The sequence below is a fragment of the Mycobacterium syngnathidarum genome, assembly GCF_001942625.1.
Taxonomy (GTDB): Bacteria; Actinomycetota; Actinomycetes; order Mycobacteriales; family Mycobacteriaceae; genus Mycobacterium; species Mycobacterium syngnathidarum.
This window is the reverse complement of record NZ_MLCL01000079.1, coordinates 1-191,633: the sequence shown is the minus strand read 5'-3', so window position 1 is coordinate 191,633 and position 191,633 is coordinate 1. Positions and strand designations below refer to the sequence as shown.

Sequence of the window (191,633 nt, the reverse complement as noted above, 5' to 3'; positions counted from 1 at the left end):
CCGCCCAGGTGCTCGCCGAGTGGGGCGACTCCCGTGCAGCCTACGACGGACCCGACGCGGTGGCCGCCCTGGCCGGAGCCACACCAGTGACCAAAGCGTCCGGCAAACAACACGCGGTGCACTTCCGGTGGGCCTGCAACAAACGATTCCGCCGAGCACTGACCACCTTCGCTGACAACAGCCGCCACCAAAGCCCCTGGGCCGCAGACATCTACACCCGAGCTCGCGCCCGCGGACACGACCATCCCCATGCCATACGCATCCTCGCCCGCGCCTGGATCCGGGTGATCTACCGCTGCTGGCACGACCACCGCCCCTACAACCCCAACCTCCACGGCGGAACACAAAGACTCCTGCCGAAAACGGCCTGAGGTTGACTCAGGAAGTGTCATGCGTCGACCCGGCGGTGAGGGCGAGGATTACTCGCAGTTGTGGATCCTGGACGCAGGGTCGACGTCGGTGCGCACTCAGTCAAAGACCGTGGTCCAATCGTCGCGCATACTTGCCACCGTCCAGCCACGGTCCGCGGCGAGCCCCAACACGTTCTCCGCTCCTGCGGTGTAATCGAATTCGCGTGTGGCGTCGTCGTGACGCACCAGCAGGCCCAACGACGGGCCAGGCCCGCCCGCGGTGTACTCCAGCATCTGGATGTCGCCGTTGGAGTTGCCTGCCGCGAAGATCGGCCGACGGCCGATGCGGCCCCAGATGCGCACTGCTTTGACCGGACCGTCATTCAGAAACTCCGGTGTGGCAGTTGTCTTGAGCTGACCGTCGACGAAATCCAGTCCGACGGAACTGCCGATCACTCGTTCCGGCGGGACGCCGTACATCGATGCGGTCACCGGCCGCATGAAATCACGACCGCCGCCGGAAACGATGTAGTTGGTGAAACCGTTGGCCTCCAGATATCGCAGCAACTCGATCATCGGCAGATAGCCACATGCGGTGTACGGCCGCGCCAGAGTCGGGTGCTGCGCCTCGGCGAAGAATGCCTTGATGTGGTCCGCATGATCGTCGACGGTCAGCCCGGCGTAAGCCGAAAGTATGCCTCCAACGAGGATTTTGAGTGCCGAATCATCGCCGTTGTAGTGCTTGGTGACGGCGTCGCCGAACCAGCCGAGGTCGCCGGTGGCGGCCGCGGTGTAGGGCTGTCGGGCGGCCAGCGCAGGGTCGGCGGCGGCTTGGTCGGCCAGCCGACGCACCAGGAAATCCAGCTGGATGTAGGCGGGCTTCTCACACCACAGCGTGCCGTCGTTGTCGAATACCGCTACGCGCTCTTCGGGCGGTAGCTCGCTGCAGGCGCGCCCCACGAAGTCGACGATCGCCGACTTCGCGGGGCCGTCGTTCCAGTACGGTAGTGCGCCCAACTCAGCCGCCGATCGATTCGAGATACTTGTTCAGTTGTTCCACGGCGTTCTTGATGGTGAACGATGCCGGCTCGCGCCGCGGCGGGAATTCCTTGAACGTATCCAGAAACTGGGTTACGAGCGCGTTGGCCATGAACACCAGGAAATCGTGGTCGAAGTACCAGTCCCAATAGGTGTTGGACGTGATGTCGGCACGTTCGTAGGGATCGGTACGCAGGTTGAACAGCTTCGGTGCCCGCAGGACGGTGAACGGCTCGAACCAGATTTGCAGTGTGCCCTGGCAGCGCTGCTCCATGAACACGATCTTCCAGTTGTCGATCCGTACGCCAAGCACGTCACAGTCGTCTGAGAAATACACCATCCCACGGCGCGGACTCTTTTCGACTTCGCCGGTGAGGTACGGCAGCAGGTTGTACCCGTCGATGTGGACCTTGTAGGTCCTGTCACCGGCCCTATGACCCTTCTTGAGCTTCTCGACGATGTCTGCTTCCCCGGCAGCGGCGAGGAAGGTCGGCAACCAGTCATGGTGCTGCACGATCTCGTTGGAGATGGCGCCGGCTTTGATCTTCCCGGGCCAACGGATCATTTCGGGGACGCGGAAGGCGCCCTCCCAGTTGGTGTTCTTCTCGCTGCGGAACGGAGTGGTGGCACCGTCGGGCCAGGTGTTGGCGTGCGGGCCGTTGTCGGTGGAGTAGATGACGATGGTGTCCTCGGCGATGCCCAGCTGGTCGAGGGCGTCCAGCAGCTGACCCACATTGCGGTCGTGGTCGACCATCGTGTCGTGGTATTCGGACTGCCACCGGCCGGCCTGCCCGCGACTTTCGGGCTTCGTATGTGTCCGGAAGTGCATGTGCGTGGTGTTCATCCAGGCGAAGAACGGTTTGCCCGCTTCATTTTTGCGCTTGATGAAGTCGATGCATGCCTCGGTGGTTTCGTCGTCGATGGTCTCCATGCGCTTCTTGGTGAGCGGCCCTGTGTCCTCGACCCGCTGTTTGCCCAGCGGTCCGAATCGCGGATCGACTTCCTCTGATTCCTCTTCAGTGGCCCACGAATGCACCACGCCGCGGGGCAGCATCTTGGCCCGAAGCTGCGGCGCCTCCTCTTCAGTTGGGTAGTCAGGGTTTTCCGGCTCTTCCTCGGCGTTGAGGTGATACAGGTTGCCGAAGAACTCGTCGAAACCGTGTGCGGTGGGCAGGTACTTGTTGAGATCACCGAGATGGTTCTTGCCGAACTGGCCGGTGGAATAACCGACTGACTTCAGCAGTGTCGCGATCGTCGGGTCCTCGGGTGACATGCCCATGTCGACGCCTGGCATGCCGACTTTGGACAGGCCAGTGCGGTACACACTCTGGCCGGTGATGAAGGATGAACGTCCGGCGGTGCAGCTTTGTTCACCGTACGAGTCGGTGAAAATCATTCCCTCGTGGGCGATGCGGTCGATGTTGGGCGTTCGGTAGCCCATCAACCCCATGCTGTAGCAGGACAGATTGCTGATTCCGATGTCATCGCCCCAGATCACCAGGATGTTGGGTTGCTTGTTCGCCATTGTGCAGGCCTCGCTCTCGTATCGAATTTATTGACGTAGGTGGCGCGAGTCATCCCAACGCTATTCGCGCGCTCACGGATTGACGCCGGACTGTCGGCTCTCTCAGGGAAAATTCAACTATCGAGTCGACGGCTTCGCTCGCCTGTCGCCCGAAATTTACGCGTCGGTCCGCTGATGCGGTGGTATGACCAGAGCCATGAGTCAGCCGACGGTCCGCGAGGCAGTGCGCACCCTGCATCCCGGCTACTTCGCGCTCGTCATGGCCACCGGGATCATGTCGATAGCGATGACCTATCACCGCGTGCACGCGCTTTCGGTTGCGTTGTTGTGGGTGGCGGGGATCGCGTATCTGGTCCTGGTGGTGCTGACGGTCATACGTACCCTCACGTCGCGTCGGGAGTTCATCGCCGACCTGACCGACCCGAGCCGTGGTTTCGCCATGTTCACGTTCGTGGCTGCGACGTGTGTGGTGGGCACCCGATTGGCTACCGACGGCCACTACGGGCTGGCATTCGGCTTGCTCGGTGTGGGCTGGGTGACGTGGATGGTGCTGGGCTATGTGGTGCCGTGGACGGCGGTTCTCGGTCAGGCCGTCCGCCCGGTGCTCCAGAGTGCCAACGGCACCTGGTTCATCTGGGTGGTGGCCAGCCAGTCCGTCGCGGTGCTGGCCGCGGCGTTGCAGCCCGAAATCGCCGTGGGCCGTTCAGAATTGGCGTTGTTGGCGGTGTTCTCGTGGTCGGTCGGGATATTTCTGTACGGCGCCGCGGGGATCTTCGTGGCCATCCGGATGTTGGTGTACCCGTTGCGGCCCGCCGATCTCACACCGTCGTATTGGGTGGCGATGGGCGCCACCGCCATCACGGTGGTGGCCGGAGCTCGGATCGTGGAGATGGCCGACGCGCCGATGGTCGCGGCCACTCGTGGCCTGATCGCGGGAACGTCGGTGTTCTTCTGGGCCTTCGGCACCTGGCTCATCCCGCCGTTGATCGCGGCCGGGATCTGGCGCCACTGGGTCCATCGCATCCCGTTGCGTTATGACGCCACGCTGTGGAGCGTGGTCTTCCCACTCGGTATGTACGGCGTGGGCGGCCACTATCTCGGTCAGGCCGACCAGCTGCCGATCGTCGAACGCATCGGCTACGTGGAGAGCTGGGTCGCGCTGGCGGTGTGGGCGCTGGTATTCGTGGCCATGCTGCGTCACCTGTTGCTCACGCTGTGGCCTGGTGTCCGGGACGTATCGAGCGCACCCTTGAAGGTGGAGGGTGATTGACATGTACGACAAGGATCTGACCAACAAGTGGCTCGTCGAGATCGAGTTCTCAGAAGACGAGATCCACACCCATGCCTCGGCTCGGGCGCAGATACGCGAAGACACGATGTCCACGACCGGAGACGCGTACCGGAACCCCAAGGATCCAGGAGCGCCGATGATCGGTGAGGAGATCGCGGCGGCGCGCGCGCTCATCGCACTGGGCAGCGATCTGCTGCATGCCGCCTCGGCACGTATCGAGCAGTCCACTCACCACCCGGTGCACCTGTACCGCTGATCAGGCGGTGACGGGCTGCTTGGCCCCGGACTCCATTTGACGGAACAGGTCGACGTAGTAGGGCATGCACTCGGCCATGGCCTGTTCGGTGGTGAACAACGGCTCATAGCCCAGGTCGCGCTTGGCCTTGGCGATCGAGAAGTAGTTGTTGAGGTAAAGGCGTTCCACCGCAAGGGGTTCGATCAGCGGCTCGGGCAGGGCGAACTTGAAGTGCAGCCACTGCCAGGCCATCATCACCTTGTGTACCAGCTTGCCGGACACGTAGAACGTCGGAAGCTTGCGGCCGCACGCCGCGATCACCGGGCGAGCGAACTCGAACATGTTGAGCGGCTCGCCGTCGTTGATGAAGTAGGCCTGGCCCGGTGCGGTGCCGCCCGGAACCAGGTGCTCGCCGGCCAGGATGAACCCGTGGATCAGGTTGTGCACGTAGGAGTTGTCCAGCTTGATGTTCTTGTTTCCGACGAGCACCTTGACGTGGCCAGCCAATACGTTCTCGAACACCTTGCGGAACATGGTCTGATCGCCGCGGCCCCAGATGCCGCTGGGCCGGATCGAACACGTGAGCATGCCCCGTTCGCCGTTCTGGGCGAGGACGAACTTCTCGGCGACCACCTTGGTCTCGGTGTAGAGGTCGTTGAAGCGCGCGGTGTACGGCATGGTCTCGTCACCGTTGACGATGTCCTGTCCGCCCATCACCACGCTGTTGGAGGCGGTGTAGACGAAGCGCTTGACGCCTGCCTCCTGGGCTGCGTGCACCAGGTTCTTGGTGCCCTCGACGTTGACGGCGAAACTGCGCTGCCGGTACTCCTCGGTGACCGAGGCGCCGCCCATCAGGTCGATGATCGCCGCGGTGTGGATGACGGTGTCGATGTCCTTGACGGCCGCGGCCACGGTCTGCTTGTCGCAGATGTCGCCCTCGACCACCTCAAGACCGGCGTGGTCGCCCAGCGGCGACGGTGCGCGGTCGAACGAGCGCACCGTGTATCCGCGGTCGAGCAGCTCGGTCACCAGGTTGGCGCCGACGAAGCCGGAGCCGCCGGTGACCAGGACGCGGCCGAGTTCAGTGGTCAAAGATGCGTCACCCATGCCGGGCAGCTTAACTGAAACAGGTTCCAGTTTCGAATGCGAATGGCGAGATTGGTTGCTGAATCAAGTTTCGTCGGACTCTCGGGCAGCCAGTGCCTGCTCCACACGTTGCCGAGCTCCGGCTAAGTGCTCCTCACAGCGTTGTGCCAGCTTCTCGCCACGTTCCCACAAGTTGAGCGAAGCATCGAGGTCCAGCCCTCCTTGCTCCAGCTGCTGCACCACAGCGATCAGCTCGTCACGGGCCTCTTCATAGCCCAATTCACTAATAGGCTTCATGCTCACGATCCTCACGCCCCTTCTTAGCTCCCGTCACTGACAGCTGCAGCTTCATTGCCGTCGCTGACGGCGGTGATCACTCCGTCGGACACCCGCACCCGTAATCGGGTGCCTTCTGGCGCGTCGGCCACGCAGCGCAGAACCGTCGGCGCCCCGGTCGGCGGGACCGCCTGGACCACCGCGTATCCACGGGCCAGCGTCGCCGCCGGGCCGAGAGCGGTCAGCCGAGCCGACAGATGGCCCACGGTGTCGGCCTCCGCGGTGATCAGCCGGGTGATGTCGCGTTGGGCGGTGCTGCGGGCGCGCGTGATCTCCTCGGCCCGAGCGGTCAGCGCCGCCAGCGGCTGCGCCAGCACCGGACGGCTGCGCAACTGCTCCAGGTGGTGCTGCTCGCGGTGCACCCAATTGCGTAGCGCGCGGGCGCTGCGCCGGTGCAGATCGGTGATCAGCGCCTGTTCGGCGGCCGCGTCGGGAACGATCCGCTTGGCCGCGTCGGTCGGGGTGGCCGCGCGCACGTCGGCGACCAGATCGGACAGGGGAGTGTCGGGTTCGTGGCCGATCGCGCTGACCACCGGGGTGCGGCAGGCGACGATGGCCCGGCACAGCGTCTCGTCGGAGAACGGCAGCAGGTCCTCGACGCTGCCGCCGCCGCGCGCGAGGACGATGACGTCGACGTCGGGGTCGGCGTCCAGGGCTGCCAAGGCTTCGATGATCTGCGGCACCGCGTTGGGCCCCTGCACGATGGTGTTGCGGATCGCGAAGCGCACCGCGGGCCAGCGGCTGCCCGCGACGGTGGTCACATCACGCTCAGCGGCCGAGGCGCGACCGGTGATCAGACCGATGGTGTTGGGCAGGAACGGGATAGGGCGCTTGAGTCGTGGGTCGAACAGCCCTTCGGCTTCCAGCAACCGGCGCAGCCGTTCGATCCGGGCCAACAGCTCACCGACACCGACCGCGCGAATCTCGTTGACCCGCAACGAGAACGTGCCGCGTCCGGTGTAGAAGTTGGGCTTGCCGCAGATGATCACCTGGGTGCCCTCGGTCAGTTTGACCGGGGCGTTGCGCACCAGATCGCGCGGGCAGGTCAGGGTCAGGGACATGTCCGCCGCCGGATCCCGCAGCACCATGAAGACGGTCTTGGAATCGGGGCGGACCTTGAGTTCGGTCAGCTGGCCCTCGACCCACACCGTGCCGAGCCGGTCGATCCATTTGGCGACGCGGGTCGCCACGGCGCGTACCGGCCAGGGGTTCTCCGGTGATTGACCCGGTTCGGTCACTTCGCGGTCGCGCGGGTGATCCTGTTGGCGAGCAGCGTGACGAACGGTGCACGGGCCCGACCGGCCTCTTCGTAGGCCAGCAGCGCCTCGAGGTCGGCCACTCGCAGGGAGGTCAACCGCGCGCGCAGCTGCGCCAGCGTCAGCGTGTCGTACCCGAGCTCGCCGGCGATGGCCGGCGCACCCGCGGCGGTGGCGCCGCCGGCCTTGCCGTTCGTCGAACCGGCCGATTCGGGTTCTCCGGTGCTGTAGAGGGCGAACCGCCCCTCGGTCCGTCGCTCACCGTCGTCGGAGCTCCCCGCGTCGGCGTCGTCCTCAGAGTCGGGGCCGGAATCGAGATCCTCGTCGAACGTGGCCCACTCCGGCTGCTCATCCTTGGGCGGAAAAATCTGCTCGAGTGTCTCGTCGCCCTTGACTACCAGCTCAGCGAGGTTCTGCTGGACGTGCATGACGAGGTTGGCCGCCTGACTGGCCACCGTCATGGGGTAGGTCAGGATCGTCTGAGGCAGCTTGCGGGTTTCTTCCAGAGCGGTCGCAGCCGCACCAACCAGCAGCCGGACCCCATACGGTGCAGTTCCCATGGCCACAGCCTACGGCTGGCTCCGTTGCGTTGTAGCCCCGTACCCTGGAGACATGCCGTCGACAATCAACATGGGTATCCCGGGTGCCACCAGCTCGGTGAGGTCAGGCGGCGGTTCGCAAGCCTCCGGCAAACGGGTTCTGCTGGCCGAGCCACGCGGATACTGCGCGGGTGTGGACCGTGCCGTCGAGACCGTCGAGCGCGCCCTGGAGAAGCACGGAGCCCCGGTCTACGTGCGCCACGAGATCGTGCACAACAAGCATGTGGTGGAGACGCTGGCCAAGGCCGGCGCCATCTTCGTCGACGAGACCGACGAGGTGCCCGAAGGGGCGATCGTGGTGTTCTCGGCGCACGGTGTGGCGCCGACCGTGCACGAGACCGCCGCCGAGCGCAGCCTGCAGGTGATCGACGCGACCTGCCCGCTGGTCACCAAGGTGCACAACGAGGCCAAACGATTCGCCCGCGATGACTTCGACATCCTGCTGATCGGCCACGAGGGCCACGAAGAGGTGGTCGGCACCGCCGGTGAAGCGCCCGACCACGTCCAGGTCGTCGACAATCCCGACGCGGTCGACAAGGTCACGGTGCGTGATCCGGAGAAGGTGATCTGGTTGTCGCAGACAACGCTGAGCGTCGACGAGACCATGGAGACGGTGCGCCGGCTCCGCGAGAAGTTCCCGACGCTGCAGGATCCACCGAGCGACGACATCTGCTACGCGACGCAGAATCGCCAGGTTGCCGTCAAGGCGATGGCTCCCGAGTGCGAGCTGGTGATCGTGGTGGGTTCACGCAACTCGTCGAACTCGGTGCGGTTGGTCGAGGTGGCCCTCGGCGCCGGTTCGAAGTCCGCGCATCTGGTGGACTACGCAGAAGACATCGATCCGGCCTGGTTGGCGGGCGTCTCCACCGTGGGCGTCACCTCCGGGGCGTCGGTGCCCGAGGTCCTGGTGCGCGGTGTGCTCGAGCGGCTGGCCGACTACGGCTACGGCACCGTGCAACCCGTCACGACTGCCAACGAGACGTTGGTGTTCGCGCTGCCGCGAGAAATCCGTCCGCCGCGTTCCTGAGCGGGCGCGCTGCCGACGAGGCGCCGATCAGTCGTCGTAGTCCCACGAATGGCGGCCCCTGGTGGCCGTGCGCTTGGGTGCCCGTGGCCGCGTGCGGTGTTCCACGCGGTGGTCTTCGTCCTCAGATCCGCGATAACGCACCCGCGACACCGGGTGGTGCGTCGAGCGGCCCGACCCGGTCGGCGGGTCGAAGGAGTCCTCGAACGGCTGGTAGTCGTCGAATCGACGGCGGGGCCGCTGCGGACGCTCGCGTCCGGCGTCGAACCCGCCCGTATCGCGACGCTCCGGCGGCGGCTGCTTGCGCGGTTCGCGCGGTTCGCGCGGCTGGGTCCGCACCCGCCTGCGAGGTTCGCCGGTTCCGGGCTCGGCTGCGCGCGGAGGCCTGGGCCGCCGCGGCCGCTCGGGAACCGCGCCGTCGAGTTCGCTGCCGAGATCGTCGCCGACACGGCGGCTCGGCCGAGGGCGTGGCGCCGCAGCGGCCCGCTTGGTGGGCCTGCGCTCGCCGCGGGGACGCCCGGAGGCCGGTGCGGCCGCGCCGGCTGCACCTGCACCGGGCTCGGTGCCCGGCGGACGCCGACGTCGAGGTCGCTCGGACGGGCGCCGCCGCGGCGGGGCATCTGCCGCGGCGTCCGACTGGGCTGTGCGGTCCCGGCGTGTCGACACGGTGGCGGGTTTGCGGAGGACCAGCCCGGAAAGTTTCTCTGTGACGGATGACACAATTCCCGCCATCGGCGTTGCCATGGCCGGTTTGGCCCGTGCGGAATCAGCCGACTCGGCCTCGTCGGTCCCGCGATGCGAGGTCAGGCCGACATACCACCGACCAAGCCCGATCAGCAGCACCGCAGCCGAAAGGAACAGCATCAGCGGAAAGCGTTCTATCAGCGGGTATCCGCAGTTGATCGCGAGGTCTTTCATGCCGCCCATTTGGTCGCCGTGGAACAGGAAATAGGCCCCGGGCACGGCGACGAAAAGTATTAGTGGGGGCTGGATCACGGCGGTGAACAGACCGGCCTGCTGCACCAGCAGGACAGCCGCAAGGCAACCGAGCGAATAACAGACCGCGAATACGGCGCTGAGCTCGCGATCACCCGAACCGGCATCGAAAGCAAAGCCGATCGCGGTAGCCGTGACCGCGATCAGCACAGCTCCCCACCACGGCACACCGGCGAAACGCGGGTGTACAGAGCGATGGTCAGCCGGCACTGCCGACTGTGCGCGCTGTCCTGACACACGTAGACCGTACCGGCTCAGTCTGGCCGCGTGCTGCCAGCTCGCGCTGGCGCGCCTGTCACACCGGCTTAGACTGTGGTCCCTGTGAGCCTGAACCTGGGAATCGTCGGTTTGCCGAACGTCGGAAAGTCGACTCTGTTCAATGCCCTGACACGTAACGACGTGTTGGCGGCCAACTATCCGTTTGCGACCATCGAGCCCAACGAGGGCGTGGTTCCGCTGCCCGATCCCCGGCTGGACAAGCTCGCCGAGATTTTCGGCTCGGAGAAGATCGTTCCGGCACCGGTGACGTTCGTCGACATCGCAGGCATCGTCAAAGGCGCCTCGGAGGGTGCCGGCCTGGGCAACAAGTTCCTGGCCAACATCCGCGAGTGCGACGCCATCTGCCAGGTGGTGCGCGTGTTCGCCGATGACGACGTGGTGCATGTCGACGGGCGGGTGGATCCCCGGTCCGACATCGAGGTGATCGAGACCGAGCTGATCCTGGCCGATATGCAGACGCTGGAGAAGGCGGTGCCGCGCTTGGAGAAGGAGGCCCGCAACAACAAGGAGCGCAAGCCGGTCCTGGACGCGGCGGTCGCGGCGCAGGCGGTGTTCGACGACGGCAAGACTCTATTCTCGACCGGCAAGGACTGGTCGATCCTGCGTGAGCTGAACCTGATGACCACCAAGCCGTTCCTGTACGTGTTCAACGCCGACGAATCGGTGTTGACCGACGAGGCGAAGCAGGCCGAGCTGCGTGCACTCGTGGCCCCGGCCGACGCGGTGTTCCTGGACGCCAAGATCGAATCGGAGCTGATCGAGCTCGACGACGAGTCGGCCAACGAGCTGCTGGAGTCGATCGGACAGACCGAACGCGGCCTGGACGCGCTGGCCCGGGCCGGCTTCCACACCCTGCGACTGCAGACCTATCTGACCGCCGGGCCGAAGGAAGCGCGGGCCTGGACCATCCACCAGGGCGACACCGCCCCCAAGGCGGCCGGCGTGATCCACACCGACTTCGAGAAGGGCTTCATCAAAGCCGAGGTTGTCTCCTTCGACGATCTCGTCGAGGCCGGGTCGATGGCGGCTGCCAAGGCCGCGGGCAAGGTCCGGATGGAAGGCAAGGACTACGTGATGGCCGACGGGGACGTGGTGGAGTTCAGATTTAACGTGTAGTTGAGTTCCGCTTCAACGTCTCAAGGCGGCAGCGTATGCAGTGAAGTCCGAGAGGACTGCGATCCCTGTTATATAATTACTCATATAACAACAAAGGGGGAGCATCATGGCTGTCACCAGCGTGGACCTGGATCCGGAACTGATAGAGCGTGCCAGGGCGCTCACGGGTGAGCGATCGAATCGGGCTGTTCTGGATCTCGCATTGCGTCGGCTCATCGCCTCGAAGCAGAAGGGCGCAATGATCGACGGCATCGGGGGATTGGCTGACCTCCCTGCCGAGTTGGGTGCGCCCGTGATCTCGCCGGACACAACCGAGACCTCGTGACGGACTACCTCGTCGACAACTCGGTCTGGGCGAGGTTGGCTACTCGAGACGAGGGGATCACCGCGCGGCTGCGGCGCATCGAGCGAGCGCCAGCCGACCTGTTCGTCACATGTCCGCCGCAGGTGCTCGAGTTCTGCCACAGTGCTCGCACGTCCGAAGAGCACGCGCACTATCGCGAGCAGATCTCCCTCGGCTTCCCGCTCGAGCGTGCGCCCGACGAATCTTTGGTGCTCGAAATTCAAAGCGCCCTGTGGAATTCGGGCCTTGTCCGGGCGGCTGGGTCGCTCGACATCCTCATTGCCGGGTATGCCATCGTCAACGATGCGACTGTGCTCGCTGCAGACCACGACTTCGGCCACATCGCCAGGGTTGTCGAACTGAGCCACGAGTACATTGCGCCGTCGGCGTGACGTTGTTTCGCGCTGGAACGTGGTGGAGTTCCGCTTCAACGTGTAGTGCCGTTGACTCTGCGGCTATGGTGGTGTGCTCTCGAAGTTTTGCGCCCTGACCGCAGAGCCAACGGGTACCGACGTTGTGTCGGTAACGCGATCTCGTGGAGCCCCGCGTCAACGTCTAGGGGCGGCCCTGTCGAAATACTGCACCAGGCAGAATTCATGACCCTCGGGATCCAGCATGTTCAGCACGACCCCTTCGTCGTAGTCATGCCGGAAGCCGGAAAAGCGTCCACCCAGTTCCTCGACCTGGTGACGTCCGGTGTCGATGTCGTCGACTTCGACGTCCAGGTGGATGCGTACCTTTCCGGCTTTCGGTTCGGCTACGCGCTGGAAGGTGAGGCGGGGAAACTGTCCCGCGCGTGAGCCCACAGTCGCCCAGGCCGGATCACCTCCGTGTTCACTCGACACTGGAATGCCGAGCAGGGTCGCCCAAAAGGTCGACAGCCGAACCGGATCGACGCAATCGATGGTTACTCCGGACCAACGGCTGGCCATCGTCTCTCCCGGTGTTCTAGGCATTGCGGTGCTCGAGCAGATCCTCGCATGCGCGGCGGCCGTTATCGGTGAGCCGTGTTAGCGTGAGCGACGTGGCCGGCGATGCCTGCCACGTTCTGCGCTTCCAGGTGAACGATCGCCTGAATCATTGCGGAGAGGCCTGAGCCGATCAGGACATGTCCGAAATGGGGTGCTGCGTCAACTCGCGCCTACTCCATTGCGCCGGTAGATCGATACCGGCTCACGAAAGGACATGACAGTGGCCAACAAGGACGACAAGAACCTCAAGCAGGTCCTCGACAAGATCGCGGGGATGGATGAGCCTGCGCGGGAGGTCATGCGCCGCATGCACGACGTGATCGTCGCAGCGGCACCCGAGCTCAAGCCGCGCATCTGGTACGGCATGCCTGGCTATGCCAGGTCCGCGAGTAGTCCCGTCCTCGTCTTCTTCCGCAATGACGAGCTGATGAGCCTAGGGGTGACTGAGAAAGCCACGCTCAAGCCGGCCGGGGGCAAGGATGGACTGTTGATTCCCGCGGCCTGGTACTTCGATGGCCTGGACGATGTCACCGAGCAGCGTGTCGCGGAGATCGTCCGCGCCGCCATCGCGTAAGCGCACCAGCGGCGAGCGTGGCAGATATGCGCGCATCAGGTCCAGTTCTCGGGCATGGGTCCACGCTCGCCAGGCGGTCGCTACCGTCGGTCGGCGTACATTGGCGGACGTGAGTGGGGATTGGCGCGTCGATCGGGTCGATGAGATCCGGTCGTTGATCACACAAGCCGAACCCGACGTGGTCGAGGAGATCAAGTGGCGCAAGCCATCCAACCCTGACGGTGTGCCTGCGTTCTCGCTGGATGGCCTGATCTGCACCTTGGAGATGTACAAGGGCAAGGTCAAGGTGAACTTTGCCAAAGGCTCGTCCGTGAAAGACCCCGACCATCTGTTCAACGCGAGCCTCGAGGCTCCAGTTGGGCGTTCCATCGATCTGCGTCAAGACGACGAGTTGGATGCGGACGCGTTCAAAGCGCTGATCCAAGAGGCAGTCCGCGTCAACCGCAGGTAGCGCCCTGACCGACCCCTCGGGCCTCACCTGGGATCGGTGGCGCGCGAGCATCTTGGCCGCCCGAGGGGCGGCCCGAGCCCTGGTCAGAACAGCTTGCGTGCCAGCTTCCAGACCCGGTCGGTGTAGGGTGGGTACAGGATCTGGGACAGATCGGGCCGGGTGGGTTTGGTCAACACCGTCTTGGCATGGCTGAACTCCTGAAAGCCCCAATGTCCGTGGTAGGCACCCATTCCGGAGTTGCCCACCCCGCCGAAGGGCAGCCGGGTGGTCGATGCCTGGAATGCCACGTGATTGATCAGCATTCCGCCTGCCGGCACCTCGGACACCACACGATTGCGCACCGATCGAGATCGACTGAACAGGTAGGCGGCAAGTGGTTTGGGCCGGGAGTTCACGAAATCGATTGCATCGCTGACAGAATCGACCGTGATCACCGGAAGGATCGGCCCGAAGATCTCCTCGGTCATCAGCGGCTCGGAGGGATCGGGGTTGAGCACCACGGTCGGCTCGACGGTGAGCGACGACCGGTCGATGCCGCCACCGAAGGCGATGTCCCCGCGGGTGTCGATCAGATATTCACCCAACCGCTCGACATGGTCAATGTTGAGGATCGGCATGCCTTTTGGTTGGCCCGCCCGGTAGCGAACCCAGGAATCACACAGTCGGTCGACGAAGCGTTCGGCGACATCTCGGTGGGCGAGAACGTAGTCGGGAGCGACGCAGACCTGCCCCGAATTGATGAGCTTCGTCCACCCGATCCGGGCGGCCGCGACGTCGACATCGCAATCATCGGCGAGGATCACCGGGCTCTTTCCGCCCAGTTCCAACGTCACAGGTGTCAGATGCCGGGCCGCTGCCGCCAGGATCTTGCTGCCGGTCGCTGCTCCGCCGGTGAAGAAGATTCGGTCGAACTGCTGCTCAATCAGCAGTTCGCTGGCCGCGCGCCCGCCTTCGACGACCACTGCCGCCTCACGGTCGAGGTAGCGCGGGAGCAGTTCCGCCAACAGTCGTGACGTCCGCGGTGCGAACTCGGAAGGCTTGATCAGCACGGTGTTTCCGGCTGCGATGGCGCCGATGGCGGGGCCCAAGGTCAGGAGGAAGGGTAGGTTCCAGGTCCCGATGATCAGGACGGTGCCGTACGGCTCGAACTCGACCCAGCCCCGTCCGGGTAGTTGGGGTAGTTCGAGCATCCGTCGGTCGCGCCGCATCCAGCGCTTGACATGCTTTGCGGCGTAACGTGCTTCGGCAACTGTGCCGGCGATATCGGTCAGCCAGGATTCGAAAGGTGCGCGGCCCAGATCCGCCGATAGCGCTTCGATGATCGCGGTCTCATTGTCGGTCATCATCTGCGCGAGTCGGTTCAGCTGATCCGAGCGCCACTGGGCCGATCGTGTCCGGCCGCTGTGGAAGGTCGTCCGCAGGGTCTTGGTGATCCGGCTGACGTCGACCTCGGTCAGCTGGTCAGCGACCGCTGCTTGAGCGGTATTGCCGTTCCTGGATGTCGTTTCCGTCATCGTTGCCCCCTTGTTTCGTGAATAAACATTCACATAAATCCCCAACAATGATTCTGCTTGTTGATTACTCGGCTATATACCACAAGCATTGTACAAGAATGGACATTAACATAATGCCCTCGGCGGAGGTCGGGAAGACCGTCGAAATGCGAGCGCTACAGCCCGCCGCAACGTGAGGGGGCCAGGATGGGCGACCACGGCGGGCAATCCGCAGGCAGCGGCTGCGGGGGAGCGGGCGGCGGCGGTGGGCCTAGAACGGGCGGCGGCGGAGCCTCATGCGGGACGCCGTGCCAGGGATAGATCGTGTTGGATGCGATGTCCACGACGCCTTCGGAGTTCCAGTACCAGTCATGGCAGATGTTGGCGTCCCAGGTGATGACGTGGCTGCCCGGTATCGGAGGATCGCCGGGGCACCAGTGGGTGCATGTGAGTCCGTCCGGGCAGTTCCCGCCCTGATAACTCGGGCCGAAAGCCGGGTCCGCATGGCCGACAGCCGCCCCTGAGCCGGCCACGACCAGCCCGCCGGCCACGGCGATGGCCGCCAATCGTGCAATGCGATCCATGGTGGCTCCCCTCCTTTGGGGTGCTGCTCACCAGGCCATTGTGCCGCGATTACGGTACGTGAGACAGAGTTCGGCCGGAGTTTCTCGCCGTAGCCCGCGCGTCAGTCGACGATCACGGAGATCTCGTCGCCCAATCGGTAGCCGCTGGCCAGCGGCAGCTGGTCACCGCTCCAGAACGAGCCCGGATCGAACCAGTTGTAGTGCTTCTCGGTGGACAGCAAACCCATCTCCTCGTAAGTGATGGCCACCGTCTCCGCGCAGTAGGCGGTTTCCAGCCCGACCTGCCGGGTGCGAGACTTCTTGCGTTCGGCGGACTCACGAACCTTGTTGTGCACAAATGGAATTCCCCGGGTGAAGTCACTGATGACCGGTACCCGGCCGCGCAGCCAGCGTCCGGTCAGTCGCGCCGTGGTGGGAAAGGCGGTGCCGTTCATCCGGGCGATCACTTTGAGCAGCTGGTCCTCCTGCTCGCGAGATGCGAACGGGGTGAGCTGGCGTAACCAGCAGCGCTGCCCGTAGTTGTGCGCCCAGCGCTCGACGGCTTGGCGGGCATCGTTGAGCTGCACTCCGCGATGGTTGGTGGCAGTCCAGATGTCGAGCAGCTTGTCGCCGAGCTCGGCGTGCCAGATCAGCGGCGGCAGGTCGTCGATCGCGACCGTCATCCCGACATGGTTGACCGGGCTGTTGGTCAGGGTCTGGATTGCGCGGTCCGGCCCCGAGCCACCGCGGAACAGCCAGATGTCGCCCGTCCGAGTTTCCTCCAGTGCCTTGGTCAGAGCCACCGTGTTCGCTTTCACAAGCGAAGCTTAGGCACACTGAGAGCATGCGCAGCATCTGGAAGTGGATAGGGCTGGCCGGTGTCGCGGGGGTTGTCGCCGGCGGCGTCATAGTGGCGCGGGACCAACGCCGCCGCAATGCCTACACCCCGCAGGACATCCGGGAGCGGCTCCACCGGCGGTTGGCCGAAGCCGAAGGGGCCGAGCAAGCACGATAGGCCGGCATGGTTGGTCAGCCCTCGGTCAGTACCCGGTCCGGGGTGTCGGCGTAGGAAGATGCCGTAGCAGACAGACACGGGCCGCGCCGCCTGAGCCCAGACCGGTTACCGCGGTGAGCTTGTCGTCGCGCAGATTGGGCACCGTCTGGGCCGTCGCGGGCAGCTCGGGTTCGCGCAGAAAGCTGAAGCCGACAGCGTCACGCTCGGCGTTCACCGCGCGACGAACTCCACGACGACCTCGGAGAACGCGTCGTTGTCATCGCCGGCGGCAGTGTGCCCCGCATCGGACAGCTCGACGAACTCGGCGGCGGGCACCTTCTCCAGGAAGTCCTGCACCCCTTGGGGGCTGACCACATCGGACAGCTTGCCGCGGATCAGCAGGATCGGAATGGTCAGCGCCATCGCGGCGTGTTCGAGCTTCTCCACCCGCACGAACGGGTCGTCCTCGGGTTTGGTGAGGAAGGCCGGATCCCAGTGCCAGTACCAGCGCCCGTCGCGCAGCCGCAGGTTCTTCTGCAGGCCCTCCGGGCTGCGCGGCTTCGTGCGGTAGGGCAGGTAGGCCGCAACGGCCTCGGCCGCCGCTTCAAGGGAGTCGAAGCCATCGACGTTGGTGAACATGAAATCGCGAATGCGGGCGCTACCGCTCTTCTCGAACCGCGGCACCACGTCGACCAGGATCAGCTTGGTGACCAGTTCCGGGCCGGCCTCATGGGCGGCCAGGATGCTGGTCAGCCCACCCATGCTGGCCCCGATCAGCACCGCCGGGCGTCCGAGCTGGTACAGCACCTGCTGCACGTCAGCGGAGAGCGCCTCCACCGAATAGTTCGCGCTCGGCGAGCGGTCGCTGTCGCCGTGACCTCGTGCGTCGAGCGCGATCACGTGCAAACCGCGATCGGCCAGGATCTGCCCGGTGTTCTTCCAGGAGTACCGGTTCTGTCCGCCGCCGTGCAGTAGCAGGACGGTGGGACGGTCGGCAGCGGACGCGGCGTCTCGGTTCCACTCGTCGCCGACCAGGTTCAGGTCATCGACTCCCCGGAACGTGACGGTGCGTGACTCGCTGTGCTCGGTTTTCCCGGTGCTCACGGACATTCCTCTCGGCAGGCCCCGGGAGGTCACGTTACCCAGGTGGGTTTTCGCCACATCTGCGACCCGCGCGGCGTGGCGTTCCTAGAATCGGCAATCGTGCAGAGCGAGCCAGGTGCCGAGGCGAACGACGTGATGGCAGCGGAACGCCACGCGATCATCAAAGCCGCCTTCACCTGCCTGTCCGAGCCCCACGATGGTGCGGTGCCGATAGCGGCGGTGCTGGCTCGGGCCGGGTTGTCCACCCGGGCGTTTTATCGCCATTTCGAATCCAAGGATGCCTTGTTCCTGGCCATGCAGGCGAGTTCGGGCAAGTCGCTGGGCCGTCGGCTCGACCAGATCGCCGCCGACCAGGACGGTGCTCCCGCCGAACTGCTGGCGCGCTGGATCAGGGTGTCGTTCGACGTGATGCGCGATGCGCGGCTGCGTGGGCGCGCGATTGTTCTGGATTCGGAGGAGGTCCGTGCGGCCAGGGGCTACCAGTCGGTGCAGGAACAGTGGCGCTTGGACCGCGAACGTGCGTTGGCCGGTCTCCTGCGCCGCGGCCGAGACGACGGATCGCTTCCGTTGACCAGACCGGAGCGGGATGCAGCGGCCATCCGCGCGGTGGTCAGTCACGAGTTGTCACGTCTGACTCCCGAGGGCGATTGGGAGTCAGCGTGTGCGGCGGCGTTGGACTTTGCCCTGCGTGCGGTCGGGGCGCGCACAGCCTGCCGGGAGCCTGGCAGCTCGTAGCGACCCGGACCGGCGGCCTATCCGGGACTGCCGGTACCGCTGGTGACGGTGTGACCGGTGCCACGTACTTTGGACCGCACGCGTGCCATCGCACGCACCACGTAAGGGCCACCGAGGAGCAGATGTATGGCAGACGACAGCGCCGACACCGAGCCGGTCGAGCCGACCGAGACCGAGGAGTCGAGCCAGTCCGCCCCCGAACCCGCAGTTCCGGAATCCGAGGCAGAAAACGAGTCGACCGAGGCCGTCGAACCGCAGGTTGAGGGCACCGAACCCGCGACGGAAGCTGACGACGCGGCACCCAAGCGGGGTGGTTTCCTGCGTTCTGCTTCCGCGGGCATCGTCGGAGGGGTGCTCGTCGTCGCGCTCCTGGCGTTGACCGGTTGGCTGGGTTACGGCTACTACCAGGTCCATCAGGAGCAGCAGCGACGTGCGATGTTCGTGGACACCGCGCGGCTGGGCGCGACGAACCTCACCAGTATCGATTGGGAGCACGCCGAAGACGACATCCAGCGAGTGCTCGACATCTCGACGGGACGGTTCTACGACGACTTCGAGCGGCGCTCGAAGTCGTTCCTGGAGGTGGTCAAGCAGATCAAGTCGAAGTCGACGGGAACGGTGACGTCATCGGGGCTGGAGTCCTACTCCGACGACAAGGCGAATGTCCTCGTGTCGGTGACCGTTCGGTCGACGAATGCGGGTGTGCCCGAACAGAAGCCCCAGGTGTGGCGAATGGTGGTGACGGTGCAGGACATCGAAGGTAAGGCAAAGGTGTCGAACGTGGAGTTCATCCAGTGAGCGGCCGGCACAAGATGCCGCCGGGCGGGCGTCGCAAGGCCGCGGCGGGTTCAGTCGAACCCGAGCAGGCAAGCTCTGAGCCGGAGGTTGCCGAAAACCAGAACGCCGCCGAGCCGGTAGAAGCCGCAGCAGCAGCGGAGGGCGACGTGGTGGCCGAGGACATGGCCGACGCGGCCGCCAGCGATGTCTCTGAGCCGGATGTCTCTGAGTCGGATGCTTCTGAGTCGGATGCCTCCGACATCGATACCGACACCGATACCGAGACAGGCGCCGGCACGGTCGAACCCAGCGACGAAGCCGACGAAGCTGAAGCCCCACGCACACGGTCACGGGTCAGCTTGCCGGTGGTGTTGGCCGCCATCGCGTTGGTGCTGGCGGTGACCTGCGGGGTTCTGCGGTGGCTGATCGTGGCGCAGGATCAAAGCGACACCGCCCGTGACGAATCGGTTCAGGCGGCCAAAGAGATCACTGCCCAGATGCTGTCGTATGAGACCGAGACGGTCGAGCAGCAGCTCGGCGCAGCCCGTGACCGGATGACGGGGGAGTTCCTCGGCAAATATTCGGTGATGATCAACGACGTGATCCCGGCGGCGCATGCTCAGCAGATCGCCGCGGTAGCCGACGTCTTGCGCGCAGGGGTGGTGAGCGCACAGCCTGACAGCGCCGAATTGGTGTTGTTCGTCGACCAGAGCGTCCAAGTCGGGCGGGAAATGCCGCAGAAGACCGTGTCTGTTGCGCGGGCCACCATGGTCAAGGTCGATGACCGCTGGCTGATGTCCAAGTACGAGCCGGTGCCGATGTGACCGAGCCACGCTGGATCGATGTCGCCACTCCCGCGGTGCAACTGCGGGCATTGGCGTGGGGGCCCGAAGATGGCCCGGTTGCGTTGTGCCTACACGGCTTTCCCGACACCGCCTATGGCTGGCGCAAAGTGGCGCCGGCTCTGGCGGGGGCCGGGTGGAAAGTGGTGGCGCCCTTCATGCGCGGGTACGTGCCCTCCTCGGTACCGACCGACGGCAGTTATCACGTCGGCGCCCTGATGGACGATGCGCTGCGATTGCTGCAAGCCGTCGGCCCGACCGGTCACGATGTCATCATCGGCCACGACTGGGGTGCGATGGCGGCCTCGGGAGTGGCTGCCCTGCAGGACAACCCGTTCAAGAAGGCCGTGATCATGTCGGTGCCGCCGATGGCATCGTTTCAGCCGTTGGGCCGGGTGCCCGATGCCCGGAAGCTGTTGGCCCAACTGCCGCGTCAGGCCTTGCGCAGCTGGTACATGATGTACTTCCAATTGCCCTGGCTGCCCGAGCGTTCCGCCTCCTGGGTGGTGCCTCGGCTGTGGAAGACGTGGTCACCGGGATACGACGCGGCCGAGGACGCCCGCCACGTCGACGCCGCGATCGGTGCGCCAGACCGGTGGCGCGCTGCGCTGGGCTACTACCGGGCCACCGTCCGCATGAGCAAGCCGCCGGCACAGTACGCCGAACTGCACAACCACTGGTTGCTGCCGCCGGTACTGCCGTCGCTGTACCTGCACGGTACCGATGATGGCTGTGCCGCACCGGATTACATCCGGTGGGTGCGCGAGGTGCTGCCGGCGGGAAGCGATGCCCACACCGTCGAATCCGCCGGTCACTTCCTACAACTCGATCAGCCCGACATGGTGGCGCAGCGCATCGTCGATTTCATCGGCAGCCCCGGGAGGGACTGACCGGTGCGCCGGATGGCCGCGATCGACGCTCAGAACTGGTGGATGTCGGCCAAACTACCCAACGATCAGTTCCTGCTGTACGGATTCGACGGTGTGCCCGACGATCCGGGGGCTGCGGTGTCCGGGATCCTTCAGCGCGCGCGGCGTTGTGCGGATCTGGCCATGTGTATCCGCGACGACTGCCGGCCGACGTATCCGGCCTGGGTGCCGCGGGCGGTGGAGAGCGACCAGTTCGTCAGACGCGACGACGAACTGCAGTGGAACGAATGCCTGGACATCGTCGCGAAGCTGGCCGAGGACCAGCTCGACGCCACCATCGCGACCTGGCGCCTGCACGTGTTCTCCTGTGTCCACGGTGTTCCCGGTGCCAGCGCCGCTGCCGGCACCGTCGCGGTGCTGCAGATCTCTCATGCGCTCGCCGACGGCACCCGCGCCTCGGCGCTGGCCGCCTGGTTGTTCGGCCGCTCCGAGGAGATCCCGCCCGTGCCATCGCAACGCTTCGCGGCCGCGCGCCTGCCCTGGCGTGCCGTGGCGGCTTCGCGGACCCACCGGGAGTTGATGCGCGACACCGAATTGGGCACGGTACCGCCTCAGGCCCCGTCGCGGCCCGTGCTGCGCAGCAATGCCGAGCCGGCCGGGGACCGATGGGTGCGCACCATCGTTCGCCGCCGCGCGCAGCTTCCGGGCCCGACCGTGACAGTCGGAGTGCTGGCCGCCATTTCCTCGGCACTGGCCGATCACCTACGCCAGTACGGCGACGACACGGCTGCCCTCGGAGCCGAGGTGCCGATGGCCAAGCCGGGGGTACGGCTGGCGCACAACCACTTCGGCAACGTCGGTATCGGGCTGTACCCGGAACTGGCGGTACCCGAACGCATCACGCGTATCGAGGCGGACTTCGCCGACCGGCGCAGGCGGGCGGCGCACCCCGCGATGGTCGCATCCAGCCGGGCATTCGCTGCCACTCCGGCACCGCTGTTGCGTTGGGGTGTAGCACAATTCGATCCCACGGTGCGGGCACCGATGGTTACCGGCAACACCGTGGTGTCCAGCGTCAACCGGGGTGCGGCAGACCTGCGATTCGGCACCGCCCCGGTGGCGGTCACGGCCGGCTACCCGTCGCTGTCGCCGATGATGGGGCTCACTCACGGGGTGCACGGCATCGGTGACGTCGTCGCGGTGAGCGTCCATGCGGCGCAGTCGGCGCTCGGCGATATCGACGCCTATCTCGCCCGGCTGGATGCGGCGCTGGGCGGCTGACCGCGGCGCAGCATCGCGATCCCGACATCCAAGGCGGACTCCAGGTAACTGAGGTCGCCGGAGGCCAGCATGACACTGACCCCGCCCTGGATGCCGGCCAGGAGCGCCGCGCCCACGCGGTCGGCATCCAGATCGGCGGCCATCTTGCCCTGCGCCTGCATATGGCGGATGCCGTCGGAGATCTCGTCATGCCATTGCCTCAGCAAGGCTTTGGTGACCGCCTGGGCGCCCGGAGTGCTCCGCCCGATCTCCGACATCAGCAGGCTCAGCGGGCAGCTCTGCCCTTGGCGTCGGTACCGATCCACCACGGCGTCGCGCCAGCGCTGCCAAGCCGCCCATGAGGTCAGCTCGCCCAGGTAGGGCTGTTGATCTTCCAGCACCATCTGGGCCTCGCGTTCGGCCACGGCCAGCAGCAGTTGGTCCTTGCCGTCGGGGAAGTAGTGGAACAGCTGGCTCTTGGAGGTCTGGGTGTGGGCGCGGATGTCGTCGAGCGTGGTGGCAGCCACGCCGTTGCTCCGGATCACCGTGGTCGCGCCCTCGATGATGCGGCGCCGGGTGGCCTCGCCCTTCGCGGTCAGTTTCTGGACTTGCAGGTCCATTTTCAGCGGCCTATACCTGGACTCATGAGTCCAAATTTTACGCGGCTGCAGGGCCGCACCGCACTTGTCACGGGATCGACCGGCGGTCTCGGTGTCGCCATCGCCAAGGCGCTGGCGGCCCAGGGCGCCTTCGTCATCGTCAGTGGTCGCAACAAGGAACGCGGTGATGTCGTCGTCGCCGAAATCCGCACCGCCGGTGGCAGAGCCGAGTTCGTCGCCGCCGACCTCGGCGCCGGAGGCGACGAAGTACAGCGCCTGGCGCGAGAAGCCACGACAGCCGCCGGTGGACGGATCGACATCCTGGTCAACAACGCGGGAGTGTGGGGGATGCCGCAACCCACCGGCGAGGTTTCCGAGCAGGCGCTGCTGGAGTCGTATCAGACAAACGTCATCGCCCCGTTCCTGTTGACGGGAGCTCTTGTGCCCGCGATGGCTGAGCGTGGGCACGGCGCGGTGGTCAACGTCGGTTCGATCACCGGGCTGATCGGCGGAGACCGCTCCGCGCTGTACTCGTCGACCAAGGCGGCCGTGCACTCGCTGACAAAGTCGTGGGCGGTCGAGTACGGCCCACGCGGGGTGCGGGTGAACGCAGTGGCTCCCGGGCCGATCGCCACGGAACGAGCCGCCGACGTGGCCGACGAAGTCGGACCAGTGCTGGCCCGGATCCCGTCCCGGCGGATGAGCACCCCGGAGGAGGTCGCCGCGGCGGTGGTGTTCCTGGCCGGTGAAGACGCCGGAAACATCCACGGGGCGATCCTCAGTGTGGATGGGGGCTGGGCGGCGGCTTAACAGATGTCCTACATTCTGTTACATGGCTTCCTCTGCTTACGACACTGCGATCCTGCTCCTTCGCGTGGTGCTCGGCCTGACCATGGCCGCTCACGGCTACAACAAGTTCTTCGGTGGGGGACGGATCCCCGGCACTGCGGGGTGGTTCGACAGCATCGGCATGAAGCCGGGCCTGTTCCACGCCCGGGTCGCGGCCAGCACCGAGATCGCCGCCGGTCTCGGCCTGGCCCTGGGCTTGCTCACCCCGGTGCCCGCCGCCGGCTTCGTGGCGCTGATGCTGGTGGCGGCCTGGACTGTGCACCGGGCCAACGGCTTCTTCATCGTCAAGGAAGGTTGGGAGTACAACCTCATCCTGGCCGCGGCCGCGGTCGCGATCGCCGGCCTGGGGGCCGGACGCTACAGCCTTGACCACCTGCTGTTCTCCAACTGCGGTTTCTACGATCTGCTGCACGGCTGGTACGGGCTGGCGATCGCGGTGGGACTGGGCCTGGCAGGTGGCATCGGCCAGTTGGCGATCTTCTACCGCCCGCCGGCGAAGACGGGCTAGTCTCCCCGCGAGCAGACGCATATGTCCCGTTGCCCCGGCGTGTCGGGTACATATGCGTCTGTTCGTGTGAGGTCCGACTAGAACACGTTCTAGTCTGTCGGGCATGGGCTTTCTCAAACAGGAATCTCCGGAGATCGACTTCGAGCAGTGGAGCAAGGGCACCCGCGCCGAGAAGATCCAGCCGATGGCCCGGCACTGGGCGGAGGTGGGGTTCGGTACCCCGGTTGCGCTGCACTTGTTCTACGTCGTCAAGATCCTGGCCTACGTCCTGGGCGCGTGGCTGATCGCGCTGACCACTGCAGGTGTCGACGGATTTACCAACGTCGCCTCCTGGTACGCAGAGCCGATCGTCTATCAGAAGGTCGTGTTCTACACGATGCTGTTCGAGGTCATCGGCCTCGGCTGCGGCTTCGGCCCCCTCAACAACCGGTTCTTCCCGCCGATGGGCTCGATCCTGTACTGGTTGCGGCCCAAGACCATTCGGCTGCCACCCTGGCCGAACCGGGTGCCGCTGACGAGGGGGGACAACCGCTCGCTCGTCGACGTCGCGCTCTACGGAGCGCTGTTGGTGATGCTGGTGGTGGCACTGGCCTCGCAGGGCACCGGCCCCATCCCGGCGCTCGGCAGCGAAATCGGTGTACTGCCGGTGTGGCAGACTGCCGCGATCGTCGGTCTGCTCGCCGTCGCGGGCCTGCGCGACAAGGTGATCTTCCTGGCCGCGCGCGGCGAGGTGTACGGCTCGTTGGCGGTCTGCTTCCTGTTCAGCGGCGCCGACATCATCATCGCGGCCAAGCTGATCTGCCTGACGATCTGGATCGGTGCGGCGGCCTCGAAACTCACCAAACACTTCCCGTTCGTCATCTCGACGATGATGAGCAACAACCCGGTGTTCCGGCCACGCTGGATCAAACGAAAGTTCTTCGAGCATTTCCCCGATGACCTCCGCCCTGGTCGTCCGTCACGCTTCGTGGCGCATTTCTCCACGGCCATCGAGGGTTTGGTGCCGCTGGTGCTGTTCTTCTCACATGGCGGTTGGCCGACGGCGATTGCCGCATTTGTCATGCTGGTATTCCACTTCGGCATCCTGAGCTCCATCCCGATGGGCGTGCCGCTGGAGTGGAACGTCTTCATGATGTTCTCCGTGGCGGCGCTGTTCGTCGGGCAGGCCGGGATCGGTCTGACCGATCTCACCAGCCCTTGGCCGATCGTGTTGTTCGCGGTGGTCGCGGGCACCGTGGTGCTGGGAAACCTGTTCCCGCGCAAGATCTCGTTCCTGCCCGGCATGCGCTACTACGCCGGGAACTGGGACACCTCGCTGTGGTGCGTCAAACCGTCGGCGGCGGAAAAGATCGAGAAGGGCATCGTCGCGATCGCCAGCATGCCGGCCGCCCAGATGGAGCGGTACTACGGCAGCCCCGAGGTTGCCCAGATGTACCTGTACATGGGATACGCGTTCCGCGGCTTCAACTCTCACGGCCGGGCGTTGTTCACCCTGGCGCACCGGGCGATGGCGGGCCAGAACGAGGACGACTATGTGCTGACCGACGGGGAGCGCATCGTGTCCACGGCGATCGGCTGGAACTTCGGCGACGGGCACATGAGCAACGAGCAGCTCGTGGCCGCCCTGCAGAAGCGATGCCACTTCGAGCCGGGGGAGGTGCGGATCGTCATGCTCGACGCTCAGCCGATCCAGCGTCAGACCCAGCAGTACCGGCTCGTCGACGCGGCGACCGGCGAGTTCGAGCGGGGATACGTCAATGTTGCCGACATGGTGACGCGCCAGCCCTGGGACGACGAACTGCCGGTCCATGTCCAGCGAGATGCCGCCACCACCTGAGCCGACGCGCAGGTGGTCCGACTAGCGCATGACGTCGCGGACCTTGACGCTCTCGATGTCCTGCAGCATCAGGACCCGTGCGGTGTCCAGATGTTTGCGCCAGTGCGCTTCGGCGGCGTCGCCGTCGCCGGAGCGGATGATCGTGATCAGCTTGCGGTAGGACCGCATCAGCTTGTCGAAGTCGGTCTTGGACACCGGGCGCCGCTCTTTGAACAGGAAGGCGTGGTGGCGCACCGTGATCTCGTGCAGCATGCCGGCGATGATGCCCAAGGTGGCGTTGCCGGACAGCTCGACCACTCGGCGGTGGAAATCGCCGGTGGTTTCGGCCAGCCGGTCCGACTGGTGGTCGGTCGGGATGTGCTCGTCGAGCATGCGTTCCAATTCGGCGAACGCCGCCTCGTCGCCTTTCTCGGCCAGTAGGCGTGCCGCCATTGGCTCGATCGCGGCACGGCCGACCAAGAGATCGGCGATATCGGCGCCCGACAGTTCCAGCAGCAGGCCGGCCGGCCGGGCGACGATTTCAGGGCCGGGCACCCGGACGCGGGCGCCGGTACGGGAGCCGCGTCGCACCTCGACCAGCCGCTCGGATTCCAGTACCCGGACGGCCTCGCGCAGTGTCGGCCTGCTGACCCCGAAATGCTCCATGAGCTCGGCTTCGTTGGGCAGGAAGTCGCCCTCTTTGAGCTGGCCGTCGACGACCATGCGCCGCAACGTGCCCGCGACCAGCTCGGACGTCTTCGGGGAACGGACCGGTGCCTGCGGTGCTATCGCGTCAGGGCCGATCATCGGCGCCAGTGGTGTGGTTCGAGCCACCAGACACTCCCAGTTAGGACAACGTTGTACTGGCCGGATGGCCAGCTATACAACTCAGTAAACCATCTGTTCCTCGCCGAAACGGAACATCGGCATCTACCAACCAGTAGGTTGACCTAGTAAACCTACTGAGTTATTTTCACCTCGAGCGCCCCGTTGAGCTCCATTGGGGTCGCGTCACCCACCCTTCAAAGGAGAAGTCATGGCTGAAGCCGTCATCGTCGAGGCCGTCCGGTCACCTGTCGGGAAGCGCAACGGCGCCCTCTCAGGTGTGCACCCGTCGGAGCTGTCGGCCCAGGTGCTCAACGGCCTCGTGCAGCGCGCCGGGATCGACCCCGCCCTCGTCGACGACGTCATCTGGGGCTGCGTCATGCAGGCAGGTGAGCAGGCACTCGACATCGCGCGCACCGCGGTGCTGACCGCGGGCTGGCCCGAGACCGTTCCCGGTGTCACCGTCGATCGTCAGTGCGGGTCCAGTCAGCAGTCTCTGCACTTCGCCGTCGCCGGTGTGGTCGCCGGGCACTACGACGTCGTCGTCGCCGGTGGTGTCGAGTCGATGTCGCGCACCCCGATGGGCTCCTCGCTGGCCAACGGCGGGCACCCGTACCCGGAGGCCTTCCGCGAGCGGTACAACGGCCAGAACCCCAACCAGGGTGTCGGTGCCGAGATGATCGCCGAGCAGTGGGGTCTCTCGCGGACCCAGCTCGACGAGTTCTCCCTGCGGTCGCACGAGAAGGCCGCGGCTGCACAGGATTCCGGTGCGTTCAAGGATCAGATCGTCGGAATCAAAGACCAAGACGGCAACATCGTGCTGGAAGACGGCGGCATCCGCCGTGGCGGCACCGTCGAGTCCATGGCCGCCATCAAGCCGGCCTTCAAGGAAGACGGTGTGATCCACGCCGGTAACTCCAGCCAGATCTCCGACGGGTCGGCCGCACTGCTGATCATGTCTGCCGAGAAGGCAAAAGACCTGGGGCTCAAGCCGCTTGCCAAGGTGCACACCGCGGTGCTCGCCGGTGCCGACCCCGTCATCATGCTGACCGCGCCGATCCCGGCCACCCAGAAGGCGCTGGCCAAATCCGGCCTGAGTGTCGACCAGATCGGCGTATTCGAGGTCAACGAGGCCTTCGCCCCGGTGCCGATGGCCTGGCTCAAGGACATCGGTGCCGACGAGAGCCGCCTCAACCCCAACGGCGGCGCGATCGCCCTGGGCCACCCGCTCGGCGGCTCCGGTGCCCGCATCCTGACCACCCTGCTGTACCACATGCGGGACAACAACATTCAGTACGGGCTGCAGACCATGTGTGAGGGTGGCGGCCAGGCCAACGCGACCATCCTGGAGCTCCTGTGACCGACGAAGGCGCCCTCGGCGCGATTGCCGAAAAGCGCGGCAATGTCCTGCTGATCACGATCAACCGGCCCGAGGCGCGCAATGCGATCAATGCCTCGGTCAGCATCGCCGTCGGCGACGCCCTGGAGCAGGCCCAGAACGATCCCGAGATCCGGGCCGTCGTGCTCACCGGGTCCGGCGACAAGTCGTTCTGCGCCGGCGCCGACCTCAAGGCGATCTCGCGGGGCGAGAACCTCTTTCACCCCGAGCACCCGGAATACGGATTCGCCGGCTATGTCAGCCATTTCATCGACAAGCCGACGATCGCCGCCGTCAACGGCACCGCCCTGGGCGGCGGCACCGAGCTGGCGCTGGCCAGCGACCTGATCGTGGCCGAAGAGAACGCGAAATTCGGTCTGCCCGAGGTGAAGCGGGGCTTGATCGCCGGTGCCGGTGGCGTGTTCCGCATCGCCGAGCAGCTGCCCCGCAAGGTGGCCAACGAGCTGCTGTTCACCGGTGAGCCGATGACGTCCGCCGATGCGTTGCGCTGGGGACTGATCAACCAGGTCGTGCCCGACGGCACCGTTGTCGACGCCGCGCTCAAGCTGGCCGAGCGGATCACCGGCAACGCGCCGCTGGCCGTGCAGGCCTCCAAGCGCGTCGCCTACGGCGTCGACGAGGGCGTCGTCACCGGTGACAAGGACGGCTGGAAGCGCACCAACCGCGAGTTCAGCACTCTGCTGCAGACCGAGGACGCCAAGGAAGGGCCGCTGGCCTTCGCCCAGAAGCGTGAGCCGGTATGGAAGGCCAAGTAGGAGAAGGCATATGAAGCGACAGATCTACACCGCGGAGCACGAAGCTTTCCGTGAGACGGTCAAGGAGTACATCGAGCGTGAGCTCGTGCCCAATGCCGAGAAGTGGGAGACCGAGCGCATCGTCGACCGGTCGGCGTACACGGCCGCCGGCAAGTACGGCCTCATCGGGTTCAACATGCCGGAGGAATTCGGCGGCGGCGGTACGGATGACTTCCGCTTCAACGCCATCATCGACGAGGAGATCGCCAAGGCCGGTGTGCACGGCCCGGCGCTGAGCCTGCACAACGACGTCGTCGGCCCGTACTTCAAGGAGCTGGCCAACGACGAGCAGAAGCAGCGCTGGATGCCCGGCATCGCCAACGGCGAACTGATCATCGCCATCGCGATGACCGAGCCGGGTGCGGGCAGTGACCTGGCAGGCATCCGGACATCCGCGGTGCGCGACGGTGACGACTGGATCATCAACGGCTCCAAGACCTTCATCTCCTCGGGCATCAACTGCGACCTGTGCGTCGTGGTCGCTCGCACCGACCCCGATGCCGGCCACAAGGGCTTCACGCTGTTCGTGGTCGAGCGGGGCATGGAGGGCTTCACCCGTGGCCGCAAGCTCGACAAGATGGGCCTGCACAGCCAGGACACCTCGGAGCTGAACTTCGAGAACGTGCGGGTGCCCAATGCCAACCTGCTGGGCAAGGAAGGTCGTGGTTTCTACCACCTGATGACCAACCTGCCTTCGGAGCGGCTCGGGATCGCGATCTCGGCGATCTACGGTGCACGCGCGGTCTTCCAGGAGACGCTGCAATACGCCAAGGACCGCAAGGCATTTGGTCAGCCGATCGGCAGCTTCCAGCACAACCGGTTCCTGCTCGCCGAGATGGAGACCGAGCTGGAGGTCACCGAGAACTACCTCGACCGCTGCCTGCAGGGTGTGGTCGACGGTGAGCTGACCGCGGTCGAGGCGGCGAAGGCCAAGTGGTGGGCCACCGAGGTCGCCAAGAAGGTCGTCGACCAGTGCGTGCAGCTGCACGGCGGCTACGGCTACATGATGGAGTACCGCGTTGCACGTGCCTACGTGGACGGACGGATCCAGACGATCTTCGGTGGCACCACCGAGATCATGAAGGAGATCATCGGCCGCGAGCTCGGCGTGTAATCACGCCGACCAGACGCGAATGTCCCCGACACTTCGGCGTGTCGGGGACATTCGCGTCTGCTGGCGGCCCCACTCGCTTGCGGGGGGACTGCCGGCGCAGAGAAGCGGGAGAAAGTCAGCCGATCGGCGCGTCGGCGGCCGGGGTCTCCGGCTCCGGGGCCTTGGTGGTGGTCGTGCTGTTGGTGCCGGTGATCGTCGGCACCAGCGCCTCGGGCGGGTTGTTGGGATCGAGCACGGTGTCGATCAGGTAGATGCGGGCGTTCTGCGCCTGGATGGGGCCGCATACCAGCTTGGCGGTGTCGTTGACCTTGATGTCGCCACCCTTGCCGGTCACCTTGACCTCGGCGCCCTGCTGGGTGGGCCGCTGGCCCTTGACGTCATCGGGGCCGAGCAGGCCCAGGAACGCGTGGTAGTAGTCGAAGCTGGTGAGCGCGGCCGGATCACCCTTGAGCGCGTCGAGCTGGCCGGGCTCCATGGCGGCGAACGCGTCATTGGTGGGCGCGAAGATGACGTACGGGCCGTTGTCGAGCACCGGCACGACGTTGACGTCCGGGTTCATCCCGCCCGACAGTGCGGCGTTGAACGTGCTGATGTCGGGGATGCTGGCCAGCACCTTGCCCGCCGGCAGCTCGGCGAGGTTCTTCCAATCCGGCATGGCCTTCTTGAAGTTGTCGCAGCCCGAGCCCTGCGGATCGGGGATCTCCACCACCGGGGCGGTGGTCGTCGGCGCCGGGTCGGCCGAGGCGGTGACCGCCAGGGGCAGCGACGCAGTGATGGCGGCGACGGCCGCAGCAACGCCCAGTGTCTTGGTGCGAGTCTTCATTGGTGGGTTATTCCTCCCGCTCATGCCTAGCCTGTATTCGTCGGCTGCCGGTGCCGCGTTACGCGGTCGTCCGCGCGACTGTGGCGAGCGAACCGCGAGCATCACCGGCGCGGCGTTCCCCGCGGCGCCGCATCGGATGGTAGGGGCTACGAAGTGGTTACGGCAAAGCCGACCTGGTCGATTGAGTCGTTGCGGCTAGTTTACCTGGGCTTTTTCGGATGCTGATGCACAGCGCGGCGGCGACGGAACACCGCACGGCGGCCACCCCCGAAGGCCACCTCGTGACTGCCCTGCAGGTCCCGCAGCCAACTGGCGCCGGCCGGCGCAGTCACCGCCGGTCACTGTCGACGAGGACGACGGTGCGAGCCGCGGCATAACAGTCAGCAAGCCAGCAGATGCCACCCGAGTGGGCGGGCCGGCGGGCTGTCTACGATGACCGGCATGTCTGAGCCGCTGATCGTGTCCGTCGCCGGTCACACCCCGCAGATCGACCAGGATGCCTGGGTCGCGCCCAATGCCAGTGTGATCGGCCAGGTTTCGCTGGCGGCCGGGACCAGCGTCTGGTACGGCGCCACGCTGCGCGCCGAGGTCGAACCCATCGAGGTCGGTGCGGGCAGCAACATCCAGGACGGGGTGACCGTCCACGTCGACCCCGGCTTCCCGTGCCGGATCGCCACCGGGGTGACGGTGGGCCACAACGTCGTACTGCATGGCTGCACCGTCGAGCAGGACAGCCTGGTCGGGATGGGCGCGGTGGTACTCAACGGCGCGGTGATCGGGGCCGGCTCGCTGGTGGCTGCCGGTGCGGTGGTGCCGCAGGGCATGGTGGTGCCGCCGCGCTCGCTGGTGGCCGGTGTACCCGCCAAGGTGCGCCGCGAGCTCAGCGATGACGAGGTCGGCCACAACCAGCTGAACGCGGCGGCCTACACACATCTGACCGGGCTGCACCGCGACGCGGAGTAGCCGCTAGGGCGTGTCTCATAACCGTTTGAGCCAGGCAACGATGGCGTTGAGGATGACGCCGCCGCGGTAGTTGAGGTTGTGTTTGTCGTAGCGGGTGGCGATGGCGCGCCATTGCTTGGCGCGTTGAAAGCCGCGTTCAACGACGTTGCGGCCCTTGTAGTCCTGTGCGTCGAACTTCGGTGGCCGGCCACCGGCGCTGCCACGGCGTTTACGGTGGGCGATCTGGTCATCAGGCTGCGGGATTACCGCGGTGATGCCTTTATCGCGCAGCAACTCACGAATCGCCCTCGACGAGTACGCCTTATCACCGCGGACCTTGTCGGGACGGGTTCGTGGGCGACCCGGACCACTACTGCCCACTTTCAGGTGTCCCATCAGGATCGGGAACATCGGGGCATCGCCGGCCTGGCCGGGCGCGGTGAGCACCACCAACGGCATCCCGTGCCCGTCGACGAGATGATGAATCTTGGTGCTCAACCCACCGCGGGAACGGCCAATACCGTGGTCAGAGGGCTCCTCACGCAGATTCGTGTAATTCGACGGTGCCCCCTGTGTCCCGAGACAGGTTCGTTGCGTGCTGATGAGCCCGGTTGACCGTCGAATCCACACTGATCGCCCAATCGATCAACTCGGCGTCGGCGGCTTCGGCGAGCACCGCGGCCAGGATCGCATCCCAGGTGCCGTCTTTACTGAACTGGGCATGGCGGCGCCACACCGTCTGCCACGGCCCGAACTCGGCGGGCAGATCCCGCCACGGCGCACCGGTTCGATACCGCCAGATGATGGCCTCCACCACCTGCCGATGATCACCAAAGGGCCTGCCGCCCTTGGTCGATGGCACCGGCATCAACGGCTCAACCCGAGCCCACATCCCATCGGTAAGCACTTGCGACCTCGACACACTGCCGAGACTGCCAAACAATCCACCGATAGGTTATGAGACACGCCCTAGCGCAGTGGATGCGCGAGCTCGTCGCGCGGCATCCTGGCCGCCGTCATGGCCACGGCGGCCAGGGCCGCGGGCAGTAGTCCGGCCACCAGGAAGATGGACTCCATCGAGACCACCTTCGACAGCGGCCCGACGATCGCGAACGACAGCGGCATGAACGCCAGCGACACGAAGAAGTCCAGGCTCGACACCCGGCCCAGCATTTCCGTCGGCACCCGGCGTTGCAGCAGCGTTCCCCAGATCACCATGCCGGCCCCGTCGGTGACGCCGATACAGAACGTGGCCAGCGCCATCAACGGGAACGACGACGTGACGCCGACGACCACCAGCGGCACCGATCCCAACCCCCACATCAGCATCATCGTGGTCAGGTAGCGCCGCGGCATCCGGCGCGAGGACACCGTCAATGCCCCCAGGGCGCTGCCGAATCCGAAGAAAGCCAAGATGAATCCGTAGGCCCGGGCGCCGTCGGCGAACCGGTCCTGGGCGATGAACGGCAGCAGTACCTCGATCGGCCCGAGGACGACGAGCACGAACATGCTGGCGAACAACAGTGTCCACAGCAGCCACGGGGTGCGCACCATGAACGCGAAACCCTCACGCAGATCGCGCAATACGTGCGGGCGTTCGTTGTCCTCCTGCGCCGCAACCAAATCCGCCGTCGGGCGGGTGGCAATCAGCAAGACCAGGCCGGCGCCGAACAACGCCGCCACCACGACCGCGCCGAGCGACGGGAAGGTCGCGGCGATCACCATGCCGGCCACCGCCGGTCCCACCGAGCGCTGGAACACCGGGCGCACCACGCCCTCGACACCGTTGGCCGCCAACAGTTGTTCGGCCGGCAGGATGCGCGGCAGCAGCGCGCTGTAGGCCGGGAAGAAGAACGCTGCGGCGATACCGAGAATGCCTGCGGCGACGGCCAAATGCCAGATCTTGAGCAAGTCGAACAGGCCCAGCACCGCGACCGTGGAGACGGTCACCAGATTGACGGTCTCCACCGCGATGATGATTGTGCGCTGGTTGATCCGGTCGGCGGTGATCCCGCCGACGAGAACGAACGCCACCAGGCCGACACCCATGCAGGTGGCCACCAGCGACAGCGACGCAGGATCGTTGTCGATCGCGATGACCTGCAACGCCATCACCACCGACCACATGCCCTCGGCGAAGATCGACACCGTGACCGCGGCGATCAGCAAGCGGTACTCGCGGATGCGGAACGGGGCGAGCACACGCCAGCCACCGGTCTGATCGACCGGTGGCTGGATGTCGTGTTGCATGCTCACAACACTTGATGGTGCCCACCTGGAGTGGGTTGCGTCCAACGATTTTTCGGGCGCGAACAGGGCTCGCGAGGCAGGTAGGTGGGGCTACCGCTTACTGCTGGGTGAACTCCGGGCGCCGGTTCTGCTGGAAGGCCTTGGTGCCTTCGCGGAAATCGTCGGACACCAGCAGCTGCAGCTGGCCCTTGCGCTCGCGGGCAAACGCCCCTTCGAGCTCGGTCAGGGTGGCTGCGTTGACGGCCTGCTTGGTCTCCCGCAGTGCCACCGCCGGACCCGAGCGCAGCTTGGCGACGATCTTGTCCACGGCGGCATCGAACTCGTCGGCCGGGTACACCGCGCTGATCAGGCCCCAGTCGAAGGCCTCGGTGGCGGTGAGGCGATCGGCCAGCAGCGCCAGGCGCATGGCCCGGATCCGGCCGATGTTCGCCGCGACGAGCGCCGACGCACCGCCGTCGGGCATCAACCCGATCTTGGTGAAGGCCAACAGGAAGAAGGCCGCCTCGGAGGCCAGCACGACGTCGCACGCCAGTGCCAGGGACACGCCGACGCCGGCGGCCGGCCCCTGCACGACGGCCACGACCGGCTTGGGCAGCGCCACGATGGAGGCGACGGCCCGGTTGGCGGCATCGAGGACGCCTTCGGCGTCGTGGGTCTCGGCGTTCTGGTCTTCCTCGCTGATTCCCGCGCCCGAGCTGAATCCGCGGCCCGCGCCGCCCAGCCGGACCACCCGCACCTCGGGGTCGGTGGCGGCCAATTCCATGGCGCCGGCGATCGCGACGAGCATGCCCTGGGTCAGCGAGTTCAGGCTGTCGGGCCGGTTCAGGGTCACCGACAGCACACCGCCCTCGAGGGTCACGGATACGTCTTTGACGTCGGGGTATTCGCGGGTCACGGTCATCTATGCACCTTAAGTCTGGCGGGCCCGTGGCCCGCTGCGGGCGGGGCCGGCTATGGCCATACCGGTCGAGAAGGTTATACAAGTAAGCTATGTCACCGGTCAACCAAGGCCTAACAGGCGAAGGGCGGAAGAGCATGGCAGGACCACTGCAGGGTTTGCGCGTTGTCGAGTTGGCCGGTATCGGCCCGGGCCCGCACGCGGCGATGATTCTCGGCGATCTGGGCGCCGACGTCGTGCGGGTCGAACGGCCGGGCCGCAGCGGGGGAGTGCCCGCCGGTGATCGGGATTCGATGCTGCGCAATCGCCGCTCGGTGGCGGCGGACCTCAAGAGCGACGAAGGTCGCGAGCTGGTCCTGAGCCTGATCGCCAAGGCCGACGTGCTGATCGAGGGCTATCGGCCCGGCGTCACCGAGCGTCTGGGCCTGGGGCCCGACGACTGTGCCAAGGTCAACGACCGCCTGATCTACGCCCGGATGACGGGCTGGGGCCAGGAAGGTCCGCGGGCCCTGCAGGCCGGCCACGACATCAACTACATCTCGCTCAACGGCCTGCTGCACGCTGTCGGCCGCAAGGGTGAGCGCCCGGTCCCGCCGCTGAACCTGGCCGGTGACTTCGGTGGCGGCTCGATGTTCCTTCTCGTCGGCATCCTCTCGGCGCTGTTCGAGCGGCAGGCCTCGGGCAAGGGACAGGTGATCGATGCGGCCATGGTCGACGGTTCGTCCGTGCTGATGCAGATGATGTGGGGCTTCCGGGCCAACGGCATGTGGTCCGACGAGCGCGGCACGAACATGCTCGACACCGGTGCGCCCTACTACGACACCTACGAGACCGCCGACGGCAAGTACATGGCGATCGGTGCGATCGAGCCGCAGTTCTACGCCGAGTTGCTCAAGGGGCTGGGCCTGGAGGGTGCCGACCTGCCGGCGCAGAACGACATGGCGCGCTGGCCCGAGCTGCGTGAGGCCTTCACCAAGGCATTCGCCGCTCACGACCGCGATCACTGGGCCAAGGTGTTCGCCGGTACCGATGCGTGCGCGACGCCGGTGCTTTCGTTCGCCGAGGTGCTCACCGAGCCGCACATCGCCGAGCGCGACACGTTCTTCGACGACGAGGGCAACCTGCAGCCGATGCCGGCCCCGCGGTTCTCACGCAGCACTCTCGCGGTGCCGACGCCGCCGCGCGAACGTGGCGCCGACACCGAAGCCGTTCTGCGGGACTGGGTTTAGTTCACCGTTTAGTTCAACCACTGTTTGGTTCGACCGAAGGGGTCGGCGTTGAAGCCGGCCGGAAAGGAATGCGGTACATGGAGATCAAGGACGCGGTAGCCGTCGTCACCGGCGGTGCTTCCGGTCTGGGCCTGGCCACCACGAAGCGACTGCTGGACGCAGGTGCGCAGGTGGTCGTCATCGACCTCAAGGGCGAAGAGGTGGTGGCCGAGCTGGGTGATCGGGCCAAGTTCGTCGCCACCGACGTCACCGACGAGGCCGGCGTGACCGAGGCGCTCGACGTCGCCGAATCGCTTGGCCCGGTGCGCATCAACGTCAACTGTGCAGGCATCGGCAATGCAATCAAGACCCTGAGCCGCAACGGAGCGTTCCCGCTCGACGGGTTCCGCAAGGTGGTCGAGGTCAACCTGATCGGCACCTTCAACGTGATCCGGTTGAGCGCCGAGCGCATCGCCAAGACGGAGCCCCTGAAGAACGAAGAGCGCGGCGTCATCATCAACACCGCCTCGGTGGCGGCGTTCGACGGCCAGATCGGCCAGGCCGCCTACTCGGCGTCAAAGGGCGGTGTGGTCGGCATGACCCTGCCGATCGCGCGCGACCTTTCGCGTGAGCTGATCCGCGTGTGCACCATTGCGCCGGGGCTGTTCAAGACCCCGCTGCTGGGCTCGCTGCCCGAGGAGGCGCAGAAGTCGCTGGGCCAGCAGGTTCCGCACCCGGCCCGGCTGGGTGATCCCGACGAGTACGGCGCCCTGGCCGTGCACATCATCGAAAACCCGATGCTCAACGGCGAGGTGATCCGCCTCGACGGTGCTATCCGCATGGCTCCCCGGTAACCAGGAAGGCGAACATATGGCATTGAAGACGAAGTTCACCGAGACGTTCGGGGTCGAGCACCCCATCGTGCAGGGTGGTATGCAGTGGGTCGGCCGTGCCGAACTCGTTGCGGCCGTGGCGAATGCGGGTGCGTTGGGTTTCATCACCGCGCTCACCCAGCCCACCCCGGCGGATCTGGCCCGCGAGATCGAGCGGTGTCGTGAGCTCACCGACAAGCCGTTCGGGGTGAACCTGACGATTCTGCCGACGATCAACCCGCCGCCGTATGACGAGTACCGCCAGGTGATCGTCGACTCCGGCATCAAGATCGTGGAGACCGCGGGTTCGAACCCGGCGCCGCACCTGCCGATGTTCCATGACAACGGCATCAGGGTGCTGCACAAGTGCACTTCGGTGCGCCACGCCGTCAAGGCGCAGAGCCTGGGTGTGGACGGCATCAGCATCGACGGGTTCGAGTGCGCCGGTCATCCGGGTGAGGATGACATCCCGGGCCTGGTGCTCATCCCGGCCGCCTCGGCCAAGATCGAGATCCCGATGATCGCCTCGGGTGGTTTCGCCGACGCGCGTGGTCTGGTGGCTGCGCTGGCGCTGGGGGCTGACGGCATCAACATGGGTTCGCGGTTCATGTGCACCGCGGAATCGGCGATCCATCAGAAGGTCAAGGAAGCCATCGTGGCGGGCACCGAGCTCGACACCGAGCTGATCTTCCGCAGCCTGGGTAACACCGCCCGCGTCGCGAGCAACACGGTTTCGCGTGAAGTGGTGCAGATCCTCAAAGACGGCGGCCAGTTCGAGGACGTCAAGGATCTGGTGGCCGGCAAACGTGGCGTGAAGGTGTATGAGATCGGTGATCTCGACGCCGGCATCTGGTCGGTTGGAACCTCGATGGGTCTCATCAACGACATCCCCACCTGCGGCGAACTCGTCTCACGGATGGTGTCGGAGGCCGAGGAGCTGATCAGTGGGCGCCTGGCGAACATGATCGGTGCGGGCGAAGCCGAACCGGAGAAAGAAGCAGTCCTCGCCTGAAGCGAGGACTGTGGCCCCGAAGGGCTGGCTACGGCAAACTCAAGATGGGAAACGCGCGCCGCGAGGCGCGCGTTTTCTCATACTGCGGTAGGCAGTTCTTGGAAGTCGTCAAACTGCTCGGAGGTTTCACCCTCGACGAGGACATCGCCGTGGTAGAGGGCCTCGAAGTCAACCTTGATGACATCGGCACTGGTGTCGTCGATCCACATGACACTGAGCGTATGGGTCACCATTAAGGAATCTTTGAGTCACGGTTCGGAAAATGGTGGCAATCCTACTTTTGGGTAGGTTTCTGGCGAGTAGCCCAAAGCTGGAAATCGGCGGCGGCTACCGGCGCCAACAGGACGGGGTTCAGGCGACGGGTTTTGTGACGTGGATGGGGTTGGACCCGTTGAGCGCGATCCAGGTCACCACGGCGACGGCGAATCCGAGCACCACCAATCCGACCGCGCCCCTGGCCGAGACGCGGGAGCGGCCGAAAACCCGCTCATCGACGGAGAACGCGCCGGCGCCGGTGAACAACAACGCCGCGGCGGCGAATGCGGCCAGGAACGGCACGTTGAACGGCTGGGACCAGAAGGCGTCGGCCGACACGTTCACCGCCCAGGCGTCGACCATCGCGCCGATCACCGCGCATGCGGCCAGTGGCGTGAGAACGCCCAACAGCAGCCCTATCCCGCCGAGGGTTTCGGCCGCGGTCACCATGAACGCGCCGAACGCGGGTAGCCGCCAGCCGCTGGATTCCATGAATCCCACGGCGGCATCGAAGTCGAAAGCCTTGATCAGACCCGCTTGCAACATGGTTGCGCCGGTAGCGATGCGCAGGATGAGAAGTCCGGTGTCGGTCAGGCGGCTGGTCGTCGCGGTGCCGGCATCGATGGTGTTTGTCATGCCTTATTAGACGCACGATCGAGCCGAAATTCATCGCCTGTCGGCCGCTGATGAACCTTGGGGTGCCGATCGCCGTATGTAGAGCAGGCCACATTGACGCCGGAAACTTACCGTTGTTAACTTAACGACGATATCCATCGGGGAAGGACGCGCATTGCTGCATCGAATCGCCCATCTGGCCCTCGCTGCGCCACGACGCGTCTTGGCGGTGGCCGCGCTGGTCATGGTGGCCGCGGCCATCTTCGGCATTCCGGTGGCCAAGAGCCTGTCGGCGGGTGGCTTCCAAGACCCGACGTCGGAATCCGCGCAGGCCACTCAGCTGCTCTCGGACAAGTTCGCCCGCGGCGACATGCAGTTGGTCATCAGCGTCACCGATGAGAGGGCCGGGGCTGACAGTCCCGCGGCCCGGGCTGCGGGCACCGACATCGCAGGCCAGCTCAAGGTGTCGCCGTACGTGACCGAGGTGAGCTCGACCTGGACCGTGCCGGCACCCGCGGCAGCCACCCTGGTCAGCAAGGACGGCAAGACCGGGCTCATCCTGGCTGGGATCAACGGCGGGGAGAGTGGCGCGCAGAAGCACGCCAAGGAACTGACCGACCGTCTGGTGCACGACCGCGACGGCGTAACCGTGCGGGCCGGCGGCGAGGCGATGATCTACGTCCAGATCAACGGGCAGAGCGAAAAAGACCTCTTGATGATGGAGTCCATCGCGATTCCGCTGAGCTTCGTCGTGCTGGTGTGGGTCTTCGGCGGACTGCTCGCCGCCGCATTGCCGCTCGCGGTCGGCGGCTTCGCGATCCTGGGGTCCCTGGCGGTGCTACGCGGGTTCACGATGGTCACCGACGTCTCGATCTTCGCGCTCAATCTCACCGTCGCCATGGGACTGGCCCTGGCGATCGATTACACCCTGTTGATCGTCAGCCGGTACCGCGACGAGCTGGCCGACGGCGTCGAGCCGGACCGGGCCCTGGTGCGCACGATGATCACCGCCGGGCGCACCGTGCTGTTCTCGGCGATGACGGTGGCGCTGTCGATGGTGGCGATGGTGCTGTTCCCGATGTACTTCCTCAAGTCGTTCGCCTACGCGGGCATCGCGGTGGTGGGGCTGGCGGCGTTCGCGGCCATCGTGGTGGCCCCGGCGGCGATCGTGCTGCTCGGTGACCGCCTGGACGCCTATGACGTGCGCCGGTTCTTCCGCCGCATCCTGGGCCGGCCCGAGCCCGTGGCCAAGCCCGTCGAGCAGACTTTCTGGTACCGCATGACCAAGCGGGTGATGCGCCGTGCGTTGCCGGTCGGCCTCGCGGTGATCGCGCTGTTGCTCATGCTGGGCGCGCCCTTCCTCGGCATCAAATGGGGCTTCCCCGACGACCGCGTGCTGCCCTCCTCGGCGTCGGCCCGTCAGGTCGGCGATGAGCTCCGTAACGATTTCGCCGTCGACTCCTCGACCGCCGTCACCGTGGTGCTTCCGGACGTGACCGGCCTGCCACCCGCGGAAATCGACCGCTACGCGGGCGAGCTGTCGCGGGCCGCCGACGGAGCCTCGGTGTCCGCGCCCGGCGGCACGTTCGTCGACGGTCGCCGGGTTGGCCCTCCGACGTCGGGAACCGGAATAGCCGACGGCAGTGCGTTTTTGACGATCGGCAGCAACGTGCCGTTGTTCAGCGACGATTCCGAGGCGCAACTCGACGCGCTGCACGCGGTGCCCGCCCCCGCCGAGGTGAAGTTCACCGGCATCGCTCAGGTCAACCGGGACAGCTCGCAGGCCATCACCTCCCGCCTGCCGATGGTGCTCGGCATCATCGCCGCCATCACCTTCGTGCTGCTTTTCCTGCTCACCGGCAGCGTGATACTGCCGTTGAAGGCGTTGGTGCTCAACGTGTTGTCGCTGTCGGCGGCGTTCGGCGCGCTGGTGTGGATCTTCCAGGACGGGCACCTGGGCGCGCTCGGCACCACGTCGACGGGCACGCTGGTGGCAAATCTGCCGGTGCTGCTGTTCTGCATCGCCTTCGGGTTGTCGATGGACTACGAGGTGTTCCTGGTTTCGCGGATCCGCGAGTACTGGTTGTCGCCCGGGCTGACACGTGCCGACGGCACCGAGATGTCCCCGCGGGAACGCTCCGGCCATCTTGCTCCTCGCGTCCGCAACGACGAGAGTGTCGCGCTCGGACTGGCCCGCACCGGGCGGGTGGTGACGGCCGCCGCGCTGCTGATGTCGATATCGTTCGCGGCACTGATCGCGGCGCAGGTGGCCTTCATGCGGATGTTCGGCCTCGGTCTGACCATTGCCGTGCTGGTAGATGCCACGTTGGTGCGCATGTTGTTGGTGCCGGCGTTCATGCACCTGATGGGGCAGTGGAACTGGTGGGCGCCGGCACCGTTGGCCCGCCTGCACAAGCGCATCGGGATCAGTGAGTCCGGTCCCGCCGAGGGCGGGCCGGGCGACACTCCCCCGGGTGACGAGCGAGAACGGGCCGGCGCCGCAGTGACGGACGGTTAGCGTGATGATCCAGCCTGGGAAACGACGCCGAGCGCCGCGCGGTTCCGGTGAGCTGCTTCGTGATCAGATCCTCGATGCCACAACCGAATTGCTGTTGGACACCGGTCATGCCAAGGCGGTGTCGATTCGGTCGGTGGCACAGCGGGTCGGGGTCACCCCACCGTCGATCTACCTGCATTTCGCCGACAAGGACGCGCTGCTGGACGCGGTGTGCTCGCGCTATTTCGAGAAGCTGGACGAGGAGATGCAGTGGGCGGCGGCCGACCATTCCTCGACCATCGAGGTGCTGCGGGCCCAGGGGCACGCGTATGTGAACTTCGCCAGGCGCACGCCGGAGTTGTACCGGCTGGCGACGATGGGGGAGGGCAGGCCCGGCAGCGACGTCGACGTCGCCCTCAACAGCTCGGCGTTTCAGCACATGCGAGCCGCGATCGAAACGCTGATCGCCGAGGGCGTGTACCCGCCCGGCGACGCCACCACACTGGCCCTGGAATTGTGGACCGCCGCGCACGGCGTGGCCGCCATTCTGATCTCGAAGCCGTACCTGCCGTGGGGAGATGTCGAGGAGTTCACCGACCGTGTGCTGCGGGCGGTGTGCACCGGCCAGATCGTCTCGGGGATCATCGGAACCGACCTCGAGCCCGACGAGACGATCGCCCGGTTGAAGGGATTCGCCAGCGAGTACGCCGATGGAGGAGAACCGTGAGTGACAAGACCTCAGACATTCCGGACTTCGCCCGGGTGGACAACCCGTTCTTCGCCCGCGTGTGGAAGACATTGTCGAGCTCGGAGCCGAAGGCTCTGCGGCGGCTGCGCAGTGAGAACCTCTCCGGGCTCAGCGGCCGGGTCCTGGAGATCGGGGCGGGCACCGGGACCAACTTCGCCTTCTATCCCTCGACGGTGACCGAGGTGGTCGCCATCGAACCCGAACGTCACCTTGCCGAGGTGGCCCGCGCCGCGGCGGCCAAGGCCGCGGTTCCGGTGACGGTGACCAGTGACACTGCCGAGAAGTTCAACAGCGCCGAACCGTTCGACGCGGTAGTCTGTTCGTTGGTGCTGTGCTCCATCGAACAGCCGGATACTGTTCTGCAGCAATTGTTTTCGCTGCTCCGGCCGGGAGGCGAACTGCGGTACCTCGAGCACGTGGCCGGCAGCGGCTGGCGGGGTGGGATGCAGCGCGTGGCGGACGCCACGGTGTGGCCGCGGTTGTTCGGAAATTGCCACACCCATCGGCATACCGAGCAGACGATCGCCGGCAGCGGCTTCCAGGTTGCTGTCGCTCACCGCGAGTTCGCGATGCCGGCCTGGGTGCCGTTGCCGGTGACGGAGTTCGCCATCGGCCGTGCGGTCAGGCCTGCCTAGTACCCAGCAGTGTGGGTAACCGCTGCAGCAGGTCCGGAAGGGACGCGGCCGCGGTCTCGCGCAGGGAGATGGTCGCGCTGTCGGACAGCGGCGTGCGCTCGGGGTTGACCTCGACCACCACGGTGCCCGCGGCGACGGCGGCTTCGGCCAGCCCTGCCGCGGGATACACGACCGAGCTGGTGCCTACCACGATCACCACGTCGGCAGCACCGACCGCCTGTACCGATCGTTGCCAGGCGTCGTCGGGCAACGGCTCACCGAACCAGACGACACTGGGCCGGATCAGGCCACTGCACGGGCATACCGGGGGTTCGATCGTCTCGACCGGTTCGGGCATCGGGGGAAGATCGCCCTCGAACCTCGAACCGCAAGCGTCGCAACGGAACTCGAACAAGTTGCCGTGCAGGTGGTAGACGTTGGTGCTGCCGGCGCGCTCGTGCAGGTTATCGACGTTCTGGGTGATGACGTGTACGTCGGCGAAGTCCTGCCAGGCAGCCACGGCCCGATGCCCGTCGTTGGGCTGCACGTGGGCCATCATGTAGTGGCGCCACAGATACCAGGCCCAGACCTTTTCGGGATGTTGCTGCCAGCCTTCGACGCTGGAGATTTCATACGGGTCCACTTGTGCCCACAGGCCCGTCTCGACGTCGCGGAACGTCGGCACACCACTTTCGGCTGAGATTCCGGCACCGGACAGGACAGTCACTTGCACATCACCAACGTAGTCGGTTTGGGTGATACTGGGCATGTGGGTGAGTTGGGGGATTGGGTGCTGGTCGACTCGAGCGCGGACAAGCCGCTGTTCGATCAGCTCAGAATCCAGATTATCGACGGAATACGGCAGGGACGGTTGGCTCCGGGTACTCGGCTACCGACGGTGCGCGAACTGGCGGGGCAGGTCGGGTTGGCGGTCAACACCGTGGCCAGGGCATATCGTGAGCTGGAGTCGGCGGGGGTCTTGGAGACTCGCGGGCGGTACGGGACATTCGTGGCGCGGGCGGACCCGGCCGATGCCGCGATGGCCGCGGCGGCGCACTCGTTCGCCGAAGCTGCCCGCGCGTTGGGGATCGGCAAGAGCGACGCGCTGCGCTATCTGGACACCGCGTTCGACTGACCGGGATTCACCCGGCCGCCGTGCCGCGCCAGCGCAGCACGTCCAATGCGACGGCGACCGCGACACTGTTCTCGGCCAGGGGGCGGGGCAGGAGCTCGTCGGCGCGGACCAGCCGGCGCAGCAGCGTGTTGCGATGCAGGTACAGCCTCGCCGCGGCCCGGGAAGCGTTGCACTGTTCGTTGACGAATACCCGCACCGTTTCCCGTAATTCGGCGTCAGCGGTCTCCAGCGCAGCGAGGTTGTGGCTGACGAACTCGGCGGCGCGATCGGGTTCGGAGGTGAGCAGGGCGACGAGTTCGACCTCGCCGAACTGGGCGATTTGCTGTGTGGAGTGCAGCCGGGCCATCATCTGCTGGGTGGTGATCGCGTCGAAATGGCTGCGCCGGAAGCCATCCAGGCCGTCGGCGACCGGTCCGACGGCGATCCGGACGCCGTCCAGCTCTGCGGCGGCGTGGGTCAGCGCCTGGAACCCGCGCTCGACCTCGGCGCTACCTGCCGCCCACACCCATCGGGTGGCGGTGCTCGCCAGCACGCTCAGCGGCCGCGGATCGCCGCAGTCCTGACCGAATGCCTCGGCGGCGCGGTCCAGCCCGGACATGTCGCCCGCGGGGTCCTCGCTCCAGATCACCGCGGCGGTGTGGGTTCCGGTCAGCGCGTGGCCCAGGCGTGCTTCGGCTCGCTGCCTGGGGATCGGGGCACCTTCGAGCAGAAGTGCGACGGTCTCGCGTCGCTCGGCGTGGGTGCCGCGGGTGAGATCCTCGCGTTCGAGCTCGATCTGGGCGGCGATTCCGGCCAGCGTCGCGTCGACGAACGCGCTGATGGACCGCGAGCAGACGTCGAGCATCTCGCGCAGTTCGGCGGGGTCGGACGTCAGCTCGAAGGCGATCTCCATGAGCCGACGCCAGGCCACCCCCTCACCGACGCGGTACGCATCGAGGGGAAATGCGTTGACGCCGCGGCGCACCAGCTCCCGTGCGATGCTCAGCGGCTCCGGCCCGGTGTTCGGCGGCACCGGGGCGCCCGGATCGCGCACATTTGCCGTGCCCCAGAAAAACAGGTTCGCGTGGTTGCTGCGGACGACGGCGGCGGCGAGCTCGGGGTCGGAGGCGATCGCCGGGCTGGCGGCCAGGACGGCGGTGTCGAACTCCTCGAGCCAGTCCTCGCGTGGGTTGAGGACGATTTGTGCGCATTGCCGGATCAGGTCCTGCACCCGCGGAGACGGTGGCTGCCACACCATCACCCCAGGGTAGATTGATGGTGCAAAGTGCACCACCAGTCGGGTGAAATTTGGCACTTTTTACCTTGGGTTACGGTCGGCTGGCCGCAACCATTGAGACATGAACCACACCGAACACGTCGACGTACTCATCATCGGCGCCGGCATCTCCGGCATCGGTGCTGCCTACTACCTTCAGCGCGAACATCCGGGGCGCAGTTACGCGATCCTGGAAGCCCGCGGCGCCACCGGCGGCACCTGGGATCTGTTCCGCTACCCAGGAATTCGGTCGGACTCGGACCTGCACACCTTCGGCTACGAGTTCAAGCCGTGGCGCGACGAGCACGCCATCGCCACCTCCGACAAGATCCTGGCCTATCTGCGGGAGACGGTGGCGGAAAACGGCATCGACCGCCACATCCGGCTGCACCACAAGGTGCGGGCGGCGGCCTGGGATTCGGCCCGGGCCGCCTGGACCGTGGACATCGAGCGGACCGACGGTGGCGGATCAGATCCCGAACTCGTGCAGATATCGGCGAACTGGCTGTTCTGCGGCGGCGGGTACTACCGCTACGACCAGGGTTACGCCCCGCAATTCGAGGGGGCCGACCGGTTCACCGGGCGTGTCGTGCATCCCCAGCACTGGCCCGAAGATCTCGACTACACGGGGAAGAAGGTCGTGGTGATCGGCAGCGGTGCCACTGCCGTCACGCTGGTGCCGTCCATGGCGGGCACGGCTGCCCACGTCACCATGCTGCAGCGCTCACCGTCCTATGTGATGCCGGTGCCGGCCAAGGACTCCTTCGCCAACACTGCCAAGCGACTGCTCGGCGACGAGCGCGGGTACGCGCTGACCCGGCGCAAGAACATCCTCAAACAACGTGGCGTCTACACCTTCTGCCAGAGGTACCCGAAGACCGCCCGGGCCGTGATCCGCTGGATCAACGCCGCCAAGCTTCCCGACGGGTATCCCGTGGACGAGCATTTCAGCCCCCTCTACAACCCGTGGGATCAGCGGCTGTGCGCGGTGCCCGACGGGGATTTGTTCGCCGCGCTCAGCGATGGCAGCGCCTCGGTGGTGACCGACCGCATCGCGACGTTCACCGAGACCGGCATCCTGCTGGAGTCAGGACGCGAGCTCGACGCCGACATCATCGTCACCGCAACGGGATTGAACATCCAGCTGTTCGGCGGGATGACGCTGAGCGTAGACGGCGAAGAAGTGAACCTCGCCGAGGCCGTGGCCTACAAGGGCATCATGCTCTCGGGTGTGCCGAACTTCGCGTTCGCCTTCGGCTACACCAACTCGTCGTGGACTCTCAAGGTCGGTCTGCTCTGCGAGCACTTCTGCCGTCTGTTGAAGCACATGGACGACAACGGCTTTGACTCAGTGCGACCGGAGTTCAGCGGTGGACCGACCCGCCCCCTTCTCGATTTCGCCGCCGGTTACGTGCAACGCTCGATCAACGAGATTCCCCGCCAGGGTGTCGACGGGCCGTGGCAGATGACCATGAACTACACGCTCGATGCACAGACGCTGCGTAACGGTCCGGTGGCGGACCCGAGCCTGCGGTTCGAAACAACGCAGGTGGAACTGGCCGGGTCGACAGTCTGATCCGGCGGGCGCTACCCGAATTCCAGCAGCCCGGACACCGGGCGCACAGGGTCGAAGATCGGCAGGTGCTGTGCCTGCAGGAGGGCGTTCAAGACCCGGCCCCGGCCGGGCGGCATCGGCAGATCGTGCACCGCCGTGACCCCCGGAACGGTGTTGACCAGATCGGCCAGTTCTGCGGGCGACAGGCTGAACGGCATGGGCGGTACCCGGTAGCGCATCGATGTCGGCATACCTTTGCGGGTCAAGAAAGCGAAGAACGCAGGCGGCAGGTCGAACAACATCTGCCCTCCCGGAAAGCGTTGCGCGCAGGCGCGGATCAGCGACATCGATTCCTCGGGCTGCAGGTACATCAACAGGCCCTCGGCGGTGATGAACACTCCGTCGCCGGTGTCGACATGGTCCATCCAGCTGAAGTCCAGCGCCGACTGGGCGCACTGGGTGACCCGGTCCGGCTTGGGCAGCAACTTGTTGCGGAACTCGATCATCGGCTCCAGATCGACCGACAACCAACGGAACTCATGTCCCAGTCCGGCGGCGTCAAGCCGGTAGAAGCTGGTCTGCAGTCCTTCGGCCAATGCCACCACCGTGGCCTTCGGATGGGTGCGCAGGTAGCTGGAGGTCATCCGGTCGAACAGCAACGCCCGCAAGGCCATGTCCTGGCGGCGGGTGTAGCCGAACTTGGCGAAGTCGAAGTCGATCGAATCGACCAGTTGCACCGCCACCGGATCCTCGATCAGGCCGTCCGGACGGCGCGCCTCGTGCGCACGCACCTGCAGGGTCAGCAATGCCGTCTCGGCAACACCCGTGAGCGCGTCGCCGCTCACTTTGGCTGAGCTATCCGTCATTGCCGCGAATGTACCTGTGTTCAGCCGGGGGCGTCCGGCGACCGTCGGCCGGCACACGCGAAGATGGCGTCAACCGCTGCCCGGATCAGCTGGAAGGAGCCTGCCGTGCCACGCTTTGCGGCCAACCTCTCCATGATGTACGTCGAACATGCCTTTCCCGATCGGTTCGCTGCCGCGGCGGCCGACGGTTTCACGGCGGTGGAGTACCTGTTCCCGTACGCCCACCCGGCCCAGCAGCTGCGCGGGCTGCTTGCCGCCAACGGCCTACGTCAGGTTCTGTTCAACGCGCCACCGGGGGATTTCGAGTCCGGCGAACGTGGCATCGCCTCGCTTCCGGGCCGCGAGGCCGAGTTTCGTGATGGTTTTCGGCGCGCTCTGCACTATGCCGAGGTTCTGGACTGCCCACGGGTACACGTGATGGCGGGTATCGCTGAGGGGGCGGCCCAGCGAGCGGACCGCATCGCGGTGTACCGCGCCAACCTCGGCTGGGCGGCCGCAGAGGCCGCCGGTGCCGGCATCGAGGTGATGATCGAACCGATCAACCAGCGCGACATGCCTGGATACCTGTTGAGCTTTCAGGACGATGCGCACCGGATCGTCGAGGAGGTCGGGGCGCCGAATCTCAAGGTCCAACTGGACCTGTACCACTGTCAGATCACCGAGGGCGACGTGACGGTCCGGCTCCGGTCGGATATCCCGACGGGCCGGGTAGGGCACCTGCAGATCGCCGGGGTTCCCGACCGGCACGAACCCGACAGCGGTGAGTTGGCGATCGACCACCTGCTGGCCGTGATCGATGAGACCGGTTTCGACGGCTGGGTGGGCTGTGAGTACCGACCGGCTGCGGGCACCAGTGAGGGGTTGGGGTGGATGCGCGGGATGCGCGGATGACGCGTCAGCGCAACACTTTCTCCAGCGTGCGCAGATTCCTTGTCGTCGTCGACGGTTTGTAGCGTTTCTTGCCCATGGTCTTGCCGATCGCGCTGTCCAGTGTGGCGGCCCGCGGGACCTGCCAATAGAGCACGCCATCGCCGCGCTGCACCAATTCATCGGGGCCCGGGTTCAGGGCCGCGAGCTCGTCGAGCAACTCGCTGTCACTGACGAACGTGACGTAGGAGTGGTGATCGGGGACCTCGCGCTCGAACGGGTAGCCCTCCGAGATCTTCTTCAGGGTGGCAAGGTCGTAGACCAACACCCATGCCTCGTAGCCGAAGGCGTCCCGCAGCGCACGCTCGGCCGTGGTCCGGACCTTGGCGGCTTTGGAAGTGCTGTCCAGCAAGACGTTTCCGCTCGCCAGGATGGTCTTGACTTCGGTGAACCCGGCGGCCTCCATGGCCTTCGCCACCTCGGCCATCTTGAGGTTCACGCCTCCGACGTTGACGCCTCGCAAGAACGCGATGTACCGGGTCACGGTTCCAGACTAAACACTCACTCATTTCACCGGCAGCTGATCCGGTTGGGCCCTCGAAGTGGCGGTGATGAGGCGCAGCACCTCTCGGAAGTTGGGGGAGCGGGTGGACACGATCGACGTGTGATTTTCGCCGGGCAGCAAGACGAGGCCGGCCTGGCCGCCGAGTTTCTTGAGCGCCGCGACGTAGCGCCGCGAATTGGCCGGCGCCACAACGGTGTCGAGTGTTCCGTGGACGGCGATCACCGGCACTCTCGGGTCGAGGTTCTGGATCGGATCCACCGAGGCGTATCGCTGCGGCACCTCGGAGGGGCGCCCGCCGAGCACCGCCGCGATGTGTTTGTCGCCGTGGTTGGCCGCGTAGACCATGTCGAGCGGGCCGGCCAGTGAGATGACCCGGGTCGGCCGGAAGATCGGCCGGGATCCGACTTCGTCACCGTGCAGGTCGTGGCGGGTGCTGGCCCACACGGCCAGCTGGGCTCCGGCGCTGTGGCCGACCACGAGCGCGTCGTCGACCGCCAGCTGCGGGTATCGCAGGTTCACCTGCGCGACATAGTCCATCGCACGAGCCACATCGGCGAACGTCGTCGGCCAACCACCGCCGGAGCCCACCCGCCGGTACTCGATGTTGTAGACGGCCATGCCGCGACTGGTGAGCTCGCGGGCCAATCCGTCGAACACCCCGGCGCCCATCGTGCTCTTCCAGCCGCCGCCATGGATGAGCACCACGAGCGGGACCGAATTGAACGCGTGCGTACCAGAGGGCAGGTACAAGTCGGCCCAGTTCTGGTCGGGGTACCTTCCGCCCGCCCGCGCCTCGGGTAGGTAGTGGAACCGGGTGACGCTGAACTTGGGCTGGGTGAGCGCCTCGGGCACCACCTCGATCTGAGCGGTCCTGGTTTCCGTGGCGGTCGGCGTCGCGCAGGAGGTGACGCCGGCAACGAGCAGCGCGGCGCACACCGTCGGCAGGCGTCGGTTGAGCAGTGCCATGGGTTTCCAGAACCGGCCCGTCAGAAGTCCAGCGCGGTGATGGACGGGCGGATGCGGTGGATCAGGTCGATGCGGTCCAGCCACGGCGCGGCGGCGAGCTTGAACAGGCCGCGTCCGGGTTGCAGCGGCACGTCGCGGGCCGAGCGCACGCCGGCGATGGCGCCCGGTCCCGTCCCGGCCATCGCCAGACCCTCGTCCGCGGTGAGGGCGAAGGGCATGGGTGGCGCGATGTAGCGGTCGGACAGACGCAAGCCCTTGATGGTGCGTCGGCTTGCCCAGTGCGGGATCGAGTCGAACACCATCCGGCCGCCGGGAAACCGCGCCGCACAGTCGGCGATCAGGCTGCGCACATCGTCGGGCTCCAGGTACATCAGCAGGCCCTCGGCGGTGATGAACACGCCGTGGCTGGCGTCCACCCGGTCCATCCAGCTGCGGTCGAGCGCGGACTGAGCGATGTTGACGATGCGGTCATCGGAGGGAAGGAGGCGTTCCCGAATAGCCATCACCGGCGGTAGATCGACCGAATACCAGGTCAGTTCGTCGGCCACGCCGGCTTGATCGAGCCGCCAGAAACTGGTCTGCAAACCTTCGGCGAGCGCCACCACCGCGGCCTTCGGATGCGTGGCGAGGTAGTCGCGGGTCTCGACGTCGAATGCGCGGTCCCGCAGGGCATGGGCCTGGGTCGATCTGCCGAACTTGCGGTAATCGAAGTCGATCGCGTCGAACAGTGCCACTGCCCACGGGTCGCGGATCACGCCGTCGGAACGTTTGGCCTCGATACCGCGATTGCTCAGGGTCCACAACGTGGTCTCCGAGACGCCCTCGAGGATGTTGCCGTCAATCACGCTCATCGAACCGATGGTAAAGACGTACGCTCGTCTCATGGGGCGCCAGGTTTTCGACGACAAGCTTTTGGCCTTGATCGGCGGCAACTCGATGGGAGTTCTTGCGACGATCAAACAGGACGGTCGTCCGCAGCTGTCCAATGTCTCCTACTACTTCGACCCGCGTGCAGTGCAGATCCAGGTTTCGATCACCGAACCGCGGGCCAAGACCCGCAATCTGCGGCGGGATCCGCGTGCGTCCGTTCATGTCAGCTCCGACGACGGGTGGTCCTATGCGGTGGCCGAGGGCGATGCGATCCTCACCCCGCCGGCTGCGGCGCCCGACGACGAGACGGTTGAGGGCCTCATTGCGTTGTACCGCAACATCGCCGGTGAACATCCGGATTGGGATGATTACCGGCGCGCCATGGTCGATGACCGCCGCGTGTTGCTGACGCTGCCGATCACGCACGTGTACGGGATGCCGCCGGGCCGGCGCTGAAACCGGATGACGTTCGCAGTGTTGCCGCGCTACGCTGCGGCGTATGGCTGACGACACACCGGAAGACGACAACAAGCGCAAATTCCGGGAGGCTCTGGAGCGCAAGAAGGCGCAGTCGTCGGGAGGCGCCGCGCACAAGGACGGCGGCCGCAATCAACCGCGGGCGCACGGTCCGGTGGAGAACCGGCGCGAGTTCCGTCGCAAGAGCGGTTAGACCGCCTACTCCGGATCAGCTATGCGGCGAATTGCAGTCAGTATCAAGCAGCAATTCGCCGCATAGAGGGTTATCCACAGGTCACTGAATTGCACTGGTGGCCGTTGCGCCGGTCGACGAGCATCGATGCGGTGGACGTAGGCGAGGTTCTTCGGCAGCAGGGCGGGGTGATCTCACGCCGGCAGGCCTTGGATGCAGGTCTACTAGAGCATCAGATTCGGCGGTTGCTCAGGCGAAACGAGTGGGCGCCGGTGCATGCGGGCGTATATGTCGATCACACCGGCCCGTTGACGTGGTCGCAACGGGCCTGGGCTGCAGTGCTTTACGCAGCTCCGGCGGCGCTGTGCTTTGAGTCCGCGCTGGGAGATCAAGGGTCGCCGATCCACGTCGCCGTGGCGCGGCAGCGGTCGACATGGGCCGAACCGGCTGGAGTCCGCATTCACCGGGTCGCACACCTGGAGGAGCGGGTGCTGTGGAACGTCGGCCCGCCGCGGATGCGGTTCGAGGAAGCCGCACTCGACGTCGCGTGCCGTGCCGCGTCGGATCTGGACGTCATCGCCGTCCTGGCCAACGCCTGCCAATCTCGGCGCACCACTGCGCGGAGGCTGCTGCAAACCCTCGACTCTCGCGGTCGGGTGCGGCGGCGCCGCTGGTTGCGGGAAGTGCTCGTCGACATCGCTGACGGTACGTGTTCGGTTCTTGAGCATGGCTATCTTGTTCGGGTCGAGCGGCCGCACGGTTTGCCGCGAGCTGCCCGTCAAAAGCGGTCGAAGTCGTTCGTCGGCGTCTGCTATCGCGACGCTGAATACGGCGACCGGCTCGTGGTCGAACTCGACGGCCGGTTGTTTCACGACTCGGCCAACCGGCGGGATGCGGACTTCGAGCGGGACCTGGATGCCGCCGTCGACGGCCGTTCGACCGTCAGGCTTTCCTACGGACAGGTTTTCGATCGGCCCTGTCAGACGGCGGGCAAGATCGCTGAGGTATTGCAGAGGCACGGGATCGGTGTATCCGGTCGCCCGTGCGGGCCGCAGTGCGGGTTCACTCGACTCGATCGTGTTGCTTAGGCATTCGCGTGGACGCCAGCACACGGGCCGCGACGAGTGCGGCCAGCATGGCCGCCACGCAGTACACGCCTTGGTCCTTCAAGCCCCAGGCCACCGAGGTGAGTGTCGCCGCGCCGGCCCCACACAGCAGCAGACCCACCGCCGCACTGCGGGCTCCGGTGCGCGTCACGGTGCCGCCGTCCCACAATGGCAGCGGGTTGTTCTCCAACGGCCGCAGCGCGGTGAACGCGATCGCAACAAGCCCGGCCATCAGCGCCAACTGCAGCACCGACAGAGCGACGAACCCGGGGGCCGACGGTTCGTAGCGGTCCAAGCCGAGGTAGTCGAACACCAGGTGCAGGCCCAGCAGCAGCGGCATGTGCCACAGGTACAGCGTCATCGCCCCGGAGTTGCCGATCGCGGTCAGCCACCACGCCCGAGGTCGCTGCGCCCACCGGTTGATGGCAGGGGCGGCGGCAATCGCGAACGCGCACATCATGATTGCGTGCCCGGCCAGCAACAGTGACGGCGGCGTCATGTTCTTCAGGTGCTGGGTCTCGATGCCGACCAGGCTCAGCTCGTAGGGGCCGAAGTACAGAAGTGCCAGGTTGACGCCGAGCATGCCGAGACCGATCTTGAGCGCGGCGCCGCTGGACAGCAGGTTGCGGCGGTAGGCGACGCCGAAGACGCCAGGGATCAACCACACCACGGTGTTCAGGTAGCCCAGCGAGGCGTAGCCGTCCATGTTGATGCGGACCGCGTCGACGGCGGCGATGAACGCGTAGGTGCCGATGATCGCTCCGGCCATCTGCGCGGTCGTGGTGATGCGCGCCAGCAGCGGCACGGCCGCCAGCACCAGGACGTAGGCGCCGAGGAACCACAGCAGCTGGATGGAGATGCCGGCGACGGGCTCATAGACATGTTCGGGCAGCACGTACCGCAGGCCCGCCAGTGCGACGGTCCAGAAGGCCAGGTAGTAGAAGACCGGCCGGTAGAGCCGCGTGCAACGCTTGAGCAGCCAGCCGCCCCAGGACTGGCCCGGCTGCCAGGACTGCACGGAGGCGGCGACGCCGGCGAAAAAGAACAGCGGCATGATCTGGAACACCCAGGTCAGCGCTTGGAACACGGTGGATTCAGTGAGCAGGTTGCTCCAGATGAACACATCGTCGCGGATCGTGCTGGTGGCCATGATGGTGTGGCCGAACACCACACCGATCAGCGAGGCGATCCGGATGACGTCGAGGGCGCGGTCCCGGCCGGCGGGCGTCTGGGCTTCGACCTCGGCGGGGGACGGGAACAGCCCTCTCGCCGGGCCAGTCTTGGCAGCTGTGTCAGCAGCAACGGTCATGCCTGGAACGCTATGGCCCCGCGGCCGCCTAGTCCCTAGGTAGAAGCACTTATCTTCTCCCGGTTCTCCGCGACCAGGATCGCGGTCAGGCAGATCGCGGCCAGCACTGCGACCGCGATCGCGAAGGTGATGCCCGCGCTGCGCAGGCCCAGCGATTGAGCGGCCAGGCCCTCGCCGATCACCGGAAGCGAGATGGCCACATAGGCGACGACGAAGTACGTGGAGCTGACCTCGGCGCGCCGCTGGGCCGGGGCGCGCTCGACGACTGCGGCCAGGCCCCGGCTGAAGCTCATGCCCTGTCCGACACCGGATACCACTGCCGCTGCGATCAGGCCTGGAAGCGAGGAAAAGTACAGTGCCGCAGTCAGAATCATCATGCCCGCGATCAGCAGCCCACACCCGACCGCCACGGCCCGCTCGGCGGCCATTCGATTCGCGGCGACCTGGGTCAGTGCCGAGGCGGCGAAGATCGAGCAGGCGATCGCGCCCGCGACCGCGTGGTTGTCGATGCCGATCACGTTGGACAGAAACGACGGTGCGACGGCCGTGAACAGGCCCGTGACGGCGAATCCGGCGAACGCGGCCAGCGCTGCGATGACGAACACCGTCCGCACCTCAGTCGGGACCGACAGGCGTTGCAACCCGATCCGGCCGGTGCGGGCCGAGGTTTCCGGGACAACGAGCACCGCGAGCCCGGCCAGCAGGGCGAGTCCGATGTGCACCAGGAAGGGCAGATGAAGGGGTTGCGGCGCGTATTGCACCAACAGCCCGGCCAGCAGCGGGCCCGCGCCCAAACCGCCGATATTGGCCACCGTGGCCACCGCCGCGGCCCGGTTCTTCCAGGCCTGAGGGGCGGCTTCGATGACGGCCGCGGTGGCGGTGCCGGTGAAAAGGCCGGCCGACAGACCGGACAGCACCCGTCCGATCAGCAGCAGCGGCACGGAGTCGGCGAGCAGGAACACCACCGCGCTGGCCAGTGCCGACGCCACACCGGCCAGCAGCATCGGCCGTCGGCCGACCGCGTCGGACCAACGGCCGAACACCAGGAGCGCGAACAGCACGCCCCCGGCATAGGTGGCGTAGATGACCGTCGTGGTCAGCACCGCGAAATGCATGTGGTCGGCGTAGAGCGCATACATCGGCGTGGGCAGGGTGGTGCCCACCATGATCGCGGCGAACGCGTAGGCGAGCAGCGGAAACGAGTATCGGCGCACGCTGAATGGTAGCGGCGGGGCCCGATCCGTTATTCCGCCGAACGGGGTGACCTAGTGAGCGACCGCCTTCTCGGCGCCCACCCCGGTCAGTGACCGCACCTCCATCTCGGCGTTCCGCTCGGCGTCTCCGGTGTCGGGGGAGGTGAGCGTGCCGATGATGCCGAGTGCGAAGGCCAGCGGGATGGACACGATGCCCGGGTTGGCCAGCGGGAAGTACGCGAAGTCCGCGCCGGGGATCATCGCGGTCTTGGACCCCGACACCGCGGGGGAGAACACGATCAGCACGATGGTCGAGATCAGGCCGCCGTACATGCTCCAGAGTGCGCCGCGGGTGTTGAACCGCTTCCAGTACAGCGAGTACAGAATGGTCGGCAGGTTGGCTGCGGCCGCGACGGCGAACGCCAGGGCTACCAGGAACGCGACGTTCTGACCGTTGGCCAGGATGCCCAACCCGATCGCGAACACGCCGAGCACCACCGCGGTGATCCGTGAGACGCGGACCTGCTCCTGCTCGGTCACCTTGTGGGACTTGAGGACTGAGGCGTAGATGTCGTGGGCGAAGGAAGCCGACGCCGTGATGGTCAGGCCGGCCACCACGGCGAGGATCGTCGCGAAGGCCACCGCCGAGATGACCCCGAGCAGGATCACCCCGCCGAGTTCGAACGCCAGCAGCGGGGCCGCGGAGTTCACGCCACCGGCTGCGCCGAGGATCCGGTCCGGGCCGACCAGCGCTGCCGCGCCGTAGCCGAGCACCAGGGTGAACAGGTAGAAGGCGCCGATCAGTGCGATGGCCCAAACCACTGAGCGCCGAGCCTCTTTCGCCGTCGGCACGGTGTAGAAACGCATCAGCACGTGCGGCAGGCCCGCGGTGCCGAGCACCAGCGCCAGCGCCAGCGAGATGAAGTTGATCTGTGAGGTGAGTGATCCGCCGTACTGCGCGCCCGGGGCCAGCACATCGCGGCTGGACACGCCCTTGGTGGTGGCCTCGGAGATCGCCGCTTGTGCTGAGCCGAGGATGTCGGAGAAGTTCAATCCGAACTTGCTCAGCACCATCACGGTCATCAGCGCGGCACCGGCGATCAGCAGGACGGCCTTGATGATCTGCACCCAGGTGGTGCCTTTCATGCCGCCCACCAGAACGTAGACGATCATCAGGATGCCGACGACGGCGATCACGATCGACTGCCCGGCCCGGCTGTTGACGTCGAGCAGCAGCGCGACCAGACCGCCGGCGCCGGCCATCTGGGCCAGCAGGTAGAACAGCGACACCGTCAACGTCGAGATGGCCGCGGCCAACCGTACCGGGCGTTGCTTGAGCCGGAAGCTCAACACATCAGCCATGGTGAATTTGCCGGTGTTGCGCAGTAATTCGGCCACCAGCAGCAGGGCCACCAGCCATGCGACCAGGAATCCGATGGAGTAGAGGAAGCCGTCGTAACCGTAGACGGCGATGGCCCCGGCGATGCCGAGGAAGCTGGCCGCCGACAGATAATCGCCGGCGATGGCGATGCCGTTCTGCGGGCCGGAGAAACCGCGGCCGCCGGTGAAGAACTCGTCGGCGGTGGCGTTGCGCTTGCTCGCCTTGATCACCACGATCATCGTGACGACGACGAACAGGCTGAAGATGCCGATGTTGGCTGCCGGGTTGCCGACGGTCTCGGCGGCGAGCGTGGTGGTGGTCATCGGGTGCCCTCCAGCTCTTCGCGAATGGCGGTGGCCCGCGGATCGAGCTCCCGGTTGGCGAAGCGCACGTACAGCCCGGTGATCAGGAACGTGGTGAGGAACTGGCCCAGACCGATCAGCAGGCCGACGTTGATGTTGCCGAACACCCGGATGGCCATGAAGTCGTGGGCGAACGCGCCGAGGGCGACGTAGAGGCCGTACCAGAGCAGGAAGAACGCCGTCATGGGAAAGACGAAGCGGCGCAACCTGGTACGCAGCTCCTGGAATTCGGGACTGGCCTGCATGGCGAGGAACTGCTCGCCGGTGGGGGCAACCCTCTCGGGAAGGTCGATTTCGGGCACCGAGGGCTCCTGACAGTTGGATGGGTGTCGGTTGGGAACTGAACCTAATTGAGAGGTGGGTCACACAGCAGCGGTATCGTCGTCGATACGCCGAATTCGGCCATCGCTGCGCTGAGCGGTCGGTCGCGGAGGCTGAGTGGCAGCCGGTCAGCCTGCGGGCACCCGCTCGACACCCAGGCCCAGGCGCTCCGGCACATGCATACGCGCGAAGATCTGCGCGACGCCGGGGGTGGGTCGGGTGAGCAGGCTGACGACGATCATCGTGAGGAAGGCGATCGGCACGCTCACCGCCGCCGGGTAACCCACCATCACCGCGGGCCATCCACCGAGCACCGCGTCGTCTACACCCCCGGTGATCTCCACGAGCACCGCGCCGCCGCACACGCATCCGCCCACCACGAGCCCGCAGGCCGCGCCGGCCGCCGTCAGGCCGCGCCACCAGATGCCCAGCACCAGCAGCGGGCACAGGGTGGACGCCGCCACGGCGAAGGCCAATCCGACGCTGCGTGACAACTCGAGCCCGGACACCAACAGTGACAACGGGATCGGGATCAGCCCGCCGGCCACCGCGGCGATCCGGAAGTCGCGGACCCGGCCGCGCAGCACATCGGTGGCCAGCGCGCCGGCGACGCTGATCAGCAGGCCCGAGGAGGTCGCCAGGAACGCTGCGATGGCGCCGGCTGCCACCAGGGCGGCCAGCAGTTGGCCGCCGATTCCGCCGACTGCTGCCCCAGGTGCCAAAAGCACTGCGGCGTCGGCAGTTCCGGTGATGAGAAGCTGGGGTACGTACAGCCGGGAGAACGCTCCGAGCAGGATCGGGAAGAAATAGAACACCGACAGCAGTGCCACCACGGCGAGCGCGGTGCGCCGGGCGGCCCGGCCGTCGGGATTGGTGTAGAACCGGACCAGCACGTGCGGCAGGCCCATGGTGCCCAGGAAGGTCGCGACGATGATCGACAACACCTGGTAGAGCGGGTGACCGCCGCCCAGGCCGCCACCGGAGGCGATCCACTCGCCGCCGGTGCCCGGGGTGCCGGCCACCACCGGGGTGGCTGCGCCGGCGGCCAGCGTCAAAGTGGTGCCCGCACCCAGGGCATGTTGCCCCGGTGCGGCGATCCTGGCGGAGTCGACGTGACGGCCGTCGAGATCGCCGGACACGGTGATGCCTGCCGGTTCGATCACCTGGACCATCACGTCGCTCTCGATCTTCACCGTGGTCTGCTGTTGCACGGTCGGCGGCAGGGGTCCGCCCAATTCGCCACGATCGCCGATGAACAGGCCGAGCAGAGCCAAGGCAGGGACCGCGACGGCGGTGAGCTTGAGCCAGTACTGGAAGGCTTGCACGAACGTGATCGACCGCATGCCGCCGGCCACCACGTTGGTGATGACAATCGCGGCTACCAGCAGCGGTCCGACCCAGACCGGAACGCCCAGAAGCGTTTTCAGGGCCAACCCGGCACCCTGATATTGCGGGGCCAGATAGAACAGACAGATCATCACGACGACGAGCATGGCCACCTTGCGCAAACGCGCCGAGCCGAGCCGGAATTCGGCGAAGTCCGGGACGGTGTAGGCCCCGGAACGGCGCAGCGGCGCCGCTACGAACAACAACACGCCCAGGTAGCCCGCAGTGAAACCCACCGGATACCACAGCGCGTCGGCGCCGTACTTCGCGATCAGCCCGGCTACGCCCAGAAAAGAGGCAGCGGAGAGGTATTCGCCGGAGATCGCCGCGGCGTTCCACTGCGGGCCGACGCTGCGGGAGGCGACCAGGAAGTCGGAGGTGGTGCGGGACAAACGGACTCCGTAGGCGCCGATGGCGATGGTGGCCACCACGGCGGCCAGCAGGGCGGCCGCGGTCAGCGGTGCGCCTGTCATGGTTCGCTGTCGACGACCCGGACGAAGTCCCGTTCGCCCTGTTCGGCGAGTCGTATGTACAGTCGTCCCACCCCGTACAGCAATGGGTAGAACAGTCCGGCGAGGATCAGCCAATTGAGCCGGATCCCGAATACGGTGAGCGCGGCCAGATCCGGCACCGCCGCATTGAGCAATACCAGCGCTACCACCACCGACACGAGGACCAGGGCCAGTCGCAGCGCCAGTCCGAGTTGGGTCCGCACCAGACCGCGGACGAGCGCGTCGCCCACCTGGGTCTGCTCGGCCACCTCGACCCGGGTCCGCACCATACGGGCGCCGCGACGGTGGGCGAGCACCACACGCTCACGCTGCGGGCGCTCACTCATCGTTGCCCGCCGGCTTGAGGGAGCGCATCGGCTCTCGGACCAATCGATCGCGCAGTTCACGCGCCTGGCGTCGGCTCACCGGAAGTTCCACGGCGGGGGAGGTCCCGTTGGCGCGTAGCCGCACCAGCACCGCGCCATCGGCCGTGCGCAGGCCGGTGACCTGCCGCAGGGACACCAGGTAGGACCGGTGGATGCGCTGGAAACCATGGTCGCGCCATCGGGTCTCCAAGGTACTCAACGGGATTCGTACCAAGTGTGCCCCGGTCGCCGAGTGCAGCCGGGCATAGTCGCCCTCGGCTTCCACCCAACCGATGCTGTCGCGAGGCACCAGGTGGGTGATGCCGCCCAGTTCGGCGGGGACCACGTCCCAGTCCTGGTCTTCGGACTGGGTTGGCCCGGCGGAGTCCGTGGTGGCCCGGGTCGCCGCTGAGGCGGCCCGGCGCACGGCCTCGTCGAGGCGGTTCTGCCGGATCGGTTTGAGCAGATAGTCGACGGCACCGACGTCGAAGGCGGCCACCGCTTTGTCTTCGTGAGCGGTCACGAACACCACCGCGGGCGGGTTTGCGTAATTGGCCAACACACCGGCCAATTCGATGCCCGACAACCCCGGCATGTTGATGTCGAGGAACACCGCGTCGATCGGGTGCTGGTTGAGTTCGCGTAGCGCCGAGGTCGCGTCGGAGGCGGTGTGCACCTCGCCGATGTCGGGGTGGCGCCCCAGCAGGTAGGCGAGTTCGTCGAGTGCGGGTGCCTCGTCGTCGACGGCGAGTACGGTCAGGTTGGCGCTCACCTGAAACCACCTCCGCCGGCTCGGATCCCTGAGCGGAACTTCGGCACGCGCATCACCACTTTCGTGCCCGCGCCGACCGCTGTCTCGACCACAAGACCGTAGTCGTTGCCGAACGCCGCGCGCAGCCGATGATCGACATTGGTCAGCCCGACATGGGCGGATTCGCCGGCGCGGTCGGCCAATGCGTCACCGGGCCCGGCGCGCAGTTTGTCCGGATCGATGCCTGCCCCGTCGTCCTCCACGGTGATCACGCATTCGGTGCCCGCGTCGCGTGCGACGATCTCCACCGATCCGCCGCCGTCGCCGGCCAGGCCGTGTCGCACCGCGTTCTCCACCAACGGTTGTAGCGCCAGGAACGGCACCACGACATTGAGCACCTCGGGGGCCACCTGCAGCTGCACCCGCAGGTTGGGGCCGAACCGGGCCCGCTCGAGGGTGAGGTAACGGTCGATGTTGCGCAGCTCGTCGGCCAGCGTGGTGTACTGCCCGGCCGCGCGGAACGAGTACCTGGTGAAGTCGGCGAATTCGAGGATCAGTTCACGGGCCCGGTCGGGGTCGGTGCGCACGAACGACGCAATTGTGTTGAGCGCGTTGTAGATGAAGTGCGGGCTGATCTGGGCTCGCAGCGCCAGCACCTCGGCCCGGTCCAGCCGGGCGCGCGACGCGTCGAGTTCGGCCAGTTCGATCTGGCTGGCCGCGTAACGGGCCACCTCGCCGACGGCGCCGAGCATGCCGGGGCCCGGGCTGGCCGGTGCCAGGACGACCAGGGCGCCGAGCACCTCACCACCCTCGGTCAGCAACGGCTGGGCCACCACCGCCGTCGCGCGTGCGGTGCGCAGGACCCGGCGTCCGGCGGTGATCGATTCCCGGGCGGTGTCCGCGCAGACTTCGACAGTGTCCGGCCGCCAGATCGCGTCGTCATCGTCGTCGCGCGCCAGCAGCTCCGCGTCCTCGTCGTACAGGGCCAGCCCTGCGGTGCCGGTCAATTCACGCAGGTAGGGCGCGGCGGTCTGGGCGGATTCGGTGTTCAGGCCCTGGCGCAGCGCGCGGGCCGCCTGAGCCGCGGTGTGCAGCGCGGCATGCACCGCACGTTCGGTGGGAGTGGCCACCACCTTTCGGGTGCGCACCACGACGACGGCAGCGACCGCCGCCAGGACCAGCGCCACGGCCAGCGCGACTGCAAACTCGCCGGACATCGTGCGCCAACTCTAAACCGCCTATTGAACGGGGCAGGCGTACTTTCTGGCCACGTCGTACACCCGCTGCTCCGCACCGGGACCGATAACGCCTTGGGCAGCCAGTTCCAAGCTGATGTATCCCGGTATGCCGCCCATACACGCCTGGTGGGCGACGCGCCACGCGGTGTCCGGATTCAAGTGGAATCCATTGCGATCCAGGCCCTGCATGTAGTTGTCGAACTCCGGCGTGCCCTGGTCTGGGATCGCGTTGGCAGTGGCGGCCAAGGCAAGCGCGGTAACCACCGCTGCAAAAAGGGGTGCAACGACGCGTCTCATGTCCATCTCCTATGGGCACCTCACCGGGTATCGCGTACACATTCGCACATTGCACCGACACAGACGTCAAAAACGTGTCGGGTTCTAGACTGGCGACGTGGGAAAACTGCAGCTAGTCCAAGACCCCGAGGCCGACGCCCTGCTGGAGTCCAACCCGTTCGCGCTCTTGGTCGGGATGTTGTTGGATCAGCAGATTCCGATGGAGACGGCGTTCGCCGGGCCCAAGAAGATCGCCGACCGCCTCGGTGCCGTCGACGCCCGAGAGATCGCCGATCACAACCCCGACGAGTTCATCGCACTGGTGTCGCAAACCCCTGCCATCCACCGGTTTCCGGGGTCGATGGGCAAGCGGGTGCAGGATCTGGCCCGGGCCATCGTCGACGAATACGACGGCGACGTGACAGCACTGTGGACCGGTGGCGACCCCGACGGCAAAGAAGTGCTGCGCCGGCTCAAGCGCCTGCCCGGGTTCGGTGACCAGAAAGCCCGGATCTTCTTGGCACTGTTGGGCAAGCAGTACGGAGTGACGCCGGAGGGCTGGCGCGAGGCCGCGGGTGATTACGGAGCCGCGGGCAGCTACATGTCGGTGGCCGACGTGGTGGATCCCGGGTCGTTGCAGAAGGTCCGCACGTACAAGAAGCAGATGAAGGCCGCCGCCAAAGAAGCCAAGACCGCCAAGTCTTGACCTACTCGGGGTTGCAAGCTGGGCTACCTATGCGATGGTGAACATATGGCGAAGACACATCTGAACTGCCCGTGTGGGGAAGCGATCAGCGGCACCGATGAAGACGACCTGGTCGAGAAGGCTCAGGCACATCTGGCTCAGCAGCACCCCGGGCGTGAGTACGACCGCGAGATGATCCTGTTCATGGCCTACTGAGGCCGCCAACGAATTTCAGCCCCTGACAAAATTCCCGGTCGCCGGCCATGAGGCAAGCGACCGGGAATTTCGTATCCCCATTTATCGGTTTGGTCAGGGCACCACCGTGGATCCGATGGTGGGCATGAACTGGCACTGCTTCTCGGTGGTCGTGACCTGCCCGAAGATCGTCGACATGATGCTGCCGGAGCCCGTGTCGGCGATCGCGGTCAGCGTGGTCGGTCCTTCAGGGTTGATGTCCGACCGCGGCTGAAGGGTCGCGCTGCCGGACTTTCCGGTGGTCAGGTTGACCCAGGTGACGTTCAGCGGCAGCTTCTGTTCGGCGGCCGGCCCCGGCGTGCCGATCGCGGTGAACACATAGGCGGTCTGACCGGCTTTCGGGCCGGGCAGCGGGATCGTGGCCGGGCCGGCCACCGAAATCGCCGTCGCCAGAACGTTTCCGCCGTCCTTGAGGCAGCCGTTGCTGATCGACGGGTACATGAAGTCTTGCGTCGTCGGGGCATCGGGCCCGAAGTCGGGCGCGGGGGCGGGTGCCCCAGCCGGTGCAGCTGCAGGAGCAGGAGCAGGAGCAGCTTCAGGTGCGGGTGCGGGTGCGGCTTCAAGCGCGGGTGCCGGGGCCGGGATGGTCGCCGCCGCCGGAACAGCCCCGGGCGCAGGTGCGGCTTCGGGTGCCGGTGCGGGCGCGGGTGCGGCTTCGGGTGCCGGTGCGGGTGCAGGTGCGGCTTCGGGCGCGGGTGCCGGGGCGGCAGCTGCGGCTGGCGCCGGAGCTGGAGCCGGAAGTGCTTCCGGTGCCGGCCCGGCCGCGTGGGCCGGGTCGACACCCATCGGCAGGTGAGCGTCGTTGCCGGCACCGAGAGCGGGAACGTGCTCGGGTGCGGCGACGGGCTGGGCTGCGAACTGGTTGACCGCCGTCGCGACGTTGCGGGATTCAGCCGTCTCCGACTTGTTGGCAGCGAACGCCTGCGCAGCTGCCATCAACAGCTGCACTGCGCCGCCCGGGTCGGCCGCAGCCTGCTGGATGATCGGGCTCAGGTTCTCCATCGCCGGCAGGCCGGGTGCCTGCAGGTTGTCGATCGGCAGCGGTGCCGGGTCGGCATTGGCGACGGCGCTTCCGAAGAACAACAGGGTGGTGGACCCGATTGCAGCGGCGGTGCCGAACATCGTCTTCAGGGACTTACGCGGTGACATGGCTTTCCCAATCGTTTCGGGCGGTCAGACCAGTTCGGGGATCAGGGCAGGCCGGCGGTCAGCAGCGGGGCCAGCGCCGCAACCCCGGTGTTCGAGACGCCGGGAGCCGCAGCTGCCGGAGCGGCCACGGCGGCCGGAGCGGCTGCAGCTGCCGGTGCCAGGGCCGTGGCGGGCAGAGCCGATTGAGCCGCGACCGGAGCCAGCGAGGCCAGATCACCGGGGATGTTGACCTTCTGGGGCAGCGGGATCGGCATCCCGGGCACCTGCGGGATCGTCACCTCGGCCGAGGGGATCAGAGATGCCGGGCCGCTGGCCGGAGCCGGAGCGGTCGTGGCCGGGGCGGCAGCCGGTGCGGCGGGCAAGCCGGACACCAGCGATCCCAGCGGTGCGTTGGCGGCTGCCGGAGTGACGGCCGCAGGTGCCTGCGGCAGTGTCACCGATGCGGTGGCGCCCGGGGCAGGTGCCGGTGCGGCGGCGGGAGCGCCGGACAACGCCGAGCTCACACCCTGCAGCAGCTGCGGAGCGGCGGCCGGCACGCCGGCGAGTTGGTTGACGATCGGCAGGCTCGGGGCCGGTGCCGGGGCCGGGGGCACCGGCTCGGCGTTCGCTGAGGCGCTGAGGGCCAACGCGACCGGGACTGCGCCGGCAGCCGCGATCATGCTGGTGGAAAGTGCTTTCCAGGTGAAGATCATGGTTCTCCCAATCGGTTGCTTGAACGACTGAGCACGAAACTATCCAGTTACTGGTGGTACTCAAGTGACACGTGTGGCGGTTATTTAACCGTTACTGCAGCGGTGGATTTCGTTATCGGGCAGTGCCTTGAGCGTGATGCGCCGGGCCGTCCGGGGCCATAGTGCCGTCGTGCGTCACGCTCGCGTGACTCTCGCCGTCGAGAGCCACGCTGGCGTGGCAGGAGCGCGGGGTGTTGGCGGCGGCGGGCGAGGTGGGTGTCGGGTTGGTGCTCCAGCGTGACGCTCGGTGTCGACAGCCACTCTGGCGTGGCAAGGCTGCCGGGCCTGACGGCCACGCTGACGTGACAAACCCCCGACACAACAAACGGCACGGGTCGCTAAAGTCGTGTCCGTTAACACCGAACCGGCTACCCAACTCTCAGCAACCGCGTGGCTCTATCGCCTGGCGCCTGTGTTGCTGGTCCTCAGCATTGCGGCGCGTCTGGCCTGGACCTACCTGGTCCCCAACGGCGCCAACTTCGTCGATCTGCACGTCTATGTGGGTGGCGCCGCCACGCTCGATGGTCACGCAGGCGCGCTCTACGACTACGTCTACGCGGACCAGACACCGGATTTCCCACTGCCTTTCACCTATCCGCCGTTTGCCGCGGTGGTGTTTTACCCACTGCATCTGTTGCCGTTCGGATTGGTGGCGTTCTGCTGGCAGATCGGCATCATCGCCGCGCTGTACGGCGTGGTGCGGGTCAGTCAACTGTTGCTCGGCGGCCCGGCCTCCCGGCGTCTTGCGATGTTGTGGACCGCCGTCGGCATCTGGACCGAACCGCTGCGCAGCACGTTCGACTACGGCCAGGTCAATGTGGTCCTGGTGTTGGCGGTGCTCTACGCCGTGTACAGCAATCGTTGGTGGCTGTCGGGGTTGTTGGTCGGGCTGGCCGCCGGAGTGAAGCTCACGCCCGCGGTGTCGGGGCTGTATTTCGTCGGCGCTCGCCGCTGGGGCGCCGCGGTGTTCTCTGCGGTGGTGTTCTTCGGGACAGTCGCCCTGTCGGTCCTCGTGATCGGTGACGAGGCGCGTCGGTACTTCACCGAATTGCTGGGTGATGCAGATCGGATCGGACCGATCGGGACGTCGTTCAACCAATCATGGCGCGGCGGGATCTCGCGCATCCTCGGCCACGACGCCGGATACGGCCCGGCCGTGTTGCTGGGCATCGCCGTCACCGCGGTCCTCGCGGTGTTGGCGTGGCGGGCGATCGGCGGCAGTGCTGACCGGCTCGGCGCCATCGTGATCGTGAGTCTGTTCGGTTTGCTGCTCTCACCGATTTCGTGGACCCACCACTGGGTCTGGCTGATCCCGCTGATGATCTGGTTGTTGCACGGGCCGCTGGCCGACCGGCTGGGCGCACGTGTCTTGGGGTGGGGCTGGCTGGCGCTGACGCTGGTCGGTGTGCCGTGGCTGCTCAGTTTCGCCCAGCCGACGATCTGGGTGATCGGCCGGCCCTGGTATCTGGCCTGGGCCGGGCTGGTCTACATCGTTGCGACACTGGCGACGCTGGCCTGGATCGCGACTAGCCGGGCTGGTCGGACAGAATCCGGTTGATCTCCCTGGCCATCTGGATGTCCTTGTCGGTGATCCCGCCCGCTGAGTGCGTCACGAGAGCAAAAGTGACTGTGCGCCAACGGATATCGATGTCTGGGTGATGATCTTTCTCCTCGGCGAACTCCGCTACGCGGCGCACCGCGTCGATACCGTCGAGGAATGTCGGGAATTTGGTGGATCTGCGCAGGGCGCCCGCCGCGCGTTCCCAGCCCGGCAGATCGGGCAGTGCGGCGTCGACCTGATCGTTCGATAACACGGTCATACCCGACGGTATACCGTCGGGCGCGATGGATGCGCAGATCGTCGTGGCCGGTGCCCTGTTCTCGTCGGCTCGGCTGTTGGTCGCCCAACGGCAGCGGCCCCCGGAATTGGCGGGGCTGTGGGAATTGCCGGGCGGCAAGGTGGCAGTCGGGGAAAGTGACGCGGACGCGCTGACCCGTGAACTGCGGGAGGAACTCGGCGTCGAGGTGACCGTCGGTTCCCGTCTGGGTGTGGACGTCGCGCTGAAGCCGGGGATGACGTTGCGTGCCTACCGGGTGACGCTCACCTCGGGCAGTCCGCGGCCGCATGACCACCGCGCGTTGCGCTGGGTGACGGTCGACGAACTCGACCAGCTGCCGTGGGTACCCGCCGACCGGGCCTGGCTTCCGGAACTGACCGAAGCGCTTTCTCCGCAGAGCAGGCGCGAAAATACCTGAAGCGACGCGATTTCGGGCACTTTCGCCTCAGCTCACCCAGTAGGGCGACGGCACAACAGGATTTATTTCGACATATGGATGTTGCGGATTACATTTCCGTGAAACCGCCTGCAACGTTTCCGGGAAAATGACGCGACCGCGCCGAACATGATGTTTTGCTGTTGTGGTGACCACGGCAAGTGCGCCGTACCAGGGCCAAGGGCAGAGCATGAACCTCTTGCTGGCCACCTGGGTCTCGGCCATCAATTTCTGGGCCTGGAACATGATCGGCCCGCTGTCCACCACTTACGCCGGCGACATGAGGTTGAGCAGCACCCAGGCCTCGATGCTTGTCGCCACTCCGATATTGGTCGGCTCGCTCGGCCGAATTGCCGTGGGCGCGCTGACCGACAGGTACGGCGGCCGCACGATGTTCCTCGCGGTGACGCTGGCTTCGATCGTGCCGGTGTTGGCCGTCGGGGCGGCCGGCGAGGCCAGGTCGTACCCGATGTTGTTGGTGTGCGGATTCTTCCTGGGGATCGCGGGCACAATCTTCGCAGTCGGAATTCCGTTCGCCAATAATTGGTACGAGCCCTCTCGGCGAGGTTATGCCACCGGTGTGTTCGGTATGGGCATGGTCGGTACTGCGTTGTCCGCATTCTTCACGCCGAGATTCGTGCGGTGGTTCGGGTTATTCCCCACGCATCTGATCATCGCGGTCGCCCTGGCGCTGACTGCGGTGCTGTGTTTGGTGGTGATGCGCAATTCGCCGGCGTTCGAGCCGAATACCGATCCGGTGATGCCCAAGCTCAAATCGGCGCTGAAGCTGCCCGTGACGTGGGAGATGTCGTTCCTCTACGCGGTGGTCTTCGGCGGCTTCGTGGCGTTCAGCAACTACCTGCCCACCTACATCAAGAACGTGTACGAATTCTCCGCCGTCCAAGCCGGAAGCCGTACAGCGGGATTCGCCTTGGCCGCGGTGCTGGCCCGGCCGATCGGTGGTGCGCTCTCCGACCGCATCCCACCCAAGTACGTGGTGCTCACCTCCTTCGCCGGTACGGCCGTGCTCGCCTTCATCGCGGTGTTCCAGCCACCGCCGGATGTGTGGTCCGCCGCGACGTTCATCGCGTTGGCGATCTTCCTGGGCATCGGCACCGGCGGCGTGTTCGCCTGGGTGGCGCGGCGTTCCCCGGCCAAGGAGGTCGGCTCGGTCACCGGCATCGTCGCCGCCGCAGGCGGTTTGGGCGGATACTTCCCGCCCTTGGTGATGGGTGCGACGTATGACTCGGTGAACCACAACTACACCGTGGGGCTTCTGCTTCTCGTGGCGACGGCACTGCTGGCATTCGGCTACACGGCTCTGCGATTGCACGCCCGCGAACCTGAGCCCAAGGAGGCGCGTCAATGACCAAGCCCCACATCGGCGGATCGCTCGAGGAGCTGCTGGAGCGCAGTGGGAGGTTCTTCACCGCCGGTGAGTTCTCCGGTGATCTGCGTACGGTCACGCGGCAGGGGGGCCGTCAGGGCGATGTGTTCTACCGTGATCGGTGGAGCCACGACAAGGTGGTCCGTTCCACCCACGGGGTCAACTGCACCGGATCGTGTTCCTGGAAGATCTATGTCAAGGACGGGATCATCACCTGGGAAACCCAGGAGACCGACTACCCGTCCGTGGGTGCCGACCGTCCCGAGTACGAGCCGCGCGGGTGTCCGCGCGGTGCGGCGTTCTCGTGGTACACCTATTCGCCGACGCGGGTGCGGTATCCGTACGCACGCGGCGTGCTGGTCGAGATGTATCGGGAAGCCAAGGCGCGCTTGAAGGATCCGGTGCTGGCGTGGGCCGACATCCAGGGTGATCCCGTCCGCCGCAAGCGGTATCACCAGGCCCGCGGCAAGGGCGGCCTGGTCCGGGTCAGCTGGGCCGAGGCGACCGAGATGATTGCCGCCGCGCACGTCTACACCATCAAGACCTACGGCCCGGATAGAGTCGCCGGATTCTCGCCGATCCCGGCGATGTCGATGGTGTCGTTCGCCGCGGGTTCACGATTTATCGAGCTGCTCGGCGGGGTGATGACGTCGTTCTACGACTGGTACGCCGATCTGCCGGTGGCCTCTCCGCAGGTGTTCGGCGACCAGACCGATGTGCCGGAGTCCGGGGACTGGTGGGACGCGTCGTATCTGATGATGTGGGGTTCCAACGTCCCGGTCACCCGCACACCGGATGCGCATTGGATGGCCGAAGTCCGTTACCGGGGCACGAAAGTGGTGACGGTCAGCCCGGATTACGCCGACAACACCAAGTTCGCCGACGAATGGATGCCGTGTGCGGCGGGCACCGACGGTGCGCTGGCCATGGCGATGGGTCATGTGATCCTCGACGAATGCTTTGTGCGGAAACGGATTCCGTTCTTCGTCGACTATGTCCGGCGTTTCACCGATCTGCCGTTTCTGGTCAAGCTCGAAGAGCGTGACCAGATGTTGGTCCCCGGCAAGAATCTCACCGCCGCCGATCTGGGCGGCCCAGTGGCCGAACAGGAGAATGCGGCGTTCAAGCCGGTGCTGCTCGACGGTGCCAGCGACAGTGTCGCGGTGCCGCAGGGCTCGTTGGGGTTCCGATATGGCGCTGACGGTGTGGGCAAATGGAATCTCGATCTGGAGGACTTGGTTCCTGCCCTGACGGTGCTGGGGGACAGCTTGGAGACCGCCGAGATCACGCTGCCGCGATTTGACACCGTCGACGGCAGCGGCGCGACCATGCAGCGCGGCGTACCGGTGCGGCGGGTCGGCGAACACCTGGTGTGCACGGTGTTCGACCTGATGCTGGCCCAGTACGGCGTGCACCGGCCGGGCCTGCCCGGCGAGTGGCCCACCGGCTACGACGACGCCACCCAGCCCTACACCCCGGCTTGGCAGGAGCAGATCACCGGGGTATCGGCGGGCCAGGCGATCCGGGTTGCGCGCGAATTCGCCCGCAACGCCGAGGAATCCGGTGGCCGGTCCATGATCATCATGGGTGCGGGCATCTGCCAGTGGTTTCACGGTGACGCCACCTATCGGGCCGTCCTGGCCCTGCTGCTGCTCACCGGTTCGATGGGACGCAACGGTGGCGGCTGGGCGCATTACGTGGGCCAGGAGAAATGCCGGCCGGTCACCGGATGGGCCGCGATGGCGATGGGCACCGACTGGTCGCGCCCGCCGCGGCAAATGGCGGGCACGTCGTACTGGTACGCCCATACCGATCAGTGGCGGTACGACGGCTACCGCGCCGACGCACTGTCCAGTCCGGTGGGCCGAGGCCGCTTCCGCGACAAGCACACCATGGATGTGATGAGTTCCGCGGTGGCGATGGGGTGGACGCCGTTTTACCCGCAGTTCGACCGGTCCAGCCTAGACGTGGTGGACGAGGCGAAGGCGGCCGGCCGCGAGGTGCCTGAGTACGTGGCCGAGCAATTGGCAAGCGGCGGGCTGAAACTCGCGGTCACCGATCCGGACAATCCGGCGAACTGGCCACGCGTGCTCAACGTCTGGCGGGCCAACCTGCTGGGTTCCTCCAGCAAGGGCAACGAATACTTCCTGCGTCACCTGCTGGGCACCACCTCGAACGTGCAGGCCGAGCCCACCGGGGAGGAGTTGCGGCCCAAAGACGTGGCGTGGAGCGAGGACATTCCCGAGGGCAAGCTCGACCTGCTGATGTCGATCGACTTCCGGATGACCTCGACGACGCTGCTCTCGGATGTGGTCCTGCCTGCGGCGACGTGGTACGAGAAGGCCGACCTGTCCAGTACCGACATGCACCCGTACATCCACGCTTTCAGCCCGGCGGTGGATCCACCCTGGGAGACCCGTTCGGACTTCGAGGCTTTCGGGGCGATCGCGCGCACCTTCAGCACCCTGGCCGCCAGGCACCTGGGCACCCGCACCGACGTGGTGATGGGTACGCTGCAGCATGACACCCCCGGCGCGATGGCCTACCCCGCCGGCACCGAACATGATTGGCGGACCACCGGCGAGACCCCGGTGCCGGGCAAGACCATGGGCCCACTGTTGGTGGTCGAGCGCGACTACACGGCGATCGCCCAGAAATGGTCAACGCTTGGCCCGCTGGTGGAGAGCCTGGGGCTGACCACCAAGGGCATCACCACCCACCCCGACCAGGAGGTCGCCGAACTCGCCGCGAAGTTCGGTGTGATGGATTCCGGTGCCGGCCAGGGCCGCCCGGCGATCACCACGGCCGAACGGATGTCCGATGTGATCCTGGCGCTGTCCGGCACGTCCAACGGCCGGCTGGCAGTGGAAGGTTTCCGAGAGCTCGAACGGCGCACCGGCCGTAAGCTGATCCACCTGGCCATCGGCAACGAGGAGCGCCGGATCACCTACGCCGACACCCAGGCCCGACCGGTGCCGGTGATCACCAGCCCGGAATGGTCGGGCAGTGAGACCGGCGGCCGCCGCTACGCACCGTTCACGGTGAACATCGAGGAGCTCAAGCCTTTTCACACCCTCACCGGGCGCATGCACTTCTACGTCGACCATGACTGGCTGGAGGAACTCGGCGAGCAACTGCCGATCTACCGGCCGCCGCTGGACATGGCGCGGCTGTTCGGCGAATCCAAACTGGGCCGCGACGGCATCGGGCTGACCGTGCGGTATCTGACCCCGCATTCCAAGTGGTCGATCCACTCGGAGTATCAGGACAACTTGTTCATGTTGTCGCTGTCACGTGGCGGTCCGACCATGTGGATGAGCCCGTTGGACGCGGCGAGGATCGAAGTGAAAGACAACGATTGGATCGAGGCCGTGAACCGCAACGGCGTGCTGGTGTGCCGCGCCGTGGTCAGCCACCGGATGCCCGAGGGTGTGGTGTACGTCTACCACGCACAAGAGCGGACCATCGACGTACCGCTGAGCGAAACCACCGGTACCCGTGGCGGTATTCACAACTCACTGACCCGGCTGCTGGTCAAGCCCAGCCACCTGGCCGGCGGGTATGCCCAACACTCGTTTGCCTGGAACTATCTCGGCCCCACCGGAAATCAGCGTGACGAGGTGACGGTGGTTCGCCGCCGCTCACAGGAGGTGAAGTACCAGTGAAGGTCATGGCCCAGATGGCGATGGTGATGAACCTCGACAAGTGCATCGGGTGTCAAACCTGTTCGGTGACCTGCAAGCAGGCGTGGACCAACCGGGCCGGCACCGAATACGTTTGGTTCAACAACGTCGAAACGCGTCCGGGGCAAGGGTATCCGCGCACCTACCAGGATCAGGAAAAGTGGCGTGGGGGCTGGAAGCTGGACCGTCGCGGCCGGCTGCGGCTTCGTGACGGCGGCCGCCTGGCCAAGCTGGCCCGGATCTTTGCCAACCCGAAGCTGCCGTCCATCGACGACTACTACGAGCCGTGGACCTACGACTACGAGAACCTGACCTCGGCACCTCTGGGTGAGCACATCCCCACAGCGGCGCCGCGCAGCTTGATCACCGGTAAACCCATGAAGGTGTCGTGGTCGGCCAACTGGGACGACGATTTGGCCGGGTCGCCCGAGATCGTGCCGGGAGACCCGGTGCTCAAACAGGTCAGTGAGCAGATCCAGCTGGAGCTCGAGCAGACCTTCATGTTCTATCTGCCCCGAATCTGTGAGCACTGCCTGAACCCGGCGTGTGTGGCGTCCTGCCCATCGGGCGCAATGTACAAACGCTCCGAGGACGGCATCGTGCTGGTCGATCAGGACCGCTGCCGCGGCTGGCGCATGTGCGTGTCCGGATGTCCCTACAAGAAGGTGTATTTCAACCACAAGACCGGTAAGGCCGAGAAGTGCACCCTGTGCTACCCACGCATCGAGGTCGGGCTGCCGACGGTGTGCTCGGAAACCTGCGTGGGGCGGTTGCGCTACCTCGGGCTGGTGCTCTACGACGTCGACCGCGTGCTGGAAGCGGCATCGGTACCCGACGACAAGGATCTCTACGAAGCGCAGCGGCAGATCCTGCTCGACCCGACCGACCCGGAGGTGATCGCCGGGGCCCGGGCCGAGGGCATCTCCGATGAATGGATAGAAGCCGCCCAACGCTCTCCGGTGTACAAGCTCATCCATACCTACGGTGTTGCGCTGCCGCTGCATCCGGAGTTCCGGACGGTGCCGATGGTGTGGTACATCCCGCCGCTGTCTCCGGTGGTCGACGCCGTCAGCCGTGACGGACATGACGGCGAGGACATCGGGAATCTCTTCGGGGCGCTGGAGGCGCTGCGTATCCCGATCGAGTATCTGGCGGGGCTGTTCACCGCCGGTGACACCGCCGTCGTCGAAGGTGTGTTGCGCCGGCTGGCCGCGATGCGGTCATACATGCGCGACATCAATCTCGGCCGTGAGACCCAACCGCACATCCCCGCCGCGGTCGGCATGACCGAGGAACAGACCTACGAGATGTACCGGCTGCTGGCGCTCGCGAAATACGAGGAGCGCTACGTCATTCCGACGGCCTACAGCACGGAGGGGATACCGGGAGCTGAGGAGCCCGGCTGCTCACTGTCCTTCGAAGGCGGCCCCGGAATGTATGAGTCGGGTCCGTTCGGTGAGGCCAGCGGGGGTCCGGTGCCGGTGGCGGTGGAGACCTTCCACGCCCTGCAGCACCGGCAGACCAGCGGTGGCATGGCTGCCAACGCGGATCGGCCGTCGCGGGTGAATCTGCTCAACTGGGACGGCAGGGGCGTTCCGTCGGGCATGTTTCCGGGGGATCGATGAGCATGCGCAGACGCCGCGACAACACGATGCAGCACCGTCTGGTGTGGCAGGCCGCGTCGCTGATGCTCGCCTACCCGGACGAGGGCCATACCGACCGGCTGCAGAGCGCGGCACGCCTGCTGGACCACGTCACCGGCGAACCCAGGGCGCTGCTCGGCGAAACCGTTGTCGGATTGAGTCTGCGCCCCACCATGGAGCTACAGCAGGACTACGTCGACACCTTCGACCTGCACAAGCGGTGCACCATGCTGCTGACGTACTGGACGTCGGGGGACACCCGGAACCGCGGCGCCGACATGGTCGAATTCACCCAGACCTACCGTGCCGCAGGCGTCGCGATCCCGAAAGGCGAGGCGCCCGACCATCTTCCGGTGGTCTTGGAGTTCGCCGCCACCGTCGACCCGGACGCCGGCCGGCGACTGCTCGCCAAGTATCGGGTGCCGATCGGCGTGGTGGCGGAAGCCTTGGCCGAGCGGCGCTCGCCCTACGCGCCGGCCGTTGCGGCCGTGAACGCAACCCTGCCGGCCCTGGCTTCGGTCGACGATGTGTCGCGGTTGATGATGTCTGGCCCGCCGGCTGAATCTGTTGGCTTGCAACCCTTTCAACTGACAGTGCCGCCGCGAAGGGCGTAAGGAGGCCGGGGAGATGGACTGGGAGATCTTCTGGGACGTGGTGCCCTACGTGACGCTGGCAATCGTCGCCGTCGGCACCTGGTGGCGCTACCGCTACGACAAGTTCGGCTGGACCACACGCTCGTCGCAACTCTACGAGTCGCGGCTGCTGCGCATCGCCAGCCCGATGTTCCATTTCGGCATGCTCGTGGTGTTCATCGGACACGTCATCGGCCTGTTCATCCCCGAGTCGTGGATGGATCTGGTGATGAGCGACCACGTGTATCACCTGCAGGCGGTGATCCTCGGTGGCATCGCCGGCATCGCGGCCCTGGTCGGCATCGCACTGCTCATCTACCGGCGCCGCGCCACCGGACCGGTCTTCATGGCGACCACGGTCAATGACAAGACCATGTACGTGGTGCTGGTGGCCGCGATGGTGGCCGGGTTCGCCTGTACCGCCATCGGCGCCACGCCCGGCGGCGCCGAGCACGACTACCGCGAAACCGTGTCGCCGTGGTTCCGGTCGATCTGGATCCTGCAGCCCCGCGGCGACCTGATGGCGCAGGCGCCGGTGTACTTCCACATCCACGTGATGATCGCGCTCGTCCTGTTCTGCCTGTGGCCGTTCACCCGGCTGGTGCACGTGTTCAGTGCGCCGATCGGCTACCTGTTCCGGCCCTATGTGGTGTACCGCAGCCGCGATGTCGCCGAGCGCAGCGAGCTGGTCGGATCACGGCCGCAGCGGCGGGGCTGGTGAGCGATTCGAGCCGTGGGCAATAGGGGACCTTTGGCCCTGCCCACGCAGCGGCAGGAGGAGGACGATTGCCTTATGGAGCAGTTGACCGCCCTGGATGCAGGGTTTCTGGAAGCCGAGGACTCCGACCGGCACGCGAGCTTGGCGATCGGCGCGATTGCTGTGTTGGACGGGCCGATGCCGAGCCCCGAGGCCGTCGCGGACGCCCTGTCCGAGCGGGTGCTGACCGCGCCCCGCCTGCACCAACTGCTTCACACCCAGCCGCTCGACCTCGGTGCACCGCAGTGGGTCGAAGACCCCAATTTCGATGCTGCGCACCATATCCGGTATGCGGCGCTACCCTGTCCCGGCGACGATGGCGCGCTGTACCGGTGGGCCGCCGACATCATGGAACGCCGCCTGGATCGAGACAGGCCGCTGTGGGAGTGCTGGATCGTCAACGGCCTCGAAGGCGGCCGGTGGGCTCTGCTGCTGAAGGTCCACCACTGCATCGCCGATGGGATCGCGGCGACGCGATTGTTGAGCCGCCTGTGTGACGACGGCGCCATGAACGCTTCAGGCCGCACCCGGCAAGCATCAATGGTGTTCAGCCCGGTCGGCTGGCTCGGTGACGCATGGCGCATCTCGACCGGGCTACCCGCGGCCACCGTTCAGGCCGTCCGTGGGGCACTCGGCATCGTCACCGGCCTGCTGCGTCCGGCGGCCGCCAGCTCGTTGACCGGACCGGTGACGAGCATGCGGCGCTACGCCACGGCTGAGGTGGCACTCGACGATGTTGCCACGGTGTGCCGGGAATTCGGTGTGACCGTCAACGACGTCGCCCTCGCCGCAATCACCGACAGCTTTCGCAACACGCTGATCCGCCGGGGTGAGAAGCCGAGTAGGGACGCGCTGCGCACCCTGATCCCGGTTTCGGTGCGAGCCGACGATGCGCATGACCGCACCGACAATCGGGTTTCCGTGATGCTGCCCTACCTTCCCGTCGACCAAGCCGATCCTGTGCAGCAGTTGCGCGCAGTACATTCCCGGCTGTCGAGAGCCAAGGCCAGTGGACAGCGCGAGGCGGGCAACTTCCTGGTTTCGGCTGCGAAAGCGATTCCTTTCCCGCTCACCGCGTGGACGGTACGGGCGCTGACCCGGTTGCCGCAACGCGGCGTCGTCACCGTTGCCACCAATGTCCCCGGCCCGCGGAAACGGTTGCGCCTCATGGGCTGCGACATCGTCAGGCTGCTTCCGATTCCGCCGCTGGCGATGCAGCTGAGAACCGGTATCGCCATCATGAGTTACGCCGACCGCCTGGTCTTCGGTGTTATCGGCGACTATGACACGGCTCCTGACGTGGATGAACTGGCGCGCGGCATCGACCGTGCCGTTGCTCGTCTGGTCGACATCAGCGTCGGCCACTGGCGCTCCACCCCGGTGGGGACTCTGCAACTCGTACAGGGAGGTTGACCGATGAAGGGACAAGAACTCGGCGTGCTCACCCGCAGGCAGTGCCTGGATCTTCTGGAGCGCGTGCGCGTCGGACGATTGGTGTTCACCGAGGACGCCCTGCCGGCCGTGCAGCCGGTCAACTTCCGGTTGTGGCATGACGATGTGGTGATCCGGGTGGCCGGCGGGCCCAAACTGACCGCGGCCATCGAACATCAGGTGGTGGCGTTTCAGGCCGATGAGCTTGACGCTGACCTGCGGACGGGCTGGAGCGTGACCGTTGTCGGACATGCCGAACCGATCACCGATGTGGACGAACAGGTGCAGATCGCCGGGACGTTCGTGCACCCTTGGGCCGAGGGGCGTCGCGATCACTTCGTACGGATCCGCACCGAGAAGGTCACCGGGCGCGTACTCCGGGACCATGCCACGCCGCATTACCAGGGCAACAACACGACTGGCGAGTTTCAGGATTCGGCCCGCCAAGCTCATATGTAAGTCATAGAGTTTGGGCACGATCGTCCCGCTCCATTGCTCGAGAACGGGAGATGGATTCGTGGGGGGCCCATGCGCAATCAGCCTGTCGGCACCGGGATCAGACACGTTGCCCGAGTAGGCGCCATGGCAGCCGTTCTCGGACTTGGCTCCGCGATGGCCTCTCCTGTCGGGGTGGCATGGGCCGACGAGGCCGCCTCAACGGCGTCATCGGAATCGCCGTCGTCGGAAGCGAATAGCGCTACGACGGATCCGGGGCCGGCCGCGCCTCCCCAGCCGAAACCGGCAGGTTCGACCAGCTCACCCGCCGGCGAGCCCGGGCCGACCGGTAAACAGCCGGCATCGAAGACATTGAAGTCGAAGAGGTTCAGGTCGAGGCAATCAATTGTCACATTCGGCGACGGAGTGGTGATCCGGAGCTCGGGCGGGGCCCACACGTCGGGTGCCGCGAAGGACACCCCGCCCAAGGACGTCGAAGCGACCGAAGAAGTCGACGATGCCGAAATGCCCGAATTGCCGGACCTCCTCGATCGCCCGGCAGGTGTCGTCGAGCCGAAGCCGCAGCAGCTGACACCGGCCGATGAGCCCGTCGTACCCGACACCGACACGGTGAGTTCGTTGAATCGGCCTACCAGCGAGCTGGATTCGAAGAACCGCACACTCGAGCCGCAGTTGAAGCAGGCGGAACTCACCGACCGGACGACATTTCTCGGTGCCATACGGGCCAAGATCGATGCGCTCGACACGGCGTCGTCGCCGACTCTGCAAACCCGGTCACAGGAAAAGGCGACGATCACCATCCCGCCGCTGCCACTTCCAGGGCCGGATTCACCCGAGCCGGTGCAGAAGGCGTGGGGTTGCTTCTGCAACGTCTTCACCACGGTGGCTCCCATCGCCCAGAAGCTCGGCGGGGTGATCAACAAGTACATCGCGCCCCTGCTGGCGGGGTCCGCGCCTGGAGAGACGCCGGACTCGCCGGCGTTGTGGGCCGTGCTCGGTTGGGTTCGCCGACAGGCGGACCAAATCCTGTCCTCCCCGCCGATTTCCGATGTCACCGAAGCGGTGACGGCCTGGGGGGCCTTGACGCTTCAGCAGGTGACCCAGTCGTGCGGGGAGCCCACGCAGGGACTACCGGAGGAGCTCGAACGCACCGTGATCGTCTCGGGGCTGTCGGAGCCGGTGGATTTCCGGTTCCTGCCCGACGATCCGGACAACCCGGACGACGGTGGCATCCTGATCGCCGAAAAGGGCGGCGCGATCAAGCTTTACCAGGAGGGCCGGGGGACGACGACACTGGTGGTACTGCCGACCCAGACCGACTTCGAGAGCGGCATCGGCGGCATCGAAGTAGACCCGAACTTTGCCGAAAACCACTACCTCTACGTGTCATACACCAACGGCAACGACACCGATGTGCTGTCGCGCTTCACGCTGTCCGGTGACCAAGCCGCCATCCTGGACTCCGAGCAGGTGCTGATCGCGTCGGACCAGACGGCCGGGCCGATCCACCATGGCGGTGAGATCTACTACGAGGACAATCCCGGCGACAGTGCCGATTACATCTACTGGGCCAAGGGCGACAACTCGGTCGGCACCAACGCGCAGGATCTCACCAACATCCACGGCAAGATCATGCGGATCCACCCGGACGGAACGATCCCGACGGACAATCCCTTCTACAACACGCCGGGCGCCCGCAAGGAGATCTGGGCCTACGGTCTGCGCAACCCGTTCCGGTTCGACGTTGCACCGAACGGCCAGCTTCTAGTCGGGGATGTCGGGGACACCTCCTGGGAAGAGCTCAACGTCGTGACGAAGGGGGCCAACTACGGCTGGCCCGGGGCCGAAGGCGTGTGTGTGGGCTGCGGCTACGTCAATCCGATCTACTCCTACGACCACAACACGCCCGCCGGAACCGCGTCGATCACCTCTGTCCTGGTGTACACCGGTGACACCTTCCCCGAGGAGTACCGGGGCAAGGTCTTCGTCGCCGACTACACGCTCGGCTGGATCAAGGTGCTGACCCTCGATGAGAACTACGCCAGCTACGTCAGCGAGCAGCCTTTCGATGGCCAGGCGGGCACTCCGGTGCGGCTCATACAGGGGCCGGACGGCAACATCTACCAACTCAACATCTATCCCGGTGAGCTGTCGGTGATCGCGCCGTCGGGCGGCAACCGGGCTCCGACAGCCATTCTGACGGCGACACCGAGCAATGGCTATTCGCCCCTGGTCGTCGACTTCTCATCGCAGGGGTCCGGTGATCCCGATCCGAACACCACCCTCACGTATCACTGGGACTTCGGTGACGGGACGACCTCGACACAGGCCAACCCGACCAAGACCTACGACACCGACGGCACCTACAACGTGACGTTGACCGTGAGCGACGGGGAGAAGGCGGGCCAGGACACGCAGTCGATCACCGTCGGCAGTACGGCGCCGCACGACCTGACGATCACCACGCCGCTGGGCGCCCCGCTCGACAACACGAAATACAATGCCGGCGATACCATTTCGTTCACCGGGGCGGCGTTGGATCAGGATGAAACACTGCCTGACAGTGCCTACAACTGGACCGTGGTGTTCCATCACGCCGACCACATCCATCCGGTCACCAGCAACATCGTCGGCAAGACCGGCAGTATCACGGTCCCAACCGACCCGCACAACTCGGCGGACACCTGGTACGAGGTCAGGCTGACCGTCACCGACAGCACGGGCCTGTCGACGACCACCTCGGCCATGGTCTATCCGAACACCGTCACGCAGACGTTCACCGCGAGCGACCCGGACGCGGTCTTCACCATCGACGGCAAGCCGTACACCGGTTCGCATACGGAGACGTCGGTCGTGGGCGTGGAGCGAGTCCTCGGCGTGCCGTCACCGCAATTCGTCGAGGACGGTCAACTGGTGTTCGTCAGCTGGTCCGACGGCGGAGCCAAGACTCACACGATCGTCACACCCGGCACGGACACCACCTACACCGTCACCTTCGACAACGTTCCGTCTGTCTTGTGACGTCTCGACAGTGTCAGTAGCGCAATCGGTCGTTGACGACCCGCACGGCGTGGCCCGGGTGCTGCGTCGCATACAGCGGGTGCAGCAGCATCGGGTGGCGGCAGTGCGCGCAGGAGGCCTGCGGCTGGTTCGCCGACGCGAAGGTGAGGTGGTGGCATTCGCTGCACCGGACCATGTAGCAGGCCCCGATCCAGTTGGCCATGCCCACATAGATCGCGACCGTGGTCCCCGCAGCGAGCACCATGATCAAAGCGACCGTGAGCGCTTCATAAACCGTCATCCTGGCACCTCCAAGCACGCCCATCGCACGTGACGGATACCTAAAACGGTACGCCCGAACGTCAGGATTTCCTCGCCCGTTTGAAGACCTTGTCCAGTTCTTTGCCGCTCACCCCGTGGTGTTCGGCCTTGCGGACCTTGTGCAGCACCAGAGGGCAGCGTTTGCAGCGCGGCTTGCTCCGGCAGCACTTTTTCTTGGGTTTCAGGCGGGCGATCTTCGCGGACTTCAACGTGACGGGGCTCTCTCGTTTTCGTGATCGACCGGCGTGCCTGCGAGAATGTCGGTGTGGATTCACGCCCGAGCTTTCGCAATGTCGCCATCGTCGCCCACGTCGACCACGGCAAGACGACCCTAGTCGACGCGATGCTGCGACAGTCCGGTGCCTTGACGCACCGCGGCGACGACGCGGTCGAGCGCCTGATGGACTCCGGTGACCTTGAGAAGGAAAAGGGCATCACCATCCTGGCCAAGAACACCGCGGTGCACCGGCACCATGCGGACGGCTCGATGACGGTGATCAACGTCATCGACACTCCAGGTCACGCCGATTTCGGTGGTGAGGTGGAGCGCGGCCTGTCCATGGTCGACGGTGTGGTGCTGCTGGTCGACGCCTCTGAGGGGCCGCTGCCGCAGACCCGGTTCGTGCTGCGCAAGGCCCTGGCCGCGCACCTTCCGGTGATCCTGGTGGTCAACAAGACCGACCGGCCCGACGCCCGCATCGCCGAGGTGGTCGAGGAAAGCCACGACCTGCTGCTCGACGTTGCCTCCGACCTCGACGAGGAAGCCCAGGCGGCCGCCGAGAAGGCGCTGGATCTGCCCACGCTGTACGCCTCGGGCCGGGCCGGCATCGCGTCGACCACACAGCCCGCCAACGGCGAAAACCCCGACGGGGAGAACCTGGACCCGTTGTTCGACGTGCTGATGGAGCACATCCCGCCGCCCTCCGGTGACCCGGAGGCGCCGCTTCAGGCGCTGGTCACCAACCTCGACGCGTCGGCCTTCCTCGGCCGCCTCGCGCTGATCCGTATCTACAACGGCCGGCTCAGGAAGGGGCAGCAGGTCGCCTGGATGCGTGAGGTCGACGGGGCGCCGGTGATCACCAACGCCAAGATCACCGAGCTGTTGGCCACCGAGGGCGTCAACCGTAACCCCACAGAAGAGGCGACCGCTGGAGACATTGTTGCGGTGGCGGGCATAACCGAGATCATGATCGGCGACACCCTGGCCGACCCCGAGCACGCGCACGCGCTGCCGCGCATCACCGTCGACGAGCCCGCCATCTCGGTGACCATCGGCACCAACACCTCGCCGCTGGCCGGGCGGGTGTCCGGGCACAAGCTGACCGCCCGCATGGTCAAGAACCGCCTCGACACCGAGTTGATCGGCAACGTGTCGATCCGGGTCGTCGACATCGGCCGCCCCGACGCCTGGGAGGTGCAGGGCCGCGGCGAGCTGGCGCTGGCCATCCTGGTCGAGCAGATGCGCCGCGAGGGCTTCGAACTGACCGTCGGCAAGCCGCAGGTGGTCACCAAGAACATCGACGGCAAGCTGCACGAGCCGTTCGAAGAGCTGACCATCGACTGCCCCGAGGAGTTCGTCGGAGCCATCACCCAGCTGATGGCCAACCGCAAGGGCCGCATGGAGCAGATGACCAACCACGCGGCCGGTTGGGTGCGGATGGACTTCGTGGTGCCCAGCCGCGGCCTCATCGGCTTCCGCACGGACTTCCTGACCGAGACCCGTGGCACCGGTATCGCCAACGCGGTGTTCGAGGGCTACCGGCCGTGGGCCGGGGAGATCCGTGCCCGCCACACCGGCTCGCTGGTTTCGGACCGGTCCGGTTCGATCACCCCGTTCGCGATGATCCAGCTGTCCGACCGTGGCCAGTTCTTCGTCGAGCCGGGCCAGGATACGTATGAGGGCCAGGTCGTCGGGATCAACCCGCGCGCCGAGGATCTCGACATCAACATCACCCGCGAGAAGAAGCTGACGAACATGCGGTCGTCGACCGCTGACGTCATGGAGACTTTGGCGCGGCCACTGGATCTGGGCCTGGAGCAGGCCATGGAGTTCTGCGCCGAGGACGAGTGCGTGGAGGTGACCCCCGAGGTCGTGCGCGTGCGCAAGGTGGAGCTGACGGCCTCATTGCGGGCACGCGCGAAGGCCCGGGCCAAGGCTCGCGGCTAGTTCTTCGTTTTCTTGGTTTGACTATGCGTCCAGGGCGCGAAGGTGCGAGGAGCAGGTGTCCTGAACGCAGAGTCAATGTCGTTTGCCGCCGGAATGCGGTTGATTCGCAGTGCCGGTGCGCAGCGCCGGCGTCGGGAGAGGCTCGATACCCTGAGTAGCGTGCCGACACCGCTGAGCCGCGCCCGTCTGATGATCGGAGCGCTCGTTTCGGTGCCGGTGCTTCTGTTCAGCGGTTGTACGGTCAGCCCGCCACCGGCCCCGCAGAGCACCGAGACCACTGAGACAACGCCACCGCCTCCGGTCAAGGCGACGCAGATCATCATGGCCATCGATTCGATCGGGCCAGGGTTCAACCCGCACCTGCTGTCGGACCAGTCTCCGGTGAACGCGGCCGTCGCCTCGATGGTGCTACCGAGCTCGTTCCGTCCGGTGCCCGACCCGAAGTCTCCGACAGGTTCGCGCTGGGAGCTCGATCCGACGCTGCTCGAGTCGGCCGAGGTCACCAGTGAGAACCCGTTCACGGTCACCTACAAGATCCGTCCGGAAGCGCAGTGGACCGACAACGCACCCATCGCCGCCGATGACTACTGGTATCTGTGGCAACAAATGGTCAGTCAGCCAGGCGTTGTGGACCCGGGCGGCTATGACCTGATCACCGGTGTGCAATCGGTCGAGGGCGGCAAGCAGGCGGTGGTGACGTTCTCGCAGCCCTACCCGGCGTGGCGGGAGCTGTTCAACGACATCTTGCCGGCCCATATCGTCAAGGACATTCCCGGCGGCTTCGGCGCCGGCCTGGCCCGCGCTATGCCGGTGACCGGTGGGCAGTTCCGGGTGGAAAGCATTGACCCGCAACGTGATGAGATCCTGCTCGCCCGCAACGACCGGTACTGGAGTGCGCCGGCAAAACCTGATCTGGTGTTGTTCCGGCGCGGTGGCGCGCCGGCCGCACTCGCCGACTCCATTCGCAACGGCGACACCCAAGTCGCCCAGGTGCATGGTGGCGCAGCCACTTTCGCGCAGTTGAGTGCGATCCCCGATGTTCGCACCGCCCGGATCGTGACGCCTCGGGTGATGCAGCTGACCCTGCGGGGGCAACAGCCCACTTTGGAGCAGGCCCAGGTGCGCAAGGCGATCCTGGGTCTCATCGATGTCGATCTGCTGGCATCGGTGGGTGCCGGCGACGACAACACGGTGACGCTGGCCCAGGCTCAGGTTCGCTCTCCGTCAGACCCTGGCTATGTGCCGACGGCCCCGCCGGCCATGTCGCGGGCGGCCGCCCTGGATCTCTTGCGCGGCGCCGGCTACGTGATCGAACCGGCGGCCGAGCCGGGCGCGCCGGGTGCGTCTCCGTCCCCCGACAACGGCAGGCAGCGCGTCACCAAAGACGGCAACCCGCTGTCGTTGGTGCTGGGTGTGGCATCCAATGATCCGACGTCGGTGGCGGTGGCCAACACCGCGGCCGATCAACTGCGCAATGTCGGTATCGACGCCTCGGTGCTGGCTTTGGACCCTGTTGCGCTCTACGGCGATGCGCTGACCAACAACCGTGTCGACGCCGTCGTCGGGTGGCGTCAGGCCGGGGGAGACCTGGCCACCAGCCTTGCCTCGCGCTACGGCTGCCGCGCGCTGGAAGCGACCGCCGTCTCCACGACGGTTCCCGGTGTCCCGACGTCACCGTCACCGTCACCGAAGCCGACGACGAGTGCCGCGCCCGCACCGACCACCACCGCAACCTCGACCCAGCCCATCCCGGCGCCCGACTCGGGTGAGTTGGTGCAGGCGCCCAGCAACATCACCGGCATCTGCGACCACAGCATCCAGCCGAAAATCGATGCGGCCCTGGATGGTTCACAGAACATCGCCGAGGTGATCCAGGCGGTCGAGCCCAAACTGTGGAGCATGGCCACGGTGCTGCCGATCTTGCAGGACACCACGATCGTCGCGGCCGGGCCCAGCGTTCAGAACGTCAGCTTGACCGGTGCGGTTCCCGTCGGAATCGTCGGCGACGCGGGCAGCTGGACCAAGGGCAGGTAGACAGACAGTGGGCCCCCTCGTGCGAGGAGGCCCACTGCTTGGCGGTGAATCAGGCTGCGCCGCTTGAGCTGCTCGAGCCCGACGACGACGAGCCGCCGCTGGACTTGGCGTGCTTTCCGGCCTTGGTGCTCTTGCCACCGAGCCCCGCTGCGGCCTTCTTCAGTCCGTCGGTGACGTTCTTGACCGCTCCCTGAACGTCCTCGCGAACCTGCTTGGCCGAAGCGGACCGCTTGGTGGACAGGGTCTTACCGGGTTCTGCCTTGAGGCTGTCCCGCACCACCGGGGCGGTGGCTTTGGAAGGTACGTCCTCATCCGCCGCCGCTGCCGGCGCAGGCGCCGTTTCGGCGCTTTCGGCGGCTTCGGGCACCGCTGCCGGTGCAGGCAGTGCCTTCTCGGCGGTGGGCGCGACGTCGAGCGTCACGACTTTGGCTGCCGATCTCGACGTGGTGTCCGTTGCCGAGACTGCTGCCTCCGTTGCGGGGGGACTGATTGCCGCAGCGATCATCTCGCGCGCCTGCCGCAGGGTGCCCAGCAGGCCGAGGTTGGGACCGAACACGCCGCCGCCGAGCTCATCACCGTTGAGGAACGCGTCCGTGATGACGGCAGGACTACTGAGCATCGTGTTGACGACGCCGAGCGGATCACCTGCGGTGGCAGAGTCGAGGATCTCTTGACCGACGTTGCCTGCGACAGTGAGCGTTCGATACGCGACGTTGAGAGCCCCGAGCAGCGGCATCACCACGGCCAGTTGGGTGTCCACGACATTGAGCACGTTTTGTATCGGCTGCCGGATGGCAGCTGTGATCGGTTCCAGCAGGGGCAGGCCGACTCCTACGACCGGGGTGAGGAATGCGCTCCAGGCATTGGCCACCGCACCGTTGATGTCGCCGCTGAGGAGGTCTGAAAGCGCCGACTGCAACAAGGACGGGATGCTGTAAGGATTCGACGGGTCGAGTGCGTTGCCGAGTGCCACCGCGGAATCCTGCAGTGCCGACCCGAGCGAGACTGCGGTGGCGATCTGGTTGTCGATCACCTGTCGCAGGATCGGAGCGGGGTCGGCCAACTCGTCACCGATCAGCGTCGACACATTGGTGACGGTGTTGGTGAAGAGCTGCATGTAGGCCTGGATCGGATCGGTTGCTGCCGACAGGCTCACTTCAGCCGAAGAGACCGCTGGAACCGTGATGTCCGGCATCGGCGGCGCGACCGGACTTATGGCGATGGCGCTGGCCCCGACCAACGCGACACCGGCGGCGAGATAGGGATGGCCTGCGACTTGCATTGCTTCTCCTCTAGATCAATCCGATCCCCGACGAGGCTGAAGCTACCTGAGAGTAACTTTACAAATTTGTGTTTTTGAAAAGTTGCATTCAATGCTGGGCGCACGGCTAATCTACTGGTGAGCAAAGTGAACTAGCTGGTAGGGCGGCGTAGTTAGGCGTCCTTGAATATTGTTCTGCAACCCAATGCGAGGGAGCAGCTCGCAAGCCGCGAGGTGCTGGCGCCCAAGGGGTGATTGTTCGCTCGATGGGTACGCGGTCGTAGGAAACACGGGTGAACAAGGGTGCTCGGGCGGGCGGGGGGTTTTGCGCCGGAAGGCTCACCGCGGGCGCCACGCGTCGACCTCCGCCGTGTCGGACGGGTGTGGCATGTGTCCGTGAACGACTCGTGGCAGAAAGTTGTTCGGGAGTTGCTGTGTGGTTGTGATGGCAACCAAATGTCGTAGGTTGCCACATTGCCCGACACGGGTGGCAGGCGTGCCCTCGGGCCGCGGAACTGAGTACAGGCTGAGAACTTCCAAAGAAGCCGCAGGCCCTCTCCATCGCATCGATGGAGAGGGCCTGCGGGGTGCGATGGGCTACTTGTCGGAGCTCTTGGCCGAGCCGCTCGAGGTCTTCTTGTCGGCCTTCTTCTGGGTGGCGGGCTTGTCCTTCTTGAGGCCGTCGGTCAGCTTCTTGGCCGCTGACTTGACCTGAGTGCGGACAGCTTTGGCGGAATTGGCCTTTGACTGTCCCCGGGTGGCTTTCGGTGATGCCTTGGTCGACACCTTGGTGGTGGCGGCCTTCGGGGTGCTGCCGCTATCAGCTGCGGTGTCGGCCTTGGCGTCGGCGTCGGCGGACGGCGTGTCGTCTGATGCCGCGTCTTCCACTGCGGCCGTGGGCTCGTGGGCCACCGAAACAGCCTGTGAAGCAGCAGGTGTCGAGCTGATCTCCTCGGTCGGCGCGACATCGAGCGTCACGGTCTTGGCAGTGAGGGCGAGGGTCGAATTCGCCGTGACAGCCTCGGGTGCCGCGTCGAGAGCCGGCGGGGTGCCGAAGAGGTCATCACGGTCTGCGCCGGGCGTCGCGAGTGCGTCGGCGAGACGGGAGAATGTGCTCAGCACCGTCGAGATGGTCCCACCCGTGCCCCAGGCGTCCGGGGCGTTCAGCAGGCCGCCGAAGACGGTGGGGGGCATGCCATCGTCGCTCGCGAGCTCGAATCCGTTGAGCAGGGCACCGGTGATCGTCGCGGGAGAATTCGCCAGCGTGCTGACGAACTCTGCCGGATCACCGTCGTTTGCCGCTGCGACCAGGTTCTCGAGCACGTACCCGCTGGCCGCGGCGGTTCCGGCCAACGGCGCCAGGATTCCGTTCGCCAACAGGGCCGGAACGCCGTCCGGAAGTTTCGTGACCAGGTTCGCGAGGTTGGCGAACGGTTGAGCGACCACCGACCAGGCGCCGGGCGCCCATGGATTCCCCACGAAGTCGATCAGCGGCAGCCCGAGCATCATGAAGCTGCCCGCCGCCGAAGCGAATCCGTTCGCGTAATCCCCGGCCGCGATCTCGTCGGCCGCCTGCCGGAGTGCTCCGGTAAAGCTGAGAATGTAGTCGGGGTCAAACGCGAGGGCGAGGCCGTCGGCGAGCTTCTCGGTCGCTGTGCCCAACACATTCGCGCTGTGGAGTTGGTTGGCGATGACCTGCCGCAGGATCGGGGCGGGATCCGCGAGGACCTGCTCGCCCAGGCCGCCCACGTTCTCGAAGGCGGTCCCGATCACGTCGGCCCACAGCTGCAGGGGGTTGGCCGCGGCGGTGAGGTTCACCGCGGCCGATGAGGCGTCGATCGCGGGAAGATGTAAATCCGGGGCGGGCGGTGCCAGCGGGCTGACGGCGATGGCGCCGGCGCCGGCGAGTGCCACACCTGCGGCCAGGTAGGACCGAGAAACGAGCTGCATTGGATCTCCTTACGGGACTTGAGCGGCAGGCCCCCGGTCTGGTGGAGGGGCCCTGCCGGTGGTGCGGTGGGTTAGTTGTTGTCGGCGCCCTTGGCGGAACCGCGGGACGACTCGGCCTTCTTGGGGGTGCTGGGCTTGTCCTTCTTGAGGCCGTCGGTCAGCTTCTTGACCGTGGATTTGACCTGGGCGCGGACTGTCTTGGCGGAGTTCGCCTTCGACTGCCCCTTGGCGGCCTTGGGGGAGGCTTTCATCGACAGCTTCGTCGAGGCTTTGGCGTTGGCGGTGGCATCCGAAGCGTCGGCTTCAGGTGCGGTGGCAGTCCCGGTTTCGACGCCAGAAGTAGTGTCGGCGTTGCTCACTGGAGTCGATTCGGGTTGTTCGGCCTTCGGCGCCGCGACTTCGATCGCAGCGGGGGCCGGGGCGGCCAGCGCCTTGGCAGTCGGGATGGTGACATCCGGTGGGGTGAACGGCTTGGGCTTGAGTTGTTTGAGGGCGTCGACGAAGGTGTCCTCGATGTAGTTGCCCATCGAGATCGTCGCATCGGTTTGACGGATCACGCTCGTGGCGAAGTCGGCGATGCCGTGCTGCACGGCATTGACGACCTTGGTCGGATCGCCGGTGGCGACGGCGTTCGCGACGTCCTGGGCCCCGACGAGTGCCTGCTTCAGAATGGCTCTCGGCTCACCGTCCAGGTCATACCCGACGCCGACCGTTGCGGCAGCCAGCCCGATCACCAACCCGAGTGTGCTCTCCGATACAGCGTTGATGAGCGGCTGCGGGACGTTGAGTACGTGCCCGATGGCGTTGATCTCGGGGGACACCGCGAAGATCAAGATGTTGATGATGGGCTGCATCCCGTCCAGCACGAGGCCGTCGAGGGCGCCACCGGCGTCACCGGCGGCGATCTTGGCAGCCGCCGCCTCGAGGCCGGCCGGCAGGCCGGCGGCCAACTCGCTCAGCGCTTCACTGAGAGCAGTCCCGGCCGCAGACGTGGTTTCCCCGAGCGCGGTCAGGTTGGGGCCGAACTCCTGGGCCGTGATGACCACTCCCGCGAGGGCCTGCGCAATGGCATAAACCGGGGGCGTGGTCAGGAACGCCTGGTATCCGCCGACCGCGTTGTCGACGAGCTGCCGCGGGATCGGGGCAGGGTTGGTGGTCTGGCGTTCGATGATGTTGCTGATCAGCGTCTGCGTCGCGGCGGCCACTGGCTCGAATACGGTCACCGGGTTGTCGATGGCCGCCGTGAGAGCCACCGGTACGTGCACCTCCGGGACAGTTGGCGCCATGGGGCTGACTGCGATGGCGCTGGCACCGACGAGTGCCACCCCCGCGGCCAGGTATGACCGAGCGACGAGTTGCATGGGATCTCCTTACGGCGACGTAACTAAGGTCGGCGCAGAAGTTACCCCAAAGTAAGTTCGGTTGTCTGCAAAGTTTCTTAACTAGTTTTCAGGTCGCAGTAACCCGTAGCCTGCTCCGCAAATAAACTCTGGGTATCTGCAATATTGCTGGTAGTACGCATTTTGCGAGGTGAGACCCATAGGTTGCGAGACCCGCGGTAGCGATATTGAGCGCTGTGATAGATCAGCTGTAGCAAATATATGACTGGAGATGTCAATTGATTGCCAGCGAAGGTGTCCGGGGCAAACGCGATTGGGTTACCCAGCGGTAATGTTTCGGTGATGCCGGCACGGGAGTTAGCGTGCGCACACTGGACACGTAGGTGTGATCTGTAAAACAACCAGCGCGGGGATGAGGCGCCGACCACTAATGAGACCGGTGGTCCCGGTATTCGCACCGTGCTTGCGTTGGCAACTAAGTGGCAGCCTCGGTCAGTTCCGAAAACTACGGATTTCGTTGCCCGCGGTTTGCCCTGGTGTCGCTCATTCGACCATCACCTCGTCGCGCCGCTCCGCCGCCGATTGCAGCCCGTGAGCGGCCAGTGCGGCGGCAAGGAATGGCAGCAACACCCACAGCGGCGGCCGCGCCAACTCCCACACGAACAACGCGGCCCATATCGGGGCGCGCTGCGTCACCGCAAGCACTCCGGCCGCACAGGTCAGTGAGACCGCAGCGACGCTGACGGGTCGAATGTCCAAGGTGTTGATCGACAGAGCGATGAGCGATCCCAGCGCCGCGCCGGTCGCCAACGCCGGCGTGAGCATGCCGCCCACCGCGCCGGCTCGCAGGAACAGTGCCGTGAGGACGGGCTTCAAGAGCAGGATCACCGCGGCAGATCCGAGCGTCATACCGCTGGCGAGACTGACCGTCAGGATGCTCTTGCCATTGCCCGGCAGCTCTGGCCACCACACCGAACCGATACCGACGAGCAGACCGGCCGTGGCAATGCCCGGAATGATCAGCCATGACGTGGGGGTGACCGTGGGCCGCGCCGACGCCATGATCCGGTTGAAAGCCGTGCCCACCGCGAACGCCAGCGGCGCCAGTACCAACGCGAAACCGGTCAGAAAGTACGACAGGCTGGGGTCCGGCCACTCCAGCGGAGCCCGAACATGTGTCACGGGTGCCGCGACCGCGACCGCCAACGCCGAAGTGATCAACGCGGCCCCGACGGCCCGTGGGTGGCAGGTGTGCATCATGATCCGGATCGCGAACAAGGCCCCGCCGATCGGCACGCTGTACACCGCACCCAGGCCGGCCCCCGCGGCGCAGGCGAGCAGAATCTCGCGGTCGTGGGGTGTGAGTGCCCACCGCGAGGTGCCGACGTCCCCGAGTACCGCGGCAACTTGGCGGGGTGCGCCCTCACGACCCAGGGATGCGCCCGAACCCACCACCAGAACCTGTAGCGCCGCGTCGAGCGTCATCGAAACCCGAGGGATGGCACGGTGATTCGAGATGGTCGAGGCCAACGCAGGCACCTCATGGTGACGTCGCAGAATCCACCAGCCGAACCCGGCCAGCGCGCCGCCGATCATCGGGCCGACGGCCCGGCGCACCGGGCTGCTGCCGGTGACCCCATCGAGCAGTGAGCCGAACGTGAACGCGTAGGTGAGGTGTTCGATGAAATGCAGGAGAACTGTCGTCGCCATGCCCGCCAGGCCCGCCAACAACCCGACGATGACGATGCTGCAGCCGAACTCAAGCTCACGGCGGGTCACGGTGTGAATGTATGCGCGATACCCGGATTCGTCAGCGTTGTGCGTCAAAGCCGGTGACGTAGGTCTTCTCGCGCCACCGTCGGTCCCCGGCTATCGTCGGTCACGATGCCCAGTGAAACGCCCCGTCTGCTATTCGTCCACGCCCATCCGGACGACGAAACCCTCACGACCGGTGCCACGATCGCGCATTACGCCGCGCTGGGCGCCGATGTGCACGTGGTGACGTGCACCCTCGGTGAAGAGGGAGAGGTCATCGGGGACCGCTACGCGCGGTTGGGCGTAGACCACGCCGATCAACTCGGCGGGTATCGGATCAGCGAACTGACGAAGGCGCTGAGCGCGCTCGGTATCGGTGCGCCGCAGTTCCTCGGCGGGCCCGGCCGCTGGCGCGACTCGGGCATGGAAGGTTCACCGCAGCGTAAGCAACAACGATTCATCGATGCCGATTTCGACGAGGCGGTCGGCGAACTGGTGCAGATCATCGAGAAGCTACGACCGCACGTCGTGGTCACCTACGACCCCGACGGCGGGTACGGGCATCCTGACCACAAACAGGCTCACCGCGTCACCACTGCGGCCGTCGCGGCGGCCGGCTGGAAAGTCCCGAAGTTCTATTGGACGGTGATGGCGAGTTCTGCGATGCGCGCCGGCCTGCAGGGCCTGCGGGACGTTCCCGAGGAGTGGATCCGGATCGACGTGGGCGATGTCCCGTTCGGGTACGCCGACGACAAGATCGATGCTGTCGTCGACGCCGCCGCCCAGCTGCCGGCCAAGGTTGCCGCGATGCGCGCGCACGCCACCCAGGTCACCGTGGATCCGGACGGCACCGCATTCGCGCTGTCGAACAATCTCGCCCTGCCGCTGCTCGGTGAGGAGCACTACGTGCTTGTCTCGGGCGACGCGGGGGAGCGCGACCAGCGTGGGTGGGAAACCGACCTGCTGACCGGACTGAATCTGCAATAGCCGAAACTGGACGCGGTAAGCTCCGGTGAATCAGAGGCGTCGAAGGGACATTCATGGACCCCGATCTGGATCCGAACCTGCAGCACTGGCAGGACCGCGCGGACAACTTCCAGTGGGTGGTGGGTTCGCTTGTCGGTCTGCTCGACAGCATCCCGACCTGACCCCGCCCTCGGACCTCGTGCTGGGTCGCATCGTCCTGGCACTGCTCGCGGTTGACGGCGTCATTTCGGCCGTCGTAGGTGCACTCCTGCTGCCGTCATATATCGGATCGATCCCATTTCCGGTGAGCGCACTGGCTGCCGGAGCACTTAACACCGCTCTTGTGTGGGCTGCCACGTACTGGACCGATTCCATACGGATAGCGGCGCTGCCGCTGTGGACCTGGCTGGCGGCCGTCGTGGCGATGACATTCGGTGGGCCGGGCAGCGACCTCATTTTCGCCGGCCCTGGGCTGATGGCGTATGGCTCGCTGATATTCATCGCCGCCGGCGCGTTACCACCGGCGGCGATGCTGCGACGGCATTACCGCCGCTGACCTACTTCTTGTCTTTCTTGGTGCCCTTCTTGGCGCTGCCCGACTTGCCCTTGTCTGCCGACTGGCTCCCGGCGGCCGTAGATGCCTTCTCGTTGGCCTTGGGTGTGGCCTTGGTCTTGGGCTTCGGGGTCAGATTCCGCACCGTGTTCCTGACCGCGTCGCGCGTGTCATCACTGGCCTTCCTCGATGCGGTGACTGCCTCTTCGACCCCTGCCTGCACCCGTGTCCGCACTCGGGCCGCACGGTCTTTCGCGCGGTCCTGCGCGGCGCCTGCGACAGTGTCGACATCCCCGGCCGGCGTCTCTGCCGGAGTCTCGGTCGGCGCGGGCGTGGACACCAACGACGCACGCGCCGACGGCGGAACGCTCGTCACCTCCTTGGTGTCGGTGTCGGTGGCCAGGCGGCCGGGGGTGAAGTAGTCGATCTGATTGTCGACGTACTCACCGACCGCATTGAGCGCGTTGCTGCCGTGGCTGGTGATGCTGTTGCCGACGAAGCGGGCTTCGGTGCCGAGCGCCTCGAGAATCCCCTGGTTCTGGGTCAGCACGTCATTGAGGTAGCGATCCGGAACCTGCATCAGATCGGTGGTCAGGTCGACGCCCTGCTGGGACAGCGCGCTGATCAGTGTGTAGTTGATGTCGATCTGCCTGCTGATGAAGTTCAGGCGCAGCGCATCCAACGCGTTCTCGGCGCCGCCCACGACGAAGTCGGCCGCGTTGTGGACGACGTTGTAGGCACCGTCGACCGTGTTCACCGCGACGTTGGTGATGAGGTCTGCCGGCGGCAGCACGACATCGCCGACCAACTCGCGCACACCCGGGAACAGGGCGCCCGGCGCGGCGGCCAACGTCTGAGTGGTGGCCAGCGTGGGGAATGGTGGCGGCAGCGGCGGGAAGATCCAGCCGAAGAAGTAATTGAATTCTTCGACGCCGAAGTTGACGGCTTCGGCGACCGAGGATCCGATCGCGCTGCCGATGCCGTTGATCCAAACCCCGAGATTCAGCGGATTGTTGACGATGGGAACGATCGCGTCGTAGAACACGGCGTTGGCGATCGGCTCAATCAGGTAGTTGTAGAAGATGCCGATCTGGTCGCCGATCAAACCGGCGAACGGCACCCCCCAGCCGCCCAGCCAGTAGGCAATGTCCTGTGCGTATTCCACGCCCCAGTCGACCCAGGCCTGGATGAACTGGTAGCCCGAGGTCAACCAATCGCTCGCCGCGTTCTGGACGCCGACCTCGCCCGTCGTCGCGGCGGCGGGCGCAAATCCCAGCGCGGGTGCCGCACCGGTCTGGTCGGGAACCTTGGGTGTCACCGCGGCCGTCATCCGGCTGGCCGCGGCGAGCAGATCGATCATCGCCTGGGTCAGCTGGGGCTCGGCGGAAGTCGGGTGGGCGGGGACGGCGATATCGGCCGGGGCTGCCTGAACGGGGGTGAGGGCGATGGCCGTGGCGGTGGCCGCGGCAGCACCTGCCACTAGATACGAACGAACACTTGTGGACATCGCAACTCCTTCGGTATCCCCTTTCCCGACGGGATCAACTTACGCGGTCGGCGAGGCGATCGTCGCACCTTTAAGTTGTGTGTCCACTAAGGGCGCCGCACTGCGGAAACCCACTGGGGTTACTGTGGCCGGTATGCCGGGCGGATTGGTTTCAGAATGTGAGACGCGTGGATGATCGTGCACAACGACGGGGTTACACGAAAGTGGCTCTAAACCCCCAGCACGGCGCTGATCTGCCCACCCCGGCCGTCCCACCGAGATCCACGGCGCCCAGCACGCCGACCAGTTCGGCGGCCCTGCGGCGCGTGCTGCGCCGGGCCCGTGACGGCGTGACGCTCAATGTCGACGAGGCCGCCATCGCCCTGACCGCCCGTGGCGCAGATTTGACTGATCTGTGTTCCAGCGCCGCCCGGGTGCGGGACGCGGGTCTGGAATCGGCCGGCCGGCGTGGTTCCGCCGGCCGGTTGCCGGTCAGCTACTCGCGCAAGGTGTTCATCCCGGTGACGCATCTGTGCCGCGACACTTGCCACTACTGCACGTTCGTCACCGTGCCCGGCAAGCTGCGCGCACAGGGCATGGGCATGTATATGGAGCCCGACGAGATCCTCGACGTGGCGCGCCAAGGTGCCGAGCTGGGTTGTAAGGAGGCTCTGTTCACCCTTGGCGACCGCCCTGAGGAGCGCTGGGACGATGCCCGCCGATGGCTCGATGAGCGGGGCTATGACTCCACGCTGGACTACGTGCGGGCCATGGCGATCCGGGTGCTCGAAGAGACCGGTCTGCTGCCGCACCTGAACCCAGGCGTGATGAGCTGGTCGGAGCTCTCCCGGCTCAAGCCTGTCGCTCCTTCGATGGGCATGATGCTGGAGACCACGTCACGGCGTCTGTTCGAGGTCAAGGGCGAGGCCCATTACGGCAGCCCGGACAAGGATCCGGCGGTTCGGTTGCGCACCCTGGACGACGCCGGCCGTTTGTCGATCCCGTTCACCACGGGACTGCTGGTCGGTATCGGCGAGACGCTGACCGAGCGTGCCGAGACGATGCACGCAATCCGTAAGTCTCACAAGGAGTTCGGGCACGTTCAGGAAGTTATCGTGCAGAACTTCCGGGCCAAGGATCACACCGCGATGGCGTCGAGCCCGGATGCCGGGATCGACGATTTCATCGCGACGATCGCGGTGACGCGCCTGGTGCTGGGGCCCAAGATGCGTATTCAGGCGCCGCCGAACCTGGTGTCGCGGCAGGAATGCCTGGCCCTGATCGGTGCCGGTGTCGACGATTGGGGCGGGGTGTCACCGCTGACCCCCGATCACGTCAACCCGGAGCGGCCGTGGCCGGCACTGGACGATCTGGCCGACGTCACCGCGCAGGCCGGCTACGACCTGGTGCAGCGGCTGACCGCTCAACCGCAGTACGTGCAAGCCGGCGCTGCCTGGATCGATCCGCGGGTGCGCGGGCACGTCGATGCGCTGGCCGACCCTGACACGGGGTTCGCGCTCGACGTCATCCCGGTCGGGCGGCCGTGGCAGGAACCCGACGAAGCATCAGAATCGTTGGGCCGCATCGATCTGCACACCGCGATCGACTCGGAGGGCCGGCTCACCGATACCCGTAGCGACCTCGACAGTGCGTTCGGGGACTGGGAGTCGATTCGCGCCAAGGTGCACGAGCTCGCCGCCCGGGCCCCCGAACGCATCGACACCGATGTGCTGGCCGCGCTGCGCTCGGCCGAACGCGATCCGGGTGGCTGCAGCGACGACGAGTACCTCGCGTTGGCCACTGCCGACGGTCCGGCGCTGGAAGCTGTTGCCGCCCTGGCGGATTCGTTGCGTCGCGATACCGTCGGCGACGACGTCACGTTCGTCGTCAATCGCAACATCAACTTCACCAACATCTGCTACACCGGCTGCCGGTTCTGCGCCTTCGCGCAGCGCAAGGGCGACGCCGACGCCTACTCGCTGTCCACCGACGAGGTCGCCGACCGGGCCTGGGAGGCCCACGTCGCCGGTGCCACCGAAGTGTGCATGCAGGGCGGCATCGACCCGGAGCTTCCCGTCACCGGCTATGCCGATCTGGTCCGGGCGGTCAAGGCGCGGGTGCCGTCGATGCACGTGCATGCCTTCAGCCCCATGGAGATCGCCAATGGTGTCACCCGCAGCGGGCTGTCGGTTCGGGAGTGGTTGACCAGCCTGCGTGAGGCCGGCCTGGACACCATCCCGGGTACGGCCGCCGAGATCCTCGACGACGAGGTCCGCTGGGTCCTGACCAAGGGCAAGCTGCCGACCTCGGAATGGATCAACGTGGTCACCACCGCGCACGAGGTGGGGCTGCGCTCGTCGTCGACGATGATGTACGGCCACGTCGACACCCCCAAGCACTGGGTCGGGCACTTGAACGTGTTGCGCGGAATCCAGGACCGCACGGGCGGTTTCACCGAGTTCGTGCCGCTGCCGTTCGTGCATCAGTCCTCACCGCTCTATCTGGCCGGCGGCGCGCGTCCCGGACCGACACACCGCGACAACCGTGCCGTGCACGCATTGGCCCGGATCATGTTGCACGGCAGGATCCCGTCGATCCAGACGTCCTGGGTGAAGCTCGGCGTGGAGCGCACGCAGGTGATGCTGCGCGGCGGCGCCAATGACCTGGGCGGCACGTTGATGGAGGAGACCATCTCCCGGATGGCCGGCTCGGAGAACGGCTCAGCCAAGACCGTGGCCGAACTTGTCGCGATCGCCGAAGGTATCGGCCGCCCGGCCCGTCAGCGCACCACGGACTACTCGCCACTCGCGGCTTGAGCAGGCACCGCGAGCGTAACGAGAGTGCGTTTACGCGCGTCAGGCAGTTCACATCGTGCCCGTCGCCGGCCATGCCCTAATCCATCAACCGACCGCTGAGAATCTCGCATGACAGGCTCGCGGCATCGCCGATGACCGGATCGGCTCCGATCATCTGGTCGCCGACACCGGAACTGAACAACGTCGCTTTGCCACCGCAGTGCGACCCGGTTTGCAGGGTGCCCGCAGAACCGGATGGTGCGGTGATGTCGATGCAGTTGGCGCCGGTCCAGATGACCACGGTGGTGTAGTCGCTGCCGGAAGCCGAGCCTGCGCCGGAAACTGAGCCGCCTCCGGTCTCGCAGGCGACCCCGTCGCCGTCGCGGTCGAGTTTCGAGCTGTACCCGGGCTGCCCGGCGTAGATGGGCGCGGCACCCGCGGCGCGGGCCGCAGCGCAATTCGGGTAGGCGCCGGCGACGGGCGCCGCGAGTAGTGAGCTTGTTGCTGCGGCAGACGTCAGGATGAGGGCGAGTAGGCGCATACCAGCGGTTTCCCATCTTGTAATTGACTGCAACGAAAATTGCTGATCCCAGCATGATGCGCCGCCGGTTTCAAGATCGAGAAGAAATTCGCGAGAAATCGGGAATTCAATCGGACCACGGTCCGGTTAGTGCTTGGTGAAGGTGCCGGACCGCCCGGCGCTCGAACCAAGGAGAGACACCATGACCGTCGCAGTAGCCACCGACCTGACCGCGGGTACCTGGGCCATCGACCCCGTGCATTCCTCGATCAACTTTTCGGTCCGTCACCTGATGGTGAGCAAGGTCCGTGGCAGCTTCGAGACGTTCAGCGGCGCCGTCGTCGTTGCCGAGGACGGAACCCCCTCGGTCAGCGCCACCATCGACGTCACCTCGATCGACACCCGCAACGAGCAGCGCGACGCCCACGTGCGCTCCGCAGACTTCTTCGACGCCGAGAACTACCCGTCCGCCACCTTCGTGTCGACCGGCGTGCATCCCGACGGTGACGACTACATCGTCGACGGCGACTTCACCCTCAAGGGCGTGACCAAGCCGGTTTCACTCAAGCTCGAGTTCAACGGTGTCAACCCGGGCATGGGCCAGGGCCCGGTGGCCGGCTTCGAAGCCTCGGTTGTGTTGAACCGCAAGGATTTCGGCATCGACATCGACATGCCGCTGGAGACCGGCGGCACCGTCGTGGGCGACAAGGTCACCATCACGCTCGAGATCGAGGCCGTCAAGCAGGCCTGACTCACCCCACCCGTGACATGGAGGAGTGGCGCCGGGCCGCCGGCGCCACTCCTGCGTGACGGCGGTGCGCTCTGTTTCCGGGCCACCGTGAACAGGCGGCCCCGTCGGCTCGAGGTCTGAACCGGCGAGACCTGGGCGACGGCCATGGTCGACCATGGCCGTCGCCTGCTACACCAGATTGCCCCTCCAAATCAGCCATAAACGTCCGCCCGAAACGTCGTGTGGAACCCGGCGTCGGCGGGCATCCTGGCAAGGATGGTGGAGCTACCGCGCCACGAGTTGGCCGTGCGCATGGCAGACCTCGCGCGCGCACTCGCGGCTCCGCGCACCGTCGAGGAGATACTCGCCGACGTCACCAAGGCGGCCACCGAGCTCATCCCGGGCGTGGACACCGCGGGGATCTTGCTCGTCGGTGACGGCGGTAGGTGGGACTCGCTCGCGGGCACCAGCGAGCTGCCGTATCGGCTCGACGAACTGCAGGTGACCTACCAGGAAGGCCCGTGCATGGAGGCAGCTCTCGGCGACACCGTGGTCCGCACCGACGATTTCCGTGAGGAACCCCGTTGGCCGAGGTATTCGAAGGTCGCAGCCGAGATCGGTGTGCTGAGCGGGTTGTCTTTCAAGCTATATACGGCTGAACGGACGGCCGGTGCGCTGAACCTGTTCGGTTTCCAGCCGAGGGCCTGGGACAGTGAAGCCGAGACCATCGGCACGGTACTGGCGGCGCACGCCGCGGCGGCACTGTTGGCAAGTAGACACTCCGACCAGCTGACGTCGGCGCTGACCACGCGGGACCGGATCGGCCAGGCCAAGGGCATCATCATGGAGCGCTACCACGTCGACGACGTGCAAGCCTTCGAGATGCTCAGGCGGTTGTCGCAGGACAGCAACACGAAGCTTGTCGAAATCGCCCGGCAGGTGATCGACTCTCGCGGCTAGTTGCGCTTACAGGCGCGCGGCCAACTCCGTGCCCTGCTTGATCGCACGTTTGGCATCGAGTTCGGCTGCTATGGCAGCGCCACCGATGATGTGCGGCTCGATCCCGGCGCCGTGCAGGGCATCTTCGAGATCGCGCACCGATTCCTGCCCAGCACAGATCACCACGTTGTCGACGGGAAGAACTCGCCGATCACGGTGCTCGGAACCGAAGCTGATGTGCAGGCCGTCGTCATCGATGAGTTCGTAGTTGACCCCGGAAAGCTGATGTACGCCTTTGGCTTTCAGTGATGCTCGGCGCACCCAGCCGCTGGTCTTGCCGAGGTTGCGGCCCTGCGCGCCCTTGGTGCGCTGCAGCAGGTACACCTCGCGGACGGCCGGGGCGGGCAGTGCAGTGGTGAGTGCGCCGCGTGCTTCCTGCGGGTCGGCGGCACCCCATTCGGCCTTCCACTCCTTGAGGTTGAGTGTCGGTGATTGGTCAGTCGTCAGGAATTCGCTGACGTCAAAACCGATTCCGCCGGCACCGATCACCGCCACAGACTTGCCCACAGGCGCACCCGTGATGGCCTGGGCATAGGTGAGGACCTTCGGATGGTCGATCCCCGGGATGGCAGGCAGTCGCGGCGTGACCCCGCTGGCCAGCACCACATCGTCGAAACCGGCCAGCTCATTCACCCCGGCCCGGACCCCCAAGCGCACGTCGACCCCGAGCTTGTCGAGCATGGTGGTGTAGTACCGGATGGTCTGGTTGAACTCTTCCTTACCGGGAATCCTTCTGGCCAAGTCGAATTGGCCGCCGATGGCCGACCCGGCCTCGAACAGGGTCACCCGGTGCCCACGCTGCGCGGCGCTGACCGCTGCCGACAACCCGGCCGGTCCGGCCCCGACGACGGCGACCGAGCGGGCGCGGCGGGTGGGGCTCAGCACCAGGGAGGTCTCGCGTCCGGCGCGCGGGTTGAGCAGGCACGACACCTTCTTGTGTACGAAAGCGTGGTCGAGGCAGGCCTGGTTGCAGGCGATGCAGGTGTTGATCTCGTCGACGCGTTCCTCGGCAGCTTTGCGCACCCAGTCCGGGTCACTGAGGAAAGGCCGGGCCATCGAGATCAACTGCACATGCGTATCGGCCAGGGTCTGCTCGGCGGTCTGCGGCATGTTGATCCGGTTGGACGCCACCACCGGGATGGTGAGGTGCTCGGCCACCGCGCTGCTGATGTCGACGAACGCGCTGTTGGGCACCGAGGTGACGATCGTGGGCACCCGGGCCTCGTGCCAGCCGAAGCCCGAGTTGATGATCGTCGCTCCGGCGGCCTCCACTTCCGTTGCCAGTGCGACGATTTCGTCCCAGCTCTGACCGTCCTCGACGTAGTCGGCCATCGACATCCGGTAGCAGATGATGAAGTCGGAGCCCACCGCCTCGCGCACCCGGCGCACGATCTCGACCGGGAAGCGGCGGCGCTTCTCGGGGGTGCCGCCCCATGCGTCGGTGCGTTTGTTGGTGCGCGGCGCCAGGAACTGGTTGAGCAGATAGCCCTCGCTGCCCATGATCTCGACACCGTCATAACCCGCCTCGCGAGCCAGCAGCGCACAGCGGACGAAATCGTCGATGGTGCCCTTCACGTCGCGCAACGCGCGCGGCCGGAAGGGGTTGATGGGAGCCTTGATCGCGGATGCGCTGACCGAAAGTGGGTGGTAGGCATAGCGTCCGGCGTGCAAGATCTGCAGCAGGATCTTGCCGTCTGCCTCGTGTACGGCGCCGGTGATGCGGCGATGGCGGCGGGCCTCGGACGAGGACACGAGTTGGGATGCGAACGGCAGCAGCCAACCGGTCTTGTTCGGTGCATAGCCGCCGGTGATGATGAGCCCGACGCCGCCGCGGGCCCGTTCGGCGAAGTACTCGGCCAGCTTCGCCGTGTCACCGGCGCGATCCTCCAGGCCGGTGTGCATCGAGCCCATCACCACACGGTTGCGCAGTGTGGTGAACCCGAGGTCCAACGGTGACAGAAGGTTCGGATACGCCAGCCCCATGTCGGCAGAGTAGGTGGGACCGACGGTCCTATGCAACTAGTTGAGTGGCGTTGGCGGGGATCAAGTAATCGGCCGTGGCGACTAGGCGAGGTGTATCTGCGACGTTTAGTATCAGTTACTACGCGCCACCCTTAAATGGGTGGTGCGTCAAGTTAGGGCACACTGAGACGAACGTCCAAGTATGGGCAACGCATACTGTGACGTCGACTCATCAGAGTCCCCGAACACCGAGCCCAGCAGCCCACTGGACAGGAGAGACATCAGTGACGTACGTCATTGCCGAACCCTGCGTCGACGTCAAAGACAAGGCATGTATCGAGGAGTGCCCGGTCGATTGCATCTACGAGGGTGCACGCATGCTGTACATCCACCCCGACGAGTGTGTGGACTGCGGCGCATGCGAGCCGGTCTGCCCGGTCGAGGCCATCTACTACGAAGATGACGTCCCCGACCAGTGGAGCAGCTACGCGCAGGCCAACGCTGACTTCTTCTCCGAGCTGGGCTCACCCGGCGGTGCCTCCAAGGTGGGCCAGACCGACAATGACCCGCAGGCCATCAAGGACCTGCCGGCCAAGGCCGAGGACTGAGCGCGGTCGAAGCCGGCTTCGAGACTGACGTGGTGCGACAGCGTCGTTCAGCGGTACTGCCAGAGTTCCCCTGGGACACCCTGGCCGATGTCACCGCTCTGGCCCGTTCGCACCCCGACGGAATCGTCGACCTTTCGGTAGGCACTCCGGTTGATCCGGTGGCGCCGGTGATCCGCGACGCGCTGGCCGCCGCCAGCTCGGCTCCGGGCTATCCGACGACCGCCGGCACCCCGGCCCTTCGTGCCTCCGCCGAAGCCGCACTGCGGCGCCGGTACGGCATCACCGGCCTGGCGCCGGATGCGGTACTGCCGGTGGTCGGCACCAAGGAGCTGATCGCCTGGCTGCCGACCCTGTTGGCGATCGGAGCCGGCGATACCGTCGTCGTCCCCGAACTGGCCTACCCCACCTACGAGGTGGGCGCCCTGCTCGCCGGGGCACAGGTGTTGCGGGCCGATTCGCTGACCCAGCTCGGGCCGCAGCGGCCCGCGCTGATCTACCTGAACTCACCCAGCAACCCGACGGGCCGCGTGCTCGGGGTCGACCACCTGCGCAAGGTGGTGGGCTGGGCCCGGGAGCGGGACGTACTGATCGCGTCCGACGAGTGCTATCTGGGCCTGAGCTGGGAAGCCGAGCCGCTCAGCGTGCTGCACCCGTCGGTGTGCGACGGTGACCACACCGGGCTGGTGGCCGTGCACTCCCTGTCCAAGACCTCTTCACTGGCGGGCTACCGCGCCGGGTTCGTCGCCGGTGATCCGGCTGTGGTGGCCGAGCTGCTCGCGGTGCGCAAGCACGCGGGGATGATGGTGCCGACGCCCGTGCAGGCCGCGATGGTGGCCGCCCTCGACGACGACGAGCACGAGGCCGTCCAACGGGAGCGCTACGCACAGCGCCGCGCAGCGTTGCTGCCCGCCATGCGGGCGGCCGGGTTCACCGTGGAGCACTCCGAGGCAGGGCTGTACCTGTGGGCCACCCGCGGCGAGCCGTGCCGCGACACCGTCAAGTGGTTGGCCGAGCGGGGAATCCTGGCGGCCCCCGGCGAGTTCTACGGGCCGGCCGGCGCACAGCATGTCCGGGTCGCGCTGACCGCGACGGACGAGCGTATCGCCGCCGCCGTCGCGCGGCTGGCCTCGTAGCCCTCGCGGAGAAGCGCTACCCCAGCAGTCCCAGCGACATGGCTTTGGTGACCGCCGCGGTGCGGTCGGACACCCCGAGTTTGTGGAATGCGCGCAGCAGGTGCGTCTTCACCGTGGCCTCGCTGATGTGCAGGGCGCGTCCGATATCGGCATTGGTGGCGCCCGTGCCCACCAGGGCCAGCACCTCGGCCTCACGCGTCGACAGCGTCACCGACGGTGAGCGCACCGCGTTCACCAGTCGATCGGCGACCCCGGGGGCGAGCACGGTCTTGCCGCGCGCCGCATCGCGCACTGCCCGGGCCAACTCAACGCGAGACGCATCCTTGAGCAGGTATCCCGTCGCCCCGGCCTCGACCGCGCGCAGGATGTCGGTGTCGCTTTCGTAGGTGGTGACGACGACGATGTGCGTCGACGGATTGTCGGCCAGGATGCGTGCCGTGGCGGTCACGCCATCGATGCCGGGCATCCGCAGATCCATCAGGATGACCTCGGGTCGCAGCGTGTGGGCCAGGCTGATCGCCTCGGCCCCGGACCCGGCCTCACCGATCACGCTGAGATCATCCTCGGCGTCGATCATGCCGCGCAGCCCCTCGCGAACCACGGGGTGGTCATCGACCAACAACACGGTCGTCATGCCGGCACCGCCACGACGACCCGCACCCCGCCGCCTTCGGGCCTGGACAGCGTCAACGTACCGCCGACCTGGTCCAGCCGCGCCCGCATCCCGCGCAGGCCGAACCCCTCGACGTGATCGATGGGCAGGCCGATACCGTTGTCGGACAAGCAAAGTCGGACACCATCCGGCGCCGTCTGCAGCCGCACGTGCAGCTCGGTCGCGCAGGCATGCCGGCGCACGTTCGTCATCGCCTCCTGCGCGCTGCGCAGCAGCACCACGCCGGTGGCCATCGCGAGCGGCGGTAGATCGTCGTCGATCCGGACGTCGACGGCGATGCCGGTCTCGGCCGCCAGACCCTGGGCCTGCCGACGCAACGCGGCCGACAGGGAGCCCTCTTCCAGGGCGGCGGGAGTCAGCCGGGTCACCATCGTGCGGGCCTCGGTCAGGTTGTCGCGCGCGGTGGTTCGGATGAGTTCGACATGGCGGGCGGCGGCGGCCGGATCGCTGTCGCTCTCAGCCTGCACGGCCTGGGCCAGTGCCACGATGCTGGTGAACCCCTGAGCCAGCGTGTCGTGGATTTCGCGGGCCAGCCGCTCCCGCTCCGCGGCCACCCCGGCCTCACGGGACAGCTGAGCGGTCTGTGCCCGGCTCGCCGCCAGCTCGGCGACCGTGTCGGTCAACCGTTGCCGCTGCCGCAGCGTCGTCATGATCGTCGTACCGATGACCGGCGCCGCCACCGCGCCCACCAGCGTCACCGCCGCCACTGCGGGCAGGCTCGGCCATCCCGCTCCGTGGGCGGCCACGGCGACGCCCAGCGGGGCCAGGGTCACCAGGAAGGTGAGTGTCAGAGCCGCCGCCAGCGGCAGGGTGGCGAATACCAATGGGTAGAGCGCCGGAATCGCCGCAACGGCCGGTGGTGCTGCCAGCAGCGCCACGAGCCACAGCCCGATCATCACCGCCACGAACGCCGCCGTCCGTACCCGGACCGGACCGTTGTTGGGATCCGCAGCGCGAATAACGTTGCGCCCGAAGACCAGAACGACCACCACCATTGCGGTGAGCGCACCACAGGCGACCAGCAGGTTGCCGCCGAACGTGTGCCGCAGCAACACGACCGCGAGGATCGCCGCGACGCACAACCCGCAGACGTAGCTCTCCCACATCCAATGCCAGTCCGACGGTTCGCCTCTGACGCGGCGCGGTGTCGTAGGTGGACCGGTTTCGGTCATCTGCCGATGCTAGCGGCCGGACGGTACGTCGGTGGCCACCCAATTGCCGTGGAAGCCGTGCGGAACCCGAACCGGAATATGCACGGTGGCAACGGGTGCCAGGGTGGCGGCATCCAGCAGTACGAGATCGCTGCGGTTCTCGGCACGGTCGTAGACGAATCCCATCACCACGCCGTCATTCTCGTCGGCATCGGGTCCGGACGGGACGAAAACGAACTCGCCGGGTTCGCGCCCGGGTCCGAAGTCGACCCGGTCGGTGGTGCCGTCGCGCAGGTCGTGGCGCAGCATGGCGGCCGACGACGTATCCGGTTCCGACGGGAGGTTGACGGTATAGCCGTACCGGTGCGGCCGGCCCACGAGGCGCTCGTCCACGCGGGGAAACTCTTGAGCCGTGTCGTCGAGCCGTTGTGGGCTGACCTGGCCACTGTGAAGGTCAATGGTCCAGCGGTCCAGCGTGATCGAGTCGGTGAACAGCCGGTTCCCGGTGGTGAACACCTCCGGGTGCCGGACCACGTCGAGCACGATCTGCTCACCGTCCGGTCCGGCCTGGTCATAGCCGTTGAGCGTGTGGAACACGTAGCACGGCGGGATGTCGAACCACCGGACGTCGGCGGCCGTTCCTTCGCGCGGCAGCACCCCGAGTCGCGCGCCGTGCTCGGGTACCCACCGGTAGGGCATCGACGTCGTCGGCAGAGCAGCGCGTTCGGATCCCCGCATCGCGGCGCGCAGAACGAAGTCCGGTGCGGCATGTCTGGCGGCGAACCCGGTCAAAAGCCGTGCCGCGGCCCGCGCCGGAGCGCTCTTGACCATGGTGGTCAGGTCCAGCAGGGCTGGAAGGTCGTAGATCACCACATACTTTTCGGTCAAGCAGAAGTCGTGCATCATCGTGTGTGCGCGCACGGCGACGTCGACGGTGCGCCGGACCCTGCCGTCCACCCCGGTGACGGTGTAGCTCACCAGGTTGCCACGCAGCGGGTTGTACGAGACAGCGTGCAGCTCACCAGTTTTCGGATCGTGCTTGGGGTGGGCGGTGAACCCGCCGAACAGGGTTCCGCAGAAGTCGGACGGGCCCACGGTGTCGAGTTCCTCGGTGAGTTCGTAGGGACGCACGCCGGCCTCGGTGAGCACCAGGGTCTTACCGGCGTGGCCGATGATGTTGGTGTTGGCGGGGAAATCGAAGCCGCCTGCGTGTGCGCCGCCGGCCCACGTCTCGCCGAGCTGACGCGCCACCGAACTCGACCGCACCCAACGGTTGCGGTACCAGGTTGCGGCGCCGTCGCGCAGACGGATCCCGTGCGCCATGCCGTCGCCCAGGAACCAATGGTGGTGCCGCGGATCGGGCGCCCGCAGCGGGTTGGGTCCGGTGCGCAGATAACGTCCGTCGAGATAGTCCGGGATGGTCCCGGTGACCGTGAGATCGGTGACCGTGACCTCGTCATGCACCGGTGCGAAGTTCCCGCTGAGATACGGATGCTCGGATTCCTGCTGAACCGCTTCGGTAGTCATACCCCTACGGTGCCGCGTCGGCCGCTGCTGCGCGACGGCTTCGCGGCTGATTCGTGTGTCAACCGAACGATGGACAGGGCGCCGGGCTCACGCCGTGGCGCGCAAACTCAACGAAAGCAGCAGTCGCACGTCGGCATCGTTGAGCGAAGCCCCCAACAGCTGCTCGACCCGGCGGATCCGGTAGCGCACAGTGTTGGGGTGCACATGCAGATGTTGGGCGGACGCGGCCACATCACCGAAGCAATCCAGGTATACCCCGAGGGTCTCGGCGAGCACCGGCTCGTCGGCGCGCAGGGTGCGCACCCGCGGGTCGATCAGCCGCTCATCGGCGGCGATCGCGGTGACGATCTCGTCGAGCAGCACCGTGGTGCGTGCTTCGGCCAGGGACGTGACCGCGGCCAGGGTTCCGGGATGGCGTTCGGCGGTGTCGAGCACGCGATCCACGTCGGCGCGCGCGGCGGCGGCACCGGCCAACCCGGTGATCGGACTCGCGATCACGGCGTGCAACTGCAGCCCCAACTCGGCACGGAGCGCTGCCACGGTGCCCCGCGCCCATGACGTCACCGCCTTACCTGTGCTGGGGAACAGTACGTAGACGCGCGAACCCAGCGAAGCCATCTGTGCGTCATGACGAAAAGCGCTGGCGCTCAGGGCCAGGACGTCGGCGAGCCGGGTGCTCGCGGTGCCGCCGGTGTCGGAAGCTCCGGCCCAGCCGCTGAAGCCGATGACAGCCGCGCGGCCGCCGGGGGCCACGCCCAGTTCCCTGGCGATCAACTCGACTTCGACGGGCGCGTCTGTCTCGCCCAAACCCAGCAGTTCCTGCACCCGCACCGCATGCGTGGACGGGGCGGCAGCCAACCGCGCCATGATGCGCGCGGCCAGTACCGCGGCGCCCCGCAGGGTGTCTTCGGCATCGTCGGCGAGCAGGCGGCTGCCCTGCTGCACCCAGATGGTGCCGATGAAGGCCGGGGCCCGGCGCTCGTCGACGGCCGGAGCGAAGATGCCGATCGCCAGCCGGGGCCGCAATCCGAGTTCGGGACGCTCGGCCACTCGCACCGCGTCCGGCCGGGAACGCAGCGCGTCGAAGATGCCCCACTGGGCGATCCAGGCCAGATGCTCCGGGGGGCCGGCCCGACCGAGAATCGACAGCCGCCGCAACTCGTCGGCCTCGTCGCTGGACGCCGAATAGGCCAGCACGTGCGACTGGGCGTCCTCGATGCTGACCATGCCGTGCGTGCGTTCTGCCACTGATTGGGCCAGACCGAACAAGTCGGTGCCCGAATCGTGCAGCGCACCGTCACGGTGATGCTCGAAGACGTGGTTGACCAGCCGGTAGAGCCGTTCCCAGCGTGCCCGTGGATCAACGGCGACCACCGCGGTGCCTGCGGCCACCGCACGTTCGATGGTGGCGTCCGACGGCTCTTTGATGAAGATCGCGGCCGGCGCCCGACGTGCACTCTGCTGGTCGACCCAGCGCCGCGCATCGGTTTCGGAGACCCCGAGCAGGAAGAAGACATCGGCCGCGCCCGCAGACGGGGCCAGACCCAGGCGCACATCGTCGGAATCGATCAGTGCCGCCGAGGCCACCGGCAGGTCCAGTCCGCGGGGTGCCTGCACCAACCGGACCAGTGTGGCATCCAGCGCCAACAGCAGCTGGCCCAAGCTGACACCCGTGGTCCGCATGTTGTCCGATTCTACTGACCGGCGCGTTAAGCCTTGTCGGTTTGGACAAGTATTGCGTAGGTCACGTCAGGGATTCTGGAGACATGGATGCCATCACCAACGTGCCGTTGCCGGCCAACGAGACGGTCCATGACTACGCACCGGGCTCAGCCGAACGGACCCGCCTCAGCACCGCGCTCGGCGAACTCGCCGGGGCACCGATCGACCTGCCGCACGTCATCGGCGGCAAACACACGATGGGCAGCGGCGCACGCATCGACGTGGTGCAGCCGCACTGCCACAGCGCGCGGCTGGGCACCCTGACCAACGCCGGACACTCCGACGCCACCGCGGCCATCGAGGCCGCCCTGGCCGCCAAGCGCGACTGGGCCGCGCTGCCGTTCGACGAACGCGCCGCGGTGTTCCTGCGGGCGGCCGACCTCCTGTCCGGGCCGTGGCGGGAGAAGATCGCCGCGGCCACCATGCTCGGTCAGTCCAAGTCCGCCTACCAGGCCGAGATCGATGCGCCCTGCGAACTGATCGACTTCTGGCGGTTCAACGTCGCATTCGCCCGCCAGATCCTGGCCCAGCAGCCGATCAGCAGCCCTGGCGTGTGGAACCGCACCGACCACCGGCCGCTGGAAGGCTTCGTCTATGCCATCACGCCGTTCAATTTCAGCGCGATCGCGGGCAACTTGCCCACTGCACCTGCGTTGATGGGCAACACCGTGGTGTGGAAACCCTCACCCACACAGACTTTCGCTGCCTACCTGATCATGCAGCTGTTGGAGGCCGCTGGGCTGCCGCCCGGTGTGATCAACCTGCTGACGGGGGACGGGATCGCGGTGTCGGATGTGGCACTGGCCGATCCGCGCCTGGCCGGCATCCATTTCACCGGGTCCACCGCCACCTTCCAGCACCTGTGGCGTGAAGTCGGCGCGAACATCGACCGCTACCACACCTACCCGCGGCTGGTCGGCGAGACCGGCGGCAAGGACTTCGTCCTCGCCCATGCCTCGGCCCGCCCGGATGTGCTGCGCACGGCCCTGATTCGCGGGGCCTTCGACTACCAGGGGCAGAAATGCTCAGCGGCCTCCCGGGCCTTCATCCCGCGTTCGGTCTGGAACCACATGGGCGACGATTTCCTGTCGGCCACAGCGGACCTCAAGTACGGAGATGTCACCGACCTGACCAACTACGGCGGCGCCGTGATCGACGACCGCGCCTTCGCGAAGAACGTCGCGGCGATCGAGCGGGCCAAGGGTGCCGCGGGCGTCACCATCGCGGCCGGAGGCGAATACGACGACACTGAAGGCTATTTCGTGCGACCCACCGTGCTGCTCTCCGACGATCCGACCGACGAGGCCTTCTCCACCGAGTACTTCGGTCCGATCCTGGCCGTACACGTCTACCCGGACGCGGAATACGAACGGATCCTCGACGTCGTCGACACCGGTGCCCGTTACGCGCTGACCGGGGCGGTGATCGCCGACGATCGCACCGCGGTGCTCACCGCCGCCGAACGGCTGCGGAACGCCGCGGGCAACTTCTACGTCAACGACAAGCCGACCGGCGCGGTCGTCGGCCAGCAGCCGTTCGGCGGATCACGGGCCTCGGGCACCAACGACAAGGCCGGCTCCGCGCTGAACCTGTTGCGCTGGACCTCGGCCCGCTCCATCAAGGAGACGTTCGTACCGCCGACCAATCACACTTACCCCCACATGGAGGTCTGAGATGGGCGTGTTTCAGCGGGTTGCGCGCCCGACGATCCTGGCCGCGTCGCGCTCGCCGCGGCTACGCCACACGGCTGAGCGCCTCCCGATCACCCGCAAGGTGGTCGACCGTTTCGTCGCGGGCGAGACGGTACCCGACGCGCTTGACACCGTTGGGGCGCTGCGGGATTCGGGTCGCTTTGTCACCGTCGACTATCTCGGTGAGGACACCACGAGCAGCGAGGACGCCGAGCGTACCGTGCAGGCCTATCTGACCCTGCTCGAAGGGCTGGCTCGTCGCGGCGACGTCGAGGCGGCAGCGCAGCCGCTCGAAGTGTCGCTCAAGCTATCGGCGCTCGGCCAGGCGTTGCCGCGTGATGGCGAAAAGATCGCCTACGAGAATGCGCACACGATCTGCGCCAAGGCCCGCGGGGTGGGCGCCTGGGTGACCGTGGACGCCGAAGACCACACCACCACCGACTCGACGCTGTCGATCGTGCGTGACCTTCGTACCGAATTCGACTGGCTGGGCACGGTTCTGCAGGCCTACCTGCACCGCACCGAGGCGGATTGCCGCGAGTTCGCCGCAGCCGGAGCCCGGATCAGGCTCTGCAAGGGCGCTTACGACGAACCCGCCTCGGTGGCCTACCGCGACGCCGAGGAGGTCACCGACTCCTACCTGCGGTGCCTGCGCGTGCTCATGGCCGGGTCGGGCTACCCGATGGTGGCCTCGCACGACCCGGTGATCATCGACGCGGTACCGGCGCTGATTGACGAATTCGACCGTGGTGTGGACGGTTTCGAGTACCAGATGCTCTATAACATCCGCGACGCCGAACAACGCCGGCTGGCCGAGGCGGGCAACCACGTCCGGGTGTACGTTCCGTTCGGCAACGAATGGTACGGCTACTTCGTGCGCCGGTTGGCCGAGCGCCCGGCCAACCTGATGTTCTTCCTGCGGGCGCTGGCCGAGCACCGCTGAGCCGGCGTCAGCTGGGGCTCAGATCATAGGCGAGCCTGAACTTGTCCAGCAGATAAGGCCCCGACACCACGGGCTCGTACCGTGGCGGATTGTCAGCCGTCGCGCAGGTGGGGATGCACTCGATCAGGGCGTCGTAATTGGGCTGGTGGAAGAACGGCAGGCTGAACCGTTCACCACCGGCGCCCGTGCTCACCACGCGGTGCACGGTGCTGACCCACCGGTCGTTGGTCCACCGGGCCAACAGGTCACCGATGTTGATGACGAACGATCCCGGGACCACCGGAACGTCGAGCCACTCGCCGCGATCGTTGAGAACCTGGAGTCCGCTCTGGGATTCGTCCTGCAGCAGGATGGTGAGGTTGCCCCAGTCGCTGTGCCGGCTCAGCCGGACGTGTCCGGCCGGCTGACCATCGGCCGGGTAGTGGTTGGCCATCAGGTTGGAGTGGTGCCGGTCGATCAAGCCATCGAACCAGTCTTCGCGTAGTCCGAGGGCCAGGGCGAACAGCCGCGACAACTCGGTCGCAAGCACGGCCATCTCGTCGTAGTAGCGCTGGTAGGCCGTACGGAATCCCGGCACGTCGGGCCATGTGGGTCGGTCGAAGCCTTCGGTGTTGCCCAGCGGGAAGTACACGAATTTCTCGACACTGTCCGGTGATTCATGCTCGGCTTCGGGGTCGGCTCCGTCGTTGGTGGCCGCGAGCTTGCCCGCACTGCTGAACCCGCGGGCCAGCGGATCGGCGGGGTCCGCTCTGATCTGCTCCTTCGCGGCCTGAGGCAGCGAGAAGAACTCGCGCAGAGCGCGATTGACATCGTCGATCACCGCGTCGGGGACCCCGTGTCCAGCGAGCAGGAGAAACCCACTGGTCTCGCAGCACCGGCCGATGGCATCGGCCACCGCCTGACGCTGACGCTCGTCGCCAGTGCGCGCGCTGCTGATATCGATCAACGGGACGAAGCCGTCGCGCAGGACAACTTGGTCGACTACCACCTCTGATTGGCTCACACGGTCGACGCTAGAACCTCAACCTAAGTTGATGTCAACGCTGAATTCGGCTCTCGCGCAACAGCAGAAACGTCAGCGCGGCGATCGACTGGGCATCGGTGACCTCGCCGTCCCGGATCATGCGGTCCAGTTCGGCGCGGGAGAACCACGCGCTGTGCATGTCCTGTTCCTCGTGCTCGCGTTGGTGTTCGCCCTCGGTGAGGCCCGTCGCCAGAAATACCCACCCGCGCTGGCTGCTCATCCCGGCGGCCACGTCCAGCTGACCGAGTCGTTCCATGGTCTGCGCCCGCAGCCCGGTCTCCTCGCGAAGTTCGCGGTGGGCCAGGGTTTCCGGATCGAGGTGATGCTGGTCGGGTGCGGTGCCCTGTGGGAACTCCCAGCGGCGCAGCCCCAGCGCGTAGCGGAACTGCTCGACGAGATGGAACCGATCCTGATCGGCGTCATACGGGATCACCAGGGCATAGGTGGGTTTGTCCACCACGGCGTAGATGCCGGCGCTGCCGTCGGGACGGACGATGTCGTCCTCGCGCAGCGTCAGCCAGTTGTTGCGGTACACCTCGCGCGTCGCCGTCTGGCGGATCGTGGCCCTCAGACCGGTCCGCAGCCGCGCCGGCGCGATGTCGCCGGCGTTCTCGACGTCACCGGCCAGGGCATCGGCATAGGCGACCAGGCCGGCCATGTCGACGCCATAGGGCGCCGGTCGGTCGACAAGTGACAGCCGCGTCGATGCCCGCCGTAGCAGGGCGGCCGCACCGGCCCGGTTGCCGCGCTGCACATGGGTGATACCCACGGCCAGCTGGGCCAATCCCTGCCAGAGCGCACGCTCGTGCTCCGGGCCGTTCTTCCATGCCGCCTCGAGGACTTCGTGCGCACTGAACGCCTGACCGCGGTCGAGCAGATCCTGGGCGTAGGCGAGCGTTTCGGCCGGTGAGAGCTCCAGGTCGTCGGGGATCCGGGGCACGCCCTCACTGCCGTAGGGCAACGGCCGGCCGAGTGCGTCACGCGGACGGGTGTTGCGCGGCCGGCCGGAGTCGTCGCGGCCGCGTCCAGCTGCTGTGCCCATGGCACCCGACGGTAGCCTCACAAGAGTGTTGCTGGCCTCTTTGAACCCTGCAGCGGTCGCCGCGGGCGCCGAACTCGTCGACGCTGTCTCCATCGACGGGACGGTGCTGAGCCGCAGTGATCTCGTCGGCGCCGCCACCTCGGTGGCCGAGCGGGTGGCCGTTGCGCAGCGCGTCGCCGTGCTGGCAACCCCCACCCCGACGACGGTCCTCGCCATCATCGGATGCCTGATCGCCGGTGTGCCCGTGGTCCCGGTACCGGCCGACGTCGGCACGGCCGAACGTCGGCACATCCTCGCCGACTCCGGCGCCCAGGCCTGGCTGGGGGAGCAGCCCGAGGAGGCCGAGGGGCTGCCGCACATCCCGGTGCGGCTGCACGCTCGGTCCTGGCACCGCTATCCCGAACCGGCCCCGAACTCGACCGCGATCATCATGTACACCTCCGGGACCACCGGAGCGCCCAAGGGCGTGCCGATCAGCCGCCAGGCCATCGCCGACGACATCGACGCACTGGCCGCCGCGTGGCAATGGACGGCCGACGACACCCTGGTACACGGGCTGCCCCTCTTCCATGTGCACGGTCTGGTGCTGGGGCTGCTGGGCTCGCTGCGGATCGGAAACCGCTTCGTACACACCGGGAAACCGACCCCGGCCGCGTACGCGCAAGCCCAGGGCACGCTGTATTTCGGGGTACCGACGGTGTGGTCGCGCGTGGTCAAGGATCTCGATTCGGCCCTGGCCCTGTCCACGGCCAGGCTGCTGGTGTCCGGTAGCGCGCCGCTGCCCGTGCCGGTGTTCGACGAGTTGGTGCGATTGACCGGGCATGCGCCGGTGGAGCGTTACGGCAGCACCGAATCGCTGATCACCCTGAGCACCCGCGCCGACGGTGAGCGCAGGCCTGGTTGGGTCGGGCTGCCGCTGGCCGGAGTGCAGACCCGGCTTGTCGACGACGACGGCGCACCGGTGCCGCACGACGGCGAAACCATCGGACGGCTGCAGATAAAGGGCCCCGTGGTCTTCGGCGGCTATCTCAACCGGCCCGAGGCCACTGCCGAGGCCTTCGATTCCGACGGCTGGTACCGCACTGGCGACGTCGCGGTCATCGATGCCGACGGTATGCACCGCATCGTCGGGCGCGAGTCGGTGGATCTGATCAAATCGGGCGGTTACCGCATCGGTGCAGGTGAGATCGAGACGGTGCTGCTCGGTCATGACGGTGTCGACGAGGCGGCTGTGGTCGGGGTGCCCGACGACGACCTGGGGCAGCGGATCGTCGCGTTCGTCGTCGGCAATGCCGCGCCCGAGGTTCTGATCGAATTTGTCGCTCAACAACTTTCAGCGCACAAACGCCCCCGCGAAGTTCGACTTGTCGACAGCCTGCCACGCAATGCCATGGGCAAGGTGATGAAAAAGGAACTGGCGCAATCGGGCTGAGGTTCTCCGCGGTCTGCATCGACGCACACGACCCCGCAGCGGATCCTCGCCCCGCATCTGATTGTTCACCCCCGTGCCGGGGAACAACGTGGTCAGGAATCGTCTGCATCCGGACTTCATCCCGGACGATCAGCAGGCCGAGGTGGACCGGCTCGTCGGCCTGGGTGATGCTCGCCGATCCCGAAGGAAACGAGTTCTGCGTGCCGGCGGCCGAGTAGGGGTGTCATCCAACACCGCGTGCCATGGTTGCTGGTCAAACTTGCCGCCCAACACCAGTATTTCGCGCGCACTAGCGTGAATCAGCCAGGGGCGACCAGTGAGTGGAGTTCGCGTCCATCGTCGGAAAGTTCCACAAGACTGTCATCGATTCGCCACAACCGATGGTATGAGTCAGGGTTGACCGGCGTGGTCCAGAGCTTTTCGCAGGTCGTCAGGTCCATGGCGAAGGTTGTCGCGCCGGTGACTTCGTCGCGTTCGGTTTCGAATATGCCGACGCTACCGTCATTGGCTAGATAGCCGCTCATGTTGGCTCGGCAAGTGTTTCCTTCCATGCCTGTCGCGAGATCGAACTGTCGCCACCGCCTGACTTTGACTGGTCCCTCCCAGTTTGATTCGGGTGCATAGACACGCTGGCCGATCAGGACTGCGCCGGGACCGAGACCATCGCCGGGGAATTGGATAAGCTCAGCCGCGTTCGCTCCGAAAATTGAATAACTTGGCGAGGACTTCACGACGGGAAGCGTCATCGACAAATCGGACAAAGGTCCCGAAACATTGGTCTCGCCAACGCGAACGCCGGCATCGTCGAGGAAAGTCACTGTGTCGGAAATCGACGATCTGGCATCGGTAGTCGTCTCCACAGCGAACCCCCCGGGGTATACGACTGCGGTCATCGGGCTCTGCCCGTCGCCAAGGCGCGGCGTGATTATCTTCCCGTCGAGCAGGGAGAAGACGACCATGCGATCCGAGCCCTTAGCGGAATCATGCGCGGCCGCCAGAGTAGGTGGGATGGCGTCGGCCGACCATCTAGTGGGCTCCACCTTGGTGGCGTCTGGAACGAACCACGTCGTCTCTGCACGCGGGCCGACCCCGTACAGACCTTTGCCTCGCATCTCTGCGACCGCGTAGATACCCACCTGCTCCACAGCGGTACCGCTACCAGGCGTTGTGTGCAGTTCGGTTTGGCCGTTGAACAAGACGATTCCGGAATGCGCGTCAATTACCCACGCAGTGCCTTGTGCGTTGCCGTCGATGACATCATCGGCGAGGCAGAGTACAAACTCCGGCCCGTTGAGGAAGCACTTTAGGAAATTCGGACCGGCGTCAAGCTTCACCGGGGGAAACAGTCCACGACCGGTATCCACGTCCAAACCAACCAGCCACTGTTGACGGTCAGGCTCACCGGGACTGCTGGCGAGGAAGTAGGCGTTATTCGCCACGGAGCCAACGAATGGCGTGGACGAGCCGTGGTGCTCGGGTGACCTCGCGAAGATGCTGTATTCAGGAAGTCCCAAGTCCCCGAGGGCGAAGCGCCACCCGGGCGCCGGAGGCTTTCGCATGGATGAGTTAAGAGTCATCTGCTGGGGCGGCTGCCAATCGCCACGCTTTAATGTCGAAGCGCTGTCGCTCGTTGATGAGCCGGCTACGTAGGCAACGACACCAGCGAGGGCTAAGCCCGCAACGACAACAACCGTGCCGATGGTCCACCGCCGCAGGTGAGGCCGCGCCGTTGGTCGACCGTTCGAATTCCTCGTCATGGCTGTGAGTCGCCCTAATCTGGATCAGAGTAGTGGTCGGCAAACATTTGCGCCTTCTCGTTGCGTACTGTCTGAGGTGATGGAAGGCCGACGGTGTGTTCAAGGAAAGCGCGCGTACCCGCCGGGTCGTGGCCGAGTTCGTCCATCACGGTCGCGACGAGGTGATACTGAGCCGCCTCCGCCTGCCTCGAGGCGAGACCACAGATCTTGACGATTTCATCTGCGAGTTCGGATTCAGTCATTTTGGTCACATTCGGAGACAACCTCACCTGAAAAACTCGGCCGTCCATCAGCGCAGTTGCTGTAATCGAGCCACTCGGATTTGCCGATGTTACTAGCAGCGTCTCGACAGTTTCTTCGCCATTCTCGGTGACCGGCCTTAGATTATCGCCGGCCTCAAACGCCCAATCGTCGTCGGCGCCGCCATCGTCACTCGGCAAGCGGGCAGAATAATCGGGCAGTCCATCAAGTTCGGACCTGCCGACGTCGGTGTCGTAGTCATCGTCATCGTCCCAGTCGCCCGCCGACGGTGTCCAATTGCTGGTCATGATATGACTTTGTCAGTCGTTGGCATCAGGTCTGGCATGCGCTTCCGGCCGCCCCGATCGATCGACCTTCACGGTAGTCGATGTCGTTGTAGTTTGTGGCAGCCCTGCCCAGTTTCTCGGTGAACTCTGCTGACACTCTGCCTAAAGTTTCCCCGGCGGCTTTGCGGGGTTCGCCGCCCGATAATGCCTGGATAGTGGCCCAGCACACGAGTCCGTGCGTGCTCTCGATTTTTGAAGCGATATCGGCCACGGAACGGTTCGCGCCCGTAATAAGATCAGTCACTGTTTGATGCTTGAGGCCAAGTTCCGTCAAGTAGTCGGTTAGTACCTTGAGATTCATTTCCAGGCTAGACATGGGCCATCCTCATAACTCTCGGTTGGATCTCATTTGGGAAGCCCAGCCGGTGGGTGAAGTGGTGGAGTGATATGTGGAACAGGTAAATCCGCGGGCAGATCATAGGTTCGTGGTACTTGAGATTCAACGGGCAGTGGTGCGGCCGGCGGACCGTACACGGGCTCTTGGTCCCGTGGTGTGTACGGCGATTCGGCTTTGGCGCGGGTTGGCAGACTCTCTTGCCTGTCATCCTTCGGATCAACGAATGGGCCGCACCCAGCACCGCTTCCTGAGGTGTCCTCTTGCGCCTTGCTGTAGTGGTCGGACATATTTCGGATATACGACGCATTCTCCCTGGAATTATTGGCCATCATTAACATGCGGAACGTGGTGTTGGCGAGTGCTGCGCTGGCAGCCACCCTATCGGCGAGGAGGACCTTTGCGACGTTAGCTCCTGGCACGGCTAGCACGGCTTTGGTTGCGAGACCGTAGTCGTAGAGCCACTGTGAAGTACTTTCAAGAACCTCTCGGGTTTGTCGGACCTGCTCGGCTTCTTCCTTTATCACCCTGCCGATGTTCGAGTCCGCAACCTGTACTCGTGAAACAAGTCTCCGGTGCGCTTGACTGATCTCGTCGTAGCTATCCGCTGCCCGTCCATCCCATCCGGATCTGTCCAGTTCGGCGCCGATCAGCGTGATTACTGCTTCTTCCAATTTCGACGCTGACGTCGAATAGTCACCGCCCGCTTCGATGTCGCCCGATCCGGTCAGCTTTTTTTCGCCTTCGATTATGAGCTGCGCGCCAGACAACACCGGCGAATCGGCCCATTTGGTGAGGCTTTCGGTAAATTTGAGCGGTGCCGAGCCCATTTCTATGCCGAGATTCGCTGCACCGGTCAGTACATCGCCAGCGTCCCCCGCTATTTTTCGAGTGTCCGTGACGACGCCGTGAACGTCCAACTCCAAGATGTTGGTGACCAGGCTCGGGACATCACTGACACCGCTCCTGATGCCGTTGCCGATTCTTGCCAGCTCCTTGAGAATGCTCACCTGACCCCCTCTCGTGAAGTCTATCTAGGTATCTGAGTCTCTGAGTGCGCAAATCCTATGAGCTGGGCCCACGCACCCCGCTCATCCGAAGGCAACGAGATCTGTGTACTTGCCGCCCAGTCGGGGTACTTTGAGAAGTGACGGGGCATGAACTGCACGTCAGTGCCGTGCCTCGGTTTGGAGGCCAGCATGAATTTCAAGAAAACCGCAGGTACTGCTCTTATTGCCGGCGCGCTTGGTCTTAGCTCCCTGGGATTGGGCACGGCTATGGCGCAGGCTGACCCTGGCCCCCGTATTCCGTGGGTTCCGGGCCCCGGCTGGGTGGATTGGAACCCGGGCCCCAACCTGCCGCCTGGGCAGATCAAGAAGTGGTGCCCCGGAAACAACCCGCCTGGTCACTGGATCGGTGGTCCACACGGGATTCCCTGCACCTAAAGCGGCCTGAGCCAGCTCGAACGTTGGCTTGTGTTTCAGTCCTTCGCGGAAGTGTGAAACACAAGCCCACGCTCGGCTGGACGGAAATCTAGTTGGCGTGTAGCGCGTCGTTGAGCGTGATGCCGGTGCCGTCACGCTTGACCACCTCAACCGCACCGGAAAGCGAGTTGCGGCGGAACAGCAGGTTGTTGGCCCCCGACAGCTCGACAGCCTTGGTGGTTTGGCCGTCTGCGGTTGTCACTTTGGTACCGCCGGTGACATAGAGCCCGGCCTCGACCACACAGTCGTCGCCCAAAGAAATTCCCAGACCGGAGTTGGCGCCCAGCAGGCAACGCTTGCCCACCTTGATCACCTCTTTGCCGCCACCGGAGAGCGTGCCCATGATCGACGCGCCGCCACCGATGTCGGAGCCGTCGTCCACCACCACACCGGCCGAGATCCGGCCCTCGACCATCGAGGTGCCCAGCGTTCCGGCGTTGAAGTTCACGAAACCTTCGTGCATGACCGTGGTGCCCGCGGCAAGGTGGGCACCCAGCCGCACGCGGTCGGCGTCGGCGATCCGCACGCCCGACGGCAACACGTAGTCGACCATCCGCGGGAACTTGTCGACGCCATAGACCGCGACGGCACCGCGGCGGCGCAGCTTGGCCCGCACGGTCTCGAAGCCCTCGACCGCGCACGGGCCGAAGTTCGTCCACACCACGTTGGCCAGCGCGCCGAAGATGCCGTCCATGTTGGCGCCATGCGGGGCTACGAGCCGGTGCGAGAGCAGGTGCAGCCGCAGGTAGGCGTCATGCGCGTCGGCCGGCTTGTCCGCGAGGTCGGTGATCGTGGTGCGCACCGCCACCACCTCGACACCGCGGTCGGCATCGGGGCCGGTCAGGCCCGCGAATTCGGCGGGCACATCGTCGCCCGTGAGCTTCACCGTGCCGGCGTCGCCGGAGGCGCTCAGCTCAGGGGCGGGAAACCAGGTGTCAAGGACGGTCCCGTCGGCGGTGATGGTGGCCAGGCCGACGCCAGATGCTGCAGTCACGCTGGCCAAGGTTACTGGACTACCGTTGAGCATCGTGGGCCTGGATTTGACTGCCGATCCGATCGCGCTGACCGCTGCCCTGGTGGACATCCCCAGCGAGTCGCGCCACGAGCAGCGCATCGCCGACGAGATCGAGGCCGCGCTCCGCGCGCAGGCACCGTGGTTCGAGGTGGTCCGCAACGGTGACGCGGTCCTGGCCCGCACCAACCTGGGCCGCCCGTCGCGGGTGCTGCTGGCTGGTCACATCGACACCGTTCCTGTGGCGGACAACCTGCCCAGCCACATCAAGAACGGTGAGATGTGGGGCTGCGGCACCTCGGACATGAAGTCCGGCGACGCGGTGTTCCTGCACCTGGCGGCCACCATCGCCGAGCCGAGCCACGACATCACCCTGGTGATGTACGACTGTGAGGAGATCGAGTCCAGCGCCAACGGGCTGGGCCGCATCGAACGCGAGCTGCCGGACTGGCTACGGGCCGATGTCGCGATCCTCGGCGAACCGTCCGGCGGCTTCATCGAGGCGGGCTGCCAGGGCACCATCCGCGTCGTCGTCAGTGCCAACGGTACTCGCGCGCATTCCGCGCGATCCTGGCTGGGCGACAACGCCATTCACAAACTCGGCGCCGTGCTGGACCGGTTGACGGCGTACCAGCCCCGCGACGTCGACATCGATGGTTGCGTGTACCGAGAAGGGCTGTCCGCGGTGCGCATCGCCGGCGGCATCGCCGGCAACGTCATCCCCGATGCCGCATCGGTGACGGTGAACTTCCGGTTCGCTCCCGACCGCAGTGTCGAGCAGGCCGTCGGCCACGTCCATGAGGTGTTCGACGGGCTCGACGTCACCATCGACCTCACCGACGCCGCCGCGGGCGCCCTGCCGGGGCTGGCCAAACCGGCGGCTGCCGCGCTGGTGGCCGCGGCAGGGGGGCAGGTCCGCGCCAAGTACGGCTGGACGGATGTGTCCCGCTTCGCCGCGCTCGGCATCCCCGCCGTCAACTATGGGCCGGGCGACCCCAACCTGGCTCACAAGGTCGACGAGCGGGTAGAGGTCGCGCAGATCACCACCGTCACCGACATACTGCGGCGCTATCTGACATGAGTTCCGTTCGCGTCGACAGCTGGATCTGGGCCGTGCGGATCACCAAGACCCGGTCCGCGGCGGCGGCCGCCTGCCGCGGCGGCCACGTCCGGGTCAACAACGTGCCCGCTAAACCAGCGCAGCACGTGAGCCCCGGTGACGAAGTGCGGGTCCGGCTGGACGGGCGGGAACGGATCGTCGAGGTCATCCGGCCCATCGCCAAACGCGTGGGAGCGGCGGTCGCGTCGGAATGCCTGATCGACCGCAGCCCGCCACCGCCGCCCAAGGAGATGGTGGCCGCCGTTCCGGTCCGTGATCGAGGAGCCGGTCGGCCCACGAAACGTGAACGGCGACAACTTGATCGGCTGCGCGGGACGTTCTGAAATGACTTTCCGATGACGTCAGCGGCCATTTGGTTGCCCGGCGCCACGGAGTCTGCAGCAAATTCAACACGAATTTAGCCGGACTACCAGCGAACTTAGAATCATTTGCGCTATAGCCCGTGAAATGACTCCAAAATGGGGTTATGGTGACTGCACGGCTTGGCTGCAGGGGCTCCCGGGAAAATGTCCCCTGGCGCGTTGATTGCCGTATGACGTGCCGTTTTCGGCAGACGGTCTGAGTCGTGTCCGATAACTCGACAAAGGAGAAGACCAGTGTCATCCGCCAACCTGGCGATCGATTTCGAGGGCGGAGTGTCCGAGGCCTGGACCTCGATAGCAACCTTCGTGCCGAAACTCCTCGCCTTTCTAGCAATCCTTGTCATCGGCTGGATCATCGCCAAAATCGTTGCCCGGATCGTCAGGGCGATTCTCGGTCGCATCGGCTTCGACCGCATCGTGGAACGCGGCGGGCTCAAAGATCTGCTGGCCCGGAGCAATTACGATGCATCGGGCATCCTCGCCAAACTCGCCTACTACGCGATCCTGCTGATCACTTTGCAAATGGGTTTCGGAGTGTGGGGCCCCAATCCGGTCAGTGAGTTGCTTGCCGGCGTAGTGGCATGGCTGCCCAAGCTTTTCATCGCTCTGGTGATCGTCGTGATCATCGGTGCTATTGCCAAGGGCGTGAAAACGGTGATCGGCGACGTGCTCGGCGGGTTGTCCTACGGCAACTTGTTGGGCACCGTGGCGTCGTTGTTCGTCTGGGGCATCGGCATCATCGCGGCGCTGAATCAGATCGGTGTCGCCACCACCGTCACCACGCCGGTACTCATCGCGGTTCTCGCCACCATCGGCGGTGTGGCCGTCGTGGGTGTCGGCGGTGGTCTGGTCCGACCGATGCAGGAACGTTGGGATCGCTGGCTCGGCAATATCGAAGCCGAGATTCCGACCATGCGCAGCCAAGCCGAGGCGAACCGTCTCCATCAACCTTCCTACGCAGGTGCCACACAAACCCATGCAGCCCAACCGAATCCGGACTACCCGGCCGGGGCGCAGCAGCTGCGGCGCGTCGAGCCCCCGGATGGGCGCGCCTGATCCACGCCACCCTGACGATCGGTATCCACCGCAGCGTTGGGGCCAGCCGTCGTGGTCGGTGGCCCATCGGGCCGCCGACCACGACGCCGTGATAATCGTTTGCGCGCGTGCGTACTATGGGTAACGCATCTGCTGTCAACCGAGGTGGGCCGAAAACATGCTGGGAGACGACATCTCCGGGTGATCGGAGAGAGTCGATTCATTCCTGTCCATCTGTGCGGTGCCTTCTGCCCGCAGCACCTTGGAGTCCCAGCATGTCCATTGTCTGTTCCCATTTGTCGTTCTCCTGGCCCGATGATGTCGAGCTGTTCTCGGACCTGTCGTTCTCGATGGGCCCTGGACGCACTGGCCTGGTGGCGCCCAACGGCGCCGGAAAGAGCACGCTGCTCAAGCTGTTCGCCGGCGAATACCGTCCCTCTGCGGGCTCGGTGACCGTCGACGGTGTTATCGGTTACCTACCCCAAAGTCTGCCGTTCACCGCCGATCTCACCGTGGCCGCGGTGCTGGGAGTGGCCCCGGTGCTCGACGCATTGGCGGCGCTGGCCGCCGGTGACGCCAGCGAGGAGGTGTTCTCCACCATCGGCGACGACTGGGACATCGAAGAACGCTCGCGTGCCCAGTTGGACCGGCTCGGGCTCGATAACCTGGCGTTGGATCGGCGGCTGGGAACGTTGTCGGGTGGGGAAGTGGTGTCGTTGGGACTGGCGGCCCAACTGCTCAAGCGGCCCAGTGTGCTGCTGCTCGACGAACCCACCAACAACCTGGACAGCGCGGCCCGGCACCGCCTGTACGACGCGCTCGACGGCTACTCTGGCTGCCTGCTGGTGGTCAGCCACGACCGGGTGCTGCTGGACCGCATGGACCAGATTGCCGAGCTCTACCGCGGTGAGATGTTCTTCTACGGAGGCAATTTCACCGACTACCAGCAGACCGTGGAGGCGGCACAGGCGGTGGCCGAGGGCAATATCCGCAACGCCGAACAACAGCTCAAGCGCGAGAAGCGACAGATGCAGGAGGCGCGGGAGCGTGCTGCCCGACGCTCGTCGAACGCGGCGCGCAACGTCAAGGACGCCGGGTTGCCGAAGATCGTGGCGGGCAAGCTCAAACGCGATGCGCAGGAATCGGCTGCCCGGGCCGATGATGTGCATGCCAAGCGGGTCGATGACGCGCGCAACCGCCTCGACGAAGCCGAGCGAATGTTGCGTGACGATAAGGTCATTGCGCTGGACCTGCCCGACACCATGGTGCCGGCCGGCCGGACCGTCTTTGCCGGGGACGGACTGCGGATCAGCCGTGGTGGCCGGAAACTGTTTGTCGACAACGGTATCGGGTTCAGCGTGCGCGGCCCGGAGCGTATCGCGTTGACCGGTCCCAACGGAGCAGGAAAGTCGACGCTGCTGCGGCTCATCGACGGCACCCTGGAGCCCGAGTCCGGGACAGTGCAGCGAGCCGACGGGCGCATCGCCTCGCTCTCGCAACGCTTGGACCTGCTGGACGACGACCGCACGGTGGCCGAGAATCTGGCGTCCGCCGCACCGAGTCTGTCGCATACCCGGCGCATGCATCTGTTGGCGCAGTTCCTGTTTCGTGGCGACCGCATCCACCTGCCGGTGGTCGCGTTGTCGGGCGGGGAGCGGTTACGGGCGACGCTGGCGTGCGTGCTCTATGCCGAACCGGCACCCCAGCTGCTGCTCCTGGACGAGCCGACGAACAACCTCGATCTGGTCAGCGTGGGACAACTGGAGTCCGCACTGAACGCCTACCGGGGCGCGTTCGTGGTGGTCAGCCACGACGAACGGTTCCTGAAGGCCATCGGTATCGACCGCTGGCTGCGCCTGGACGGTGGAGAGTTGAGCGCTACTGCTGCCGCGGGTTGATGTTGTGAATCTGGGTCGGCACCGTGCTGACGCCGAAGCCGTCCTCCACTGCCGCACCGGCGGCGGCCCCTGCCTCGGCCACGGGGGCGCGAGCGCCCTCGGTGCTGTCGTGCCGGGCGCCGTCCAACCTGTCGTCTCTGCCCTCGTGCTTGGCATCGTCCTTACCGTCGTGCTTGGCATCGGACTGGTCGGCGGGTCCACCGGCGCCGTCGGCGCCGGGTCCCTGGTGGTCGGCGGCTTTGATGGCGTTCTCGGCTCCCGCACCACTGACATCGGATGCCATCGCGGCAGCCTCGCCGCCTCCGCCGGCACCCTGCATGGCAGCTTCGACAATGCCCTGCACACCCTGCATGGCCTGTTGTGGCACCTGCGTCATCGCCTGGGTCAGCCCCTGCAGCGGCTGGGCGCCCGACTGCATCATCTGGCCGGCCATCTGGCTGAACTGGCCCATCATCTGGCCCGCACCGCCCGCTCCCGAGCTCGCGTCACCGGAACCACCTGAGCCACCGCCCGCCGCAGACGCAGAGGACTTTCCTCCATCGAGCGCATCGGCCTGGGCCTTGAGCCGCTCGGCGGCATCCATGTCGCCGCGGGCGTATGCCTGCGAGGCCTTGCCGAGCAATTCGGACATCCTGCCCGCGGCAACCTGAGTGGCGCCCAAAGCACCGTCACGGGCAGACGACGCACCATCGAAGGCGTTCTGCATCGGGAAACCTATGGCGCCGTGGCTGGACGCGAGGTCTGACGGGCCGGCGAACGAATTCTTGAAGCTGCTGATGTCTTCACTGACCCCACCGACGATGCCTTGCAGGCCGGTGATCGCGCCTGTGTTGGTGACGAGCTGGTTCATCGAGCCCCCTCGAGGTCGTGCGGTCTAACTGGGCATTCTACTGTCGGCGGGGTTGGGTGCCGAGCGGGAAGTTCACTCGCTCAGGCGTCCGCCTGACGGGTGGCATCCCCAGCGGCCGCAAGCATCCCGATGTCGCGGTATTGAGTCGCCACGTTGCGTAATGCGGCATGATCCCCCGCCGCCAGCGCCCGAGCGTGCTCCAGTGTCAGTTGCCCGAACACGCAATCCAGGTCTACGCGCAGCAACGCATCGACCGCGCGGGTGTCGCCCAGTCTCACGCCGTCGTGCAAGGCTCGCAGCATCACCGCGGATTGTCCGCCACGCTCGGCGGCTTTGGCGGCCTCGCGAGCGGCGGTCACCGCGCTCACCGAATCCTTGCGGGCAAAACACATCCAGGCTCGGGCCAGTGCCAACTCCGGCGCGAACAACATCGACTTTAATCCGTGCCGGGATTCCGCCCGGGACAACGCTTTTCCGGCCTCGACCGGCATGCCGCGTTGGCCGACGGCCTGTGCCAAGAGCATCCAGGCCAGGGGTCCCCAGGAATACCCGGTCGGCGCCAGCGCGGCGGTCGCCTTGCGCAACAACGCAATCGCCTCATCGCAGTCACCGCGGACCAGCAGCACGTCAGCCATCAGCACCTCGCCGATGGAGCGGCCGGGCTGCAGCAGCTGGGTGAAATCGGTAATGCCCTTGGCCATTTCCTGGGCCCGGTCCAGCTGTCCGGTCATCAGCAGCGCCGTGGTTTGGCCGAACCCGCTCGTGAACCGCAGCAGGCCCGGATGCCCGGCTGCCAGCGCACGCTGTGCCATCGCATCCACCCGGTCGAACTGGCCAAGCCGGGCGCAACTCAGCGCCGCCGTCGAACCCGCCCAGCCGATGGCGGTGTCATCGGCGGCCGGGGAGTCCAGCACCTCCATGGCCAGACCCAAAGCCCGTTGGGGTGTACCGGCATTCATCGCGAAGGTGGCCGCCAGTGCGTCGAGCGTGGACTGGGCCTGCGGCGTCGACACCTGCCGGCGGGTGGAACGCAGGAATGCGGTCGCGCGTTCGGGTTCCGAGAGCATCCAGAACTGATTGGCCGCCTGTGGCAACGCCCACGCCATCAGCTGGTCCTCGGACAGGCCGGCCGGATCGATCTGTCCCAGAACGGCATCAGCCTCACGGCCACGTCCCTGCCAGGCCAACGCGTACGCGAGAGTGAGCAGGCCCGTGAAATCGGAGGACGCCGCAGTCGCGGCCCGCGCCAGGCGCTCGCTCAGTTCCAGGTCGCCCAGCCGCAGTGCCTCGCCTGCGGCCCCCACGAGTTCGTCCGGGGGCAGGTGGACGTCGCTGTCGAGCGCGAGTACCGCCACCCGCAGCCGGTCCACCACACCGGGCCGCGGCGTCGCGGACAAGCGCTCGACCAGCGTGCTGCGCAAGCGCCTCAGCCCCGGCCCGCCGATGGTCGCGCGCATGCCGCTGAGAAACAGCGGATGCACACAGCGCGCCATCGCGTCCTCGACGCGCACCACGCCGCATTGTTGTGCCTCCTGCACGGCCCCGGCGCTGGTCAGTGCCGTCAGATCGGCCAGCGGGAGTGGATCGTGCACCGACAATTGCCGTAGCACGGAGAGCGCACCGTCGGGCAGATCGGCGAGAAACGTGGCGACCTGATCGGCCAGGCGGGCGTCGTCATGGCCCGGCGGTGCCATCTCGACCCGATTCACCAAGCCGTCATCCCACAGCGCCGCCACGTCGTCCGGTGCGTCGGCCGCGGATGCGGTGACGATGAGTTTGGCCGCCCCACTGACCGCGAGCTGGTACACCAGGGCTGCGGACAAGCGGTCCAGCAGATGTGCGTCGTCGACGACCAGCAACAGCTCGGTCCCGAGCGTCTCACGTGCGGACCGGAGCACGTCGGCGGTCTTTCCCGCCGGAGGAATGTCGATCAGGTGCGCCACCGCCGCGAACGGAACGGCCGCAGCCGATTCGGTCCCGGTGATCCACACCACGCGACGGAAATCGCTTGCCAGATGTTCGGCGGCGGTGCGAATCAGAGAGGTTTTGCCCACGCCGGAAGGTCCGAGGAGGGCCGCGCCGCAGCTCTCCTGGAGGCCGGCCTCGAGGCCATCGAGTGCGCGGTCACGCGGTGCGATCACCCAGTCGACAGCCATCCATCGAATCCTATGGGGGGCGGTGGCCGTTCAGCGCCGAATTGAGGTCCGGGTGCGCCGACACTGCATCGTCCATGCCGCATTCGGTGATGATTCGCAGGATGCTCGGCTGACGAAGTACCACCCTCAACGTGACCGCCTGTGCGCGGCAGTCGACGGTCATTTTGGCCAGGGCGAGTAGCGCCCCACAGTTCATGAAGTCCAGGGACCCCGCGTCGACGATGAGCGTCGAGGATTCGGGCGCCGCGGCAGCCGAATCGTGGAGCATGCGCTGCCAGTCGGATTCATTGTGGGCATCGGCTTGTCCGAAGACCTGCACGATGAGGCCTTCGGGAATGGTGCGAACTGTCCAGTGCAGCTCGTGATCCTGCTTGCTCGATTCCACGATGAAACCGAGCATAACCGCTGAAGTTTACGTTGTAAACGCGAGTGATCAAGGTCCCGATCAGGGATTGGGCAGCCAGGTCTCGATACGGTCGAGCATGGCCTCCAGTGCTTCCTCGAACTCGTCGGCGCTGTGGTCCTCGGCCAGCATCGGTTGCAGCCGACGCAGGTTCGGGTAGTCGTCCAGCGTCGTGTCGGGAGGCGGCTCATCGTCGAGAACGGCCTCGTCGGGGCTGAGGGTGACCCCGCGCGCGGATACCTCCAGCAGCAGTTGACCCACCAGAAACGTGGTGTACGTCCGGTACGCGGCTACTGCGGCGTTGTCGCTGAACCCGTAGGACAGCAGTGTTTCCAGAAAAGTCTCCATCCAGCGCAGGCTGCGCAGTGGTGGCCGCACCCACGGTGCCTCGGGGGCTTCCGTCGCCACGAGCGGGAACACATCGGGATGGTCGATGGCGATCTGGCGCACGCCGTGGCCGAGCCGGAGCAGAAAGTCCTGCCAGCCGTCCTCTTGCCGGCGTGCGGCGAGCTGATCGGCGTAGAGGCGGTCCACGATGTGGTTGACGACACCGGTCAGCAGATCGCCCCGGCTGTGCACATAACGGTAGAGCGCCATGGCCTCGACGCCGCAGGCCGCACCCAGCCGCCGCATGGTCAGTTTCGTCAGACCATCGCGATCGATCAGCTCGATCGCGGCATCCAAGATGAACTCGCGGCTCAGCCTTACCGGCTGATCGGCATCGTCAGTCACCAGGATCGTCCCTCCGCGTTCAGTTCAGTCTCCCCGCGAGCCGCGGTCACGTCCATCGCCCACCCGTCATCGCTGGTTCACCGGCACCCTTTAGTTTGGGTACGTGTCCGGTGAAACTGACCGCGAGTTTGCGGTATGTGTCTATTGCGCTTCGGGGCCCACCCATCCCGAGCTGCTGGCTTTGGCCAGCGAGGTCGGGGTGGCCATTGCCAAGCGCGGATGGACGTTGGTCTCCGGCGGCGGCAACGTCTCGGCGATGGGCGCGGTCGCGCGGGCCGCGCGTTCGTCCAACGGCCGCACGGTCGGCGTGATCCCCAAGGCCCTCGTACACCGTGAGCTCGCCGACGTGGACGCGGCGGAACTCGTGGTCACCGACACCATGCGGGAACGCAAGAAGGAGATGGAGGACCGCTCCGACGCCTTCATCGCCCTGCCGGGCGGCATCGGCACATTGGAAGAGTTCTTCGAGGCATGGACCGCGGGTTATCTGGGCATGCACGATAAGCCCGTGGTGCTGCTCGATCCGTTCGGTCACTACGACGGGTTGTTGACCTGGCTGCGTGGACTGGCCGACTCCGGCTACGTCAGCAGCCAGGCGCTGGACCGGTTGATCGTCGTCGACGAGGTCGCCGCAGCGCTCGACGTGTGCGCAGCGCTTACGTAGAACCGGCGGTAACGGCGGTCACCAGCGCGGTTATGGTGTTGCCCACACGAGAGCCATCTCGAGACCCATAACAACATGCAGGGGGAGACCGCATGACCGACCAGAAATCGGGCACCAGAAGCAGCGTCGGCCTACTCGACCTCGCCAGCCAGGTACCCGGTCTGCTGATGGATGCGCCGGTCATCGCACGGGGCGTGCTCACCGGAATGATGGCCCGGCCGACGGCCAAGACGTCGATCGGCAAGGTGTTCCAGGAGCGGGCAGCCCAATACGCCGACCGGGTTTTCCTCAAGTTCGAAGACCAGCGTGTCACTTACCGCGAGGCCAACGAGACGGTCAACCGCTACGCGGCCGTGCTTGCCGCCAAGGGCGTCGGACACGGTGACGTGGTCGGGGTGATGCTGCGCAACTCGCCCGACGCGGTGCTGTTGATGCTGGCGATCGTCAAATGCGGCGCCGTCGCGGGCATGCTCAACTACCACCAGCGCGGCAAGGTACTGGCTCACAGCATCGGGCTGCTCAACGCGGCCGCCGTGGTGGCCGAGTCCGATCTGATCGAGCACATCACCGAGTGCGGGGCCGAGGCCAACGGCCTGGTCACGGTCGAGGAGCTGCGCCGCCTGGCGTCCACCGCGCCGACCACCAATCCCGCCAGCACATCGGCTGTGCTGGCCAAGGACAAGGCCTTCTACATCTTCACCTCGGGCACCACCGGCATGCCCAAGGCCAGCGTCATGACCCACTACCGCTGGCTGCGCGCGCTGGCCGGGTTCGGCGGCTTGGGCCTGCGGCTGCACAGCGATGACACCCTGTACTGCTGCTTGCCGCTCTATCACAACAACGCCCTGACCGTCTCGGTCGGATCGGCGCTGAACTCGGGTGCCGCTCTCGCCCTGGGCAAGTCGTTCTCGGCATCCCGGTTCTGGGACGAGGTCATCGACTACCAGGCGACCGCGTTCGTCTACATCGGTGAGATCTGCGGCTACCTGCTCAACCAGCCGCCCAAGCCGACGGACCGCGCACACAAGGTCCGCGTGATCGTCGGCAACGGGTTGCGTCCGGCCATCTGGGACGAGTTCACCCAGCGATTCGGCATCCCGCGCGTCTGCGAGTTCTATGCCGCCAGTGAGGGCAACACCGCGTTCGTCAACGTCTTCAACGTCTCGAAGTCCACCGGCATCTGCCCGAGCCCGGTCGCCTTCGTCGAATACGACGCCGACAGCGGCGAACCCGCGCGTGGCGCCGACGGCCGGCTGCGCAAGGTCAAGCGCGGCGAGCCAGGCCTGATGTTGTCCAAGGTCAACGCCCTGCAGCCGTTCGACGGCTACACCGACAAGGCTGCCAGCGAGAAGAAGCTGGTGCGCAACGCCTTCAAGAAGGGCGACGTCTGGTTCAACACCGGCGACCTGATGCGGTCCCAGGGGCTCGGCCACGCGGCGTTCGCCGACCGCCTTGGCGACACCTTCCGCTGGAAGGGCGAGAACGTGGCGACCACCGAGGTCGAGGCCGCCGTGGCCAGCAATCCGCTGATCGAGGAGTGCACCGTGTTCGGCGTCGAGGTGCCCGGTGCCGGTGGGCGGGCCGGCATGGCCGCGGTGCAGCTCAAGGACGGCAAGGAGTTCGACGGCAAGGAATTGGCCGACGCGTTCTACGGCCACCTGCCGGGCTACGCCGTCCCGCTGTTCATCCGCGTCGTCGGCGAACTGGCCCACACCTCGACGTTCAAGAGCCAGAAGGTCGACCTGCGAAAGCAGGGCTACGGCTCCGACATCGAGGATCCGCTGTATGTGCTGGCCGGCCGGGACGAGGGCTATGTGCCGTTCTACCCGGAATACCCCGACGAGGTGACGGCAGGTAAGCGGCCCAAGTAGGCAGGTGTGCCGCTTTCTGCACCAGTGTCGTGGCCAGCGTCGGATCGCCACCCTGAGGTAGAAACGGCGGCGGATCAGTCACCAGGCACTATGGAGGCGTGTTGACGACGCGCAATGGCCAGTTCTGCGGACGCCCGGTCGCGGCTGACCGTGCGCTGATCATGGCGATCGTCAACCGGACGCCGGACTCGTTCTATGACCGCGGCGCGACGTTCACCGACGACGCCGCGAAGTCCGCGGCGGCACGGGTGATCGACGAGGGCGCCGATGTGATCGACGTGGGCGGGGTCAAAGCCGGCCCGGGCAGCGCCGTCGACGCCGACGAGGAGATCGCCCGCGTGGTGCCGTTCATCGAATGGCTGCGCACCACCTACCCCGATCAGCTGATCAGCGTCGACACCTGGCGCGCGGCGGTGGCCAAGCAGGCCTGCGCGGCCGGCGCCGACCTGATCAACGACACCTGGGCGGGTGCGGACCCCGGTCTGCCGGAGGTCGCCGCCGAGTTCGGCGCCGGCCTGGTGTGCTCACACACCGGCGGCGCAGTGCCGCGCACCCGGCCGTTCCGGGTGACCTACGGAATCACCGAACGCGGCGTTGTCGACGACGTAATCGCCGAGGTGACCGCCGCCGCCGAGCGGGCGGTAGCAACGGGTGTCCCGCGGGACCGAATCCTGATCGACCCGACCCACGATTTCGGTAAAAACACTCATCACGGTCTTAGTTTGTTGCGCCACGTAAAAGATCTTGTTAAGACCGGATGGCCAGTCCTGATGGCGCTGAGCAACAAGGATTTTGTCGGGGAGACTCTGGGTGTGGATCTGACCGAGCGCCTGGAGGGCACCCTGGCCGCGACGGCACTGGCCGCCGCGGATGGAGCGGCCATGTTCCGGGTACACGAGGTCGGACCCACACGGCGCGTGCTGGAAATGGTCGCGTCGATCCAGGGAGTGCGGGCACCCGCACGAACAGTGAGGGGGCTCGCGTGACTGCAATACCTGAACTGGACGTCACCGACGGAGTCGTCGGACATCGTTGGTTGACCGACCACAGCTGGAACCGGCCGAGTTGGACCGTCGCCGAGTTGGAGGCGGCCAAGGCCGGCCGCACAGTCTCGGTCGTGCTGCCTGCCCTCAACGAGGAGGAAACGGTCGCCTCCGTCGTCCAGACCATCACCCCGCTGTTGGGCGGCCTGGTCGATGAGCTGATCGTGCTCGATTCGGGGTCCACCGACGACACCGAGATCCGTGCGCTCGCCGCCGGGGCCCGGGTGATCAGCCGCGAGGTCGCGCTGCCTGAACTGGCACCGCAGCCGGGCAAGGGTGAGGTGCTGTGGCGGTCCTTGGCCGCCACGACGGGTGACATCATCGCCTTCGTCGACTCCGACCTGATCGACCCCGACCCGATGTTCGTCCCCAAGCTGCTGGGCCCACTGCTCACCGCCGACGGTGTGCACCTGGTCAAGGGGTTCTATCGGCGGCCGCTCAAGGTCAGCGGCAGCGAGGACGCCAACGGGGGTGGCCGGGTCACCGAGCTGGTGGCGCGCCCGCTGCTGGCCTCGCTGCGCCCCGAGCTGAACTGCGTGCTGCAGCCGCTCGGCGGCGAATACGCGGGCACCCGCGAGCTGCTGACCTCGGTACCCTTCGCGCCCGGTTACGGCGTGGAGATCGGTCTGCTGGTCGACACCTACGACCGCCTGGGTCTCGACGCCATCGCCCAGGTGAACCTCGGGGTGCGAGCCCACCGCAACCGCCCCTTGACCGAGTTGGCCTCGATGAGTCGGCAGGTCATCGCGACCTTGTTGTCGCGGTGCGGCATCGCTGATTCGGGCATGGGGCTGACGCAGTTCTACGCCGACGGTGACGATTTCACCCCGCGGGTGTCGTCGGTGTCCCTGGCCGACCGTCCGCCGATGGTGACCCTGCGCCCGCGCTAGATGTCGCATGCGTGAGGCAGTATCGAGGGCGTGACACTGATACTGCTGTACCTGGTGGTGCTGGTCCTGGTGGCCACGGTGCTGTTTGGTCTGGGCAGCATGATCTTCGGCCGGGGTGAGACGCTGCCACCGTTGCCCCGTGGGACGACCGCCACGGTCCTGCCGGCCTCGGGGGTCACCGGAGCCGACGTCGATGCCGTCAAGTTCGCCCAGGTCATCCGCGGATACAAGACCAGCGAGGTGGACTGGGTACTGGATCGGTTGGGTCGCGAACTGGACGCAGTGCGGGGGGAGCTGGCTGCCGTCCGCGCGGCCTACGGCGTACCCGACGACTTCGACGCGGAGGGCGACGATGACGCGGAGATGTCGGCCACCGCGGGCGAGGTCCGGACCTCGGAGGAGCCGTGACCGACCGGATTGTCGGCACCGCCGACGATGGCCGCATCCGGTGCGGCTGGGCCGTCCAATCGGGCGATCCCCTGTACCGCGACTACCACGACACCGAGTGGGGCCGTCCGCTACGGGATTCGGCCGCTCTGTTCGAGCGAATCAGCCTGGAGGCCTTCCAGAGCGGTCTCAGCTGGCTGGTCATCCTGCGCAAGCGGGAGAATTTCCGGGCTGCGTTCGACGGATTCGATGCCGGTGTGGTCGCGAAGTACACCGACGACGACATCGAGCGGCTGATGGCCGACTCCGGCATCGTGCGCAACCGGGCCAAGATCCTGGCGACGATCGCCAATGCCAAGGCGGTCAACGACCTCGACGTCGACTTGAGTGAGCTGCTGTGGTCATTCGCCCCGCCGGCCCGTCCCCGGCCCGCTGACCTGGACCAAGTCCCCGCGGTGACACCGGAATCGACCGCCATGGCCAAGGAACTCAAGCGCCGCGGCTTCAAGTTCGTCGGCCCCACCACGGCATATGCGTTGATGCAGGCCACCGGGATGGTCGACGATCACGTCGCGGCCTGCTGGGTGCCGGAGGCAGCCCGAAAGTGACATCAGTCGGTATCCGAAGGGTCTTTGCACAACCATCGCGGCGGATAGGGAAGAATAGGGGGAGTTCAGTAGCAGTTCAACGCCGGGTGCCGCCAACGAGTGGGCGGCTTCGGCCCCAACCTGGCCCTGACGCGGGTCGGCGAAGTTGGAGGGAGCACTCGATGGCGGCGATGAAGCCCCGGACTGGTGACGGTCCACTGGAAGCAACCAAAGAGGGGCGAGGGATCGTAATGCGAGTACCGCTGGAAGGCGGTGGGCGCCTCGTTGTCGAACTGACTCCTGACGAGGCCGCTGCGCTGGGTGACGAACTCAAGGCCGTCACCAGCTGATCGACCTCGCAAGGTGTCCGCTCAGGCGGACACCTTGCGGTATATCTCCAGGGTCTGCTCAGCGATGTGCGCCCAGGAGAATTCGGCGATGCACCGCTGGCGTCCGGCCTCACCGTACTTTCTGGCGGTGTCCGGCTCGGCCACCAGTGAGTTGACCGCGTCGGCCAGACGCATCTCGAAGAAGCGCGGGTCGGTGGCGTCGTAGTGCACCAGAAGCCCGGTCTGTCGGTCGGCGACGACCTCTGGGATACCGCCGACATCGGAGGCGACCACCGGCGTCGCACAAGCCATCGCTTCCAGATTCACGATGCCCAACGGCTCGTACACCGAGGGGCAGACGAAAACTGTGGCAGCGGAAAGTATTTCGCGGATCTTGTTGATCGGCAGCATCTCGCGCACCCAGAACACGCCGGTGCGGGCCCGGGCCAGTTCCGCCACTGCCGAGGACACCTCGGCAGCGATCTCGGGGGTGTCGGGGGCGCCGGCACACAACACCAGCTGCACCTCCGGGCTGAACCGGTGGGCCGCGGCCACCAGGTGGGCCACACCTTTCTGACGGGTGATGCGTCCGACGAAAGCCACGATCGGCCGGGTCAGGTCGACACCGAGTTCGGCCAGCACCGAGTCGTGATCGGCGGGCGCTGCCGGATACCAGACGTCGGTGTCGATCCCATTGCGCACCACGTGGACCCGGTTGGGATCGAGCGCTGGATACGTATGCAGCACGTCGTCACGCATACCGGAGCTCACTGCGATCACCGCGTCGGCAGCCTCGATCGCGGTGCGTTCCACCCATGAGGACACCCGGTAGCCCCCACCGAGCTGCTCGGCTTTCCAGGGGCGCAGCGGCTCGAGCGAGTGGGCGGTCAGTACATGGGGGATGCCGTAGAGCAGTCCGGTCAGGTGCCCGGCCATCCCGGCGTACCAGGTATGTGAGTGCACCACCGTGGCCTCCGACGCGGAGTTGACCATGTTGAGGTCCGCGGACAGTGTCGACAGCGCCGCATTGGCGCCGCGCAGCGCGGGGTCGGGCTGCGCCACGAAGGCCCCGTCCCGGGGGGCGCCCATGCAGTGGACGTCGACGTCGCACAGCTGACGCAATTGTGCGACGAGTTCGGTCACGTGCACCCCGGCACCGCCGTACACCTCGGGTGGATATTCCCGAGTCATCATGGCCACCCGCATATCCGAGACGGTAGTAGGTCGGCGAGGGTCCAGCTACACGCCGCACACATCTGTTGCCATTGGCTGGCCGCGTTGCTGGTTGGCGGATAGGTTTGACCCATGAGGGAGTTGCCACATGTGCTGGGCATCGTTCTGGCCGGGGGAGAGGGCAAACGGCTGTATCCGTTGACGGCTGATCGTGCCAAGCCGGCAGTTCCCTTCGGCGGTGCCTACCGGCTGATCGATTTCGTGCTGTCCAACCTGGTGAACGCCCGATATCTACGGATCTGCGTTCTGACGCAATACAAGTCGCATTCGTTGGACCGGCACATCAGCCAGAACTGGCGGCTGTCGGGCCTGGCCGGTGAGTACATCACCCCGGTGCCTGCGCAGCAGCGGCTCGGGCCGCGCTGGTACACCGGATCGGCCGATGCGATCTACCAGTCACTCAACCTGATCTACGACGAAGACCCGGACTACATCATCATCTTCGGCGCCGACCACGTGTACCGCATGGACCCCGAACAGATGCTGCGGTTCCACATCGACAGCGGGGCCGGGGCCACCGTGGCCGGGATCCGGGTACCGCGCGCCGAGGCCAGTGCGTTCGGCTGTATCGACGCCGACGATTCCGGGCGTATCCGAGATTTTGTGGAGAAGCCCGCGGATCCACCGGGCACCCCCGATGATCCCGAACAGACTTTCGTGTCGATGGGCAACTACATCTTCACCACCAAGGTGCTCATCGACGCGATCCGCGCCGACGCCGACGACGACCACTCAGACCACGACATGGGCGGCGACATCATCCCCCGGCTGGTGACCGACGGGATGGCCGCGGTCTACGACTTCAACAACAACGAGGTGCCCGGGGCCACCGAACGCGATCACGGCTACTGGCGCGACGTCGGAACCCTGGACGCGTTCTACGACGCGCACATGGATCTGGTGTCGGTGCACCCGGTGTTCAACCTCTACAACAAGCGCTGGCCGATCCGCGGGGAGTCGGAGAACCTGGCACCGGCCAAGTTCGTCAACGGCGGATCGGCACAGGAGTCGGTGGTCGGTGCCGGCAGCATCATTTCGGCCGCCTCGGTGCGCAATTCGGTGTTGTCCTCCAACGTCGTCATCGACGACGGCGCCATCGTGGAGGGCAGCGTTCTGATGCCGGGGGTGCGGATCGGGCGGGGTGCGGTGGTGCGCCACGCCATCCTGGACAAGAACGTGGTGGTGGGCCCGGGCGAGATGGTGGGTGTGGACCTCGACAAGGACCGGGAGCGGTTCGCGATCAGTGCGGGCGGTGTGGTCGCCGTCGGCAAGGGTGTGTGGATCTGACGCATCCGCGCGTCAGTGCGGGGTCATTCCCACGGATCCACCGCGGCGGGTCGGGGCGCCGCACTGGTGCGTGCGTTGACGCCGACCTTGGCCTCGGTCCGTCGCTTGCGCCACCGCCACAACCGGAACGCGCCCCAGAGCAACACGACCAGCGCCACGAGCACCAGGATCGGCAGCAGGATCGCCACGAAAACCAGACCGACACTGGTGACGTCCTCGACGGTGGACAGCACGGGTGCGGCGACCCCGGCGGTGGCGACGTTGGCCGCCGGCCGCACCGTGGACTTGGTCAACGACACCACCAGCGCGGTGACCGCGCCGATCACCACCGGGATCCATTGCCCGGACTGGGCGAAAGCGCCCGGGTCGGTGACGGCCGCGGTCTGCGACGCGGTGCCCGACCCGAACACGATGCCGCCGGCGGTCGGGCGGACGAAGGTCTGGATGGTGTCGTTGACGGAGTCGAGGGCGGGGATCTTGTCGGCGACCACCTCGATGATCAGCAGCACCACGACGATCGCGATCACCCAGCCGTTCTCCAGCCAGGACCAGCCCGCCGGTAACGACACCAGATGCGTGAAGCGTGACAGCAGGCCGAGCGCCAGCAACGGGATGTAGGCGTTGAGCCCCGCCGCGGTCGCCAGGCCAAAGCCGGTCAACAGTTCCATTACTGCAGTATGCGGCGAACTCGGCCTCGCGCCGGGCAGTTCGCCGTTATCCGCTCCGCGCCGTTCGGCTCACCACACGTAGGGCAGCAGCCGGTAACGGACCTCGCGGGTGTACTGGTCGTAGCCGTCGAGTTCGGCGCGCAACAACTTCTCCTCGTCGACGATGCGCACAGCCAGCAGGGCCACCCCCGGAATGACGAGTACCAGCGCCCAGTACGACCCCAGCCGAACGTACCGGCGGGCGCGAACACGAGGACCGCGAACACAGCGAATCCGACAACGGCGGAGACCGCCGCCTGCAGACCGATCAACATGGGGCTCCCATCACCAGACGTAGGGCAGCAGGCGGTAGCGGACCTTCTGGCTGTACTCGTCATAGCCGCCGAGTTCGGCGCGCAACATCTTCTCCTCGTCGACGATCCGTGCGCCGAAAATCGGGATCGAGACGATCGAAACGAGCAGCGCCCAGTACGAACCAAGCGCCAGCGGCGTGCCGAACATCATCAACACCGCACCGAAGTACATCGGGTGACGGACCAGGCCATAGAGGCCGGTCGATACCAGGGGTTGCTCGTCCTCCACTCGAATGCTGGCGCCGGCGAAGCTGTTCTGGAAGACGACCGCCTGCGCGAGGACAAGGCCGACCGCCACCACGACGTTGCCCAGGACGACGACCGCGATCGGCACGCTCGACCAGCCGAACCGGTGGTCGAGGGCGCTGAGCACGAACACCGCGAAGGCCGAGCCCGTGACTGCCCAGATGATGATCTTCTGCACGATGCGGGTTTCCGCGGTGGGCCCGCCGTGCAGCCGTCGTCGCAGGGCGGCGGGGTCCCGGACCGCCAGATAGATGCTGGGCACCAAAGTGGTGAGCATGAATACGACGATGAAAACCCAGGCCTGCCAGTAGCCGAATGTGCCGGCCGGCCAGAACAGTGCCACGACGAAGAGTGCCAGGCCGAATACACCGGATGCGATGGTCTGAAGTGCGAGTTTCATCAGCTGCCTCCTATCTGGGTTTCACACCGCGTCGCGGTTGCGATAGATCCAGCCGGCGATGGCCGCCAAAACCGTTGCGACCACGAGCATCACAATCAGCGCCGCAGCCGGGAAGTTACTGGGCACAGTGGTCTGGCCCACGGGCGACAACTCGATCAGCCAGCGCGGCAGGCGCAGCAGCGCCCCGAGGTACAACGCGGTGATCACGAAAGTGACTGTCAGCCAGGCGATCCAGGGTGCGCGCAGAGCCACCGCCAAGGCCGCGATCGCGGCCACTACGGCCAGTGCCGGCAGATACGCCAGTGCGGACACGGTGAGGCGGATGACGGTCGCCGGCTCGCCCAGTGTCAGCCCGGCACCCAGGCCGTTGCCCAGCCCGGCGCACAACATCAGGACCGCTGCCCCGGCCAGGGCGCAGCACACCGCCCCCAACAGCCACCGCCGGCGCGACACCGAACCGGCCAGCACCGGCTCTCCCAGTCCGTTCTGCTCGTCGGCGTACACCCGCAGCACAGCCGAGGCAACGTACCCGCAGGCCGCCGCGGCCAGGAATTGAGTCATGGTGGTGTAGATGCCGTCGTTGCCGGTCGCGGACAGCACCCGGGCGATCAATTCGTTGGTCTCGGCCGCGTCCAGCAGCGCTTTCGTCATCGAACCGAAGACCAGGCCGGCCACGAACAGGCCCGTGGCCCAGCCGATGGTCTGGCCGCGTTGCAACGTCAGGTGCAGCCGCAGCGGGCCGGTGATCGCAGCGGCATCAGGCTTTTCACCCGCCGACGCGATGGTGCCCGCGTCGTATTGGCGACGCCGCTCCAGCACCGCGGCGACCGCCATCAGCGCGACGGCCAGGATTACCAGCAGGCTGAACGGCCACCAACGCAGGCCGGCGAACGGTCGCATCTGTTGTGCCCAGGCGATGGGGGAGAACCAGCTCAGGGCGCTGCCCGAGTTGTCGATGACATCGCCTGCCCCGCGCACCAGCGCGGCCAGCGCAAGTACCGCAAGCGCCGCGCCCGACGCCGTGCGAGCCTGTCGCCAGAGCTGCGCGGTCACCGCGGCGACGGCGCCGAACACCATGGCCACTCCCGTGATGCCCAGACACATGGCGGCGGTGTCGAGTACCGCGAAGCCGGTGGCGGCCATGGCCAGGGTCATGGTGAGTGCGAGAACGGCGTTGAGCCCACCGACCAGGATCAGGGCAGCGGCGGTCCGTGCGTAGCGTCCCACCACCGAGGAGAGCACCAGTTCGGCGATGCCGTTCTCCTCTTCGGCGCGGGTGTGACGAATCACGGTGAGAACCGCCAGGATCGAGGTCGCGATGGTCAGCGTGAGCATCAGTTCGTTGGCCATCATCACGCCGAGGTCGGTCTCGTTGCCGCCGAACATGGGCCCGCCGAGCATCATCCCGGCCGGAGTCTTGAGCAGGTTGACCCGGGCCAGTCGCTGCTCTTCACCGGGGTATGCCAACCGAATCGCGTTGGGCGCGTAAACCATCATCGAGGTGAGTACGGCGAGCCACACGCCGAGCCGTACCCGGTCACGACGCAGCGCCAGGCGCAACAGGATTCCGGTACCGGTGAATGGTGACGTCGCCGTGCGCGCCGGTCCCGCGGGGCGCGCCGGGGCGGTGGCGACTGTCATCGAGTCGCCCCCTGGTACTCACGGAGGAACATGTCCTCCAGGGATGCCGGTGTGACGGTGAGATCTTCGATGCCGAGATCGGTGAGGTGCTCCAGGGCGAACTCGATGTCGTTGCGGTCCACCGAGAAGCTCACTGCACCCTCACGGCTGGCGAAGTCGTGAACATAGGGGGTGTTCTGCAGCGCGCGGCCGTCGGAGCGGGTGCGTGCGACGACCTTGGTGCGCATCAGGTGGCGCAGCTCGGCCAGTGTTCCGGAACGCACCGTGCGTCCGGAGCGGATGATCGTCACGTTGTCGCAGAGCTTTTCCACTTCGGCGAGGATGTGGCTGGACAGCAGGACCGCGGCGCCTTGGCCGGCGACCTCACCGACACATTGTTGAAATGCCTTCTCCATCAACGGGTCCAGTCCTGATGTCGGCTCGTCGAGAATATAGAGCTCGGCGTGGCAGCTGAACGCCGCGACGATGGCGACCTTCTGCCGATTGCCCTTGGAATAGGTGCGGGTCAACTTGAGCGGGTCCAGCTCGAATCGTTCGATGAGGGCGTCTCGGCGCCGAGTGTCGACGCCGTTCCCGCGCAGCCGGCACAAAAAGTCGATGGCCTGCATGCCGGTCAGGTTGGGCCACAATGTGACATCGCCGGGGACGTACGCGATCCGCCGGTGCAGCGCGACCGCGTCGCGCCAAGGGTCGCCGCCGAGCAGTCGCACGCTTCCCCCGTCGGCCCGCAGCAGTCCCAACAGCACTCGGATCGTGGTGGACTTGCCCGCGCCGTTGGGTCCGAGGAACCCGGTGACGTGGCCGGGGGATACGGTGAGGTTCAGTCCGTCCAGGGCTTTGGTGTGCCCGAAAGACTTTGTCAATCCGCGGATTTCGACGGACTTGTTCACGCTGGCTCCTTGCTCTCGGTGGCTGTGCTGAACGGGATGCCTTGTTCGCGTTGATGCAGGAACGTGTCGTACATGGTCGAGTCGGTCATGAGCCCCTCGGTGTAGAGCTCCAGGGCGGGCAGCATCATTTCTTCGCCGTAATCCCGCAACACCCGGCGCAGATCTGTTGGGTCGTCGTGCATCTGCAGGTACAGCAGAAATCCGCCGCCACTGCACATCGCCATGAACTTCGCCCGGCCCCGCGGGTCGCGGCTGGGTTTGAGCACGCCGGTGCGGACACCCTCCTGCAGGTACTCCTCGGCGTTGTCGACCATGGTGCGCCAGAACGCCTTGGCCAGTTCGCTGCCGGACTGCATGCTGCGTACCAGATAGGCCATCAGTGGCGCGTAGGACTCGATCTCGGCCATTTGCGCCATCCAGGTCGAGGGGTCAGCGCTCTGAATGGACTCGGTCTTGGCTTCGCGCACCACCTCGGCCACGTAGGCGTCGCACGCCTTGCGCAGGCCTTCCTTGGAGCCGAAATGGTGGATCACCAAGGCGGCGCTGACGCCCGCGGCCTCGGCGATGCTGCGCAATCCCACGCTGAAGCCGTGTTGCCCGTACTGCTCGATCGCGGCGTCGCGGATCCGGGCGATTGCTGTTCGATCATCGACTGAACGCATGTTTAGTACGCTAAACATGCGTTCAGTCAGCGGTCAAGGGGTTGGCCCGTCAGGAATCCGTAAAGAACAAGTTCGGCCCCACCCCTACAGCCGAGGGGTGAGGCCGGAGGAAGGGTTGAGAGAGTCAGTCGCGGGCGGCGGCCAGCAAGCCGTCGCCCAACGGGATCAGCACCGGGGTGAGCCGTTCGTCCTCGGCGATGAGCCGGGCCGCCTCGCGCACGGCGCTGACCTCGGCATCGTTGGCCCCGGCGTCGCCGGCCCGGCCGCCCAGCGCGGCACGGTGCAACACGATGGCGCCACCGGAACGCAGCAGCCGCACGCCCTCGGTCACGAACTGCGGCTGGTCCATCGGCTCGGCATCGATGAACACCAGGTCGTACGACTCGTCGGCCAGACGGGTCAGCACCTCCTGGGCGCGTCCACTGATCAGTCGCGTGCGTCCGGGGCCGACTCCGGCCTCGTTGAACCCCTGCTTGGCGATGCGCTGGTGCTCGGGTTCGACGTCGATCGTGGTCAGTACGCCGTCGTCGCTCATGCCGGACAACAGCCACAACCCGCTGACGCCGGCGCCGGTGCCGACTTCGACCACCGCGCGCCCCCCGGTGAGCCGCGCGAGCACACTCAGCAACGCCCCCACCGCCGGCGTGACCGCACCCGCGCCGAGTTCGTCGGCCCGCTCGCGCGCAGCCGCGACGATCTCGTCTTCGGAGATCGACCGTTCGGCGTGGGTGACGATCGCCTCGGCGCGATCTGCGTTGGAGCTGACCATGCCCGCAGCGTAAGCCAGACCCCCGGGGCGCCGAGGCGACACGCCCGTGGGTGGCGGTTATCACGGGCTCGAAATTCGCTGGTCCGTGCAGGTAACCCGACGTATCGTCGGCTTTCTCAGGGAAAGTTCAGATTGCTCATATGCCTGCCACACCGGGATCGGGAACGGTATCGGCATGGAACACGGCGCCCGCTGGCGCACTGCCCAGCACAACCAGGACAGTCATCGGAATAACGAAGTCATCAGTCGTGTTGAGCTGAGTGAAATCTGTGATCAGGAGGATCCGACGAGCACGAACGCTGTTACCTCGAACCCTGCCACCCAGGCCGCCCCGGTGACCATGGCTCATTTGGAGCAGTTCACCACCGGCGAATGGGTGGAGCCTTCCGACGAGTTGACCGGTACGGCAGTTTTCGACGCCACCGGCGACCAGGCCGCCATGCCGTCGTGGGACGAGCTGGTGCGCCAACATGCCGACCGGGTCTACCGGCTGGCTTACCGGCTATCGGGTAACCAGCACGATGCCGAGGACCTGACCCAGGAGACCTTCATCCGGGTGTTCCGCTCGGTGCAGAACTACCAGCCCGGAACCTTCGAGGGGTGGTTGCACCGCATCACCACCAACCTGTTCCTGGACATGGTCCGCCGACGCGGCCGCATCCGCATGGAAGCGCTGCCCGAGGACTACGACCGGGTGCCCGCCGAGGATCCGAACCCCGAGCAGATCTACCACGACTCCCGGTTGGGGGCCGATCTTCAGGCGGCTCTGGATTCACTTGCCCCGGAGTTCCGCGCTGCGGTGGTCCTGTGCGACATCGAGGGTCTGTCCTATGAGGAAATCGGCGCCACGCTGGGCGTGAAGCTCGGCACCGTGCGCAGCCGCATCCACCGCGGTCGGCAGGCGCTGCGCGACTATCTGGCGAAGAACTCGCCGGAAACCGCCAAATCCGCCTAGCGGTGGTTGGTGTTCAGCGCGCCCGGTCGCGCTACATTCGGGTCAGGACATTTGGGCGTGGTGAGAGGAGCTGGGCGATGGTCGACCCGGGACATGTGTTCCGTCGGGCATTCTCCTGGTTGCCTGCGCAGTTCGCCTCGCAGAGCGATGCCCCGGTCGGCGCGCCGCGCCAGTTCGGATCCACCGAGCATCTGTCGATCGAGGCGATCGCGGCATTCGTCGATGGTGAGCTGCGAATGAGCGCCCATCTGCGGGCCGCCCACCATTTGTCCCTGTGCCCGGATTGCGCTGCCGAGGTCGATGCCCAGGGCCAGGCCCGGGCCGCATTGCGGGACTCCTGTCCGATAGCCATCCCGAATTCCCTGCTGGGGCTGTTGTCGCAGATACCGCACCACAGCCCCCAGCCTTCGGCCGACGTCGATGAGCAGCCCCGGTTCGCTGATGACCCGACGCGGAGCCGGCGTAAGCGTCGGTAGGCTGCACACAAGGCGATCAGTGACCGGCGCCGGCCTATCCGGCTGGGGCGGGCGCTCCGATAGAGAGTGATACACCGGTGACCAACCAGGACCAGTCCGACGAGAGCGGTCGTCTGGAACCGCGCCCCGTGGAGCGCCCACCCGTCGATCAGTTGTCGGAGCGCACTTTCGGGCGTCCCGACGGCGTCGAAGGCTCGTTCCTGGGTGCCGAGAAGTACCAGGACCAGGGTGAGTACGCGCCCAAGGACCAACCGCCCGATCCCGTGCTGGCCGAGGCGTTCGGCCGGCCCGGTGGCGCCGCCGACTCGCTGCAGCGCCATCCCACCGACATCGGCGCGATGGAGGCCGAGAAGGCCGTCGGCGACGAAGATTTCGACGATCCCTGGCGCGACCCGGGTGCCATTCCCGCGCTGGGGATGCCGGCGCAGGCGCCGGCCGCGCCGGTGGTGGCGGCCGCTCCGATCGGCAAGCTGGGTGCCCGCGAGGTGCTGTTCGGCGGCCGAGTGTCGTGGCCGTCGCTGTTCATCCTGTTGATCGTCGCCGGGTTGATCGCGTTCGTCGGCGGCTGGGTCGGCCAGAAGACCGCGGGCACCGTGCAGGCCTTCACCACCTCCAAGGTGACGCTGGAGACCGGCGATGCCCCGCCCGCAGATGCCGGGCGGTTCGCCAAGGTCGCCGCCGCGGTCGAGGACTCGGTGGTGACGATCGAGGCCAAGAGCAAGACCGAGGGCTCACAGGGCTCGGGTGTGGTCGTCGACGGCAAGGGTTACATCGTCACCAACAACCACGTGATCTCAGATGCCGCGAGCAAGCCCGCGGACTACAAGATCACCGTCGTGTTCAACGACGGCAGCGAAGTCCCTGCCAACCTCGTCGGTCGTGACCCCAAGACCGACCTGGCGGTGCTGAAGGTCGACAACGTCGACAACCTCGTCGTGGCACGCATGGGTGATTCCGAGAAGGTGCGCGTCGGTGAGGAAGTCATCGCCGCCGGCGCCCCGCTGGGCCTGCGCAGCACGGTCACCAGCGGCATCATCAGTGCCCTGCACCGCCCCGTGCCGCTTTCGGGTGAGGGCTCCGACACCGACACCGTGATCGACGGGCTCCAGACCGATGCCTCGATCAACCACGGCAACTCCGGCGGCCCGCTGATCAACATGTCCTCCGAGGTGATCGGGATCAACACGGCCGGAAAGTCCTTGTCGGACAGCGCCAGTGGGCTGGGCTTCGCGATTCCGGTCAACGAGGTCAAGCAGGTCGTCGAGAACCTGATCAAGGACGGCAAGGTTGCTCATCCGACGCTGTTGTTGAGCGCCGTCACGGTGAGCAACAGCGTCGCCTCGGGCGCGCAGGTCCGCAACGTCAACGCGGGCGGCCCGGCGGAGAAGGCGGGGATCCTGGAGAACGACGTAGTGGTCAAGGTCGGGGACCGCGAGGTCGCCGACGCCGACGAGATGGTGGTCGCGGTGCGTCAGCTCAAGATCGGGCAGGAAGCCCCGATCGAGGTGCTCCGCGACGGTCGGCCCATGACATTCATGGTCACGCCGATCAGCGACGATCAAAAAGCGCAGTAACGATGTTCGCGAACATCGGGTGGGGGGAGATGCTGGTCCTGGTGATCGCCGGTCTGGTGATCCTGGGGCCCGAACGCCTGCCCGGTGCCATCCGCTGGACGTCCGGGGCGCTGCGGCAGGCGCGCGACTACGTCAGCGGCGCCACCACCCAGTTGCGTGAGGACTTGGGGCCGGATTTCGACGATCTCCGGCAGCCCCTGGCCGACTTGCAGAAGCTGCGCGGCATGACGCCGCGCGCCGCGATCACCAAGCACCTGCTCGACGGCGACGATTCATTCCTGACCGGGGCCTTCGACGACCACCAGAATCAGCAGCCCTCGGTGCCGGGCGACAAGGCCGTCGGCGACGCAGTGGCCAAGCCGGCGGAGAAGCCCACCGGAACGACATTCGACCCCGACGCGACCTAACGGCGGGCGGTATCCAGCCCCAGCGACATCCCGGCCAGCCCACGCTTACGCGCCGACAATCCCTCGGCGATCTTGCGCAGCTCGGCGCCGGCGGGTGAATCCGGGGCCGACAGCACCAGCGGAACACCGGAGTCGCCGGCCGTGACCAGCGCCGGGTCCAGCGGGACCTGGCCCAGCAACGGCACCTCGGCGCCCACCGAGCGAGTCAGCGATTCGGCCACCTGGTGGCCGCCGCCCTCACCGAACAGCTGCATGACGGTGCCATCGGGCATCAACAGGCCCGACATGTTCTCCACCACGCCTGCGATGCGTTGACGGGTCTGCAGGGCGATCGCACCGGCGCGCTCGGCCACCTCGGCCGCGGCCAGCTGGGGTGTGGTCACGACAAGGATCTCCGCGCCGGGGATCAGCTGGGCCACCGAGATCGCCACGTCGCCGGTTCCGGGCGGCAGGTCGAGCAGCAGGACGTCGAGATCGCCCCAGTACACATCGGCCAGGAACTGCTGCAGGGCCCGGTGCAGCATGGGCCCGCGCCACACCACGGGCGTGTTGCCCTGGGTGAACATCGCGATCGAGATGACCTTCACGTCGTGGGCGACGGGCGGCAGGATCATCGAGTCGACCTGTGTGGGCCGGTCGCCGGTGCCCATCATGCGCGGCACCGAATGGCCGTAGATGTCGGCATCCAACAGACCGACGGACAGCCCGCGGGCGGCCATCGCGGCAGCCAGGTTGACCGTCACGCTCGACTTGCCGACCCCGCCCTTGCCCGAGGCCACCGCGTACACCCGGGTCAACGAGTTGGGCTGGGCGAACGGGATCACCGGCTCGCGGGAATCGCCGCGCAGCATCTTGCGTAATTCGGCACGCTGCTCGTCGTTCATCACGTCGAGGCTCACCTTGACGGCGCCGGTGCCGGGAACGTCGGTGACGGCGGCCTTCACCAGGTCGGCGATCTCGTTCTTCTTCGGGCAGGCCGCGGTGGTCAGGTAGATCTCGACATGCACGCCGTGGTCGGCCTCGATCGAGATGTTCTTGACCATGCCGAGTTCGGTGATCGGCTTCCGCAATTCGGGGTCGATCACCTTGGCCAGCGCAGCGCGAACCGCGGATTGCAGCTCAGTGGCAGATTCGGACATCACTGCTGAGTCTACGGCGGTGGCACACGACGCCGGATCCAGGCCAGCGTCAGGCGGGCCCCGGTGCCGGTCCAGGGGCGGGGCCGGCACCCGGTCCCAATGCCGGAATCGGCGGCGCGGCCTCGATCGGCGGGCCGGCCGGCGCAGGTGCGGGGGCCACGGGAGAGATCTGGGCCGGTGCCGGCCCCAGCGGCGGTGCCTGCGGTGCCGGTCCGGGCACGGGCCCTGGCGGCGGGAATTGCGCCGGACCGGGGCCGGGCGGCGGCGGGGCCTGCTCACCCAAGCAGAACACCACGCACGTGGGCTGACGCGGTTGCTCCCACGGCGGCACCCAGGGCGGCGGCGCGGCCGGGGTCTGGGACGGGATGGCCTCTGCCGGACCCGGCAGCGGACCGAGCACCTGCCCCGGTGCGAAGCCCGGAACGTTCTGCGTGCCGGTCTCGTTGCGGTTCAGCAGCGGAATCAGGGCCAGCGGATCGCCTGCGGGCAGGCCGGTGGCGTCGGTGGGTAGGCCCGGGCCGAGGCCCTCCGGGTTGTCCAGGTGGGAATCGCCGATCGGAGGAATGGACCCGGTGATTTCGGGCAGGTCGACGGGCACCACGCCCGTGGCATAGGCCGCGGCCCAGCCCAACACGTTGCGGGCGTAGGCCACCGAGTTGTTGTATCGGAGGATCGCCGTCATGACCTGGGCTTGGTCGCGCAGGTTGAGCCCCCCGCTGCACAGGTAGCGAGCCGCGGCCAGCGCCGAGTCGAACACGTTCTGCACATCGGCTTGGCCGTCACCGTCGCCGTCGGAGGCATACCGGGCCCAGGTGCCGGGCAGGAATTGCATCGGCCCCATGGCCCGCACATATGAGACCCGCCCCGCCTGAACGCTCTGGACGATGATCTCGTTGCCCGGCAAGGTGCCGTCGAGTGCGGGGCCGTAGATCGGACGGACCGCGGTGCCGCTGGCATCGGTGGCGCCGCCGTTGGCGTGCCCCGACTCGATCCGGCCGATGCCGGCCAGCAGGTTCCAGCTGACCCCGCAACTGGGGTAGGCCGCCGCCATCATCCGTTCGGCGTTGCGGTAGGCCTTCAGCGATGTTCCTGGAATGCCAAGGGCGCCAGGGGTATTGACAACGAATGCCGGTGGGGGAGCGGAGAGCGTGGTCATCGGCTTGATGCGGAAGCTCGTCGGAGGTCTGGCCGCGGCGACCACGGCGGGGCCAGACCGGTCGGTCTGGGGGGCGACGGCGGCCAGCGGGGTGACCGCGGTGCCGGAGACCCCGGCGCCAGGGGCGGCCGAACCGGCGCCTGCGACCAACACGATGGGGGCCAGGACGGCGACGCCGAGCGCGGGCGAGCGCACGAGCCGGCTCACATGGCGCCGAGCGGTTGCGATAACCGCTCCTCCCCCTACGCGCACTTACCCGTCCTTAAGTCAGCTTTGGCCATGTTGTGAACCAAGTCACCATACATAGTCGAGGTTTCCGTTGTTACGACAATGGTCGACAGTGATATCAACCACCGCGCTTGGACTTGCGCTCGCCGCCGTCGGCTTTGCTCGGATTGCTCCCGTCGGTGTCGGTTTGCGGGACCAGTTCGGTGATCAGGTCGCGCAGTTCCTCCAACTCGCGGCGCAGGTAGTCCCGCGTGACGACCTCACCCACCGCCAGCCGTAGCGACGCCAGTTCCCTGGCCAGGTATTCGGTGTCGGCCTTGGTCTGTTCGGCCCGGCGCCGGTCTTCCTCGAGGGAGACCCGGTCCCGGTTCTCCTGCCGGTTCTGGGCCAGCAGGATGAGCGGGGCGGCATACGCGGCCTGAGTCGAGAACGCCAGGTTGAGCAGGATGAACGGGTACGGGTCCCATTGGAAGGTGAAGACGCCGATGTTGAGGGCGATCCAGACCAGCACCACGATGGTCTGAATGGCCAGGTAGCGCCCGGTGCCGAGGAAACGCGCGATCGACTCGCTGAACGCGCCCACCGCCTCGATGTCGACGTGCAGCCCGAAGCCGCGGGTCGCGCGCGGGGTGTCCAGCCGCTGACGCGCCGAGGTTTCGCTCATGAGCCCGCCACCGGGAGCTCAGGCTCGTCACGTTCACGCCAGTCGTCGGGCAGCATGTGGTCGAGCACGTCGTCGACCGACACCGCCCCCAAGAGGTGGTTCTCCTCATCGACGACGGGGCCGCACACCAGGTTGTACGCGGCGAAGTAGCGGGTCACCGCGGCCAGTGAATCGGCCGGGCTCAGGCTGGGCAAATCCGTATCGGCGATACCGCTGACCAGGGCCGCCGGCGGTTCTCGTAGCAACCGTTGCAGGTGGACGCAGCCCAGGTACTGCCCGGTAGGGGTGGCGCTGGGTGGCCGCGTGACGAAGACCATCGAGGCCAGTGCCGGGGTCAGATCCGGATCGCGCACCTGTGCCAGCGCTTCGGCGACGGTGGTGTCGGGGGCCAGGACCACCGGTTCGCTGGTCATCAGGCCGCCCGCGGTGTCGGGCGAGTGGGCCAGCAGCCGGCGCACGCCCTCGGAGTCCTCGGGGTCCATCTTGCGCAGGAGTGTTTCGGCGTCGGCCGGGGTCATGGAGCCCAGAACGTCGGCGGCGTCGTCGGGGTCCATCGCTTCCAGCACGTCGGCGGCACGCTCGGTGTTGAGCTGGCGCAGCACTGCGGTCTGCTCGTCCTCGGGAAGTTCCTGTAGCACGTCGGCCAGGCGCTCGTCGTCGAAGGCGCGGTACAACTCGTAGCGCCGTTTGACCGGCAGCTCGCGCAGCGCCTCGGCCACCTCGACCGGGCGTTGCCCCTCGAACTGCTCGAGCAGCGAGGCCACCCCCTGGTCGGGCATTGCCAGTCCCGACGGGGTCAGCCCGTGCACGTTCTGCCACTCCACGACGTGGATGTTGGTGCGCCGCCCCAGACGTCGCTGCGGGCGCACGGCCACCCGCGTCACCACCCAGTCGCGGGTCCGGGTCTGCTCGATACCCAGATCGACTACCACGACGTCGATTCCGGCCAGCTGCTCAAGATCGGGGTCGTCGACCCGTACCCGGGTCTCCAACACCTGGCCCAGCACCAGTACCTCTCCGGGTCGTTGCGCGAAACGGCGCAACGACACACTGCCGGTGGCCAGTGTCACCGAACCCGGCTCGATCGCCGTCACTCGCAGGATGGGAACGAAAATCCTTCGCCGAGTGAGCAATTCGACCACCAGGCCGAGAACGCGCGGTTGCTGACGGACGATGCTGATGCTGATCACCACGTCACGGACCCGGCCGATGGACTCCCCGTCGGGGCCCAACACGACCATCCCCGCGAGCCGGGCCGCGTAGACCCTGTTCACCGCCGCCATGAAACAAAGGGTAGAGACTGTGGTCGTGGAGAACACGTATCGACCCCGTAGAACGTGCCTCTCGGTTCCGGGAAGCAGCCTGAAGATGATCGAGAAGGCCAAGAGCCTGCCCGCTGACGAAGTGTTCCTCGACCTGGAGGATGCGGTCGCTCCCGACGCCAAGGAGTCGGCCCGCGTCCAGGTGGCGGCGGCGCTCGTCGCCGACGGTTGGGCCGGCCAGCTGCGCGGGGTTCGGGTCAACGACTGGACCACACCGTGGACCTACGCCGACGTGATCGAGGTGGTGTCCACTGTGGCTTCAGTGGGGGCGTCCTTCGATCTCATCGTGCTGCCCAAGGTCACCGAGGCCGCCCACGTGCAGGCGCTCGACCTGTTGCTCACTCAGCTGGAGGCCACCCACGGGTTGGCGCCGGGCGCCATCGGCATCGAGGCGCAGATCGAGAACGCGCAGGGGCTCACCAATATCGACGCGATCGCTGCGGCCCCGCGGGTGCAGGCGCTGGTACTCGGTCCGGGCGACATGGCGGCCAGCCTCAACATGCGCACCCTCGAAGTCGGTGGGCAGCCTGACGGCTACGACATCGGCGATGCCCACCACCACGTGCTGATGCGCATTTTGATCGCCGCGCGCAGTCGCGGCATCAACGCCATCGACGGGCCGTACGTGAAGGTGCGCGATGTGGACGGGTTCCGCCGGGTCGCCGGCCGTTCGGCCGCGCTGGGCTATGACGGCAAGTGGGTTCTGCACCCCGACCAGATCGATGCGGGTAACGAGATCTTCAGTCCCCGCCAGGCTGACTACGACCACGCCGAGCTGATCCTGGACGCCTACGAATGGCACACCTCGCACGCGGGTGGGGCCAGGGGAGCGGTGATGCTGGGCGACGAGATGATCGACGAGGCCAGCCGCAAGATGGCGCTGGTGATCGCCGGCAAAGGGCGGGCAGCGGGGATGAGTCGACTAGCCGAACCGTTCCGACCGCCGCGCTGATCGCGTCGTGCGGTGCCGCAGCGTAATTCGTGCGGCGGCTACGCGGCGGACAGTGCGGCCAGGAAGAACAGCAGCCAGGCTGCGCCGAACAGCGCGCCGACCCCGCCGATGGCGATGCCGGCGATCGCCAGGCCTCGCCCCGACTGTCCGCTCCGGCTGATCTGGTTGAGCGCGGTGATCCCGAGACCGATTCCGACGAGGGCCGCGAGCAGTCCGACACCGCACATGGCGAACAGGAACAGCGAAAGGATCGACGCCGCCAGCGATCCGATGGCGACGTTGCTGGTCGTCGCCGACGGCGGCATTCCGTAACCCGGGGGATATCCGGGATAACCCGGTGGACCGTAACCAGGCGGTGGCGGCGGATACCCGGGCACCGGCGGGGGATACGGCGGAGGATAGGACTGCGGATAGTCGGGCGGGATGTCTGGGGGATAGTCGATCGCAGGTGGATACGGCGCAGTGACCTCATAGCCCTGCGGTCCGAACTCGTATGACGGTTGCGCCCCGCCGCTGTGCGGCCGATCCTGGGAATGCTCGATGGAAGGTGCTTCGTAGCCGCTGGACAACGGTTCGGAAGGCTGGGAGCCGGGGTCGGATGGCGGCGTTTCGCCCGCGTGGCCGTCCGGGTTTGTCATGCTGATCAACCTAGCGTACGGATCGCGAGGCCCCGGGCCGCGTGACGTCGGCACCAAATCCGGTGTGAGGGCGTTGCTGTAAGAAGAGCAGCCGCTGATCCGGCGGTGCGGAGGAGAGTGAAGTTCGATATGACGAGCCCATTTCAGTCCGGTCAGACACCGGGTGCCGCGGCCGCCGCGCGCGGCGCGCTGCCGACGCCGCCCAAAGGCTGGCCCATCGGCTCCTACCCGACGTATGCGGAGGCCCAGCGGGCCGTCGACTACCTGTCCGACCAGCAGTTCCCGGTGCAGCAGGTGACGATCGTCGGCGTGGATCTCATGCAGGTCGAGCGCGTCACCGGGCGGCTGAGCTGGCCCAAGGTTCTCGGCGGCGGTGTGCTGTCGGGTGCCTGGCTCGGCCTGTTCATCGGCCTCATCCTGGGCTTCTTCAGCCCCAACCCGTGGAGTGCGCTGCTCACCGGCCTGATCGCGGGTGTCTTCTTCGGCTTGATCACCTCGGCCATTCCGTATGCGATGGCTCGCGGCACAAGAGATTTCAGTTCCACGATGCAGCTGGTGGCCGGCCGCTACGACGTGTTGTGCGATCCGCAGAGTGCCGAACAGGGGCGGGATCTGCTGGCGCGCTTGACGATCTGAGTCCACGGGCGGCCGCACACCGGCCGCAGCGGCAAATGTGCGCAGGTCACGATTGTGACGCGGCACGCCCAAACGGTTGCACATGAGCTAGTAGAGCTCTACGGTTTGCGCGCGGGACCCGCTCCGGCGGCGACATCGAATGCGAACGGGAGGCAGGGCGTGCGCGCTCGGCGGCTATGTGCTGCGGCAGTGGCCGCGTTGACGACGGCCTCGGTGCTGTCGGCGTGTGGTAAGGCCGACAGCGGGATCGTCATCAACTACTACACGCCGGCCAACGAGATGGCGACATTCACCGCCGTCGCCAACCGCTGCAACGCCGAACTCGGCGACCGCTTCACCATCAAGCAGATCAGTTTGCCGAAAGGCGCTGACGATCAACGGTTGCAACTCGCGCGGCGGCTGACCGGCAACGACAGAACGCTCGACATCATGGCGCTCGACGTGGTGTGGACCGCCGAGTTCGCCGAGGCCGGCTGGGCCGTGCCGCTGTCGGAGGATCCGGCGGGAGAGGCGGAGTCCGACGCACAGGCCAATACCCTGCCCGGGCCGTTGGAGACGGCCAGCTGGCAAGGCCGGCTGTATGCCTCGCCGATCACCACCAACACCCAATTGTTGTGGTACCGGGCCGATTTGATGGACGCGCCGCCGGCCACCTGGGACGGGATGGTCTTGGAGGCCAACCGGCTGCACGCGGCGGGCCAGCCCAGTTGGATTGCGGTGCAGGCCAAGCAGTACGAGGGCCTGGTGGTGTGGTTCAACTCCTTACTCGCAAGTGCCGGCGGTCAGGTGCTCTCCGACGACGGCAAGACGGTCACCTTGACCGACACCCCGGAGCACCGTGCGGCGACGGTCAAGGCGCTGCAGATCATCAAATCGGTGGCCACCGCACCCGGCGCCGATCCTTCGGTGACCCAGACCGACGAAGCGACGGCCCGACTCGCGCTCGAGCAGGGCAAGGCCGCGCTCGAGGTCAACTGGCCGTTCGTGCTGCCCTCGTTGCTGGAGAACGCCGTCAAAGGTGGAGTGAACTTTCTTCCGCTCGACCAACGGGCCGATCTGGCCGGGGCCATCAACGATCTGGGCACGTTCTCACCGACCGACGAGCAGTTCGAGGCAGCCTATGAGGCGAGCAAGGACGTGTTCGGGTTCGCCAACTATCCGGGCGTGCGCGAGGGGGAGCCGGCCAGGGTGACCCTCGGCGGGCTCAACCTCGCCGTGGCCAAGACCAGCCGCCACAAGGCCGAGGCCTTCGAAGCCATCCGATGCCTGCGCAACGTCGAGAACCAGCGCTACACCTCGGTCGAGGGTGGATTGCCCGCGGTACGCGAGTCGCTGTACGACGATCCGGCGTTCCAGGCCAAGTACCCGCAGTACGCGATCATCCGCGAGCAGCTGACGAATGCCGCGGTGCGCCCCGCCACGCCGGTGTATCAGGCTGTGTCGACCCGCATTTCGGCCACCCTGGCCCCGATCACCGACATCGATCCGGAGCACACCGCCGATGAGCTGACCGAACAGGTGCAGAAGGCCATCGACGGCAAAGGGCTGATCCCATGACCGACGAGCGCTTGCGCGAGGAGCCGACCAGCACTGGCACCGACAACCGCACCTCGGAACGTAAGTTGGCGTTCGCGCTGATCGCTCCCGCGGTGGTTCTGATGATCGCGGTGACCGCGTACCCGATCGGATATGCGGTGTGGCTGAGCCTGCAGCGCTACAACCTGGCCGCCCCCCACGACACCGCCTTCGTGGGGTTCGCCAACTACCAGACCATCCTCACCGACCGCTACTGGTGGACGGCGTTCGTGGTCACGCTGGCGATCACCGTGGTCTCGGTGGCGATCGAGTTCGTGCTCGGCATGGCGCTGGCGCTGGTCATGCACCGCACCATCTTCGGTAAGGGCGTGGTCCGCACCGCGGTGCTGATCCCCTACGGAATCGTGACCGTGGCCGCCTCCTACAGCTGGTACTACGCCTGGACGCCGGGCACCGGCTACCTGGCCAACCTGCTACCCGAGGGCAGCGCGCCGCTGACCGAACAACTGCCGTCGCTGGCCATCATCGTGCTCGCCGAGGTGTGGAAGACCACTCCGTTCATGGCGTTGTTACTGCTGGCCGGCCTGGCGCTGGTACCGCAGGATCTGCTCAACGCGGCCCAGGTCGACGGGGCTGGATCGTGGACGCGCCTGGTGAAAGTGATCCTGCCGCTGATCAAGCCGGCCATCCTGGTCGCGCTGTTGTTCCGGACCCTCGACGCGTTCCGGATCTTCGACAACATCTATGTGTTGACCGGAGGCGCCAACAGTACTGGCTCGGTGTCGATCCTTGGCTATGACAACCTCTTCAAGGCTTTCAACCTCGGATTGGGTTCGGCCATCAGCGTGTTGATCTTCCTGTCGGTGGCGGTGATCGCCTTCATCTTCATCAAGTTGTTCGGTGCGTCGGCGCCGGGTGCGGACACGGAGGGGCACCGATGAGCGCTTGCGCGAAGAGCAAGGGGCACTGATGACTGAGCGGGTGAGTGCACGGCGCGCGACCGGGTGGACGGTCGTGAACGTCCTGGTGGTGCTCTACGCGTTGATCCCGGTGCTGTGGATCCTGTCGCTGTCGTTGAAGCCGACGTCGAGCGTCAAGGACGGCAAGCTGATTCCGGCCGAGATCACCTTCGACAATTACAAGGGCATCTTCAGCGGAAACATCTTCACCTCCGCGCTGGTCAACTCGATCGGTATCGGCCTGATCACCACGGTGATCGCGGTGGCGATCGGCGGTATGGCTGCCTATGCGGTGGCGCGCTTGGATTTCCCCGGCAAGAAGTTGTTGGTGGGCGTGGCCCTGCTGATCGCGATGTTCCCGCAGATCTCGCTGGTGACCCCGATCTTCAACCTGTGGCGCACGATCGGACTGTTCGACACCTGGCCCGGGCTGATCATTCCCTACATCACCTTCGCCCTGCCGTTGGCGATCTACACGCTCTCGGCGTTCTTCCGGGAGATCCCATGGGATCTGGAGAAGGCGGCCAAGATGGACGGCGCCACTCCGGCCCAGGCTTTCCGCAAGGTGATCGCACCGCTGGCGGCGCCGGGCATCGTCACCGCGGCCATTCTGGTCTTCATCTTTGCGTGGAACGACCTGCTGCTGGCGCTGTCGCTGACGGCCACGCAGCGGGCGATCACGGCGCCGGTCGCGATCGCGAACTTCACTGGCAGTTCGCAATTCGAGGAGCCGACCGGGTCGATCGCCGCGGGCGCAATGGTGATCACCATCCCGATCATTGTCTTTGTTCTCATCTTCCAGCGACGCATCGTCGCTGGCCTGACATCCGGTGCGGTAAAGGGGTAATTGGATGGCCGAAATCGTGTTGGACCGGGTCACCAAGAGTTACCCCGACGGCGCAGGCGGTAGCAGGGCAGCGGTCAAAGAGTTCTCGATGACCATCGCTGACGGCGAGTTCATCATCTTGGTGGGGCCGTCGGGATGCGGAAAGTCCACCACGCTGAACATGATTGCCGGACTTGAGGACATCTCGTCGGGCGAGTTGCGCATCGGTGGGGAGCGGGTCAACGAGAAGGCGCCCAAGGATCGCGATATCGCGATGGTGTTCCAGTCCTATGCGCTGTACCCGCACATGACGGTCCGCCAGAACATCGCGTTCCCGCTCACCCTGGCCAAGCTGAAAAAGGACGAGATCGCGGCGAAGGTCGAAGAGACGGCCAAGATCCTCGATCTGACCGAACTGCTCGACCGCAAACCGGCCCAGTTGTCGGGCGGGCAGCGTCAGCGGGTGGCTATGGGCCGGGCAATCGTGCGGCGCCCCAAGGCATTTCTGATGGATGAACCGCTGAGCAACCTGGATGCCAAGTTGCGCGTGCAGATGCGCGCCGAGATCGCCCGGCTGCAGAGCCGGCTGGGTACCACCACGGTCTACGTGACGCACGATCAGACCGAGGCGATGACGCTGGGTGATCGAGTTGTGGTGTTGCTGGCGGGCGAGATTCAGCAGATCGGCACGCCCGACGAGCTGTACAACAACCCGGCGAACCTGTTCGTGGCAGGCTTCATCGGGTCACCGGCGATGAATTTCTTCCCGGCGACATTCACCGATGTCGGGGTGCGGTTGCCGTTCGGCGATGTCACGCTGACCCAGCAGGTGCATGACCTGTTGGCCCGTCAACCCAAGCCCGACAACATCATCGTCGGGATCCGCCCCGAGCAGCTCGAGGACGCCTCGTTGCTCGACGGGTATGCCCGTATCCGGGCGCTGACCTTCGGGGTGCGTGCCGACATCGTCGAATCGCTCGGTGCCGACAAGTACGTGCACTTCACGATCGAGGGCGTCGGTGCCGAGGCGGTACAGCTCGCCGAGTTGGCCGCCGATTCCGGTGCGGGTGTCAACGAATTCGTGGCCCGGGTGTCGGCGGAATCCACGGTGGCGGCCGGTCAGCAGATCCAACTGGCGTTCGACACGACGAAACTGGTGATCTTCGACGCGGAAACCGGGGCGAATCTGACCCGCACCGAACCCGCCGTGGCCGAGGAAGCCGATCCAGCCGAGCAACCCGAGCCCGAAGGCGCGACCGAATCGGCCGCAGCGGCCGGAGAACCGACAGAAGAGTGATCGACGTCCTGGCTGCCGTTCGCGCCCACGTCGGCGAGCACTTCGGCGCTGCCGGCATCACCGCGGAACCGGTCAGCGCCAGCGTCACCTTCCTGGGGACCGAGCGCATCGACGTGCTCCGGTTCGGTCCGGACCTGGCCGCCGGCGCTGCCGGGCAGGACCTCTATCACTATGTGACGCTGGGCTGTTCGCGTCATCCCATGTTCGACCCGACCGAGTTGGTATCGGATCCGATCCACGGCCCCCGGGCCGAGGTGGTGTTGTCGCTGCGGGGGCCGACCCCGGGCGGGCTGGCGCGGTCGCTGGCGGTGCTGGCCGCGGCGCCCGCGGTGGAGGGGCTGGTGCTGGAGGCCGACGCGCTCATCGATCTGGAGACCCAGTTGTTCGATTCCGCACCGTTCAGCGCATTTCTGTTGGGCCCCAGTGACATCGGCGAGGTCGAGCTGCCGGATCCGCTGTCCGCGGTGGCAGTGCTCTCGGCCACTCCGATCACCGCCACCGAGGCGGCCTGGGTGCGGCTCAAAGGGGCCGACGCGATGCGCGAGGCGTGGCGGACCGACGGGGTCGACGTGCTCGATCCGACCAGACGGGCCGCCAGCCCGAGCTGATCGGGGCTAGAGCCAGTCGTTGTGCCGGAAGGTGCGGTACAGGATGAAGCAGATGGTGGCCATGGCCAGTAGTACGGCGGGATAGCCCCAGGTCCACTGCAATTCGGGCATGTGCTCGAAGTTCATTCCGTAGATGCCTGCCATCGCTGTCGGCACAGCGGCGATCGCCACCCACGCCGAGATCTTGCGCATGTCCACGTTCTGCTGCATGGCGACTTTGCCGAGCGCGGCCTGCACCAGCGAGCTGAGCATCTCGTCGTAACTGGTGATCCGGTCTGAGGCTTGCACATTGTGGTCGTGCACGTCGCGCATGTACCTGCGTACCTCGACCGAGATCAGGTCGTTGTGGTCGGTCAGCAGCCGGGCCAGCGCGAGTGTCAACGGCGCCACGGCCCGGCGCATTTCGACGACCTCGCGCTTGAGCAGGTAGATGCTCTCGATGTTGGTGCGGGTGCGGGGGGAGAAGATGTCCTCCTCCATCGTGTCGATGTCGGTTTCCATCAGATCGGTGACGTCGAGGTAGCTGTCCACGACATGGTCGGCGATCGCGTGCATCACGGCGAACGGTCCGAGTTTGAGGATGGCGGGCGAGGATTCGAGGCGTTTGCGCACGCCGGCCAGCCCGCCGTGCTCGCCGTGGCGGACGGTGACCACGAAATCCGGTCCGACGAAGATCATGATCTCGCCGGTCTCGACGATCTCGCGGGCCAGGGCCACCGACTCGTGCTCGACGTAGGTCACGGTCTTGAGCACCAGGAACAGGGTCTTGTCGTAGCGCTCCAGCTTGGGCCGCTGGTGGGCGTGCACGGCGTCCTCGACCGCTAGCTCGTGCAAGCCGAAAACGTCTGCGACCGACTGCATCTGGAATTCGTCGGGTTCGTGCAGGCCGATCCAGACGAACGCCTTCTCGCCCGCTGCCTGTAGTTCACGGGCCTTGTTCAGCGCCGCGGCGTGGGTGTATTTGCCGCGCAACCGGTCGCCACCGCTGTAGACCCCGCAATCAACCATGGCCTGAGCCACCGGAACGTGGATCGACTTGGCGTCGGGCTCCGGGGGCCGGGCCTTGGCGGAGGCCCGCAGTGCCGGTGGCAGGGCGCGGAATGAGGGCATGGACTCCGACCTTCCTGCGCGGTGGGCTCGCAACCTGATCAGCACACCGAATGCTACGCGCAGTTACTGTTAAGTAACGCTCACCAGCGGGGAACCCGGCCCGGTGAGAATTGGCATTGAAGTACCCTTGCGCCGTGTCGGAAAGTACAGTCGCCTCCTCGTCCGAGCGCTCGTCAACGGAGCGCACCCCGCAGGTTGTCATCGAAGACGCCGAGATCTTCGATGCCCATGAAGGCGGAAAGCTCTCGGTCGAGTTGAAGGAGCCGCTGGACACCCAGCGTGCGCTGTCGATCGCCTATACCCCCGGCGTTGCTCAGGTGAGCCGCGCGATCGCCACTGATCACACGCTCGCCGCCAAGTACACGTGGGCCAACCGCCTTGTCGCGGTGGTCAGCGACGGCACCGCGGTGCTGGGTCTCGGCGATATCGGGCCGGCGGCCTCGCTGCCGGTCATGGAGGGCAAGAGCGCGCTGTTCAAGTCTTTCGGCGGGCTGAATTCGATCCCGATCGTGCTGGACACCAAGGACCCCGACGAGATCGTCGAAACCCTGATCAGGCTGCGTCCCACATTCGGCGCGGTGAATCTCGAGGACATCTCGGCCCCGCGTTGCTTCGAGATCGAGCGCCGGGTCATCGAGGCGCTGGATTGCCCGGTCATGCACGACGACCAGCACGGCACGGCGATCGTGGTGCTGGCCGCGCTGCTGGGCGCCACCAAGGTGCTCGAGCGTGACATCCATTCGCTGCGTGTGGTGATCTCGGGTGCCGGTGCAGCCGGGGTGGCCTGCGCCAACATCCTGCTGAACAAGGGCATCAGCGATGTCGTCGTGCTCGACTCGCAGGGCATCGTGCACTCGGGTCGGGACAACCTCAACACCTTCAAGGCGGAGTTGGCCGGGCGCACCAACCCGCGCAAGCTCACCGGGGGTGTGGCCGAGGCGCTCGAGGGCGCCGATGTCTTCCTCGGGGTGTCGGCCGGTGTCGTGCCCGAGGAGCTCATCGCGACCATGGCGCCCGACTGCATCGTGTTCGCGCTGTCCAACCCGGATCCCGAGATCCATCCGGACGCCGCCCGCAAGTACGCGGCGGTCGTGGCGACCGGGCGCAGCGACTTCCCGAATCAGATCAACAACGTGCTGGCCTTCCCCGGGGTTTTCCGCGGTGCGCTCGATGCGGGTGCCCGCCGGATCAGCGAGAAGATGAAGGTGGCGGCGGCCGAGGCGATCTTCTCGGTCGTCGGCGACGATCTGTCGGTCGACCACATCGTGCCCAGCGCGCTGGATCCGCGGGTGGGCCCCGCGGTTGCGGCTGCGGTCGCAGCGGCGGTTGACCCCGCAGAGTCCTGAGTTCACGGATGCGCCGCATCCTGGCGTTGGTACTGCTGGTGCTGGTGGCGCCGGTATTGGCAGGTTGCGGTGGCCGGTCGGGCCCGCCGGCTCTTGCGGTCGGTGCCGGGCCGGCGCCCGAGTCGGTGCTGCTGGGCCATCTGTATGCGGCGGCACTGCGCTACTACGGAACGCCGGCCGTGGTGACCGAGACCGATGGAGTCCCCGGCGTCCTGGATTCGGGTTCGGTGACGGTACAGCCCGGGTTCACCGGCCGGTTTCTGACGGCGCTCGATCCAGACGCCACGGCTCGCGCCGATGAGCAGGTCTACCGGGATCTGGTCTCGGCGCTCCCGGAAGGCGTCGCGGCCGGTGACTACACGATGTCCGCGCAGGACAAGCCCGCCCTGGTGGTCACCGAGGCCACGGCTGCGGCGTGGGGCGGGACTGATCTGAGCGACCTGCGCCGCAATTGCGACAAGGCCCGTCCAGGTGCGGTGGCCGGCACCACGATGCCTACGGTGGTCGGCCTGTGCACGCTGCCCAACCCCGTCGCCTTTCCCGATGACGAGGCCCTGTTCGCGGCATTGCGGGCGGGGAAGATCAATGCCGCGTGGTCGACGACGGCCGACCCGGCCATCCCGTCGGACCTGACTGTGCTGGCCGACGAGACGTCGTTGATCCGGGGCGAGAACGTGGTGCCGCTGTACCGCCGCAACACGCTCAACGAGCGGCAGATCCTGGCGCTCAACGAGATCGCGGGTGTCCTCGACACCGGATCGCTGGCCGATATGCGCAGGCAGGTCACCGAAGGGAAGGACCCCAGGGGAGTGGCCGATGCGTTCCTTGAGGCCAACCCGCTGGGGCACTAGCCCCCGCCGGCCCGTGCGTCAGCGCGGGAGCATCCGACCCATCGCGGAAGCGAACATCTTCTGGTATCCCGAGCCGGTGATCCGCACGAGGATGTCGAGGATCTTGGCGTCGGCACCGACCAGCACGCGCGCCCTGTCCTTGCGCACGGCTTCGAGGATGATCTTGGCGGCGCGCTGCGGGGTGGTGTTGGCGAGCTTGCGGTCGAAGGTCTCGGCGAGCGCCTTCTGGTCCAGGCCTTCGGCGGCGGTGGAATTGCGTGCGATGGCCGTCTTGATGCCGCCGGGGTGAACGCACGTCACCTTGACCGGGTGCTTGGCCACGGCCATTTCCTGGCGCAGGGCCTCGGTGAAGCCGCGTACCGCGAACTTGGCCGAGTTGTAGGCGGCCTGGCCCGGAACCGAGAAGATGCCGAACAGGCTGGAGACGTTGACGACGTGTCCGTCGCCGGATTCGATCAGATGCGGCAGGAAGGCCTTGGTGCCGTTGACGACGCCCCAGAAGTCGACGTCCATCACCCGCTCGATGTCCTTGAACTGGCTGATCTCGACGTCGCCGGTGAACGCGATGCCGGCGTTGTTGTAGATCTGGTTGACCTTGCCGAAGTGTTCCTTGACCGCGTCGGCGTAGAGCAGGAAGGCCTCACGCTCGGTGACGTCGAGCCGGTCGGTTTTGACTTCGGCGCCGATCGCCTTGAGGCGTTCCTCCGTGACCGCCAGGCCCTCGGTATCGACGTCGCTGATCGCCAATTTGGCGCCTGACCGTCCCAGCTCGATGGCCAGCGCCTGGCCGATGCCCGAGCCGGCGCCGGTGACAACGGCGACCTTTCCGGCGAAGCCCTCCATAGAACACTCCCTCGTGTAGTCCGACACGTGTTGAGTTACGAGGTTACGCGGTACCGGCGGTCTCGCGTAGGGCGGCCTCCGCTGTGGCGGCGTCCCGCCACACGTCTGCCAGGGTCTGCAGTGGGATGTCCAGGGCCGCACTCAGTCCGACCACGGTGCCGAATGCGGGGGATGGCAGCCGGCCCGTCTCGATCTTGCGCAGGGTCTCCGGTGAAATGCCGGCGCGTTCGGCGACGTCGTCGAGCGAACGGTCGCCCCGGGCGGCGCGCAGGGTCTCACCAAGCCGTCGGCCGGCGGCGATCTGGGCGGGGGTGAGCGGCGTTCGGACCACGTCACCACGGTAGCGCCGGTATTTATATACCGCTAGTGTTGGTATTTAAATACCGAGGAGGACGGGCATGATCGAGCTGAAGAGCGCTGCCGAGATCGACAAGATGCGGGTCACCGGGCAGTTCGTGGCCGAGGTGCTCGGCACCTTGAGCGGGCTCGCCAAGGTCGGCGTCAACCTGCTCGACCTCGAACACCATGCCCGCGACATGGTCAAGCGCCGCGGGGCGCAGTCCTGCTATTGGGACTACGCCCCGTCGTTCGGCAAGGGGCCGTTTCGCAACGTCATCTGCCTGTCGGTCAATGACGCTGTGCTGCACGGTCTTCCGCACGACTACCGGCTGCGTGACGGCGACGTACTCAGCATGGACTTCGCGGTGTCCATCGACGGCTGGGTCGCCGACGCGGCCCGCACCGTCATCGTCGGCACGCCTGCGGCCGCCGACGAGCGCCTCGTGCGGGCCACCGAGGAGGCGCTGGAAGCCGGAACCGCCGCCGCGCGGCCGGGTAACCGGCTGGGCGACATCTCGGCCGCGATCGGCGCGGTGGCCGCCGACTACGGCTACCCCGTGAACCTCGAGTTCGGTGGGCACGGGCTGGGCCGGACCATGCACGAGGATCCGCATGTCCCCAACCGGGGCAAGCCCGGTCGGGGCATGAAGTTGCGGGCAGGAATGACCCTGGCGCTCGAGCCGTGGCTCTGCGCGGGCACCAACCGTGTGGTCTACGACCGCGACGGCTGGACCATTCGCTCTGCCGACGGCTCCCGCACAGCCCACACCGAGAACACCGTGGCGATCACCGAATCCGGCCCGCAGGTGCTGACCTGCTGATCGCCTGGCGGGTTACTCGAAGGCCAGGTCGATGATCTCCTGCTGCTCGACCGCGTGCACCTTCGACGAACCCGATGACGGCGCCGACATCGCGCGCCGCGAGATGCGCTTGATCGGAGTGAAGTACTCGGGCAACACCTCGGGCAGGGTCAGGCCCAGCGACGGCCAGGCACCCTGGTTGGCCGGCTCCTCCTGCACCCAGAACTTCTCGGTGACGTTCGGGTAGCGGTCCAGCGTCTCGGCCAGCCGGCGCCGCGGCAGCGGGGCGAGCTGTTCGAGCCGCACGATCGCGACGTCCTCGCGGTTGTCCTTGGCCTTGCGGGCGGCCAGCTCGTAATAGAGCTTGCCGCTGGTCAGCAGGACCCGCCGGACCTTGTCGCGGTCACCCTCGCCGTCGGTGTAGACGGGCTCCTCCAGCACCGAGCGGAACTTGTTCTCGGTGAAGTCGCGGATGTCGCTGACCGCGGCCTTGTTGCGCAGCATCGACTTCGGGGTGAACACGATCAGCGGACGCTGGATGCCGTCCAGCCCGTGGCGCCGCAGCAGGTGGAAGTAGTTCGCCGGGGTCGACGGCACCGCGATGGTCATCGAACCCTCGGCCCACAGCTGCAGGAACCGCTCGATGCGGCCCGAGGTGTGGTCGGGACCCTGGCCCTCGTGGCCGTGCGGCAGCAGCAGCACGACGTCGGAGAGCTGACCCCACTTGGCCTCACCGGAGGAGATGAACTCGTCGATGATCGACTGGGCACCGTTGACGAAGTCGCCGAACTGGGCCTCCCACAACACGAGTGCGTCCGGGTTGCCCACCGAGTAGCCGTATTCGAAGCCCACCGCGGCGAACTCGGACAGCGCCGAGTTGTACACCAGGAACTTGCCCCCGGTCGGGGTGCCGTCGGTGTTGGTGGCCAGCAGCTGCAGCGGGGTGAACTCCTCGCCGGTCTTGCGGTCGACGATCACCGAGTGACGCTGGGTGAACGTGCCGCGCTGGGTGTCTTGGCCGGACAGCCGGATCAGCTTGCCCTCGGCGATCAGGGATCCGAGCGCCAGCAACTCGGCGAAAGCCCAGTCGATCTTGCCCTCGTACGCCATCTCGCGGCGCTTCTCCAGCACCGGCTTGACCCGCGGATGCACGGTGAAGCCGTCGGGCACGGCCAGGTGGGCATCGCCGATGCGGGCCAGCAAGGACTTGTCCACGGCGGTGGAAAGGCGCTGGGGGATCTGCTGATCGGCCTCGACCGATTCGCTGGGCTCGGCCGCGTGCTTCTCCAGTTCGCGGACCTCGTTGAACACCCGCTCGAGCTGACCCTGGTAGTCGCGCAGGGCGTCCTCGGCCTCTTTCATCGAGATGTCACCGCGGCCGATCAGGGCTTCGGTGTAGGCCTTGCGCGAGCCGCGCTTGGTGTCGATGACGTCGTACATGTACGGCTGGGTCATCGACGGATCGTCGCCCTCGTTGTGCCCGCGGCGGCGGTAGCACAGCATGTCGATGATGACGTCCTTCTTGAACGCCTGGCGGAAATCGACCGCCAGCCGCGCCACCCAGGCACAGGCCTCCGGGTCGTCGCCGTTCACGTGGAAGATCGGCGCGCCGATCATCTTGGCCACGTCGGTGCAGTACTCACTGGAGCGCGAATCCGTTGGTGCCGTGGTGAACCCGATCTGGTTGTTGACCACGATGTGAATCGTGCCGCCGGTCCGGTAGCCGTCCAGCAGGGCGAGGTTCAGAGTTTCGGCGACCACACCCTGGCCGGCGAACGCCGCATCGCCGTGCAGCATCAGCGGAACCACGGGGTACTCGCCGGAACCGTCGGCGTCCCGGCCGCTGTCCAGCAGGTCCTGCTTGGCACGCACCAGACCCTCGAGCACCGGGTCGACCGCTTCGAGGTGGCTCGGGTTGGCGGTCAGCGACACCTCAATGTCGTTGTCGCCGAACATCTGGATGTAATTTCCCGACGCACCGAGGTGGTACTTCACGTCGCCGGAGCCGTGGGCTTGCGACGGATTGAGGTTGCCCTCGAACTCGGTGAAGATCTGGCTGTAGGGCTTGCCGACGATGTTGGCCAGCACGTTGAGCCGGCCGCGGTGCGGCATGCCGATCACGACCTCGGCGAGTGCATGCTCTGCGCACTGGTCGATCGCGGCGTCCATCATCGGGATGACGGTCTCCGCGCCTTCCAGTGAGAAGCGCTTCTGCCCAACGTATTTGGTCTGCAGGAAGGTCTCGAAGGCCTCGGCCGCGTTGAGCTTGCTCAGAATGTATTTCTGCTCGGCGACCGTCGGCTTGTCGTGCTTGATCTCGATGCGCTCCTGCAGCCAGCGTTGCTGCTCGGGCTCCAGAATGTGGGTGTACTCCACCCCGATGTGGCGGCAGTACGCGTCGCGCAGCACCGACAGCACGTCGCGGAGCTTCATGTACTGCTTGCCGGCGAACCCGTCGACCTTGAATTCGCGGTCCAGGTCCCACAGCGTCAGGCCATGGGTGTTGACGTCCAGATCGGGGTGGCTGCGGAATCGCGTGTTGTCCAGCCGCAGCGGGTCGATGTCGGCCATCAGATGGCCGCGGTTGCGGTAGGCCGCGATCAGCTCGATGACCCGAGCGTTCTTGTCGGCGATGGTGTCCGGGTTGTCGGTGCGCCAGCGCACCGGTTCGTACGGGATGCCGAGTTCACGGAAGATCTCGTCGAAGAACTCGTCGTCGAGCAGCAGTTGATGGATGGTGCGCAGAAAGTCACCGGATTCCGCGCCCTGGATGATGCGGTGGTCGTAGGTCGAGGTCAGGGTGATCAGCTTGCCGATACCCAGATCGGCGATGCGCTCCTCGGAGGCGCCCTGGAACTCGGCCGGGTACTCCATGGCGCCGGCGCCGATGATCGCGCCCTGGCCCTGCATGAGCCGCGGCACCGAGTGCACGGTGCCGATGGTGCCCGGGTTGGTCAGCGAGATGGTGACGCCGGAGAAGTCCTCGGCGGTCAGCTTGCCGTCGCGGGCCCGGCGCACGATGTCCTCGTAGGCCGCGATGAACTGGCCGAAATGCATGGTCTCGCAACGCTTGATCGCGGCCACGACCAGTGAGCGGTTACCGTCCTTGCCGGGCAGGTCGATGGCCAGGCCGAGATTGGTATGAGCTGGTGTGACGGCATTCGGCTTGCCGTTGGCCTCGGCGAAGTACCGGTTCATGTTCGGGAACTTCTTGACCGCTTGCACGATGGCGTAGCCGAGCAGGTGGGTGAAGCTGACCTTGCCACCGCGGGTGCGCTTGAGGTGGTTGTTGATGACGACGCGGTTGTCGATCATCAGCTTGGCCGGGATGGCCCGCACGCTCGTCGCGGTGGGCACCTCCAGCGAGGCGTTCATGTTCTTGACGACGGCGGCCGCGGCACCGCGCAGCACCTGGGACTCGTCACCCTCGGCCGCGGTGGGGCCTGCCGAAGCGGGCTTGGCCGCGGCCGGCTTGGCCGGGGCGGCCTTGGCCGGAGCCGCCGGCGCGGGAGTTGCCGGAGCGGGCGCCGCAGGCGCGGCCGGAGTTGCTGCCGGAGCCGCCGAGGCCGACTGGCCGTTGGCGGCGGTGGTGTCGGTGGTGGGTTCAGGGGAGTAGTCGACCAGAAATTCGTGCCAACTCGGATCCACCGAAGAGGGATCCTCGCGGAACTTGCGATACATCTCCTCGACCAACCACTCGTTCTGCCCGAATGGTGAAGGTGAACTGCTCACGGCAGACACTCGCCTCGATTCTTGTGTCCGGCTCGCCGTCACATGCAGGCTTGCCGCTTGTGTTCTTCTGTGGGCGGTTGACCCCGCTCGACCGCCGCCTAAAGGCTATCGCCTTTCGGCGTTACCGGAGGTCGGCATGGGCCTCATGACTTGGCGGGCGGCAGCACATGCAACGTTGCAGGCCACCGCGGCGGGGGCGCACCGAACGCCTGGCGGGCGTTGGCGACGATCTTCTTACCCATCAGCCGGTTGCCGACACCGCCGATGACAGCGCCGATGCCCACCGGCAGCATCTTGCCGAAAGCCATCGCACCGCGCTTGAGCGTATACCGCTTGACGAAGTACTTGACCAGCCGGGAGTTGAGCTGCGAGACCGCGGGCAACGGAAGTGTCGCCGCACCGTCGGACAGCCACGCGCCGCTGGTTCGCCCGGTGCCCAGCAGATCGGCGATCGCGCGCTTGCTGTCGTCGCCGACGAGGACGGAAAGCACCAGCGCACGGCGCCGTTCGCGGTGGTCGGCAGGGATGCCGTGCACTTCGGCGACCGCCAGCACGAACACCGACGTGGCTTCCAGGAAGACGACGGTCTCGCCGGCCACGGCCGACAGTGCGACCAGGGTTCCGATGCCCGGGAACGCCGCCGCCGAGCCGACCGCGGCACCGCTGGCCATCACGGCGGCCAGATAGTGCTTCTCGAGCCGGGTCACGATCTCGGCCGGGGTGGCGTCCGGTTGGTGGCTGCGCAACCGGTCGACGTATGCCTTGACCGCGGGCGCCTGCACACGTGAGCTGCGCTCGATGATGGCCGAGAGCACCTTGGCAGCGGCGCTGGGATCTTCGGTCTCCTCGACCGTCGCCGGCAGTTGTGGCTTGGATCGCGCTCGCACTTCGGGGCCTCCCAGGTGTGAACCCATCGTTGGTTGTCAGGCTAACGAACGGCGACCCGCCGCGGGTGCCCGAGGGTGACCGCGGTCACTGCGTACAGCAAATGGGAAGAAAAAACTCGAATGTGAGGCTGTTCATCTTCATGGCATCATCGCCCGACGTGGACCAGCAGACATCGGTAGGGCCGCCGAGCCGGCTCCGGATGATTCTGGTGCTGGGCGCGTTGGTGGCGCTGGGTCCGTTGACCATCGACATGTATCTGCCTGCGTTGCCGCGGATCGCCGACGAGCTGTCGGTGTCCTCCTCGGTATCGCAATTGACGCTCACCGGCACCCTGGCCGGCCTGGCCCTCGGGCAACTCATCGTCGGGCCCCTGTCGGACTCGCTGGGCCGGCGGCGCCCCTTGATCGCGGGCATCGTGCTGCACATGGTGGCCTCGGTGCTGTGTGTCCTGGCCCCCGACATCGCGGTTCTCGGATTGGCACGCGCACTGCAGGGCATGGGGGCGGCGGCCGCTTCGGTGGTCGCCATCGCCGTGGTCGGTGATCTGTTCAGCGGCACGGTGGCGGCCACGGTGATGTCGCGGTTGATGCTGGTGCTCGGGGTGGCCCCGGTGTTGGCCCCGTCGCTGGGGGCGGCGGTGCTGTTGCACGGATCCTGGCACTGGGTGTTCGTCGCTCTGGTCGTGGTGGCCGGCGGACTGTTGGTGATGGCCGCGCTGGCCCTGCCCGAGACGCTGCCGGTGTCGCACCGGCGTCCGCTGGCGGTGCGCGGCATCGTCGGCACCTACATCGAGCTGTTGCGTGACTCGCGTTTCGTGATCCTGGTGCTGGTGGCCGCGTTGGGCATGTCCGGATTGTTCGCCTACATCTCGGCGGCGCCGTTCGTCCTGCAGGGCCGCTACGGTCTGGACCAGCAGGCGTTCGCGCTGGTGTTCGCCGCGGGCGCGATCGCGCTGATCGGCTCCACCCAGTTCAACGTTGTGCTGCTGCGCCGGTGCTCGCCGCAGGCCATCACGGTGGCGGCGCTGAGCTGGTCGGCGCTGGCCGGCGTCGTGTTCGTGGCGGTGACCGTCGCGCATGTGGGCGGGCTGTCCGCATTCGTCGTGCCGGTGCTGGCGATCCTGGCCGGGATGGGCCTGGTGCTTCCCAACGCCCCGGCGGTCGCATTGTCGCGTCATCCCGATGCGGCCGGAACGGCGGCCGCGCTACTGGGAGCCGCCCAGTTCGGGCTCGGGGCGGCGGTGGCGCCCGCGATCGGGGCGCTGGGCAACGGGGCGCTGGCGTTGTCGTGGGTGATGACGGTGGGCATGGCCGTTGCCTTGGTGGCGCTGCTGTTGGTCGGCCGGCGTAACGACGACGACGATTCGAGCGAATACCCAGGCGACGCGCTCGACATCGTTTCCGAGGCGGTTGTCGAGCCAGCCTGACCTGGTCCCGGGTAGCGTCGGCTGGGCCCGCCAACAACCCAACTAGGTCGGACCCGAGGCCCAACACCCCACATCGACATGTCTCCAGCGCCGAACGCCCGTACCCCCAGCCCGTGGAACGCGCTGTGGGCCATGATGGTCGGCTTCTTCATGATCTTGGTCGACGCGACGATCGTCGCGGTCGCCAACCCGACGATCATGGACCAGCTCGGTGCCGACTACGACGGTGTGATCTGGGTGACCAGCGCATACCTGCTCGCCTACGCGGTGCCGCTGCTCGTCGCGGGCCGGCTCGGCGATGTCTACGGACCCAAGAATCTGTATCTGGCCGGCCTGACCGTGTTCACCGGGGCTTCGCTGTGGTGCGGTCTGGCCGGAAGCATCGAGATGCTCATCGCGGCCCGCGTGGTGCAGGGCATCGGTGCAGCATTGCTGACGCCGCAAACCTTGTCGACGATCACCCGCATCTTCCCGCCGGAGCGGCGCGGGGTGGCGATGAGCGTGTGGGGTGCGACCGCAGGCGTGGCGACCTTGGTCGGCCCGTTGGCCGGTGGCGTACTGGTCGGGGGACTGGGGTGGCAGTGGATCTTCTTCGTCAATGTGCCGATCGGAATCCTGGGCCTGGCGCTGGCGGTGTGGCTCGTCCCGGTGTTGCCGACTCAGCCGCACCGGTTCGACGTGCTGGGCGTGGTGTTGTCCGGTATCGGCATGTTCTTGATCGTGTTCGCGCTGCAGGAGGGGCAGTCGCGGCATTGGGCGCCGTGGGTGTGGGCCACCGGTGCGGTCGGCATCGCGGTGATGGTGGGTTTCGTGTGCTGGCAGGCGGTGAACACCGCCGAGCCGTTGATCCCGCTGCGGATCTTCAAAGACCGCGACTTCAGTTTGGCCAACCTGGGTGTCGCGACGATCGGGTTCGCCGTGACGGCGATGATCCTGCCGCTGATGTTCTATGCCCAGACCGTCTGCGGGCTGTCGCCGATCCGGGCGGCGCTGTTGACGGCGCCGACCGCGATCGCCAGCGGCGTGCTGGCTCCGGTGGTGGGCCGCATCGTGGACCGGACCCATCCCACGCCCGTGATCGGCTTCGGCTTCTCGGCCATGGCGATCGGGTTGACCTGGCTGGCCGTCGAGATGACGCCGACGACGGCGATCTGGCGCCTGCTGCTGCCGCAGTTGGTGATGGGCATCGGCATGGCGTTCATCTGGTCCCCGCTGGCGGCGACCGCGACGCGTAACCTCCCGCCGGATCTGGCCGGGGCCGGTTCTGGCGTGTACAACGCCACCCGCCAGGTCGGGTCGGTGCTCGGCAGTGCAGGGATCGCGGCGTACATGACATCGCGGATCGGTGCCGAGATGCCGGGGGCGGCAAGCGCCGCGCCCCGCGGTGAGGGGGCGGTCGCCGAACTGCCCGAGTTCCTGCATGCGCCGTTCGCTGCGGCGATGTCGCAGGCGATGCTGTTGCCCGCGTTCGTCGCGCTGTTCGGTGTGGTGGCCGCGCTGTTCCTGCTCGGTTTCGATGCCGAGCCCACTTTCGCACCGAATCCCGAGCCCTATCTGGATCCCCGGGATGACGATGACGACGACTACGTCGAGTTCACGGTGCACCATGACGGGAACGGCGACGCAGTGGACGACGAGGCGGCCACCGATGTGTTCCGCGCTCCGCCGTGGGAAAACCTCTATGCCGAGTTCATGGCCGATCACGACCAAACAGCACCGCGCGATTGAGGTAGCCGTCCGGATCGAACGCGGCCTTGACCGTGCGCATGGCCGCGATGTCGGCCTCGGTGCGTGACATCGCCAGGTAGTCGCGTTTGCGTGATCCGACACCGTGTTCGGAGCTGACATTGCCGCCGTGCTCGGCGATCAGCGTCATCATCGCGGTGTAGAGCGCGGCTTCGGCTCCGGCCGAGCAACGCAGCACGTTCAGGTGCAGGTTTCCTTCGCCGATGTGGCCGAACAGCACCGGGATCGCTTCCGGCGCATGGCCGGCGATCAACTCGGCGGCTGCGTCGGCGAAACCCTGAATCGCCGACAGCGGCAGCGAGACATCGAATTTCAGTGGCGGGCCGAACAATCCGAGTACCTCGGCCACCGATTCTCGCACCTGCCACAACCGCTGCTGGGCGGTTGCGTCGACCCCGACGGCGGGTTCGCCGCACAGCTCGACGCCCTCAAGTGCGTCGGCCAGGCGTTCGGTCTGGTCGCTGTCGGCGGCCAGTTCGATCAGCAGCTGCCAGGCGCCCTCGACCGGTGCGGCCACACCGAGGTGCTCGGCGGTCAGTGCGCTGGCCCGGGCGTCGATCAACTCCAGGGCGGCGATGCCGTCGAGATCACGGAAGGTCCGGCCCGCCCTGACCAGTGCGTCGAGATCGGCGAACCCGCAGATGGCCGTGACCCGGTGGGTCGGGATGGGGTGCAGCCGCAGATCCAGGGCGGTGATCACCCCGAGTGTGCCCTCCGCGCCGACGAACAGGGCGGCCAAGTCGTAGCCGGTGTTGTCGCTGCGTACCCGGCTGTGCCGGTGCACGACCGATCCGTCGGGAAGCGCGATGTCCAGGCCCAGCACCTGCTCGCCCATGTTTCCGTAGCGCACGGTGCGCAGCCCGCCGGCGTTGGTGGAGGCCATGCCGCCCACCGTGGCCGATTCCCGCGCCGCCAGGTCCACTCCGAACACGAGGCCGGCCGCCGTCGCGGCCCGCTGCACCGCGGCCAGGGGAGTTCCGGCGCCGGCGCTGATCCGGCGCTCGACGGTGTCGACGGCGCCGATCTCGGTGAGCCGCTCGGTGGACAGCAGGATGTCGTCGTTCTCGGGCACCGTGCCGGCCACCAGCGAAGTGCGGCCGCCCTGCACCGTCACGCATGCTCCCGCGTCGCGACAGGCCCGCAGCACCGCCGCCACCTCGTCGGCGGTGCCGGGGCGGACCAGCGCCGTGGCGTGTCCGCGGTATCGCCCGGTGTGGTCGACGCAGCGGCCGTCCAACACGTCGGGATCGGTGGTGACATACCCGGCACCGACGATCCCGGCAAGCGTTTCGGTAAGCGTTTCAGTCACCGGTTGGGTGTATCACAGGATCGGTCAGGGCCAGGAACGCGCCGAGCGCGATCAGGCTGTTGGGCTGGGCCGGCAGATAGTCGGTGAGCTGCGGTGAGCGCACGATGAAGGCGACGTATTTGGCCCGGCTGATCGCCACGTTGAGCCGGTTGCGGTTCAGTAGGAATCCGATCCCACGGGGCACATCGGCGGCCGAGGATGCCGTCATCGACACGAACACGACGGGTGCTTGTCTGCCCTGGAACTTGTCCACGGTGCCGGCCTGCACCTCGGTCAGGCCCGCCGCGTCGAGGGCTCGACGCACCGTGGTCACCTGGGCGTTGTAGGGGGTCACCACCAGGAAGTGCTCCTGCCCCAGGGGTGTGCTGCCGTGTTCGTCGGACCAGGTGGTGTCGAGCAGGCCGGTGATGGCCGCGACGATGGCGGCGGCCTCTTCGGGGCTGTCGGTCGAATTGCCGAGGTGGGCGACCTCGAGTACCCGCACTCCGGGCTCGATACCGTCGAGTTGGCGTGCCGCGCTGACCTTTTCGTGTGACTGCAGCCGGCCGTCATAGGACAGTCGGGACACCGGGCCGCACACGGCCGGATGCATCCGGAACGAGCAGTCCAGAAAGTAACCGCGGTCGGCCGGCAGCGTGTGCGCACCCTCGACCAGCCAGCCCAATGCGGAGTCGTCGACCGGTGCCGGATGGGTGCCCTGGCAGACCTGGGGCAACTGCTGAGGGTCGCCCAGCAGCAGCAGATTACGCGCGGCCGGGGCCACCGCGATCGTGTTGGCCAGGTTGAACTGGCCGGCCTCTTCGATCACCAACAGATCGAGGCACTGTCGCGGTACCCGCGCCTCGTTCGCGAAATCCCATGCGGTGCCACCGATCACACAGCCGGGATGATCGGCGATGAAAGCGGCATAGGCGTTCTCGTTGATCGCGGTCCACCGCGGGTCAGTGCCTTTGCGCTTCTTGGCCACGCTGGCGGCCTCCACGCCAGAGTCGAGCACCTGCTCCAAAAGATGTTCGATCACCGCGTGGGATTGCGCGACAATGCCGATGCGCCAACGATGTTCATTGGCCAGCCGGGCGATGATCTGCGCTGAGGTGTAGGTCTTACCGGTGCCGGGCGGACCGTGCACCGCGATATACGAGCAATCCAGATCCAGCAGTGCCGCGGTGATATCGGCGGCGGTGTCACCGTTGCGGGGCAGTGGCAGGCCGCTGATGGTGCGCGGCGGGCGGCGCAACAGCACATCGGTCACCGCGTCGGCGGGTAGCGCCGGCAGGCCGGCGCACACGGTGGCCGCCGTGCTGTCGATGGACACCTGCAGCGGCCGGGTGTTGATCGGTGGCCCGGGGGTCAGCGCGAACGGCACCTGAATGAAGGTGCCAGCGTCTTTGGGTTGGCGTTCGGTGATCAGCACCTCGGTGGGTGCCTCCGGGTTGTCGCAGCCGATGACGGTGGCGCTACCGAAGCCGCGACGGTCCGGATCGTCGGACAGGCCCGCGGGCGCCGGCGGGGTGTAGAGCGCATACACCTCGTTACCCAGTTCTCCGGCGTCGATGGCGCCGGTCAGCCGGACCTGCCGCTGTGGTTTGCGGGCCCGCGGCGGGGTGTGCCAGTCATTGACGACCTCTGCCTGTTCGGCGACGAAAACTCCTGTGCTGTCCGCCCATTCGTCGACGGGATTGTTGAGCCGGTCGAAATGGCCCCACCAGAACGGTTTGTCCTCGCGTTTGTGGAATCCGCGGGCGGCGGCGATGAGCGCCACCGCCTGCTGCTCATCTGTTCGAGGGTCCACACCGTCACCGGCGAAGCGCAGCAGCTTGCGGTCGACCGCGTCGGCCTCCTCGATCGGTCCGCCGTCGCGCACCGGTTGCGGCCCGCGCGGTGGCACCTCGGCCTCGAACGCGCGGTTGATCAGCCAGTCCCGCAACCGATGAGTGGACCGGCAGTCGTAGCGGTTGTAGTCCTCGATCTCCTTGAGCACCGTGGCGGCCGCTTCGTGGTGACCGGCATCGCGTAGCGCGCAGAAACGGGCATATTCGGTGATCGAATCGGTGGCCTTGGTGACCTCGCCGTCGCGCAGTTCGTTGCCCATGTACAGCGGTTCCAGCGATTTGATGCTGTAGTTCTCGGTGCCCACGCGAATGCTCTTGCGTACCAACGGAAGCAGGTCGACAAGGATGCCGTTGCGCAGCAGGTCGTCCACATCGTTCTCGCCCACTCCGTAGCGGCCGGCCAGCCGCAGCAGGGTGCTGCGCTCATAGGGCGCGTAGTGGTAGATGTGCATCTTCGGAAAACGCTTGCGCCGCTTGCGGACCAGTTCCAGGAAATCGATGAGTACCTGGCGTTCGCCGGCCCGGTCGTGTGCCCACAACGGCTGGAAGTGGCCTTCGGCGCCCAGCACTCCCCACAGGTATTCCAGGCCCCAGTCCTGGCCGTTGGCCGTCCACAACGGGTCGCCTTCGTAGTCGAAGAAAAGATCGCCCTTGTCCGGGTCCGGCAGCAGCATCAGCGGCTGCGGATCGACGACCTCATAGGGCGGCTTGCCATCCGGCTGCGGCGTCACCTGCAGGCGGGCTTGGCCCCGCAGCGCGGTCAGGGTGCGCTGGGCCAACCCGGGCACCGGATCGGTGCGACCGGCCAGTTGCTGCCTGGTGGTGACGCCGGCCTCGATGAGCCGGGCGCGCTGGCTGGCCCGCATGCCGGCCACCAGGAACAGGTCGTCGGTGGCCCGGATCTGCTGCTCGCATTCGCTGCAGCCGAAACAGGCCCGCACCGTGTCGTCGGTCCAGCACACCGCGGTCTCGCCGGAGAGGTGACCGTCGAGCAGTTCCTGCAGTGCGGCGCGCCGCGGCCGGTATACCGCCAGCAGTTCGTCGATGCGGTAGCTGGACATCGCCCCGTCTCCCAGGACCAGGTCGACCTCGTCGGCGACCGGGACGCCGGCACGCGAAAGCACGTCGGCGTAGGCAGCCAGCTGCAGCAGCGCCTCCACCTTCACCGAACGGGACAGTTTGGTGTCCCGCAACCGGTAGCGCTCACCGTCCCAGATCAGGAAATCGGCGAACCCGGCGAAGCGCCCGTCGAACATCGCGGCCTGGTAGATCACCGGGTCGCGGCGTCGCACCGCGTCCAGGGTGGCCTCGGCCGCTGTCGTCAGACCGGCCATGGTGTAGGCGGGCCGTCCGATCACCGTCACCTCGGATTCGACCCGCAGGTCCTCGAGGTGGCGCTGTTCGTGTTCACCGCCGAGTTGTGCCGTGCGGGCCAGCAATTCGTCGTCGGACGACACCGCCGGGCCACGACCGAGCTGCGCGTCGAAGGAGCGCAGCAGGGCGTACTCACAGCGTGCGGCCGCGGCCAGATCCGAGGCGCTGTAGATGACCGTCGGACCCGACGCGCCGTCGTCGGTGACGAACACGCTGCCACTGTAGGTGAGGGCACCGACGCGTCGCGCCCGACAAATCAGCCCACGTTGCCCATCAACTCCACACCGCCGCCGTTCCAGCGGAACTTCACCGTGCTGGCCAGCCCGTGGAATCCGCCCGAGTACTGCAGTGCCACGGTGTCACCGGTGGTCGCTGTCTTGTCGATGCCGTTGAAACCGTAGGTGTCGGGCACTCCGGTGGGAATGAACTTGCCGAGGTGGAACAGCACGGCCCTGGTGTTGGGGTTCTCGGAGTTGGTGTTGGCCCGCACGATCACGGCCGACAGTTGCGCGCACTCGTTGTAGTTTCCCGCCAGCGGCTCCGGGCTCCAGGCCTGATTGCTGCGCGGGTCGCGAGGCAGCTCCGAGACGGCCTTCGCGATCTCGGGGGCGGCCAGGTTCACCGCGCACGGGTCGGCCGGTGGTGGCGCCGAGGTGGGCGCCGCCTTCGCGGCTGGTTTGGACACCGAGGTCGGCGCCGGGCCAGGCCGGGCGCCGGGCGTTTTGGAGACAGTGGAATCGCCCGATCCGCACCCCGCGAGCGTGAGCACGGTCGCCAGGACGGCCCCGGGGGCCATGGTGAACATCGCGACCCGTTTCACAGTTGGGCAACCTACCGCGCTCCCGCGGCGGGTTTGTGCAGGCGCGCGGCCGGGATCGCCGCCGATTGGCACTAGACTTCTGAACCGATGACCTCGCCAGACCCGGATTCGGGGGAGACCGCCCCAACGTTTGCCGACCTGCAGATTCACCCTGCAGTGCTGAAGGCAGTCAATGATGTCGGCTACGAGTCGCCCTCGGCGATCCAGGCCGCGACCATTCCGGCGATGCTGGCAGGCTCCGACGTGGTCGGGCTGGCCCAGACCGGTACCGGCAAGACCGCGGCTTTCGCCATCCCGATCCTTTCGAAGATCGACACCACCAGCCGCAACACCCAGGCGCTGGTGCTGGCGCCGACCCGTGAGCTGGCATTGCAGGTCGCCGAGGCTTTCGGCCGTTACGGCGCGCATCTGCCCGCGATCAACGTGCTGCCGATCTACGGCGGGGCGTCCTACACCGTGCAGTTGTCCGGCCTGCGCCGCGGCGCGCAGGTGGTGGTGGGCACCCCGGGTCGCGTGATCGATCACCTCGAGCGCGGCACGCTGGATCTGTCGAACCTGGACTACCTGGTGCTCGACGAGGCCGACGAGATGCTCACCATGGGGTTCGCCGAAGAGGTCGAGCGGATCCTCGCCGACACCCCGGAGTACAAGCAGGTGGCACTGTTCTCGGCCACCATGCCGCCGGCCATCCGCAAGATCACCTCCAAATATCTGCACGACCCGGTGGAGGTCACGGTCAAGGCCAAGACCGCCACCGCCGAGAACATCACGCAGCGGTTCATCCAGGTGGCCGGCGCCCGCAAGTTGGATGCGCTGACGCGGGTGCTCGAGGTCGAGGAGGGCGACGCGATGATCGTGTTCGTCCGCACCAAGCAGGCCACCGAGGAGGTCGCCGAGCGGCTCAAGGCCCGCGGTTTCGCCGCCGCCGCCATCAACGGTGACATCAATCAGGCCCAGCGTGAGCGCACGATCACCGCGCTCAAGGACGGCACCATCGACATCCTGATCGCCACCGATGTGGCTGCCCGCGGTTTGGACGTCGAGCGCATCTCGCACGTCGTCAACTACGACATCCCGCACGACACCGAGTCGTACGTGCATCGCATCGGCCGTACGGGCCGCGCCGGCCGTTCCGGGCATGCCCTGTTGTTCGTCACCCCGCGTGAACGCCACCTGCTCAAGGCGATCGAGAAGCACACCCGGTCCAAGGTCATCGAGGCCGAGCTGCCGAGCGTCGACGATGTCAATGCGCAGCGGGTGGCCAAGTTCCGTGACTCGATCACCGATTCGCTCAACGCCGACGGTCTGGAGTTGTTCCGTAGGCTGATCGAGGACTACGAGCGCGAAAACGACGTCCCGATGGCCGATATCGCCGCTGCGCTGGCCCTGCAGTCGCGCAACGGTGAAGAATTCCTGATGACCGAGCCGCCGCCGGAGAAGCGTCGCGAGCGTGACGATCGGGGAGAGCGGCCGCCGCGCAAGGAGCGTCCGCCGCGCGAGGGCCTGGCGACGTACCGGATCTCGGTGGGCAAGCGGCACAAGGTGGGTCCCGGGCACATCGTCGGCGCCATCGCCAACGAGGGCGGTCTGCACCGCAACGAGTTCGGCCACATCACCATTCGTGGGGACTACTCGTTGGTGGAGCTTCCGGAGAAGCTTTCCGGCAAGACACTCAAGGCGTTGGAGAACACCCGGATCTCGGGCATGCTGATCAATCTGACGCCGGAGCGCGGCGAGCGTGGTCCGCGCCGCGAGTACAAGGGTCGTTCCGAGAACAAGGGCCGTTCGGATTACCGCGATCGCTCGGGGAAGCCGCACCGGAAGACCAAGTGACGGTCTCCAGAAGCGTGACAGGCGCGTCGGATCAGGGAGGCCTTGAGTCGGTAGACGCGGTGCCGGCCGGTTCGACGCGCGTCGCCGCACTGACCGGGGTCCGGGCGGTGGCAGCCATTCTGGTGGTGCTGACGCATGCGGCGTACACGACGGGGAAATATCCGCAGGGCTACCTCGGGCTGGTGTACTCGCGTGCCGAGATCGGCGTGCCGATCTTCTTCGTACTCAGTGGTTTTCTGTTGTTCCGGCCGTGGGTAAAGGCCGCGGCGAGCCGCGAATCAGATCCAGCCGCGACGGAGGGCAGGGCGCCGTCGGTGCGTCGCTACGCCTGGCACCGGGTGCGACGGATCATGCCGGCCTACGTGGTGACGGTGCTGATCGCCTATCTGCTCTACCACTTTCGCACCGGGGGGCCGAATCCCGGTCACACCTGGATCGGCCTGTTCCGCAACCTGACGCTGACCCAGATCTACACCGACAACTATCTGTTTTCCTATCTGCACCAGGGGTTGACCCAGATGTGGAGCCTGGCGGTGGAGGCGGCGTTCTACGTGGTGCTGCCGCTGATGGCCTATCTGTTGCTGGTGGTGTTGTGCCGGCGGCGCTGGCGGCCGGGGTTGTTGTTCTGCGGCTTGGTGTTACTGGCCGCGGTGTCGCCGCTGTGGCTGTGGATCGTGCACGATTCGGCGAATCTGCCTGATGGAGCCAGGCTTTGGCTGCCGACCTACATGGCGTGGTTCGTGGCGGGCATGGCCCTGACGGTGTTGGGGCAGCTCAAGGTGCGTGGGTATGCCGTGGTGTGTGTGCCGTTGGCCGTGGCGTGTTACTTCATCGCGTCGACACCAATTGCGGGGGAGCCGACGACGTCGCCGGCCAAGTTGAGCGAGGCGTTGTTCAAGACGTTCTTCTACGCGGTGATCGCGGCGTTGCTGGTCGCCCCGCCCGCGCTCGGCGATCGTGGTTGGTACAACCGGTTTTTGGCCTCCCGGCCGATGGTCTTTCTCGGTGAGATCTCCTATGAGATCTTCCTGATCCACCTCATGATCATGGAGCTGGTGATGGTCGAGGTGATGCAGGATCCGGTCTACACCGGGTCGATGTTCAATCTGTTCGTGCTCACCATGGTGTTCACCATCCCGGCGGCCTGGCTGCTGCACCGGTTCACCCGCGTCCGCCCCTGATCATTTTGTTAGGGTATGCTTACCTAACGAAGACGTTCTCGTGGAGGTGTGTATGGGCGAGCCGAAGGCGTCGCGCGGGCTGGAAGGGGCCCTGGTCAAGCTCTGGCGGGGCGGTGATTATGAACTGACGTTGTCGGGCTGCACCGAGCTCACGCCGCACTACCTCAGGTTGCATTTCCGCGCCGAGCGGTTGCTCGCCGAACAGCGGGTACATCCGACGATGTGGGTGCGCGGCTGGTTTCCTGACGGAGGCAAGGCGCATCAACGCGGCTACACCCTGGTCAACCCCGATCCGCAGGCCGGAACCGTCGACATCGATTTCGCCATACACGACGGCATCGCCACCCGCTGGGCACGTAGCGCGCAGCCCGGTGACGTGCTGGACGTGACGGTCCTCGGCAGCAACTTCGCGCTGCCCGAGCCCGCGCCGGCCGGCTACGTGATCGTCGGTGACACCGCGTCTCTGCCGGCCATCAACTCGCTGCTGGACGCGATCGGGGATGCACCCGCCCGGGTCTTCCTGGAAGCCGGCCACGACGACGATCGCGACCTGCCGGTAACCGGTGACGCCGAGATCACCTGGGTGGACCGGGCCGACGAAGATCTGCTGGAGGCCGTCAGCGCATCGGCATTCGATGCTCCCGATCACTTCGGCTGGGTCGCGTGCAACAACCGCACCACCCGCGCCGTGGCGCGGGTCTTCCGCGAGGAATACGGCATCCCGCGCAAATCCATCAAGGCTCAGGCCTACTGGGTGGCCTGAGCGCGGCGTCCCGCACTCACAGCGCGGTCCGGATCGGCGCCGGGGTCGACGCGATTTCATCGAGCACGCGAACGTTATGGGCCACATCGCGGCTCTCCCGCGCGGCGATCTCTTTGATCGCCAGGTCGAAGGCACCGACCAGGCTGGGTGGGTCGAACACGGCCTGCGCCTGCCGGCTCACCTGGACGTCACGCGCCCAGATCGTCGGCGGCCGCGCGAATCCGGGTTCCAGCGCCAGCACCGTGGCGAACCGCCAGGCGCTGTCGCGCAGGGAGCGGACCGCCTCGTTGAGGACGAAGATCTGATGCTGCCGGAGCACGGCATAGATGTCGGCCAGTGCCGGTGAGAGTTCGTTGATGTCGTCGACCACTCCACCGATCTGGCTGGCCAGCACCGCGTTGATGGTGTCGAAATCCTTGTGCAGCGACGGAAGTCGGCCGGCGCCGGCCAGACCTTGCACCGCGATGCCGAGGTCCAGCACGATGTGGGCGGTGATACCGGCGAGCATGTGCTGCACCAGGATCGGCTCGGCTTTGCCCGCCGAATCGAAGGTGGCCCGCCAGGACCGGGTGGGTTTCGCGTACCTGTCGGGATGGAAATAGCCGTTGAGCGCATCGAAGTACCGGGACGCGAACGCCGCGTCGAGCCGGTCCATCCGCGGGCCGTCCTCGAACGCCCCCTCGTCGACCGCGGTGCCGACGGCGATGGTGATCCGCTTGTACAGGGCGGCGAAATAGCCGAGCCGGCTTGAGTTCTCCACCGCCCAGTCGGTGATCGTGTCGATGGCCGAGACCACCTCGGCGATGCTGGTGACCGCCGGTAACGGAGGCAGGGGCGTCGGATGGCTGGCCATACTCGAAAGTATGGGCCAGCTCAGCCCGTCCCGCCCGGCAATCGCCTACTCGACGGGTAGTTGTCCCGGGATGACGAGCGGGGCGACGAACTCGGCCAACATGGTGCGCTCGTCTTCTTCGTCGACACCGGGGAACACCAGCAGTGACACCATGACCCGAACCAGCCATCGAGCCCGGCGGCCCACCTCGTCGTCGGCTTGCGTCGACTCACCCGCGAGTGACCGGACGAACCCCTCGACCAGCGCCCGGATCACCTCGGAGTGTTCGGCCATCTCGCCGCCGATGGGGCGCTGCGCGGTGGCGAACCACGAGGCCAGGGCCGGACTGTCGCGGACCGCGTTCAGCGCGGTGATCACGCCTTCGATCAGCCGTTGCGCCGGATCGGCGACCGAGACCACCTGCTCGCTGACCTCCTCGTACAGTCGGCGCGCCTCACGGTGCACGTAGGCGGTGTAGAGCGCATCGCGATTCTCGAAGTAGCGGTACAGCGTGGCGCGCGAACAGCCTGCGGCGGTGGCGATCTCGTGCATACCCACGGTCGCCGCGTCCTGCTGGGTGAACAGGGTGTCGGCGGCGTCGAGAATGTGGTCGGCGGCCACTTCGGACCGCCTCGACGACAACCAGTCGCGGGGCATCAAATCCCCGCTCGGAACGGCACCGACAACGGCCGTCGTACGTAGCTGCCGCCGGCCCACACCACGGAGTCCAGGTCGACTTCGAAATTGGGGTAGCGCGAGAGCAATTCGGTCAGTGCCACCCGGGACTGCATGCGAGCGGCCGCGGCTCCGAGGCAGAAGTGCGCGCCGTGGCTGAAGGTCAGGATGTTGCGTGGAGAGCGTCGCACGTCGAGTTCGGCTGCGTTGTCGCCGAATTCACGCTCATCCCGGTTGCCCGAGCCGTACAGCAGCAGCGTCTTGCGTCCGGCCGGGATCGTGGTGTCACCTATGGTCACGTCGCGGGTGGTGGTGCGGGCCAGGCCCTGCACCGGGGAGGTCAGGCGCAGGAACTCGTCGATCGATTCCGGGATCAGGTCGGGGTCGTCGACCAGGAGCTTGCGCTGATCGGGCCGCTGCTGCAGGAGTTGCACTGCACCGCCGAGCATTCCGGTGGTGGTGTCGTTGCCGCCGGTGACCATGGTGAAGGTGAACGCCAGGATCGACAGCACGCCCGCGATGTCGCCGTCTGCCCCGACTCCGGCGGCCACCAGATGCGAGATGGTGTCGTCACCGGGCTCACGCCGACGCCGTTCGACGAGTTCGGAGAAGTAACCCATCATCGAGGCCACGGCTTCCCCAGCGGTGCCCATCGCCGCGGTGATGCCGCCGGCCGAGCTGTTCGCCGCGACGATGGCTTCGGTCCAGCCGTCGAACTGATCCCGGTCGGCCTCCGGCACGCCGAGGTAGTGCGCGACGACCATCGACGGCAACGGTTTGAACAGCTCGGTGACGATGTCCCCCCCGCCGTTCGAGCGCAACCCCTCGATGCGCTCGACGACGAACTCCCGCACCTTCGGCTCGACGGCTTCCACCTGGCGTGGGGTGAAGCCGCGGGAGACGAGCTTGCGGAACTCGGTGTGTACCGGAGGGTCTTGCATGACGAACGGCGGGTTGTCGGCCAGCCCGATCATTTCCAGTTCGCCATAGGTCACGGTCAGGCCTTGTGCCGAGGAAAACGTGCCGTGGTCACGGGCTGCCGCCCAGATGTCGGCGTGCCGGGAGAGCACGTAGTAGTCGTGCTCGGGCGATTCCTCGGGCACCACGTGATGCACCGGGTCGTGTTCGCGCAGCGCGGCGTACATCGGCCACGGGTTGGGCCAGGTGTCGGCGTCGGCGGGTACGAACCGAGCGGGGCTGTGAGACAAAGTCGCTGCCATGTCTTATTCGTACGACACATCCGAGGATCGTGTCAATAGCGGGTTTGCGATTAGGCTCGGGCGTGATGAGCACCCCTGACGCGCCGCAGCTACCGGCCCAGACGCCGACGTGTTACCGGCATCCGGACCGTCCCACCTACGTGCGCTGCACCCGTTGCCAGCGTCCCGTGTGCCCGGAGTGCATGCGGGCGGCGGCCGTGGGCCACCAGTGCGTCGATTGCGTCAACCAAGGCGCCAAATCCGTGCGCGCTCCTCGCACCCAGTTCGGCGGGACCGCGCGCGCGGGCGCCCCGATCCTGACGTACTCGCTCATCGCGGTGAACGTGGTCATGTTCGTGCTGCAAATGGCCTCGAAGAACCTGGAGCAGGAACTCACATTGTGGCCGCCGGGCATCGCCGCGCACGACGAGTACTACCGCCTGGTGACCTCGATGTTCCTGCACTACGGCTTGATGCACCTGGCGTTCAACATGTGGGCGCTGTACGTGGTGGGGCCGCCCCTGGAGCAGTGGCTGGGCCGGCTGCGATTCGGGACGCTGTACGCACTGAGCGGGCTCGGTGGCTCGGTGCTCGTGTATCTGCTGTCCCCATTGAACAGTGCGACCGCCGGGGCCTCGGGCGCGATCTTCGGGCTCTTCGGTGCGATCTTCGTGGTGGCGCGCAAGCTCAACCTCGACGTCCGCATGATCGCCGCGGTCGTCGTCATCAACCTGGTGTTCACTTTCGCCGGACCGGCGCTGGGGACCGGAGCGATCAGTTGGCAGGGCCACATCGGCGGACTTGTCACGGGTGCCGGAATCGCCGCCGCCTTCGTGTACGCCCCGCGCGAACGCCGCAACGCGATTCAGGCCGGGGTGTCAGTGGCTGTGCTGGTGGTCTTCATCGCGTTGATCTTGTGGCGCACAACCAGTCTGCTCAGTGCCTTCGGCATGTCGTGAACCTTGACTAGATCGCTGCACCGGGGTTGAGGATGTTCTGCGGGTCCAGCGCCAGCTTGATCCGGTGGTTGAGTTCCACTGCGTCCGGTCCGATCTGGCCGGCCAACCACGGTTGCTTCAGCCGGCCTACGCCGTGCTCGCCGGTGATGGTGCCGCCCAGTCCGACGGCGAGATCCATGATCTCGCCGAAGGCCAGTTGAGCCCGTGCGGCCATGTCGGCGTCGGCCGGGTCGAACACGATCAGCGGGTGGGTGTTGCCGTCCCCGGCATGGGCGATCACCGAGATCAGCAGGTCTCGATCCGCCGCGATCGCCGCGACCCCGCTGACCAGTTCGGCAAGTGCGGGAAGTGGCACCCCGACATCCTCCAGCAGCAGTGATCCTTTGGCCTCCACGGCGGGAATGGCGAACCGCCGGGCGGCCACGAAGGCTTCACCCTCGTCGGGGTCGGAGGTGGAAAACACCTCGGTCGCACCGCATTCGGTGAACACTTCGGCCATGAACCCGGCGTCGTCGGCACCGGCGGCACCCCGGTCGTCGGAGGCGGCCACCATCATCGCCGCGGCATTGCGGTCCAGCCCCATCTTGAGCTTGTCCTCAACGGCGTTGATCGCCACGGCGTCCATGAACTCGAGCATCGACGGCCGGATCTTGCCGGTGATCTTCACGACGGCGCCGGCGGCGGCTTCCACCGAGTCGAACGTGGCCACCACCGTGCACGGCGAATGCTGTGGGGGTAGCAGGCGCAACGTCGCCTCCGTGACCACGCCCAATGTGCCCTCGCTGCCGACAAACAGCTTCGTCAGACTCAGGCCCGCAACGTCTTTCAGACGCGGTCCGCCGAGGCGCACCGCCGTGCCGTCGGCCAGCACCACCTGCAGGCCCAGCACGTAGTCGGTCGTGACGCCGTACTTGACGCAGCACAGGCCGCCGGCGTTGGTCGCGACGTTGCCGCCGATGCTGCAGATCTCGAATGACGACGGGTCAGGTGGGTACCACAGCCCGTGTGCGGCAACGACCTTCTTCACCTCGGCGTTGAGCAGCCCGGGTTGTACGACCGCGGTGCGGGTCACCGGGTCGACGGTGATGTCGCGCATCTTCTCGGTCGACAACACGATGCCGCCGTTCAGTGCTGTCGCACCGCCGGACAACCCGGTCCCGGCGCCGCGCGGCACAACGGCCACCCGATGCCGGCTGGCCCAGCGCAGGACCGTCTGGACCTCCTCGGTGCGGGTCGGCCGGACCACCGCAAGCGGTGTACCCGCCGTGGGATCGGCGGCCCGGTCCTGGCGGTAGGAGCCCAGGATGTCGGGGTCGGTGACGACGACGCCTTCGGGGAGTTCGGCGATCAGCTCGGCAAGCACATGGCGATCCTACGAGCGGGTGTCAGCCGACAGCGAATACCCGGTAGTGCACCTCGCTGAGCGATACCTGGTTGATGGCCACGGTATGGACGGCGTTGAGCCACCGGTAGCGCTCGTCGCCGGTCTCGAAGAGCGGACTGGACCGCGCTGTCATCTCGTCGTGACGGATCAGTTCTCCTGCGGCGAACCTGTCAGCCGCTGCCCGGTCCATCTGCACCCGGCCGGTGTTGGTCAGCTGGATGACCGCGCCGTCGTCGGTGCGCAGGGTGGCGCGCACGTCCAGGCGTGCCACCCCGTCTGTGCCGAGCAGTACCCAGTCCCCTCCGCCGGGCAGGACGTCGGCCGCGATGCGTGGCCCGATGCACCGTCCTTGCTTGACGACATAGTTCATGCGCGTGCCGAGGGGAGTGGCAAAAGCGTGTACCGACTCGAAGGTGATGCGGATATCGAGCAGGTGGTCGAAGACCGGGGTGGCATCGATGTCGACGAGAGATGTTGTCAGTGTTGTCATTTCGGCTTACTCCTAAAGTGGGCGAATCGCTGCGGTTACCAGGTCGTCGGCCTCGGCGCCGGGGCCGGTAGGTGCGGGTTGCCCAGGGTCATGACGTCACGGTAGGCCGATTGACTTGGAAAAAACAAGTAGTTAGTTGGAAATTCCAATTACAGCTATCGTGGGCAGCATGGCGTCACGGTCGTACGGCCAGCACTGCGCACTGGCGAAAAGCCTCGATCTGGTCGGGGATCGATGGACCCTGCTGGTGGTCAGGGATCTACTCGACGGTCCCAAGCGTTACGGGGATCTGTTGAACTCGTTAGCCCCCATCGCCACCGACATGCTGGCCGGGCGGCTGCGTGACCTGGAGGCAAACGGGCTGGTCCACAGGCGCACACTGCCCAAACCCGCGGCGACGGCGGTGTACGAGCTCACCGACGACGGCCGTGCCCTCGAGGATGTGATCAACGCCTACACCCGGTGGGGCAGGCACCTGATCGAGACCCGCGCGCCCGGCGACGCGGTGCGCCCCGAGTGGCTGATCCGCGCGGTGCGTGCCTTCGTCCAGGTCGACCGGGACGGACCACCGGTCACCGTGTGCCTGGTGACCCCCGAGGGGCGAGCGACTGTCGAGATCGGGCCGGACCGCGTCGACGCGTGCGAGGACGGGACACCGGCCGATGTGACGCTCACCGGTGAGGCCGAAGTGTTGGGCGCTGCGATGGATCCGGCGCAGGTGCCGGCTCTGGTCGCCGACGGCAGGCTGGTGATCGACGGCGATCCCGCCGCGGTCGGCCGGTTGGCGAAAGTCTTTGCCCCACCGAGGGCCAGGGGTTAGTCGAGCTCAGCCCACGGTCCGCTGGTCTCCTCTTTCGGGATCCACAACAGCGGCTGGCTGGCCCGGCAGTATTCCTGCGCCTGCTCGTCCCAGGGGAATCTGCCGTCCCGGTCGGGCCAGAACATCTGTACGACCGGAAACCGTGCTTGGTGGAAGTCGATCCCGGCGCCGAAGAAGTCCCGGTACCAACTGGGGTGTACTTCCCGGACGCCCACTGAATAGTGGTCGAGGATGTCGTCACGCACCTGGCCGGATTCCAGCGGGCGGTCGTCGCGGGCTTCCTGTCCAGCGACGTTGACGATCGTCATCATCGTTTCGATCCGTAGGCCGAACAGGCAGACCTCCGGACTGCGCAGGGTATGCCACAGACCGATCGAGTACGCCCAGTCGGCAGGGGTCTCGCCCCCGCCGCCGACACCCATCACGTGCCAGCCGTGATCGGCCACGTTCGCGGAGATACGGCTGTCGCGTTCCTCGGGGACGTCGCTCACCCGGAAAGGCTACGTCGGACCATGTTCCGCTCGTGGCGGCCGGTCCAGCGCACGCAGCGCGGTCAGGAACACCGCGACCAGACCGAGCGCCAGCATCGGCAGGGACAGCGCCAGGAACGTCGCGTGTAGACCCGCGGCGTCGGCCAGCGGACCGGCCACGATCAGCCCGAGCGGACCAGCGGCGTAGGCCAGTGAACCCATCACGCCGACCACCCGACCGCGCAGGTGCGACGGCGCAGTGGTCTGCATGACGTAGTTGTAGATCGGCGCGATCGGGCCGTAGACGAATCCGACGATCGCGCACAGCACCAGGATCAACGGGAGTGGCGGCAGGAACGCGATCACCGTCATCGCCACCCCGAGGGTGATCACCGCGGTCAGCATGGTGGCCCGTCGGCTCATGTACTTCGACATAACCGCGTAGCCGAGCGCGCCCAACAGCCCACCGATGCTCAGCGCCATCAGCACCCAGCCCAGCTCGGTCGGCTCGTTGCGGTCGGTGAAGTATTTCGGGAACAGGACCGACTCCATCGGCATGTAGAGGCCGGTGGCCACCAGGTCGACGATCGCCAGGGTGCGCAATACCGGTGTGTGCCAGACGAATCGCAGACCTTCGACGATTCCCGCCAGAACCCCCTCGGTCAGCTGCGAGCGGTCCGGGACTCCCGCGCCCTCCAGCCGTAGCACCGATATGGCCAGGATCGAGCAACAGAACGCCCCAGCGGTCACCCACATGGTGTTGATCCCGCCGAGGGTGGCGATCAACAGGCCACCGATCCCGGGCCCGACGATGTAGGCCAGGTTGAACACCGCCTCGTACACACTGTTCGCGTGGTCGAGCGTCCAGCCGGCCCGGGTCGCGGCCTCGGGCAGCATGGTCTCCCGCGCGGTCATCCCGGCGGGGTCGAAGAACGCACCGAGCGCTGCCAAGACCGCCAGCACCGCGACGTTGACCGCGTCCACCCCGAATACCAGGGCCAGCACGGGGACCGCGGCGACCGACAGGGCAGAGAGCAGGTCGGAGATCATCGAGACGCGACGGCGACCCAGATAGTCGACTGCGGCCCCGGCGATCAAGGTGGCGACCAGCAGCGGCAGCGTCCCGGCCATCGCGACGATCGACGCGTCGAGCGCAGATCCATTGCGCTGCAACACCAGCCACGGGAACGCGACGATGGTGATCCCATTGCCTGCGCCTGCCATCAACGCGGCGAACAGGATCAGCAGCAGTGGGCCGCGCTTGGTGTCGGTCATGGGTATCGCGGCCGAATCTAACAGCGCGCCCGCGCCCGCCGCGATGGAATTTCCGGCACAGTGAAGTGGTGCTATTGCCTCACCCCAGGACGGGCACCCCGTTCCCGTCGCCGGTGCCACCCGGCTCGGGTTGGCCCGGCGATCCCGCGGATGCCTCGACCCCGGTGGCCAAGACCGCCGCGCAGGTGCGGCGCCTGGCATCTCGGGCTGCGTCCGTGGACGAACTCGACGCGCTGATCTCGGTGTGCCGGGCCTGCCCTCGGCTGGTCAAATGGCGTGAGGAGGTGGCCGTTGCCAAGAGGAAATCCTTTGCCGACCAACCATATTGGGGCCGTCCGGCCACGGGGCTCGGTGACGACGAACCGGGCATCTTCATCGTCGGGCTTGCTCCTGCCGCCCACGGCGCCAATCGCACCGGCCGCGTGTTCACCGGCGACCGGTCCGGCGATTTCCTGTTCGCAGCATTGCACCGGGCCGGGCTGGCCAATCAGGCAATGTGCGTCGACGCCGCCGACGGCATGCAGCTGATCGACACCCGCATGGCCGCAGCGGTCCGCTGTGCGCCGCCGGCCAACGCGCCCACCCCGGTGGAGCGGGCGACCTGTGCGCCGTGGCTGCAGGCCGAGTGGCGACTGACCGGGCCTTCGGTTCGGGTCGTCATCGCGTTGGGCGGTTTCGCGTGGCGGGCGGCACTGGAGTTGATCGGCTCAGACATCAAACCGGCGCCGAAGTTCGGCCACGGCGCGACGGCAACCCTGACCTCGGATTTCGGCGCGGTCACAGTGCTCGGCTGCTTCCACCCCAGCCAGCAGAACACGTTCACGGGCCGGCTCACACCAGCCATGCTCGACGACATCTTCGTCACCGCGAAACGGATGGTGGCGCAGGCGAACGGGAACGAACCGGACCGTTCGTGACGTTGACGGTGTCATGCGGCTTTCTGTCCTCGACCTCGTCCCGGTGCGTACCGACCAGTCCACTGCCGATGCCCTGACGGCAACGACCCACCTGGCGCAGACCGCTGACCGGCTCGGATACACCCGCTACTGGCTGGCCGAGCATCACAACATGCCCGCCGTCGCAGCCACCAGTCCGCCGGTGCTGATCGCGCACCTGGCCGCACACACGACGCAGCTGCGGCTGGGCTCCGGCGGGGTGATGCTGCCCAACCACGCCCCGCTGGCAGTGGCCGAGCAGTTCGCGTTGCTGGAGGCCGCGCATCCCGGTCGCATCGACCTCGGCATCGGCCGCGCCCCGGGCTCCGACCCGGTGACCTCGCTGGCGCTGCGCGGCGCCGCGGGCCGCGACGATCGGGATATCGAGGCGTTCCCGCAGTACCTCGACGACGTGGTGGCGCTGATGGGCGCGCGCGGGGTCCGGGTGCCGTTGCCGCGGGATCTGATGCGCGAGAACTACGTGCTCAAGGCGACGCCGGCCGCGGTCACCGAGCCCCGGATGTGGCTGCTCGGCTCATCGATGTACTCGGCGCATCTGGCCGCGGCCAAGGGTCTGCCGTACGTGTTCGCCCACCATTTCTCGGGGCAGGGCACTGCGGAGGCGCTGGCCGTCTACCGCGAAGAGTTCCAGCCCAGCGACCTGGCGTCCGAACCGGTGACCTTTCTGACCGTCAACGCGTCGGTGGCCGAGACCAGGGAAGAAGCGGAGGCACTTCTCCTGCCGCAGCTGCAGATGATGGGCCGGCTACGTACCGGCCAGCCGCTCGGCGCGCTCGATCTGGTTGAAGATGCCGAGGCGACGACGCTCAGCCCGCAAGCTCAGGCGGTCGTGGCTTCCGGGCTGCGGCGTGCCGTGGTCGGTTCGCCCACCGAGGCGGCCGAGCAGGTTCGGGCCCTGGCCGCAGAATTCGACGTCGACGAGGTCATGGTCAATCCGGTGGGTTCGGCCCGTCGCGGTGCCGATCCGGCCACCGCGACGGCGCGCGACACCACTCTCGAGCTGCTGGCCAAAGAACTGTTCTAGGGGGCGAGCATCACGATCGGGATCGGGCGGGTGGTCTTGGCCTGGTACGCCTCGTAGCGGTGAGAGTTGTTGTCGTTGACGATCTTCCACAACCGCTGATAGTCGGGATCGTCTGGCAGCACCGGCTTGGCGGTGACAGCGAGGCGTTTTGTCCCGACGTTGATCTCGACACGTGGATGGGCCTTCAGATTGTGGTACCAGCCTGGCGAGCGGGGCGCTCCGCCCATCGACGCGACCACCAGGTAGTCCTTGCCGTCTCTGGCATAGCTCAGCGTATTGATCCTCGGCTGGCCGGTCTTGGCGCCTGTGGTGCGCAGGAGCAGGCTCGGCGGCATGCCGGGGATGCGGTGCCCGATCAGGCCGTTGGACTTCTGATAGATCAAGTCGTGGACATGCAGCAACCGCAAGCCCACCTGCTCGAAGGGGGAGAGATCGCTCATGCGCTCAATCCTGCGCGGATTCATCGAGCTGCGCCAATGCCGCACGTAAAAGGCGCCCAGATTCCTCGTAGTCTGGGTCGCGGCGCAGGAACATGCCTTTGGCGAACGACAACTTGTCGCCGTCCTGGCGTGGCACCACGTGCAGGTGGATGTGGAACACGCTCTGGAACGCGGCCTTGCCATCGTTGATCACGATGTTGTTGCCGTCGGCGTGCAGCCCGGACAGCCGGGCTGCACGCGCGATGCGCTGGCCGATGCGGGCCATCGCTGCCACGGTTTCGGCCGGGGTGTCGGTCAGGTCAACGGTGTGCTGCTTCGGGATCACCAGGGTGTGGCCCCGGGTGAACGGCCGGATGTCGAGAATGCCCAGGTACTCGTCGTCCTCGTAGATGCGGATGGCGGGGGCCTCCCCGGCGACGATGGCGCAGAACACGCAAGACATGCCGCCACGTTAGCCGCCGGCGGTGGCCGCCCATTCGGCGACGCGGCGTTCGCGCTCGGCCGGCGTGAAGTCCTCGACGCGGGTCATCACGGTCCAGCGCTGGCCGAACGGGTCGAGGATGGAGGCAAACCGGTCGCCTGTGACGAAGGTCTGCGCAGGCTCGCGGATCGTGGCACCCGCCTCCTCGGCCCGGGCCACCACATCGTCGACGTCGGGGCAGTAGAACCCGATCGAGTGAGTCGCGGCGGCTCCAGGCGCCGGGGCGGCGATCTGATAGGCCTCCTGCGCATCGCCGAGTTGCAGCCGGCCGGTGCCGAAGTCCAGCTCGGCATGTGCGACGGTGCCGTCGGGTCCATCCATCCGTTCGATGACGTCGGCGCCGAACACCTTCTGGTAGAAGGTGATTGCCTTCGCGGCACCGTCGACGCAGATGAACGGGGTCAGGCTGGTGTAGCCCTCCGGAAGCGGTGTGACACTCATGCCGACCAGTTTCGTAGGCTTGGGACGTGGCCGCTTGGAAAAACGCGCCAGAGCGGGGCGTGGTGGGCCGTGCCGGCAACGCTTCTGCTTTCGAGCTTCACCGGTGGGCGCCGTCGGAGGATGCGGCCAGGTTCGTCGAACACTTCTGGTCGGTTACATGGGACCGGCACGAGGCAGGTCCTCTTGAGAGCACCGTCATTACTTTCCCGGCCATGCACCTCACCCGTGAGTGGGGCGATGATGTTGTGCGCCATGGCCATCGGTTACCCAGCACGTTGATCCACGGGGTGGTGCCCAAGGTCTTCCGCATCACCATCAGCGGGTGCGGGTCGGTCGTGGGGGCGCGATTTCGGCCCGGCGGCTTCACCGCACTATTCGGCGGGGACGCCGCTGCGATGACCGGGCGAGTGGTGCCGGCGGGCGACAAACTACCTGGCGCACCATTTGTTCTCGGTGAGGATGCAACGGCGGTCCGGCTCGGGCTCGATTCGGCCATCGGTGCGATGGCCGGCGAGGTGGACCCGACGTATCGGAAGCTGACGCCGTTGGTCGATCGGATGCGTGACGACGCGTCATTGCACCGGGTCGAGCAGGTGATGGAGCTTTCGCCGTGGAGCACGCGCACCACCCAGCGGGTGTTCCGGCGCTATGTCGGGGTAACGGTCAAATGGGTGCTGTGCAGGTGCCGGTTACAGCAGGCAGCGCTGGAGATCGAGAGCGCGCCCGCCGTCGATTTCGCTGATCTTGCAGTGCGACTCGGCTGGTACGACCAAGCCCATTTCATCAACGACTTCCGGTCCATGCTGGGCAGCACACCGGGGGAGTACGCGGCTGCGCATGGGGGCGATTAACCGTCGATGTGGGTCGGCGGGTCGGCGAAGGTGAAATCGAACGGATAGGCATGGCCGGGACCCATCGGATCGCAGCGCTTGACGGGCACCAGGTGGGAACTGAAGCCGCTGGGCACATAGCCCCAGGTTCCGATGCAACGCTGCCAGGTGCCATCAGACTGGATGGGCCCATCGCACTTGCTGATGACGTTGCCGCCATACAGGCAGCCAGCACTGGCCGGCGGTGCCGAGGTGATCAGCCCGGCGGCCGTCAGCACGGTGGCTAGTCCTCCGATGATGAAGAGCTTCATGGCTTCTCCCATCTGCAGTTACCCAAGGACGCTACCGCTCAGAAGGGTGGTGGTGGTCCGTATTCTTCGGCGAGCCAGGCTAGGTAGTCGTTTTGGGTTTGGAGGTCGTTGTTGAGTTCGGCGCGTAGCCGTCGTTCTTCGGCGATGCGGTCGCGTTGGTCTTGTGCGCGCGATTGTGAGCGTTTGGGCATCTTGGCCCCGCGCCCCGGAGTCTCGGCCGGCGGTGCGGGCAGGTCCAGGTTCCCGGTGGGTTGGGCCAGGGTGGGGAACATCGCGGCGCCGTGGGGTTCGGTGAGGTAGGTGTGCCCGG

General features: G+C 66.5%; 186 protein-coding genes and 4 pseudogenes. 95 read left to right on the top strand and 95 right to left on the bottom strand.

Translation table 11 applies throughout. The annotated features are described in order from the left end of the window. The coding region (locus BKG60_RS23340; RefSeq protein ID WP_165688722.1) for a transposase at positions 1 to 371 on the top strand (371 nt) is incomplete at its 5' end. A gap of 96 nt (positions 372 to 467) precedes the next feature. On the opposite strand, the gene BKG60_RS23335 is transcribed toward BKG60_RS23340, so the two are convergent. After that, the gene (locus BKG60_RS23335) at positions 468 to 1,367 is read right to left on the bottom strand and encodes an HAD family hydrolase (RefSeq protein ID WP_070944668.1); all 900 of its coding nucleotides are present in this window, start codon (positions 1,365 to 1,367) and stop codon (positions 468 to 470) included. Position 1,368: 1 nt separating this feature from the next. Further along, entirely contained in the window at positions 1,369 to 2,913 is a 1,545-nt protein-coding gene (locus tag BKG60_RS23330) for an arylsulfatase (RefSeq protein ID WP_070944669.1), read from the bottom strand. A gap of 196 nt (positions 2,914 to 3,109) precedes the next feature. Here BKG60_RS23330 and BKG60_RS23325 point away from each other — a divergent pair, with 196 nt between their 5' ends. Further along, positions 3,110 to 4,183: a tellurite resistance/C4-dicarboxylate transporter family protein gene (locus BKG60_RS23325; RefSeq protein WP_070944670.1), complete on the top strand. Its 1,074-nt coding sequence runs from the start codon at positions 3,110 to 3,112 to the stop codon at positions 4,181 to 4,183. Position 4,184: 1 nt separating this feature from the next. Continuing rightward, positions 4,185 to 4,460: a dsRBD fold-containing protein gene (locus tag BKG60_RS23320; RefSeq protein ID WP_070944671.1), complete on the top strand. Its 276-nt coding sequence runs from the start codon at positions 4,185 to 4,187 to the stop codon at positions 4,458 to 4,460. Here the strand turns inward: BKG60_RS23320 and BKG60_RS23315 are convergent, their stop codons facing one another. The 4 genes from BKG60_RS23315 to BKG60_RS23300 form a co-directional block, all read right to left on the bottom strand. Further along, a complete protein-coding gene (locus BKG60_RS23315; protein WP_070944672.1) occupies positions 4,461 to 5,546 on the bottom strand; it encodes a 3-beta-hydroxysteroid dehydrogenase in 1,086 nt (361 codons plus the stop codon). Positions 5,547 to 5,609: 63 nt separating this feature from the next. After that, positions 5,610 to 5,822, bottom strand: coding sequence for an exodeoxyribonuclease VII small subunit (locus BKG60_RS23310; RefSeq protein WP_070944721.1), 213 nt, complete (start codon positions 5,820 to 5,822; stop codon positions 5,610 to 5,612). Positions 5,823 to 5,845: 23 nt separating this feature from the next. Beyond that, complete coding sequence (xseA, locus tag BKG60_RS23305; RefSeq protein ID WP_070944673.1) at positions 5,846 to 7,099, bottom strand: exodeoxyribonuclease VII large subunit; 1,254 nt, start codon at positions 7,097 to 7,099, stop codon at positions 5,846 to 5,848. Next, on the bottom strand, positions 7,096 to 7,677 hold the full coding sequence (locus BKG60_RS23300) for a lipid droplet-associated protein (RefSeq protein ID WP_070944674.1): 582 nt from the start codon (positions 7,675 to 7,677) through the stop codon (positions 7,096 to 7,098). Before BKG60_RS23300 ends, xseA begins: the two co-directional genes overlap by 4 nt. Before the next feature lie 52 nt (positions 7,678 to 7,729). Here BKG60_RS23300 and BKG60_RS23295 point away from each other — a divergent pair, with 52 nt between their 5' ends. Further along, positions 7,730 to 8,743 (top strand): 4-hydroxy-3-methylbut-2-enyl diphosphate reductase, encoded by a 1,014-nt coding sequence (locus tag BKG60_RS23295; protein WP_070944675.1) that lies wholly within the window; start codon positions 7,730 to 7,732, stop codon positions 8,741 to 8,743. 27 nt (positions 8,744 to 8,770) lie between these two features. Here the strand turns inward: BKG60_RS23295 and BKG60_RS23290 are convergent, their stop codons facing one another. Further along, entirely contained in the window at positions 8,771 to 9,973 is a 1,203-nt protein-coding gene (locus BKG60_RS23290; protein ID WP_070944676.1) for a DUF6542 domain-containing protein, read from the bottom strand. An 84-nt stretch (positions 9,974 to 10,057) separates the two neighbouring features. Here BKG60_RS23290 and ychF point away from each other — a divergent pair, with 84 nt between their 5' ends. The 3 genes from ychF (at position 10,058) to BKG60_RS23275 (ending at position 11,866) form a co-directional block, all read left to right on the top strand. Then, complete coding sequence (gene ychF / locus BKG60_RS23285) at positions 10,058 to 11,131, top strand: redox-regulated ATPase YchF (protein WP_070944677.1); 1,074 nt, start codon at positions 10,058 to 10,060, stop codon at positions 11,129 to 11,131. A 106-nt stretch (positions 11,132 to 11,237) separates the two neighbouring features. Further along, complete coding sequence (locus tag BKG60_RS23280; RefSeq protein WP_070944678.1) at positions 11,238 to 11,456, top strand: type II toxin-antitoxin system VapB family antitoxin; 219 nt, start codon at positions 11,238 to 11,240, stop codon at positions 11,454 to 11,456. Beyond that, positions 11,453 to 11,866 carry a PIN domain-containing protein gene (locus tag BKG60_RS23275; protein WP_070944679.1) on the top strand — a complete coding sequence of 138 codons (414 nt, stop codon included), beginning with the start codon at positions 11,453 to 11,455 and terminating at the stop codon, positions 11,864 to 11,866. The genes BKG60_RS23280 and BKG60_RS23275 overlap by 4 nt, the downstream gene beginning before the upstream one ends. 156 nt (positions 11,867 to 12,022) lie before the next feature. Here BKG60_RS23275 and BKG60_RS23270 read toward each other — a convergent pair whose 3' ends face one another. Then, entirely contained in the window at positions 12,023 to 12,406 is a 384-nt protein-coding gene (locus BKG60_RS23270) for a VOC family protein (RefSeq protein WP_070944680.1), read from the bottom strand. A gap of 253 nt (positions 12,407 to 12,659) precedes the next feature. On the opposite strand from BKG60_RS23270, the gene BKG60_RS23265 reads away from it, so the two are divergent. Both BKG60_RS23265 and BKG60_RS23260 read left to right on the top strand, forming a co-directional pair. Further along, the gene (locus BKG60_RS23265) at positions 12,660 to 13,019 is read left to right on the top strand and encodes a DUF1801 domain-containing protein (protein WP_070944681.1); all 360 of its coding nucleotides are present in this window, start codon (positions 12,660 to 12,662) and stop codon (positions 13,017 to 13,019) included. 109 nt (positions 13,020 to 13,128) lie between these two features. After that, positions 13,129 to 13,470: a DUF1801 domain-containing protein gene (locus BKG60_RS23260; RefSeq protein ID WP_070944682.1), complete on the top strand. Its 342-nt coding sequence runs from the start codon at positions 13,129 to 13,131 to the stop codon at positions 13,468 to 13,470. An 83-nt stretch (positions 13,471 to 13,553) separates the two neighbouring features. On the opposite strand, the gene BKG60_RS23255 is transcribed toward BKG60_RS23260, so the two are convergent. The 3 genes from BKG60_RS23255 to BKG60_RS23245 all read right to left on the bottom strand — a co-directional run bounded on the left by BKG60_RS23255 (position 13,554) and on the right by BKG60_RS23245 (position 16,329). Beyond that, positions 13,554 to 14,984 carry an aldehyde dehydrogenase family protein gene (locus BKG60_RS23255; protein WP_075910061.1) on the bottom strand — a complete coding sequence of 477 codons (1,431 nt, stop codon included), beginning with the start codon at positions 14,982 to 14,984 and terminating at the stop codon, positions 13,554 to 13,556. 155 nt (positions 14,985 to 15,139) lie between these two features. Continuing rightward, positions 15,140 to 15,547, bottom strand: a complete 408-nt coding sequence (locus tag BKG60_RS23250) for a hypothetical protein (protein ID WP_075910060.1) — start codon at positions 15,545 to 15,547, stop codon at positions 15,140 to 15,142. 101 nt (positions 15,548 to 15,648) lie between these two features. Beyond that, the gene (locus tag BKG60_RS23245) at positions 15,649 to 16,329 is read right to left on the bottom strand and encodes a guanylate cyclase (protein WP_120765011.1); all 681 of its coding nucleotides are present in this window, start codon (positions 16,327 to 16,329) and stop codon (positions 15,649 to 15,651) included. A gap of 41 nt (positions 16,330 to 16,370) precedes the next feature. Here BKG60_RS23245 and BKG60_RS31600 point away from each other — a divergent pair, with 41 nt between their 5' ends. Continuing rightward, on the top strand, positions 16,371 to 16,541 hold the full coding sequence (locus tag BKG60_RS31600) for a hypothetical protein (protein ID WP_120765005.1): 171 nt from the start codon (positions 16,371 to 16,373) through the stop codon (positions 16,539 to 16,541). Positions 16,542 to 16,566: 25 nt separating this feature from the next. On the opposite strand, the gene BKG60_RS23240 is transcribed toward BKG60_RS31600, so the two are convergent. Together BKG60_RS23240 and BKG60_RS23235 are read right to left on the bottom strand one after the other, a co-directional pair. Continuing rightward, entirely contained in the window at positions 16,567 to 16,755 is a 189-nt protein-coding gene (locus BKG60_RS23240; RefSeq protein ID WP_070944684.1) for a hypothetical protein, read from the bottom strand. Beyond that, positions 16,752 to 17,624, bottom strand: coding sequence for an alpha/beta fold hydrolase (locus tag BKG60_RS23235; RefSeq protein ID WP_070944723.1), 873 nt, complete (start codon positions 17,622 to 17,624; stop codon positions 16,752 to 16,754). Before BKG60_RS23235 ends, BKG60_RS23240 begins: the two co-directional genes overlap by 4 nt. A gap of 99 nt (positions 17,625 to 17,723) precedes the next feature. Here BKG60_RS23235 and BKG60_RS23230 point away from each other — a divergent pair, with 99 nt between their 5' ends. The 5 genes from BKG60_RS23230 (at position 17,724) to BKG60_RS23210 (ending at position 22,128) form a co-directional block, all read left to right on the top strand. After that, positions 17,724 to 18,359 carry a TetR/AcrR family transcriptional regulator gene (locus tag BKG60_RS23230; RefSeq protein ID WP_239253218.1) on the top strand — a complete coding sequence of 212 codons (636 nt, stop codon included), beginning with the start codon at positions 17,724 to 17,726 and terminating at the stop codon, positions 18,357 to 18,359. Between the two features lie 126 nt (positions 18,360 to 18,485). Then, entirely contained in the window at positions 18,486 to 19,157 is a 672-nt protein-coding gene (locus BKG60_RS23225; protein ID WP_070944685.1) for an Mce protein, read from the top strand. Further along, positions 19,154 to 19,960 carry a hypothetical protein gene (locus BKG60_RS23220; protein WP_083339239.1) on the top strand — a complete coding sequence of 269 codons (807 nt, stop codon included), beginning with the start codon at positions 19,154 to 19,156 and terminating at the stop codon, positions 19,958 to 19,960. The genes BKG60_RS23225 and BKG60_RS23220 overlap by 4 nt, the downstream gene beginning before the upstream one ends. Next, entirely contained in the window at positions 19,957 to 20,868 is a 912-nt protein-coding gene (locus tag BKG60_RS23215; protein ID WP_070944686.1) for an alpha/beta fold hydrolase, read from the top strand. The genes BKG60_RS23220 and BKG60_RS23215 overlap by 4 nt, the downstream gene beginning before the upstream one ends. 12 nt (positions 20,869 to 20,880) lie before the next feature. Then, on the top strand, positions 20,881 to 22,128 hold the full coding sequence (locus BKG60_RS23210; protein WP_171054950.1) for a WS/DGAT/MGAT family O-acyltransferase: 1,248 nt from the start codon (positions 20,881 to 20,883) through the stop codon (positions 22,126 to 22,128). Here BKG60_RS23210 and BKG60_RS23205 read toward each other — a convergent pair. After that, positions 22,092 to 22,727 carry a TetR/AcrR family transcriptional regulator gene (locus BKG60_RS23205; protein ID WP_070944688.1) on the bottom strand — a complete coding sequence of 212 codons (636 nt, stop codon included), beginning with the start codon at positions 22,725 to 22,727 and terminating at the stop codon, positions 22,092 to 22,094. The two genes, BKG60_RS23210 and BKG60_RS23205, sit on opposite strands and share 37 nt — an antisense overlap. Positions 22,728 to 22,751: 24 nt before the next feature. Between BKG60_RS23205 and BKG60_RS23200 the strand changes: the two genes are divergently transcribed. The 3 genes from BKG60_RS23200 to BKG60_RS23190 all read left to right on the top strand — a co-directional run bounded on the left by BKG60_RS23200 (position 22,752) and on the right by BKG60_RS23190 (position 25,900). Further along, a complete protein-coding gene (locus tag BKG60_RS23200) occupies positions 22,752 to 23,516 on the top strand; it encodes an SDR family NAD(P)-dependent oxidoreductase (protein WP_070944689.1) in 765 nt (254 codons plus the stop codon). 22 nt (positions 23,517 to 23,538) lie between these two features. Beyond that, positions 23,539 to 24,063: a DoxX family protein gene (locus tag BKG60_RS23195; RefSeq protein WP_070944690.1), complete on the top strand. Its 525-nt coding sequence runs from the start codon at positions 23,539 to 23,541 to the stop codon at positions 24,061 to 24,063. A gap of 103 nt (positions 24,064 to 24,166) precedes the next feature. After that, on the top strand, positions 24,167 to 25,900 hold the full coding sequence (locus BKG60_RS23190; protein ID WP_070944691.1) for a DUF3556 domain-containing protein: 1,734 nt from the start codon (positions 24,167 to 24,169) through the stop codon (positions 25,898 to 25,900). A 21-nt stretch (positions 25,901 to 25,921) separates the two neighbouring features. On the opposite strand, the gene BKG60_RS23185 is transcribed toward BKG60_RS23190, so the two are convergent. Further along, on the bottom strand, positions 25,922 to 26,713 hold the full coding sequence (locus tag BKG60_RS23185; RefSeq protein ID WP_070944692.1) for a FadR/GntR family transcriptional regulator: 792 nt from the start codon (positions 26,711 to 26,713) through the stop codon (positions 25,922 to 25,924). Between the two features lie 202 nt (positions 26,714 to 26,915). On the opposite strand from BKG60_RS23185, the gene BKG60_RS23180 reads away from it, so the two are divergent. From BKG60_RS23180 to BKG60_RS23170, 3 genes are read left to right on the top strand one after another with little or no spacing between them, the layout of a single operon-like run. Further along, positions 26,916 to 28,064: a thiolase family protein gene (locus tag BKG60_RS23180; protein WP_070944693.1), complete on the top strand. Its 1,149-nt coding sequence runs from the start codon at positions 26,916 to 26,918 to the stop codon at positions 28,062 to 28,064. After that, positions 28,061 to 28,858, top strand: coding sequence for a crotonase/enoyl-CoA hydratase family protein (locus BKG60_RS23175; RefSeq protein ID WP_070944694.1), 798 nt, complete (start codon positions 28,061 to 28,063; stop codon positions 28,856 to 28,858). The genes BKG60_RS23180 and BKG60_RS23175 overlap by 4 nt, the downstream gene beginning before the upstream one ends. 10 nt (positions 28,859 to 28,868) lie before the next feature. After that, entirely contained in the window at positions 28,869 to 30,011 is a 1,143-nt protein-coding gene (locus BKG60_RS23170; RefSeq protein ID WP_070944695.1) for an acyl-CoA dehydrogenase family protein, read from the top strand. Between the two features lie 115 nt (positions 30,012 to 30,126). Here BKG60_RS23170 and BKG60_RS23165 read toward each other — a convergent pair whose 3' ends face one another. Beyond that, on the bottom strand, positions 30,127 to 30,834 hold the full coding sequence (locus BKG60_RS23165) for a fasciclin domain-containing protein (protein WP_070944696.1): 708 nt from the start codon (positions 30,832 to 30,834) through the stop codon (positions 30,127 to 30,129). 441 nt (positions 30,835 to 31,275) lie between these two features. Between BKG60_RS23165 and BKG60_RS23160 the strand changes: the two genes are divergently transcribed. Then, on the top strand, positions 31,276 to 31,797 hold the full coding sequence (locus BKG60_RS23160; RefSeq protein ID WP_070944726.1) for a gamma carbonic anhydrase family protein: 522 nt from the start codon (positions 31,276 to 31,278) through the stop codon (positions 31,795 to 31,797). A 15-nt stretch (positions 31,798 to 31,812) separates the two neighbouring features. Here BKG60_RS23160 and BKG60_RS23155 read toward each other — a convergent pair. The 3 genes and pseudogenes from BKG60_RS23155 to BKG60_RS23140 form a co-directional block, all read right to left on the bottom strand. Continuing rightward, positions 31,813 to 32,698 (bottom strand): annotated as a pseudogene (locus tag BKG60_RS23155) (IS5 family transposase). 47 nt (positions 32,699 to 32,745) lie between these two features. Next, positions 32,746 to 34,026 carry a tetracycline efflux MFS transporter Tet(V) gene (tet(V), locus tag BKG60_RS23145; protein ID WP_070945567.1) on the bottom strand — a complete coding sequence of 427 codons (1,281 nt, stop codon included), beginning with the start codon at positions 34,024 to 34,026 and terminating at the stop codon, positions 32,746 to 32,748. Between the two features lie 97 nt (positions 34,027 to 34,123). After that, positions 34,124 to 34,927, bottom strand: coding sequence for an enoyl-CoA hydratase (locus BKG60_RS23140; RefSeq protein ID WP_070945558.1), 804 nt, complete (start codon positions 34,925 to 34,927; stop codon positions 34,124 to 34,126). A gap of 134 nt (positions 34,928 to 35,061) precedes the next feature. On the opposite strand from BKG60_RS23140, the gene BKG60_RS23135 reads away from it, so the two are divergent. From BKG60_RS23135 to BKG60_RS23125, 3 genes are all read left to right on the top strand, one after another. After that, complete coding sequence (locus BKG60_RS23135) at positions 35,062 to 36,153, top strand: CaiB/BaiF CoA transferase family protein (protein WP_070945557.1); 1,092 nt, start codon at positions 35,062 to 35,064, stop codon at positions 36,151 to 36,153. Positions 36,154 to 36,230: 77 nt separating this feature from the next. After that, positions 36,231 to 36,986 (top strand): 3-hydroxyacyl-CoA dehydrogenase, encoded by a 756-nt coding sequence (locus BKG60_RS23130; protein WP_070945566.1) that lies wholly within the window; start codon positions 36,231 to 36,233, stop codon positions 36,984 to 36,986. Between the two features lie 16 nt (positions 36,987 to 37,002). Continuing rightward, on the top strand, positions 37,003 to 38,016 hold the full coding sequence (locus BKG60_RS23125) for an NAD(P)H-dependent flavin oxidoreductase (protein ID WP_070945556.1): 1,014 nt from the start codon (positions 37,003 to 37,005) through the stop codon (positions 38,014 to 38,016). Between the two features lie 77 nt (positions 38,017 to 38,093). On the opposite strand, the gene BKG60_RS32725 is transcribed toward BKG60_RS23125, so the two are convergent. Both BKG60_RS32725 and BKG60_RS23120 read right to left on the bottom strand, forming a co-directional pair. Further along, positions 38,094 to 38,225 carry a hypothetical protein gene (locus BKG60_RS32725; protein ID WP_003882239.1) on the bottom strand — a complete coding sequence of 44 codons (132 nt, stop codon included), beginning with the start codon at positions 38,223 to 38,225 and terminating at the stop codon, positions 38,094 to 38,096. A gap of 142 nt (positions 38,226 to 38,367) precedes the next feature. Next, positions 38,368 to 38,907, bottom strand: coding sequence for a DoxX family protein (locus tag BKG60_RS23120; RefSeq protein ID WP_070188494.1), 540 nt, complete (start codon positions 38,905 to 38,907; stop codon positions 38,368 to 38,370). A 154-nt stretch (positions 38,908 to 39,061) separates the two neighbouring features. Here BKG60_RS23120 and BKG60_RS23115 point away from each other — a divergent pair, with 154 nt between their 5' ends. The 3 genes from BKG60_RS23115 to BKG60_RS23105 are packed head-to-tail and all read left to right on the top strand — an operon-like array spanning position 39,062 to position 42,766. Then, a complete protein-coding gene (locus BKG60_RS23115; RefSeq protein ID WP_075910059.1) occupies positions 39,062 to 41,404 on the top strand; it encodes an MMPL family transporter in 2,343 nt (780 codons plus the stop codon). A 4-nt stretch (positions 41,405 to 41,408) separates the two neighbouring features. Next, positions 41,409 to 42,110: a TetR/AcrR family transcriptional regulator gene (locus BKG60_RS23110; RefSeq protein WP_070188534.1), complete on the top strand. Its 702-nt coding sequence runs from the start codon at positions 41,409 to 41,411 to the stop codon at positions 42,108 to 42,110. Further along, a complete protein-coding gene (locus tag BKG60_RS23105; RefSeq protein WP_239252553.1) occupies positions 42,107 to 42,766 on the top strand; it encodes a methyltransferase domain-containing protein in 660 nt (219 codons plus the stop codon). Before BKG60_RS23110 ends, BKG60_RS23105 begins: the two co-directional genes overlap by 4 nt. Here the strand turns inward: BKG60_RS23105 and BKG60_RS23100 are convergent. Beyond that, on the bottom strand, positions 42,753 to 43,478 hold the full coding sequence (locus BKG60_RS23100; protein ID WP_070188535.1) for an NAD-dependent deacylase: 726 nt from the start codon (positions 43,476 to 43,478) through the stop codon (positions 42,753 to 42,755). The genes BKG60_RS23105 and BKG60_RS23100 overlap by 14 nt on opposite strands. Before the next feature lie 36 nt (positions 43,479 to 43,514). Between BKG60_RS23100 and BKG60_RS23095 the strand changes: the two genes are divergently transcribed. Further along, positions 43,515 to 43,880, top strand: coding sequence for an Rv1152 family transcriptional regulator (locus BKG60_RS23095; RefSeq protein ID WP_070188497.1), 366 nt, complete (start codon positions 43,515 to 43,517; stop codon positions 43,878 to 43,880). 7 nt (positions 43,881 to 43,887) lie between these two features. On the opposite strand, the gene BKG60_RS23090 is transcribed toward BKG60_RS23095, so the two are convergent. Further along, positions 43,888 to 45,117: an Rv1453 family transcriptional regulator gene (locus BKG60_RS23090; protein WP_070188498.1), complete on the bottom strand. Its 1,230-nt coding sequence runs from the start codon at positions 45,115 to 45,117 to the stop codon at positions 43,888 to 43,890. 100 nt (positions 45,118 to 45,217) lie between these two features. Here BKG60_RS23090 and BKG60_RS23085 point away from each other — a divergent pair, with 100 nt between their 5' ends. Further along, on the top strand, positions 45,218 to 46,711 hold the full coding sequence (locus BKG60_RS23085; protein WP_075910058.1) for a flavin-containing monooxygenase: 1,494 nt from the start codon (positions 45,218 to 45,220) through the stop codon (positions 46,709 to 46,711). Between the two features lie 11 nt (positions 46,712 to 46,722). Here BKG60_RS23085 and BKG60_RS23080 read toward each other — a convergent pair whose 3' ends face one another. After that, complete coding sequence (locus tag BKG60_RS23080) at positions 46,723 to 47,556, bottom strand: class I SAM-dependent methyltransferase (RefSeq protein WP_070188500.1); 834 nt, start codon at positions 47,554 to 47,556, stop codon at positions 46,723 to 46,725. A gap of 105 nt (positions 47,557 to 47,661) precedes the next feature. Here BKG60_RS23080 and otnI point away from each other — a divergent pair, with 105 nt between their 5' ends. Further along, on the top strand, positions 47,662 to 48,447 hold the full coding sequence (otnI, locus tag BKG60_RS23075) for a 2-oxo-tetronate isomerase (protein ID WP_070188536.1): 786 nt from the start codon (positions 47,662 to 47,664) through the stop codon (positions 48,445 to 48,447). Positions 48,448 to 48,451: 4 nt separating this feature from the next. On the opposite strand, the gene BKG60_RS23070 is transcribed toward otnI, so the two are convergent. From BKG60_RS23070 to BKG60_RS23060, 3 genes are read right to left on the bottom strand one after another with little or no spacing between them, the layout of a single operon-like run. Further along, the gene (locus tag BKG60_RS23070; protein WP_070188501.1) at positions 48,452 to 48,967 is read right to left on the bottom strand and encodes a DUF1697 domain-containing protein; all 516 of its coding nucleotides are present in this window, start codon (positions 48,965 to 48,967) and stop codon (positions 48,452 to 48,454) included. Between the two features lie 21 nt (positions 48,968 to 48,988). Beyond that, positions 48,989 to 49,954 (bottom strand): alpha/beta hydrolase family protein, encoded by a 966-nt coding sequence (locus BKG60_RS23065; protein WP_070188502.1) that lies wholly within the window; start codon positions 49,952 to 49,954, stop codon positions 48,989 to 48,991. A 20-nt stretch (positions 49,955 to 49,974) separates the two neighbouring features. Further along, complete coding sequence (locus BKG60_RS23060) at positions 49,975 to 50,805, bottom strand: class I SAM-dependent methyltransferase (protein ID WP_070188503.1); 831 nt, start codon at positions 50,803 to 50,805, stop codon at positions 49,975 to 49,977. Positions 50,806 to 50,836: 31 nt separating this feature from the next. Between BKG60_RS23060 and BKG60_RS23055 the strand changes: the two genes are divergently transcribed. The 3 genes from BKG60_RS23055 to BKG60_RS23050 all read left to right on the top strand — a co-directional run bounded on the left by BKG60_RS23055 (position 50,837) and on the right by BKG60_RS23050 (position 52,561). Next, positions 50,837 to 51,280: a PPOX class F420-dependent oxidoreductase gene (locus BKG60_RS23055; RefSeq protein ID WP_070188504.1), complete on the top strand. Its 444-nt coding sequence runs from the start codon at positions 50,837 to 50,839 to the stop codon at positions 51,278 to 51,280. A gap of 43 nt (positions 51,281 to 51,323) precedes the next feature. Next, positions 51,324 to 51,494, top strand: coding sequence for a DUF5302 domain-containing protein (locus BKG60_RS31585; protein WP_088305096.1), 171 nt, complete (start codon positions 51,324 to 51,326; stop codon positions 51,492 to 51,494). A gap of 131 nt (positions 51,495 to 51,625) precedes the next feature. Continuing rightward, positions 51,626 to 52,561, top strand: a complete 936-nt coding sequence (locus BKG60_RS23050; protein WP_070945553.1) for a type IV toxin-antitoxin system AbiEi family antitoxin domain-containing protein — start codon at positions 51,626 to 51,628, stop codon at positions 52,559 to 52,561. Here BKG60_RS23050 and BKG60_RS23045 read toward each other — a convergent pair. The 9 genes from BKG60_RS23045 to BKG60_RS23005 all read right to left on the bottom strand — a co-directional run bounded on the left by BKG60_RS23045 (position 52,536) and on the right by BKG60_RS23005 (position 61,679). Continuing rightward, on the bottom strand, positions 52,536 to 53,888 hold the full coding sequence (locus BKG60_RS23045) for an acyltransferase family protein (protein WP_070945552.1): 1,353 nt from the start codon (positions 53,886 to 53,888) through the stop codon (positions 52,536 to 52,538). The genes BKG60_RS23050 and BKG60_RS23045 overlap by 26 nt on opposite strands. Before the next feature lie 35 nt (positions 53,889 to 53,923). Then, entirely contained in the window at positions 53,924 to 55,102 is a 1,179-nt protein-coding gene (locus tag BKG60_RS23040) for an MFS transporter (RefSeq protein ID WP_371725705.1), read from the bottom strand. 51 nt (positions 55,103 to 55,153) lie between these two features. After that, positions 55,154 to 56,785: a solute symporter family protein gene (locus BKG60_RS23035; protein WP_070188508.1), complete on the bottom strand. Its 1,632-nt coding sequence runs from the start codon at positions 56,783 to 56,785 to the stop codon at positions 55,154 to 55,156. Beyond that, entirely contained in the window at positions 56,782 to 57,126 is a 345-nt protein-coding gene (locus BKG60_RS23030; protein WP_070188509.1) for a DUF485 domain-containing protein, read from the bottom strand. Before BKG60_RS23030 ends, BKG60_RS23035 begins: the two co-directional genes overlap by 4 nt. A 147-nt stretch (positions 57,127 to 57,273) precedes the next feature. Then, positions 57,274 to 59,004: a sodium/solute symporter gene (locus tag BKG60_RS23025; protein ID WP_070188510.1), complete on the bottom strand. Its 1,731-nt coding sequence runs from the start codon at positions 59,002 to 59,004 to the stop codon at positions 57,274 to 57,276. Then, positions 59,001 to 59,369 (bottom strand): hypothetical protein, encoded by a 369-nt coding sequence (locus tag BKG60_RS23020; RefSeq protein WP_075910057.1) that lies wholly within the window; start codon positions 59,367 to 59,369, stop codon positions 59,001 to 59,003. Before BKG60_RS23020 ends, BKG60_RS23025 begins: the two co-directional genes overlap by 4 nt. Continuing rightward, positions 59,362 to 60,159, bottom strand: a complete 798-nt coding sequence (locus tag BKG60_RS23015) for a LytR/AlgR family response regulator transcription factor (protein WP_075910056.1) — start codon at positions 60,157 to 60,159, stop codon at positions 59,362 to 59,364. The genes BKG60_RS23020 and BKG60_RS23015 overlap by 8 nt, the downstream gene beginning before the upstream one ends. Beyond that, positions 60,156 to 60,890: a sensor histidine kinase gene (locus BKG60_RS32860; protein WP_374243452.1), complete on the bottom strand. Its 735-nt coding sequence runs from the start codon at positions 60,888 to 60,890 to the stop codon at positions 60,156 to 60,158. Before BKG60_RS32860 ends, BKG60_RS23015 begins: the two co-directional genes overlap by 4 nt. A 486-nt stretch (positions 60,891 to 61,376) precedes the next feature. After that, on the bottom strand, positions 61,377 to 61,679 hold the full coding sequence (locus BKG60_RS23005; protein ID WP_070188514.1) for a DUF732 domain-containing protein: 303 nt from the start codon (positions 61,677 to 61,679) through the stop codon (positions 61,377 to 61,379). Positions 61,680 to 61,770: 91 nt separating this feature from the next. On the opposite strand from BKG60_RS23005, the gene BKG60_RS23000 reads away from it, so the two are divergent. After that, positions 61,771 to 62,358: an HhH-GPD-type base excision DNA repair protein gene (locus BKG60_RS23000; RefSeq protein ID WP_070945549.1), complete on the top strand. Its 588-nt coding sequence runs from the start codon at positions 61,771 to 61,773 to the stop codon at positions 62,356 to 62,358. Between the two features lie 45 nt (positions 62,359 to 62,403). Continuing rightward, entirely contained in the window at positions 62,404 to 62,553 is a 150-nt protein-coding gene (locus BKG60_RS22995; RefSeq protein ID WP_003882209.1) for a DUF1059 domain-containing protein, read from the top strand. Positions 62,554 to 62,646: 93 nt separating this feature from the next. Here BKG60_RS22995 and BKG60_RS22990 read toward each other — a convergent pair whose 3' ends face one another. Continuing rightward, entirely contained in the window at positions 62,647 to 63,741 is a 1,095-nt protein-coding gene (locus tag BKG60_RS22990) for an Rv1157c family protein (protein ID WP_070945548.1), read from the bottom strand. A gap of 41 nt (positions 63,742 to 63,782) precedes the next feature. Beyond that, complete coding sequence (locus BKG60_RS22985; RefSeq protein WP_070945547.1) at positions 63,783 to 64,433, bottom strand: hypothetical protein; 651 nt, start codon at positions 64,431 to 64,433, stop codon at positions 63,783 to 63,785. 385 nt (positions 64,434 to 64,818) lie between these two features. On the opposite strand from BKG60_RS22985, the gene BKG60_RS22980 reads away from it, so the two are divergent. Beyond that, positions 64,819 to 66,030, top strand: coding sequence for a mannosyltransferase (locus tag BKG60_RS22980; protein ID WP_075910055.1), 1,212 nt, complete (start codon positions 64,819 to 64,821; stop codon positions 66,028 to 66,030). Here the strand turns inward: BKG60_RS22980 and BKG60_RS22975 are convergent. Further along, on the bottom strand, positions 65,999 to 66,292 hold the full coding sequence (locus BKG60_RS22975) for a 4a-hydroxytetrahydrobiopterin dehydratase (RefSeq protein WP_070188519.1): 294 nt from the start codon (positions 66,290 to 66,292) through the stop codon (positions 65,999 to 66,001). The genes BKG60_RS22980 and BKG60_RS22975 overlap by 32 nt on opposite strands. A 25-nt stretch (positions 66,293 to 66,317) precedes the next feature. On the opposite strand from BKG60_RS22975, the gene BKG60_RS22970 reads away from it, so the two are divergent. From BKG60_RS22970 to BKG60_RS22930, 9 genes are all read left to right on the top strand, one after another. Further along, positions 66,318 to 66,728: a (deoxy)nucleoside triphosphate pyrophosphohydrolase gene (locus BKG60_RS22970; protein ID WP_070188520.1), complete on the top strand. Its 411-nt coding sequence runs from the start codon at positions 66,318 to 66,320 to the stop codon at positions 66,726 to 66,728. Positions 66,729 to 66,936: 208 nt separating this feature from the next. Next, positions 66,937 to 68,115 (top strand): nitrate/nitrite transporter, encoded by a 1,179-nt coding sequence (locus BKG60_RS22965; RefSeq protein WP_165617799.1) that lies wholly within the window; start codon positions 66,937 to 66,939, stop codon positions 68,113 to 68,115. Next, the gene (locus tag BKG60_RS22960; protein WP_070188521.1) at positions 68,112 to 71,798 is read left to right on the top strand and encodes a nitrate reductase subunit alpha; all 3,687 of its coding nucleotides are present in this window, start codon (positions 68,112 to 68,114) and stop codon (positions 71,796 to 71,798) included. Before BKG60_RS22965 ends, BKG60_RS22960 begins: the two co-directional genes overlap by 4 nt. Continuing rightward, complete coding sequence (gene narH, locus BKG60_RS22955) at positions 71,795 to 73,441, top strand: nitrate reductase subunit beta (protein ID WP_070188522.1); 1,647 nt, start codon at positions 71,795 to 71,797, stop codon at positions 73,439 to 73,441. The genes BKG60_RS22960 and narH overlap by 4 nt, the downstream gene beginning before the upstream one ends. Before the next feature lie 2 nt (positions 73,442 to 73,443). Then, entirely contained in the window at positions 73,444 to 74,073 is a 630-nt protein-coding gene (gene narJ / locus BKG60_RS22950) for a nitrate reductase molybdenum cofactor assembly chaperone (protein ID WP_070945546.1), read from the top strand. 13 nt (positions 74,074 to 74,086) lie between these two features. Then, entirely contained in the window at positions 74,087 to 74,812 is a 726-nt protein-coding gene (gene narI / locus BKG60_RS22945; protein ID WP_070188524.1) for a respiratory nitrate reductase subunit gamma, read from the top strand. Positions 74,813 to 74,884: 72 nt separating this feature from the next. Then, entirely contained in the window at positions 74,885 to 76,261 is a 1,377-nt protein-coding gene (locus BKG60_RS22940) for a WS/DGAT/MGAT family O-acyltransferase (RefSeq protein ID WP_070945545.1), read from the top strand. Between the two features lie 3 nt (positions 76,262 to 76,264). Continuing rightward, positions 76,265 to 76,738 carry a pyridoxamine 5'-phosphate oxidase family protein gene (locus BKG60_RS22935; RefSeq protein ID WP_070188526.1) on the top strand — a complete coding sequence of 158 codons (474 nt, stop codon included), beginning with the start codon at positions 76,265 to 76,267 and terminating at the stop codon, positions 76,736 to 76,738. Positions 76,739 to 77,143: 405 nt separating this feature from the next. Then, complete coding sequence (locus tag BKG60_RS22930) at positions 77,144 to 79,756, top strand: PQQ-dependent sugar dehydrogenase (RefSeq protein WP_278247929.1); 2,613 nt, start codon at positions 77,144 to 77,146, stop codon at positions 79,754 to 79,756. A 13-nt stretch (positions 79,757 to 79,769) separates the two neighbouring features. Here the strand turns inward: BKG60_RS22930 and BKG60_RS22925 are convergent, their stop codons facing one another. Further along, positions 79,770 to 80,036: a hypothetical protein gene (locus BKG60_RS22925; RefSeq protein WP_019343449.1), complete on the bottom strand. Its 267-nt coding sequence runs from the start codon at positions 80,034 to 80,036 to the stop codon at positions 79,770 to 79,772. A 285-nt stretch (positions 80,037 to 80,321) separates the two neighbouring features. On the opposite strand from BKG60_RS22925, the gene typA reads away from it, so the two are divergent. Both typA and BKG60_RS22915 read left to right on the top strand, forming a co-directional pair. Further along, entirely contained in the window at positions 80,322 to 82,223 is a 1,902-nt protein-coding gene (gene typA / locus BKG60_RS22920) for a translational GTPase TypA (RefSeq protein ID WP_075910070.1), read from the top strand. Between the two features lie 189 nt (positions 82,224 to 82,412). Beyond that, positions 82,413 to 84,257, top strand: coding sequence for an ABC transporter family substrate-binding protein (locus BKG60_RS22915; protein ID WP_120765008.1), 1,845 nt, complete (start codon positions 82,413 to 82,415; stop codon positions 84,255 to 84,257). Between the two features lie 49 nt (positions 84,258 to 84,306). Here the strand turns inward: BKG60_RS22915 and BKG60_RS22910 are convergent, their stop codons facing one another. The 4 genes from BKG60_RS22910 to BKG60_RS22895 all read right to left on the bottom strand — a co-directional run bounded on the left by BKG60_RS22910 (position 84,307) and on the right by BKG60_RS22895 (position 90,587). Then, complete coding sequence (locus BKG60_RS22910) at positions 84,307 to 85,539, bottom strand: hypothetical protein (RefSeq protein WP_075910052.1); 1,233 nt, start codon at positions 85,537 to 85,539, stop codon at positions 84,307 to 84,309. A 576-nt stretch (positions 85,540 to 86,115) separates the two neighbouring features. Next, positions 86,116 to 87,468 (bottom strand): hypothetical protein, encoded by a 1,353-nt coding sequence (locus BKG60_RS22905; RefSeq protein WP_075910051.1) that lies wholly within the window; start codon positions 87,466 to 87,468, stop codon positions 86,116 to 86,118. A gap of 71 nt (positions 87,469 to 87,539) precedes the next feature. Continuing rightward, entirely contained in the window at positions 87,540 to 88,829 is a 1,290-nt protein-coding gene (locus BKG60_RS22900; protein ID WP_075910050.1) for a hypothetical protein, read from the bottom strand. Positions 88,830 to 89,351: 522 nt separating this feature from the next. Further along, a complete protein-coding gene (locus BKG60_RS22895) occupies positions 89,352 to 90,587 on the bottom strand; it encodes a chloride channel protein (RefSeq protein ID WP_075910069.1) in 1,236 nt (411 codons plus the stop codon). A 105-nt stretch (positions 90,588 to 90,692) separates the two neighbouring features. Between BKG60_RS22895 and mshB the strand changes: the two genes are divergently transcribed. Together mshB and BKG60_RS22885 are read left to right on the top strand one after the other, a co-directional pair. After that, entirely contained in the window at positions 90,693 to 91,550 is an 858-nt protein-coding gene (mshB, locus tag BKG60_RS22890) for an N-acetyl-1-D-myo-inositol-2-amino-2-deoxy-alpha-D-glucopyranoside deacetylase (RefSeq protein WP_075910049.1), read from the top strand. Between the two features lie 112 nt (positions 91,551 to 91,662). Next, positions 91,663 to 92,085, top strand: a complete 423-nt coding sequence (locus BKG60_RS22885) for a hypothetical protein (protein WP_070188532.1) — start codon at positions 91,663 to 91,665, stop codon at positions 92,083 to 92,085. 1 nt (position 92,086) lies between these two features. Here BKG60_RS22885 and BKG60_RS22880 read toward each other — a convergent pair whose 3' ends face one another. Further along, on the bottom strand, positions 92,087 to 93,589 hold the full coding sequence (locus BKG60_RS22880) for a hypothetical protein (protein ID WP_131827531.1): 1,503 nt from the start codon (positions 93,587 to 93,589) through the stop codon (positions 92,087 to 92,089). 203 nt (positions 93,590 to 93,792) lie between these two features. Here BKG60_RS22880 and BKG60_RS22875 point away from each other — a divergent pair, with 203 nt between their 5' ends. Beyond that, on the top strand, positions 93,793 to 96,384 hold the full coding sequence (locus BKG60_RS22875; protein WP_070185042.1) for a bifunctional FO biosynthesis protein CofGH: 2,592 nt from the start codon (positions 93,793 to 93,795) through the stop codon (positions 96,382 to 96,384). A 76-nt stretch (positions 96,385 to 96,460) separates the two neighbouring features. Here BKG60_RS22875 and BKG60_RS32855 read toward each other — a convergent pair whose 3' ends face one another. Further along, on the bottom strand, positions 96,461 to 96,904 hold the full coding sequence (locus BKG60_RS32855) for an excalibur calcium-binding domain-containing protein (protein ID WP_070185032.1): 444 nt from the start codon (positions 96,902 to 96,904) through the stop codon (positions 96,461 to 96,463). A 181-nt stretch (positions 96,905 to 97,085) separates the two neighbouring features. On the opposite strand from BKG60_RS32855, the gene BKG60_RS22865 reads away from it, so the two are divergent. Together BKG60_RS22865 and BKG60_RS22860 are read left to right on the top strand one after the other, a co-directional pair. Continuing rightward, positions 97,086 to 97,634, top strand: coding sequence for a YceI family protein (locus BKG60_RS22865; protein WP_070185033.1), 549 nt, complete (start codon positions 97,086 to 97,088; stop codon positions 97,632 to 97,634). A gap of 255 nt (positions 97,635 to 97,889) precedes the next feature. Then, positions 97,890 to 98,573, top strand: a complete 684-nt coding sequence (locus BKG60_RS22860; RefSeq protein ID WP_075910047.1) for a GAF and ANTAR domain-containing protein — start codon at positions 97,890 to 97,892, stop codon at positions 98,571 to 98,573. A 6-nt stretch (positions 98,574 to 98,579) separates the two neighbouring features. Here BKG60_RS22860 and BKG60_RS22855 read toward each other — a convergent pair whose 3' ends face one another. Next, positions 98,580 to 100,595, bottom strand: a complete 2,016-nt coding sequence (locus tag BKG60_RS22855; protein WP_120765003.1) for an NADPH-dependent 2,4-dienoyl-CoA reductase — start codon at positions 100,593 to 100,595, stop codon at positions 98,580 to 98,582. 263 nt (positions 100,596 to 100,858) lie between these two features. On the opposite strand from BKG60_RS22855, the gene fdxA reads away from it, so the two are divergent. Both fdxA and dapC read left to right on the top strand, forming a co-directional pair. Next, positions 100,859 to 101,182: a ferredoxin gene (gene fdxA / locus BKG60_RS22850; protein WP_036448192.1), complete on the top strand. Its 324-nt coding sequence runs from the start codon at positions 100,859 to 100,861 to the stop codon at positions 101,180 to 101,182. A 29-nt stretch (positions 101,183 to 101,211) separates the two neighbouring features. Then, positions 101,212 to 102,315 carry a succinyldiaminopimelate transaminase gene (gene dapC, locus BKG60_RS22845; protein WP_075910046.1) on the top strand — a complete coding sequence of 368 codons (1,104 nt, stop codon included), beginning with the start codon at positions 101,212 to 101,214 and terminating at the stop codon, positions 102,313 to 102,315. Between the two features lie 16 nt (positions 102,316 to 102,331). Here dapC and BKG60_RS22840 read toward each other — a convergent pair whose 3' ends face one another. The 4 genes from BKG60_RS22840 to BKG60_RS22825 form a co-directional block, all read right to left on the bottom strand. After that, entirely contained in the window at positions 102,332 to 102,949 is a 618-nt protein-coding gene (locus tag BKG60_RS22840) for a response regulator (RefSeq protein ID WP_075910045.1), read from the bottom strand. Further along, a complete protein-coding gene (locus BKG60_RS22835) occupies positions 102,946 to 104,160 on the bottom strand; it encodes a sensor histidine kinase (RefSeq protein ID WP_075910044.1) in 1,215 nt (404 codons plus the stop codon). Before BKG60_RS22835 ends, BKG60_RS22840 begins: the two co-directional genes overlap by 4 nt. Positions 104,161 to 104,169: 9 nt before the next feature. Next, positions 104,170 to 105,666 (bottom strand): carotenoid oxygenase family protein, encoded by a 1,497-nt coding sequence (locus tag BKG60_RS22830; RefSeq protein ID WP_075910043.1) that lies wholly within the window; start codon positions 105,664 to 105,666, stop codon positions 104,170 to 104,172. A gap of 87 nt (positions 105,667 to 105,753) precedes the next feature. Next, entirely contained in the window at positions 105,754 to 107,349 is a 1,596-nt protein-coding gene (locus BKG60_RS22825; RefSeq protein ID WP_075910042.1) for a PucR family transcriptional regulator, read from the bottom strand. A gap of 83 nt (positions 107,350 to 107,432) precedes the next feature. Here BKG60_RS22825 and pruA point away from each other — a divergent pair, with 83 nt between their 5' ends. After that, the gene (gene pruA / locus BKG60_RS22820; RefSeq protein ID WP_075910041.1) at positions 107,433 to 109,061 is read left to right on the top strand and encodes an L-glutamate gamma-semialdehyde dehydrogenase; all 1,629 of its coding nucleotides are present in this window, start codon (positions 107,433 to 107,435) and stop codon (positions 109,059 to 109,061) included. 1 nt (position 109,062) lies between these two features. Continuing rightward, complete coding sequence (locus BKG60_RS22815; protein ID WP_075910040.1) at positions 109,063 to 110,022, top strand: proline dehydrogenase family protein; 960 nt, start codon at positions 109,063 to 109,065, stop codon at positions 110,020 to 110,022. A 7-nt stretch (positions 110,023 to 110,029) separates the two neighbouring features. On the opposite strand, the gene BKG60_RS22810 is transcribed toward BKG60_RS22815, so the two are convergent. The 3 genes and pseudogenes from BKG60_RS22810 to BKG60_RS32575 form a co-directional block, all read right to left on the bottom strand. Next, complete coding sequence (locus tag BKG60_RS22810) at positions 110,030 to 111,025, bottom strand: isopenicillin N synthase family dioxygenase (protein WP_083650353.1); 996 nt, start codon at positions 111,023 to 111,025, stop codon at positions 110,030 to 110,032. A gap of 34 nt (positions 111,026 to 111,059) precedes the next feature. Continuing rightward, positions 111,060 to 111,617, bottom strand: coding sequence for an NUDIX domain-containing protein (locus tag BKG60_RS22805; protein WP_075910066.1), 558 nt, complete (start codon positions 111,615 to 111,617; stop codon positions 111,060 to 111,062). Beyond that, positions 111,609 to 112,088: pseudogene (locus BKG60_RS32575) on the bottom strand (DUF309 domain-containing protein); the annotation flags it as partial. The pseudogene BKG60_RS32575 and the gene BKG60_RS22805, both read right to left, overlap by 9 nt. Positions 112,089 to 112,113: 25 nt before the next feature. On the opposite strand from BKG60_RS32575, the gene BKG60_RS22795 reads away from it, so the two are divergent. Further along, entirely contained in the window at positions 112,114 to 113,520 is a 1,407-nt protein-coding gene (locus BKG60_RS22795; protein ID WP_075910039.1) for an acyl-CoA synthetase, read from the top strand. Positions 113,521 to 113,581: 61 nt separating this feature from the next. After that, positions 113,582 to 113,738 (top strand): annotated as a pseudogene (locus BKG60_RS32570) (VOC family protein); the annotation flags it as partial. An 81-nt stretch (positions 113,739 to 113,819) separates the two neighbouring features. Here BKG60_RS32570 and BKG60_RS22785 read toward each other — a convergent pair. From BKG60_RS22785 to dapD, 5 genes are all read right to left on the bottom strand, one after another. Further along, complete coding sequence (locus tag BKG60_RS22785; RefSeq protein ID WP_131827530.1) at positions 113,820 to 114,959, bottom strand: hypothetical protein; 1,140 nt, start codon at positions 114,957 to 114,959, stop codon at positions 113,820 to 113,822. Between the two features lie 332 nt (positions 114,960 to 115,291). Further along, positions 115,292 to 115,825, bottom strand: a complete 534-nt coding sequence (locus tag BKG60_RS31195; RefSeq protein WP_083650352.1) for a hypothetical protein — start codon at positions 115,823 to 115,825, stop codon at positions 115,292 to 115,294. Between the two features lie 25 nt (positions 115,826 to 115,850). Then, the gene (locus BKG60_RS22775) at positions 115,851 to 116,180 is read right to left on the bottom strand and encodes an ESX-1 secretion-associated protein (protein WP_075910037.1); all 330 of its coding nucleotides are present in this window, start codon (positions 116,178 to 116,180) and stop codon (positions 115,851 to 115,853) included. A gap of 29 nt (positions 116,181 to 116,209) precedes the next feature. After that, the gene (locus tag BKG60_RS31770; protein WP_131827529.1) at positions 116,210 to 117,208 is read right to left on the bottom strand and encodes an EspA/EspE family type VII secretion system effector; all 999 of its coding nucleotides are present in this window, start codon (positions 117,206 to 117,208) and stop codon (positions 116,210 to 116,212) included. A gap of 523 nt (positions 117,209 to 117,731) precedes the next feature. Next, on the bottom strand, positions 117,732 to 118,685 hold the full coding sequence (gene dapD / locus BKG60_RS22765; RefSeq protein WP_207553897.1) for a 2,3,4,5-tetrahydropyridine-2,6-dicarboxylate N-succinyltransferase: 954 nt from the start codon (positions 118,683 to 118,685) through the stop codon (positions 117,732 to 117,734). Between the two features lie 25 nt (positions 118,686 to 118,710). On the opposite strand from dapD, the gene dapE reads away from it, so the two are divergent. The 4 genes from dapE (at position 118,711) to BKG60_RS22745 (ending at position 123,109) form a co-directional block, all read left to right on the top strand. Then, the gene (gene dapE, locus BKG60_RS22760) at positions 118,711 to 119,775 is read left to right on the top strand and encodes a succinyl-diaminopimelate desuccinylase (RefSeq protein WP_075910036.1); all 1,065 of its coding nucleotides are present in this window, start codon (positions 118,711 to 118,713) and stop codon (positions 119,773 to 119,775) included. Continuing rightward, positions 119,772 to 120,137 (top strand): RNA-binding S4 domain-containing protein, encoded by a 366-nt coding sequence (locus BKG60_RS22755; protein ID WP_070186862.1) that lies wholly within the window; start codon positions 119,772 to 119,774, stop codon positions 120,135 to 120,137. Before dapE ends, BKG60_RS22755 begins: the two co-directional genes overlap by 4 nt. A gap of 273 nt (positions 120,138 to 120,410) precedes the next feature. Then, positions 120,411 to 121,232 carry a mechanosensitive ion channel family protein gene (locus BKG60_RS22750; RefSeq protein ID WP_075910035.1) on the top strand — a complete coding sequence of 274 codons (822 nt, stop codon included), beginning with the start codon at positions 120,411 to 120,413 and terminating at the stop codon, positions 121,230 to 121,232. Positions 121,233 to 121,486: 254 nt separating this feature from the next. Next, entirely contained in the window at positions 121,487 to 123,109 is a 1,623-nt protein-coding gene (locus BKG60_RS22745) for an ABC-F family ATP-binding cassette domain-containing protein (RefSeq protein WP_075910034.1), read from the top strand. Here BKG60_RS22745 and BKG60_RS22740 read toward each other — a convergent pair. The 4 genes from BKG60_RS22740 to BKG60_RS22725 all read right to left on the bottom strand — a co-directional run bounded on the left by BKG60_RS22740 (position 123,090) and on the right by BKG60_RS22725 (position 127,250). Further along, complete coding sequence (locus tag BKG60_RS22740; RefSeq protein ID WP_075910033.1) at positions 123,090 to 123,959, bottom strand: type VII secretion target; 870 nt, start codon at positions 123,957 to 123,959, stop codon at positions 123,090 to 123,092. The two genes, BKG60_RS22745 and BKG60_RS22740, sit on opposite strands and share 20 nt — an antisense overlap. 80 nt (positions 123,960 to 124,039) lie before the next feature. Further along, positions 124,040 to 126,115 carry an ATP-binding protein gene (locus BKG60_RS22735; RefSeq protein WP_075910032.1) on the bottom strand — a complete coding sequence of 692 codons (2,076 nt, stop codon included), beginning with the start codon at positions 126,113 to 126,115 and terminating at the stop codon, positions 124,040 to 124,042. 10 nt (positions 126,116 to 126,125) lie between these two features. Further along, positions 126,126 to 126,515 (bottom strand): anti-sigma factor antagonist, encoded by a 390-nt coding sequence (locus BKG60_RS22730; protein ID WP_070945532.1) that lies wholly within the window; start codon positions 126,513 to 126,515, stop codon positions 126,126 to 126,128. A 45-nt stretch (positions 126,516 to 126,560) separates the two neighbouring features. Continuing rightward, positions 126,561 to 127,250: a TetR/AcrR family transcriptional regulator gene (locus tag BKG60_RS22725; RefSeq protein WP_083650350.1), complete on the bottom strand. Its 690-nt coding sequence runs from the start codon at positions 127,248 to 127,250 to the stop codon at positions 126,561 to 126,563. Positions 127,251 to 127,353: 103 nt separating this feature from the next. Between BKG60_RS22725 and BKG60_RS22720 the strand changes: the two genes are divergently transcribed. From BKG60_RS22720 to BKG60_RS22690, 7 genes are all read left to right on the top strand, one after another. Then, positions 127,354 to 127,914, top strand: coding sequence for an LOG family protein (locus BKG60_RS22720; protein ID WP_070186855.1), 561 nt, complete (start codon positions 127,354 to 127,356; stop codon positions 127,912 to 127,914). A 92-nt stretch (positions 127,915 to 128,006) separates the two neighbouring features. Next, positions 128,007 to 129,785, top strand: a complete 1,779-nt coding sequence (gene fadD6 / locus BKG60_RS22715; protein WP_070186854.1) for a long-chain-acyl-CoA synthetase FadD6 — start codon at positions 128,007 to 128,009, stop codon at positions 129,783 to 129,785. Positions 129,786 to 129,946: 161 nt separating this feature from the next. Further along, positions 129,947 to 130,771, top strand: a complete 825-nt coding sequence (gene folP, locus BKG60_RS22710; RefSeq protein ID WP_070186873.1) for a dihydropteroate synthase — start codon at positions 129,947 to 129,949, stop codon at positions 130,769 to 130,771. Continuing rightward, a complete protein-coding gene (locus tag BKG60_RS22705) occupies positions 130,768 to 131,718 on the top strand; it encodes a glucosyl-3-phosphoglycerate synthase (protein ID WP_070186853.1) in 951 nt (316 codons plus the stop codon). Before folP ends, BKG60_RS22705 begins: the two co-directional genes overlap by 4 nt. A gap of 30 nt (positions 131,719 to 131,748) precedes the next feature. Then, positions 131,749 to 132,126 (top strand): DivIVA domain-containing protein, encoded by a 378-nt coding sequence (locus BKG60_RS22700; protein ID WP_070186852.1) that lies wholly within the window; start codon positions 131,749 to 131,751, stop codon positions 132,124 to 132,126. Then, positions 132,123 to 132,713: a DNA-3-methyladenine glycosylase I gene (locus BKG60_RS22695; protein WP_278185121.1), complete on the top strand. Its 591-nt coding sequence runs from the start codon at positions 132,123 to 132,125 to the stop codon at positions 132,711 to 132,713. The genes BKG60_RS22700 and BKG60_RS22695 overlap by 4 nt, the downstream gene beginning before the upstream one ends. Before the next feature lie 161 nt (positions 132,714 to 132,874). Next, positions 132,875 to 133,042 carry a DUF3117 domain-containing protein gene (locus tag BKG60_RS22690; protein ID WP_003885506.1) on the top strand — a complete coding sequence of 56 codons (168 nt, stop codon included), beginning with the start codon at positions 132,875 to 132,877 and terminating at the stop codon, positions 133,040 to 133,042. A 21-nt stretch (positions 133,043 to 133,063) separates the two neighbouring features. Here BKG60_RS22690 and glgA read toward each other — a convergent pair whose 3' ends face one another. Continuing rightward, positions 133,064 to 134,227, bottom strand: coding sequence for a glycogen synthase (gene glgA / locus BKG60_RS22685; RefSeq protein ID WP_110765031.1), 1,164 nt, complete (start codon positions 134,225 to 134,227; stop codon positions 133,064 to 133,066). A gap of 99 nt (positions 134,228 to 134,326) precedes the next feature. Here glgA and glgC point away from each other — a divergent pair, with 99 nt between their 5' ends. Then, positions 134,327 to 135,541, top strand: a complete 1,215-nt coding sequence (gene glgC / locus BKG60_RS22680; protein WP_070945530.1) for a glucose-1-phosphate adenylyltransferase — start codon at positions 134,327 to 134,329, stop codon at positions 135,539 to 135,541. A 23-nt stretch (positions 135,542 to 135,564) separates the two neighbouring features. Here glgC and BKG60_RS22675 read toward each other — a convergent pair whose 3' ends face one another. The 6 genes from BKG60_RS22675 to BKG60_RS22650 form a co-directional block, all read right to left on the bottom strand. Beyond that, positions 135,565 to 136,209, bottom strand: coding sequence for a DUF4126 domain-containing protein (locus BKG60_RS22675; RefSeq protein WP_120765002.1), 645 nt, complete (start codon positions 136,207 to 136,209; stop codon positions 135,565 to 135,567). A gap of 324 nt (positions 136,210 to 136,533) precedes the next feature. Beyond that, the gene (locus BKG60_RS22670) at positions 136,534 to 137,208 is read right to left on the bottom strand and encodes a methyltransferase family protein (RefSeq protein WP_070186850.1); all 675 of its coding nucleotides are present in this window, start codon (positions 137,206 to 137,208) and stop codon (positions 136,534 to 136,536) included. 21 nt (positions 137,209 to 137,229) lie between these two features. Continuing rightward, on the bottom strand, positions 137,230 to 138,849 hold the full coding sequence (locus BKG60_RS22665; RefSeq protein ID WP_070945529.1) for an ABC transporter permease: 1,620 nt from the start codon (positions 138,847 to 138,849) through the stop codon (positions 137,230 to 137,232). Beyond that, the gene (locus BKG60_RS22660; RefSeq protein ID WP_070945528.1) at positions 138,846 to 139,739 is read right to left on the bottom strand and encodes an ABC transporter ATP-binding protein; all 894 of its coding nucleotides are present in this window, start codon (positions 139,737 to 139,739) and stop codon (positions 138,846 to 138,848) included. The genes BKG60_RS22665 and BKG60_RS22660 overlap by 4 nt, the downstream gene beginning before the upstream one ends. After that, a complete protein-coding gene (locus BKG60_RS22655) occupies positions 139,736 to 140,401 on the bottom strand; it encodes a TetR/AcrR family transcriptional regulator (protein ID WP_070945527.1) in 666 nt (221 codons plus the stop codon). The genes BKG60_RS22660 and BKG60_RS22655 overlap by 4 nt, the downstream gene beginning before the upstream one ends. A gap of 124 nt (positions 140,402 to 140,525) precedes the next feature. Then, entirely contained in the window at positions 140,526 to 141,170 is a 645-nt protein-coding gene (locus BKG60_RS22650; protein WP_070945526.1) for an O-methyltransferase, read from the bottom strand. Between the two features lie 175 nt (positions 141,171 to 141,345). Here BKG60_RS22650 and sigE point away from each other — a divergent pair, with 175 nt between their 5' ends. From sigE to tatB, 4 genes are all read left to right on the top strand, one after another. After that, positions 141,346 to 142,125, top strand: a complete 780-nt coding sequence (gene sigE / locus BKG60_RS22645; RefSeq protein WP_070186845.1) for an RNA polymerase sigma factor SigE — start codon at positions 141,346 to 141,348, stop codon at positions 142,123 to 142,125. Between the two features lie 77 nt (positions 142,126 to 142,202). Next, positions 142,203 to 142,601 (top strand): anti-sigma E factor RseA, encoded by a 399-nt coding sequence (rseA, locus tag BKG60_RS22640; protein ID WP_070186844.1) that lies wholly within the window; start codon positions 142,203 to 142,205, stop codon positions 142,599 to 142,601. A 77-nt stretch (positions 142,602 to 142,678) separates the two neighbouring features. Continuing rightward, positions 142,679 to 144,175: a serine protease HtrA gene (htrA, locus tag BKG60_RS22635; RefSeq protein WP_070945525.1), complete on the top strand. Its 1,497-nt coding sequence runs from the start codon at positions 142,679 to 142,681 to the stop codon at positions 144,173 to 144,175. Between the two features lie 2 nt (positions 144,176 to 144,177). Next, entirely contained in the window at positions 144,178 to 144,582 is a 405-nt protein-coding gene (gene tatB, locus BKG60_RS22630) for a Sec-independent protein translocase protein TatB (RefSeq protein WP_070945524.1), read from the top strand. On the opposite strand, the gene BKG60_RS22625 is transcribed toward tatB, so the two are convergent. The 4 genes from BKG60_RS22625 to BKG60_RS22610 form a co-directional block, all read right to left on the bottom strand. Beyond that, entirely contained in the window at positions 144,579 to 145,721 is a 1,143-nt protein-coding gene (locus BKG60_RS22625) for an Mrp/NBP35 family ATP-binding protein (RefSeq protein ID WP_070186870.1), read from the bottom strand. The genes tatB and BKG60_RS22625 overlap by 4 nt on opposite strands. A 49-nt stretch (positions 145,722 to 145,770) precedes the next feature. Then, complete coding sequence (locus tag BKG60_RS22620) at positions 145,771 to 147,072, bottom strand: lytic transglycosylase domain-containing protein (RefSeq protein ID WP_308193032.1); 1,302 nt, start codon at positions 147,070 to 147,072, stop codon at positions 145,771 to 145,773. 151 nt (positions 147,073 to 147,223) lie between these two features. Further along, positions 147,224 to 147,769: a DUF1003 domain-containing protein gene (locus BKG60_RS22615; RefSeq protein WP_070945523.1), complete on the bottom strand. Its 546-nt coding sequence runs from the start codon at positions 147,767 to 147,769 to the stop codon at positions 147,224 to 147,226. Further along, entirely contained in the window at positions 147,766 to 149,052 is a 1,287-nt protein-coding gene (locus BKG60_RS22610) for a magnesium transporter MgtE N-terminal domain-containing protein (protein ID WP_070186840.1), read from the bottom strand. The genes BKG60_RS22615 and BKG60_RS22610 overlap by 4 nt, the downstream gene beginning before the upstream one ends. A gap of 25 nt (positions 149,053 to 149,077) precedes the next feature. Between BKG60_RS22610 and BKG60_RS22605 the strand changes: the two genes are divergently transcribed. Further along, the gene (locus tag BKG60_RS22605; RefSeq protein ID WP_075910062.1) at positions 149,078 to 150,043 is read left to right on the top strand and encodes an HpcH/HpaI aldolase/citrate lyase family protein; all 966 of its coding nucleotides are present in this window, start codon (positions 149,078 to 149,080) and stop codon (positions 150,041 to 150,043) included. A 38-nt stretch (positions 150,044 to 150,081) separates the two neighbouring features. Here the strand turns inward: BKG60_RS22605 and BKG60_RS22600 are convergent, their stop codons facing one another. Then, the gene (locus BKG60_RS22600) at positions 150,082 to 150,681 is read right to left on the bottom strand and encodes a DUF4190 domain-containing protein (RefSeq protein ID WP_070945521.1); all 600 of its coding nucleotides are present in this window, start codon (positions 150,679 to 150,681) and stop codon (positions 150,082 to 150,084) included. A gap of 129 nt (positions 150,682 to 150,810) precedes the next feature. Here BKG60_RS22600 and BKG60_RS22595 point away from each other — a divergent pair, with 129 nt between their 5' ends. From BKG60_RS22595 to BKG60_RS22570, 6 genes are all read left to right on the top strand, one after another. Further along, positions 150,811 to 151,317: a YflT domain-containing protein gene (locus tag BKG60_RS22595; RefSeq protein ID WP_070186868.1), complete on the top strand. Its 507-nt coding sequence runs from the start codon at positions 150,811 to 150,813 to the stop codon at positions 151,315 to 151,317. A gap of 159 nt (positions 151,318 to 151,476) precedes the next feature. After that, on the top strand, positions 151,477 to 152,874 hold the full coding sequence (locus BKG60_RS22590) for an ABC transporter substrate-binding protein (protein ID WP_070945520.1): 1,398 nt from the start codon (positions 151,477 to 151,479) through the stop codon (positions 152,872 to 152,874). Continuing rightward, the gene (locus BKG60_RS22585; RefSeq protein ID WP_070945519.1) at positions 152,871 to 153,794 is read left to right on the top strand and encodes a carbohydrate ABC transporter permease; all 924 of its coding nucleotides are present in this window, start codon (positions 152,871 to 152,873) and stop codon (positions 153,792 to 153,794) included. The genes BKG60_RS22590 and BKG60_RS22585 overlap by 4 nt, the downstream gene beginning before the upstream one ends. A gap of 40 nt (positions 153,795 to 153,834) precedes the next feature. Further along, positions 153,835 to 154,659 (top strand): carbohydrate ABC transporter permease, encoded by an 825-nt coding sequence (locus tag BKG60_RS22580; RefSeq protein ID WP_171054954.1) that lies wholly within the window; start codon positions 153,835 to 153,837, stop codon positions 154,657 to 154,659. Positions 154,660 to 154,663: 4 nt separating this feature from the next. After that, entirely contained in the window at positions 154,664 to 155,935 is a 1,272-nt protein-coding gene (locus BKG60_RS22575) for an ABC transporter ATP-binding protein (RefSeq protein WP_070945517.1), read from the top strand. Beyond that, complete coding sequence (locus BKG60_RS22570; RefSeq protein WP_070945516.1) at positions 155,932 to 156,543, top strand: suppressor of fused domain protein; 612 nt, start codon at positions 155,932 to 155,934, stop codon at positions 156,541 to 156,543. Before BKG60_RS22575 ends, BKG60_RS22570 begins: the two co-directional genes overlap by 4 nt. A gap of 6 nt (positions 156,544 to 156,549) precedes the next feature. Here BKG60_RS22570 and corA read toward each other — a convergent pair whose 3' ends face one another. Beyond that, complete coding sequence (gene corA / locus BKG60_RS22565; RefSeq protein ID WP_070945515.1) at positions 156,550 to 157,653, bottom strand: magnesium/cobalt transporter CorA; 1,104 nt, start codon at positions 157,651 to 157,653, stop codon at positions 156,550 to 156,552. A gap of 134 nt (positions 157,654 to 157,787) precedes the next feature. Here corA and BKG60_RS22560 point away from each other — a divergent pair, with 134 nt between their 5' ends. Both BKG60_RS22560 and BKG60_RS22555 read left to right on the top strand, forming a co-directional pair. Continuing rightward, a complete protein-coding gene (locus BKG60_RS22560) occupies positions 157,788 to 158,999 on the top strand; it encodes an NAD(P)-dependent malic enzyme (RefSeq protein WP_070945514.1) in 1,212 nt (403 codons plus the stop codon). 8 nt (positions 159,000 to 159,007) lie between these two features. Further along, positions 159,008 to 159,850: a glycine betaine ABC transporter substrate-binding protein gene (locus tag BKG60_RS22555; protein ID WP_070945513.1), complete on the top strand. Its 843-nt coding sequence runs from the start codon at positions 159,008 to 159,010 to the stop codon at positions 159,848 to 159,850. Positions 159,851 to 159,868: 18 nt separating this feature from the next. On the opposite strand, the gene BKG60_RS22550 is transcribed toward BKG60_RS22555, so the two are convergent. Together BKG60_RS22550 and BKG60_RS22545 are read right to left on the bottom strand one after the other, a co-directional pair. Further along, positions 159,869 to 160,693 (bottom strand): SDR family NAD(P)-dependent oxidoreductase, encoded by an 825-nt coding sequence (locus BKG60_RS22550; RefSeq protein WP_070945512.1) that lies wholly within the window; start codon positions 160,691 to 160,693, stop codon positions 159,869 to 159,871. A 43-nt stretch (positions 160,694 to 160,736) separates the two neighbouring features. Further along, entirely contained in the window at positions 160,737 to 161,024 is a 288-nt protein-coding gene (locus BKG60_RS22545) for a helix-turn-helix domain-containing protein (RefSeq protein ID WP_070945511.1), read from the bottom strand. Between the two features lie 67 nt (positions 161,025 to 161,091). Between BKG60_RS22545 and map the strand changes: the two genes are divergently transcribed. Continuing rightward, positions 161,092 to 161,853: a type I methionyl aminopeptidase gene (gene map, locus BKG60_RS22540; RefSeq protein ID WP_070186827.1), complete on the top strand. Its 762-nt coding sequence runs from the start codon at positions 161,092 to 161,094 to the stop codon at positions 161,851 to 161,853. Between the two features lie 12 nt (positions 161,854 to 161,865). Here the strand turns inward: map and BKG60_RS22535 are convergent, their stop codons facing one another. Both BKG60_RS22535 and BKG60_RS22530 read right to left on the bottom strand, forming a co-directional pair. Further along, entirely contained in the window at positions 161,866 to 165,513 is a 3,648-nt protein-coding gene (locus tag BKG60_RS22535) for a multifunctional oxoglutarate decarboxylase/oxoglutarate dehydrogenase thiamine pyrophosphate-binding subunit/dihydrolipoyllysine-residue succinyltransferase subunit (protein WP_374243448.1), read from the bottom strand. A gap of 194 nt (positions 165,514 to 165,707) precedes the next feature. After that, positions 165,708 to 166,478, bottom strand: coding sequence for a hypothetical protein (locus BKG60_RS22530; protein WP_070945509.1), 771 nt, complete (start codon positions 166,476 to 166,478; stop codon positions 165,708 to 165,710). 113 nt (positions 166,479 to 166,591) lie between these two features. Between BKG60_RS22530 and BKG60_RS22525 the strand changes: the two genes are divergently transcribed. Both BKG60_RS22525 and BKG60_RS22520 read left to right on the top strand, forming a co-directional pair. Then, the gene (locus BKG60_RS22525; protein WP_070945563.1) at positions 166,592 to 167,878 is read left to right on the top strand and encodes a multidrug effflux MFS transporter; all 1,287 of its coding nucleotides are present in this window, start codon (positions 166,592 to 166,594) and stop codon (positions 167,876 to 167,878) included. 78 nt (positions 167,879 to 167,956) lie between these two features. After that, positions 167,957 to 169,606 (top strand): MFS transporter, encoded by a 1,650-nt coding sequence (locus BKG60_RS22520; RefSeq protein ID WP_070945508.1) that lies wholly within the window; start codon positions 167,957 to 167,959, stop codon positions 169,604 to 169,606. On the opposite strand, the gene BKG60_RS22515 is transcribed toward BKG60_RS22520, so the two are convergent. Genes BKG60_RS22515 through BKG60_RS22505 form a run of 3 tightly spaced genes read right to left on the bottom strand, consistent with a single transcriptional unit; the run spans position 169,569 to position 174,944 of the window. Further along, positions 169,569 to 170,933: an FAD-binding oxidoreductase gene (locus BKG60_RS22515; RefSeq protein ID WP_070945507.1), complete on the bottom strand. Its 1,365-nt coding sequence runs from the start codon at positions 170,931 to 170,933 to the stop codon at positions 169,569 to 169,571. The genes BKG60_RS22520 and BKG60_RS22515 overlap by 38 nt on opposite strands. After that, entirely contained in the window at positions 170,926 to 174,351 is a 3,426-nt protein-coding gene (locus BKG60_RS22510) for a TM0106 family RecB-like putative nuclease (RefSeq protein ID WP_070945506.1), read from the bottom strand. Before BKG60_RS22510 ends, BKG60_RS22515 begins: the two co-directional genes overlap by 8 nt. A gap of 44 nt (positions 174,352 to 174,395) precedes the next feature. After that, positions 174,396 to 174,944, bottom strand: coding sequence for an LppP/LprE family lipoprotein (locus BKG60_RS22505; RefSeq protein ID WP_374243446.1), 549 nt, complete (start codon positions 174,942 to 174,944; stop codon positions 174,396 to 174,398). Between the two features lie 102 nt (positions 174,945 to 175,046). Between BKG60_RS22505 and BKG60_RS22500 the strand changes: the two genes are divergently transcribed. The 3 genes from BKG60_RS22500 to BKG60_RS22490 are packed head-to-tail and all read left to right on the top strand — an operon-like array spanning position 175,047 to position 178,736. Beyond that, positions 175,047 to 176,792, top strand: a complete 1,746-nt coding sequence (locus BKG60_RS22500; RefSeq protein ID WP_070186820.1) for a DEAD/DEAH box helicase — start codon at positions 175,047 to 175,049, stop codon at positions 176,790 to 176,792. Beyond that, positions 176,789 to 177,973 (top strand): acyltransferase family protein, encoded by a 1,185-nt coding sequence (locus BKG60_RS22495; RefSeq protein WP_070945505.1) that lies wholly within the window; start codon positions 176,789 to 176,791, stop codon positions 177,971 to 177,973. The genes BKG60_RS22500 and BKG60_RS22495 overlap by 4 nt, the downstream gene beginning before the upstream one ends. 52 nt (positions 177,974 to 178,025) lie before the next feature. After that, on the top strand, positions 178,026 to 178,736 hold the full coding sequence (locus tag BKG60_RS22490; RefSeq protein ID WP_070945562.1) for a siderophore-interacting protein: 711 nt from the start codon (positions 178,026 to 178,028) through the stop codon (positions 178,734 to 178,736). A 16-nt stretch (positions 178,737 to 178,752) separates the two neighbouring features. Here the strand turns inward: BKG60_RS22490 and BKG60_RS22485 are convergent, their stop codons facing one another. Genes BKG60_RS22485 through BKG60_RS22475 form a run of 3 tightly spaced genes read right to left on the bottom strand, consistent with a single transcriptional unit; the run spans position 178,753 to position 181,463 of the window. After that, positions 178,753 to 179,589: a DUF5995 family protein gene (locus tag BKG60_RS22485; RefSeq protein WP_070186817.1), complete on the bottom strand. Its 837-nt coding sequence runs from the start codon at positions 179,587 to 179,589 to the stop codon at positions 178,753 to 178,755. 45 nt (positions 179,590 to 179,634) lie between these two features. Continuing rightward, positions 179,635 to 180,225, bottom strand: a complete 591-nt coding sequence (locus BKG60_RS22480; RefSeq protein ID WP_070186816.1) for a TetR/AcrR family transcriptional regulator — start codon at positions 180,223 to 180,225, stop codon at positions 179,635 to 179,637. After that, a complete protein-coding gene (locus BKG60_RS22475; RefSeq protein ID WP_070186815.1) occupies positions 180,225 to 181,463 on the bottom strand; it encodes a cytochrome P450 in 1,239 nt (412 codons plus the stop codon). Before BKG60_RS22475 ends, BKG60_RS22480 begins: the two co-directional genes overlap by 1 nt. Before the next feature lie 65 nt (positions 181,464 to 181,528). On the opposite strand from BKG60_RS22475, the gene BKG60_RS22470 reads away from it, so the two are divergent. After that, positions 181,529 to 182,401 (top strand): rhomboid family intramembrane serine protease, encoded by an 873-nt coding sequence (locus tag BKG60_RS22470; protein WP_165617798.1) that lies wholly within the window; start codon positions 181,529 to 181,531, stop codon positions 182,399 to 182,401. A gap of 7 nt (positions 182,402 to 182,408) precedes the next feature. On the opposite strand, the gene BKG60_RS22465 is transcribed toward BKG60_RS22470, so the two are convergent. Then, entirely contained in the window at positions 182,409 to 183,764 is a 1,356-nt protein-coding gene (locus tag BKG60_RS22465; protein WP_070945504.1) for an FAD-binding oxidoreductase, read from the bottom strand. A gap of 22 nt (positions 183,765 to 183,786) precedes the next feature. Continuing rightward, positions 183,787 to 184,275: a DUF3237 domain-containing protein gene (locus BKG60_RS22460; RefSeq protein WP_070186812.1), complete on the bottom strand. Its 489-nt coding sequence runs from the start codon at positions 184,273 to 184,275 to the stop codon at positions 183,787 to 183,789. Positions 184,276 to 184,444: 169 nt separating this feature from the next. On the opposite strand from BKG60_RS22460, the gene BKG60_RS22455 reads away from it, so the two are divergent. Then, a complete protein-coding gene (locus BKG60_RS22455; protein ID WP_070945561.1) occupies positions 184,445 to 185,095 on the top strand; it encodes a winged helix-turn-helix transcriptional regulator in 651 nt (216 codons plus the stop codon). Here BKG60_RS22455 and BKG60_RS22450 read toward each other — a convergent pair. Both BKG60_RS22450 and tap read right to left on the bottom strand, forming a co-directional pair. Beyond that, a complete protein-coding gene (locus BKG60_RS22450; RefSeq protein ID WP_083284218.1) occupies positions 185,092 to 185,586 on the bottom strand; it encodes a DUF4262 domain-containing protein in 495 nt (164 codons plus the stop codon). The genes BKG60_RS22455 and BKG60_RS22450 overlap by 4 nt on opposite strands. A gap of 9 nt (positions 185,587 to 185,595) precedes the next feature. Further along, a complete protein-coding gene (gene tap, locus BKG60_RS22445) occupies positions 185,596 to 186,840 on the bottom strand; it encodes a multidrug efflux MFS transporter Tap (RefSeq protein ID WP_070945503.1) in 1,245 nt (414 codons plus the stop codon). Between the two features lie 68 nt (positions 186,841 to 186,908). Here tap and BKG60_RS22440 point away from each other — a divergent pair, with 68 nt between their 5' ends. Together BKG60_RS22440 and BKG60_RS22435 are read left to right on the top strand one after the other, a co-directional pair. Continuing rightward, positions 186,909 to 187,757 (top strand): uracil-DNA glycosylase, encoded by an 849-nt coding sequence (locus BKG60_RS22440; RefSeq protein WP_070945560.1) that lies wholly within the window; start codon positions 186,909 to 186,911, stop codon positions 187,755 to 187,757. Between the two features lie 13 nt (positions 187,758 to 187,770). After that, positions 187,771 to 188,820, top strand: a complete 1,050-nt coding sequence (locus BKG60_RS22435; protein ID WP_070945502.1) for an LLM class flavin-dependent oxidoreductase — start codon at positions 187,771 to 187,773, stop codon at positions 188,818 to 188,820. Here BKG60_RS22435 and BKG60_RS22430 read toward each other — a convergent pair. From BKG60_RS22430 to BKG60_RS22420, 3 genes are read right to left on the bottom strand one after another with little or no spacing between them, the layout of a single operon-like run. Next, positions 188,817 to 189,260 (bottom strand): nitroreductase family deazaflavin-dependent oxidoreductase, encoded by a 444-nt coding sequence (locus tag BKG60_RS22430; protein WP_070945501.1) that lies wholly within the window; start codon positions 189,258 to 189,260, stop codon positions 188,817 to 188,819. The two genes, BKG60_RS22435 and BKG60_RS22430, sit on opposite strands and share 4 nt — an antisense overlap. A 4-nt stretch (positions 189,261 to 189,264) precedes the next feature. Continuing rightward, positions 189,265 to 189,702 (bottom strand): HIT family protein, encoded by a 438-nt coding sequence (locus tag BKG60_RS22425; RefSeq protein ID WP_070945500.1) that lies wholly within the window; start codon positions 189,700 to 189,702, stop codon positions 189,265 to 189,267. A gap of 9 nt (positions 189,703 to 189,711) precedes the next feature. Then, a complete protein-coding gene (locus BKG60_RS22420) occupies positions 189,712 to 190,182 on the bottom strand; it encodes a VOC family protein (RefSeq protein WP_070186806.1) in 471 nt (156 codons plus the stop codon). A 26-nt stretch (positions 190,183 to 190,208) separates the two neighbouring features. On the opposite strand from BKG60_RS22420, the gene BKG60_RS22415 reads away from it, so the two are divergent. Continuing rightward, the gene (locus tag BKG60_RS22415; protein WP_070945499.1) at positions 190,209 to 191,033 is read left to right on the top strand and encodes an AraC family transcriptional regulator; all 825 of its coding nucleotides are present in this window, start codon (positions 190,209 to 190,211) and stop codon (positions 191,031 to 191,033) included. Here the strand turns inward: BKG60_RS22415 and BKG60_RS22410 are convergent. Both BKG60_RS22410 and BKG60_RS32085 read right to left on the bottom strand, forming a co-directional pair. Beyond that, the gene (locus BKG60_RS22410; protein WP_070945559.1) at positions 191,030 to 191,323 is read right to left on the bottom strand and encodes a CDGP domain-containing protein; all 294 of its coding nucleotides are present in this window, start codon (positions 191,321 to 191,323) and stop codon (positions 191,030 to 191,032) included. The genes BKG60_RS22415 and BKG60_RS22410 overlap by 4 nt on opposite strands. A 38-nt stretch (positions 191,324 to 191,361) precedes the next feature. Next, positions 191,362 to 191,633: pseudogene (locus BKG60_RS32085) on the bottom strand (HNH endonuclease); the annotation flags it as partial.

Bases quoted from the DNA above. Each gene is read 5' to 3' on its own strand.
- BKG60_RS23090 (WP_070188498.1), bottom strand. From the start codon at position 45,117: ATGGTGTGGCAGCCACCGTCTCCGCGGGTGCAGGACCTGATCCGGCAA.
- BKG60_RS22490 (WP_070945562.1), top strand. From the start codon at position 178,026: ATGGGCGAGCCGAAGGCGTCGCGCGGGCTGGAAGGGGCCCTGGTCAAG.
- BKG60_RS22670 (WP_070186850.1), bottom strand. From the start codon at position 137,208: ATGAAACTCGCACTTCAGACCATCGCATCCGGTGTATTCGGCCTGGCA.
- glgC (WP_070945530.1), top strand. From the start codon at position 134,327: ATGAGGGAGTTGCCACATGTGCTGGGCATCGTTCTGGCCGGGGGAGAG.
- BKG60_RS23165 (WP_070944696.1), bottom strand. From the start codon at position 30,834: ATGAAGACTCGCACCAAGACACTGGGCGTTGCTGCGGCCGTCGCCGCC.
- BKG60_RS23045 (WP_070945552.1), bottom strand. From the start codon at position 53,888: ATGACCGTTGCTGCTGACACAGCTGCCAAGACTGGCCCGGCGAGAGGG.
- BKG60_RS22880 (WP_131827531.1), bottom strand. From the start codon at position 93,589: ATGTCCACAAGTGTTCGTTCGTATCTAGTGGCAGGTGCTGCCGCGGCC.
- BKG60_RS22625 (WP_070186870.1), bottom strand. From the start codon at position 145,721: ATGTCCGAATCTGCCACTGAGCTGCAATCCGCGGTTCGCGCTGCGCTG.
- BKG60_RS22420 (WP_070186806.1), bottom strand. From the start codon at position 190,182: ATGAGTGTCACACCGCTTCCGGAGGGCTACACCAGCCTGACCCCGTTC.
- BKG60_RS22665 (WP_070945529.1), bottom strand. From the start codon at position 138,849: ATGACAGTCGCCACCGCCCCGGCGCGCCCCGCGGGACCGGCGCGCACG.
- BKG60_RS23140 (WP_070945558.1), bottom strand. From the start codon at position 34,927: ATGACCGTGACCCGCGAATACCCCGACGTCAAAGACGTATCCGTGACC.
- BKG60_RS22915 (WP_120765008.1), top strand. From the start codon at position 82,413: ATGATCGGAGCGCTCGTTTCGGTGCCGGTGCTTCTGTTCAGCGGTTGT.
- BKG60_RS22530 (WP_070945509.1), bottom strand. From the start codon at position 166,478: ATGGGTTCACACCTGGGAGGCCCCGAAGTGCGAGCGCGATCCAAGCCA.
- BKG60_RS22410 (WP_070945559.1), bottom strand. From the start codon at position 191,323: ATGAAGCTCTTCATCATCGGAGGACTAGCCACCGTGCTGACGGCCGCC.
- BKG60_RS32855 (WP_070185032.1), bottom strand. From the start codon at position 96,904: ATGCGCCTACTCGCCCTCATCCTGACGTCTGCCGCAGCAACAAGCTCA.
- BKG60_RS23190 (WP_070944691.1), top strand. From the start codon at position 24,167: ATGGGCTTTCTCAAACAGGAATCTCCGGAGATCGACTTCGAGCAGTGG.
- BKG60_RS22745 (WP_075910034.1), top strand. From the start codon at position 121,487: ATGTCCATTGTCTGTTCCCATTTGTCGTTCTCCTGGCCCGATGATGTC.
- BKG60_RS22430 (WP_070945501.1), bottom strand. From the start codon at position 189,260: ATGAGCGATCTCTCCCCCTTCGAGCAGGTGGGCTTGCGGTTGCTGCAT.
- narI (WP_070188524.1), top strand. From the start codon at position 74,087: ATGGACTGGGAGATCTTCTGGGACGTGGTGCCCTACGTGACGCTGGCA.
- BKG60_RS22995 (WP_003882209.1), top strand. From the start codon at position 62,404: ATGGCGAAGACACATCTGAACTGCCCGTGTGGGGAAGCGATCAGCGGC.
- sigE (WP_070186845.1), top strand. From the start codon at position 141,346: ATGGAACACGGCGCCCGCTGGCGCACTGCCCAGCACAACCAGGACAGT.
- BKG60_RS23195 (WP_070944690.1), top strand. From the start codon at position 23,539: ATGGCTTCCTCTGCTTACGACACTGCGATCCTGCTCCTTCGCGTGGTG.
- BKG60_RS23300 (WP_070944674.1), bottom strand. From the start codon at position 7,677: ATGGGAACTGCACCGTATGGGGTCCGGCTGCTGGTTGGTGCGGCTGCG.
- BKG60_RS23320 (WP_070944671.1), top strand. From the start codon at position 4,185: ATGTACGACAAGGATCTGACCAACAAGTGGCTCGTCGAGATCGAGTTC.
- BKG60_RS23130 (WP_070945566.1), top strand. From the start codon at position 36,231: ATGGAGATCAAGGACGCGGTAGCCGTCGTCACCGGCGGTGCTTCCGGT.
- BKG60_RS23325 (WP_070944670.1), top strand. From the start codon at position 3,110: ATGAGTCAGCCGACGGTCCGCGAGGCAGTGCGCACCCTGCATCCCGGC.
- BKG60_RS22615 (WP_070945523.1), bottom strand. From the start codon at position 147,769: ATGAGCGAAACCTCGGCGCGTCAGCGGCTGGACACCCCGCGCGCGACC.
- BKG60_RS22535 (WP_374243448.1), bottom strand. From the start codon at position 165,513: ATGTATCGCAAGTTCCGCGAGGATCCCTCTTCGGTGGATCCGAGTTGG.
- BKG60_RS22520 (WP_070945508.1), top strand. From the start codon at position 167,957: ATGTCTCCAGCGCCGAACGCCCGTACCCCCAGCCCGTGGAACGCGCTG.
- BKG60_RS23250 (WP_075910060.1), bottom strand. From the start codon at position 15,547: ATGGATCGCATTGCACGATTGGCGGCCATCGCCGTGGCCGGCGGGCTG.
- BKG60_RS22435 (WP_070945502.1), top strand. From the start codon at position 187,771: ATGCGGCTTTCTGTCCTCGACCTCGTCCCGGTGCGTACCGACCAGTCC.
- BKG60_RS22900 (WP_075910050.1), bottom strand. From the start codon at position 88,829: ATGCAACTCGTCGCTCGGTCATACCTGGCCGCGGGGGTGGCACTCGTC.
- BKG60_RS23120 (WP_070188494.1), bottom strand. From the start codon at position 38,907: ATGACAAACACCATCGATGCCGGCACCGCGACGACCAGCCGCCTGACC.
- BKG60_RS22600 (WP_070945521.1), bottom strand. From the start codon at position 150,681: ATGACAAACCCGGACGGCCACGCGGGCGAAACGCCGCCATCCGACCCC.
- corA (WP_070945515.1), bottom strand. From the start codon at position 157,653: ATGCCCTCATTCCGCGCCCTGCCACCGGCACTGCGGGCCTCCGCCAAG.
- fadD6 (WP_070186854.1), top strand. From the start codon at position 128,007: ATGACCGACCAGAAATCGGGCACCAGAAGCAGCGTCGGCCTACTCGAC.
- BKG60_RS22595 (WP_070186868.1), top strand. From the start codon at position 150,811: ATGACGAGCCCATTTCAGTCCGGTCAGACACCGGGTGCCGCGGCCGCC.
- BKG60_RS23085 (WP_075910058.1), top strand. From the start codon at position 45,218: ATGAACCACACCGAACACGTCGACGTACTCATCATCGGCGCCGGCATC.
- BKG60_RS23025 (WP_070188510.1), bottom strand. From the start codon at position 59,004: ATGACAGGCGCACCGCTGACCGCGGCCGCCCTGCTGGCCGCCGTGGTG.
- BKG60_RS22940 (WP_070945545.1), top strand. From the start codon at position 74,885: ATGGAGCAGTTGACCGCCCTGGATGCAGGGTTTCTGGAAGCCGAGGAC.
- BKG60_RS23160 (WP_070944726.1), top strand. From the start codon at position 31,276: ATGTCTGAGCCGCTGATCGTGTCCGTCGCCGGTCACACCCCGCAGATC.
- BKG60_RS22935 (WP_070188526.1), top strand. From the start codon at position 76,265: ATGAAGGGACAAGAACTCGGCGTGCTCACCCGCAGGCAGTGCCTGGAT.
- BKG60_RS32725 (WP_003882239.1), bottom strand. From the start codon at position 38,225: ATGTGGATCGACGACACCAGTGCCGATGTCATCAAGGTTGACTTCGAG.
- BKG60_RS23295 (WP_070944675.1), top strand. From the start codon at position 7,730: ATGCCGTCGACAATCAACATGGGTATCCCGGGTGCCACCAGCTCGGTG.
- BKG60_RS22655 (WP_070945527.1), bottom strand. From the start codon at position 140,401: ATGCGTTCAGTCGATGATCGAACAGCAATCGCCCGGATCCGCGACGCC.
- narJ (WP_070945546.1), top strand. From the start codon at position 73,444: ATGCGCAGACGCCGCGACAACACGATGCAGCACCGTCTGGTGTGGCAG.
- BKG60_RS22775 (WP_075910037.1), bottom strand. From the start codon at position 116,180: ATGTCTAGCCTGGAAATGAATCTCAAGGTACTAACCGACTACTTGACG.
- BKG60_RS23035 (WP_070188508.1), bottom strand. From the start codon at position 56,785: ATGACCACCACCACGCTCGCCGCCGAGACCGTCGGCAACCCGGCAGCC.
- BKG60_RS23110 (WP_070188534.1), top strand. From the start codon at position 41,409: ATGATCCAGCCTGGGAAACGACGCCGAGCGCCGCGCGGTTCCGGTGAG.
- BKG60_RS23310 (WP_070944721.1), bottom strand. From the start codon at position 5,822: ATGAAGCCTATTAGTGAATTGGGCTATGAAGAGGCCCGTGACGAGCTG.
- BKG60_RS23330 (WP_070944669.1), bottom strand. From the start codon at position 2,913: ATGGCGAACAAGCAACCCAACATCCTGGTGATCTGGGGCGATGACATC.
- BKG60_RS22815 (WP_075910040.1), top strand. From the start codon at position 109,063: ATGGGCGTGTTTCAGCGGGTTGCGCGCCCGACGATCCTGGCCGCGTCG.
- BKG60_RS22485 (WP_070186817.1), bottom strand. From the start codon at position 179,589: ATGGCCAGCCATCCGACGCCCCTGCCTCCGTTACCGGCGGTCACCAGC.
- BKG60_RS22550 (WP_070945512.1), bottom strand. From the start codon at position 160,693: ATGGAGGGCTTCGCCGGAAAGGTCGCCGTTGTCACCGGCGCCGGCTCG.
- tatB (WP_070945524.1), top strand. From the start codon at position 144,178: ATGTTCGCGAACATCGGGTGGGGGGAGATGCTGGTCCTGGTGATCGCC.
- BKG60_RS22985 (WP_070945547.1), bottom strand. From the start codon at position 64,433: ATGATCTTCACCTGGAAAGCACTTTCCACCAGCATGATCGCGGCTGCC.
- BKG60_RS22555 (WP_070945513.1), top strand. From the start codon at position 159,008: ATGCGCCGCATCCTGGCGTTGGTACTGCTGGTGCTGGTGGCGCCGGTA.
- BKG60_RS23270 (WP_070944680.1), bottom strand. From the start codon at position 12,406: ATGGCCAGCCGTTGGTCCGGAGTAACCATCGATTGCGTCGATCCGGTT.
- BKG60_RS22755 (WP_070186862.1), top strand. From the start codon at position 119,772: ATGAGTTCCGTTCGCGTCGACAGCTGGATCTGGGCCGTGCGGATCACC.
- BKG60_RS22500 (WP_070186820.1), top strand. From the start codon at position 175,047: ATGACCTCGCCAGACCCGGATTCGGGGGAGACCGCCCCAACGTTTGCC.
- BKG60_RS22910 (WP_075910052.1), bottom strand. From the start codon at position 85,539: ATGCAAGTCGCAGGCCATCCCTATCTCGCCGCCGGTGTCGCGTTGGTC.
- BKG60_RS22975 (WP_070188519.1), bottom strand. From the start codon at position 66,292: ATGACCGTGTTATCGAACGATCAGGTCGACGCCGCACTGCCCGATCTG.
- pruA (WP_075910041.1), top strand. From the start codon at position 107,433: ATGGATGCCATCACCAACGTGCCGTTGCCGGCCAACGAGACGGTCCAT.
- BKG60_RS22960 (WP_070188521.1), top strand. From the start codon at position 68,112: ATGACCAAGCCCCACATCGGCGGATCGCTCGAGGAGCTGCTGGAGCGC.
- BKG60_RS22835 (WP_075910044.1), bottom strand. From the start codon at position 104,160: ATGACCGAAACCGGTCCACCTACGACACCGCGCCGCGTCAGAGGCGAA.
- BKG60_RS22480 (WP_070186816.1), bottom strand. From the start codon at position 180,225: ATGCCCCGCGACTGGTTGTCGTCGAGGCGGTCCGAAGTGGCCGCCGAC.
- BKG60_RS22840 (WP_075910045.1), bottom strand. From the start codon at position 102,949: ATGACGACCGTGTTGTTGGTCGATGACCACCCCGTGGTTCGCGAGGGG.
- BKG60_RS22475 (WP_070186815.1), bottom strand. From the start codon at position 181,463: ATGGCAGCGACTTTGTCTCACAGCCCCGCTCGGTTCGTACCCGCCGAC.
- BKG60_RS23265 (WP_070944681.1), top strand. From the start codon at position 12,660: ATGACAGTGGCCAACAAGGACGACAAGAACCTCAAGCAGGTCCTCGAC.
- folP (WP_070186873.1), top strand. From the start codon at position 129,947: ATGGCGATCGTCAACCGGACGCCGGACTCGTTCTATGACCGCGGCGCG.
- BKG60_RS22525 (WP_070945563.1), top strand. From the start codon at position 166,592: ATGGCATCATCGCCCGACGTGGACCAGCAGACATCGGTAGGGCCGCCG.
- BKG60_RS22735 (WP_075910032.1), bottom strand. From the start codon at position 126,115: ATGGCTGTCGACTGGGTGATCGCACCGCGTGACCGCGCACTCGATGGC.
- BKG60_RS22830 (WP_075910043.1), bottom strand. From the start codon at position 105,666: ATGACTACCGAAGCGGTTCAGCAGGAATCCGAGCATCCGTATCTCAGC.
- BKG60_RS22610 (WP_070186840.1), bottom strand. From the start codon at position 149,052: ATGGCGGCGGTGAACAGGGTCTACGCGGCCCGGCTCGCGGGGATGGTC.
- mshB (WP_075910049.1), top strand. From the start codon at position 90,693: ATGCCCAGTGAAACGCCCCGTCTGCTATTCGTCCACGCCCATCCGGAC.
- BKG60_RS23170 (WP_070944695.1), top strand. From the start codon at position 28,869: ATGAAGCGACAGATCTACACCGCGGAGCACGAAGCTTTCCGTGAGACG.
- BKG60_RS22675 (WP_120765002.1), bottom strand. From the start codon at position 136,209: ATGGAACTGTTGACCGGCTTTGGCCTGGCGACCGCGGCGGGGCTCAAC.
- glgA (WP_110765031.1), bottom strand. From the start codon at position 134,227: ATGCGGGTGGCCATGATGACTCGGGAATATCCACCCGAGGTGTACGGC.
- BKG60_RS22825 (WP_075910042.1), bottom strand. From the start codon at position 107,349: ATGCGGACCACGGGTGTCAGCTTGGGCCAGCTGCTGTTGGCGCTGGAT.
- BKG60_RS23055 (WP_070188504.1), top strand. From the start codon at position 50,837: ATGGGGCGCCAGGTTTTCGACGACAAGCTTTTGGCCTTGATCGGCGGC.
- tap (WP_070945503.1), bottom strand. From the start codon at position 186,840: ATGACCGACACCAAGCGCGGCCCACTGCTGCTGATCCTGTTCGCCGCG.
- BKG60_RS23225 (WP_070944685.1), top strand. From the start codon at position 18,486: ATGGCAGACGACAGCGCCGACACCGAGCCGGTCGAGCCGACCGAGACC.
- BKG60_RS22865 (WP_070185033.1), top strand. From the start codon at position 97,086: ATGACCGTCGCAGTAGCCACCGACCTGACCGCGGGTACCTGGGCCATC.
- BKG60_RS23135 (WP_070945557.1), top strand. From the start codon at position 35,062: ATGGCAGGACCACTGCAGGGTTTGCGCGTTGTCGAGTTGGCCGGTATC.
- BKG60_RS22575 (WP_070945517.1), top strand. From the start codon at position 154,664: ATGGCCGAAATCGTGTTGGACCGGGTCACCAAGAGTTACCCCGACGGC.
- BKG60_RS23210 (WP_171054950.1), top strand. From the start codon at position 20,881: ATGGCCGCGATCGACGCTCAGAACTGGTGGATGTCGGCCAAACTACCC.
- BKG60_RS22650 (WP_070945526.1), bottom strand. From the start codon at position 141,170: ATGGTCAGCTCCAACGCAGATCGCGCCGAGGCGATCGTCACCCACGCC.
- BKG60_RS23080 (WP_070188500.1), bottom strand. From the start codon at position 47,556: ATGACGGATAGCTCAGCCAAAGTGAGCGGCGACGCGCTCACGGGTGTT.
- BKG60_RS32860 (WP_374243452.1), bottom strand. From the start codon at position 60,890: ATGCTCGGCGCCGTCGGCGAGGTGGCCCGTTACGCGGCCAGCCAGATC.
- BKG60_RS23125 (WP_070945556.1), top strand. From the start codon at position 37,003: ATGGCATTGAAGACGAAGTTCACCGAGACGTTCGGGGTCGAGCACCCC.
- BKG60_RS23200 (WP_070944689.1), top strand. From the start codon at position 22,752: ATGAGTCCAAATTTTACGCGGCTGCAGGGCCGCACCGCACTTGTCACG.
- BKG60_RS31195 (WP_083650352.1), bottom strand. From the start codon at position 115,825: ATGACCAGCAATTGGACACCGTCGGCGGGCGACTGGGACGATGACGAT.
- BKG60_RS23180 (WP_070944693.1), top strand. From the start codon at position 26,916: ATGGCTGAAGCCGTCATCGTCGAGGCCGTCCGGTCACCTGTCGGGAAG.
- BKG60_RS31600 (WP_120765005.1), top strand. From the start codon at position 16,371: ATGCGCAGCATCTGGAAGTGGATAGGGCTGGCCGGTGTCGCGGGGGTT.
- BKG60_RS22455 (WP_070945561.1), top strand. From the start codon at position 184,445: ATGGCGTCACGGTCGTACGGCCAGCACTGCGCACTGGCGAAAAGCCTC.
- BKG60_RS22425 (WP_070945500.1), bottom strand. From the start codon at position 189,702: ATGTCTTGCGTGTTCTGCGCCATCGTCGCCGGGGAGGCCCCCGCCATC.
- BKG60_RS22860 (WP_075910047.1), top strand. From the start codon at position 97,890: ATGGTGGAGCTACCGCGCCACGAGTTGGCCGTGCGCATGGCAGACCTC.
- BKG60_RS23205 (WP_070944688.1), bottom strand. From the start codon at position 22,727: ATGGACCTGCAAGTCCAGAAACTGACCGCGAAGGGCGAGGCCACCCGG.
- BKG60_RS23315 (WP_070944672.1), bottom strand. From the start codon at position 5,546: ATGGGTGACGCATCTTTGACCACTGAACTCGGCCGCGTCCTGGTCACC.
- BKG60_RS22970 (WP_070188520.1), top strand. From the start codon at position 66,318: ATGGATGCGCAGATCGTCGTGGCCGGTGCCCTGTTCTCGTCGGCTCGG.
- BKG60_RS22730 (WP_070945532.1), bottom strand. From the start codon at position 126,515: ATGCTCGGTTTCATCGTGGAATCGAGCAAGCAGGATCACGAGCTGCAC.
- map (WP_070186827.1), top strand. From the start codon at position 161,092: ATGATCGAGCTGAAGAGCGCTGCCGAGATCGACAAGATGCGGGTCACC.
- BKG60_RS23060 (WP_070188503.1), bottom strand. From the start codon at position 50,805: ATGAGCGTGATTGACGGCAACATCCTCGAGGGCGTCTCGGAGACCACG.
- BKG60_RS22855 (WP_120765003.1), bottom strand. From the start codon at position 100,595: ATGGGGCTGGCGTATCCGAACCTTCTGTCACCGTTGGACCTCGGGTTC.
- BKG60_RS22690 (WP_003885506.1), top strand. From the start codon at position 132,875: ATGGCGGCGATGAAGCCCCGGACTGGTGACGGTCCACTGGAAGCAACC.
- BKG60_RS22965 (WP_165617799.1), top strand. From the start codon at position 66,937: ATGAACCTCTTGCTGGCCACCTGGGTCTCGGCCATCAATTTCTGGGCC.
- BKG60_RS22990 (WP_070945548.1), bottom strand. From the start codon at position 63,741: ATGTCACCGCGTAAGTCCCTGAAGACGATGTTCGGCACCGCCGCTGCA.
- BKG60_RS23065 (WP_070188502.1), bottom strand. From the start codon at position 49,954: ATGGCACTGCTCAACCGACGCCTGCCGACGGTGTGCGCCGCGCTGCTC.
- BKG60_RS22925 (WP_019343449.1), bottom strand. From the start codon at position 80,036: ATGACGGTTTATGAAGCGCTCACGGTCGCTTTGATCATGGTGCTCGCT.
- BKG60_RS23020 (WP_075910057.1), bottom strand. From the start codon at position 59,369: ATGAGTGAGCGCCCGCAGCGTGAGCGTGTGGTGCTCGCCCACCGTCGC.
- BKG60_RS22470 (WP_165617798.1), top strand. From the start codon at position 181,529: ATGAGCACCCCTGACGCGCCGCAGCTACCGGCCCAGACGCCGACGTGT.
- BKG60_RS22905 (WP_075910051.1), bottom strand. From the start codon at position 87,468: ATGCAGCTCGTTTCTCGGTCCTACCTGGCCGCAGGTGTGGCACTCGCC.
- BKG60_RS23255 (WP_075910061.1), bottom strand. From the start codon at position 14,984: ATGACGGAAACGACATCCAGGAACGGCAATACCGCTCAAGCAGCGGTC.
- BKG60_RS23005 (WP_070188514.1), bottom strand. From the start codon at position 61,679: ATGGACATGAGACGCGTCGTTGCACCCCTTTTTGCAGCGGTGGTTACC.
- BKG60_RS23280 (WP_070944678.1), top strand. From the start codon at position 11,238: ATGGCTGTCACCAGCGTGGACCTGGATCCGGAACTGATAGAGCGTGCC.
- BKG60_RS31585 (WP_088305096.1), top strand. From the start codon at position 51,324: ATGGCTGACGACACACCGGAAGACGACAACAAGCGCAAATTCCGGGAG.
- BKG60_RS22460 (WP_070186812.1), bottom strand. From the start codon at position 184,275: ATGACAACACTGACAACATCTCTCGTCGACATCGATGCCACCCCGGTC.
- BKG60_RS22505 (WP_374243446.1), bottom strand. From the start codon at position 174,944: ATGTTCACCATGGCCCCCGGGGCCGTCCTGGCGACCGTGCTCACGCTC.
- BKG60_RS22585 (WP_070945519.1), top strand. From the start codon at position 152,871: ATGACCGACGAGCGCTTGCGCGAGGAGCCGACCAGCACTGGCACCGAC.
- BKG60_RS22740 (WP_075910033.1), bottom strand. From the start codon at position 123,959: ATGAACCAGCTCGTCACCAACACAGGCGCGATCACCGGCCTGCAAGGC.
- rseA (WP_070186844.1), top strand. From the start codon at position 142,203: ATGGTCGACCCGGGACATGTGTTCCGTCGGGCATTCTCCTGGTTGCCT.